General features: G+C 71.7%; 196 protein-coding genes, 16 pseudogenes and 1 riboswitch (2 of these 213 cut by a window edge). Of the genes and pseudogenes, 94 read left to right on the top strand and 118 right to left on the bottom strand.

From position 1 onward, the window contains the following. On the top strand, nt 1–90 hold the 3' end of the coding sequence (locus QQK26_RS09535; RefSeq protein WP_284232080.1) for a Gfo/Idh/MocA family protein. The gene continues 999 nt to the left of window position 1, outside the view; only the last 90 of its 1089 coding nucleotides appear in the window; the start codon falls outside the window, past its left edge; it ends in the stop codon at nt 88–90. Nucleotides 91–136: 46 nt separating this feature from the next. On the opposite strand, the gene QQK26_RS09540 is transcribed toward QQK26_RS09535, so the two are convergent. Next, a complete protein-coding gene (locus QQK26_RS09540; RefSeq protein WP_284232082.1) occupies nt 137–955 on the bottom strand; it encodes a helix-turn-helix transcriptional regulator in 819 nt (272 codons plus the stop codon). 98 nt (nt 956–1053) lie between these two features. On the opposite strand from QQK26_RS09540, the pseudogene hxlB reads away from it, so the two are divergent. Both hxlB and hxlA read left to right on the top strand, forming a co-directional pair. Next, nucleotides 1054–1607, top strand: a pseudogene (gene hxlB, locus QQK26_RS09545) (6-phospho-3-hexuloisomerase). A gap of 29 nt (nt 1608–1636) precedes the next feature. Further along, on the top strand, nt 1637–2260 hold the full coding sequence (gene hxlA / locus QQK26_RS09550; RefSeq protein ID WP_284232085.1) for a 3-hexulose-6-phosphate synthase: 624 nt from the start codon (nt 1637–1639) through the stop codon (nt 2258–2260). 55 nt (nt 2261–2315) lie between these two features. Here the strand turns inward: hxlA and QQK26_RS09555 are convergent, their stop codons facing one another. Both QQK26_RS09555 and QQK26_RS09560 read right to left on the bottom strand, forming a co-directional pair. Next, on the bottom strand, nt 2316–2456 hold the full coding sequence (locus QQK26_RS09555) for a hypothetical protein (RefSeq protein WP_284232087.1): 141 nt from the start codon (nt 2454–2456) through the stop codon (nt 2316–2318). A gap of 137 nt (nt 2457–2593) precedes the next feature. Then, nucleotides 2594–3628 (bottom strand): annotated as a pseudogene (locus QQK26_RS09560) (diacylglycerol/lipid kinase family protein); the annotation flags it as partial. Nucleotides 3629–3632: 4 nt separating this feature from the next. Between QQK26_RS09560 and QQK26_RS09565 the strand changes: the two are divergent. Next, entirely contained in the window at nt 3633–4475 is an 843-nt protein-coding gene (locus QQK26_RS09565; protein ID WP_284232089.1) for a zinc-binding dehydrogenase, read from the top strand. Between the two features lie 18 nt (nt 4476–4493). Here QQK26_RS09565 and QQK26_RS09570 read toward each other — a convergent pair whose 3' ends face one another. Next, nucleotides 4494–5366, bottom strand: a complete 873-nt coding sequence (locus tag QQK26_RS09570; RefSeq protein WP_284232091.1) for a serine hydrolase domain-containing protein — start codon at nt 5364–5366, stop codon at nt 4494–4496. Nucleotides 5367–5416: 50 nt separating this feature from the next. Between QQK26_RS09570 and QQK26_RS09575 the strand changes: the two genes are divergently transcribed. The 5 genes from QQK26_RS09575 (at nt 5417) to QQK26_RS09595 (ending at nt 11690) form a co-directional block, all read left to right on the top strand. Further along, nucleotides 5417–6238: a helix-turn-helix transcriptional regulator gene (locus QQK26_RS09575; protein WP_284232093.1), complete on the top strand. Its 822-nt coding sequence runs from the start codon at nt 5417–5419 to the stop codon at nt 6236–6238. Between the two features lie 134 nt (nt 6239–6372). Beyond that, nucleotides 6373–7230 (top strand): ABC transporter ATP-binding protein, encoded by an 858-nt coding sequence (locus QQK26_RS09580; RefSeq protein ID WP_284232095.1) that lies wholly within the window; start codon nt 6373–6375, stop codon nt 7228–7230. Continuing rightward, the gene (locus tag QQK26_RS09585) at nt 7227–8279 is read left to right on the top strand and encodes an iron-siderophore ABC transporter substrate-binding protein (protein ID WP_284232101.1); all 1053 of its coding nucleotides are present in this window, start codon (nt 7227–7229) and stop codon (nt 8277–8279) included. The genes QQK26_RS09580 and QQK26_RS09585 overlap by 4 nt, the downstream gene beginning before the upstream one ends. Then, a complete protein-coding gene (locus tag QQK26_RS09590; protein ID WP_284232103.1) occupies nt 8276–10363 on the top strand; it encodes an iron ABC transporter permease in 2088 nt (695 codons plus the stop codon). Before QQK26_RS09585 ends, QQK26_RS09590 begins: the two co-directional genes overlap by 4 nt. A gap of 112 nt (nt 10364–10475) precedes the next feature. After that, nucleotides 10476–11690, top strand: a complete 1215-nt coding sequence (locus QQK26_RS09595) for a CE1 family esterase (protein WP_284232105.1) — start codon at nt 10476–10478, stop codon at nt 11688–11690. A 65-nt stretch (nt 11691–11755) separates the two neighbouring features. On the opposite strand, the gene QQK26_RS09600 is transcribed toward QQK26_RS09595, so the two are convergent. The 6 genes from QQK26_RS09600 to QQK26_RS09625 form a co-directional block, all read right to left on the bottom strand. Beyond that, nucleotides 11756–12760 (bottom strand): LacI family DNA-binding transcriptional regulator, encoded by a 1005-nt coding sequence (locus QQK26_RS09600; RefSeq protein ID WP_284232107.1) that lies wholly within the window; start codon nt 12758–12760, stop codon nt 11756–11758. Nucleotides 12761–12765: 5 nt separating this feature from the next. Next, complete coding sequence (locus QQK26_RS09605) at nt 12766–14010, bottom strand: Gfo/Idh/MocA family protein (RefSeq protein WP_284232109.1); 1245 nt, start codon at nt 14008–14010, stop codon at nt 12766–12768. 72 nt (nt 14011–14082) lie between these two features. Continuing rightward, nucleotides 14083–14550, bottom strand: coding sequence for a CarD family transcriptional regulator (locus QQK26_RS09610; protein WP_348520006.1), 468 nt, complete (start codon nt 14548–14550; stop codon nt 14083–14085). Between the two features lie 178 nt (nt 14551–14728). Then, nucleotides 14729–14935, bottom strand: coding sequence for a hypothetical protein (locus QQK26_RS09615; protein WP_284232112.1), 207 nt, complete (start codon nt 14933–14935; stop codon nt 14729–14731). Between the two features lie 99 nt (nt 14936–15034). Next, entirely contained in the window at nt 15035–16009 is a 975-nt protein-coding gene (locus QQK26_RS09620) for a helix-turn-helix transcriptional regulator (RefSeq protein ID WP_284232114.1), read from the bottom strand. A 64-nt stretch (nt 16010–16073) separates the two neighbouring features. Then, on the bottom strand, nt 16074–16481 hold the full coding sequence (locus tag QQK26_RS09625) for a hypothetical protein (RefSeq protein ID WP_284232116.1): 408 nt from the start codon (nt 16479–16481) through the stop codon (nt 16074–16076). Between the two features lie 237 nt (nt 16482–16718). Here QQK26_RS09625 and QQK26_RS09630 point away from each other — a divergent pair, with 237 nt between their 5' ends. From QQK26_RS09630 to QQK26_RS09645, 4 genes are all read left to right on the top strand, one after another. Beyond that, entirely contained in the window at nt 16719–17045 is a 327-nt protein-coding gene (locus QQK26_RS09630) for a hypothetical protein (RefSeq protein ID WP_284232118.1), read from the top strand. Between the two features lie 17 nt (nt 17046–17062). Continuing rightward, on the top strand, nt 17063–17410 hold the full coding sequence (locus QQK26_RS09635) for a hypothetical protein (RefSeq protein WP_284232120.1): 348 nt from the start codon (nt 17063–17065) through the stop codon (nt 17408–17410). Nucleotides 17411–17412: 2 nt separating this feature from the next. Beyond that, the gene (locus tag QQK26_RS09640) at nt 17413–17649 is read left to right on the top strand and encodes a hypothetical protein (protein WP_284232122.1); all 237 of its coding nucleotides are present in this window, start codon (nt 17413–17415) and stop codon (nt 17647–17649) included. A 473-nt stretch (nt 17650–18122) separates the two neighbouring features. Beyond that, complete coding sequence (locus QQK26_RS09645) at nt 18123–19214, top strand: PAS domain-containing sensor histidine kinase (protein WP_284232124.1); 1092 nt, start codon at nt 18123–18125, stop codon at nt 19212–19214. 87 nt (nt 19215–19301) lie between these two features. Here the strand turns inward: QQK26_RS09645 and QQK26_RS09650 are convergent, their stop codons facing one another. The 7 genes from QQK26_RS09650 to QQK26_RS09680 all read right to left on the bottom strand — a co-directional run bounded on the left by QQK26_RS09650 (nt 19302) and on the right by QQK26_RS09680 (nt 24212). Then, entirely contained in the window at nt 19302–19937 is a 636-nt protein-coding gene (locus tag QQK26_RS09650; protein ID WP_284232127.1) for a GNAT family N-acetyltransferase, read from the bottom strand. 62 nt (nt 19938–19999) lie between these two features. After that, nucleotides 20000–20344, bottom strand: a complete 345-nt coding sequence (locus tag QQK26_RS09655) for a MerR family transcriptional regulator (RefSeq protein ID WP_284232141.1) — start codon at nt 20342–20344, stop codon at nt 20000–20002. Between the two features lie 272 nt (nt 20345–20616). Further along, on the bottom strand, nt 20617–21579 hold the full coding sequence (locus QQK26_RS09660) for an IS481 family transposase (protein WP_284229504.1): 963 nt from the start codon (nt 21577–21579) through the stop codon (nt 20617–20619). A gap of 283 nt (nt 21580–21862) precedes the next feature. Next, complete coding sequence (locus tag QQK26_RS09665; RefSeq protein WP_284232143.1) at nt 21863–22405, bottom strand: HdeD family acid-resistance protein; 543 nt, start codon at nt 22403–22405, stop codon at nt 21863–21865. 31 nt (nt 22406–22436) lie between these two features. Continuing rightward, complete coding sequence (locus tag QQK26_RS09670) at nt 22437–23453, bottom strand: helix-turn-helix transcriptional regulator (protein ID WP_284232146.1); 1017 nt, start codon at nt 23451–23453, stop codon at nt 22437–22439. Between the two features lie 175 nt (nt 23454–23628). Continuing rightward, nucleotides 23629–23865: a hypothetical protein gene (locus tag QQK26_RS09675; protein ID WP_284232148.1), complete on the bottom strand. Its 237-nt coding sequence runs from the start codon at nt 23863–23865 to the stop codon at nt 23629–23631. Then, the gene (locus tag QQK26_RS09680) at nt 23862–24212 is read right to left on the bottom strand and encodes a hypothetical protein (protein WP_284232150.1); all 351 of its coding nucleotides are present in this window, start codon (nt 24210–24212) and stop codon (nt 23862–23864) included. The genes QQK26_RS09675 and QQK26_RS09680 overlap by 4 nt, the downstream gene beginning before the upstream one ends. A 409-nt stretch (nt 24213–24621) precedes the next feature. Here QQK26_RS09680 and QQK26_RS09685 point away from each other — a divergent pair, with 409 nt between their 5' ends. After that, on the top strand, nt 24622–25005 hold the full coding sequence (locus QQK26_RS09685) for a MarR family winged helix-turn-helix transcriptional regulator (protein WP_284232152.1): 384 nt from the start codon (nt 24622–24624) through the stop codon (nt 25003–25005). Between the two features lie 14 nt (nt 25006–25019). Here the strand turns inward: QQK26_RS09685 and QQK26_RS09690 are convergent, their stop codons facing one another. Then, a complete protein-coding gene (locus tag QQK26_RS09690; RefSeq protein WP_284232154.1) occupies nt 25020–25223 on the bottom strand; it encodes a hypothetical protein in 204 nt (67 codons plus the stop codon). A 283-nt stretch (nt 25224–25506) separates the two neighbouring features. Between QQK26_RS09690 and QQK26_RS09695 the strand changes: the two genes are divergently transcribed. Next, nucleotides 25507–26169, top strand: a complete 663-nt coding sequence (locus tag QQK26_RS09695) for a peroxiredoxin-like family protein (RefSeq protein ID WP_284232156.1) — start codon at nt 25507–25509, stop codon at nt 26167–26169. A gap of 307 nt (nt 26170–26476) precedes the next feature. Here the strand turns inward: QQK26_RS09695 and QQK26_RS09700 are convergent, their stop codons facing one another. The 5 genes from QQK26_RS09700 to recQ all read right to left on the bottom strand — a co-directional run bounded on the left by QQK26_RS09700 (nt 26477) and on the right by recQ (nt 32843). Then, the gene (locus tag QQK26_RS09700; RefSeq protein WP_284232158.1) at nt 26477–28555 is read right to left on the bottom strand and encodes an acyl-CoA dehydrogenase family protein; all 2079 of its coding nucleotides are present in this window, start codon (nt 28553–28555) and stop codon (nt 26477–26479) included. A 132-nt stretch (nt 28556–28687) separates the two neighbouring features. Continuing rightward, nucleotides 28688–29521, bottom strand: a complete 834-nt coding sequence (locus QQK26_RS09705; RefSeq protein ID WP_284232160.1) for an NAD(P)H-hydrate dehydratase — start codon at nt 29519–29521, stop codon at nt 28688–28690. A 52-nt stretch (nt 29522–29573) separates the two neighbouring features. Further along, nucleotides 29574–30293: a histidine phosphatase family protein gene (locus QQK26_RS09710; RefSeq protein ID WP_284232162.1), complete on the bottom strand. Its 720-nt coding sequence runs from the start codon at nt 30291–30293 to the stop codon at nt 29574–29576. Between the two features lie 20 nt (nt 30294–30313). After that, nucleotides 30314–30763, bottom strand: coding sequence for a GNAT family N-acetyltransferase (locus tag QQK26_RS09715; RefSeq protein ID WP_284232164.1), 450 nt, complete (start codon nt 30761–30763; stop codon nt 30314–30316). Nucleotides 30764–30815: 52 nt separating this feature from the next. After that, entirely contained in the window at nt 30816–32843 is a 2028-nt protein-coding gene (recQ, locus tag QQK26_RS09720) for a DNA helicase RecQ (RefSeq protein WP_284232165.1), read from the bottom strand. Between the two features lie 208 nt (nt 32844–33051). Here recQ and QQK26_RS09725 point away from each other — a divergent pair, with 208 nt between their 5' ends. Both QQK26_RS09725 and QQK26_RS09730 read left to right on the top strand, forming a co-directional pair. Beyond that, nucleotides 33052–34866 (top strand): ATP-binding protein, encoded by a 1815-nt coding sequence (locus QQK26_RS09725; protein WP_284232167.1) that lies wholly within the window; start codon nt 33052–33054, stop codon nt 34864–34866. 40 nt (nt 34867–34906) lie between these two features. After that, the gene (locus QQK26_RS09730; protein WP_284232169.1) at nt 34907–35731 is read left to right on the top strand and encodes a siderophore-interacting protein; all 825 of its coding nucleotides are present in this window, start codon (nt 34907–34909) and stop codon (nt 35729–35731) included. A 6-nt stretch (nt 35732–35737) separates the two neighbouring features. Here QQK26_RS09730 and QQK26_RS09735 read toward each other — a convergent pair whose 3' ends face one another. Beyond that, complete coding sequence (locus QQK26_RS09735; RefSeq protein WP_284232171.1) at nt 35738–36157, bottom strand: GNAT family acetyltransferase; 420 nt, start codon at nt 36155–36157, stop codon at nt 35738–35740. Between the two features lie 117 nt (nt 36158–36274). On the opposite strand from QQK26_RS09735, the gene QQK26_RS09740 reads away from it, so the two are divergent. Further along, complete coding sequence (locus QQK26_RS09740; protein ID WP_284232173.1) at nt 36275–37027, top strand: SDR family oxidoreductase; 753 nt, start codon at nt 36275–36277, stop codon at nt 37025–37027. A 112-nt stretch (nt 37028–37139) separates the two neighbouring features. Here QQK26_RS09740 and QQK26_RS09745 read toward each other — a convergent pair. From QQK26_RS09745 to yczR, 3 genes and pseudogenes are all read right to left on the bottom strand, one after another. Then, a pseudogene (locus QQK26_RS09745) lies at nt 37140–39151 on the bottom strand (DEAD/DEAH box helicase). A 386-nt stretch (nt 39152–39537) separates the two neighbouring features. Continuing rightward, the gene (locus QQK26_RS09750) at nt 39538–42579 is read right to left on the bottom strand and encodes an efflux RND transporter permease subunit (protein ID WP_284232175.1); all 3042 of its coding nucleotides are present in this window, start codon (nt 42577–42579) and stop codon (nt 39538–39540) included. An 88-nt stretch (nt 42580–42667) separates the two neighbouring features. Beyond that, complete coding sequence (gene yczR, locus QQK26_RS09755; protein ID WP_284232177.1) at nt 42668–44107, bottom strand: MocR-like transcription factor YczR; 1440 nt, start codon at nt 44105–44107, stop codon at nt 42668–42670. A 61-nt stretch (nt 44108–44168) separates the two neighbouring features. Between yczR and yczE the strand changes: the two genes are divergently transcribed. Next, complete coding sequence (gene yczE, locus QQK26_RS09760) at nt 44169–44885, top strand: membrane protein YczE (RefSeq protein WP_284232179.1); 717 nt, start codon at nt 44169–44171, stop codon at nt 44883–44885. On the opposite strand, the gene QQK26_RS09765 is transcribed toward yczE, so the two are convergent. Next, nucleotides 44804–45229, bottom strand: coding sequence for a PPOX class F420-dependent oxidoreductase (locus tag QQK26_RS09765; protein ID WP_284232180.1), 426 nt, complete (start codon nt 45227–45229; stop codon nt 44804–44806). The genes yczE and QQK26_RS09765 overlap by 82 nt on opposite strands. A 94-nt stretch (nt 45230–45323) precedes the next feature. Here QQK26_RS09765 and QQK26_RS09770 point away from each other — a divergent pair, with 94 nt between their 5' ends. After that, nucleotides 45324–46922: a sensor histidine kinase gene (locus QQK26_RS09770; protein ID WP_284232183.1), complete on the top strand. Its 1599-nt coding sequence runs from the start codon at nt 45324–45326 to the stop codon at nt 46920–46922. Nucleotides 46923–46925: 3 nt separating this feature from the next. Here the strand turns inward: QQK26_RS09770 and QQK26_RS09775 are convergent, their stop codons facing one another. From QQK26_RS09775 to QQK26_RS09790, 4 genes are all read right to left on the bottom strand, one after another. Then, complete coding sequence (locus QQK26_RS09775; protein WP_284232186.1) at nt 46926–47399, bottom strand: MarR family winged helix-turn-helix transcriptional regulator; 474 nt, start codon at nt 47397–47399, stop codon at nt 46926–46928. A gap of 55 nt (nt 47400–47454) precedes the next feature. Further along, nucleotides 47455–47808, bottom strand: coding sequence for a DMT family transporter (locus QQK26_RS09780; protein ID WP_284234546.1), 354 nt, complete (start codon nt 47806–47808; stop codon nt 47455–47457). Between the two features lie 2 nt (nt 47809–47810). Further along, nucleotides 47811–48125 (bottom strand): DMT family transporter, encoded by a 315-nt coding sequence (locus tag QQK26_RS09785; RefSeq protein ID WP_284232188.1) that lies wholly within the window; start codon nt 48123–48125, stop codon nt 47811–47813. A 15-nt stretch (nt 48126–48140) separates the two neighbouring features. Next, a riboswitch (guanidine-III (ykkC-III) riboswitch) is annotated at nt 48141–48204 on the bottom strand. Nucleotides 48205–48272: 68 nt separating this feature from the next. Beyond that, nucleotides 48273–48914: a neocarzinostatin apoprotein domain-containing protein gene (locus tag QQK26_RS09790; RefSeq protein WP_284232190.1), complete on the bottom strand. Its 642-nt coding sequence runs from the start codon at nt 48912–48914 to the stop codon at nt 48273–48275. Nucleotides 48915–48988: 74 nt separating this feature from the next. On the opposite strand from QQK26_RS09790, the gene QQK26_RS09795 reads away from it, so the two are divergent. The 5 genes from QQK26_RS09795 to dhaM all read left to right on the top strand — a co-directional run bounded on the left by QQK26_RS09795 (nt 48989) and on the right by dhaM (nt 52261). Next, a complete protein-coding gene (locus QQK26_RS09795) occupies nt 48989–49399 on the top strand; it encodes a fluoride efflux transporter FluC (RefSeq protein ID WP_284232192.1) in 411 nt (136 codons plus the stop codon). Continuing rightward, the gene (locus QQK26_RS09800) at nt 49396–49776 is read left to right on the top strand and encodes a fluoride efflux transporter FluC (protein ID WP_284232193.1); all 381 of its coding nucleotides are present in this window, start codon (nt 49396–49398) and stop codon (nt 49774–49776) included. Before QQK26_RS09795 ends, QQK26_RS09800 begins: the two co-directional genes overlap by 4 nt. Nucleotides 49777–49866: 90 nt before the next feature. Then, the gene (gene dhaK, locus QQK26_RS09805) at nt 49867–50868 is read left to right on the top strand and encodes a dihydroxyacetone kinase subunit DhaK (protein ID WP_284232195.1); all 1002 of its coding nucleotides are present in this window, start codon (nt 49867–49869) and stop codon (nt 50866–50868) included. Further along, the gene (dhaL, locus tag QQK26_RS09810) at nt 50868–51503 is read left to right on the top strand and encodes a dihydroxyacetone kinase subunit DhaL (protein ID WP_284232197.1); all 636 of its coding nucleotides are present in this window, start codon (nt 50868–50870) and stop codon (nt 51501–51503) included. Before dhaK ends, dhaL begins: the two co-directional genes overlap by 1 nt. Continuing rightward, a complete protein-coding gene (gene dhaM / locus QQK26_RS09815) occupies nt 51500–52261 on the top strand; it encodes a dihydroxyacetone kinase phosphoryl donor subunit DhaM (protein ID WP_284232199.1) in 762 nt (253 codons plus the stop codon). The genes dhaL and dhaM overlap by 4 nt, the downstream gene beginning before the upstream one ends. A gap of 30 nt (nt 52262–52291) precedes the next feature. Here the strand turns inward: dhaM and QQK26_RS09820 are convergent, their stop codons facing one another. After that, nucleotides 52292–52771 carry a DUF1990 family protein gene (locus QQK26_RS09820; RefSeq protein ID WP_284232201.1) on the bottom strand — a complete coding sequence of 160 codons (480 nt, stop codon included), beginning with the start codon at nt 52769–52771 and terminating at the stop codon, nt 52292–52294. Further along, entirely contained in the window at nt 52768–53862 is a 1095-nt protein-coding gene (locus QQK26_RS09825) for an NAD(P)-binding domain-containing protein (RefSeq protein WP_284232203.1), read from the bottom strand. Before QQK26_RS09825 ends, QQK26_RS09820 begins: the two co-directional genes overlap by 4 nt. A 179-nt stretch (nt 53863–54041) precedes the next feature. On the opposite strand from QQK26_RS09825, the gene QQK26_RS09830 reads away from it, so the two are divergent. After that, a complete protein-coding gene (locus QQK26_RS09830) occupies nt 54042–54248 on the top strand; it encodes a DUF3073 domain-containing protein (RefSeq protein ID WP_284232205.1) in 207 nt (68 codons plus the stop codon). 129 nt (nt 54249–54377) lie between these two features. On the opposite strand, the gene QQK26_RS09835 is transcribed toward QQK26_RS09830, so the two are convergent. After that, nucleotides 54378–55013, bottom strand: a complete 636-nt coding sequence (locus QQK26_RS09835; protein WP_284232207.1) for a TetR/AcrR family transcriptional regulator — start codon at nt 55011–55013, stop codon at nt 54378–54380. Between the two features lie 114 nt (nt 55014–55127). Between QQK26_RS09835 and QQK26_RS09840 the strand changes: the two genes are divergently transcribed. Then, a complete protein-coding gene (locus QQK26_RS09840; protein WP_284232209.1) occupies nt 55128–57878 on the top strand; it encodes an MMPL family transporter in 2751 nt (916 codons plus the stop codon). Beyond that, nucleotides 57875–59944: a YhgE/Pip family protein gene (locus QQK26_RS09845; RefSeq protein WP_284232212.1), complete on the top strand. Its 2070-nt coding sequence runs from the start codon at nt 57875–57877 to the stop codon at nt 59942–59944. The genes QQK26_RS09840 and QQK26_RS09845 overlap by 4 nt, the downstream gene beginning before the upstream one ends. Before the next feature lie 237 nt (nt 59945–60181). On the opposite strand, the gene QQK26_RS09850 is transcribed toward QQK26_RS09845, so the two are convergent. The 3 genes from QQK26_RS09850 to purM form a co-directional block, all read right to left on the bottom strand. Continuing rightward, nucleotides 60182–61000, bottom strand: a complete 819-nt coding sequence (locus tag QQK26_RS09850; protein WP_284232218.1) for an aromatic acid exporter family protein — start codon at nt 60998–61000, stop codon at nt 60182–60184. Between the two features lie 9 nt (nt 61001–61009). Then, on the bottom strand, nt 61010–61285 hold the full coding sequence (locus tag QQK26_RS09855; RefSeq protein WP_284232221.1) for a hypothetical protein: 276 nt from the start codon (nt 61283–61285) through the stop codon (nt 61010–61012). Between the two features lie 114 nt (nt 61286–61399). After that, entirely contained in the window at nt 61400–62506 is a 1107-nt protein-coding gene (gene purM, locus QQK26_RS09860) for a phosphoribosylformylglycinamidine cyclo-ligase (RefSeq protein WP_284232224.1), read from the bottom strand. A gap of 692 nt (nt 62507–63198) precedes the next feature. Between purM and purF the strand changes: the two genes are divergently transcribed. Beyond that, nucleotides 63199–64659 carry an amidophosphoribosyltransferase gene (purF, locus tag QQK26_RS09865; RefSeq protein ID WP_284232226.1) on the top strand — a complete coding sequence of 487 codons (1461 nt, stop codon included), beginning with the start codon at nt 63199–63201 and terminating at the stop codon, nt 64657–64659. Nucleotides 64660–64716: 57 nt separating this feature from the next. Here the strand turns inward: purF and QQK26_RS09870 are convergent, their stop codons facing one another. Both QQK26_RS09870 and QQK26_RS09875 read right to left on the bottom strand, forming a co-directional pair. Next, nucleotides 64717–66429, bottom strand: a complete 1713-nt coding sequence (locus QQK26_RS09870; protein ID WP_284232229.1) for an acid phosphatase — start codon at nt 66427–66429, stop codon at nt 64717–64719. 275 nt (nt 66430–66704) lie between these two features. Further along, complete coding sequence (locus QQK26_RS09875; protein ID WP_284232231.1) at nt 66705–66914, bottom strand: hypothetical protein; 210 nt, start codon at nt 66912–66914, stop codon at nt 66705–66707. On the opposite strand from QQK26_RS09875, the pseudogene QQK26_RS16480 reads away from it, so the two are divergent. Continuing rightward, a pseudogene (locus QQK26_RS16480) lies at nt 66883–67023 on the top strand (dihydrofolate reductase family protein); the annotation flags it as partial. The gene QQK26_RS09875 and the pseudogene QQK26_RS16480 overlap by 32 nt on opposite strands. Before the next feature lie 113 nt (nt 67024–67136). Here the strand turns inward: QQK26_RS16480 and QQK26_RS09880 are convergent. Next, the gene (locus QQK26_RS09880; protein ID WP_284232233.1) at nt 67137–67472 is read right to left on the bottom strand and encodes a potassium transporter Trk; all 336 of its coding nucleotides are present in this window, start codon (nt 67470–67472) and stop codon (nt 67137–67139) included. Nucleotides 67473–67517: 45 nt separating this feature from the next. After that, nucleotides 67518–67901, bottom strand: coding sequence for a sterol carrier family protein (locus QQK26_RS09885; RefSeq protein WP_284232235.1), 384 nt, complete (start codon nt 67899–67901; stop codon nt 67518–67520). Nucleotides 67902–68007: 106 nt separating this feature from the next. On the opposite strand from QQK26_RS09885, the gene purD reads away from it, so the two are divergent. The 3 genes from purD to QQK26_RS09900 all read left to right on the top strand — a co-directional run bounded on the left by purD (nt 68008) and on the right by QQK26_RS09900 (nt 69999). Then, on the top strand, nt 68008–69264 hold the full coding sequence (gene purD, locus QQK26_RS09890; RefSeq protein ID WP_284232237.1) for a phosphoribosylamine--glycine ligase: 1257 nt from the start codon (nt 68008–68010) through the stop codon (nt 69262–69264). 102 nt (nt 69265–69366) lie between these two features. Then, complete coding sequence (locus QQK26_RS09895) at nt 69367–69792, top strand: MerR family transcriptional regulator (RefSeq protein ID WP_284232239.1); 426 nt, start codon at nt 69367–69369, stop codon at nt 69790–69792. 66 nt (nt 69793–69858) lie between these two features. Continuing rightward, on the top strand, nt 69859–69999 hold the full coding sequence (locus QQK26_RS09900; RefSeq protein ID WP_284232242.1) for a hypothetical protein: 141 nt from the start codon (nt 69859–69861) through the stop codon (nt 69997–69999). Nucleotides 70000–70056: 57 nt separating this feature from the next. Here QQK26_RS09900 and QQK26_RS09905 read toward each other — a convergent pair whose 3' ends face one another. The 6 genes from QQK26_RS09905 to QQK26_RS09930 all read right to left on the bottom strand — a co-directional run bounded on the left by QQK26_RS09905 (nt 70057) and on the right by QQK26_RS09930 (nt 76680). Then, nucleotides 70057–71037 carry a D-ribose ABC transporter substrate-binding protein gene (locus tag QQK26_RS09905; RefSeq protein ID WP_284232244.1) on the bottom strand — a complete coding sequence of 327 codons (981 nt, stop codon included), beginning with the start codon at nt 71035–71037 and terminating at the stop codon, nt 70057–70059. Between the two features lie 59 nt (nt 71038–71096). Continuing rightward, the gene (locus tag QQK26_RS09910; protein ID WP_284232261.1) at nt 71097–72206 is read right to left on the bottom strand and encodes an ABC transporter permease; all 1110 of its coding nucleotides are present in this window, start codon (nt 72204–72206) and stop codon (nt 71097–71099) included. Between the two features lie 41 nt (nt 72207–72247). Further along, nucleotides 72248–73765, bottom strand: coding sequence for a sugar ABC transporter ATP-binding protein (locus QQK26_RS09915; RefSeq protein WP_284232262.1), 1518 nt, complete (start codon nt 73763–73765; stop codon nt 72248–72250). After that, complete coding sequence (locus QQK26_RS09920) at nt 73765–74418, bottom strand: DUF2291 family protein (protein ID WP_284232265.1); 654 nt, start codon at nt 74416–74418, stop codon at nt 73765–73767. The genes QQK26_RS09915 and QQK26_RS09920 overlap by 1 nt, the downstream gene beginning before the upstream one ends. After that, a complete protein-coding gene (locus QQK26_RS09925; protein WP_284232267.1) occupies nt 74415–75449 on the bottom strand; it encodes a zinc-dependent alcohol dehydrogenase family protein in 1035 nt (344 codons plus the stop codon). Before QQK26_RS09925 ends, QQK26_RS09920 begins: the two co-directional genes overlap by 4 nt. Before the next feature lie 130 nt (nt 75450–75579). Beyond that, a complete protein-coding gene (locus QQK26_RS09930) occupies nt 75580–76680 on the bottom strand; it encodes a zinc-binding dehydrogenase (protein ID WP_348520007.1) in 1101 nt (366 codons plus the stop codon). A gap of 164 nt (nt 76681–76844) precedes the next feature. On the opposite strand from QQK26_RS09930, the pseudogene QQK26_RS16485 reads away from it, so the two are divergent. From QQK26_RS16485 to QQK26_RS16500, 4 genes and pseudogenes are all read left to right on the top strand, one after another. Continuing rightward, nucleotides 76845–77624, top strand: a pseudogene (locus QQK26_RS16485) (sugar-binding transcriptional regulator); the annotation flags it as partial. 65 nt (nt 77625–77689) lie between these two features. After that, nucleotides 77690–77827 carry a hypothetical protein gene (locus QQK26_RS16490; RefSeq protein ID WP_431308031.1) on the top strand — a complete coding sequence of 46 codons (138 nt, stop codon included), beginning with the start codon at nt 77690–77692 and terminating at the stop codon, nt 77825–77827. Between the two features lie 40 nt (nt 77828–77867). Further along, nucleotides 77868–78554: pseudogene (locus tag QQK26_RS16495) on the top strand (FGGY family carbohydrate kinase); the annotation flags it as partial. A gap of 60 nt (nt 78555–78614) precedes the next feature. Continuing rightward, a complete protein-coding gene (locus QQK26_RS16500) occupies nt 78615–79322 on the top strand; it encodes a xylulokinase (protein ID WP_431308032.1) in 708 nt (235 codons plus the stop codon). Here the strand turns inward: QQK26_RS16500 and QQK26_RS09940 are convergent. Beyond that, entirely contained in the window at nt 79253–80275 is a 1023-nt protein-coding gene (locus QQK26_RS09940) for a metallophosphoesterase family protein (RefSeq protein ID WP_284232273.1), read from the bottom strand. The two genes, QQK26_RS16500 and QQK26_RS09940, sit on opposite strands and share 70 nt — an antisense overlap. A 240-nt stretch (nt 80276–80515) precedes the next feature. Between QQK26_RS09940 and QQK26_RS09945 the strand changes: the two genes are divergently transcribed. The 3 genes from QQK26_RS09945 to QQK26_RS09955 all read left to right on the top strand — a co-directional run bounded on the left by QQK26_RS09945 (nt 80516) and on the right by QQK26_RS09955 (nt 85111). Further along, the gene (locus QQK26_RS09945; protein ID WP_284232275.1) at nt 80516–81391 is read left to right on the top strand and encodes a phosphoribosylaminoimidazolesuccinocarboxamide synthase; all 876 of its coding nucleotides are present in this window, start codon (nt 80516–80518) and stop codon (nt 81389–81391) included. Nucleotides 81392–81572: 181 nt separating this feature from the next. Continuing rightward, a complete protein-coding gene (locus QQK26_RS09950; protein ID WP_284234548.1) occupies nt 81573–83387 on the top strand; it encodes an APC family permease in 1815 nt (604 codons plus the stop codon). Between the two features lie 62 nt (nt 83388–83449). After that, complete coding sequence (locus QQK26_RS09955) at nt 83450–85111, top strand: DUF1593 domain-containing protein (RefSeq protein WP_284232277.1); 1662 nt, start codon at nt 83450–83452, stop codon at nt 85109–85111. Nucleotides 85112–85657: 546 nt separating this feature from the next. On the opposite strand, the pseudogene QQK26_RS09960 reads toward QQK26_RS09955, so the two are convergent. Continuing rightward, nucleotides 85658–86598, bottom strand: a pseudogene (locus QQK26_RS09960) (aldo/keto reductase). Between the two features lie 87 nt (nt 86599–86685). Then, on the bottom strand, nt 86686–87144 hold the full coding sequence (locus tag QQK26_RS09965) for a MarR family winged helix-turn-helix transcriptional regulator (RefSeq protein ID WP_284232278.1): 459 nt from the start codon (nt 87142–87144) through the stop codon (nt 86686–86688). 416 nt (nt 87145–87560) lie between these two features. Here QQK26_RS09965 and QQK26_RS09970 point away from each other — a divergent pair. Beyond that, nucleotides 87561–88471, top strand: a pseudogene (locus QQK26_RS09970) (VOC family protein). Nucleotides 88472–88547: 76 nt separating this feature from the next. On the opposite strand, the gene QQK26_RS09975 reads toward QQK26_RS09970, so the two are convergent. Continuing rightward, complete coding sequence (locus QQK26_RS09975) at nt 88548–88841, bottom strand: hypothetical protein (protein WP_284232280.1); 294 nt, start codon at nt 88839–88841, stop codon at nt 88548–88550. 292 nt (nt 88842–89133) lie between these two features. Between QQK26_RS09975 and QQK26_RS09980 the strand changes: the two genes are divergently transcribed. The 5 genes from QQK26_RS09980 (at nt 89134) to QQK26_RS10000 (ending at nt 93730) form a co-directional block, all read left to right on the top strand. Next, nucleotides 89134–90522 carry a glucose-6-phosphate dehydrogenase gene (locus QQK26_RS09980; RefSeq protein WP_284232282.1) on the top strand — a complete coding sequence of 463 codons (1389 nt, stop codon included), beginning with the start codon at nt 89134–89136 and terminating at the stop codon, nt 90520–90522. 310 nt (nt 90523–90832) lie between these two features. Further along, nucleotides 90833–91081 (top strand): phosphoribosylformylglycinamidine synthase subunit PurS, encoded by a 249-nt coding sequence (gene purS, locus QQK26_RS09985; protein WP_284232284.1) that lies wholly within the window; start codon nt 90833–90835, stop codon nt 91079–91081. Beyond that, entirely contained in the window at nt 91081–91788 is a 708-nt protein-coding gene (purQ, locus tag QQK26_RS09990) for a phosphoribosylformylglycinamidine synthase subunit PurQ (protein WP_284234549.1), read from the top strand. Before purS ends, purQ begins: the two co-directional genes overlap by 1 nt. After that, the gene (locus tag QQK26_RS09995; RefSeq protein ID WP_284232286.1) at nt 91788–92252 is read left to right on the top strand and encodes a DUF3817 domain-containing protein; all 465 of its coding nucleotides are present in this window, start codon (nt 91788–91790) and stop codon (nt 92250–92252) included. The genes purQ and QQK26_RS09995 overlap by 1 nt, the downstream gene beginning before the upstream one ends. Before the next feature lie 74 nt (nt 92253–92326). Further along, nucleotides 92327–93730, top strand: a complete 1404-nt coding sequence (locus QQK26_RS10000; protein WP_284232288.1) for an APC family permease — start codon at nt 92327–92329, stop codon at nt 93728–93730. Between the two features lie 12 nt (nt 93731–93742). Here the strand turns inward: QQK26_RS10000 and QQK26_RS10005 are convergent, their stop codons facing one another. Further along, nucleotides 93743–94522 (bottom strand): GntR family transcriptional regulator, encoded by a 780-nt coding sequence (locus QQK26_RS10005; RefSeq protein ID WP_348520050.1) that lies wholly within the window; start codon nt 94520–94522, stop codon nt 93743–93745. Between QQK26_RS10005 and QQK26_RS10010 the strand changes: the two are divergent. Together QQK26_RS10010 and QQK26_RS10015 are read left to right on the top strand one after the other, a co-directional pair. After that, nucleotides 94499–95380: pseudogene (locus QQK26_RS10010) on the top strand (MFS transporter); the annotation flags it as partial. The gene QQK26_RS10005 and the pseudogene QQK26_RS10010 overlap by 24 nt on opposite strands. 415 nt (nt 95381–95795) lie before the next feature. Further along, the gene (locus QQK26_RS10015; protein WP_284232290.1) at nt 95796–97235 is read left to right on the top strand and encodes a carboxylesterase family protein; all 1440 of its coding nucleotides are present in this window, start codon (nt 95796–95798) and stop codon (nt 97233–97235) included. Nucleotides 97236–97296: 61 nt separating this feature from the next. On the opposite strand, the gene arfA is transcribed toward QQK26_RS10015, so the two are convergent. The 6 genes from arfA to QQK26_RS10045 form a co-directional block, all read right to left on the bottom strand. Beyond that, nucleotides 97297–98823 carry an arabinosylfuranosidase ArfA gene (arfA, locus tag QQK26_RS10020; protein ID WP_284232292.1) on the bottom strand — a complete coding sequence of 509 codons (1527 nt, stop codon included), beginning with the start codon at nt 98821–98823 and terminating at the stop codon, nt 97297–97299. A gap of 46 nt (nt 98824–98869) precedes the next feature. After that, nucleotides 98870–99754, bottom strand: a complete 885-nt coding sequence (locus QQK26_RS10025) for a carbohydrate ABC transporter permease (RefSeq protein WP_284232294.1) — start codon at nt 99752–99754, stop codon at nt 98870–98872. Between the two features lies 1 nt (nt 99755). Next, entirely contained in the window at nt 99756–100691 is a 936-nt protein-coding gene (locus QQK26_RS10030; protein ID WP_284232296.1) for a carbohydrate ABC transporter permease, read from the bottom strand. 17 nt (nt 100692–100708) lie between these two features. Further along, nucleotides 100709–102094, bottom strand: coding sequence for an extracellular solute-binding protein (locus QQK26_RS10035; protein ID WP_348520008.1), 1386 nt, complete (start codon nt 102092–102094; stop codon nt 100709–100711). Nucleotides 102095–102464: 370 nt separating this feature from the next. Next, nucleotides 102465–103469 (bottom strand): LacI family DNA-binding transcriptional regulator, encoded by a 1005-nt coding sequence (locus QQK26_RS10040; RefSeq protein ID WP_284232297.1) that lies wholly within the window; start codon nt 103467–103469, stop codon nt 102465–102467. Nucleotides 103470–103500: 31 nt separating this feature from the next. After that, on the bottom strand, nt 103501–104823 hold the full coding sequence (locus QQK26_RS10045) for a mechanosensitive ion channel family protein (protein ID WP_284232298.1): 1323 nt from the start codon (nt 104821–104823) through the stop codon (nt 103501–103503). 613 nt (nt 104824–105436) lie between these two features. Here QQK26_RS10045 and QQK26_RS10050 point away from each other — a divergent pair. Together QQK26_RS10050 and purL are read left to right on the top strand one after the other, a co-directional pair. Next, complete coding sequence (locus QQK26_RS10050; RefSeq protein WP_284232300.1) at nt 105437–106219, top strand: endonuclease domain-containing protein; 783 nt, start codon at nt 105437–105439, stop codon at nt 106217–106219. A gap of 219 nt (nt 106220–106438) precedes the next feature. Next, a complete protein-coding gene (gene purL, locus QQK26_RS10055; protein ID WP_284232302.1) occupies nt 106439–108742 on the top strand; it encodes a phosphoribosylformylglycinamidine synthase subunit PurL in 2304 nt (767 codons plus the stop codon). Nucleotides 108743–108841: 99 nt separating this feature from the next. Here the strand turns inward: purL and QQK26_RS10060 are convergent, their stop codons facing one another. From QQK26_RS10060 to QQK26_RS10105, 10 genes are all read right to left on the bottom strand, one after another. After that, a complete protein-coding gene (locus tag QQK26_RS10060; protein WP_284232303.1) occupies nt 108842–109762 on the bottom strand; it encodes a DMT family transporter in 921 nt (306 codons plus the stop codon). A 74-nt stretch (nt 109763–109836) separates the two neighbouring features. Beyond that, nucleotides 109837–110136: a chorismate mutase gene (locus tag QQK26_RS10065; RefSeq protein ID WP_284232306.1), complete on the bottom strand. Its 300-nt coding sequence runs from the start codon at nt 110134–110136 to the stop codon at nt 109837–109839. Nucleotides 110137–110221: 85 nt separating this feature from the next. Further along, entirely contained in the window at nt 110222–111772 is a 1551-nt protein-coding gene (locus tag QQK26_RS10070; protein ID WP_284232308.1) for a sigma-70 family RNA polymerase sigma factor, read from the bottom strand. A 159-nt stretch (nt 111773–111931) separates the two neighbouring features. Then, on the bottom strand, nt 111932–112576 hold the full coding sequence (locus tag QQK26_RS10075; RefSeq protein ID WP_284232309.1) for a GNAT family N-acetyltransferase: 645 nt from the start codon (nt 112574–112576) through the stop codon (nt 111932–111934). A 168-nt stretch (nt 112577–112744) separates the two neighbouring features. Next, a complete protein-coding gene (locus tag QQK26_RS10080; protein ID WP_284232311.1) occupies nt 112745–114031 on the bottom strand; it encodes an adenylosuccinate synthase in 1287 nt (428 codons plus the stop codon). Between the two features lie 100 nt (nt 114032–114131). Then, nucleotides 114132–114578, bottom strand: a complete 447-nt coding sequence (locus QQK26_RS10085; RefSeq protein ID WP_284232313.1) for a hypothetical protein — start codon at nt 114576–114578, stop codon at nt 114132–114134. Between the two features lie 8 nt (nt 114579–114586). Then, the gene (locus tag QQK26_RS10090) at nt 114587–129130 is read right to left on the bottom strand and encodes a DUF7507 domain-containing protein (RefSeq protein ID WP_431308033.1); all 14544 of its coding nucleotides are present in this window, start codon (nt 129128–129130) and stop codon (nt 114587–114589) included. Then, nucleotides 129055–142359 (bottom strand): beta strand repeat-containing protein, encoded by a 13305-nt coding sequence (locus QQK26_RS10095; RefSeq protein ID WP_284232317.1) that lies wholly within the window; start codon nt 142357–142359, stop codon nt 129055–129057. Before QQK26_RS10095 ends, QQK26_RS10090 begins: the two co-directional genes overlap by 76 nt. Before the next feature lie 271 nt (nt 142360–142630). Next, entirely contained in the window at nt 142631–143287 is a 657-nt protein-coding gene (locus tag QQK26_RS10100) for a TrmH family RNA methyltransferase (RefSeq protein ID WP_284232319.1), read from the bottom strand. A gap of 409 nt (nt 143288–143696) precedes the next feature. Next, nucleotides 143697–145226 (bottom strand): MFS transporter, encoded by a 1530-nt coding sequence (locus QQK26_RS10105; RefSeq protein WP_284232321.1) that lies wholly within the window; start codon nt 145224–145226, stop codon nt 143697–143699. Between the two features lie 215 nt (nt 145227–145441). On the opposite strand from QQK26_RS10105, the gene QQK26_RS10110 reads away from it, so the two are divergent. Further along, nucleotides 145442–146263 (top strand): HAD-IIA family hydrolase, encoded by an 822-nt coding sequence (locus QQK26_RS10110; protein WP_284232323.1) that lies wholly within the window; start codon nt 145442–145444, stop codon nt 146261–146263. Nucleotides 146264–146278: 15 nt separating this feature from the next. On the opposite strand, the gene QQK26_RS10115 is transcribed toward QQK26_RS10110, so the two are convergent. The 4 genes from QQK26_RS10115 to QQK26_RS10130 form a co-directional block, all read right to left on the bottom strand. After that, nucleotides 146279–147685 (bottom strand): septum formation family protein, encoded by a 1407-nt coding sequence (locus QQK26_RS10115; RefSeq protein ID WP_284232325.1) that lies wholly within the window; start codon nt 147683–147685, stop codon nt 146279–146281. Beyond that, nucleotides 147682–148236 (bottom strand): orotate phosphoribosyltransferase, encoded by a 555-nt coding sequence (pyrE, locus tag QQK26_RS10120; RefSeq protein WP_284232327.1) that lies wholly within the window; start codon nt 148234–148236, stop codon nt 147682–147684. The genes QQK26_RS10115 and pyrE overlap by 4 nt, the downstream gene beginning before the upstream one ends. Nucleotides 148237–148694: 458 nt before the next feature. Then, nucleotides 148695–149390, bottom strand: a complete 696-nt coding sequence (locus tag QQK26_RS10125) for a metal-dependent transcriptional regulator (RefSeq protein WP_284232328.1) — start codon at nt 149388–149390, stop codon at nt 148695–148697. 55 nt (nt 149391–149445) lie between these two features. After that, nucleotides 149446–150615 (bottom strand): RtcB family protein, encoded by a 1170-nt coding sequence (locus tag QQK26_RS10130; protein WP_284232330.1) that lies wholly within the window; start codon nt 150613–150615, stop codon nt 149446–149448. Between the two features lie 317 nt (nt 150616–150932). Here QQK26_RS10130 and QQK26_RS10135 point away from each other — a divergent pair. Further along, nucleotides 150933–151774, top strand: a pseudogene (locus tag QQK26_RS10135) (exodeoxyribonuclease III). A 10-nt stretch (nt 151775–151784) separates the two neighbouring features. On the opposite strand, the gene QQK26_RS10140 reads toward QQK26_RS10135, so the two are convergent. The 4 genes from QQK26_RS10140 to QQK26_RS10155 are packed head-to-tail and all read right to left on the bottom strand — an operon-like array spanning nt 151785 to nt 158345. Then, on the bottom strand, nt 151785–152933 hold the full coding sequence (locus QQK26_RS10140; protein WP_284232332.1) for a Wadjet anti-phage system protein JetD domain-containing protein: 1149 nt from the start codon (nt 152931–152933) through the stop codon (nt 151785–151787). Then, entirely contained in the window at nt 152930–156307 is a 3378-nt protein-coding gene (locus QQK26_RS10145) for an ATP-binding protein (RefSeq protein WP_284232334.1), read from the bottom strand. Before QQK26_RS10145 ends, QQK26_RS10140 begins: the two co-directional genes overlap by 4 nt. Continuing rightward, on the bottom strand, nt 156304–156891 hold the full coding sequence (locus QQK26_RS10150) for a DUF4194 domain-containing protein (protein WP_284232339.1): 588 nt from the start codon (nt 156889–156891) through the stop codon (nt 156304–156306). Before QQK26_RS10150 ends, QQK26_RS10145 begins: the two co-directional genes overlap by 4 nt. A gap of 14 nt (nt 156892–156905) precedes the next feature. Next, nucleotides 156906–158345, bottom strand: a complete 1440-nt coding sequence (locus QQK26_RS10155) for a DUF3375 domain-containing protein (protein ID WP_284232341.1) — start codon at nt 158343–158345, stop codon at nt 156906–156908. A 140-nt stretch (nt 158346–158485) separates the two neighbouring features. On the opposite strand from QQK26_RS10155, the pseudogene QQK26_RS10160 reads away from it, so the two are divergent. From QQK26_RS10160 to wecB, 3 genes and pseudogenes are all read left to right on the top strand, one after another. Beyond that, nucleotides 158486–158995 (top strand): annotated as a pseudogene (locus QQK26_RS10160) (RNA polymerase sigma factor); the annotation flags it as partial. Nucleotides 158996–159210: 215 nt separating this feature from the next. Then, nucleotides 159211–159546 (top strand): hypothetical protein, encoded by a 336-nt coding sequence (locus QQK26_RS10165; protein WP_284232345.1) that lies wholly within the window; start codon nt 159211–159213, stop codon nt 159544–159546. Between the two features lie 136 nt (nt 159547–159682). Beyond that, on the top strand, nt 159683–160918 hold the full coding sequence (wecB, locus tag QQK26_RS10170) for a non-hydrolyzing UDP-N-acetylglucosamine 2-epimerase (protein WP_284232346.1): 1236 nt from the start codon (nt 159683–159685) through the stop codon (nt 160916–160918). An 11-nt stretch (nt 160919–160929) separates the two neighbouring features. Here the strand turns inward: wecB and wsfD are convergent. The 7 genes and pseudogenes from wsfD to QQK26_RS10200 form a co-directional block, all read right to left on the bottom strand. After that, a pseudogene (wsfD, locus tag QQK26_RS16580) lies at nt 160930–162426 on the bottom strand (glycan biosynthesis hexose transferase WsfD); the annotation flags it as partial. Next, nucleotides 162413–163120, bottom strand: coding sequence for a septum formation family protein (locus tag QQK26_RS10175; RefSeq protein WP_284232348.1), 708 nt, complete (start codon nt 163118–163120; stop codon nt 162413–162415). The pseudogene wsfD and the gene QQK26_RS10175, both read right to left, overlap by 14 nt. A gap of 80 nt (nt 163121–163200) precedes the next feature. Beyond that, entirely contained in the window at nt 163201–163848 is a 648-nt protein-coding gene (locus tag QQK26_RS10180) for an archaeosortase/exosortase family protein (protein ID WP_284232350.1), read from the bottom strand. Beyond that, nucleotides 163845–165206: an XrtP-associated glycosyltransferase gene (locus QQK26_RS10185; protein ID WP_284232353.1), complete on the bottom strand. Its 1362-nt coding sequence runs from the start codon at nt 165204–165206 to the stop codon at nt 163845–163847. Before QQK26_RS10185 ends, QQK26_RS10180 begins: the two co-directional genes overlap by 4 nt. 138 nt (nt 165207–165344) lie before the next feature. Then, complete coding sequence (locus QQK26_RS10190) at nt 165345–165515, bottom strand: hypothetical protein (protein ID WP_284232355.1); 171 nt, start codon at nt 165513–165515, stop codon at nt 165345–165347. Nucleotides 165516–165526: 11 nt separating this feature from the next. After that, nucleotides 165527–166918, bottom strand: a complete 1392-nt coding sequence (locus QQK26_RS10195; protein WP_284232358.1) for a choice-of-anchor G family protein — start codon at nt 166916–166918, stop codon at nt 165527–165529. A 152-nt stretch (nt 166919–167070) separates the two neighbouring features. Further along, on the bottom strand, nt 167071–167634 hold the full coding sequence (locus QQK26_RS10200; RefSeq protein WP_284232359.1) for a prepilin peptidase: 564 nt from the start codon (nt 167632–167634) through the stop codon (nt 167071–167073). A 178-nt stretch (nt 167635–167812) separates the two neighbouring features. Between QQK26_RS10200 and QQK26_RS10205 the strand changes: the two genes are divergently transcribed. The 8 genes and pseudogenes from QQK26_RS10205 to QQK26_RS10240 all read left to right on the top strand — a co-directional run bounded on the left by QQK26_RS10205 (nt 167813) and on the right by QQK26_RS10240 (nt 175094). Then, a complete protein-coding gene (locus tag QQK26_RS10205) occupies nt 167813–168037 on the top strand; it encodes a Flp family type IVb pilin (RefSeq protein WP_284232364.1) in 225 nt (74 codons plus the stop codon). A gap of 79 nt (nt 168038–168116) precedes the next feature. Next, on the top strand, nt 168117–168545 hold the full coding sequence (locus tag QQK26_RS10210) for a TadE/TadG family type IV pilus assembly protein (protein WP_284232365.1): 429 nt from the start codon (nt 168117–168119) through the stop codon (nt 168543–168545). After that, a complete protein-coding gene (locus QQK26_RS10215; protein ID WP_284232368.1) occupies nt 168533–169825 on the top strand; it encodes a pilus assembly protein TadG-related protein in 1293 nt (430 codons plus the stop codon). Before QQK26_RS10210 ends, QQK26_RS10215 begins: the two co-directional genes overlap by 13 nt. Before the next feature lie 69 nt (nt 169826–169894). Continuing rightward, nucleotides 169895–170608: a Flp pilus assembly protein CpaB gene (cpaB, locus tag QQK26_RS10220; protein WP_284232369.1), complete on the top strand. Its 714-nt coding sequence runs from the start codon at nt 169895–169897 to the stop codon at nt 170606–170608. Between the two features lie 365 nt (nt 170609–170973). Next, nucleotides 170974–171435: pseudogene (locus QQK26_RS16505) on the top strand (CpaE/TadZ family protein); the annotation flags it as partial. A gap of 325 nt (nt 171436–171760) precedes the next feature. Continuing rightward, nucleotides 171761–173347: a TadA family conjugal transfer-associated ATPase gene (locus tag QQK26_RS10230; protein ID WP_284232372.1), complete on the top strand. Its 1587-nt coding sequence runs from the start codon at nt 171761–171763 to the stop codon at nt 173345–173347. Next, nucleotides 173344–174258 (top strand): type II secretion system F family protein, encoded by a 915-nt coding sequence (locus QQK26_RS10235; RefSeq protein WP_284232374.1) that lies wholly within the window; start codon nt 173344–173346, stop codon nt 174256–174258. Before QQK26_RS10230 ends, QQK26_RS10235 begins: the two co-directional genes overlap by 4 nt. After that, a complete protein-coding gene (locus tag QQK26_RS10240) occupies nt 174258–175094 on the top strand; it encodes a type II secretion system F family protein (protein WP_284232376.1) in 837 nt (278 codons plus the stop codon). Before QQK26_RS10235 ends, QQK26_RS10240 begins: the two co-directional genes overlap by 1 nt. A gap of 3 nt (nt 175095–175097) precedes the next feature. On the opposite strand, the gene QQK26_RS10245 is transcribed toward QQK26_RS10240, so the two are convergent. The 3 genes from QQK26_RS10245 to QQK26_RS10255 all read right to left on the bottom strand — a co-directional run bounded on the left by QQK26_RS10245 (nt 175098) and on the right by QQK26_RS10255 (nt 177791). Next, entirely contained in the window at nt 175098–175811 is a 714-nt protein-coding gene (locus QQK26_RS10245; RefSeq protein ID WP_284232378.1) for a class E sortase, read from the bottom strand. A 342-nt stretch (nt 175812–176153) separates the two neighbouring features. Continuing rightward, entirely contained in the window at nt 176154–176618 is a 465-nt protein-coding gene (locus QQK26_RS10250; RefSeq protein ID WP_284232380.1) for a DNA alkylation repair protein, read from the bottom strand. 231 nt (nt 176619–176849) lie between these two features. Next, nucleotides 176850–177791, bottom strand: coding sequence for an AEC family transporter (locus QQK26_RS10255; protein WP_284232382.1), 942 nt, complete (start codon nt 177789–177791; stop codon nt 176850–176852). Nucleotides 177792–177955: 164 nt separating this feature from the next. On the opposite strand from QQK26_RS10255, the gene QQK26_RS10260 reads away from it, so the two are divergent. The 5 genes and pseudogenes from QQK26_RS10260 to QQK26_RS10280 all read left to right on the top strand — a co-directional run bounded on the left by QQK26_RS10260 (nt 177956) and on the right by QQK26_RS10280 (nt 183473). Then, nucleotides 177956–178750 (top strand): ABC transporter ATP-binding protein, encoded by a 795-nt coding sequence (locus QQK26_RS10260; RefSeq protein ID WP_284232384.1) that lies wholly within the window; start codon nt 177956–177958, stop codon nt 178748–178750. 35 nt (nt 178751–178785) lie between these two features. Then, a complete protein-coding gene (locus QQK26_RS10265; protein ID WP_284232386.1) occupies nt 178786–179814 on the top strand; it encodes an aliphatic sulfonate ABC transporter substrate-binding protein in 1029 nt (342 codons plus the stop codon). A 55-nt stretch (nt 179815–179869) separates the two neighbouring features. Further along, nucleotides 179870–180742, top strand: a complete 873-nt coding sequence (locus QQK26_RS10270) for an ABC transporter permease (RefSeq protein ID WP_284232388.1) — start codon at nt 179870–179872, stop codon at nt 180740–180742. A gap of 370 nt (nt 180743–181112) precedes the next feature. Continuing rightward, a pseudogene (acs, locus tag QQK26_RS10275) lies at nt 181113–183091 on the top strand (acetate--CoA ligase). 103 nt (nt 183092–183194) lie between these two features. Continuing rightward, nucleotides 183195–183473, top strand: a complete 279-nt coding sequence (locus QQK26_RS10280) for a hypothetical protein (protein ID WP_284232390.1) — start codon at nt 183195–183197, stop codon at nt 183471–183473. 134 nt (nt 183474–183607) lie between these two features. On the opposite strand, the gene QQK26_RS10285 is transcribed toward QQK26_RS10280, so the two are convergent. Then, nucleotides 183608–185575 (bottom strand): serine hydrolase domain-containing protein, encoded by a 1968-nt coding sequence (locus tag QQK26_RS10285; protein ID WP_284232392.1) that lies wholly within the window; start codon nt 185573–185575, stop codon nt 183608–183610. A gap of 451 nt (nt 185576–186026) precedes the next feature. Here QQK26_RS10285 and QQK26_RS10290 point away from each other — a divergent pair, with 451 nt between their 5' ends. The 5 genes from QQK26_RS10290 to QQK26_RS10310 all read left to right on the top strand — a co-directional run bounded on the left by QQK26_RS10290 (nt 186027) and on the right by QQK26_RS10310 (nt 192946). After that, the gene (locus tag QQK26_RS10290) at nt 186027–188288 is read left to right on the top strand and encodes a transglutaminase domain-containing protein (protein WP_284232395.1); all 2262 of its coding nucleotides are present in this window, start codon (nt 186027–186029) and stop codon (nt 188286–188288) included. A gap of 314 nt (nt 188289–188602) precedes the next feature. After that, entirely contained in the window at nt 188603–189196 is a 594-nt protein-coding gene (locus tag QQK26_RS10295; RefSeq protein ID WP_284232396.1) for a nitroreductase family protein, read from the top strand. A 60-nt stretch (nt 189197–189256) separates the two neighbouring features. Then, nucleotides 189257–190204, top strand: a complete 948-nt coding sequence (locus QQK26_RS10300) for a hypothetical protein (protein ID WP_284232398.1) — start codon at nt 189257–189259, stop codon at nt 190202–190204. Nucleotides 190205–190344: 140 nt separating this feature from the next. Beyond that, the gene (locus QQK26_RS10305; RefSeq protein WP_284232400.1) at nt 190345–191976 is read left to right on the top strand and encodes a sensor histidine kinase; all 1632 of its coding nucleotides are present in this window, start codon (nt 190345–190347) and stop codon (nt 191974–191976) included. 40 nt (nt 191977–192016) lie between these two features. Continuing rightward, complete coding sequence (locus QQK26_RS10310) at nt 192017–192946, top strand: NAD(P)/FAD-dependent oxidoreductase (RefSeq protein ID WP_284232402.1); 930 nt, start codon at nt 192017–192019, stop codon at nt 192944–192946. Nucleotides 192947–193005: 59 nt separating this feature from the next. Here the strand turns inward: QQK26_RS10310 and ddaH are convergent, their stop codons facing one another. Continuing rightward, on the bottom strand, nt 193006–193851 hold the full coding sequence (gene ddaH / locus QQK26_RS10315) for a dimethylargininase (protein ID WP_284232406.1): 846 nt from the start codon (nt 193849–193851) through the stop codon (nt 193006–193008). A 91-nt stretch (nt 193852–193942) separates the two neighbouring features. Here ddaH and QQK26_RS10320 point away from each other — a divergent pair, with 91 nt between their 5' ends. The 4 genes and pseudogenes from QQK26_RS10320 to QQK26_RS10335 all read left to right on the top strand — a co-directional run. Further along, the gene (locus QQK26_RS10320) at nt 193943–194374 is read left to right on the top strand and encodes an Lrp/AsnC family transcriptional regulator (RefSeq protein ID WP_284232408.1); all 432 of its coding nucleotides are present in this window, start codon (nt 193943–193945) and stop codon (nt 194372–194374) included. 739 nt (nt 194375–195113) lie between these two features. After that, nucleotides 195114–195278: a hypothetical protein gene (locus QQK26_RS10325; protein ID WP_284232410.1), complete on the top strand. Its 165-nt coding sequence runs from the start codon at nt 195114–195116 to the stop codon at nt 195276–195278. Between the two features lie 8 nt (nt 195279–195286). Then, nucleotides 195287–196093 (top strand): annotated as a pseudogene (locus QQK26_RS10330) (IS3 family transposase); the annotation flags it as partial. A gap of 71 nt (nt 196094–196164) precedes the next feature. Further along, a pseudogene (locus QQK26_RS10335) lies at nt 196165–196365 on the top strand (integrase core domain-containing protein); the annotation flags it as partial. A gap of 86 nt (nt 196366–196451) precedes the next feature. On the opposite strand, the gene QQK26_RS10340 reads toward QQK26_RS10335, so the two are convergent. Genes QQK26_RS10340 through QQK26_RS10360 form a run of 5 tightly spaced genes read right to left on the bottom strand, consistent with a single transcriptional unit; the run spans nt 196452 to nt 200307 of the window. Further along, nucleotides 196452–197246 carry an alpha/beta fold hydrolase gene (locus QQK26_RS10340; RefSeq protein ID WP_284232412.1) on the bottom strand — a complete coding sequence of 265 codons (795 nt, stop codon included), beginning with the start codon at nt 197244–197246 and terminating at the stop codon, nt 196452–196454. Between the two features lie 11 nt (nt 197247–197257). Beyond that, a complete protein-coding gene (locus QQK26_RS10345; protein WP_284232414.1) occupies nt 197258–198403 on the bottom strand; it encodes a pyridoxal phosphate-dependent aminotransferase in 1146 nt (381 codons plus the stop codon). Further along, nucleotides 198396–199013, bottom strand: a complete 618-nt coding sequence (locus tag QQK26_RS10350; RefSeq protein WP_284232416.1) for an RraA family protein — start codon at nt 199011–199013, stop codon at nt 198396–198398. Before QQK26_RS10350 ends, QQK26_RS10345 begins: the two co-directional genes overlap by 8 nt. Continuing rightward, nucleotides 199013–199651 (bottom strand): RraA family protein, encoded by a 639-nt coding sequence (locus tag QQK26_RS10355; protein ID WP_284232418.1) that lies wholly within the window; start codon nt 199649–199651, stop codon nt 199013–199015. Before QQK26_RS10355 ends, QQK26_RS10350 begins: the two co-directional genes overlap by 1 nt. Beyond that, the gene (locus QQK26_RS10360; RefSeq protein WP_284232420.1) at nt 199648–200307 is read right to left on the bottom strand and encodes an RraA family protein; all 660 of its coding nucleotides are present in this window, start codon (nt 200305–200307) and stop codon (nt 199648–199650) included. The genes QQK26_RS10355 and QQK26_RS10360 overlap by 4 nt, the downstream gene beginning before the upstream one ends. Before the next feature lie 75 nt (nt 200308–200382). Between QQK26_RS10360 and QQK26_RS10365 the strand changes: the two genes are divergently transcribed. The 3 genes from QQK26_RS10365 (at nt 200383) to QQK26_RS10375 (ending at nt 202837) form a co-directional block, all read left to right on the top strand. After that, on the top strand, nt 200383–201270 hold the full coding sequence (locus tag QQK26_RS10365; protein WP_284232422.1) for a LysR substrate-binding domain-containing protein: 888 nt from the start codon (nt 200383–200385) through the stop codon (nt 201268–201270). Nucleotides 201271–201456: 186 nt separating this feature from the next. Beyond that, nucleotides 201457–202089 (top strand): GNAT family N-acetyltransferase, encoded by a 633-nt coding sequence (locus tag QQK26_RS10370; protein ID WP_284232424.1) that lies wholly within the window; start codon nt 201457–201459, stop codon nt 202087–202089. A 112-nt stretch (nt 202090–202201) separates the two neighbouring features. Beyond that, the gene (locus QQK26_RS10375; RefSeq protein ID WP_284232426.1) at nt 202202–202837 is read left to right on the top strand and encodes a GNAT family N-acetyltransferase; all 636 of its coding nucleotides are present in this window, start codon (nt 202202–202204) and stop codon (nt 202835–202837) included. A 241-nt stretch (nt 202838–203078) separates the two neighbouring features. On the opposite strand, the gene QQK26_RS10380 is transcribed toward QQK26_RS10375, so the two are convergent. The 3 genes from QQK26_RS10380 to QQK26_RS10390 form a co-directional block, all read right to left on the bottom strand. Beyond that, nucleotides 203079–203357 (bottom strand): hypothetical protein, encoded by a 279-nt coding sequence (locus QQK26_RS10380; RefSeq protein ID WP_284232428.1) that lies wholly within the window; start codon nt 203355–203357, stop codon nt 203079–203081. Between the two features lie 366 nt (nt 203358–203723). Continuing rightward, nucleotides 203724–204323 carry a hypothetical protein gene (locus QQK26_RS10385; protein WP_284232430.1) on the bottom strand — a complete coding sequence of 200 codons (600 nt, stop codon included), beginning with the start codon at nt 204321–204323 and terminating at the stop codon, nt 203724–203726. A gap of 15 nt (nt 204324–204338) precedes the next feature. Then, entirely contained in the window at nt 204339–205403 is a 1065-nt protein-coding gene (locus QQK26_RS10390; protein WP_284234555.1) for a medium chain dehydrogenase/reductase family protein, read from the bottom strand. Nucleotides 205404–205475: 72 nt separating this feature from the next. Between QQK26_RS10390 and QQK26_RS10395 the strand changes: the two genes are divergently transcribed. Continuing rightward, nucleotides 205476–206105: a TetR/AcrR family transcriptional regulator gene (locus tag QQK26_RS10395; protein WP_284232432.1), complete on the top strand. Its 630-nt coding sequence runs from the start codon at nt 205476–205478 to the stop codon at nt 206103–206105. Nucleotides 206106–206195: 90 nt separating this feature from the next. Here the strand turns inward: QQK26_RS10395 and QQK26_RS10400 are convergent, their stop codons facing one another. From QQK26_RS10400 to QQK26_RS10420, 5 genes are all read right to left on the bottom strand, one after another. Then, nucleotides 206196–206723 (bottom strand): SgcJ/EcaC family oxidoreductase, encoded by a 528-nt coding sequence (locus tag QQK26_RS10400; RefSeq protein ID WP_284232434.1) that lies wholly within the window; start codon nt 206721–206723, stop codon nt 206196–206198. A 104-nt stretch (nt 206724–206827) separates the two neighbouring features. Continuing rightward, entirely contained in the window at nt 206828–207316 is a 489-nt protein-coding gene (locus QQK26_RS10405) for an SRPBCC family protein (RefSeq protein WP_284232436.1), read from the bottom strand. Between the two features lie 130 nt (nt 207317–207446). After that, on the bottom strand, nt 207447–208004 hold the full coding sequence (locus QQK26_RS10410) for a small multidrug efflux protein (RefSeq protein WP_284232437.1): 558 nt from the start codon (nt 208002–208004) through the stop codon (nt 207447–207449). 64 nt (nt 208005–208068) lie between these two features. Next, nucleotides 208069–208290 (bottom strand): hypothetical protein, encoded by a 222-nt coding sequence (locus QQK26_RS10415; RefSeq protein WP_284232440.1) that lies wholly within the window; start codon nt 208288–208290, stop codon nt 208069–208071. Next, nucleotides 208287–208685 (bottom strand): hypothetical protein, encoded by a 399-nt coding sequence (locus QQK26_RS10420; RefSeq protein WP_284232443.1) that lies wholly within the window; start codon nt 208683–208685, stop codon nt 208287–208289. Before QQK26_RS10420 ends, QQK26_RS10415 begins: the two co-directional genes overlap by 4 nt. A gap of 127 nt (nt 208686–208812) precedes the next feature. On the opposite strand from QQK26_RS10420, the gene QQK26_RS10425 reads away from it, so the two are divergent. Both QQK26_RS10425 and QQK26_RS10430 read left to right on the top strand, forming a co-directional pair. Then, the gene (locus QQK26_RS10425) at nt 208813–210393 is read left to right on the top strand and encodes an alpha/beta hydrolase (RefSeq protein WP_284232445.1); all 1581 of its coding nucleotides are present in this window, start codon (nt 208813–208815) and stop codon (nt 210391–210393) included. Between the two features lie 85 nt (nt 210394–210478). Continuing rightward, on the top strand, nt 210479–211072 hold the full coding sequence (locus QQK26_RS10430; protein ID WP_284232450.1) for a TetR/AcrR family transcriptional regulator: 594 nt from the start codon (nt 210479–210481) through the stop codon (nt 211070–211072). Between the two features lie 129 nt (nt 211073–211201). Here QQK26_RS10430 and QQK26_RS10435 read toward each other — a convergent pair whose 3' ends face one another. After that, nucleotides 211202–211696: a MarR family winged helix-turn-helix transcriptional regulator gene (locus QQK26_RS10435; protein WP_284232453.1), complete on the bottom strand. Its 495-nt coding sequence runs from the start codon at nt 211694–211696 to the stop codon at nt 211202–211204. Between the two features lie 80 nt (nt 211697–211776). On the opposite strand from QQK26_RS10435, the gene QQK26_RS10440 reads away from it, so the two are divergent. Beyond that, nucleotides 211777–212568, top strand: coding sequence for an SDR family NAD(P)-dependent oxidoreductase (locus QQK26_RS10440; protein ID WP_284232456.1), 792 nt, complete (start codon nt 211777–211779; stop codon nt 212566–212568). 89 nt (nt 212569–212657) lie between these two features. Here the strand turns inward: QQK26_RS10440 and QQK26_RS10445 are convergent, their stop codons facing one another. Beyond that, nucleotides 212658–213170, bottom strand: a complete 513-nt coding sequence (locus tag QQK26_RS10445) for a MarR family winged helix-turn-helix transcriptional regulator (RefSeq protein WP_284232458.1) — start codon at nt 213168–213170, stop codon at nt 212658–212660. Between the two features lie 88 nt (nt 213171–213258). Between QQK26_RS10445 and QQK26_RS10450 the strand changes: the two genes are divergently transcribed. Both QQK26_RS10450 and QQK26_RS10455 read left to right on the top strand, forming a co-directional pair. Continuing rightward, nucleotides 213259–214191, top strand: coding sequence for an NADP-dependent oxidoreductase (locus QQK26_RS10450; RefSeq protein WP_284234557.1), 933 nt, complete (start codon nt 213259–213261; stop codon nt 214189–214191). A 165-nt stretch (nt 214192–214356) separates the two neighbouring features. Continuing rightward, complete coding sequence (locus QQK26_RS10455; RefSeq protein WP_284232460.1) at nt 214357–214536, top strand: hypothetical protein; 180 nt, start codon at nt 214357–214359, stop codon at nt 214534–214536. A gap of 7 nt (nt 214537–214543) precedes the next feature. On the opposite strand, the gene QQK26_RS10460 is transcribed toward QQK26_RS10455, so the two are convergent. Further along, nucleotides 214544–215506, bottom strand: a complete 963-nt coding sequence (locus QQK26_RS10460; protein ID WP_284232462.1) for an IS481 family transposase — start codon at nt 215504–215506, stop codon at nt 214544–214546. A gap of 509 nt (nt 215507–216015) precedes the next feature. Here QQK26_RS10460 and QQK26_RS10465 point away from each other — a divergent pair. The 4 genes from QQK26_RS10465 to QQK26_RS10480 all read left to right on the top strand — a co-directional run bounded on the left by QQK26_RS10465 (nt 216016) and on the right by QQK26_RS10480 (nt 219529). After that, on the top strand, nt 216016–217152 hold the full coding sequence (locus QQK26_RS10465; RefSeq protein WP_284232464.1) for a hypothetical protein: 1137 nt from the start codon (nt 216016–216018) through the stop codon (nt 217150–217152). Between the two features lie 7 nt (nt 217153–217159). Continuing rightward, complete coding sequence (locus QQK26_RS10470; protein WP_284232466.1) at nt 217160–217651, top strand: hypothetical protein; 492 nt, start codon at nt 217160–217162, stop codon at nt 217649–217651. A gap of 276 nt (nt 217652–217927) precedes the next feature. Beyond that, nucleotides 217928–218827, top strand: coding sequence for an arginase family protein (locus QQK26_RS10475; protein WP_284232468.1), 900 nt, complete (start codon nt 217928–217930; stop codon nt 218825–218827). A gap of 255 nt (nt 218828–219082) precedes the next feature. Continuing rightward, on the top strand, nt 219083–219529 hold the full coding sequence (locus QQK26_RS10480; protein ID WP_284232470.1) for a PPOX class F420-dependent oxidoreductase: 447 nt from the start codon (nt 219083–219085) through the stop codon (nt 219527–219529). Between the two features lie 219 nt (nt 219530–219748). Here the strand turns inward: QQK26_RS10480 and QQK26_RS10485 are convergent, their stop codons facing one another. After that, nucleotides 219749–220210: a DoxX family protein gene (locus QQK26_RS10485; RefSeq protein ID WP_284232472.1), complete on the bottom strand. Its 462-nt coding sequence runs from the start codon at nt 220208–220210 to the stop codon at nt 219749–219751. A gap of 293 nt (nt 220211–220503) precedes the next feature. Further along, nucleotides 220504–220674 (bottom strand): hypothetical protein, encoded by a 171-nt coding sequence (locus QQK26_RS10490; protein WP_284232473.1) that lies wholly within the window; start codon nt 220672–220674, stop codon nt 220504–220506. Between the two features lie 221 nt (nt 220675–220895). Between QQK26_RS10490 and QQK26_RS10495 the strand changes: the two genes are divergently transcribed. Beyond that, nucleotides 220896–221513: a recombinase family protein gene (locus QQK26_RS10495; protein ID WP_284232475.1), complete on the top strand. Its 618-nt coding sequence runs from the start codon at nt 220896–220898 to the stop codon at nt 221511–221513. A gap of 38 nt (nt 221514–221551) precedes the next feature. Here the strand turns inward: QQK26_RS10495 and QQK26_RS10500 are convergent, their stop codons facing one another. From QQK26_RS10500 to QQK26_RS10520, 6 genes are all read right to left on the bottom strand, one after another. Beyond that, the gene (locus QQK26_RS10500; protein ID WP_284232482.1) at nt 221552–221950 is read right to left on the bottom strand and encodes a hypothetical protein; all 399 of its coding nucleotides are present in this window, start codon (nt 221948–221950) and stop codon (nt 221552–221554) included. Nucleotides 221951–221952: 2 nt separating this feature from the next. Next, entirely contained in the window at nt 221953–223014 is a 1062-nt protein-coding gene (locus QQK26_RS10505; RefSeq protein ID WP_284232484.1) for an FAD-dependent monooxygenase, read from the bottom strand. After that, nucleotides 222972–223154: an FAD-dependent oxidoreductase gene (locus tag QQK26_RS16510; RefSeq protein ID WP_431308001.1), complete on the bottom strand. Its 183-nt coding sequence runs from the start codon at nt 223152–223154 to the stop codon at nt 222972–222974. Before QQK26_RS16510 ends, QQK26_RS10505 begins: the two co-directional genes overlap by 43 nt. Beyond that, nucleotides 223151–223486, bottom strand: coding sequence for a MarR family transcriptional regulator (locus QQK26_RS10510; RefSeq protein WP_284232486.1), 336 nt, complete (start codon nt 223484–223486; stop codon nt 223151–223153). Before QQK26_RS10510 ends, QQK26_RS16510 begins: the two co-directional genes overlap by 4 nt. Next, complete coding sequence (locus tag QQK26_RS10515) at nt 223461–223613, bottom strand: hypothetical protein (RefSeq protein ID WP_284232488.1); 153 nt, start codon at nt 223611–223613, stop codon at nt 223461–223463. Before QQK26_RS10515 ends, QQK26_RS10510 begins: the two co-directional genes overlap by 26 nt. A 257-nt stretch (nt 223614–223870) precedes the next feature. Beyond that, entirely contained in the window at nt 223871–224974 is a 1104-nt protein-coding gene (locus tag QQK26_RS10520) for a HigA family addiction module antitoxin (RefSeq protein WP_284232490.1), read from the bottom strand. 489 nt (nt 224975–225463) lie between these two features. Between QQK26_RS10520 and QQK26_RS10525 the strand changes: the two genes are divergently transcribed. From QQK26_RS10525 to QQK26_RS10535, 3 genes are read left to right on the top strand one after another with little or no spacing between them, the layout of a single operon-like run. After that, nucleotides 225464–225898, top strand: a complete 435-nt coding sequence (locus QQK26_RS10525) for a hypothetical protein (protein WP_284232493.1) — start codon at nt 225464–225466, stop codon at nt 225896–225898. Beyond that, entirely contained in the window at nt 225895–226275 is a 381-nt protein-coding gene (locus QQK26_RS10530; protein ID WP_284232495.1) for a hypothetical protein, read from the top strand. Before QQK26_RS10525 ends, QQK26_RS10530 begins: the two co-directional genes overlap by 4 nt. A gap of 1 nt (nt 226276) precedes the next feature. Continuing rightward, nucleotides 226277–227761, top strand: a complete 1485-nt coding sequence (locus QQK26_RS10535; protein WP_284232497.1) for a ThiF family adenylyltransferase — start codon at nt 226277–226279, stop codon at nt 227759–227761. Nucleotides 227762–227772: 11 nt separating this feature from the next. On the opposite strand, the gene QQK26_RS10540 is transcribed toward QQK26_RS10535, so the two are convergent. The 5 genes from QQK26_RS10540 to QQK26_RS10560 all read right to left on the bottom strand — a co-directional run. Beyond that, nucleotides 227773–227985 carry a hypothetical protein gene (locus QQK26_RS10540; RefSeq protein WP_284232498.1) on the bottom strand — a complete coding sequence of 71 codons (213 nt, stop codon included), beginning with the start codon at nt 227983–227985 and terminating at the stop codon, nt 227773–227775. 66 nt (nt 227986–228051) lie between these two features. Next, on the bottom strand, nt 228052–228216 hold the full coding sequence (locus QQK26_RS10545; protein WP_284232500.1) for a hypothetical protein: 165 nt from the start codon (nt 228214–228216) through the stop codon (nt 228052–228054). Nucleotides 228217–228276: 60 nt separating this feature from the next. Beyond that, nucleotides 228277–228540: a hypothetical protein gene (locus tag QQK26_RS10550; RefSeq protein WP_284232502.1), complete on the bottom strand. Its 264-nt coding sequence runs from the start codon at nt 228538–228540 to the stop codon at nt 228277–228279. Between the two features lie 231 nt (nt 228541–228771). Further along, a complete protein-coding gene (locus tag QQK26_RS10555) occupies nt 228772–229008 on the bottom strand; it encodes a hypothetical protein (protein WP_284232122.1) in 237 nt (78 codons plus the stop codon). A 2-nt stretch (nt 229009–229010) separates the two neighbouring features. Then, nucleotides 229011–229049 carry the 3' end of a hypothetical protein gene (locus tag QQK26_RS10560; RefSeq protein ID WP_284232503.1) on the bottom strand. It continues 309 nt past the right edge of the window, so only the last 39 of its 348 coding nucleotides appear in the window; its start codon lies off the right edge, out of view — the gene reads right to left on this strand; its stop codon occupies nt 229011–229013.

Raw genomic sequence — 229049 nt, forward strand, 5'->3', positions numbered from 1 at the left:
GCGGAGTCCGGCACCCGCGTCGAGATCGCCTCGACCTTCCCGACGCCGGACCTCGTGCCCCTCACCGCCGCGGAGGCCTGGCGGGACTGAGCCGCGGGCACAGGACGTGGCCCATCGGGCGCGGGGGCCGAGCCGCTCAGCCCCCGTGCCCGATGGCGACGAGCTCGGCGCGCGAGCGGGCGCCGAGCTTGCGCAGCAGATTCGACACGTGGTACTTCGCCGTGTTCAGGCTGATGCCGAGCTCGTCGGCGATGTCCTGGTTGCGGCGGCCGGCACCGACCAGGCGCAGCACGTCGCGCTCTCGCGCGGTGAGCTCGGCGTCGCCCGCCGAGAGCTCGTGCGGCGCCGGCGGATCGAGGGGGATGCGGATGGCGAGGGCCGTGCCCCAGCCCGGCGTCGCGTCGACGCGCAGCTCGCCGTCGAGTGCGCTGACGCGCTCGGCGATGGGGCGCATCGCGTCGTCGTTCGCGCTGGCGCCGCCGGCGCCGTCGTCGCGGAGATTGACCAGCAGGTTGAGCCCGTCGCAGTCCCACTGGATGCGCACCCGGCGCGCGTCGCCGGCGTCGACGAGCGCGAGCACGGCGATGCGCACGATGGCGCGCGCCGCGAGGGCGACCTCCCCGGGCAGGGCGCGGCCGCTGCTCGGCGGCTCGACGAACTGCATCTCGAGCTCGCCGAAGCGCACCAGCGGGCGCAGGTCGCTGCGGAGGCGGTCGAAGGCGCCCGTCACGGGTTCGAGCATGCTGGCGCGCTGCCCGTCCGTCGCGGTGCGCAGCTCGACCAGGGCGGTTGCGGCGACGTCGATCGCCGCGGTGCGCGCGGCCCGGTCGTCGAGCCGGCCAGCGCGCAGGATGGCGAGCACCGATTCGAGCGTCACCGCGTGACGGTCGGCCTGCTCGGCGACCGTGCGGGCGTGCTCGAGCAGCAGGGCGCGGGTGGCGGGCGCGGCATCCATCCGCCCAACCTACCCGTTCGACGGGACCACCCGATCGGGTAGGCGCACCACGCCGACGACCAGCTGCGCATCCGCTCGGGCTCGACCAGCATCGAGCCATGCCCGACACTCCGCTCGCCCTCCTGCGCGCCGAGCTCGACCGCGTACTGCTGCGGCCGGCGCTCGACGAGCAGCTGCAGGCCCTCGCCGACGCCGTGGACGACGCACCCGCGGTCTTCGTGCTGGGCGCAGGACGCTCCGGCCTGGCCCTGCGGATGACCGCCATGCGCCTGATGCACCTCGGCCGCACGGTGCACGTGGTCGGCGAGACCACGACGCCGGCCATCTGCGAGGGCGAGCTGCTGCTCGCCGCCAGCGGCTCCGGCACCACCGCCGGCATCGTGCGCGCGGCGGAGACGGCGCGGGACGCGGGCGCCCGCATCGCCGCGATCACCACCGACGCCGCCGCGCCCTGGCCGGCCTCGCGACGTCGATCGTCGAGCTGCCGGCCGCCGGCAAGCTCGACCGCTCGGGCACCGCCTCGGCCCAGTACGCCGGCTCGCTCTTCGAGCAGGCCGTCATGCTGCTCGGCGATGCGCTCTTCCACGAGCTCTGGCAGCGCTCCGGGCGCACCGCCGACGAGCTGTGGCCCCGGCACGCGAACCTCGAATGACCCACCATCACGACACCCAAGGAGCACCCATGCAGCTGCAGTTCGCCATCGATACCCTCAGCACCGACGCCGCCCTCGAGCTCGCCGCGGCCGCCGCGCCGCACGTCGACATCCTCGAGCTCGGCACCCCGCTCATCAAGAGCGAGGGCGTCGCCGCGATCCGCGCCCTGCGCGCCGCGCACCCCGACAAGACCCTGCTCGCCGACCTGAAGACCGCCGACGCCGGCGAGCTCGAGGCCGACCTCGCCTTCGGCGCGGGCGCCGACCTCGTCACGGTGCTCGGCACCGCCGACGACAGCACCATCGCGGGTGCCGTGAAGGCCGCCGGGAAGCACGGCAAGGGCGTCGTCGTCGACCTGATCGGCGTCGCCGACAAGGCCGAGCGCGCCCGCCAGGCCGCCGAGCTGGGCGCCGTGTTCTCCGAGTTCCACGCGGGGCTCGACGAGCAGGCGCAGGACGGCTACTCGCTCGACACCCTGCTCAGCGCGGGCAGCGCCTCCGGCACCGACTTCTCGGTGGCCGGCGGCGTCTCGGTCGCCACCATCGCCGCCGTCCAGGCCGCGGGAGCGCGCGTCGCCGTCGCCGGCGGCGCCATCTACGGCGCGCCCGACGTGGCCGCCGCGGCCGCCGAGCTCAAGGCCGCGATCGCCTGATCGCCCCGCCAGCTCGCCGGTCGGGCAGGCGCTCCCGGCCGTCGACGGCGTGCCGTCAGGACTCCTTCGGCACCCGCACGCGCAGCGCGCCCTCGTCGACCGTGGTGCGGAACGCCACCGCGCGGCCGAAGCCGTCGCCGTCGAGCTCGATCTCCTGCGGGTGGTCGAAGCGCGCCGAGAAGCGGCGGGACTGCACGTAGTTGAGGGCCTCGATCGGCCGCTCGCCGAACAGCTTGCGCAGGGGGTCCGACGGATCAGGCCGTTCTCGATGACCACCTTCGTGAGCACCTGCAGCCAGCTGCCGATGCCCTCCGGGCTGAGCAGCAGCACGTCGAAGACGCCGTCGTCGATCGACGCCTCGGGCAGCAGCAGGATGTTGCCCGTGAGCGTGCCGCAGTTGCCGACGATCACGGTGTTGGCGCGCAGGCGCTTGCGGGGCCCGTCGTCGAGCCGGTAGCGCAGGTGCAGCGTGTTCTCGTCGCGCAGCGCGACGACGATCGCCTTGACGTAGGCGAGCCAGCCGATGCGCGCCTTGAGGTCCTCGTCGGTGGCGGCGAGCATCTTCGCGTCGATGCCGGCGCCGGCCATCACGAGGAAGGCGTGCCGGGCGACGGAGCCGTCCTCCTTGCGGATCTCGATGCGGCCCAGGTCGATCGCGCGCTCGTCGCCGGTGAAGGCGGTGCGGATCGAGTGCTCGACGTCGTCGAGCGTCAGGTCCATGTTGCGGGCGAGCAGGTTGCCGGTGCCGGAGGGCAGCAGGGCGAAGGCCACGTCGTGGTCGGCCACGGTCTCGGCGACGATGCGCACCGTGCCGTCGCCCCCGGCCGCGATCACCAGGTCGACGCCGGCGTCGAGCGCCTCCTGCGTGGCGCCGCGGCCCGGGTCCTCCTTCGAGGTCTCGAACCAGAGGGTCTCGTCCCATCCGGCGTCCGCCTGCTCGCGTTCGGCGACCGCCTTGACGGTCTCCAGGTCGATCTTCACGGGGTTGTAGACGACGGCTGCGCGCACGGGGCACCTCTCGACGAGCGGATGGGAGCGTTGCCCGATTCCACCGCATCCGGCCGAGCGGACGGCGGCATGCACCCCGCGCTCGCAGCTTTCGCGGTCCCTTCCTGGGCTGCAGCCCCGAGCCCGGCCCGAAGTGCGTTCCGCGGATGGAGGCTGACGCCACCCAGGAGAGGCGGAGCGAGATGTCCCAGCGCAGCGGCAAGGCGGTCCGGTACGACCGGTTCGGCACCTTCGACGTGGTGCAGATCGTGCCGATCGAGCGGCCGACCGCGGCACCCGGCGAGATCGTCGTCGAGGTGTCGGCGGCGGGCCTGAACCACATCGAGCGCTTCCTGCGCGAGGGCGCCTGCGCGACCGCATCGACGTGCCGCTGCCGGCCGGCCAGGGCGTCGACTTCGCCGGCGTCGTCGTGGGCGTCGGCGCCGGTGCGAAGCGCTTCAGGATCGGCGACGAGGTGCTCGGCCACGCCCCGGAGGCCGGCTCGCACGCCACCTGGCTGCGGATCCCCGAGACGGCGGCCATCCGCAAGCCCGCCCGACTGCCGCTCGAGGTCGCCGGCGGCCTCTACCTCGCCGGCTGCACCGCCGTGGAGGTGGTCGACGCCCTGCGCCTCGGCCGGGACGACACCGTCGTCATCACCGCGGCCGCCGGAGGCGTCGGACACATCGAGGCGCAGCTGGCCCGCAGGACGGGCGCTCGCGTCGTCGCGCTCGGCAGCGTCGGGAACCACGACTTCCTCCGTCAGATCGGCGCGCATCCGGTGGTGTACGGCGACGGCGAGGAGCAGCGCATCCGCGATGCCGCGGAGGGTCGCACGATCACCGCCTTCATCGACAACCACGGGGAGTCGGGGGCGGATGCGCTCGCGCGCCGCCTGGGCGTGCCCGCCGAGCGCTTCGTCTCGAGTCCCGACCGGCTCGAGATCGAGCTGCGCCTGCTGCGCGCGCCCGCCGACGACTCGGCGATCGAGGAGCGCCTGACCAGGATCGCGAACCTCGTCGCCGATCGGCAGATCGACGTGCTCGTCTCCGGCTTCTACCCCTTCGACCTCATCACGGAGGCCTACCGGGACCTCGCCGAGCTGCACTCGCGGGGCAAGGTCGTGGTCGGCATGCGGGTGGTGGAGGACGGCGAGCGCCAGTCCTGGTACCTCAGCGAGAAGGCGCGGTCACGGCACGAGCGGCAGGAGGCGGCGGAGCACGCCTGATCCCGCACCATCGCGGGGTCAGTCGAGCGCGGCGGCGACCCACCGCGCGATGGGGTCCGCGCCCGCATGGTCGTCCGCCGTGATGGTGACCACGGTGCCGCCTCGGTGGATCTGCAGCTGCCCGTAGGCGCCGTGCAGCCGCCAGGTGCCGCCGAAGCCGTCCCAGCCGGCCAGCGCGTAGCGCCGGTAGCCCGGCGACTCGCCGGCCGCGACCCACTCGCCGTGCATCGCCGCGGGCCATCGCGCCGACACGAGCCGCTCGCCGTTCCACGAGCCGCCGTCGCGGATCAGCCGTCCGATGCGCGCCAGCTCCCCGGTGCTCAACGCGAGCCCGCCACCGCCGGCGATGTACCCGTTCGGGCAGCGCTCCCAGCGCGCCCCGCGGATGCCCAGCGGGGCGAGCAGGACGCGATCCACGTACTCGCCCACGTCGCCCACGGCGAGGCCGAGCAGGCGCATCGCCGTGTACGTGCTGGCGTTGGAGTACTGGAACACGGCCCCGCGCGACGGACGGCCCAGGAACTCCCGCGCGAGGTCCGGCCAGTCGCTCAGCAGGGTGGGCGTCCACGGCAGGTCGATGCCGCTGGTCATGTTCAGCAGTCGGCGGAGACCCAGCTCGGCGACCCCCTCGCCGAGGCGGTCGTCGAGACCGGCGGCGGCGAGGCTGCGGCCGATCGGCTCGTCGAGATCGACGAGCCCCGCGTCGGCCGCGATCCCCGCGGCCAGCACGCAGACGCCCTTTGCGACCGAGTGGATGTCACGCCGCTCCGGCGTGCGCCAGTGGTGCTCGGCGCTCTGCTCGCCGACGAGCACGTGCACGCCGTGCGCCCCGAAGCCCTGCGACTCGATCTGCTGCACCAGGCGGTCCCGGAGGTCGGCGGCGCGGTGCATGCGCCCAGTCTGGCACCGGCGCCCCGCCGGCCGGTCCGTATGATCGTCGGGTGCACGCCGAAGCCGCCCACGGGTCCTGGCGCAGGGAGGCGCGCACGGTGCTCGTGTCGCGACCGCGCACCCCCGTGACGGTCCCGGCGCCGTTCGCGATCTCCTCCGGGAGCATCCGCTCGGATCGGCCGCTCGAGTTCGCGCCGCACGCCCATCGCCTGCACGAGCTGGTCTGGGTGCGCGGCGGCACCATGACGGTGCGCTCGGGCCGGAGCATCGTCACCGTGCCCGAGGGGTCGGGCCTCTGGCTGCCCGCCGGAACCGAGCACAGCGGCCGGATCACCGCCGCCGCGGTGCTCTGCGACGCGCAGTTCGATCCCGCTCGCAGCCCCGTGGCGTTGGCGGATGTCACGGTCGTCGAGATCCGGCCGGTGCTGGGGGCGCTGCTGACGCATCTGCAGCGCGACGACCTGCAGCCGCCGGAGCGCCTGCGCGCCGAGGCGGTCGTCTTCGATCTGATCCGGCCCGCCCGCCGCACCTTCGTCCTGGCCGTGCCGGACGGCGGCCGCATCTCCGCGATGGTCGAGCACCTGCTCGACGATCCCGCCGACCCGCGCTCCGGTGCGGACTGGGCACGCGAGCTCGGGCTCAGCGAGCGCTCGCTCACGCGGGCCTTCCGCGCCCAGACCGGGCTGTCGTATCTGCAGTGGCGCCAGACCCTGCGCGTGCAGAGCGCCCTCACCCTGCTCGGCGAGGGGGCGCAGGTGCAGGAGGTCGCGGAGCAGCTCGGCTACGCGCAGCCGAGCACCTTCATCGCAGCCTTCCGTCGCATCACCGGCACCACCCCGGGGGCCTTCACCGCGCGCCCGCGCCATGTCTGAAACACCGCACCGGTTGTCCGCTGTGCCCGATTGCCGTCGCTGAGGCCCGGGCCTACAGTGCTCAGGTAAGCCTCACCTCATCCCCCGCGCCGAGCCCTCGCGCTGCCGCGCCGACACCCGTGCATCGAGATCCCATGTCCGCAGCCGACGCGCCCACGCTCACCGGAGCGGACCTCGTGCTCGGCTTCGGCCGCCGCCTCGTCGTGCAGAGCGTGAGCGCCAGGCTCCGCAGCGGCGTCGTGACCGCGCTCATCGGCCCCAACGGTTCCGGCAAGTCGACGCTGCTGCGGGCGCTGGCTCGACTGCACAGCCCGGCGGGCGGCCGCGTCGAGCTCACGGGCGGCGTGCCCGCCGCCTCCCTGAGCGCGCGGGAGTTCGCCAGGGCGGTCACCCTCTTCACGCAGACGCGCTCCGCTCCGCAGGGCCTGAGCGTCCGCGAGGTGGTGACCTTCGGGCGCCACCCCCACCGCAGGGCCCTCGCCGGACCGAGCGCAGCCGATCGCGCCGCGGTCGACGAGGCCATGCGACGCACCGGGGTCGCGAGCATGGCCGACCGCGCGGCGGGCGAGCTCAGCGGCGGCGAGCTGCAGCGCGTCTGGCTCGCCGCCTGCCTCGCCCAGCAGACCGGCACGATCCTGCTCGACGAGCCCACCAACCACCTCGATCTGCGCTACCAGATGGAGGTCCTCGACCTCATCCGCGACCTCGCCGACGTCGAGGGTGCGGCCATCGGGGTCGTGCTGCACGACCTCGACCACGCCGCGCACGTCGCCGACCATCTGCTGCTGCTGCACGAGGGGCGCATCCTCGCCGAGGGTCCGCCGGCCGAGGTGCTCACGGCCGAGCACCTCGGCGCGGCCTACGGGCTGCGCGTCGACGTGAGCCGCGACGTCGGCAGCGGCCGGCTGCGGATCGACCCCGTCAGCCGCCGCAGCGAGCGGATGCACGACGCGCACCGACCCCGTCCCGATCGAGAGGAACCACCCGCATGACCCGCCCCCATCCGATGGCGTCCGTCGTCGCTGCCGCCATCGCCGTCCTGGCGCTCGCCGGCTGCGGCACCACCGAGGTCGACACGGCAGCCCCGGCCGGCACGGTCGGCTCCGCCGAGTGCGAGGCCGACACCACCGAGACCGCATCCGGCCCGGTGACGCTCACCGACAGCCTCGGGCGCACCGTCGAGCTCGACGAGCCCGCCGAGCGCGTCGTCGTGCTCGAATGGCAGCAGACCGAGGACCTGCTCACGCTGTGCATCGCTCCCGTCGGCGCCGCGTCGACCGCCGACTACGCGACCTACGTCAGCGCCGAGACGCTGCCCGAGAGCACCGCCGACGTCGGCGAGCGCGGCGAGCCCGACCTCGACACGCTCTACGGCCTCGACCCGGACCTCATCGTGATCGAGGCCTACGACGAGGACGACGAGCTGCTGCAGCAGCTCGAGCAGCGCGACGTGCCGGTGCTGGCGACGATCGGCGCGGACGCCTCCGGCCAGATCGACAACATGAAGCACGTGTTCGAGCTCATCGCCGAGGCCACGGGTCGCACCGAGCGGGCCGAGGCCGTGCTCGCGGAGTTCGACGAGCACCTCGCGCAGGCCAAGGCGTCCGTCGCCGACGCCGAGCTCGCCACCGACCGCTTCGTCTTCTTCGACGGGTGGATCGAGAGCGGCAACGTGGTCATCCGCCCCTACGGCGAGGGCGCCCTCTTCACCGAGCTCGGCGAGCAGCTCGGACTCCAGGGGGCCTGGACGGATGCGGTCGACGCGTCCTACGGCAGCGGCGGGGTGGACCCCGCCTACGGGCTCGGGCAGACCGACATCGAAGGGCTCACCGCCGTCGGCGACGCGAACCTCGTCTTCTCGAACGACGGCACCGCCGAGAGCTACGTGACCGAGCTGGAGAAGAGCCCGATCTGGACGGCCCTGCCGGCGGTGCAGGAGGGTCGCGCCTACGAGTTCCCGCCCGGTGTCTGGGGCGCCGGCGGACCCCGCTCGGGCCAGCAGGCCATCGACGCTTTCGTGGACGTGATCGCCGGTTCGTGACCCCGCGTCCGTCCGCCGCCGAGCGCCGTCCCGACCGCGGGACGGCGCTCGGCGGCGTCGGCGTGCTGCTGCTCATCGGCGTCGCGATCGTCGCCGTCGGCCTCTGGCACGTGGCGCAGGGCACCTCGGGCCTCGGCGCCGTCGACCTGCTGCGCGCGCTCGGGGGCGAGGACGTCGCCGTCGGCGGCGTCTCCGCCGAGGACATCGTCTCGGGGTCCCGTCTGCCCCGCCTGCTCGCGGGGGTGGCGGTCGGCCTCGCGCTGGGCGCCGCGGGCGCCCTGCTGCAGTCGATCACCCGCAATCAGCTCGCCTCGCCCGACACCCTCGCGGTCACCGCGGGCGCCTACTGCGCGCTCACCGCCGTCGCGGCGTTCGGCATCGCCGTACCGCTCTGGGCCTCGAGCGCCGTCGCCTTCCTCGGAGGCCTGCTGGCCGCGCTGCTCGTGCTCGCGCTCACCGGCAGCGCCGCGGGCACCTCCAGCACCCGGCTGCTCCTGGCGGGCTCGGCCATCGCCATGGGGCTCGACTCCGTCACCGCCATGCTGCTCATCCTGTTCCGCGAGAGCACCACCGGCCTCTTCGCCTGGGGCAGCGGCTCCCTCGGGCAGCTCAACCTCGACGCCGCCGTCCGCGCCGCGCCGGTCATCGCAGCAGCCCTCGGCGCCGCGCTGCTGCTGCACCGGAGGCTCGACGTGCTCGGCCTCGGCGAGGACAACGCCGCCTCCCTCGGCGTGCCCGTGCGCTCGACCAGGACGATCGCCGTCCTCTGCGCCGTGCTGCTGACGGGCATCTCGGTGACGCTCGCCGGTCCGATCGCCTTCGTCGGCCTCGGGGCGCCGGTGCTGACCAGACTGCTCGCCGTCCGGGTCCGCGCGCTCCGACGGCATGTCTGGCTGATCCCGGCATCGGCGATGATCGGCGCGCTGCTCATCCTGCTCGCCGACGCGGTGCTGCGCGCGGTGCTCGGCGCCGAGGGCGCCACCGCGATCCCGACCGGCATCCCCACCGCCCTGCTCGGCGGTCTCGTGATCGTCGCCCTCGCCATGCGGGTGCGCGACGCCGGTGCCGCGCGGGTGGCGCGGGCGGTGCGCTCGACCCTGCGCACCCGGAGGCGCTTCGCCATCGCGACGGCGGTCATCGGATGCGCGGTGGTCGCGACCGTCGTCGTCGCTCTGCTGCTCGGCAGCCTGCAGCTGCGCCTCGGCGACGTGGCCCTCTGGCTGCAGCAGGCCGCCCCCGAGCTGGTGGCGCGCGCGCTCGACGAGCGGCTCGCGCGCATCCTCGCGGCCCTGCTCGCGGGCGCGGCGCTGGCGTTGGCGGGCACGGCGGTGCAGAGCTCCGTCCGCAATCCGCTCGCCGAACCCGGTCTGCTCGGCATCACGGCCGGCGCCGGGCTCGGCGCCGTGGTCGTCGTCACCTCCGGAGCGGGCGGACGGCCCGTCCTCATCGCCGCGGCCATCGCCGCCGGGCTCGGCACCTTCGCCCTGATCACCGTCCTCGCCCGCCGCGGGGGCTTCCTGCCCGACCGCTTCGTGCTCGTCGGCATCGGCGCCGGCTACGCGCTCAGCGCGGTGACGACCTTCCTGCTGCTCAGCTCCGACCCGTGGCAGACGCCGCGGATCCTGACCTGGCTCTCCGGCACCACCTACGGGCGGTCGCTGCAGGATGTCGCGCCCGTCGCCGTCGTGCTCCTCGCAGCGCTGCCCGCGCTGTTCGCGCTGCGACGCCAGCTCGATCTGCTGGCGATCGACGAGGACACCCCGCGTGTGCTCGGCATGCGCCCCGGGCGTGCGCGCCTCGGCCTGCTCTCGCTCGCCGCGGTGCTCGCCGCCGTCTCGGTCGTGGCCATCGGCACGGTCGGGTTCATCGGGCTCGTCGCGCCCCATCTCGCGCGCAGCCTCGTCGGGGCCAGGCACGGGCGCGTCATCCCGGTGGCGGTGCTGCTCGGGGGCTTGCTGGTGCTCGTGGCCGACACGGTGGGCCGCACCGTCATCGCGCCCGCGCAGCTGCCGGCCGGGCTCATGGTCGCCCTCATCGGCGCGCCGTACTTCATCTGGCTGCTGCGAGGCGCGCAGGACCGCTGAGGGCGCGGAGCCGACGGGCCTCGTGCCACCCCTGGTCGCGAATACCGAGCGTCCGCTAGGTTTCCAGCAGCGCCGTCCGGCGCATCCGCTCAACGACGAGACAGGACCACCCGTGACCCCACGCACCGCGCACCGCATCGCCGGCATCGCCGGCATCGCCGTCGCCGCCCTCATCGCCGCCGCCGGCCTCGGCGCGGCCGCGGCCCCCGCATCCGCCGCCACCGCCGACGCCTGCACCCGAACGCTGCCGGCCGGCGCCTCGAGCATCCCGGTGCCGTTCGGCGGCGCCACCTACGCCGTGCCCGTGCACGTGCCCGCCGGCGCGACCGGCGAGCTGCCGCTCGTGCTCGACCTGCACGGCTCCAACGCCAACGGCACCGTGCAGGCGCAGATCTCCGGGCTCGCCGCCGTCGCCGACGCGGAGGGCTTCATCGTGGCCAACCCGTCCGGTGCGATCGGGGCGCCCGCCTTCGCGCAGACGCTGCCGGACGGCAACTGGGGCTGGAACGTCCCCGGCGTGCCGCTCACCTCCGGCACCTTCCCGCCGGACGGCTCGCGCGACGACGTCGCCTTCCTCACGGCGGTCGTCGAGGCGATCGACGCGCAGGGATGCGTCGCCGAGGGCTCGGTCTTCGCGACCGGCTTCTCCGGCGGCGGGCGCATGGCCTCGGCCCTCGCCTGCAGCCGAGCGGATGTCTTCGCCGCCGTCGCGCCGGTCGCCGGGCTGCGCGCCGGACGCGCCGACCCGGCCGCCCTCGCGACGATCGAGGCCGGCTCCTGCGCGCCCACGCGGCCCGTGGCGGTGCTGAGCTTCCACGGCACCGCCGACGTCGTCAACCCGTACCCCGGCAACGCCGATCCGCGCTGGGGCTACAGCGTGGCCGCCGCCGCGGCAGGCTGGGCGGCGCTGGACGGCTGCGACGCGACGCCGACGTCGACCACCGCGACCGCCACCGCCACCCGCATCGCCTTCGCCGGCTGCGCGGAGGGCGGCGCCGTCGAGTACTACGAGCTCGCCGGCGGCGGCCACACCTGGCCCGGCACCACGGTCGACCTCTCCGCGCTGGGAGCGACCGACGCGAGCGTCTCCGCCTCCGCGCTGATGTGGGACTTCTTCGAGGCGAACGCGCGCACCGCGGCCGCCGAGGAGCCGCCGGTCGCGTCGCCGGCGCCGAGCGCCCCCGCCGCCCCGCCGAGCGCCGAGCAGGCGCCGCGCGAGCTCGCCGCCACCGGTCCCGCGTCGGTCCTCGCCGCGATCAGCCTCGCCATCGGCCTCGCCCTGATCGGTGCGAGCGCGGTCGGAGCCGCGCGCCGCCGTCGCGCCTGACCGGATGGGGGAGGCGGCGCGCCGTCTCCCCGCCCGGCACCGTGCGGCCGGGCCGGAGCGGGGCCTCAGCCGGCGCCGCTCGACGCACGCACGACGAGCTCGCCCGGCAGCAGCGCCGGACCGGCCGCGCCGCCGGCGAGGCGGTCGAGGGCGGCCTCGGCCATCGCCTCCAGCGGCTGGCGCAACGACGTGAGCGGTGGTGCGCTGTACTCGCCCTCCCAGGTGCCGTCGAAGCCGACGACGGCGACGTCCTCGGGCACCCGCAGGCCGGCGTCGCGCAGGGCGCGCAGCAGTCCGATGGCGATGAGGTCCGAGGCGGCGACGACCGCATCCGGCCGTTCCGCCAGCCCCGTCAGCAGGCGACCGGATGCGCGCCCGCCCTCCCGCGAGTACGCCGCCTCGATCGCGGGGCCGGGCTCCAGGCCCGCGGCGCGGCACGCGTCCTCCCAGCCCCGACGGCGCGGCTCCTGGCGGCCCTGCGCATCCGCGCCCGTGTCGCCGAGGAAGGCGATGCGGCGGCGGCCCAGCGCGGCGAGGTGCGCGGTGGCGGTCGCGGCGCCGGCGGCGAGGTCCACGCCGATGCCGTCCGCTCCATCCGCTCGGTCCATGCTGTTGAGCAGCAGCCAGGGCACACCGAGCGCGTCGATCGGCGCGCGGTCGACGGGTGCGCCGGCGAGCAGCAGCACGCCGTCGACCTGCCGGGCCGCGAGGTCGCGCATCCTCGCGTGGAGCGCCGCCTCGTCCGGGGTCGAGGTGGTGAGCAGCAGATCGAGGCCTCGGGCTCGAGCCGCGTCCTCCACCGCGCTCGCCAGCTCGGCGAAGAACGGATTCGCGAAGATGCGCCGGCCGCCCACCGGGGCCAGCAGCGCGATCGTGCGCGACGACCCCGAGCGCAGGGCGCGGGCGGCCGCGTTGGGCTGGTAGCCGAGCTCGGCGATCGCCGCGCGCACCCGCTCCGCCGTCGCGGCGGCCACCGGCGCCCCGCCGTTGAGCGTGTACGACACCACGGCGTCGCTGACCCCGGCGAGGCGCGCGACGTCGCGACGGGTGACGCGGCGGGGCTCGGGCATGCCGCTCAGACCCCGGCGGCCCGAGGCGCCAGGCGCTCCCCCACCGCGACCGGGGCGTCGCCGTGGTCGGGCACGGGCAGCCGCTCACCGCCGCGGCGGGCCGACTCCATCGCCACGAGGCCGGGCAGCGTGTAGCGGGCCGCGACCCAGGCGTTGACCGTGGGCAGCGTGCCCGTGCCGACCGCGCGCACGAAGTCGTCGACGAGCAGGTGGTGCGAGCCCTCGTGACCGTTGGCGGCGCCCTCGAGCTCCGCGGGCAGGCGCGCGGCCTCCTGCTCGTGCACGGGCGCGTGGCCGCTGACGAACGCGGCGCGCAGCGCGGGCGAGACGTGCTCCAGGCGCGGGTCGTCGTGCGCCATCGTCGCGGTCGTGGCGAGCTGCTCGGTGACGTCCTCGACCCCCTCGCCGGTCTGCCAGACGCTGGTCTGCACGAGCTGCTCGAACACGCCCTCCGTGCCGAAGAAGCGGAAACGGCTCTCGCGGATCGACGAGGGGTAGCCCACCCGCCGGAACTCGTTGATGCGCATCGAGCCACCGCCGTCGAGCTCGAACAGCGCGGTCATGTTCGAGAAGTCGTTGCCGAACATGCTCACCTCGGCGTCGAACACCCCGTCGTCGGTGTGGTCGCGCATGCCGGTGCAGCTCACGCTGACGGCGTGGGTCGGGATCGCGCCGAGCACGCCGCCGATCGAGTGCGTCGGGTACCACATGGGCGGGTAGCTGGCCGTGGCCCTCCACCCCTCGCCGCCGCTGTAGCGGTAGGCGTCGTAGAAGCCGTGGTCCATGTCGTGCAGGTAGTCGCCCTCAAGGTAGAAGACGCGGCCGAAGGCGCCCTCGGCGTGCTTGCGCCGGGCGAAGACGGTGGCGGGGTTGTACTGGCTCGTCTCGCCCATCATGTACGTGAGCCCGGTCTCGCGGACGAGGCGGATGATCTCCGCGATCTCGTCGGCGTCGCTCGCCATCGGCACGGCCGAGTACACGTGCTTGCCGGCGCGCAGCGCCCGCGCGACGAGCGGACCGTGCGTCCAGCGCTGCGTGAACAGGGCGACGGCGTCGACGGCCGGATCCGCCAGCATCGCCTCGAAGCTCTCGTGGGTGCCGGCGAGGCCCGCCTCGGCGACCAGCGCATCCGCTCGCCCCTCGATCACGTCGGTCACCGTGATCGCGCCGACGCCGGGATGCCGGTGGAACAGCTCCGCGAAGTGGCCGCTGAACTGGCCGGCGCCGACGATGCCGAGGGTGAAGGTCATGGGAGCTCCCGAGGTCGCGAGCGCGGCCCAGCGCCGTCGCCGCCACCAGTATCGGCGGAGACTTTACTCGTGTCAATATGCGCGTGCGCGACAGCCGGGCGACCCGGGGTCGCTCGGCGTCGAGACGGCCTCGCCGCGGATCGCCGCGTCGAGGTACGCCTCGGCGGCCTCCTCGCCGGCGATGCCGTCCACGAGGGCGAGCTCGTCGATCAGCTGCTTGCGCACCTTCTCGAGCAGGCGCTTCTCGCCCGGCGAGACCCCCTTGTCCCAGTTGCGGCGGCTCAGGTCGCGCACGACCTCGGCGAAGAGCATGATGTCGCCGGTCGCGACCTTCTGCTCGTAGCTCTTGAAGCGCCGCGACCAGTTCGACGGCTCCTCGACGAAGTCCTCGCCGAGCACCGCGCGCAGCTTGGCGAGCTGATCGCCGGCGACGACCTCGCGCAGGCCCACCTCCTCGAGCTGCGCGACGGGCACCTGCAGCGAGAGCTGGTGCAGCTCGGAGTGCAGGGCGACCATCGGGGTGTCGACGCCGCCGACCACGCGGTTGCGATGCGCGGTGACGGTGAGGGCTCCGTGGCGGGGGTGGACGAGGGTGCTGCCGATTGCAGTGCGGATGAGGCGTCTCCGGTCGATCTCCCGCCGATGTCGACGTGCGCTCCATCGGTGCGGCGCACGCCCGCGCGGGGCTGCTGCATGCTACGGAGTTCTGCGGCCCGGGTCAAGTCGACCGGACGTTCCGTTCGACGAGCTGCCGTACCGTCACGATCAGCAGGACCGCACCGATGAGCGCCTGCAAGCCGATGCCGACCCACTGGCCGGCACGGGCGTCATCGCCGATCGAGGAGAAGAGCTGGACCGCGGACAGGACCAGCAGCAGCACGGCGCAGATGGCGGTGATGATCGGAGCACTGGAGCGTTTCGGCATCCCTCGAGCATGCCCGAGCAGCCTGGCCGGCACCCGAACGCGACGGCCTCGAGCAGCCGTGGACGTCGACGCACCCGCAGGGCGCGGCCCACGCCTCGCTCAGCCGTGGAGGGTGTCGCGGGGCAGCTCGCCGAAGCGCTCCGCGTAGTGGGCGGCGAAGCGGCCCAGGTGCGCGAAGCCCCAGTTGCGGGCGACGTCGGCGATGGCGGTGCCGGGCTCCGCCGCGCGCAGGTCGTCGCGAACCCGGTCGAGGCGGATCCGGCGCAGATAGTCGACCGGGGTGATCTCGAGGTGCTTGTGGAACGCCGACTGGAGCACGCGCGGTGAGACACCGGCGGCCTCGGCGATCTGGGTGACGTTGACGGGCAGGTGCGCGTTGGCGTGCATGAACTCGATCGCCCGGCGCAGCCGCGCGTTGCCGGGGACCGTGAGTTCCGGTGGGGCGGCGATGGACTCGTGCGGGAACGTCTCGAGCAGCGCGATCGCCGCGGCCCGGTTGGCCTCGCTGCGCAGGATGGCGGAGGCGTTGTCGCTGTAGAGCACCTTCGCCACCGTCGAGACGGTCGCACCCCAACGGCGCAGCGCGTCGCCCTCGGGCACCGCCGTGGTGTCGAACAGCAGCGGCCCCTCGGGGGTGCCCTCGTGCTCGGCGGCGACGCGCTCGAGGAAGGCGCCGTCGAAGTGCATCAGGTTCTGCTTGTGGTCGTGGAACGCGAAGGCGTTGTCGCGGTTGTTGACGAACATCGCCGGACGTCCGTGCTGCAGCGCGACCGGGTCGCCATCGAGGTCGAGCACGCCCTCGCCGGCGGTGATCCAGGTGACGACGTACTCGCCCTCGGTCTCGATCGCACCGCGCATGGAACCGCCGAAGAGGTTGCCGCGCAGGCTCAGCTCGCCGTCGCCGACGCTGGTGTACCGGAAGCCGAAGGCGTCTCCGGTGGGTTCGATCACGAAACCGCGACCGTTGTAGGTGCCCTGGTACATCGCGCGCGCCTGCTCGATGTGGTGCCCGACGATCTCAGCTCGGGCCGCGCCGGCAGCTGCAGGGCGCTCGGCGCCGACCTCGTTATCCATTTCGCGAATCATGTCACGGAACCGGCGTCTCGGTAGGCGAAGCAGGTCGTACGACCGGCACTGATCACAGCGCCGTTCCGGCTGGGCCGAGGGCGGCGTGCAGTGCGCTCAGCGTCGGCGCCCGGAAATCGTTCGGCAGGCACGCGCGATAGGTGCGCTCCGCACTGCGCACGTCGACGCAGAACGTCTCGTCCCCGGAATCGATCGACCATCCGAGGATCCGGTTCAGCGGTACCCGGTCGTGCCGATCGCCATCGATGACGAGGATCGCCTCGGCGAAGACGAGCACCCCGCCATCGGCCTGATCCGTGGTCACGGCGACACCGAACTCAACCGTCGGAGCCGGTCCGGCGAGGTCGAGGAAGTCGGGCAGGAGCGCATCGGTGACGAGGGCGTCCTCGAGCGTCGTCGCCGCCTCGCTCCCGGGCGTCGCACCTCGTTCGTTCCGCGTCGTCTTCACCACCGCCAACATCACATCGTCCTCGTCGAGCCGACGAGACCGTCACGTCCGTGGCTCGGCCCCATTGCAGGCCATCGGCTGGCGATGCGCAACTCGAATGGCCGAAACGCGTCCTGCAGCGTGGCATCGCCCGGGAGCGTTCGGAATGTGGCTATTCGAACAGTTAGGTGATCGAAGGATCGTTAGCGTCACTGACATCGCCGACTCCCTTCGGATGGGAGACGGCAACGACGACGTGAGGACAACGCCATGAGCATCGCACTGCGCACCGCCCCACTGGCCGGACTGCGCTGGCAGCGTCCGGCCCCCGCGCTCGTGGTCGCGCAGCGCGACGGCGAGCACGCCGGCCTCGTCGAGCAGCGCGCCGGCCGCTTCATCGCCACCGACGCGATCGGCACAGTGATCGGGACCTTCGACACCGAACGCGACGCCCGCGCGGCCCTCGAGCCCGGAGCGCTCGAGCGCCACGAGACCCGGCGCCGCCTGCGAGCGCACGTCGTCATGATCGCCACCGGCATCGCCGCCCTCGCCAGTACCGGCATCGCCGTGACCGGCATGCTCACCCTGCTCGCCTGAACGAGGAGAACACCATCGTGAACACCACCATCCCCACCGTGCACGAGATGCCCCGCGAGCTCGCCATCGCCGTCGACCACGTCTCCACCTACCAGATGAGCGACGGCCCCCAAGCGGGCATGACCGTCGTCGAAGCGCTCGACGAGCACCGCGTCGTGCTCGCCCGCAGCATCGTCGCCGCGCCCGGCGCCCGTGAGGACATCGCCGACATGACCCTCGCGCGCAGCCCCCTCGAGCGCTGCGCGGCCTGGGCCATCGAACCCATCGGTCGCGGCAAGCGCAGCGCCGCCATGGTCATCCCCCGCCCGAGCGACTCCCGCGGCACCCTGGAGTCCATCCGCGACCGCCACGACATCTCCGCCTGACCGTGAGCACCCTCGCCGACACCCCCGATCTCGCCGCCGAGCTCGACGCCACCCGCGATGCGCTCGACCTCCTCGAGCGCCGCAGCCCGCGACGCTCAGCCCGCCTGCGCCTCGACTTCCTCGACGTGCGCACCGAGCACACCGCCCTGCGCCTGAACGACACCGAGCTGCTCACCGCGATCCGCCGCATCCGCGACGACACCGCCGCCAGCACGCCCCAGCGCGCGATGACCCCCTGAACTCGTGCGCGGGCCTCGGGTGGCCCCCACGACACGTGCGCCGCAGGGGTGCGGCGCACCACGATCCTCTCTCCCGGTAGGGGTGCCGGGAGAGAGGACCTCCTCTCTGTGCACATCCTCGGCACCAGCCCGATCGGCGTGGACGTGGCCGTTCCACGGCGGGGACGACCGTCACGGGGCGACCCGGCGCCGTCCTCTCCGGCGGCTCGCCGCACTCCCCGCGCGTTCGCCATCTGCCGGCCGGCTGATCATCCGCTGACACCGGCATCACACTCACCGTCATGGCGACCCGCGGTGACGCCGACGATCACCCGCGTCCTCCTAGGATCGACGCACAGATGCAGCGGCTCCACCGCTCGACCTCCCGGTCCCGACGGCCGCCGCAGGAGCGCCGGCATCCTCCGTGGACCCCCCCCGCTGGCCAGCGCCTCGCTTCGACCGGGCCCGCCACCGCTCTTGAGAAGGACTCACTCGTGACACGCGACACCCCGGCCCCCGGTGCGCCTGACGGCGCGTCCGTCAGCGATCCGTCCTCGCAGAGCTGGACAGCCCAGGTGACGTCGCTGGCGATCGTCCGCCTGGACCGCGACGGCATCGTGTGCGAGTTCAATGCGGGCGCTGAACGCATCAAGGGCTACCGCGCCGAGGAGATCATCGGCAGCAGCTTCGAACGCTTCTACCGACCGGAGGACCGCGCGAAGAACCTCCCGTACCGCCTCCTGGCGATCGCCGAGGCCGAGGGGTTCGTCGAGGACACCGGATGGCGGGTGCGCGCCGACGGATCCGTGTTCTGGGCGAATCTCGTCATCACCGCGCTGCGCGACGACAGCGGCGGCACGACGGGGTTCATGAAGATCACCCGCGACCTGACTCCCACGAAGCGTCACGACGAGGCGCGGCAGGTGTTCCTCGAGACGTTCGTGCACGACTTCCTCTCCCCCATCACCGCCCTGCAAGGGCGTGTCGATCTCCTCGCTGAGACCACCGCGGATCCGTACGGACACATCGAGCGCCTGCAGCAGGTCAGCGATCACCTGGTCGCCATGGCACGTCAGCTGCGCACCTTCGCCACCAGGGAGGAACCGAGCGACCTCGCGACGAGGCTCGAACCGCTCGATGTGCGCGAGCAGATCGACGCAGCCGTGATGATGGTGCTGCCCACCGACCCCTACGCCCGCATCACCATCACCGGCGACGCGGTCCTCGTGACCGCCGAAGCGACCGGTCTGCGCCGCAGCCTCGCGAACCTCATCGAGAACGCGCTGAAGTACAGCGACGAGACCGTCGCGATCGCCGCGAGGCGGTACGGCGACGACGTCAGCATCACGATCACCGACACGGGTCGCGGCATCGAAGCCGACGATCTGAACACGATCTTCGACGCCCACGAGCGCGGCGCACTCGCCGACAGCGATGACGGCGGTAGCGGACTCGGACTCGCCAGCGTCAAACGCCTCCTCGACCGCCAGAACGCCACCGTCCGTCTCCGCAGCACCGTCGGCGTCGGAACCACCGCGACCGTCACGCTGCGCGCAACGACGCTGCAGACCGCTCCTGCAGACTGACCGGCACCGCTGCAGCTCCGCTGACGCACCGCCCATCGCGATGCGACCGAGCTCATCGGCCCCCGCGTCGGTGCCACTGCGCGGGGGTCAGTCGTACCGGCGCGGCGCACGGTAGGGCTCGCGCGTCATCGATTGCATCGGGTAGTCCGGCTCGATGCCGGGCGTCTCGTGCGGGAGGAACCGGAACCGGAGGAGCAGCTCGCGGATCTCGACGTCGGTCGCCTCGGCGTACGCCGCCTCACCGGCTGCGTCGATGCGTGCGAGGCGGTGCTGCAGGAGCGTTTTCGCGAGACCGCCGCCACGGGAGACCGGACTGACGGCGATTGCCGACAGCCACCAGTGCGTCCCGTGCGGGCGTCGGTACTCGAGCCCCCGCCGCAGCGCGACGGCGCGGATGAGTCGCCGGGGGCCGATGCTGCGCAGGTACCGCACCGACAGCCCGGTCTGCCTCGATACGAGGCTGCTGCGACCTCTCGGCCGGTACGTCCACGCTGCGACGCCGAGCACGCGCTCGTCATCGTCGACGACGACGTCGAGCGCACGATCCCGGCCCAGGTGCGTCATCGCGTAGGCGGAGAAGAACTGCAGAGCCCCGAAACCGCCGTCCTGCGTCGGGTCGGGGAGCAGCTGCGCGAAGAAGGCGTCCCGCGTCAGGGATGCAGCGAGCAGTTCGGCGACCGCTGGCACGTCGCCGCGTGCCGCGGCACGCACTGCGGGGCTCATGAACCCTCCCGTCTCGCCGGCGGCATCGCCGCGCGATGCACTGCAACCTACCGCTCGACGGGTTACAGGAAGCCCCGCAGCGCGTCGAGGGCCGCCGTGATCGATGCCAGGCGGACTTCCAGCGCGCCGACCTGCTCGGCCAGCGCAGCTCGCCCCGCCTGCTCCGTTCCTGCATCGCGACCTCCGGGAGCCAGGAAGGCGGCGATCGCGAGGAGCGGCATCCCAGCCAGCGAGAGTGCGCGGATGACCTCGATCCGCGCGAGATCGGCGACACCGTAGAGACGGTCACCCTGCCGGTCCCGCTGCGTGCGCAGCAGACCCTCGACCTCGTAGTTGCGGAGCATTCCGACGCTCAGCCCGGTCATCCGGGCCACCTCGCCGATATGCAGCTGCTCCGGTGGGCTCATCGTGCCTCCTGCCGACAGCCGGCTCACGATGAGTCGAGTGCACGAAGTCTGCGCCCGACGGGCGCCGAGCACCATCCCCCATTGCGGCGACACGACCGCACAGGCGCCGCCTCGCCCTCCGGGAGCCGTCGCCGCCCGCGTGCTTCGTCGACCACGCAGTCGACCATCGCTGCCTCGACGGACGGGCCCGGCCGAAGCGAGCGTGCCGGTTTCGAGCTCGTCGCGCGCCGACCCCGCCCCTGGCCGGCCGGGCGATGCACGGGTGGGGCGGTCTAGCTGTAGTTCCCAGTGAGGTTGTGAACGCGGTCGGCGGGCGTGAGCCCGCCGATCCCGGTGTGGGGCCGGTGGTGGTTGTAGTGGTGGATCCAGTCGACGTAGGTCGCTGAGCGGGCTTCGTCGGTGGAGTAGAGCCGTTCGTAGGCCCACTCGGTCGCGAGGGTGCGGTTGAAGCGCTCGACCTTCCCGTTCGTCTGTGGCCGATAGGGGCGGGTGCGTCGATGCTTGACGTCGCCGAGCGCCGTCGCGAAGACGCGGGAGCGGTAGCAAGAGCCGTTATCGGTCATCACCGCGCTGACGGTGAAGCCCGCGGTCTCGAAGAACGCCCGCGCCCGCAACCAGAACCCGGCCGCGGTCTCCTTGCGCTCGTCCGTGTGCTGCTCGGAGTAGACCAACCTCGAGTAGCTGTCGATCGCGTGATGCAGGAACGCGTAACCCCGGCCCCGCTTCTTGTTGTGCCGGTTCCCGACCGTGCGGCCGAGCATCCGGTGCCCGCCGCCGTCAGGGATGCGCCCGAGCTTCTTGATATCGATGTGGACCAGCTCGCCCGGCCGGGTCGCCTCCATCCGGACCGGGGCAGCCTTGCGAACGGGGAGCCCGGTGGCCTGATCGAGATGCACCAGGCGTGGCATCCGGTAGCGGGCCAGGACCCGCTCGACCGTGGAGCGCGGGATGCGCAAGTGGTAGCCGATGCGGTGCGGACCCCAACGGCGGGTGAACCTCAGCGCGACGATCCGCCGCTCCCGCCGCCGCGTCGTCCGCGATGGCGAACGATGCGGCGTTGAGGACCGGTCCGTCATCGCCTGCCCGGCCCGGAACCGGGCAGCCCAACGCGACGCGGTCGCGGGCGAGCACTGAAACCGCTCCGCAGCACGGCGCACCGACCAGCCCTCCTCGACGATCAACCGGGCAAGACGAGTCCTGCCCTCCGGGGTGAATGGCGCGTTAGCGTGGGTCACGAAGGCCTCCGTGGATGGTGATGTGTGTCGTAACTCACATCGTCCCGGAGGCCTTCGCTAACGCCCCCAACGTTCACAACCTCCCAAGGAAGTACATCTAGCGCACACCGGTCCGAGCCTCCGGACGCCCGACGGCTTGCCATCAGCGCAACTCGATCGGCGCCATCACCGCCGCGTTCGTCACCCCTCGGGCCCTGCCCGGGGCGAGCGGGCGAGCGGACGAGCACCCGCCGAGCCTTCCGGCCCGGACGGTTCGATGCCGGATGGGCGCGTCGGCTCGGCCTCAGCTGCGCTTCGGCAGGAGGAACAGGGTCGCCACGCCGACGAGGATCAGCAGGATCGCCGCGACGAGCACGAAGGTCGTCAGCCCGGTCGCGGGGAAGATCATGACGATGACTCCGGCGACGATCGACACGATGCCGGCGATCACGGGGAGCCAGCGGGCTCGAGCCGAGAAGCCCTGCGTGGCGACGGCGATGCTGGCGACGCCATCGGCGATCCAGCCCAGTCCGATCACGATGCCCAGCACGATGAGCGATTGCCACGGGTTGCTGAGCACGAGCACGCCGGCGACGGTGACTAGTGCGCCGAGCAGTCCGAGGAACCAGCGCTCTCGCCGCTCCAGATCGGTGATCGAGAACGCGAGCACCAGGCGCGCCGTGCCGATGACGATCAAGGAGATGCCGAACACCAGGGCGATGCCGAGCAGGGCTGCCGGCGGGACGAGGAGACCGATGATGCCGAGCAGGATCCCGGCCACGGCGGTCCCGATGACCCAGCCGCGCTGCATCGTCGCGGGACGTTCGATCGGCGCTTCTGCGGTCATGCTGTGCTCCTCGGGGTCGATGAGCTCCAGGCTAGGGGCCGGCCGGGCAGCGCATGCTGCGCGGCCAGGCCGCATTCAGGGGTGCCGCACGAGCCCGCCGGATCGTGTCGCTGGGTTGTTCTCCGAATCGGTCGGCGTAGTAGCCGGAGAACCGGCCGAGGTGCATCATCTGCCATCGCCGGGCGACCTCGTGCACCGTCCGGTCGGCTCCGATCGGGGCCTGGAAGTCGTCACGTGCCCGGTCGAGCCGGATGCGCCGCAGGTGCTGCAGCGGCGTGATGCCGAACAGACGCCGGTAGGCGTCCTGCAGGCCGCGCGGCGTGAGCGCGCACGCCACGGCGATCTGCTCGATCGTGAGCGGCCGGTGGGCGTTGGCGTGCATGAACGCGACCGCTCGCCTCGCGCGCGACGTGCGCACGACCGGTGCGTCCTCGTCGTCCGCGGCGATGGTGTGCGGGAAGAGGGAGAGGAGCGCATCGGCGGTGCTGCGCTTCACGTCGGTCATGGCCGCACCGGTCGCCTCCGGGTCGAAGAGCACGCGCGCTGCCGCGAGGACCGCACGCGCCCACGCCGCCCTCGCAGCCTCGCCGGGTGGCTGGAGGCCGAAATGCAGCGCTCCCGGTGCAGCGTTCGCGAGCGCTCCTGCTCGATCCTCGAGGTACGAGGCATCGATGAGGATGCTGCTCTCCCGCAGGTGGCGTGCATCGAAGTGGATGGAACGGTGGGGCGGGAGGACCAGCGGCTGCCCGATCTGGGCTTCGAGGCCTTCGGCACCGATGGCGACGGTTCCGGAGCCGGCGGTCAGCCAGACGACCGCGTACATGCCGGGGAGCACGAAGGAACCGCGAAGCGTCCCGCGTACGGCGTTGCTGCGCAGTTGCAGGACGTCATCGCCGACGCCCGCGCTGCGGGCGAGGAACGGCTCGCCGTCTTCGGCGTCGAAGTGGCAGTCGCGGCCGTTGTAGTCGCGCTCGAAGAACGCGCGAGCCGTATCCGGGTCGCTGCTCGCAACGTCGTAGCGCTGCGGCCGGTCATGGAACCCACCCATGAGCGCTCCTCGTCCCCGATCCCTCTCGCGGGGCCGCACGCCCCCTCGGCTGGTCTCGCGTCGGTCGGCGGCGGCCCCTCTCCTCGGCACCCCTACCGAGGAACGGGCGGTTCCGCACGGCAGCATCGCTGCCGCGCAGCTCGCGTGACGGTCGCCCGGACCGCCATCGCAGGCGTCAGTCCGCATCGCGTGCCGCGCTGCGGCGACGCTGCAGGCTCTCGACGGCCGCGGCCTCGACGGCCTGCGGGACCGCGACCGGCGTGCCGCCGGTGATGGCGTCGTGCTCGGCGAGCACGATGTCGAGGATCCGCTGGCGGGACAGTTCGGGGAAGCCACGCTCGAGCCGGTGGAGCAGTGCCGCGACACGCACGATCGGTGGATCGGCGATCACGTTCAGCCGTGGCGGCTTCACGCGCTGTGCTCCAACCCGCTCCGAGTGCGCAGTGCGCCGAGGGTGGTGCCGGTCGAGCTCGCACGCAATGCCACCAGGGCGGCGATGCGCTTGTGGCGCTTGGCCGGAACGATCGAGAAGCTCGCGCACCGCTCGAGCGCACTGTGCTCCAAGACGGCATCCGCGAGCGCCTCCCGAGTGCCGTCGCGGTCGGTCACCGTACGGGCGATCACGTGCTGGTGCGCGTTGATGATCTCGATCACGGTGCAGCCGGCCTGAGGACCCGCGGCGAGCGCGAAGACCGAGACGCTGTGAGCCTCGAGCGCGGCATCGCGGCCCATGTTCTGGATGGTCGGGAGGTGCGTCACGGGGTGGTCCGTTCGAGATGAAGGCGTGTCAACGCGCGGGTGATGCGGTGGGCTGCAGGACGCAGCCGGTGGGCGGAACCGGTGAGATGATGCGTGGCGCGGCGGCGTCGTACACGATCCCGACTCTCTCCGCGTCGAACGCGGCGCTCCGATCAGTCGCCGGAATGCTCGGGTGGCCGAACCGGGCGGTCGGTTGTCGCGGAGCAGCGCACGCTCGCTGATGATCAGATGCTAGCGGTATCTCACAAAATTACCTAATTTTCTTCCGCGCTTATTTTGTTAACTCAGTGCTCGTTGTACCGTGGACCACGACCGCAGTGACCTGCAGCACCGACACGAGACGCCTCGAGCAGCGATGACCACGACTCAGAGCACCACCACGCCCCTCGCTGACGCCCTCCATGCGTTCGTGGAGGCACGCAACGCGGCGCTGCTCCGCGCACGCAAGGCGCTCGGTCTCGGCGACCTCGATGCACGCGCGCTGCTCTACATCGCCACGCACCCGGACACGCGGCCCGGCGACCTGCGCGGCTACCTCGGGATCACCTCAGCGGGGGTGACGACCCTGACGAACCGGCTCATCGACAAAGGCGCCGTGGCGCGCGAGATCGACGCGAACGACCGTCGATCCACCACCATCACCGTCACCGCCGACCTCGACAGCGAGCCCTGGATCGCACTCAGGCACTTCGACCACGACCTCGCCGCGAGCCTCGCCGACAGCGACCCTGACGCCGCAGCCGCATTCGCAGAGCTGCTGACCTCGGCAGTCGCCAGCCTCCCCCAGCGCTGAGGACGCACAGTCGCTCAGGTGTCGGCCTGGTCACGCTCCTCGATGAGCTCCTCGACGTTGCTGACGACCTCTTCCGGCACCACCAACGGCGCGCCGCCGAGGTGCGCCTCGTTCTCGCTCTGCACCATCGCCTCGACCTCGACGACGCTGAGCTCCGGATGCTCGGCCGACAGCTTCGCGACGACCGCCTCGTAGGCGACCGCCGGCGTATCAGCCACGGTCGTACGGTCCTCGGGATCGAAACCCAGATCGCTGGTCGACGCACTCATGTCCCCATGTCTACCAGCCGCGCGGCGCGATAAGTCCTCGCGCATGGCCCAGCACCTGCCGCCTGCGTGCGCGGATGACCGCGGTCCATCACGCAGCCACTCGTGCGGCTGCGCAGGACGGCGCGCGTCGAGATGACGCCCCGAGTCGCCAGCATGGCTCGGCGTTCGTCGGCGCGCCTATGCTCCCCCGCAGCGACGCACCCGACGTCCATCCGAGCCAGGAGGAGCCCTCATGCCCGAGCAGACCATCGCCCAGCAGGTCGACACGTTCAACGAGGGCTTCGCCGCCCAGATCGGACCGGAGCTCTCGTCCGTCTTCGACGACGAGCAGGCCGCACTGCGCAGCGCCGGGCGGCCCGCGGGCGCCGCAGGCGTCGGCGACACCGTGCCGCAGGCGGACCTGCTGACACCCTCCGGAACGGGAGCGCCGCTCGGCACGGTGCTGGACGGCCGGGTCTCGGTGGTCGTCTTCTACCGCGGAGCCTGGTGCCCGTACTGCAATCTCACGCTGCGCACCTACCAGCAGGAGCTGCTGCCCGAGCTCGAGTCCCGCGGCGCCCAGCTCATCGCCGTCTCGCCGCAGACCCCCGAGGGTTCCGAACGGGCGGTCGCGAACGGCGAACTCGCCTTCCCGGTGCTCTCCGATCCGGGCAACGGTCTCGCCGCCGCGCTCGGCATCGTCACCGCCCCCAGTCCGGAGGCGCGGGAGGCGCACGCGCAGCTCGGCTTCGACGTCGCCGACAGCAACACCGATGCGACGGCGGCGGTACCCTTCCCGTCCGTGTTCGTCATCGACGAGGCCGGCGTGATCCGCTTCGTCGACATCCAGGTCGACTACACCGCCCGCACCGAGGTCGCGACGATCCTCGACGCGGTCGAGGCGATCCGGGGCTGACGGTCGGGGCCGGCCCTGCGCCGTCCGCTCGCAGGCGCGCACGAGCCCGGCACCCCAGGCTGGCCCCGTGCCCTCCGTCTACCAGCGCGCCCTCGGCGAGGTCTTCGACTACCACGGCGACCTCACCTGCGAGGCGGGTCCGGCCTGAGCGGTCGCGGAGGCGCTGCCGCCGACCACCGCTTCGCCGCGGCCTGGGCCGAGGAGGACTGAGCGCGCTCCTGGTCGCCGCACGCACCGGCGTCCTCGGCACCGCCGTCGCCGCGATCGACCCCCTCTCCCGGTAGGGGTGCCGGAAGAAGGGGTCCTCTCAGACCGAGAGCGGCTGGTCCGCGGCGACCGGTGCCGCGTCGTCGAGCGACGCACTCCGGCGGCGACCCGTCGAGGCCTTCTCGGGCACGGGCGCCGCACCGCGCTCGCGTTGTGCGCGCAGGTGGGCGCGCGCCTCCTCCTGCCGCTCCCGCTCCGCGCCGCTCAGCACGGCCGCGCGGATGTGCTCGTTGGTGTACCCGAAGGCGTCCACGAGGTCCTGAGCGTGCGGACGGATGCGCTCCACCAGCCGGTCGATGTAGGCGGTCACCGCCTCGGCCCGCTGCTCGGAGAGGCGCCCGTGAATGAGGTACCAGGCCAGGTGGCGCTCCATCAGCCGGAAGCCGAACAGGTCGCGCAGCCAGGTGAGCACGCGGCGCGTGCCGTCGTCCTCCACCGCCTCGAGCCCGCGGGTGAAGGCCTCCCACTGCTCGAGCTCGGCGTGCGCCCGCGCCGCCTCGATGAGCTCGCGCTGGTTGCGGTTGAAGATCGCCGCCGCCTCCGCGCGACCCGCCTTCGACGCCGGTCGCAGCTTCGCAGCGACCTCGGCGACCATCGTCTCGGCGCGGTCGGCGAGCAGCTCGTGCTGGCTCTCGAGGTCCCTTACCTGCACGACCGAGCGGGCGGTCGAGCCGAGATCGGCGATCCGCTGGCCGGCGCGGCGCAGCCCGCTGCGCGAGAGCAGCCGCTCGCTCGCCTGGTCGACGACGAAGGAGGCCATCGCCCCGAAGTCGGCCTTTGCGAAGCGTCGGCTGTAGTCGGTGAGCAGGCGCTTGCCGACGAGCTGCAGCAGCACGGTGTTGTCGCCCTCGAAGGTGGCGTAGACGTCGAGGTCGGCCCGCAGGCCCACCATGCGGTTCTCGGCGAGGAAGCCGGCACCGCCGCACGCCTCGCGGCACTCCTGCAGCGTCTCGAGCGCGTGCCAGGTGGAGAGCGACTTGAGGCCGGCGGCCAGCGTCTCGAGGTCCTGCCGGTCGTCGTCGCCGTCCTCGGCGCCGGAGAACACCGCGTCGAACTTCTCGAGCAGCCCGTCGTGCGCGAAGGACGCCGCGTAGGTCGTGGCCAGGAGCGGCAGCAGGCGGCGCTGGTGCTGCTGGTAGTCGAGCAGCACGACCTCGTCGTGCTCGTCGGCGGCGGTGAACTGCCGGCGCTGGTTGCCGTAGCCGATCGCGATGGCGAGCGCCGCCTTCGAGGCCGCGACGGATGCGCCGTCGAGCGAGACGCGACCCTGCACGAGGGTGCCGAGCATGGTGAAGAAGCGGCGGCCGGGGCTCGCGATGGGCGACGAGTAGGAGCCGTCCTCGGCCACCGCCCCGTAGCGGTCGAGCAGGTTCTCGCGCGGCACGCGCACGTGGGTGAAGTGCAGGCGCCCGTTGTCGATGCCGTTGAGCCCGCCCTTGAGCCCGTCGTCCTCACCGCCGACGCCGTCGACGAAGGCGCCGGACTCGTCGCGGATCGGCACGTAGAAGGCGTGCACGCCGTGCGCGGTGCCGCCCGTGACGAGCTGCGCGAACACGACGGCCGCGCGCCCGTGCAGGGCCGCGTTGCCGAGGTAGTCCTTCCAGGCGCCGCGGAACGGCGTGTGCAGGTCGAACGCGCCGGTCTCGGGGTCGTACGTGGCGGTCGTGCCGATGCTGGCCACATCCGATCCGTGCCCCGTCTCGGTCATGGCGAAGGCGCCGGGCATGCGCAGGTCGACGATCTCGGGCAGGAAGCGCTCGTGGTGCGACTCTGTGCCGAGGTGCAGCACGGCGGCGCCGAAGAGCCCCCACTGCACACCCGACTTGATCTGCAGGCTCGGATCGGCGAGCACGAGCTCCTCGAAGCTGGCGATGTTGCCGCCGTGGTTCGACTCGCCGCCGAACGCCGGCGGGAACGCGCGCTGCACGGCGCCCTCGCGCACGAGCCCGTGCAGCTGCTCCAGCGTGCGCGCCCGGTGCTCCGCGAGCGACTGGCCCTCGACGCGCTGGAACTCGGGGCGGGTGACGAGCTCGCGGGTGGCCAGGCGCTCATCGGCCCAGCGCCCCAGCAATTGGCGGCCGAGACCGGCGACGTCGATGCGGGTTGCGTGGTCGGACATGTGCGCTCCTCGGTGAACTCACGACGGGTGGGTGCGAGGAGACAGTAGGACAGCCACAGCGTGACGGTGCGAACGCCGTCGGAGACCTACAAGGCGCCGGCGAGCGGATGCGGGCGCGGCTGTGGGCCGCCGCTAGCCGACCTCGACGATCGCCTTCGGCAGCTCGGGCAGCAGCTCGCTGGCCAGGTAGCCGAGCGGCGACACGGTCGCGGCGAGTCGGGTGCCGGCCACGCCGTGCACGTGCGTGCCCCAGACCACGGCCTGCTCGAGGGGCGCCCCGCGCGCCGCCAGCCCCGCGATGGCCCCGGCGAGCACGTCGCCGCTGCCCGAGGTCGCGAGGCCCGGGCCGCCGGAGTCGGAGCGCCAGCGGCGTCCGTCCGGCGAGGCGACGACCTCGTAGCAGGAGACCACGGCACCGAGGCGCGAGGCGAGCTCCGCGACGTCCTCCTCCAGCTGCTCGGGCTCCCGGCCGAGCAGCCGCGCGACCTCGGCGTGGTTCGGGGTGAGCACCAGCCGGCCCGCGAAGGGTTCGGCCAGCTCGGGGCGCTCGGCGAGCACCCCGAGCGCGAAGGCGTCGAGGAGCACCACGGCGTCCTCGGCGGCCATGCTCGGCAGCTCCGCCAGCAGGGACTCGGTGCACTGCGGGTCATCGAGGCCCGGACCGAGCACGATGGCATCGGCGCCCGCCAGCTCGTCGGCGGCCGGACCGAGCCCGGCGGGCCCGAGCGCGACCACACCGGTCTCGAGCACCGCCACGGCGACGTGCGGGGCGACCCGCTCGTCGACGGCGAGGGTGAGCCGGCCTGCGCCCACGCGCAGCGCCGCGAGAGCGGCGAGCATGGCCGCGCCGGGCGCGGAGGCCGAGCCGCCGACGACCACCACGCAGCCGCGGTCGTACTTCGAGGCGCCGGGCTCGGGCAGCCCCCACTCGCGCAGCAGGGACGGGGTGACGATCTCGGTGCTCATACGGCCACGGTAGGAGCGGTCGACGGGCGCCGACGACGCCGGCAGGCCCGGTTCAGGGACGGTCCGGCTCGGGTGCACCCTCCTCGTCGGTGCCGTCGTGCACGGTGCCCAGACCGGGGCCGACGTGCGCGTCGTCACCGAAGCGCTCGAGCGCCCATCCGCCGTCCGCGAGGCGCAGCTCGGTGATCGAGGCGTTCGGCACGGGGTGCTCGCTCGCGAAGCGCATCAGATCCGGTTCGTCGAGGCCGAGCAGCAGGCCGGTGGCGATCGTGACGACGGCGTCGTGCGCGACCAGCGCCGTGCATCCGCTCTGCAGCCGTTCGAGCACCGGGCGCAGCCGCAGCGCGACGTCGGCCCAGCTCTCACCGCCCGGGGGCCGGTGGTAGTACTTGCCGAGCCGCACGCGGCGCGCGGCCTCCTCGGGGTGCAGCTGCTCGACGCCCGCCCAGGTGAGCAGGTCGAGCACGCCCAGTTCGCGGTCGCGCAGGCGGTCGTCGATGCGGGGCTCGCGGTGCAGCCTGGCGCCCTGCAGCCCGATGCGCGCCGTCTCCTGCGCGCGGCGGTAGGGCGACACCAGCACGCGGTCGACGCCCGCCGCGGCGAGCGGCTCGGCGAGGGTGCGGGCCTGCCGGACGCCGAGCTCGGAGAGCGGCACGTCGGCGTCGCGCTGCTCGACGTCGAGGCGCAGGGCACCGGATCGCTCGGCGGCGGCGGCCGCGAGGTTCGCGATGCTCTCGCCGTGGCGGATGAGGAGCAGCGTGGCGGTCGACATCGCGCCAGGCTAGGGCCCGTTCAGGCCGGGAGGCGCCGCATGGGACGGTGCGGGATGCCGTCTTCCAGGTAACGCTCACCATCGACGGCGAAGCCGAAGCGCGCGTACCAGTCGACGAGGTGCTCCTGGGCGCCGAGCAGGATCGGCAGCGCTGCGTCGAGCTCGAGGCAGCGCTCGACCGCGGCGCGCATGATCGCGCTCGCGACGCCGCGACTGCGCGCCTCCGCGGCGGTGGCGACCCGGCCGATGCGCAGCGCGCCGGGCTCGCGCAGGATGCGGGCGGTCGACAGCACCGCGCCCGCCTCCTCCGCCCAGAGCAGCTCCGCGCCGGGCTCGATGTCGCGGCCGTCGAGGTCGTCGTAGGCGGCCTCCTGCTCGACGACGAACACCGCGACCCGCAGGTGCAGGATGCGGTACAGGGTCTCCGGGGCGATGTCGGCGACGGCGGCGCGATGGTGCTGGATGCTCACCGGACGAGCCTACGGGGGCGGCGACGCGCATCCGCTCGCTCGGTCGCGGGACTCAACCCGCGACGACCTCCAGCACCGCCGCACCGTAGGTGTCGAGCTTCTTGGCGCCGACGCCGCTGACCGTGCCGAGCTCGTCGAGGCTGCCCGGGCGGGCGCTCGCGATGCCGCGGAGCGTGGCGTCGCCGAAGATGATGTACGCCGGCACGCCCTGCTCGCGGGCGACGCCGGAGCGCCACTCGCGCAGGCGCTCGAACAGCGGCAGGTCCTCCTCCGGCAGGTCGACGGCAGCCTTGCGCTTGGCGGCTTTGGCGGGCCGAGCGGCCTCGCGGCGCAGGTGCACCTCGCGCTCGCCCACGAGCACCCCGCGGCTGGCCTCGGTGAGGCCCAGCGTGCCGTACCCGTCGCTCGAGACCGCGAGCAAGCCCTGCGCGAGCAGCTGGCGCACGACGCCGCGCCACTCCGCCTCGGCCAGCTCGGTGCCGATGCCGTAGGTGCTGAGCTGGTCGTGCCGGTTCGAGCGGATGCGCTCCGTCTCCTTGCCGAGCAGGATGTCGACGAGCTGGCCGGCGCCGAAGCGCTGGCCGCGCTCGCTCTGCAGGCGGTAGACGGTGGAGAGCAGCTTCTGCGCGGGCACCGTGCCGTCGAGGCGCTCGGGCGGGTTGAGGCAGGTGTCGCAGTTGCCGCAGCGCGCTGGGGCGTCCTCGCCGAAGTAGCGCAGCAGCTGGCCGCGGCGGCACTGCACGGTCTCGCAGAGCGCGAGCATCGCATCCAGGTGCGCGCTGAGGCTGCGCTTGTACTGCGGCGTGCCCTCCGACTGGTCGATCATGCGGCGCTGCTGCACGACGTCCTGCAGGCCGTAGGCGAGCCAGGCCGTCGACGGCAGGCCGTCGCGGCCCGCGCGGCCGGTCTCCTGGTAGTAGCCCTCGACGCTCTTGGGCAGGTCGAGGTGCGCGACGAAGCGCACATCCGGCTTGTCGATGCCCATGCCGAAGGCGATGGTGGCGACCATCACCAGGCCGTCCTCGCGCAGGAAGCGCGCCTGGTTGCGGGCGCGCACGCCCGCGTCGAGGCCCGCGTGGTACGGCAGGGCGGCGACGCCCTGCTTCACGAGGTACTCGGCGGTCTGCTCGACCGACTTGCGGGAGAGGCAGTAGACGATGCCGGCCTCGCCCGGGTGCTCCTGACGGATGAGCCGCAGCAGCTGTGCCCGCGGCTCGGCCTTGCCCTCGATGCGGTACTGGATGTTCGGCCGGTCGAAGCTCGAGACGAAGCGCCGCGCGTCCTCGAGATGCAGCCGCTCGACGATCTCGTCGCGGGTCGCCGCCGTGGCGGTGGCGGTGAGCGCGATGCGCGGGATGCCCGGCCAGCGCTGCGCGATCGCGCCGAGCTGCAGGTAGTCGGGGCGGAAGTCGTGGCCCCACTGGCTCACGCAGTGCGCCTCGTCGATCGCGAAGAGCGCGATCGCTGCGCGGTCGAGCAGCTGCTGGGTGGCGGGCACGCCCATCCGCTCCGGGGCCAGGTAGAGCAGGTCGATCTCGCCATCGAGCAGCGCCTGCTCGACCCGGCGTCGCTCGTCGGGCGCCTGCGTCGAGTTGAGGAACGCCGCCCGCACGCCGAGCGCCTCGAGCGCGTCGACCTGATCCTGCATGAGGGCGATGAGCGGCGAGACGACCACGCCGGTGCCCTCGCGCAGCAGCGCCGGCACCTGGTAGCAGAGCGACTTGCCGCCGCCGGTGGGCATGAGCACGAGCGCGTCGCCACCGGCGGCGACCTGCTCGATGATGGCCTGCTGCTCGCCGCGGAACGCCTCGTAGCCCCACACCCGCTGCAGCACCGCGACGGCGCTCTCGCCGGCGGCGACGGCCGCGCGGGGCGGGCGGCCGGTCGGCGCGCTGCGCTCGGTCGACCAGGCGGCGCCGCGCGGGCGCTGGGCGGGCGGCGCCTCCTCGAAGGGCGCACCGGGAAAGTCGTCGTCCGGCGGCGGCAGCTGGTCGTAGTACGGGTCGAAGGGTGGCTCGTCGTCGTAGCCGCCCCATCCGCTCGCGGGCTCCTGGGCGGGGTTCTCGCGGGGATCGGGCATGGGGTCCAGGCTACCGGCGACCCCCGACCGGGCGAGCGGATGCAAGGCGGCCAGAGGCCGCGTCCGCTCGCCCGGTCCTGTGGAGGCGTTCTCGAGAAGGGTGCACGCGCGGGTCCCTGCACTGAACATCAGTGACATTTCAGTGACATATGAGTGATACATCAGTGATAATCAGTGAACTTCCCTGACCCGAAGAACAGGTGGATCGATGGTCGACACCTCACGCGGCCCGCTGCCGGCCATCGTCGAGCGACTGCGGAGCGCAGGAACCGACCTGCTCGAGATCGAAGTGAAGGCAGCGGTCGGCGGCCTGCCGAGCAGCATCTGGCCGACCGTCAGCGCCTTCAGCAATCAAGCCGGCGGAGTCATCATTCTCGGCCTCGATGAGAACAACGGGTTCCTCCCTGCCGACGGTTTCGATCCGGTCGCCATCCGGGACGCCGTTGCCGATGCCTTCCGTCCTCGCGCCGCCACAGAGGGGCAGGGGAAGATCGCACCTCGGCCGCTCGGATCGATCGACATCGCAGAGGTCGATGGAGATCCGGTTGTGGTCATCGACGTCAGTGAACTCCCGTCATCGATGAAGCCTGCCTTCGTGACCGCTCAGGGCAAGGAACGCGGCACCTACGAACGCGTCGGGGACGGGGACCGACGCATGAGCACATACGGCGTCTTCCTCCTCTCGACCGATGGGCAGCAGCCGACCGACGACGGGGAACCAGTCACGGGAGCAGATCGCAGCGCGCTCGATGCAGGTCTCGTCGAGCGATTCGTCACAAGAATCCGCGAGCGACGTCCGCGCTCGGTCGTCGGACTCAGCACCCAGGAGGAGATCCTCCAACGGCACAACGTGCTCGCGGCGGATGGGCAGACGCCGACTCTGGCAGGGCTCCTCGCATTCGGGGTCTACCCGCAGGAGTTCTTCCCCCAAGCCATGGTCACCTTGGCGGTGTACCCGGGCGCCTCGAAGGACTCGATCGTCGGCGATGTCCGCATGCTGGATCGCCGCACGATCGAAGGCTCCATCCCCGTGATGGTGGATGAGGCGGTCCGCGCCGTGCTCGGGAATTTGCGCACTCGGCGGGTGTCACGTGGGGCCGGCGCCGCCGATGAGGCGGAGATCCCGGTGGATGCGCTTCGAGAGTCCATCACGAACGCGTTGACGCATCGGGACTACAGCAGCTGGGCGCTCGGCGACCAGGTTCGCATCGAGATGTTCCCCGACCGCGTCGAGGTGCGCAGTCCCGGCGGCATCTGGGGAGGCCGGCGAGTGACCGATCTCTACGACGGGAGCTCGCGATCGAGGAACGCTCTCCTCGCCACCATGCTGACCGAAACGCCGCTCCCCGACCGCGACGAGAGCGTCTCGGAGAACGCGGGATCGGGGATCCCGCGGATGATCGGAGCGCTGGGCCGCGCAGGCCTGCCTGCTCCTCGGTTCGACGCGACCGTGACGAGCTTCACCGTGGTGCTCGATCGACACGGGCTTCTCAGCCCCGAGATCAACGCATGGCTCGAGCAGATCGGCGCCGGCGACTTGCCGCTCGATCACCGGCTGACCCTGGCCCTCTTCCATCGCGGGCTGGCCGTCGATGGACGCCTCCTCCGAGCGCAGCTCGCCATCGACACCGAAGATGCTCGAGAGATCCTGCGAACGCTCGTCAAGGAGAGCTGGCTCGCCTTTCCCGCAGCATTGGATGGGCCATACCGCGAGGGTCCGCTGCTCATGCGCGCGCGCACGCGCGAGCAGTCCTTCTTCCCCGATATCGAGGTCGAGGAGTCGATCGAGCGCACACGCCATGACCCCGCGCCACGCACCGCCCTCGATGAAGAGATCCTCGCGTCCGTCGGCTCGCGAGGGGAGGCGAGCATCCATGACATCGCCGCCGATCTCGATCGCCAACCTCCATCACTCCGCCAACGCCTTCGCGTGCTCGTGCAGCAGGAAGCACTCCACGCGACTGCGCCGCCTCAGAGCCGTTGGCGTCGCTACCGCCTGCCGGAAGGGCCCCGAAGCGTTTAGGTTGCCCTAAGTTGGGAGCACCCCGACCCGAGGAGCCACCTTGGCCAAGCACCACCGCCCCACCAAGCCGACCGACCCCCGTGTGCTGACCGCGCGGCTGCTGCGACGCACCGGCGTGAGCCCGAACCTGGTGCGGGTAACCCTCGGCGGCGAGGGGCTGGAGCACTTCACGCCGCTCGGCTACGACCAGTGGTTCCGCATGTTCCTGCCGCGGCAGGGGCAGGACCAGCTGCGACTGCCCAGCCGCACGAGCAACCTCTGGTACGCCCAGTACCTGACCACGCCGAAGGCGGCGCGGCCCATCGTGCGCAACTACACCGTGCGCGCCTTCCGCCGCGCGGGGGCCGAGGGCGGCCCCGAGCTCGACATCGACTTCGTGCTGCACGACGAACACGCCGGCCCCGCGGCGACCTGGGCGGCGGAGGCGCCGATCGGCAGCGAGGCGGGCATCCTCGACCAGGGGCTGGGCTTCGACCCCGCCCACGGCGCCGAGCACCTCGTGCTGGTCGCCGACGAGTCGGGCCTGCCCGCCGTGCTCGGCGTGCTGGCCTCGCTGCCGCGCGACGCGCGCGTGGAGGCCTTCATCGAGATCCCCGGCGATGAGGACGACCAGCCGGTCGAGCTGGGCGCGCACATGCGCGTGCACTGGCTGCCGCGAGCGGATGCGCACGCCAAGCCGGGCGAGCTCGCCCTGACCGCGCTGCGCGCAGCGACCCTGCCGGAGGGGCGCAGCTACGCCTTCGTCGTGGGCGAGCAATCGCTGCCGACCGGTGCGCGGCGGCACCTCGTGAACGATCGCGGCTGGGACAAGGCCGACGTCACCTTCGTGGGCTACTGGCGCCACGGCGCGGCGTACATGGGGTGAGCCGCCTCAGCCGTCGGCGATGAGGCGCTTGCCGAGGCCGGCGGCACCGTCCGCGGCGTAGCCCCAGCGCTCGTAGCGGTCGAGCAGCGGCTGGTCGCCGTCACGCACCTGCACGTTGAGCTTGGGGCAGCCCATCGCGACGAGCAGCCGCTCGACCTCGGCGAGCAGCGCCGAGCCGCGCCCGCCGCCCTGCAGCGCCGGATCGACCGCGAAGTAGTACAGCCACCCGCGATGGCCGTCGTAACCGGCCATGGCGGTGCCGACCACACGACCCTCCTCCTCCCCCACGAGGAACAGCTCGGGCTGCACCCGCAGCTTGCGCGCGATGTCCTCGTGCGGATCGTTCCAGGGGCGGGTCAGGCCGGCGGCGTGCCACAGGGCGACCACCTGATCGGTGTCGGAGGAATCGAACGAGCGGATGCGCATCCGTCCATCCTGCCGTCGGCCCCAGCCCCGGATCGGCGGTCCGAGGATGCGGAGGGCCTTCATCCCCTCGCCGGATCGGCGGATCGTGGAGGCAGCCGCGAACGAAGGAGCACTCTCATGGACATCACCGCCAGCACCGTCTTCATCCCCGGCGCCACCAGCGGCATCGGCCTCGGCCTGGCCCTGCGCCTGCAGGCGGCCGGCAGCACCGTCGTCGTCGGCGGACGCCGCACGGAGCGCCTCGCGGCCATCGCCGCCGAGCACCCCGGCATCGGCACCGTCGAGATCGACACCGCCGACCCCGCCTCGATCGAGCGGGCCCGCGACGAGGTCGTCTCGCGCCACCCCGGCCTCGACGCCGTCGTGCTCATGGCCGGCATCATGGAGGCCGAGGAGTTCAAGGACCCGGCCTCGCTCGAGATCGCCGAGCGCACCGTCGTGACGAACCTGCTCGGCCCGATCCGCCTCGTCCACGCGTTCCTGCCGCAGCTGCGCGCGCAGGGATCGGCGACGATCATGACCGTCAGCTCGGGCCTCGCCTCCGTGCCGCTGGCCGCGACGCCCACCTACAACGCCACCAAGGCGGGCATCCACTCGCTCAGCGAGACCCTGCGCGTGCAGCTCGAGACCACCGGCGTGCGGGTGGTCGAGCTGGCCCCGCCGGCGACCCGGACCGACCTGATGGGCCTGAAGGACAACCCGACGGCGCTGCCGCTGGAGGACTTCCTCGACGAGGTCATGACCATCCTCGGCGCACAGCCCGACGTCGCCGAGGTGCTCGTCGAGCGCGTCAAGTGGCAGCGCTTCGCCGAGCGCGAGGGCCGCTACGACGAGGTCTTCGAGGCGCTGTCGTCGCGCTACCGCGGCTGACGCGCCGGCCGCGATCATCACGGTGAGCTGCGCTCGGCGCGAGCGGTGACGATCGTGCGAGCGGATGCACGGAAGGGCCCGCACCCGTCGGGGTGCGGGCCCTTCCCGCGTCTCACTCCGCGGCGGGCGCGACCTGCGCGGCGAGCGACTCGATCAGCTCATCGCCGGGGGTGACGGGCACGAACTCGGCCTCGATCTCCGCGCGCTCGAGCAGCTCCTTGGTGCGGCGCTGGCGGTTGTGCGGCACGAGGGTGACGACGGTGCCCTCGCGGCCCGCGCGGCCGGTGCGGCCGGAGCGGTGCAGGTACGTCTTGTACTCGTCCGGCGCATCCGCCTGGATCACCAGCGTGATGTCGTCGACGTGGATGCCGCGGGCGGCGACGTCGGTGGCGACGAGCACGTTGACGCGACCGCTCGTGAGCAGCCCCAGGTTGCGCGTGCGGCGCGCCTGGTTGAGGTCGCCGTGCAGGCTGACCGAGCGGATGCCCATGTCCTCCAGCTCGTCGGCCAGCTGCTCCGCGTAGGCGCGGGTGCGGGTGAAGACGAGCGACTTGGCTCCGCCCGAGACGAGGTCTCGGATGATCTGCGGCTTCGTGCCCCGGGCGACGACGAGCACGCGGTGGTCGATGGTGGCGCTGGCCTGGTCCTCGCCGGCGACCTCGTGCACGGCCGGGTCCTCGAGGAACTCGTCGACGAGCTCGGCCACGCCCTTGTCGAGGGTCGCCGAGAAGAGCAGCTTCTGGCTGCCGCGCTGGGTCTCGCGCAGGATCTCCTGCACGGGCTCGAGGAAGCCGAGGTCGCACATGAGGTCGGCCTCGTCGAGCACGGCGACCTTGACCCGCGAGAGGTCGAGCTGGCCGCGGCGGGCGAGGTCCTGCACGCGACCGGGGGTGCCGATCACGATGTCGACGCCGCGCTCGAGGGCGCCGAGCTGGCGACCGAAGGGCACACCGCCGTAGATCTGCGTCGTGAAGAGGCCGACGGCGCGCGCGATGGGCTGCACGGTGCGGTCGATCTGCAGCGCCAACTCGCGGGTCGGGGCCAGGATGAGGGCGCGCGGGCTGCGGCCGTACTCGCGGTCGCGTCCGCCGCCGTTCTCCATGAGGCGCTCGACGAGCGGGGCGCCGAAGGCGATGGTCTTGCCGGAGCCGGTGCGGCCGCGGCCGAGCACGTCGCGGCCGGCGAGCACCTGCGGGATCGTGGCGGCCTGGATCGGGAACGGAGCGGATGCACCCATCTCGCCGAGCTCGCGCACGATGTTGCCGCCGAGACCGAGGTCGGCGAAGGTCACGCCCTCGACGTCGGAGGCCTCCACGGCCTGCGCCTCGAGGCGCTCGAGCACCACGTCCTCCTGGAACGCCGGCTTGTGGGCGCCGAAGCCGCCCTCGCTGCCGTAGGTGCGCTCGGCGCGGGGGCGGTCGCCGTGCGTGCGGCGGGCGCCGCCGTCGCGCGGGGCCCAGTCGGGGCGGCTGCCGCCGCGGGCGTCACGGGGTCCGCGGTCGTCGCCGTCGAAGCGGCGGGCGCGGTCCTCGCGGGCGGGGCGGTCGTCGCGCTCGAAGCGGCGGCGTCCGCGGTCGTCGCGATCTCCGAAGCCGCCGCGGGCGGGGCGGTCGAAGCCGCGGGGGCGCGGTCGCGGTCACCGCCGAACCCGCTGCGGGCGGGGCGCTCGCCATGGCCGCCGAAGCCGCCACGGCGGTCGTCGCCGCGGTTCGGGCGGTCGCCGCGATCGAAGCTGCGCGGAGCGCGCTCGTCGCGGCCGCCACGCGGGGCCCGCTCGTCACGGCCGCCGCGGTTCGGGCGCTCGTCGCGCGCAGGGCGCTCGAAGCCGCGCTCCTCCGCGAAGCGGCCCTCGCGGCGCTGCGAGCGGTCGTAGCGCGACTCGGCGGGTTTGGGCGCCCAGTCGGGGCGGGCGTGGTCGCGCACGGGACCCCGGCCGGTGGCACCGCGGGCGGCACGTGCGTCGCGCGCGGCGCGGTAGTCGCGGTCGTCATTCGACCAGCGGTTCTTGCCCGGGTTCTCGTCCGGGCGGTGGCCGCGGTGCTTCGGGCTGCGGCTGCCGGCGGGGGTGCCGGTGCGCGGATTGGGCTTGCGGGCGCTCGAAGCGCCCCTCTTGTCGTAGGGCATGGCTCTCTATCGGGGTGTGAATGCGCGTTGTCCAGGCGGGTGCGCGCTGCAACGACGCGGCACCCGGTCACCAGGGGAGTGACTCGCCAGCGACATGCTGACCGAAGGCCACTCGAACACACAGGATCCGCGGCGCATTCCGCGGCGTCGAGAGCCGACCCGCCCACGATACGCGACGCGGGACGGATGCGCGAGGGGCCCGCCCGCATCCGCTCGCCCTGCCGACCGCCGCCCGCCCTGCCGGCTGCCGCTCGCTCTCCGCGCTGGGGTGCCGCGGCGACAGCGGGGCATGCGGCCGCACGCCCCGGTGTCGCGAACACGCCCCGAAGCCGCGTGAGCCTGCGTCACGAGTGCCGCGTCGGCATGCGCCGAACGCGCCGTGCCGCTCAGCCCGCCGCGACCCCGTCCCGCTCCGCGCGCCGAGCCGCACGGCGTTCGCGCGAGCCCACCACGAGCGAGTACAGCACCGGCAGCACCACGAGGGTCAGTGCCGTCGACGACACGAGACCGCCGATCACCACGACCGCGAGCGGCTGCGAGATGAACCCGCCGTGCCCGGTGATGCCGAGGGCCATCGGGGTGAGCGCGAAGATCGTGGCGAGCGCGGTCATGAGGATCGGCCGCAGTCGGCGGATCGACCCCTCGATGAGCGCCTCAGCCACCGGCAGCCCGCGCGAGCGGTACTGGTTGACGAGGTCGATGAGCACGATCGCGTTCGTCACCACGATGCCGACGAGCATGAGCACGCCGACGAGCGAGGCCACGCCGAGCGGGATGCCCGTGACCACCTGCAGCAGCACGGCGCCGGTGGCCGCGAACGGCACGGAGACGAGCAGCAGCAGGGGCTGGAGCAGGCTGCGGAAGGTCGCGACCATGACGATGTAGACGATGAGGATGGCGACGAGCACCGCCAGCCCCAGCTGCGAGAACGCGTCGGCCTGGTCGGCCGCGACACCGCCGAGCGAAGCGGATGCGCCAGCCGGCAGGTCGAGCCCGTCCAGCGCCTCCTGCACCTCGCTGGTCGCGGCACCCAGGTCGGCGCCGTCGGGCGTCGCCGAGACGGTCGCCGTGCGCACTCCGCCGGCGGTCGTGACCGCGGTCGGGCCGGTGGTCTCCTCGACGGTCGCGACATCGGTGAGCGGCACCCCGGGCAGCAGCTCGAGCCCGCGCAGCTCGTCGAGCGTGGCCGGCGGGGCGTCGTCCACGAGGGTGATGTCGATGCGCTGCTCGTCGATCTCGACCGTGCCGACCTCGCGCGGCAGCAGCGACTGGCCGATCAGCCCGCCGACGGCCACCTCGCTGAGGCCCAGCTCGGCGGCGGCCGTCCGGTCGACCTCGACGGCCAGGTACGGCTGCGCGGCGCCGAGGTTGCTGCTGGCCTGCAGCACGGCGTCGAGTCCGCTCACCGCGTCGAGCACCTGGTCCGAGGCCTCGCGCAGCTCCGCGTCCGTGGGCGCGCTGATCTCCACCTCGAGGTCGCTGGAGCCGCCGAATCCGCTCGACGAGCCGATCGTGATGTCGCCGGGCAGGCCGTCGACGGCCTCGCGCACGTCCGCCTGAAGGGCGGTCTGGTCCGCATCCTCATCCGTCGTCACCGAGTACTGCACCGTGTCGCCGCCGCCGCCCGCGCCGAAGGCCGCGGCGATCGAGCTGCCGCCGCCGATGGTCACCTGCACTGTCGAGACCCCGTCGACGCCGGCGAGCGCCTGCTCCACCTCGGCCGCCGCGTCGGAGGCGGCGTCGAGCGAGGTCGCCGGGGCGAGCTGCTGGCGCAGGGTGAGCGTGTTCTGCCCGCTGTCGCCGAGGAAGTTCGTGTTCATGAATGGCACCGCCGCGACGGTGCCGCCGAGCACGACGACGGCCGCGAGCAGCGTGACGACCGGACGGCGCAGGGTGCCGCGCAGGATCGGCAGGTAGCCGCGCTGCAGGCGTCCGGGGGCCTCCTCGGCACTGGCCGCGTGCGCATGCCCCTTCGGCGCGCGCAGGAACCAGTACGCGAGCACGGGCACGATCGTGAGCGCCACGATCAGCGAGGCGAGGAGCGCGAGCGACGTCGTCAGCGCGAAGGGGCGGAACAGCTCGCCGGTGATGTCGCTGACGAAGGCGAGCGGCAGGAACACGACCACGGTGGTGACGGTCGACGCGGTGATGGCGCCGGCCACCTCCCTCACCGCGGTGAGGATCGAGGCGGCGCGGTCGGCACCCGCGACGAGGTGCCGCTTGATGTTCTCGATCACGACGATCGAGTCGTCGACCACGCGGCCGATCGCGATCGTCAACGCGCCGAGGGTGAGGATGTTGAGGCTGTAGCCGAGCCCCTGCATGCCGATGAAGGTGATCAGCACGCTGGTGGGGATCGAGATGGCCGTGACGATCGTGGAGCGCACCGAGAGCAGGAACACCAGGATCACGATGATCGCGAAGACGAGACCGAGGAGCCCCTCCACGGCGAGCGTCTCGATGGACTGCTCGATGTAGGGCGCCTGGTCGAACACGGTGGTGATCGTCGCGCCGTCGAGCGCGTCGGTGATGCCGGGCAGCGCGTCCGCGACCAGGTTCGAGACCTCGACGGTGTTCGCATCCGGTGTCTTCGTCACCGCGATCGTGAGCGCGTCCTCGCCGTCCACGCGGCTGAGCGCCGTCGCCGGGGCGTCCTGCAGCGAGACGGATGCGACGTCGCCGATGGTGAGGTCGCTGCCGGTCAGCGGCAGTGCCGCGATGTCGTCGACGGATGCGAGGCGCGCGCCCGTCTGCACGGCCAGGCTGCGCCCCTCCTCGGTGATCGTGCCGCCGGGCAGCAGCACGCCGTTCGCGTCGAGGGCGTCGGTGACGGCCTGCTCGGTGAGTCCCGCCCCGGCGAGCGCCGCGGCGTCGGGCGCCACCGCGACGCGCTGCTCCGGCGCACCGGCGATGGACACCTGGCGCACGCCGTCGAGGTCCTCGAGGGTCGGCACCGCCGTGACCTGCAGGCGCTCCAGCAGGTCGCCCGAGCCTCCCGACACGGCGAGCTGCACGATGGGCAGGTCGTCGAGGCTGCCGGTGAGCACCTGCGGTTCCACGTCGTCGGGCAGCTGCGTGGCGATGCGGTTCACGGCCTGCTGCACGCGCTGCTCGGCCTGGGCGAGGTTGACCGAGTAGGCGAAGTCGGCGGTCACGATCGAGCTGCCGGTGCTGGAGGTCGAGCCGGTGCCCTCGAGGTCGGCGATGCCGGCGACGGCCTGCTCGATGGGCACGCTGACGTCCTGGCTCACGACCTCGGGCGTCGCGCCGGGGTAGGCCGTGATGATCGCGACCTGGGGGAACTGGATGGACGGCGCCAGCTCCTGCTTCAGGCTGGTCAGCGAGATGCCGCCGAAGACGGCCACGGTGATGGTGATCAGCGCGATCAGCGCGCGGTTGGCCAGGCTGAGCTTGGCGAGCAGATGCACGGATGCCCCTCGAGCGGTCGGCGGGCGCCGCCCTGCTGCGCCTCCCGCCCAGTATCGCGCCCGTTCGCTGCGTGATCGCCGGGCCCGCTCACACCACGTCGGCGAGATACCCCGACTCGGGCAGCGGGTGACGGCCGAGGCCGCGCCAGGTGCGCTCGAGCGCCGAGACCCCCTGCTCGAGCTGCTCGATCCCGTACCCGAACGGCAGCCTCAGGAAGCGCTCGAAGGCGCCGTCGAGCCCGAACCGCGGGCCCGCTGTGATGACGAGGCCGGATGCGCGAGCGGCGATGGTCAGCTGCGAGCTGACCGCCTCGCCCAGGTTCACCCACATCGTGAGGCCGCCGTGCACGTGCGGCGCGGTCCACTCCGGCAGACGGTCGGCGAGCATGCCCTCCAGCGCATCCCGTCCCGAACGCAGCTGCTCGCGGCGCAGCTCGAGCACCGGGTCCCAGTCCCGCAGCAGGCGGGTGACGAGCAGCTGCTCGAGCAACGGGGTGCCGAGGTCCGTCGCGACGCGGGCGCGCACGATCCGCTGCAGCACACCGCGGTCGGCGCGGATCCATCCGATGCGCACGCCGCCCCACACGGTCTTGCCGACGGAGCCGATCGAGATCACGGGGCTGGCCAGCCCGGGCGGCGGCGCGACGCCGGCGAGCGGTGCGAGCGGATGCGTGCGGTCGATGTCGAGCTCGCCGATCGTCTCGTCCACCACCAGCAGGGTGCCCTGCCGCGCGGCCATGGCGACGAGGCGCTCGCGCTGCGCCTCGGGCATGCTCGCGCCGGTCGGGTTGTGCAAGTCGGGCATGAGGTAGCCGAGGGTCGGGCTCGCTCCGCGGATCGCCTGCTCGAGTCCCTGCTCGTCCCATCCCTCGGTCGGGGTGACGCCGACCGGCACGAGCCGCGCCCCGGCAGCCCGCAGCGCCTCGTAGGCGTGCGGGTAGCTGGGCGACTCGACGAGCGCGCGGTCGCCTCGGCCGAGGAGCGTGCGGGCGACCAGCGAGATGGCGTGCTGCGCGCCGAGCGTGACGATGACCTGCTCGGGCGCGGTCGGCACGCCGCGGCGCCGGTAGCGCTCGGCGATCGCCTCGCGCAGCTCGGGGTCGCCGACGCCGTCGAAGCCCGGGTCGCCGAGGTGACGCGGCAGCTGCTCCGCCGCCCATCGGGCCGCATCGGGCAGCCAGGGCAGGGCCGGCAGCGCAGCCTTGCTGAAATCGATGAGCCCGGTCGGCGCCGTCTCGACCGGCGCCGCGTCGCCGCGGGGCAGGCGAGCCACGCTGCCGGACCCCCGCACGCTGACGAGGTAGCCATGCTCCCGCAGCGCCGCGTAGGCGCTCGCGACGGTGGTGCGGCTCAGCCCGAGCTGCGCCGCGAGCTCGCGCTCGGCGGGCAACCGCGTGCCGGGCAGGATGCGCCCGTCGAGCACGAGCAGGCGGATGCGCTCGGCGAGCGCCTGATAGGCCGGCCTGGTACCGCCGCCGCGCCAATCGGTGAGCAGCGCGGCAGCGGATCGAGCGGAGAGGGACGGCATCGAGCCAGAGTACGAGGATTGGACTCTTGCAGGAAGGCCAATACGGACATTGGATTGCCGCATGTCCCGCATCCTCGTCCGCCGCATCGCCCAGCTGCTGATCGGGCTGCTGCTCTACGGCGTCGCCATCGCCCTCATGCTGCGCGGCGCGATCGGCGTGGAGCCGTGGACCGTCTTCTCGCAGGGCGTCGCGCACCACGTGCCCCTGAGCATCGGCGCGCTCACGGTCGTGATCGGCGCGCTCGTGCTGCTGGCCTGGATCCCGCTGCGGCAGCGCCCGGGCGTCGGCACGATCGCGAACGTGCTGCTGCTCGGGCCCGCCATCGACCTCGGGCTGCTGCTCGTGCCGCCCGTCGAGCCGCTGCTCGCACGGGTGCCGATCTTCGCCGCCGGGTTGGCGCTGCTCGCGATCGCGAGCGGCCTCTACATCGGCGCGCGGTTCGGGCCGGGCCCGCGCGACGGCCTCATGACCGGGCTCGTCGCCCGCACGGGCAGGCCCATCTGGATGATCCGCACCGGCCTCGAGGTGACGGTGCTCGCGATCGGCTGGATCCTCGGCGGCACCGTCGGCCTCGGCACCGTCGCCTTCGCGGTGCTCATCGGGCCGCTCTGCAACCTCACCATCCCGCTGCTGCGGGTGCCCGAACCGGGCGAATCCCGGCAGCGGCGCGGGAGCGACGGAGGCACACGCCCGCCTCAGGCGCGCATGCCGGCCGAGCCGAGCACCTTCTCCACCGCGATCTCGAGCACGACGCGCTCGGGGTTCGGCCGCGGCTGACGGTAGCGGGCGGCGTAGAGCTCGACCGCCAGCGCGACGGACTCGGGGTCCTCGCGCACCTGCGCCACGCCCTCGAAGCTGATCCACCGACCGCCGTCGACGCTGGCCACGGTGGCCCGTCCGGACCGTGCCGCGTTGAGGAACTTCTGCGATCCGCGGGCGCCGATGACCCGGGCGACGCCGTCGCGGTAGGTGACGCCCACCGGCACCGCGTGGATGCGGCCGTCGCGGCCGACGGTCGAGAGGATGGCCAGGTGGTACTCGGCGAGGAACTCGCGCGCGGCGTCGGTGATCACGGCACCAGGGTCCCACGACGCAGTGCGTTGGAACTCGGGCCCGTTCATGAGCGATACTCCTTGCACCAGGGCGCCGCGGGCGCGACCTCGGAACGGGATTCCGTCATGACGGGGCCGTGACGCACTCGAGCGAAGGAGCCTGATGCTGCAGTGGCTCCGCCGCGTCGCCGACGGGCGCGCTTCGACGGCGGTCGCCCGGGCGCGCGGGCACTTCACCATCAGCGTCGCGGTGCTGAGCATCGTCTTCGCGCTCGTGGAGCAGGCCACGGTCGCGCGCCCCGAGTTCGTGCTCGGCATCGTGCTGGCCGCCGTGTCGCTGCTCCTCGGCATCCCGGTCTGGGCGCTGCGCTGGCCCGACCGCACGTTCGCGCCGCTGGGGGCGATCGACCTCGCAGCAGCGGCCTTCATCAACATCGCCGTCTACGAGGGCACCGGCACCCCGATCGGCCTGCTCGTCGCCGCGCTGCCGGCGCTCTGGCTCGCCTACTGGTTCGGGTACCCGGGCGCGACCTTCGGCGGCCTGGGCGGCTTCCTGGTCACGTACGCCCCGGCCATCTACCGCGACGACTGGCCGACCAGCGGCATCGGATGGGTCACGCTCTCCGGCTTCCCGCTGGCGCTCACCATCGTCGCCTTCGTCACCGCCTACGCGACCCGCCGCTACCGCGAATCGCAGCGCTCGCAGCTCGCCGCGGTGGCCGAGGCGAGCCGCATCGACTCGATCTTCCGCGCCGTCGTGCAGCAGATCGACGCCTGGCTGGTCGTCTTCGACATGCGGGGCGGCGTGCTGGTCGACAACCGGGCGCTCAGCCACCTCGGCGGGCTCTCCGGCTTCGACCGCTCCACCATGACCGCCGGACGCGTCTACGAGCAGGACCGGGTGACGCCCATCCCTCCGGAGCGGCAGGCGCTCGCCCGCCTCCTCGCCGGCGAGGAGGTCGTCAACGAGATCGTCTGGGCCGGCCCGCGCGGCCGCCAGCGTGCCGTGCTCATCAACGGCAGGCAGATCGAGACGGATGCGGGAGCCCTCGGCGTGGTGGTCGTCATCCAGGACATCACCGAGGTGCAGACGGAGGTGCTCGAGCGCGAGGAGTCCCTCGCCTCGCTGAGCCACGAGCTGCGCAGCCCGCTCACGTCGATCGTCGGCTACAGCGACCTGCTCGAGGAGGATCTCGGAGATGCGCCCCAGGCGCGCACGGCCGCGATCATCCGCCGCAGCGCCGAGCACATGCTCGCGCTCACCGAGTCGCTGCTCTCCGCGTTCCGCGACGGCGAGACCCCGAAGCGGAGCGTCGTGCCGGTGCGGGAGACGGTCGAGCGCGCGATCGACATGCAGCGCTCGGCGCAGGCCTGGGGCTCGCGCGCGCTCCAGCTCGAGATCGACGAGGCGCTGCTGGCGGATGCGGATCCGCGACAGCTCCTGCAGATCCTGAACAACCTCATCGGCAACGCGGTCAAGTACTCGCCCGAGGACGCGACGATCACCGTGCGCGCCGACCGCGACGGCGCGACCACCTCCGTCTGCGTGCACAACACGGGCGAACCGATCCCCGAGGAGCAGCTCGAGCGCATCTTCGACCGGTTCTACCGCCGTCCGGGCTCCGAGACCGGCACGAGCCGGGGTCTCGGCATCGGGCTCGCGCTGAGCCGCAGGATGGCGGCGGCGCACGGGGGCTCGCTCACCGCATCCGCCACCGCCGACGGCACCGAGTTCCTGCTCCTGCTGCCCGACGGGCGCTGAGCCTCAGCGCTCGGAGCGGAACTGGCTCAGGCCGTGCACGCGCATGCCGTCGAGGATCCGCACGAAGGCGTCGAGCTCGGCGGGCGTCACGGAGTCGGCGAGCTCGAAGAAGCGGTCGTCGGCGATGCGCACGGTCTCCTCGACCTTGCTGCCCTGCAGCGTCGGCACGACGCTGAGCGCACGGCGGTCGCCGGCGAAGGGCTCGCGGCGCACCAGCTCGCGCTCCTCGAGGACGTCGATGATCGTGGAGGCCCCCGCCGCGCTGAGGCGCAGGGCGTTGCAGATATCGACCTGGCGCACGACCTCGCCGAGCGAATGCTGCCGCAGCACGTAGGCGAGCACCATCATGCCGTTGGTGGTGAGATCGAGCTCGGTGCCCGCACGGCGCCAGATGTCCATGTCGGCCACTCGGAACTCGATGAACGCGTCGAGGGCGGCGCGCAGCCGGGGATCACTGCGTTTTTCGGATGACATCATGGTGAGCGCAACGGTACCTGCATGACCGCCGTTCATCGCATCCATCCAGGGCGCGTCAGGATTTCCTGTCGACCGGCGTTCGAGTCCCGGGTTCGGTCCGGACGAACTTCAGGCCGACGACGCTGCCGACGAGCCCGGCGAGCAGCAGGATCTTGATCGGCGACACGGGCTCGACGCCGGTCAGCATCGCCCAGATGACGGTCAGCGCGGCCCCGAGGCCGATCCACACGGTGTAGGCCACGGTGATCGGCAGCGAGCGCATGGCGTACGACAGGCCGATCATGCTGAGCACGACGGCCACGCCGAAGATCGCGGTGGGCACGGGTCGCGTGAAGCCCTCGGACTGCCCGAGGGCGGTCGCCCAGACGGCTTCGAGGACAGCGGAGGCGATGAGCACGATCCAGTGCACGGTCACTCCACCGCCTTGAGACCGGCGACGCAGCCGATGAGCACGACGAGCAGTGCGATCTTCGCCGCGGTGGGGCGCTCCCTGCCGCTGACGAACGCCCACACCACGGTGAGCGCGGCGCCGATGCCGGTCCACACCGCGTAGGCGGTACCGGTCGGGATCGAGCCCATCGCGAACGACAGCCCGATCATGCTCGCCACGAATCCGACGACGAAGACGCTCGTCGGCACGCGGCGCGTGAAGCTCTTCGAGGCATCGAGCGCGGTCGCCCAGACCGCCTCCAGCACACCCGAGAGGACCAGGATCACCCAGGCCATGACAGCTCACCCTCCGATGGCAGTCTTGTCGTGGTGCGGGTACTGCTCCCTCGTCCGCGGACCCGTTCGCGGGGCCTCCGGTCCGGACGGTAGCACGCAGCGTACGGGCCCGCGCTCGGGCGCTGCACAGGGTGCGCGGCGGTGGCCTCAGCCGGCGAAGCGGATGCGCAGCACGACGTCCTGCACGCGGTCGTTCGCGGCGGTGTGGTCGTTGCGGGTGACGATCGCGCACTCGACGGCGGCGCAGTCCAGGCCGCTCTCCGCATCCGCCGCCGCGGGCACGGCGAGGTACGCGGTGAACGAGCCGTCCTGCTCGAAGCCGCGCGCACCGAAGAGCCGCCAGGCCCAGTCGTCGTTGATCCAGTTCGAGGGCGCCCACTGCACGGCGCCCTCCTCGGCCGGCCCCGTCGCATCCGTCTCCGGCACGCCGCCCAGGCAGGGTCCGGGCTTGGTGGAGGGGTCGGCGGGCACGGCGCAGATCGCCACGTAGATGCCGCGCTCGGGATCGAAGCCCTCACCCGTGACGACGATCCGCTGGCCCTCGGCGAGCGCCGCGGCGTCGACCGGCGCGCCGGACTCGTCGGCGACGGCGATGGTGCGGGTACGCCCGTCCTCTCCCTCGGCGGTGGCGCTGCTCGGCCAGTCGACCCCGGCCTGCACCTGCTCGGCGACACCCCGATCGCGATGGGTCAGGATCGGCACCGCCACGATCGCGACGATGCCGAGCAGCACGACCACGACGGCGGCCGGTGCGAGCAGCCAGAGTCGGCGCGGGCGCGGGCGGGTCATGGGAGTCCTTCGGGGGATGGGTTCGGCTCGAGTCTAGGCGCGGGCCGTGCCGCCGCCGGGTGCAGGATGGGCGGGTGACCCGCTCGCTGCTCGCCGTGCTCCTCGGGGGCGCGCTCGGCACGGCGGCGCGCCTCGGCATCGACCTGGCGCTGCCGCACGATCCGGTCGGCTTCGCGGGGTCCACGCTGGTCGTCAATGCGCTCGGCTGCCTCGTGCTCGGCGCGCTGAGCGCCTCGTTGCTCGCGCGACCCGCCCTGCCGGAGTGGCTGCGCGCCGGTCTCGGCCCGGGTCTGCTCGGCGGCTTCACCACGATGTCGGCGGTCGCGCTGCTGCTCGGGCAGCAGCTGCAGCAGGGCCTGCTGCTGCCGGCGGCGCTGCAGGGCGGTCTGCAGATCGGCCTCTCGCTGCTCGCCGTCGTCATCGGCCTGCGACTGGGCCGCCGCATCGGACCGGGACGAGCGGATGCACGGGGCACGGCCCCGTGACCCCGCTCCTGTTCCTCGCGGTCGCGGGCGCGGGCGGCCTCGCCGCCGTGCTGCGCTGGCTGCTCAGCCGCAGGCCGCGGACCCGCCCGGGCCTCGACCCGCGCATCCTCGCCGTCAATGCGGCGGGTTCCCTGCTCGCGGGGTACTGCGCCGCCGCGCCCTGGATGCACGACGAGCTGCGGCTCGTGCTGATCACCGGGGTGTGCGGCGGCCTCACGACGTGGGGCACGGTTCTGCTGGCCGAGGCGAGCAGCGGCCGCGCGGTGCCGCCGCTGCGACGCTCCAGCCTGGTGCCGAACCTGGCGGCATGCGTCCTGGCCGCCCTGCTCGGGCTGCTGCTCGGCGCCGTGCTGCCACCGTTCGCGACGGCGGTCTGAGCATCCCTCCGCACCCCTGGCGTGGCCGGCCGCGGCGCGCGTAGATTCGTCAGGAGCAGGCAGTGTCGCCCGACTCCCACGGAGGTTGCCATGAAGAAGCTCGTCAACGATCCGAAGCGCGTGGTGGAGGAGTCGGTCGCCGGCTTCGCGTCCGCGCACGCCGACCTCGTGACGGCCTCGTCCGATCCGCTCTTCATCGCCCGCGCGGGCGGGGCCACGCGGGGCAAGGTCGGCCTGGTCAGCGGCGGCGGCAGCGGACACGAGCCGCTGCACGCCGGCTTCGTCGGCTACGGGATGCTCGATGCCGCGGTGCCGGGGCCAGTGTTCACCTCGCCGACACCCGACCCGATCGTGGCGGCGACGAAGGCGGCCGACGGCGGCGCCGGCGTGCTGCACATCGTCAAGAACTACACGGGCGACGTGCTCAACTTCGAGACCGCCGCCGACCTGGCCCTCGCCGAGGGCATCGAGGTGCGCGCGGTCGTGACCGACGACGACGTGGCCGTGCGGGACTCGCTCTACACGGCGGGGCGCCGCGGCGTGGCGGGCACCGTGCTGGTCGAGCGGATCGCGGGAGCAGCCGCCGAGCGCGGCGACGACCTGGATGCGGTGGCCGGCATCGCGGAGCGCGTGAACGCGAACGTGCGGTCGATGGGCGTGGCGCTCACCCCCTGCGTCGTGCCGCACGCCGGCGAGCCGAGCTTCGAGCTGGCCGACGACGAGATCGAGCTGGGCATCGGCATCCACGGCGAGCCGGGGCGCACCCGCACGAAGCTGGTCTCCGCCGACGAGGTGGTCGACCTGCTGCTCGATCCGATCCTCGCGGACCTGCCCTTCGGCGAGGGCGACCGCACGCTGCTGTTCGTCAACGGCATGGGCGGCACGCCGCTCGTGGAGCTGTACATCTTCTTCCGCCGCGCCGCCGAGGTGCTCGGCGAGCGCGGCATCGCCGTGGAGCGCAGCCTGGTCGGCAACTTCGTGACCTCGCTCGAGATGCAGGGCGCGTCAATCACGGTGCTCAAGCTCGACGACGAGCTCGTCGAGCTCTGGGACTCGCCGCTGCACACCGCGGCGCTGCGGTGGGGCCGCTGATGGCCGGCCTCGGCGCCGACTGGGCGCGGGACTGGCTGCTGCGCACGGCGGCGGTCATCGCGGAGCACCGCACCGAGCTGCTCGCCCTCGACCGCGCCATCGGCGACGGCGACCACGGCGAGAACCTCGACCGGGGCTTCCAGGCGGTCGCATCGAAGCTCGACGGGGCCGAGGGCACGCCGGCGGACCTGTTCAAGCTCGCCGCGACGACGCTCATCTCCACCGTCGGCGGTGCCTCCGGCCCGCTCCTCGGCACCGCGCTGCTCAAGGGGTCCGTGGCCGTGCAGGGCCGGGAGGAGCTGGACTCGGATGCGCTGGTCGCGCTCCTCACCGCGGCCCGCGACGGACTGGTGAGCCGCGGCAAGGCGGAGCCCGGCGACAAGACGATGGTCGACGCGTGGAGCCCCGCAGCGATCGCCGCCGGTGAGGCCGCGACCGCCGGCGCCTCCCCGGCCGAGGTGCTCGCCGCCGCCGCGGAGGCCGCGGAGGGTGGTGCCGCCGCGACGGAGCCGCTCGTCGCCCGCAAGGGCCGCGCCAGCTACCTCGGCGAGCGCAGCGCGGGCCACCGCGACCCGGGCGCGCAGTCGAGCGCGCTCATCCTGCGGGCTGCGGCCCGGGCGGCGGGGCACCCGTGAGCGTCGGGCTGGTGATCGTCTCGCACTCGCCCCGCATCGCGGCCGGCGTGGTCGAGCTCGCCGCGCAGATGGCACCCGGGGTGGTGATCGCCGAGGCCGGCGGGACCGACGAGGGCGGCATCGGCACGAGCTTCGCGCTGGTGCAGGCCGGCATCGAGCGCGCGGACTCCGGCGACGGCGCCGTGCTGCTCTGCGACCTCGGCTCGGCGGTGCTGACCGCCGAGACGGCGCTGGACTTCCTGGACGACGAGCAGCGGATGCGCGTGCGCATCGCCGAGGCCCCGATCGTCGAGGGGTCGGTCGCCGCCGCCGTCGCTGCCGCCACCGGCTCGGATGCGGAGGCGGTGGTCGCCGCGGCGGAGTCCGCGAACGGCGTCGCGTCGGCTGCCGGGGCTGCGCCGGCGGGCGGGGCCGCGGCGACGGTCCCCTCCGGCGGCGACGGCGCACCGTCCGGCGGCGAGGCGAGCGCGACGCCGGCGTCGGGGCCCGCATCCGCTCAGGACCGCATCGCCCGCACCGTCACGCTCGTGAACCGCGACGGCCTGCACGCGCGCCCGGCCGCGGAGTTCGTCAAGCTCGCGGCGAGCTTCGGCGCCGAGACCACCGTCCAGGGCGCCGACGCGCGCAGCCTGCTCGCCGTCATGGCGCTCGGCCTCACCCGCGGCAGCGAGGTGCGCATCGAGTCGCGCGGACCGGGCGCCCGCGCCGCGGTCGACGCGCTCGCGGCGCTCGTCGAGTCGGGCTTCGGGGAGGCCTGACCCGAGGTCGGCACCGCCCAGAGCCACGGCTCAGCGCAGCGCCCGCAGGTAACGGCGCCGAGCGACCCGCTGCGCGACGAGCAGCAGCGGGAACAGCGCGCGCCAGGGCCCCCGCGGCGCCGGCGCGGTGAGCGAGCGCACGGTCAGCAGCACGGCGTCGCCGTCGCGGTGCACCACGAAGCACTCCTCGCCGTCGACCGGATGCCCCGGTCGGGTCGCGTAGGCGAAGCCGACCCGCTCCGCCCCCTCCACCACCGCCACGACCTCCACCGGCTCGCGGATCGCGACGCCGAGCACGCGGGCGGTCACGGTGACCCGCTCGCCCGGCGCGACCGGGGCGGATGCGGGCACCGCGAATCCGCTGCGCGTCTTCACCGCCCAGCGCAGCACGTCGTGCGCGGCGCGGCGCCACGCCTCCTCGCCGCGCCCGATGACCGCCGTGCCCTCCCAGGCGCGGTGCACGCCCTCGGCGGCGTGCCAGACCGGGTCGCCGGGCGCCGTGCGGGTCACGCGCCGAGGCTTCCGAGCCGGCTCAGCGCGGCGATCGCCTGCCGTGCCACGACGCGGCCGGCCCGGTTGGCGCCGATGGTGCTGGCCTGCGGGCCGTAGCCGGCGAAGAAGATGCGCGGGTCGCGCCACGAGGCGCCCGCGGCGACGGCCACGCCGCCCTCCTTCTCGCGCAGCTTCAGCGGGGCGAGGTGGCGCAGCTCGGGACGGAACCCGGTGGCCCAGATGATCGCATCCGCTCGCAGGAGGGAGCCGTCAGGCCAGCGCACGCCGTCCGGCTCGATGCGGGTGAACATCCGCTCGGCCACGAGGAGGCCGCGCTGGATGCCCGCGTGGTTGCGGCGGGTGCGCGGGATGCCCGTGCCGCTGACGATGCTCGGCAGGGCGAGGCCGGCCCGCGCCGCGTCGTCCTGCATGCTCACCGCGAGCGCACCGGCCTCGGGGGTGAGCTCGGTCTGGTCGATCCAGTCGATCGGGCGACGGCTCGTCCAGGTGAGCTGGGCGGCGACGCCCTCGAGCTCGTGCAGGAAGCCGACCGCGCTCGTGCCACCGCCGACGATGACGACGGACTGGCCCCGGAACTGCTCGGCCGACGTGTAGCCGCTGGTGTGGAGCTGGCGGCCCCGGAAGCGCTCGGCGCCGGCGACGTACGGCACGAAGGGCGCTCCCCAGGTGCCGGTCGCGTTGATCACGAGGTCGGTGGCGAACTCCCCCGCGCCGCTGCGCACGACCAGCTCGGAGTCCTCGTAGCCGACGGATGAGACGGCTGCCGGCCGCAGCACCGGCAGCTCGAAGTGCCGCTCGTAGGCCTCGTAGTACTCCATGACGACCTCGCGGGCCGGCCGCTTGTGGTCGGCGGTGGCGAAGCTCAGCCCGAGCTCGTCGAGGCCCGGCAGGTCGTGCACGCGATGGGCGCTGCCGAGCCGCAGCGACTCCCAGCGGAACTGCCACGCGCCGCCGGTGCCCGGCCCGCGGTCGAGCACGACGTAGTCGTCGCGCGGCACCAGCCCGAGGCGGCGCAGGAAGTAGGCGACGGAGAGGCCCGCCTGGCCGGCGCCGATCACCACGACGCGGGTGCGCTGCCTCGTGGTCATGCATCCGCTCCTCGCGGTCGGTGGTGCCGGACTTCCTCGCCCCCGCTCCATCCTGGCGCAGCGCGCCCTGAGCGCAAGCCGGGCGGAAGCGCCTGCATGTTAGGCTGTGCGGCAGATTTCCACCACACTTCCGCCCCGCGCTTCCCCGCGCCGGGCCACTGAGACCGAGGGGGTCACGCATGGGGCGCGGCCGTCAGAAGGCGAAGCACACGAAGGTCGCGCGCGACCTCAAGTACTTCAGCCCGGACACGAACCTGGACGCGCTGGAGCGCGAGCTGCAGACCAGTCACGGTGACGAGGAGTACGTCGACAAGTGGGCGGATCAGTACGCCGACGATGACGACGACGCGGGCGACGGCGAGCAGCCGCAGCACCGCAGCGCCTGACCCCCGCCGACGCAGCGCTCATCCGACGCCGCGACACCTCCGGGTGACGCGGCGTCGCAGCGTGTGCGCAGCGTTCAGGCGCGTGCACGGCATCCGCGCGTCAGCGCGGCGTCCGGGCGCGCGCGGCGTTCAGGCCGGAGCGGTCGCGCCCAGCAGCAGCACCGCGATGGGCGTCGTGACGCTCGCGTCGATCTGCTCGAGCGTGCGGCCGGCGATGAGTCCTGACGTGAGCGCGCCCTCGTAGATCCAGGCGCACGTGTCGACGATGAGCTCGGCGTCCGCCGTGAAGCGCAACCCGAGCGATCCGACGGCCGCCTCGACGAGGGCGGTGACCTCGCGGATCATGCCGGCGCGGTTGGCCGCGTAGGCGGCGCCGATGGCCGCATCCCGCAGCGCCAACGCGGCGAACTCGTGCTGCACGAGGCACCAGCGCCGCCCGCCGTGGTTTTTCTGCAGCACCTCGAGCACGCTCTGCGTCACGGCGTCGACGTCGAGCGGATCGGCGGCGAGGCGCGGCACCGCCTCCTGCATCCGCTGCCCCATCGCGCCGAGCTGTCGCTCGTGCTCGCGAGCGAGCAGCGCGAAGAACAGCTCCTCCTTGGAGGAGAAGTTCGAGTAGAACGCACCCCGGCTGAAGCCGGCGGCCTCGCAGAGCTGCTCGACGCTGGCGGCCTGCACGCCGACGTCGGCGAAGACCTCGAAGGCGGCGTCCATGAGGCGCTCGCGGGTGCGCCCGCGGCGACCGCCCTCATCCGTCTCGCTCATGCGACCCCTTCTCCGCGAATGCTCTGGACGGCTTGAACCGTACCGCCCGGAAGAATACATTCATGTATCGGATACACGGATGTATCCAAATTCCCCTCACGATCCGGAGCATCCGTGTCCTCAGTCCTCTACGCCCTCGGCCGCTGGTCGTACCGCTCACGGGGGCTCGTGCTGGCGATCTGGCTCGCCGCGCTCGTGCTCGTCGGCGGCGGCGCCGTCGCCTTCAACCAGGGCACCGAGAACTCGTTCTCGATCCCCGGCACCGAGAGCCAGGAGGCGCTCGACTCGCTGAGCCACACGTTCCCGCAGGTGAGCGGCACGAGCGCGCAGATCGTCGTCGTCGCCCCCGAGGGCGAGGTCGTGGAGCAGCCCGCGATCGAGACGGCCGTAGCGGATGGGGTCGAGGCGATGGGCGCGATCGACGGCGTCAGCGCCGCGAGCGACCCCTTCGGCGGCCTCGTCGACGGGGCGGTCGCCAAGGATGGCGCGGCCGCGGTCATCAGCGTGCAGATCGACGGCAGCGTCTCGACCCTGTCGGAGCGGCTGCTCGACGAGCTCTCCGCGGAGGCGGACGCGCTCGAGGCAGCCCTGCCGGACGGCTCGCGCGTCGCGGTCGGCGGCGAGGCCTACTCGGTCAGCCTGCCCACGCTCACGATCACCGAGGCGGTCGGCGTGGTCATCGCGCTCATCGTGCTCATCGTCACCTTCGGCTCGTTCCTGGCCGCAGGGCTGCCGCTGCTCACCGCGCTGCTCGGCGTCGCCATCTCGATGGCCGCGATCTTCGTCGCCACGATCTTCACCGACATCTCCTCGACCACGCCGATGCTCGCGCTCATGCTCGGTCTCGCCGTCGGCATCGACTACGCGCTGTTCATCATCTCCAGGCACCGGGAGCAGGTGCTCGGCGGCATGGATCCGGAGGAGTCGACCGCGCGCGCCGTCGCGACCGCGGGCAGCGCGGTCATCTTCGCAGGCCTCACCGTCATCATCGCGCTGGTCGGGCTCTTCGTCGCCGGCATCCCCTTCCTCACCGTCATGGGCCTCGCCGCGGCCGTGGCGGTCGGCATCGCGGTGCTCATCGCGGTGACGCTCACGCCGGCGATGCTCGGCTTCGCGGGCGCTCGGATGGGACGTTCGATCGGCGACGGGCGCCGGGCGCGGAAGGCTGCGGCCGCCGCCGAGGCCGCATCCGCTCGTGGCGAGGAGGGTGCGGGCACCGCATCCGCTCGTCGCGCCCCGGAGCAGGGCAACCGCTTCTTCGCCGGCTGGGTGCGCGCCGCGACGAAGTGGCCCGCGCTCACGATCGTGCTGGTGGTCGCCGGCCTCGGTGTGGTCAGCGTGCCCGCGCTCGACCTGCGCCTCGCGCTGCCCGACGCCGGCAGCCAGGCCGAGTCGAGCCCGGCCCGCCAGACCTACGACCTGCTCGCCGAGGAGTTCGGCGAGGGCTACAACGGCCCGCTCATCGTGACGGGCACCATCATCGGCTCGACCGATCCGCTCGGCCTGATGGACGACCTCAAGGCCGAGATCGAGGCGCTGCCGGGCGTCGCCTCGGTGCCGCTCGCGACCCCGAACCCGACCGCCGACACCGGCATCATCCAGGTCGTGCCGGAGGGCGCGCCCGACTCGCAGCAGACCAAGGACCTCGTCGCCGAGATCCGCAGCCTGCAGGGCGAGTGGGAGGACGAGTACGGGGTCGAGCTCAGGGTCACCGGCTTCACCGCGGTGGGCATCGACGTCTCCGACCGGCTCGGCGCGGCGCTGCTGCCCTTCGGCATCCTCGTCGTCGGCCTCTCGCTGATCCTGCTCACCATGGTGTTCCGCTCCGTCTGGGTGCCGATCAAGGCGACCGTGGGCTACCTGCTCTCGGTGGGCGCGAGCTTCGGCGTGGTCGCCGCCGTCTTCGAATGGGGATGGATGGCGGATGCGCTGCACGTCGCCCGCGTCGGCCCCGTCATCAGCTTCATGCCGATCATCCTCATGGGCGTGCTGTTCGGCCTCGCGATGGACTACGAGGTGTTCCTCGTCTCGCGCATCCGCGAGGAGTACGTGCACGGCGGCGACGCGCGCGCGGCGATCCGCAAGGGCTTCCTCGGCTCGGGCAAGGTCGTCACGGCGGCCGCGATCATCATGCTCGCCGTCTTCGCCGCGTTCGTGCCCGAGGGCGACAGCAACATCAAACCCATCGCGCTGGGGCTCGCGGTCGGCGTCTTCGTCGACGCCTTCATCGTGCGCATGACCCTGGTGCCGGCGGTGCTGCAGCTGCTCGGCGACAGGGCGTGGTGGATGCCGAGGTGGCTCGACCGGCTGCTGCCCGCCTTCGACGTGGAGGGCGAGGGCATCGCCAAGGAGCTCGCGCTCGCGGACTGGGCTCCCGGCACGGCGGTGGCCGCCGACGGCCTCGCCCTCGAGGGCGTGTACTCGGGCGTCAGCGCGACCGTCCCATCGGGCGGAGCCCTGGTGATCCAGGGCGAGCACCGCACCGGCAAGAGCGCGCTGCTGCTCACCATCGCCGGGCGGGTGCAGCCCACCGGCGGCCGGCTGAAGGTCGACGGGCTCGCGCTGCCGGAGCGCGCGCCGAGCGTGCGCGGCCGCGTCGCCCTCGTGCGCATGGCCGGCGAAGCCGACCCCGTCGGCGCGGTGCGGCGGGCGCTCGCCGAGCGCCCGCGCATCCTCGCCGTCGACGACCTCGACCACGTCTCCGACCCGACGACCCAGGCGGAGCTGCGGGCGCTGCTCTCGCCCGCCGAGGACCTCTCGATCGTCGTCAGCTGCGTCGAGACCCGGCCGGTCGACGCGGTGCTGCCGCCCGGCGTCCGCTCGACCCTGCTCACGACCGCACCCGCCCTGGAGACCGCACGATGAACGCCATCGAACCCGCCACCCCGAGCCGGCGCATCACCTGGTTCACCCTGCTCGGCCTCGTGCTCGTGCCCGCCGCGATCGGCGGCCTGCTGCTCTGGGGCCTCTGGGACCCGACCACGCGGCTCGGCCAGGTCACCGCGGCCGTCGTGAACCTCGACGACGGCACCGAGATCGACGGGCAGCAGGTGCCGCTCGGGCGCCAGCTCGCCGCCGGGCTCGTCACGGCGGAGGAGAGCAACTTCACCTGGGTCATCACGGACGAGGAGGATGCGGCCGACGGCCTCGACTCCGGCGCCTACGCCACCGTCGTGACGATCCCCGAGGACTTCTCGATGCGCGCGCTCTCCTTCACGGGCGACGCGGCGGAGGCGGTGCAGGCGTCGCTGGACGTCGAGACGACGGACCGCAGCCGCCTCGTCGACGGCGCGATCAGCGCCACGATCACCTCGACCGCGACGACGCTCTTCAACCGCGAGTCGGCCACGACCTACGTGGAGGGGCTGCTCGGCGGCTTCACCACCCTGAACGACGAGCTGGGCACCGCCGCGGACGGCGCGGGCGAGCTGGCCGACGGGCAGCAGCAGCTCGCCGACGGCGCCTCGGGCCTCGCCGACGGGCTCGGCGGCCTCTCGACGGGCACGGACGGGCTGGCCGACGGCCTCGGCACCCTCGCCACGGGCACGGCCGGCCTCGCGGACGGCGTCGACGCACTCGCGGACGGCGCCGGGCAGTCGGCGGCCGGCGCCAGGGAGCTGGCGGACGGCGGACGCCAGGTCGCCGACGGCACCGCGGCCTTCGCCGGGCAGCTGGGCCAGCTCGCGGACGGAGCGTCGACGGCGGGCGACTCGGCCCGTGGGGCCGCGCAGAGCACCGCGCGGATCGTCGGCGCGCTGCAGGCGTTCCAGGGGCTGGAGGCCTGCGACTTCGCGAGCGACCCGACCTGCGTGCAGCGCCTGCTCGCCGCGGTCGAGGGGCTGCCGGATCCGGCCATCCTGGAGTCGCTCGCGACCGACATCGCCACCACCGACGTGGCGCTCAACGGCTCCTCGCCGCTGGCGCCCGGGCAGAACGTGACGGGGCTCGTCGAGGGGGCCGGCGCGGCGGCGGCGGGCGCGCAGCAGCTCGCGACCGGGGCGTCCGGGGTCGCGGACGGCGCCGCAGCCCTGGCCGACGGGCTCGACGGCCTCGCCACGGGTGCGTCCGGGGCGGCGGCGGGGGCGCAGCAGCTCGCGGACGGCAGCGCCGCATCCGCTTCGGGAGCTCGCGAGCTGGCCGACGGCACGTCCGCGCTCGCCGACGGCGGCGCGGGCCTCGCGGACGGCGCGCGCACCGCGGCCGACGGCGGCGCGACGCTCGCCGACGGCCTCGAGACGGCGGTGTCGCAGATCCCGACCTACACCGACGAGCAGGCCGCCCGTCTGGCCACGGCGGGTGTCGAGCCGATCGAGGCCGAGGCGCCCGGAACCGACCTGTTCGGCGCGTCCGGCGTGCCGCTCTTCGCGACGATCGCCATCTGGCTCGGCGCGCTCGCCGCCTACCTGCTGCTGCGCCCGGTGACGAGCCACGCGCTCGCCTCGACCCGCAGCTCGCTGCGCCTGGCCCTCGGCGGATACCTGCCGGGCCTCGCGATCGGCGTGGTCCAGGGCCTCGCGCTCGGGGCGGTCATGCTGCCCGTGCTCGAGGTGTCGGCGGCCGCCTCGGTCGGCTTCCTGGCCTTCGCGGCCCTCACGGGAGCCGCCTTCGCGGCGGTCAACCAGGGCCTCGCGGGACTGCTGGGCGGATTCGGGCGCTTCCTCTCGATGCTCGTCGCGGTCGTCGCGCTGGCCGCTGGCATCGTGTCGACGGCGCCGCCGGTCTTCGACGCGCTGCTCGACGTGCTGCCGCTGAACTCGGCGATCGACGGGATGCGCGCCATCGCCGACGGATCGGCCGGTGCCGGCGCGGCCGTGGCGGCGATGATCGCGTGGCTGCTGCTCGGGATCGTGCTCACGGTGCTCGCGGTGGCGCGCCGCCGCAGCGCGCCGCTGGGGTCGCTGCGCACCCGGCCGGTCGCGGTCGCGGGGTAGGGCCGCCCCGGGGCCTGCCTCGCGGGGCCCGGGGCCGCCCGCCGGGCTGGGCCCGCGCTGCGGCCGCCCGTCGAGGGGGCGGCAGATGCTGCTCAGCACGCCGCGAGGAGCACCTCCCGTCCCCTCGCCGCCAGGGCACACCCCCACGCCGACGCGAGGGGGCGGTAGGTGCTCACGAACAGGGCGGGACGAGCAACTACCGCCCCGTCGGCCGAACAGGTCGGGCGGGAGTCGGCGTCAGGCGTCCCGCATCCGCTCGTCCACGTCTTCGGCGATGCTGCGCACGATGTAGCGCACCGCGACGAGCGGCTCGAACGGATCGCCGCCCTCGCCGGGGCGCAGCGCGTCGAGCGCCTCGCGGATGGGGTCGAGCAGCTCGTCGCGGCCGCGCCCGGGGTCGCCCGCACGGCCTCCGCCGGTGTGGGAGCGGCACCATGCGTCGAACAGGTCGGCCGTCGCGCGCAGCACCTCGGCGACGCGAGCCCGAGCCCCGGGGCTCGCATCGGTGAGCAGCGAGGGCTCGTCCCCGCCGCCGCGCAGCACGTCGCCGAGCCCGCCGATGTGGCGCGAGAGGCGGCCGAGCACACGCAGGTCGTCCACGTCCTGGTCGACGTCGTAGCGGCTGAACCGCGCACGCGGGTTGGCGCGTCGGGTGTCGCGGGCGTCGCGCACGGCCTCGGCGACCTCGTCGGTGCGGCGCTGCGCGTCGGCGAGCGGCGCCTCCCAGTCGGCCTCGTCGCCGTCGAGCGCCTCGGCCATGCTGCGCAGCACCCCGGCGAGGCGCCGCTGCTGGGCCGACACCGCCTCGGCCGCGGCGTTCTCGCGCAGCGGCGGCACGATCAGCAGGTTGACGGCGATGCCGAGCGCGACGCCCACGCCCATCTGCGCGAGATAGCCGATCGAGAAGCCGTCGGCGTTGCGCCCGCCGACGATGAGCACGAACATGGCGGCGATCGGCACGTAGTCGCGACCCGCCCCGAGCCCGCCGTGACCGGCGAGAATCGTGCCGAACCCGACGGCGAGCGCGACCGCGACCCACGGCGGCGCCGGGCTCATGATGAGCGCCTACGCGACGCCGATGCCGAGCGCGAGGGCGATGAGGGTCTCGATGCTGGAACGCAGCGACGCTGCGAGCGACGGCGCGACCCCGATGAGCGCGCCGAGCGGGGCGTAGTAGGCGAACTCGCCGACCTCGCCCGGGATCAGCCGTCCGAGCAGCCAGGCCAGCGTGGCCGCGAGCGCGCACTTGGCGGCGATGAGCAGGCGCGCCGGGCGCAGCGTCTGGCGCACCGCACCGGTGACGGATGCGCGGGCGCGCTGCAGGAGCGGGGCTTCGGCCATTCCACGTATGCTCCGCGCATCCGCTCGACGACCGCTCCGGGACGGATGGGAACGGCCCGGATGCTGTCCGTCGAGCGCGGGCGCATCCCCGCACCGGGGCGCGACCGCGAGCCGTCAGACCGCGTACGCCCCGGTCAGCCGCACGGCGCCGCCGTCGACGCCCTTGGCGCCCTGCTCGAAGCCGGCGAGATCGCGCGCGCTCGTCGAGACCCGGCCGACCGGCCAGGTCGGCAGGCCGGCGGCCTGCAGCGTGGCGGTGACCGCATCCGCTTCAGCAGCGCTCACGACCGCGAGCATGCCGATGCCGAGGTTCCAGGTGCCCTCGAGGCTGTCGAGGGCGTGGCCGCCCCAGCCGGCGAGCACGCGGAACACCTCGGGCGGGGTCCAGGTCGAGCGCTCGAGTTCCGCCCAGCTGCCGACGGGCAGCACGCGAGCCAGGTTCGCGGCGATGCCGCCGCCGGTCACGTGGCTCATGGCGTGGATCGCGCCAGGGTGGGCGTCGATGACGGCGAGCAGCGGGCTCGTGTAGAGACGGGTCGGTTCGAGGAGCACCTCGCCGACGACGCCGCCGAGCTCGTCGTCGCGGTCGGTGTACGAGAGGCCGCGGCCGGCGAGGATGTGCCGCACCAGCGAGAAGCCGTTGGAGTGCAGCCCGCTCGACTCGATGGCCAGCACGACGTCGCCGTCGACGACCTTCTCGGGGCCGAGCAGCAGCGACGCCTCGACCGCGCCGACGGCCGCGCCGGCCACGTCGTAGTCGTGCTCGCCCATCAGGCCGGGGTGCTCGGCGGTCTCGCCGCCGACCAGCGCGGTGCCCGTGGCGGTGCAGGCGTCGGCGATGCCGCCGACGATCTCGGCGATGCGGTTCGGGAACACCTTGCCGCAGGCGATGTAATCGGTCATGAAGAGCGGCTTCGCGCCGATCACGACGATGTCGTCGACGACCATGCCCACGAGGTCCTGGCCGATGGTGTCGTGCTTGTCGATGGCCTGCGCGATCGCGATCTTCGTGCCGACGCCGTCCGTGGAGGTCGCGAGCAGCGGGCGCTCGAAGTCCTTGAGCGCGCTCACGTCGAAGAGGCCGGCGAAGCCGCCGACGCCGCCGAGCACCTGCGGACCCTGACTGGCCGCGACGGACTGCTTCATCAGCTCGACGGCGAGGTCGCCGGCCGCGGTGTCGACACCGGCGGCGGCGTAGGAGTTCTCGGGGTGCTCGGTCACGGCGACGAGCCTACCGGCGCGGGCGCGGGTGCGTCCGAGCGAGCGGATGGGGGCGGTGGGGCGCTCGCGGGCTCCGCACCGCTCCCTGGCCGTGGGGCGCCATCTCGTCCGTGCCGTCCGTCGCGTCCGGGCGTCCGCGCGTCCGGCGCGTCCGCGCGTCCGGGCGTCCGGGCGTCCGCGCGTCCGGGATCGTTGCCACCTCGTGCGCCCGGACGAGTCTTCGGGCGCACCGACTGGCAACGATCCGCGGATGGCGCGGATCCGCAACCGCAACCGCATCCGCATCCGCATCCGCATCCGCATCCGCATCCGCAATGGAGTATCGGAACGACGAAGGCGTCGTCGTACGACAGCACCTTCGTCGTTCTGGTACTCCGCAACGCGGTCGGCCGGGCAAGCGCGGCACGCACGACGGCACGCGTCGGCCGAGCCGGGACAGGCCGGCGCGACCGTCCGCGCCGGGGCGCGCCGGCCCGCGGACGGAGGCGCACACGCCGATCCCGCAGACGGAGGCGCGCATCCGCCCGCCCGTTCACCGCGCATCCGCCCGCCCGCTCAGCGCGCGACGCCCGCCCGCTCACCGCGCGGCGCCCGCCCGCTCACCGCGCGGCGGCCGCCCGCCCGCGGTATGCGAAACTGGTCCTCGCCCCGCTCGGGGCGCATCCCCTCACCCCACTGGGAGCCTCCTCGGCATGTGCGGCATCGTCGGCCTCGTCTCGTCCGAACCCGTCAACCAGCAGGTCTACGACGCCCTGCTGCTGCTGCAGCACCGCGGCCAGGACTCCACCGGCATCGCCACCGCCGACGGAGCGATGTTCCACATGCACAAGGTGAAGGGCCAGGTGCGCGAGGCCTACCGCACCCGAGACATGCGCTCGCTGCTGGGCACCATGGGCCTCGGCCACGTGCGCTACGCCACCCGTGGCGACGCCGCGAACGAGACCGAGGCGCAGCCGTTCTACGTGAACGCGCCCTACGGCATCATCCTCGTGCACAACGGCAACCTCACGAACACGCGCGAGCTCGCCGACCAGCTGTACCGAGACGACCGCCGCCACGTGAACTCGTCGAGCGACACCGAGATGCTGCTCAACGTGCTCGCGAACGAGCTGCAGAAGCAGATCCCGGGTTCGGCGCTCGACACCGATCAGGTGTTCACCGCCGTATCGCGCGTGCACGACCGCGTCGAGGGCTCCTACGCCGTCATCTCGATGATCGCCGGGCACGGCCTGCTCGCGTTCCGCGACCCGTACGGCATCCGTCCGCTCGTGCTCGGCAAGCGCCGCAACGCCTCCGACACGATGGACGAGTGGATCGTGGCGAGCGAGTCGCTGGTGCTCGAGAGCGCCGGCTACGAGCTGGTGCGCGACGTCGCCCCGGGTGAGGCCATCTTCATCGCCCTCGACGGCGCCATGACCAGCAAGCAGTGCCACGCGGCGCCGCGGCTCGCCCCGTGCTCGTTCGAGTACGTCTACCTGGCGCGCCCCGACAGCGTCATGAACGGCATCTCGGTCTACGAGGCCCGCCTGCGCATGGGCGACCGCCTGGCCGACACCGTCTCGGCGCACATGCCGCTCGGCGACGTCGACGTGGTCATGCCGATCCCCGACTCCTCGCGGCCCGCCGCGATGCAGGTGGCCCAGAAGCTCGGCATCGAGTACCGCGAGGGCTTCTACAAGAACCGCTACGTCGGTCGCACCTTCATCATGCCCGGGCAGGCGGAGCGCAAGAAGAGCGTCAAGCAGAAGCTCAACGCGATGGGCTCGGAGTTCAAGGGCAAGAACATCCTGATCGTCGACGACTCGATCGTGCGCGGCACGACCTCGAAGGAGATCGTCGAGATGGCCCGCGAGGCCGGCGCCAACAAGGTGACCTTCACCTCGGCCGCGCCGCCCGTGCGCTACCCGCACGTCTACGGCATCAACATGCCGAGCCGGCTCGAGCTGATCGCGCACGATCGCCGCATCCCCGAGATCGGCGAGGTGCTCGGCGCCGACCACATGATCTACCAGGAGGTGGCCGACCTGCAGTCCGCCATCACCGAGGGCACGGACATCGCCGAGCTCGACCTCTCGTGCTTCACCGGCGAGTACGTGACCGGCACGGTCAGCCCCGAGTACCTGGCGTGGGTGGAGCGCACGCAGCTCAGCTGAGCGCACGCCGAAGCGCCCCGGCTCCTCGCGGAACCGGGGCGCTTCGCCGTTCGGCACTTACGGACGAGCGGATGCGCGCACGCGCCGCATCGCGATGAGCGCGGCCCCCAGCAGCAGGGCGAGCACGCCCGCGGCCGCGGGCGCGGCGATCGAGGCACCGGTCGCGGAGAGCTCGTCGCGGTCGGTGGCCGCCGCGGGCACGGTCACCGATGCCCAGGCGAGCACCGCACCGGAGCCGTCGACCGCGGCGAGGCGGTGCGCCCCCGCGGGCACGCTCGCCGGCAGCGCGACCGTGGCCGACCCGGTCGCGTCGAAGGTGACGACCCCCAGGTCGACGGGCTCGGAGAAGAGCACGAGACGCAGCTGCTGACCCGCCAGGCGGGCGTCGCGGATGGTGACCTCGCGGCCCTGCGCGTCGAACGTCGCCACGGCGGTGCCGAGCTCGGCCGTAAGCGCGTCCTCGGAGGGGATCGCCGGCTGGGCCGGGGTGCCCGGCTGCTCGGTGCCGGGGTTCTCAGCACCCGGGTTCTCGCCACCCGGCTGCTCCGTGCCCGGGTTCTCGCCACCGGGCTGCTCGGTGCCGGGCTCCTCGCCGTCGCCGGCCAGCGAGACCGTGCCGTCCTCGGCCACGACGACCTCGGCGCTCATGGCGGCGGGCAGGTTCAGGCGCTGCCAGCTGCCCTCGGCGCCCTCGTCGAGCGGGTAGCCCGAATCGATCGCGGTCAGGGCGAGCACCTGTCGGCGCTGCTCGGCGTCGAGCTCGGGGTGGCTGGTCAGCAGCAGGGCCTCGGCGGGCTCGGGCACGGTGACGGGCTGACCGGCGTCGCCGACGCGCTCGAAGCCGTAGGTCATCCGCTCCTCGTAGATCTCGAGGGAGGCAGCGCCGTCGAGGTACGGCTGGTCGGCCGCGATGCACTCGCCGAGCGGCGCGCCGCAGGCGGTCTCGAGGTAGTCGCGCAGCTCGGTGGTCGCCTCGGCGATGAGGGCGCGGACGGGCTCGTCCGCCATGCGGCGGGCGACGATGGTGTTGCCCATCATGCGGCCGCTGATCACGTCGAGCGGATAGTGCACGCCCATGACCATCCGGTTGTGCCCGGCCTCGGAGGCCCGGGCGAGGATCTGCGGGGCGAGCTCGGGCAGCATCATCGCGAGCGAGGTCGCCTGCCAGAGTGCCTGCGAAGTGTGGCCGCTGGGGAACGCGCCGCTCCTGGAACCCCAAGCGTCGCCTCCGACCTCCCGGTCCCGGTACTCCAGCCCCTGCAGCTCCTCGACCCCTTCGGCCATGCGGAGGTAGGGCCGGGTGTAGTTGAAGTACTTCTTCGCCGGGTTGGAGGACGACGACCTTCCGATGATGCCGCCCTCCTTGCGCAGCAGTTCGTCGACCTTCGGCAGGTCCCCGGCGAGACGACCGGCTTCGTAATAGGACCCGAGGTTCTGGCCGAGCCCATCGTGCATCGAGATCGACATGTCGTCGTATTGATCCGTGATCGCTCGCTGCACTTGCTCAGGCGTTGCGTCCCGATTGGTCTCGAGCGTGAGGCGGTCGTTATGAGCGACGATGCTCGGGTCTTCTCGCAGCTGCGTGAACTGATCCATGATCAGCTCGTAGCGGTACTCGGCGTCCGAGGGGTACTGGGTTTCGATCTGCTCCTCGGTGAACGGCTCGGCCGCGAAGGCCCCGCTCGCCCCGAACGTGGAGAGCAGCACCCCCGCTCCGGCACCGATGGCGAGCAGGCGGATGGGGCGCGCGGAGGCGCGTGCGGAAGTCACGGTGACCCTTTCATGGGGGGTGAGCAGGGGTGCCCGCCGCACGGTACGGACCGGAGGTGCCATCGCGTTACCCGACGGTTGACGGATGGTGAACAGCCCATTGCGCGTGCACGAGCGCGGGCCCAGCCTCCGTGCCATGCGCAAGCTCATCGTCTCGGTGCTCACCTCGCTCGACGGCTGCTTCCAAGGCCCGGCGGCGACCTCTCCGGCATGCCGTTCGAGGATGCGTTCGACGACCACAACCTGGCCCTCGGTCGCGGCGCCGGCGTGCTCGTCTACGGCAGCACGTGGTTCGCGCAGAACCAAGCGCACTGGCGCGCGGTGGCGGCCGACCCGTCCTCGTCGGAGCGCGATCTCGAGATCGCACGGGGCGTCGTCGCCACGGACTCGCTCGTGATCAGCGACTCCCTCATCGTGCCCGCCGACGCGCCGTGGGCGTCGAGCACCCGCGTGGTGCGCCGAGCGGATGCGGTCGCCGAGATCACCCGCCTCAAGGAGCAGGAGGGCGGCCACCTGCTGATGTACGGCAGCGCCACGACCTGGAATCCGCTGCTCGAGGCGGGCCTGGTCGACGAGCTGATCGTGCTGGTCGGCGCCGGGCTGCTCGGCGAGGGCGAACCGCTGTACCGGGGCGCAAGGGCGCCACTGCGGCTGCTCGAGGCGCAGGTGCTGCCGGGCTCGCAGCTCGTGCTGCTGCGGTGCGCCGCTCAGCGCTCCGCGCCGTGGCGCTCGATGCGCTCGGCGTCGACCGCGCGGGCGCGACGGCTCGACGCGGCGTCGATGACGATCGCGGCCGCGCCGCCGAGGGCGACGCCCACGACCAGGCAGACGAGCAGCAGGAAGCCGAAGATCTGGCCGACCGTGAACTCATCGTTCTCGGGGAAGGCGAAGGTGAGCACGAAGGCGGCGACGAAGCCGAGGAAGGCGCCGAGGCCGATGAAGACGCCGTACCTCGGGGCGCGGCGCACGCGGACCTGCTCCTGTCCGACGACCTCCTCGGCGGTGTCGCCGGTGGTCTCGGGCGTGGGCTCGGTGCTGCTCATGCCCCCATTCTCCTCCTCAGCGGCTGAGCGCACGAACAACCGAGCTCACTCGACGAGCTGGTCCTGCTCCCACCTGAGCGGCAGCAGCTCGCGCAGGTCGGCGCGCTGCCCGCTGGCGCTCACGCGGGACTTCTGGAGGGCCTCAGGCCATCCGAGGCCGCCGGTGGCGAGCTCGAGCCAGGTGCCCGCATCCATCTCGACCACATTGGGCGGCGTGCCGCGCGTGTGCTGCGGACCCTCGACGCACTGCACCGCCCCGAACGGCGGCACCCGCACCTCGACCGTGTGCCCGGGCGCCTCGTCGGCGAGCTGCTGCAGCAGGTAGCGCACGGCGAGCGCCGAGGTCTCGCGATCCGCCTCCGCACCCTCCTCGAGTCGCTTGCGCACGGCGGCGCGTCCGACGATGGGCACGATGCGGGTCTTCGCCATGCCTCTACGCTAGCGAGCGGATGCGGGCCCCGGCCCCCTCTCCCACCGGACCCGGATGCGGGGCCGGCCCCGCGCATCCGCTCGGCCCGTCAGTAGGCTGGGCGCCGTGAAGATCCTGGTCCTCGGTTCCGGTGCCCGCGAGCACGCCATCATCACCGCCCTCGCCCGCGAGGAGCAGGAGCACGTGCTGCTCGCCGCCCCCGGCAACGCCGGCATCGCCGCGCAGGCGACCCTCGTGGAGCTCGACGCGAACGACCCCGTCGCCGTCACCGAGTACGCCCTCGCCGAGGACGTGGAGCTGGTCGTGATCGGCCCCGAGGCCCCGCTGATCGCGGGCGTCGCCGACGAGCTGCGGGAGCGCGGCATCGCCGTGTTCGGCCCCGGTCGCGCCGCCGCGCAGCTCGAGGGCTCGAAGGCCTTCGCGAAGCACATCATGGACGTCGCGGGCGTGCCCACCGGCGCCGCCACCCAGGCCGCCACCCTCGACGCCGCGATCGCCGCGATCGACGAGATCGGCGCCCCCTACGTGATCAAAGCCGATGGCCTCGCCGCGGGCAAGGGCGTCATCGTCACCGAGGACCGCGACGCGGCGATCGAGCACGCCCGCTACTGGCTCACCCACGGCAGCGGCGGCGTGCTGATCGAGGAGTTCCTGGCCGGCCAGGAGGTCTCGCTCTTCCTGCTCAGCGACGGCACCCACGTGCTGCCGCTACAGCCGGCCCAGGACTTCAAGCGCGCCCTCGACGGCGACCAGGGTCCGAACACCGGCGGCATGGGCTCGTACTCGCCGCTGAACTGGCTGCCGGAGGGCTTCGTCGACGAGGTCATCGAGACGGTCGGCCTGCCCACCATCCGCGCGCTGGCCGCGCAGGGCACCCCCTTCATCGGCCTGCTCTACTGCGGGCTCATCGTCACCGAGCAGGGCATCCGGGTGATCGAGTTCAACGCCCGCTTCGGCGACCCCGAGACCCAGATCGTGCTGCCGCGCCTGGTCACCCCGCTCAGCGGCCTGCTCTTCGCCGCGGCGACGGGCGGCTGCGCCGGGATGGGCCGCCCCGAGTTCAGCGAGCAGGCCGGTGTCACGGTCGTGCTCGCCAGCGAGGACTACCCCGACGCGCCGATCACCGGCCGCGTGCTCACCGGCCTGGCCGAGGCCGAGCAGGTGGAGGGCGTGCACCTGGCGCACGCCGCGACGCAGCTCGACGACGAGGGCCGCTTCATCGCCACCGGCGGCCGCGTGCTCAGCGTCGTGGCGCTCGGCGACGACTTCGCACAGGCGCGCGAGCGGGCCTACGAGGCGATCGGGCGCATCCACCTCGAGGGCGGGCAGTTCCGCAGCGACATCGCCGCGAAGGCGGTCTGAGGGCGCGGCCGCGGTCGAGCGGATGCGCACCCCTGCACGACGAGCGGAACGCGGCGTCACACCCCGGTCGCGTCGAAGCGGCGGATGATCGAGGATGCTCCCATGCGGATCGGCGAGCTGGCGACGCTGAGCGGCGTGAGCGTGCGCGCGCTGCGGTACTACGAGGAGCAGGGTCTGCTGGCGCCGGCACGCTCCGCCTCGGGCCAGCGGATCTTCGGCGAGGGCGACCGGGCCGAGGTGCTGCGCATCCGCGCGCTGCTGGCGGCCGGTTTCTGCAGCTCGGTGATCCGGGGGCTGCTGCCGGCGTACCGGGACGGCGGCACGGAGCGTATCCGCTCGGCGATCGCGGCGGCGCGGGCGCGCCTCGAAACGGAGCGGCGTGCGATCGACGCCGAGCTCGATGCCCTAGCGGGGTTGGAGCGGGAGCTTGCCCCTGACGTGGGCGTCAGGGTGCACGCTGGGCGGCATGCAGCCATCGAATGCTCCGAAGCAGTTGCGCCTGATCATCGAGACCGACGACTTCGATGAGGCGGTGCGGTTCTACCGCGACGTGCTCGGCATGACCGAGCGGGCGCCGAGCCGATCGCGCCTCCGGTGCGCACGCCGTTCCGCTCGCTGAACGCGCGCGTGCTCGGCCCGGACGGCTGGCAGCTCACGTTCTTCCAAGAGCTCGAGCCGCTGGAGTCGCGGACGCAGCGCGAGGGCTTCACGACCGACGACCGTCGTCCGCGCTGAGCACGGGGCGTCCCGGCTCGGAGGCGCCTCGCACCTCCGAGCCGGAACCCTGTCGGATCAGCCCTCGTAGACGAAGTCGCCGGTCATGCCGTCGACGTTGTCCTGGGTGATGAGCACGCAGTCGAAGGACTGCTTCTCGGTGGCGGGCGCCTCACCCGTGGTGAGGAACTCGTGGGCGAGCTTCACCGCCTCCTCCGAGAAGACCGCGACGGGCTGCAGCACCGTGTAGGCGAGCTCGCCCGAGCGCACCGCGTCGACCGCGTCCGGCGAGCCGTCGAAGCCGCCGACCACGACGCCGTCGAGACGACCGGCCTCCTTGAGCGCCGCGATCGCGCCGAGCGCCATCTCGTCGTTGCCGGAGATCACGCCGCCGAGGTTCGGGTGCGACTGCAGCAGCGACTGGGTCTTGCTGTGGCCCTCCGTGCGGTCCCAGTTGGCGACCTCCGAGCCCGAGAGCACCAGGTCGGGGTACTGGCTGATGACCGTCGCGAAGCCGTTGGAGCGGGTCTGGGCGTTGTTGTCGCTGGGTGCGCCGAAGAGCTCGACGTAGTCGCCGGCCTCGCCCATCCGCTCGACCCATGCCTGCGCGCCCAGAGCCGCGCCCTGCGCGTTGTTCGACACCAGCTGCGCCTTCGCCAGGCCCGCCTCGTTGATCTCGGCGTTCACGAGGAACACCGGGATGCCCGCCGCGTCGGCCTTCTTCACCGCGGCGATGGAGCCGTCGGCGTTGGCCGGGTCGAGGATGATCGCCACCGAGTTGTTGGCGATCGCGGTGTCGATGAGCGTGTTCTCGGTGTTCGTGTCGCCGGTGTGGGCACCGACGACGGTCTCGTAGCCGAGCTCCTCGGCGGCGGCCGAAGCCACGTCGCCCTCGGTCTTCCAGTACGGGTTGGCGGGGTCGTTCACGATGATCGTGATGAGGCCGCCCTCGGTGTCGCCGCCGCCGTCGCCGCCGGTGTCACCGCTCGCGCAGGCGCTGAGCCCGAGCACGAGCGCTCCCGCGGCCGCCAGGGCCATGATCGCCTTCTTGCGGAACATCTGTGTTTCCCTTCATCGGATGTGATCGGCGGCGCCTTCGCCGCCTGTGGTGCAACGGGTCAGGAGCGCGGTCGCGCCGGCTCCTGCGCCGTCGGTCGAGGGCCCGCGGCGGGTGCCTGCGGGGCCGTGGGGACGGGCTTCGGACGGCGCCCGTACTGCAGCGTGTTCAGCAGCACGGCAACGACGATGACGGCCCCCATGAAGACCATCTGCCAGTAGGCGCTGACGCCCACGATGACGAGGCCGTCGGAGAGGAAGACGATCACGAAGGCACCGAGCATGGTGCCGCGCACCGTTCCGCGACCGCCGGTGAGCGCCGCCCCGCCGATGACCACCGCGGCGATGGCGGTGAGCTCGTAGGTGTTGCCCGCGGTGGGGCTGGCGCTGGTGAGCGTGGAGGCGAGGATGAGGCCGGCGACCGCCGCGCAGATGCCGGAGACCACGTAGACCCAGACCTTGACCCGCTTGACCGGTACGCCGGAGAGCTCGGCGGCGCGCTCGTTGCCGCCGGAGGCGTAGAGCCAGCGCCCGAAGCGGCTGCGGCTGAGCAGCAGTCCGAGCACGATGGCGACGGCGGCCATGATGACGACGCCGATCGGCACGCCGAGCACCCGGTTGAAGCCGAGCCAGTCGAAGCCGGTGTTGCCGAGCGCCTCGTCGCCGGCCAGGTCGTTGAAGGTGAGGCCGTTGGTCATGAGCAGCGCGCAGCCTCGCACGACGTAGAGCATGCCGAGGGTCGCGACGAAGGGGGCGACCTTGAAGCGCGAGACGAGCACGCCGTTGACGAGGCCGACCAGCGCGCCGACGGCGCAGGAGAGGAGCACCACGACGGGCACGCTGGGTACGAAGGTGACGCCGAGCACGTCGATCGGCACCCCCTGCATCAGGTAGCCGGCGATCACGCCCGTGAAGCCGAGCGTGGAGCCGACCGAGAGGTCGATGCCGCCATTGAGGATCACGAGCAGCATGCCCAGCGCGAGCAGCGCGTAGACCGCCACGTGCGAGGCCATGATGAGCACGTTCTCGACCGTCAGGTAGTTCGGCGAGAGCACCGAGAACACGATGACGATGAGGATCAGCGCGAGGAACGCGCGCCCCTCGAGGAGGAGCTTGGCGAGCGAGAAGGGCTTGCCGCGCCGCTGCGGTGCGGCGGAGGTGCTGGAGGTCATGTCGGGGTTTCCGTTCCTAGAGCCGTCGGGTCGTGCGCCGCTCACGCGGCGACGGCCTCTCCCGAGGCGGCCATGATCATTTCCTTGGTCGCGTCCGCGCCGAACTCGGCGACGATGCGCCCGCGGCTCAGCACGACGATGCGGTGGGCGATGCTCAGGCACTCGCCGACCTCCGAGGTGGAGTAGACGACGGCCAGCCCCCGCTCGGCCCGTGAGGCCAGCAGGCGGAAGACCTCGCCCTTGGCGCCCACGTCGATGCCGCGGCTGGGCTCGTCGAGCAGCATGACGCGCGGCCCGGTGGCGAGCACCTTGCCGATGACGACCTTCTGCTGGTTGCCGCCGGAGAGGGAGCCGATCGGCACATCCGGGCCCGGTGTCTTCACCGTGACGTCGCGGATGAGGCCGAGCGCGATCGCCTTCTCGCGGCCCCGGGAGAGGAAGCCGTTCACGACCGCGTCGCGCAGGCTGGTCAGCGTGAGGTTCGGACCGACGTCCATGGTCTGCACGAGACCGTCGCGCTGGCGGTCCTCGGGCACGAGGCCGATGCCGCGCTCGATGCGCTCGGCGATCGGCACGCCCCGCAACGAGCGGCCGGCGAGCTCGATCTCGCCGCCGTCGACGGCGCCTCGACCGGCGACCGCCTCGAGCAGCTCGGTGCGGCCGGAGCCCATCAGGCCGTAGAGGCAGACGATCTCGCCCTCGCGCACGGCCAGATCGAGCCGGTCGACCACGGCACGGCCGGGCACGTCCGGGTCGAGCACGGTGAGCCCGCGCACGTCGAGCAAGACCTCGCCGAGCGGGGAGCTCGGCGGCGAACCGAGGTCGAAGTGGTCGCCGACCATGTTGCGCACGATCCACTCCAGATCGATGCCGCCGCGCTCCCCGCGCGCCGTCATCGTGCCGTCGCGCAGCACCACCGCGTGGTCGGTGATCTCGAGCGCCTCCTCGAGGTGATGCGAGATGTAGACGATGGCCACGCCGCGGGCGAGCAGCTCGCGGATGATGCCGAACAGCACCTCCACCTCGGCCGCCGCGAGCGCGGAGGTCGGCTCGTCCATGATGAGGATGCGGGAGTCGGCCGAGAGCGCCCGTGCGATCTCGATGATCTGCTGCTGGCCGACGCGCAGGTCGGCGAGCATCGCGTCCGGCTGCACCTGCAGCTGCAGTTCCTCCAGCAGGGCGCGGGTCTGGCGCTCCTCCTCCGCGTAGTCGACGCCGAGCGGGCCGACGATCTCGCGTCCCATGAAGATGTTGTCGCGCACCGAGAGGTTCGGCGCAAGGCTCAGCTCCTGGTGGATGATCGAGATCCCCCGGTCGCGTGCCTCGTTCGTCGAGGCGAAGGCCACGGGCTCGCCGTCGAGCACGATCTCGCCGGAGGTCGGCTGCTCGACGCCGGAGAGGATCTTCATGAGCGTCGACTTGCCGGCGCCGTTCTCGCCGAAGAGCGTCGTGACGGTGCCTCGACGGATCTCGAAGTTGACGCCCTTGAGCGCGCGGGTGCCGCCGTAGGTCTTGACGACCTCGCGTGCCTCGAGCACGACGTCGTCGCCGGCGCCCATCAGGCCACCTCGAACTCGACCGGCGTGATGAGCCAGGCCTGGGGGTTGATTAGGGTGAAGGCGCCGGTGAGCGTGACGGTGCTGCCCGCCAGGGCCGCGGCATCGACGCCGCCGAGCACCTCCGCCTTCATCGTGTCGTTGATGGCGGCGGCGGCGTCCTGGAACTCGATCTGGTTCGTGAACTGCCCGAACTGGATCTCGCCGCTCGCGTCGCGCAGCTCGGTGCCGTTGATGGCCGGGCCGAGCTGCACGCGCACGAGCAGATCGTCGGGCAGTCCCTCGACGTCGAGTTCGACGATGCCGGAGGCACCCTCGCCGACGACGCCCGTCAGGGTCGTCGAGTAGACGGGACCGCCCGAGCTCTGCACCGCGTACTCCTCGGCGGCGGCGGCCGGATCGGCGGCGATCGCGGCGGCCAGCTCGGCGGCGGGCACGGCGCGCCCCTCGATCGCCTCGGCCACGGCAGGGAAGGTCTCGGGCCCGTAGACGGCGGCGTCGAAGGCCTGCACGCCCTGCAGCGACTCGTCGTCGTTCGGGACCACGCGGGTGCCGAACGCCACGAAGGCGAGCACGATGACGACGACGCCGGCGAGCACGGCCTTCTTCGCCCTGGGGGTCAGCTGTGCGCGACGCGCGGATGCGGCGGCGGTCACGGCAGCAGCACCCGCGACTCGGTGTCGTTCGGTCGGATCTGCAGCTTGCGGCCCTCGCCCTTGCGGAACATCGCCAGCGCCTGCTCGTAGTCGTCGAGCACGAAGGAGTGGCTCACCATCGCCTTGGCGTTGATCGCGCCGGCCTCGAAGAGCTCGACGGCGCGGCCGAAGCTGTTGAGCACGGCCATGGTGCCGACGATGGAGATCTCGTCGCGGTAGACGCGGAAGGGCGAGAACTGCGCGGTCTTGTCCGCGGGCGCGACGCCGAAGTCCTGGAAGAAGCCGGCGGGCTTGACGCGGGTGAGCGCATCCTCGATCGCGCGGATGGCGCCGGTGCAGTCGATCACCACATCCCACTGCTCGCGGTCGGCGTGGTCGGCGCTCGTGTAGCGCAGCTCGATGCCGCACTCGGCGGCGGTCTGCAGACGCGCCTCGTTGAGGTCGACGATGGTGACGGTGGCGGCTCCGGCCTTGCGGGCGAGCTGGGCCATGAGCAGGCCCATGGTGCCGGCGCCGTAGACGAGCACGTGGTCGCCGAGACGGCGGGGCAGCACGTCCCAGCCGCGGATCGCGCAGGCGAGCGGCTCGATGAGCGCGGCGAGCTCGAGGTCGGTGTCGGGCTTGAGCTTGTAGACGTTGCCGGCGGGCGCGGTGAAGCGCTCCTGCGCGGCGCCGTCGGAGGCGACGACACCGAGGCCGTTCCAGAACCGGCAGAGGTTCTGGTGCCCGTTCTGGCAGAACTCGCACTCGCCGCAGGTGGTGCTGGGGTTGACGGCCACGCGGTCGCCGACCTGGAAGTCGAAGACGCCGTCGTTGACGCCCTCGCCGAGCGCGACGATCGTGCCGGTGGCCTCATGCCCCGGCACGAGCGGGAAGACGGTGCCCTCGAACTCGCCGTCGAACACGTGCGTGTCGGTGCCGCAGATGCCGACGGCGGCGGTCTCGATCAGGATCTCCTTGTATCCGGGCGTGGGGTCGGGGCGCTCCTCGAGCGAGAGCTGCCCTTCCGCGGTGAAGACGACGGCGCGCATCGTGTGCTCCTTGCTGTTGCTGTAGTGGGTGGGATGGTGCGGGTCGGCGGCACCGGCCCGGCTGCACGTCGGCCGTGGGGTCGCCGAGGGGAGCCGGGGCGGCGTCGCCGTCCCGTGTCGATGGGCTCGCTCAGCCGAGCGAGGGGAGGATGGAGACCTTCACCGAGCCGCCGGACGAGTCGCCGACGAGGTCGAGTGCCTCCTGGAAGCGCTCCAGCGGGAACTGGTGCGTGCAGATCTCGTCGAGGGGCAGCGCCCCCGACTCGATGAGCTTGATGGCCGGCCGCCAGCAGTGCGGCCCGAGGTGGGCGCCGAGCACGTCGAGCTCCTTGTCGTCGGAGATGATCGACCAGTCGACGGTCACGTCGTCCTTGAACACGGAGTACTCGACGAAGGTGCCGAGCTTGCGCAGCAGGTCGAGGCCCTGCGCGACGGCGCTGGGGTGCCCGGTCGCCTCGATGTAGACGTCCGCACCGTAGCCGTCGGTGAGCTCGCGGACGCGGGCGACCGCATCCTCCCGCGTGATGTTGATGAGGATGTCGGCACCGGCCTTGCGGGCCAGCTCGAGCTTGTCGTCGCTCATGTCGAGGGCTATCAGGCGGAACGGGTTCTTCTGCCGCGCGCCGGCGATGGCGCCGAGGCCGATGGGGCCGGCTCCGGCGACGACGACCGTGTCGTCGAGCTGGATGCGGCCGCGCTCGACGGCGTGCATCGAGCAGGAGAGCGGCTCGCTGAAGGCGGCGTGCTGGGGGGCGATGTCGCCGCTGACGTGGTGGGTGAGAGCCCGCTCGGGCACGAGCACGTAGTCGGCCATGGCGCCGTCGAAGCCCTTGAAGCCGAACATGTCGTGCGGCCCGCACATCCAGTAGTTGCCGCGCAGGCAGTAGCGGCACTCCCAGCAGGGCACGATCTGCTCGCAGGCCAGGCGGTCGCCGAGGGCGGCGCCGCGGCGCTCGAGCGCTGCGGTATCGCCGGCGACGACGGTGCCCGCGAACTCGTGACCGGGGGTGATGCCGGCCTGCGCCCACGCGGGCCGGTGCTCGTCGCCCCAGAACTTGGCGGCGCCGTGGTAGCACTTCAGGTCGCTGGCGCAGACGCCGACCGCGTCGACGCGCAGCAGGAGCTCGCCCGGTCCGGGCTGCGGCACGGGCCGTTCCTCGAGGCGGTAGTCGCCGGGGCCGTGGACGACGACGGCGCGCATGGTCGCGGGGATCTCGGGGGTGGGTGACACGGTGCTGATGACCTCCATTGGCTCAGACGACGTCGATGCGGCGTTGCAACGGCACCACCCTGCCACGTGACTGAACATTTGTCCAGCACACTTGTGCTCGCGAGCCCGCCTGCGCCCCGTGCAGAATGGTCTCAGCCCGGCTGACGGGCGATGAAGGGATGCGCATGGAAGCGAGCCAGCAGGTCGCGGGGCGCGCGCGCTTCGCACCCGAGCTCGCCTACGAGGCCGCCCGCCTGTACTACCTCGACGACGAGACGCAGGCTTCCATCGCCGAACGGCTGCAGGTCTCCCGCCCAACGGTCAGCCGCCTGGTGGCCGAGGCCCGGCGGCTCGGACTCGTCCGCATCGAGGTCGTCGATCCTCGCGCGGACGAGCGCGACGAGCTGGCCGGACGTCTCGCCGATGCGCTGCACCTCCAGCGGGTGCGCATCGTGCCGAGCGTGCATCCGAGCCGCGTGGGCCGCGACCTCGCGCCAGCGGTCACCGCCGAGCTCGAGTCGATGCGGTTGAAGCCGGGCGACGCCCTGCTGTGCTCCTCGGGACGCACCGTCTACGAGATCGTCGGCCAGCCGCTCGCGCCGCTCGCCGGGGTGCAGATCGCCCCGAGCGTCGGGGGTCTCAGCGAGCCGGTGGCCTGGTACCAGACCAACGAGATCACGCGGCAGATGGCCGAGCGCACCGGCGCCTTCCCCGCATTCCTGTACGCCGAGGCCATGCCGGCGCCCGCACTCCGGCGATCCCTCGACGAGGATCCGACCTTCCGCCACGTCACCGGTCTCTGGGGGGCGGCGAAGGGCGCCATCGTCGGCATCGGCGCGCCGCCGACGGTGCGCGACTCGATCTCGCGCGCCATCCGCATCGAGCAGTCCGACCTCCTGGACGCGGTCGGAGACGTCTGCCTGAACTTCTTCGACGCCGAGGGCCGTGCCATCGAGTTCGACGGCAGCGAGCGGATGGTGCGGACCCCCGTGAGCTGGTGCAGCGCCTCGAGCACGTGGTCGGCGTCGCCGTGGGCCTCGAGAAGACCGCCAGCATCCTCGGTGCCGCTCGCGCCGGGCTGCTGCGCACCCTCGTCACCGATCTGCCGACGGCCCGCGCCGTGCTCGCCGCGGCGCTCGCGGCCGAGAACCCCGGCGGCATCGCCTAGACCCCAGGAGACCAGGGTGGAGCAGTTCGTCATCGGCGTCGATGTCGGCACGTCGAGCACGAAGGGCGTGCTCGTGTCGGCGGACGGCAGCATCGTGCGCAGCGCCGCACGGCGTCACGATCCCGACCGTCCGCGCGCAGGCCACGTCGAGATGGACGCGGAGCTGTGGTGGGCGGAGTTCGCGGGCATCGCCGCTGAGCTCGCCGCCGCGGCTCCCGGGCCGATCGCGGCCGTCGGGGTCAGCGGCATGGGGCCCTGCACGCTGCTCACCGACGGCGCCGGGCGGCCGCTGCGGCCCGCCATCCTCTACGGCATCGACACCCGCGCCAGCGAGCAGATCGTGCGGCTGCAGACCGAGTTGGGCGACGAAGCCATCGTCGAGGCCGCCGGATCGCGGCTCTCGGGGCAGTCCGTCGGCCCTAAGCTCGCCTGGGTCGCAGAGCAGGAGCCGCAGCTCTGGGCGCGCGCCGAGCGCCTCTTCATGCCCTCCTCCTGGTTGCTCTGGAAGCTCACCGGCGAGTACGCGATCGACCGGCAGTCCGCGAGCCAGGCCGCGCCGCTCTACGACCTGCGCACCGACGACTGGCACGATCGGTGGGCGGATGCGCTGCGCGGCGGTATCACGCTGCCCCGGCTGCTCTGGACCGGCGAGGTGGCCGGGCTGGTCACCCCCGCGGCGTCCGCGCAGACCGGCCTGCCCGCGGGCATCCCGGTGGCGATCGGTGCCATCGACGCGTGGACCGAGGCCGTCAGCGTCGGCGCGGACCGCCCCGGCGGGCTGATGCTCATGTACGGCACGACGCTGTTCCTCAGCGCCACCGACACCGCACGGCGCGCGCACCCGGCGCTGTGGTGCTCGGCCGGCACGTCGCCGGGCCTGCACCACCTCGCGGCGGGGATGGCGACGAGCGGTGCCGTCACCGATTGGCTGCGCACCATGCTCGGCGAGCCCGATTTCGGCCCGCTCGTGGCGGAAGCCGAGGCCGTACCGGTCGGCAGCGACGGGCTGCTGATGCTGCCCTACTTCGCCGGCGAGCGCACACCGCTGCACGACCCGGACGCCCGCGGCGTCATCGCCGGGCTGTCGCTGCGGCATCGCCGAGGGCACCTGTACCGGGCGGCGCTGGAGGGCACCGCCTTCGGCGTGCGGCACAACCTCGAGTTCCTCCGCGAGGCGGGTGCGTCCATCACCGCCGCCCACGCCGTCGGCGGAGGCACCTCGAGCCGGCTCTGGCCGCAGATCGTGTCGGATGTCACCGGCCTGCCGCAGCTCATCGCCAGACACACCATCGGCGCCTGCTTCGGCGCGGCCGTGCTGGCCGCCCGCACCGTGACGGACGTGCGCATGGACCGGTGGAACCCGGTCGTCGATCGCATCGAGCCCGACCCCGCGAACCGCGAGCGCTACGACGGGCTCTACGCCGACTACCGGGCGCTGCATCCGGCGACCGTCGAGATCAACCACCACCTCGCGGCGCTGCAGCGCGAGGTCTGATGCACGACGGCGGTCGGTTCGCCGAGCTGGTGATGCGTGCGCGGGAGCGCGCTCGCGGCGGTGGCCTCAGGACCGACGAGCGTCGCCCGCGCCGACCTGCGGCGGTCCGGCCGCCTCGATGATCGCAGCGACCTGCGTCCCGTCGAGCGCGAACACCGGCTCGCCCTCGCGCGGCACGGGCACGTGGAAGGGCAGCACGCGCAGCCCTCGCGGTCGTCGAGCTCGACGAGGGTGCCGCCGCTCGAGAACGTCGCCCGCTCCACCGCCGGATCGCCGAGCACGTCGGCCAGGTTCGTCACGGCGGCGCTCACGACCACGGGCACGCCGGCCAGGGTCGCGACGAGCGGATGGTGGTAGTGGCCGGCGAGCACGAGGCGCACGTCGCTGCCGCGCAGCACCTCGGCGAGCGCCTCGGGCTGCTGCAGCGCCAGGCCCTGCAGCAGCTCGGTGGCCGCCGGCACCGGCGGGTGGTGCAGTGCGACGACGGTGCCGTCGGGCGCCGGCACCGCGAGCTCGTCGCGCAGCCGCGCGAGCTGCCCGGGATCGAGCCGGCCGTAGCCCGCCCCGGCGACCGTCGAGTCGAGCACCACGAGGCGCAGACCTCCGAGCCGCACGACCGCATCGACGGGGCCGACCGGCGCCGCACCGCCGGCCCCGTCGCCGAGCTCGGCGGTGAACCCCTCGGGCAGGTCGTGGTTGCCCATCACGAACACGGCCCGCGCCCCGCGCTGCTCGGCCCAGGGCTCGACCATGCCGCGCAGCGCCGCGTAGGAGTCGCGGCTGCCGTCGTCGGAGCAGTCACCGGTGACGATCACCAGGTCGAGCGCCCCGACCCCGGCCGCTCGGTCGAGCACGCGGCGCAGGTTGGCCGCCGTGTCGACGAGCCCGTAGTGCGCGCCGCCGTCGGCGAGCAGGTGGGTGTCGCTGAGGTGCAGGATGCGGTAGCCGGCCATGCGGGCAAGGTACCGCGCACCGGTGACGCGCTCGCCGCATCCGCCCCCCGGTCGCCCGACCCGCTCGCGCGGCCATCCGCTCGCGCGGCCCGCTCGCCCGGCTGACCCACACCTCAGGTTCGGGGCGCCTTCGCGGCAATGGGGCGCGCGGCCGCATGCCCCATCGTCGCCGAAGCGCCCCAAATCGAGGCTTGGACCCGCGGGCGCACCCGGCGGGGCCCCGCACGGCAGAATGGCCGGGTGAGCACCCCCGAGAACCTGCCCGGCTGGACCCACGCCTACTCCGGCAAGGTGCGCGACCTCTTCGTGCCCGCGACCGCCGCAGGGCTGGGCGACGCCGAGACCGTGCTGATGGTTGCGAGCGACCGCGTGAGCGCCTTCGACCACGTGCTGGAGCCGGGCATCCCGGGCAAGGGCGAACTGCTGACGAGCCTGAGCCTGTGGTGGTTCGGGCAGCTGGAGGTGCCGAACCACCTGGTCGCGGGCGAGATCCCGGCCGCGGTCGCCGGCCGCTCCATGCTCACCAGGCGCCTGGACATGCACCCGATCGAGTGCGTCGTGCGCGGCTACCTGACGGGCAGCGGATGGAAGGAGTACGTCGCGGAGGGCACCGTCTGCGGCATCCCCCTGCCCGCCGGCCTGCAGGACGGCGACCGTCTGCCCGAGCCGCTCTTCACCCCCGCGTGGAAGGCGCCGCTCGGCGAGCACGACGAGAACATCTCCTTCGAGCGCGCGGTCGAGCTGGTCGGCCGGGAGACGGCGGAGGCGCTGCGCGACGCGAGCCTCGCGATCTTCGCCCGCGCGAGCGAGCTCGCCGAGGCGCGCGGCGTGATCCTCGCAGACACCAAGTTCGAGTTCGGCGCCGACCCCGTCACGGGCGAGCTGACGCTCGCCGACGAGGTGCTCACCAGCGACTCGTCGCGGTACTGGGATGCCGCCGCCTACGCGAGCGGCGCCACCCCGCAGGAGCGCATGGCGAGCTTCGACAAGCAGATCGTGCGCGACTGGCTGGCCGCGAACTGGGACCAGCAGGGCACGCCGCCCGAGCTGCCGGCGGAGATCGTCGAGCGCACGGCGGACCGCTACCGCGTGCTGATCCGCCGACTGCTCGACTGAACGCCCGACTCCTGTCGCTCGACGCGAGCACCGCGCGGGTCTACTGTTCCCCTTCGTGAACACGACCGCGGTTCGACGCCGCACCAGCCGATGGCTGCTCGAGGGCTACACCGACCCGCGCGGCCGCCACCCCGGCCCGCACGCCCAGGAGCCCCACAGGACGCACTCCTGGTGGAAGGTCATGTGCCTCACCGGCGTCGACTACTTCTCGACGCTCGGCTACCAGCCGGCGATCGCGGCGGTGGCCGCCGGCGTCATCTCGCCGCTGGCCACGCTCGTGCTCGTGGCGCTCACCCTGCTCGGCGCGCTGCCCGTCTACCGGCGCGTCGCGCGCGAGAGCCACGAGGGCAGCGGATCGATCCAGATGCTCGAGAAGCTGCTGCCCTGGTGGGGCGGCAAGCTCTTCGTGCTCGTGCTGCTGGGCTTCGCGGCCACGGACTTCATGATCACGATCACCCTCTCCAGCGCGGATGCGACGGCGCACGCCATCCACAACCCGCTCGTCGAGGGCGCCTTCGACGGCTGGCAGGTGCCCATCACGCTCGGGCTCATCGCACTGCTCGGCCTGGTCTTCCTCAAGGGCTTCCGCGAGGCGATCGGCATCGCCGTCGTGCTCGTCTTCGCCTTCCTCGGCCTCAACGCGATCGTCATCGTCACGGCCTTCACGCATCTCGGGGACAACCCGCACGTCGTCGACGACTGGTGGGGCGCCGTCACGACCGGTTACGGCAACCCGCTCTTCGCGGTCGCCGTCGCGCTGATCGTGTTCCCGAAGCTCGCGCTCGGTCTGTCGGGCTTCGAGACCGGCGTGGCCCTCATGCCGCAGATCGAGGGCTCCGAGCAGGACCCGCCGAAGGTGCCGAGGGCGCGCATCGCGGGCGCGCGCAAGCTGCTCACGACCAGCGCGCTCATCATGAGCGTGTTCCTGGTGGCCTCGAGCGTGGTCACGACCCTGCTCATCCCCCAGGCCGAGTTCCAGGAAGGCGGCGAGGCCAATGGCCGCGCGCTCGCCTACCTCGCGCACGAGTACCTCGGCGAGGGCTTCGGCAGCGTCTACGACATCGTGACGATCGCGATCCTGTGGTTCGCGGGCGCATCCGCTCTGGCCGGCCTGCTCAACCTGGTGCCGCGCTACCTGCCCCGCTACGGCATGGCCCCGCAGTGGGCCCGCGCCGTGCGCCCGCTCGTGCTCGTCTTCATCGCGATCGCCTTCGTCATCACGATCGGCTTCGACGCGGATGTGGATGCGCAGGGCGGCGCCTACGCGACGGGCGTGCTGGTGCTCATCACCACCGCATCCGTGGCCGTCACGCTGTCGGCGCGCGCGAAGCGGCAGCGCAAGCGGACCATCGGATTCGGCCTCGTCACGGTCGTCTTCCTCTACACGACGGTCGCCAACGTCATCGAGCGGCCGGACGGCGTGCGCATCGCCGCGTTCTTCGTGCTGGGCATCCTCACCGTCTCGCTCCTGTCGCGCATCCTGCGCTCGTTCCAGATCAGGGCCACGTCGATGACGCTCGACGAGACGGCGCTGGCCTTCGTGCGCGAGGACGCCGAGACCTACGACTCGGTGCGCTTCGTCGCGCACGAGCCCGGCCTCGACACCGAGGCCGACTACTCGCGCAAGCTGCGCGACGAGCGGCGGTTCAACCACATCCCGGGCAAGAGCCCCGTGATCTTCCTCGAGGTGCTGCCGCGCGACTCCTCGGAGTTCGAGGAGGACCTGGCGGCGTGCGGCAAGGTCGTGCACGGCTACCGGGTGATCCGGGTGCCGAGCGGCAACGTGCCCGCGGCCATCGCGGCGTTCCTGCTCGAGGTGCGCGACCAGACCGGCGTCGCGCCGCACGCCTACTTCCAGTGGACCGAGGGCAATCCGGCGGTGCAGATGCTGCGCTTCCTCATCACCGGCACCGGCGAGGTCGCCACGAACACCCGCGAGATCCTGCGCGAGGCGGAGCCGGCGCCGAAGCGGCGCCCGGTGGTGCACGTGAGCTGAGGGCGCTGCTAGATTCGCCGCGGTGCTCACCGCGGAGCGCCGGGAACGCGAGGGAGCCCCACATGCCCGACCGCCAGCGCACCGTGATCACGACCGATCCGGAGCTCGACGACCTCAACTCGATGCTGCGCCTGCTGCTGCACAGCAACGAGATCGATCTCGAGGCGCTCGTCGTCACCTCGAGCAGGTTCCACTGGGCGGGCGACGCCGACCTCGAGGGCCACCGCTGGCCTCCCGCCGGCGCGAAGCTGCACATCGAGCAGGCGCTCGACGCCTACGACGCCGCCTACCCGAACCTCGTCGCCCACGACGCGGCGTACCCCGCCCCGGCCGCGCTGCGCGCGATCCACGCGATCGGCAACATCCGCTCGCTGGGCGACACGAGCGAGCCGACCGAGGGCTCCCGGCTCGTCGAGCGCGCGATCCTCAGCGACGACCCGCGCATCCTGTTCCTGCAGCACTGGGGCGGTTTCAACACCACCGCGCGCGCGCTCATGAGCATCGAGGAGCGCTTCGCGGGCGACGTCGACTGGCCCGAGCGCAAGGCCGCGATCACCGCGAAGCTGGTGCTGTCGAGCTTCGCCGAGCAGGACGAGACCTACGCCGACTACATCCGCCCGAACTGGCCCGGCCTCGAGTTCCGAGAGGTCATGACGGCCGGCTGGGGCTACTTCGCGCGCAACGTCGTGGACGAGGAGGGCGCAGGCTTCCTGACCGCCGAGTGGATGCGCGAGCACGTCTCGAGCGTCGGCCCGGTCGGTGCCGCGTACCGGGTCTGGGGCGACGGCCTGCAGATGGCGCCGGGCGACACCGAGGACTACTTCGGCGAGCGTGACGTCACGAAGGAGGAGTTGGAGGCCCGCGGCTTCTGGGTCTGGGCGCCGCTGCAGGAGGCGGGCGCCTGGATCAGCGAGGGCGACACCTCGAACCTCACCCCGCTGATCCCGAACGGCCTGCGGTCGCACGAGCACGCGACCTTCGGAGGCTGGGGCGGGCGTCTGCGCCCGAGCGCGACGGAGCCGGGCCGCTACGAGCAGGCGGATGCGCCGGAGCGGCGCGCGGACGGCACCGCCCACGACGGTTGGAGCGTCGGCCGCTGGCTGCCCGACTTCCAGCGCGAGCTGGCCGGCCGGCTGCGGTGGACGGTCGCGCCGTCGTTCTCCGAGGCGAACCACCCGCCCGTGGTCGAGCCGGTCGGCGCGACCGACCTCGTCGTGGAGGCCGGAGCCTCGGTCGACCTCGCCGTCTCGGCGAGCGACCCGGACGGCGACGTCCTGGCCGCGGAGTGGTGGCAGTACCGCGAGGCCGGCACCCTCGACGGGTCCGTGGCGATCGCCGCGGATGGGATCCCCGCCGGGAGCGGTGGCGGTGCCGATGTCGCGGTCGGTGCTGATGCCGCGGCCGGTGCTGATGTCGCGGCCGGTGGCGGTGCCGCGGCCCGACCCGGTGCCGCGGCTGGTGCCGATGTCGCGGCCCGACCCGGTGCCGCGGCCGGACCCGGTGCCGGTGCCGGTGCCGGTGCCGGTGCCGGCACCGGTGCCGCGACTGAGGGTGCCGCCGCAGCCGACACGGGCGCCGCCGACGAGCCGAGGGTGCTCCGCGCCTCGGTGACCGTGCCCGCGGACGCGCCCTCGGGTGCCACCGCTCACGTCGTCGTCACCGTGCGCGACGGCGGCGAGCCATCCTTCGCGCGCTACGCCCGCTTCGTGCTCACCGTCGCCTGAGGCGGCCGGATGCGGGGCCGCGCGGCGGCATCCGCTCGGCACGCCGCCCGCTCGCCCGCTCTCCCGCTCTCCCGCTCTCCCGCTCTCCCGCTCGCCAAACGACGGAGTTCTGGCCGCCTCAACCGGCGCACGCGTCCGACACGCCGTAGAACGGGCCCAACAGATGCACTATCTCCGTCGTTTGGCCGAAGACCTCAGCCGTGCCCGCGGAGCACGATCACTCACCTGGGCCGTGCCCGCGGATGCGAGACGGGACGTCCGCGCCTCCGCTCGTAGCACCGCCCGCGCACCGCCTGCACCGTACGCCCGCGCACCGTCCGCACCGTACGCCCGCGCACCGTCCGCACCGTACGCCCTCGCACCGGTCGCCAAATGACGGAGTTCTGGCCGACTCAACCGGCGCACCCGTCCGACACGCCGTAGAACGGGCCCAACAGATGCACTATCTCCGTCGTTTGGTCGAAGACCTCAGCCGTGCCCGCGGAGCACGATCACTCACCTCCGCATCCGCTCGGCGAAGAAGTCCTCGGCGCAGGAACCCTCGGCTCAGAAGCCGGCGGAGGCGGCGTCGAGCGCGGCGACCTCGTCGGCCGTGAGCTCCAACCGCGCTCCGGCCAGCAGATCGGGCAGCTGCTCCACGGTGCGGGCACTCGCGATCGGCGCCGCGACCTCGGGCTTGCTGCGCAGCCACGCGAGCGCGACGCTCGCGATGGCGGTGCCGTGCGCCTCGGCGACCTCGGCGAGCGCCTCGACGACACCGAGCCCAGCCTCGTTCAGGTAGCCCTCGACCGCCCCGCCGCGGGCGGCACCCTCGAGATCGGCCTTCGTGCGGTACTTGCCGGCCAGGAACCCGCTCGCCAGCGCGAAGTACGGCAGCACGGAGAGTCCGAGCTCGCGTGCGACCGGGCCCAGCTCGGCCTCGTAGGCGGAACGGTGCACGAGGTTGTAGTGCGGCTGCAGCGCGACCGGCTTCGCCCATCCGTTCGCCTCGGCGACGTCGTTCCACTCGCGGATGCGCGCGGCGCTGTAGTTCGACACCGCGGTCCAGCGCACGAGGCCGTCCTCGACGAGCTGGTTGAAGGCGCCGACCGTCTCCTCGAGCGGCACCGACTCGTCGTCGAAGTGGGCCCAGTACAGGTCGATGCGATCGGTGCCGAGGCGCTGCAAAGAGGCCTCCGCGGCGGCGCGCACGTTGGTCGCGGCGAGGCCCTTGAAATCGGGGTGGGTGCTCACCTTGGTGGCGATCACGACGTCATCGCGCTTGCCGGAGGCGCGCAGCCACGAGCCGATGATGGTCTCGGACTCGCCGCCCGAGTTGCCGTCGATCCACGCCGAGTAGCCGTCGGCCGTGTCGATCAGGTTGCCGCCGTCGGCCGTGAAGGCGTCGAGCACGCGGTGGCTGCCCGCCTCGTCGGCGGTCCATCCGAAGACGTTGCCGCCGAGGGCGAGGGGAGGACGTCGAGGTCCGAGTTGCCGAGCTGCGTCATGCGCGGTCCTTTCGTTCGGGGTCGTCTCAACTCCAGCGCATCGGCGGCCGGGGTGCTCCGAACGTGACGCCGGATGTCAGCGGATGCTCAGCGCCAGTCCTCCTCGAGCCCCGCGAGCAGCACGCCGGTGATGTCCGCGAGCTGGTCCACCTGCTCCGGCGAGAGCCGGCCCAGCAGCCTGCGGCGCACCTCGGAGGCCTGCTTCGGCGCGGCGCGGCGGATCAGCTGCACGCCGTCGTGGGTGAGCGCGACGGTGACGACGCGCCGATCGCCCTCGCCGGGCATCCGCTCGACGAGGCCCTGGTCCTCGAGACGGCGCACCGCGTGGGTCAGCCGGCTCTGCGAGAAGCGCAGCTGCGCGGCGAGGTCGCTCATCCGGGCGCGCTGGTCGGGGCGCTCGAACAGCTTGACGAGGATGCCGTAGTACGCGTGCGGGATGCCGACCAGCTGCTGCAGCTGGCGGTCGAGCGTGGCCTCGAGCAGTTGCGCGGTGAGCACCAGGCCGCGCCAGGCGTCCGGCTCGCGAGACGTCGGGTTCTCGGGCATGCCGCCACGGTACCGCCGCGCCGCCGGGTTGCCGCCGTGGCCGCGCCGCCCCCATCCGCTCGACGCCAGCGGCTCGTGCGCCGGCGCCGCGCGCTCGTGGCGCCAGCGGCTCGTGCGCCGCAGCCGTCCGCTCGACGCCGGGTGGCCGGTGCACCGGTGCCGGTGTCGGACTCTGCGGTCGCCGCAGCCCGGCACCCTCGGAAGCGACACCGGAAGGCGGCCGCCGTGGGCGTTCGATCTCGATGCACGCGCAGCGGTGTCGAGTTCCGCGGCCGGAATCGCGCGGCGCCGCCGAAAGTGACACCGCAGCGCGCGGACCGCGACTGCGCCCGTGCGCCCGGGTTCGGAATAGTTGAGCGCTCAAGCATGTTGCGGAGACCATGAGCACCCAGGACCTCCTCGATCCGCGCACCAGCATGGGCCGCGTGACCCTGCTCGTCGAGAACCTCGACCGCATGACCGCCTACTACGAGCGCGGCGTCAACCTGGAGGTGCTCGAGCAGGGCGTCGCGCACACCGTGCTGGGCCGCGGCGGCGTCGCGAGCCTGCGTCTCGAGCACGCGCCCGCCCTCAAGCACGCGCCCCGCAGCGCGGCCGGGCTCTTCCACACCGCCGTGCTCTTCGCCACCGAGGCCGAGCTCGCGGCGGCCGTCTACTCCGTCGCCACGAAGTTCGGCCAGTCCTTCACCGGGTCGAGCGACCACCTGGTCAGCAAGGCCTTCTACTTCGACGATCCCGAGGGCAACGGGGTCGAGCTCTACTGGGACCGCCCGCGGGACGAGTGGCAGTGGGACGGCAGCCGGATCGCGATGGCGACCCTGCCGCTCGACCCCAACGGCTTCCTTCGCGAGCACCTCAGCGAGGTCGGCGCGAACGCCGCCGAGGGCGACGCGAGGGCGCTCGACGCGATCCGCGGCGGCCAGGCGCAGGTCGGCCACGTGCACCTCAAGGTCGGCGACATCGCCACCGCCGAGGCCTTCTACGTCGACGCCCTGGGCTTCGAGCGGATGACCCGCTTCGGCGACCAGGCCAGCTTCATCGCCGCCGGCCGGTACCACCACCACATCGGCATGAACACCTGGCAGAGCCGCGGCGCGGGCGACCGCACCCCGCCCTGGGCCTCGGCCAGGTGTCGATCCTGGTGCCGACCACCGAGGACGTGCTGGCGGTGGACGAGCGGATGCGCGCCCACGGCGTGCAGACCCGGCACGACGGCGAGACCCTCCGCTTCGACGATCCGTGGCGGAACCTCGTCACGGTCGCCGTCGCCGGCGTCGATCCCGCGGACAGCCCGCAGCCGCAGCCGCTGCCGCTGCCGACACCCTGACCCCCGCGCACGACGAGAGGCCCCCGCGCACGGCGGAGGGCCCGGGCATCGCCCGGGCCCTCCGCCGCACCTGCGCTCAGCTGAGCTCGCGCAGCAGCTCCACCGCCTCGTCGAAGTCGAGCTTCTGCCCCACCTCGACCGCGGTCGCGTAGACGGCGCCGTGCAGCACCACGTAGACCTTGCCGGCCTGCTCGACGAAGCCGCGCACACCATCGTCGGAGCCGAGGCGGTACACACCGGTCTCGAGCTTCTCCAGCAGCAGCTCGCCCTCGGGCGTGGTCCAGGCTGCGCTGCTCTGCGCCTCCTCGCGGACGTCCTTGCGACGGGGGCGGGGCGCCCTCGTGCGGACGGGTTCCAGAATGCTCGTCATCGTCGTACTCCCTTGCCCATCTCACCCCTGGGCGTCGTCGGGGACGCCATGAGACCGAACGATCGGGTGGCCTCGAGGGTGGCAATATGATGTGCCCGCGAACTGGGGGTTCCACTTCCTGGCAGGGGCCTCCCAGTGTCGGCAGCCGCCTTGCGCGGACCGTAGAGTCCCGCGGCACGTCTCGGGGCGGGTCGTGACGCTCGGACCGGGCGGCCTGATACCCCGCGCCCCGCTTGCGCAAAATGAGCCGTGCGTCCGATCCGGCCCGCATCCGCTCGCCTAGCGTGAGGGCATGACTTCGAAGCAGCAGACCCTCATCGTCGCGGGCGCGAGCGGCGACCTCGCCGAGCGCCTCCTCCTGCCCGGCCTGGCCTCGCTGCTGGAGCGCGACCGCGATCGCGACGGCGGGCGGCGCGTGCGCCTGATCGGCACCTCACGGCACGCGTGGGAGGAGGGGGCCTGGGCGTCGCTGCTCGAGCGCGCCAGCGAGAACGCGGGTCTGCCCAAGGGCCGCCTGCACGAGCTGCTCGAGCACGATGAGGCGCGCACCGCCGACCCGGCGAAGCCCGAGCAGCTGCGCGAACTGCTCGACGCCGTCGAGGGCGAGCCGGTGCTCTACCTGGCGCTGCCGCCGGGGGCGACCGCGAGCATCCTCGACGCCCTGCTCGAGGTCGGCCCGCCCGAGGACCTGCGCATCGTCGCCGAGAAGCCCTTCGGCGACTCGCTCGAGTCGGCACGCAGCCTGAACGAGCAGATCCTCAAGGTGGCGCCCGAGGAGCGGGTCTTCCGCGTCGACCACTTCCTCGGCATGGGTCCGGCGCTCGACGTGCTGCCGCTGCGCTTCGGCGGTCGCGCGCTCGAGGCGATCTGGAACGCCGAGCACATCGAGCGCGTCGAGATCGTCGACGACGAGTCGATCGCCCTCGAGGGCCGCGCCGACTTCTACGACAAGACCGGCGCCCTCGCCGACATGCACCAGAGCCACCTGCTGCAGCTGCTCGGCCTGGTCGCGATGGAGCGCCCGGAGCGGCTCGACGCCGACGGCCTGCGCGACGCGGTCATCGCCGCGCTCGACGCCGTCGGCTACCCGGGCGACGACCCGGCCGCGGCCAGCCGCCGTGGCCGCTACACGGCGGGCACGAGCAACGGCCGCGACATCCCCTCCTACGCCGACGAGGACGGGGTGGACGCCTCGCGCGGCACCGAGACCCTCGCCGAGCTCGAGGTCGAGGTGCGCACCGAGCGCTGGAAGGGCGTGCCGTTCGTGCTGCGCTCGGGCAAGGGCATCGGCAGCCCGAGCCGGCACATCGACCTGCTGCTGCGGGCGCCCGAACCGCTCGAGGGACTCGCGGAGGTGCGCCCCGGCCGCATCCGCATCAACCTGGGCGACGAGGGCGGCGTGCGCATCGGCGTCGCGCTGCACGGCGCGCCCGACCCGTTCGCACCCGTGGCCGCCGTCGCCGCGGCGGACCCCGCGGTGAGCCCGCTGCTGCCGTACGGCCAGGTGCTGGTGGCGGCGCTCGACGGCGACCTGCGCCTCAGCGTGCGTGCGGATGCGGCCGAGCGCTGCTGGGCGATCATCGAGCCGGTGCTCGAGGCCTTCCACTCCGGCGGGGTGCCGCTGCAGGAGTACCCGGCCGGCAGCGACGGCTTCGACGACAGCCTCGTCGTCACGGCCTAGCACCTCGTGCGGCCCGGTCGCCGCGGACCGGGGTGGCGCAAGCCGAGTCGGCGCAAGTCGAGTTGCCGCGAACCGAAGTTGGCGCGAGCCGAGTTGGCGCGAACCGCAGTTGCCGCAAACCGAGTTGCCGCGAACGGCTGCCACGAGCGACTCGATCCAGCCATTCGCGGCAACTCGATGCCTCCGGCGACGCGGGCGGGCGACGCGGGGCGGGGCGTCCGGCGCGGCGCGGGCGGGGCGGGCGGGCGCGCCGGCCGCCGGATAGACTGACCCCGTCCCGCCGCCCCTACCCCTTCTACGGAGCTCACCGGTGCCCACCATCGTCGTCGACGTCATGCCCAAGGCCGAACTGCTGGACCCCCAGGGCAAGGCCGTCGCAGGCGCCCTGGGCCGCCAGGGCTCGACCCGCTTCACGGATGTGCGCATCGGCAAGCGCTTCGAGCTGGCCGTCGACGGTCCGGCCGACGAGGCCGTGCTCGCCGAGGTGCGCGAGATCGCCGCGACCCTGCTCAGCAACGATGTGATCGAGGACGTCGTCGCGATCACGGTCGTGGACTGATCGCGATGCGCATCGGCGTCGTCACCTTCCCCGGCTCGCTCGACGACCGCGACGCGCAGCGCGCCGCGCGCATCGCCGGCGCCGAGGCCGTGCCGCTCTGGCACGGCGACCACGACCTGCAGGGCGTCGACGCGGTCGTGCTCCCCGGCGGCTTCAGCTACGGCGACTACCTGCGCGCGGGCGCCATCGCGGCCCGCGCCGCGATCATGACCGAGGTCGTCGCGGCCGCCGGCAAGGGCCTGCCCGTGCTCGGCATCTGCAACGGCTTCCAGATGCTCGTCGAGGCGCATCTGCTGCCCGGCGGCCTCATCCGCAACGCCCACCAGCAGTTCATCCGCCGCGACCAGGTGCTGCGCGTCGAGAACAACGGCACCGCGTGGACCTCCGGCTACGAGGCCGGCCAGGAGATCGTGATCCCGATGAAGAACGCCGACGGCAACTTCATCGCCGACGACGAGACGCTGAAGCGGATCGAGGGCGAGGGCCTGGTGGCCTTCCGCTACGCCGGCGGAGTCAACCCGAACGGTTCGCTCGCCGACATCGCCGGGCTCACCAACGAGCGCGGCAACGTCGTGGGCCTCATGCCGCACCCCGAGCATGCCGTCGAGGCGGGCTTCGGACCGGACACGGATGCGGCCATGAAGTCGGGCGTCGACGGCCTGGTGATGTTCCGCTCGGTGATCGAGCGCGCGCTGCAGCCCGCCTGATGCACCTCCTCAGCCCCAAGCAGGTCTTCCGCATCGTCTCGATCCTCGAGGCGATCACGTGGAGCGGCCTGCTCCTCGCCATGGGCCTGCGCTACCTCGCGCAGCAGGAGGTGCCGTTCTTCTTCGCGGTCGGCCTCGCCCACGGCTTCGTGTTCCTGGCCTTCGTCGTGGTCACCGTCATCGTCGGCCTCAACCAGCGCTGGGGTCTCGGCCGCATCGCGCTCGTCGCGCTCAGCGCGCTGCCGCCGTACGTGACGATCGTCGCCGACGTGCTGCTCGAGCGCCGCGGCATGCTCGCCGGGGGCTGGCGCACGGAGGCGACGGACGATCCGCGCGACGCGCATCCGCTCGACCGGTTCCTGCGCTGGTGGCTGGCGCGCCCGTGGCTGCTCGCGACCGTGGTCGTCGGCGGTGTCGTCGGCGTGACCGCCGCTCTGCTCGTGATCGGCCCGCCCGGAGGCTGAGCCGCTGCTCGGAGCCCGATGCGAGCGGATGCGGGCGGGCGCAGGATGAGGACCACCGCCACGAGGAGGTCCTCATGTCGTCGTCGACCGTCAAGGACAGGGACGCGCAGCCGCAGCTGAAGCGCGCGATCGGCCCGAAGCTGCTGCTGCTCTTCATCGTCGGGGACATCCTCGGCACGGGCGTCTACGCGCTGACCGGGCAGGTGGCCGCGGAGGTCGGCGGTGCCGCGTGGCTGCCCTTCCTCGTCGCCTTCGCCGTCGCGCTCATGACGGCCTTCTCGTACCTCGAGCTCGTGACGAAGTACCCGCAGACGGCGGGCGCGGCGCTCTACGTGCACAAGGCGTTCGGCGTCCACTTCGTCACCTTCCTCACCTGCTTCATCGTGATGTGCTCGGGCATCACGAGCGCCTCGACCGCTTCGCAGGCCTTCGCCGCCAACCTCGGCGTCGGCTTCGGGCTCGAGCTGCCGAACACCGCCGTGATGCTCATCGCGATGGGCTTCATGCTGCTGGTCATGGCGGTCAACTTCCGCGGCGTGAGCGAGAGCGTCGGGGCGAACGTCGTGCTCACCCTCGTGGAGCTCAGCGGTCTGGTGATGGTGATCCTCATCGGCTTCTGGGCGATCGCCGGCGGCGACGCGGATCTGTCGAGGGTCGTGCTCTTCGAGACACCCGGCGACAAGCACCTGCTGCTCGCGGTGAGCACCGCGACGAGCCTCGCGTTCTTCGCGATGGTCGGCTTCGAGGACAGCGTCAACATGGCCGAGGAGACGAAAGACCCGGTGAGGATCTTCCCGAAGGTCATGCTCACCGGCCTCGGTATCACCGCGGTGATCTACGTGCTCGTCTCGATCTGCGCGGTCGCGATCGTGCCGATCGGCGAGCTTGCGGACAACGAGACGCCGCTCGTCACGGTCGTCCAGACCGCCGCGCCCGGCTTCCCCATCGGGCAGATCCTGCCCTTCATCTCGATGTTCGCGGTCGCCAACTCGGCGCTCATCAACATGATGATGGCCTCGCGGCTGCTCTACGGCATGAGCCGCCAGGGCGTGCTGCCGGCGTTCCTCGGCAAGGTGCACCCGAAGCGGCAGAGCCCGTACACCGCCATCGTCTTCACCACGGCGCTGTCGCTCGCGCTCATCGCCTGGGTCTCGCTCTCGCCCGAGTCGCCCATCGTCGCGGTGCTCGGCGGCACCACCTCGCTGCTGCTGCTCAGCGTCTTCGCGGTGGTCAACATCGCGGTGCTCGTGCTGCGGCGCGACCGGGTCGACCACGCGCACTTCCGAGCCGGCCGCATCCTGCCGATCATCGGCGCCGTGGCGTGCCTCTGGCTCGTGCTGCCGGTCAGCTCGGGCCGCGGCGCCGAGCAGTACGCCCTCGCCGGCGGGCTGCTCGTGCTGGGCGTGCTGCTGTGGCTGGTCACCTTCATCGACAACCGGCGCCGCGGGGTCGTGGCATCGGAGTCGCCGGTGCGCTGACCGGGGCACCGGTCAGGCGGGCGGCTCATCGATCGACTTGAGGCGTTCCACCGCGATCTCGAGGTGGCGCACGAGGCACGCGGCGAGGGCATCGCCGTCGCCGGCGCGCAGCGCCGCGACCATGTCGCCGTGGTCGATGTCGGCCTGCTCCCGGCCGCCGAGCTGGTGGATGTTCCTGCGCGAATACGGCTGCGTGGCGGCCAGGAGCTCGGTGAGCACGGATGCAGTACGCGGCCGCTCCGCCAGTTCGTAGAGCGCCACATGGAAGTCGAAGTTGCGACGCATCCACTCGACGTCGTCGTCGAGCCGGCGCATCGCCTCGGCCTGCTGCTCGAGGCGATCGATCGACCGCTTGGTGCTGCCGTCGACCACCGCGGCGGCGATCGTCGGCTCGATCGCGATGCGCAGGGCGTAGATCTCGTCGAGATCGTCCTGGGACAGCGCACGCACGGTGGCGCCTTCACCGCCCCGGATGGTGACCACGCCGCGCGCTTCCAGCAGACGCAGCGCCTCCCGCACGGGATTGCGGCTCACGCCGAAGCGCTTGGCCAGGTCCTCCTGCACGAGACCGGCTCCGCTGGGGTACTCGCCGTCGCGGATGGCCTGTGCGATGCGGTCGGCGATGACGTCGGGTGTCACGGGCCCATCCTTCCACAGGGCTCCTCCCGACCCTCCTGTTGTCCGCATTGTCCGCAGTGCGTACACTGGCTCCGGCCGCTGCTCCCCGAATCGCGGGAACGAGCGCATCATCAAAGGAGATACCGCGTCATGACTGCATCCCGACGACCCCATTTCGCCTGGTTGGTCTTCGCGGCCGCCTGCGTCATCTCCTTCGTCGGCTTCGGCCTGACGGTCAACACGGCGAGCATCTACTGGGGCCCGCTCAGCGAGGAGCTGGGCGTCGACCTCGCCTCGATCTCGCTCATGAGCACCGTCTCGGGCGTCGCGGGCGCCATCGCCCTCGGCGTCGCCTCGCCGCTGTTCGAGCGCATCAACCTCAAGCTGTTCCTGTCGATCATGGTGGTGCTCACCGCGATCGCGTACTTCGTCTCGGCCGGCGCGGAGAGCGTCTACCTGCTCTACGGCGCGAACCTCGTGCTCGGCGTCACCAAGGCCGTCGCGATCATGCTCTCCGTGCCGATCCTGCTCGGCAACTGGTTCGAGAAGCACCTCGGCCTCGTCACCGGCATCGCCGGCGCGATGACCGCGGTCGGCGGCTCGGTGTTCAGCCCCATCGTCGGCGCGATCATCGCCGACCAGGGCTGGCGCCAGGCCTACATCATCACCGGCGTCATCGTGCTGGTCGCGCTCCTGCCCTTCACCTTCTTCGTCACCAAGCTCCGCCCCACCGGCGCGCAGCGCCCCTTCGGCTACGACCCCTCGCTCGAGACGACCTCCCAGTCGATCGCCTTCAGCGGGGTGTCCTTCCGCCGCGCAGTGCGCAGCGTGCCGTTCTTCGCCTTCCTCATCGCCGGCGTGCTGTTCCAGTTCGCCGGATCGCTCGTGCAGCATGTGCCGACCTACCTGACCAGCACCGGCATCGCGCTCACCGTCGCGGCGAGCATCTTCTCGCTGCTGCTGCTGGGCGCCTCGGTGGGCAAGTTCGTCATCGGCGCGGCGCTCGACCACCTGAGCCCGTTCGTCGCGATCGCGATCTTCACCGGCATAGCGATCTTCGGCTGGGGCGGCCTCTTCCTCTTCGCCGACCAGTTGCCGCTCTCGGTCGCCAGCTTCGCCAGCGGCATGGGCCAGGCGATCAACCTCACCGCCGTCGTCGTGCTCGTGCGCAACGCCTTCGGCGCCGCTGAGTACAGCAAGATCCTCGGCCCGCTGCTCATGGCCGGCTCGCTCGCCAACGCCGCCGGCGTGTACGTTCACGGGGTGATCGTCACCGGCACCGCGAGCTACGCGCCGTCGTTCGTCATCAACGTCGCCATCTTCATCGTCTGCTTCGGTCTGCTCGTCGTCGCGCTGCGCTCGGCCCGCCGCCTGCCCCGCGAGGTCGTCAAGGGCGATGCGAGCACCTCGGCTGCCGGCGAGGGGAGCTCGCCGAGGCGCAGCCGCGATGACCGCCGAGCGGCGCATCCCGCCTCGGGGCCTCCGCGTGGAGGGCGTCGATTCGTGGCTCGGCATCGAGTTCGCGACCTCGGAGCGCTTCGCAGGCCCGCGCCTGCTCGACCTCGATCTCGAGCCGCGGTACGACGTCTACGGCGCCGCGCCCTACCAGGTCGAGGACCCGAACCAGCCGCTCGGCGCAGCCCCGGCCGAGCGCAGCGGCTACCTCAACGTGTGGGCGCCGGCCGACCGCGACGAGGCTGCGCTGCCCGTCATCGTCAACGTGTACGGCGGCGGTTTCGAGCACGGCTCGGGCTCGAGCTGGGTCGCCGACGGCTCGTTGATCGCCGCGACCGGCCGTGCCGTCGTGGTCTCCTTCAACTACCGGGTCGGCGCGCTCGGCTTCCTCACCCTCGACCACCTCGGGCACCCCGCCGCGAGCAACCTCGGCCTGCGCGATGTCATCGCCGCGCTCGAGTGGGTGCGGCGCGAGATCGACCGCTTCGGGGGCGATGCGGATGCGGTGACCGTCGTCGGCGAGAGCGCCGGCGGCTTCCTCGCCACGGCTCTCGCGGCCGCGCCGGCGGCGCGCGGGCTCTTCGCCCGCCTCGCGATCTTCTCGGCGGGCGCCTCGCGCATCCTGCCGCTGGCGACCGCGCGCGCGATGGGCGACGGCATCCGGGCGGCGCTGGCGCCGGACGACCCAGCGCGACTGCTCGAGGTCGACGCCGCCGAGCTGGTCGCCGCGCAGGGCTCGGTGCTCGCCACCGACATCGGCGTGCGCAACGGCCCCGTGCCGCGCGCCTTCGGCGTCGTCGACGATCACGAGGCAAGCGACCCGGTGCTCTCGGGGCACCCCGCCCGAGCGGTGCGTGACGGCGCCCTCGCCCGCATCCCGCTGCTGGTGTCGTCGTTACAGGACGAGATCGCGCTCTTCCGCGAGATGGCCGCGGCCACCTTCGATCCAAGCGACGTCGAGGCGATCGTGCAGGAGGTCGTCTCCTGGGGCGTCGAGCCGGACCGCGCCCGCGGCATCGTCGACGAGGTCGCGCGCGAGCACCCCGGCACCGCCCCCGGCCCATTGCGCGCAGCGGTGCTCAGCGACTACATCTACCGGCTGCCGGCGGCGCGCCTGGCGTCGGCGCAGAGCGCTGCCGGCGGCACCGCCTACCTGCAGATGATCGGCACGGTCGACGGAGTGCCCGCCGGTCACGCGCTGGACGTTCCGGCCCTGATCGGCAAGCACTGGCCCGAGGCGACCCCGGCCGCGATCGCGCGCGACGAGCGCATCGCCGCCGCGCTGCTCGACTTCGCCACGCAGGGCGATCCGGGCTGGGCAGCCTGCCCGCCCGAGGCGAGCATCGCGAACGGCGTCGGCGAGCTGCGTCAGCCCGCCGGTGATGCCTACGCGGCCATCTTGCGTCGCTGGGACGGCGTGGAACGACCGTGAATCGAGACGAGCGCCCCGCCCCTCCGAGAGGGTCGGGGCGCTCATCCGCTCCGGCGCGCGGTCAGACCTTCGCGACCTCGATCTCGATGACGGCCCACGACAGGGCCGGCAGCTGCGCCGAGAGCTTCGACCCGTCGATCGCCACGTCGCGCAGCGGCACTAGGCCCACCGCATCCTGCGCGTCGAGGTCGTTGGCGGTGAAGCGGTCGCCGCCCTCGGGGATCGTGAGCACCTCGGCGCGGGTCACGCGCGAGCCCTCGAGGCCGCGCAGCTGCAGCTCGACCGCCTCGCTCGCCTCCTGCGAGCGGTTCGCGATGAACAGCGCCAGGCGTCCGTGCTCCTCGTCCCAGGTCGCCGCGGCGTCGATGAGCGGGGCGTCGCCGTGCTGCGCCGTGTCGTGCACCGGGGTGTCGACGGCGAGGCGCAGGATCTCGCCGCGGGCGAGCTCGGCGGTGCGGGCGAACGGCCAGAAGATCGTCTGACGCCAGGCCGGCCCGTTCTCCTCGCTGCGGATGGGCGCGATCACGTTGACGAGCTGGGCCTGATTGGCGATCTTGACGCGGTCGCCGTGGCGCAGCAGCGAGTTCAGGAAGGTGCCGACGACGACCGCATCCGTCACGTTGTAGCGGTCCTCGATGACCCGCGGATGCACCTGCCAGCCCTTCGAGACCTGGTGCGGCTGATCGTCGCTGTCGAGACCGCGCTGGTACCAGACGTTCCACTCGTCGAAGGAGATGTCGACGCGCTTGCGGTGCTTGCCCGCCGCCTTCACGGCGTCGACGGTCGAGACGACCTCCTCGATGAAGCGGTCCATGTCGACGGCGCTGGCGAGGAAGCTCGTCGCGTCGCCGTCGTGCTCCTGGTAGTAGGCGTGCATCGAGATGTAGTCGACCTCGCTGTACGCGTGGGTGAGCACCTCGTGCTCCCAGGCGCCGAAGGTGGGCATCGCGCGGTTCGAGCTGCCGACGGCGACGAGCTCGAGGCTGTCGTCGACGTAGCGCATGGCCTTCGCGGTCTCGAGGGCCAGGCGTCCGTACTCCGCGGCCGTCTTGTGTCCGATCTGCCACGGGCCGTCGAGCTCGTTGCCGAGGCACCAGAGCTTGATGTCGAAGGGGTCCTTCGCACCGTTGGCGATGCGGCGGTCGCTCAGCTCGGTGCCGCCGGGGTGGTTCGCGTACTCGACGAGCTCGCGGGCCGCGTCGACGCCGCGGGTGCCCAGGTTCACGGCCTCCATGACCTCGACGTCGGCGACGCGCGCCCAGTCGACGAACTCGTGCAGGCCGAAGGCGTTGGTCTCGATCGAGTGCCAGGCGCCGTCGAGGCGGCGGGGCCGGTTCGGGCCGACGCCGTCCTCCCAGTTGTAGCCGGAGACGAAGTTGCCGCCGGGATAGCGCACGACCGTCGCGCCGAGCTCCTTGGTGAGCGCGAGCACGTCCTTGCGGAAGCCGCGCTCGTCCGCCTCGGGGTGGCCTGGCTCGTAGATGCCGGTGTAGACGCAGCGGCCCATGTGCTCCACGAAGGAGCCGAAGAGGCGGCGCGGCACCTCCCCCAGCGTGAAGTCGCGGTCGGCGGTGATGCGGGTGGTCATGTCTCTCCTGATGCGTTGACGAGCGGATGGGGGTGGATGGCCGGGATCACGTGCCGCCGAAGCCGGTGGTCGCGATGCCCTTGATGATCTGGCGCTGGAAGAAGAGGAACAGCACGATGAGCGGCAGCGCGGCCAGGATCGACATCGCCATGTTCTCGGCGTACTGCACGCCGAAGGCGCTCTTGACGGTCTGCAGCCCGACCGGCAGCGTCATGAGGGTCGTGTCGTTGATGACGAGGAACGGCCAGAGGAAGTTGTTCCAGGCGCCGATGAACACGAAGATCGACACCGCCGCGAGGATCGGCCGCGACAGCGGCAGCACGATCGACCAGAACACCCGAAGCCGGCTGGCTCCGTCGACGCGGGCGGCCTCCTCGAGCTCCACCGGCAGCTGGTCGAAGAACTTCTTGAGGATGAACACCATCGCCGGCGCGATGACCTGCGGCAGGATCAGGCCCCAGTAGGTGTCGACCATGTTGAAGGCGAGCATCTGGTAGTAGAGCGGGATGATCAGCACCTGCGGCGGCACCATGATCGAGGCGATCGAGACGGCGTAGAGCCACGTGCGGCCGCGGAAGTCGAGCCGCGAGAAGGCGTAGGCGGCCATCGCGCTGGTGCCGACCGTGATGAGGGTGATCGCCACCGAGCTCAGCACGCTGTTGACCGCCCAGAGCGGCACGTTGCCCTCGGCGAGGAGCTTGGCGTACGCGGCGAAGGTGACCCCGCTCTCGCCGATCCAGCTCACGGGGGCGCTGCCCGCATCCGCCTCCGTCTGCAGCGAGGTGGCGACGGCCCAGGCGATCGGCAGCAGCCAGCTGACGGCCAGCACGACGAGCACGGCGAAGGCGGCGATGCGCCCGGCGCCGTAGCGCTTCTCCCCCGGCTTGCCGGGGCGGCGGATGGAGTCCCTCCGCGGGATCGCTACGGTCATCTCAGCTCCCCTTCCGGGCCGTGATGCGGAACTGCACGAGCGAGACGAGGAGCACGACGGCGAAGAAGATGTACGACACGGCGGAGGCGTAGCCGAACCTATAGCCGGTGAAGCCGGAGTCGAAGATGTACACGATCGCCGACTGCGTCGACGGCGTGACCACCTGGTTCATCATCTGGTAGATCTGGTCGAACACCTTGAGCGAGGCCAGCACCTGCAGGATCACGACCACGACGGTGGTCGGCGCGAGCTGCGGCAGCGTGATCGAGAAGAGCTGGCGCCACTTGCCCGCGCCGTCGAGCGAGGCCGCCTCGTAGTGCTGGTCGGGGATGCCCTGGATCGCGGCGATGTAGAGCAGGAAGTTGAAGCCGACGGTCCACCAGATCGTGGCGATCACGATCGACACCATCGACAGCGACGGGTCCTGCAGCCAGGGCTGCGCGGGCAGGCCGATGCCCGTGAGCACCGAGTTGATGGCGCCGAGCTGCGGGTTGAACAGCCAGATCCAGATGAGCGACACGACCGTGGAGGCCAGCAGGTACGGCATGAAGAACGCCAGCCGCCACAGCCACTTGCCGGGCAGCCCCTGCTCGACGAGCAGCGCCATCACGAGCGCGATGAGCACGAGCGGCACGGTCGAGAGCAGCGTGAACCAGAGCGTGTTGCCGATCGACTGCCACATCTCGGCCTCGGCGAAGGCCTCGAGGTAGTTGGCGAAGCCGACGAGGTCGCCGCCGGAGCCGGTGAGCGACTGGTCGGTGAAGCTCAGGTACAGGCCGTGGCCGATCGGCCAGAGCATGAAGACGGCGAAGAGCACGCCGAAGGGGGCGAAGAAGCCCCAGCCGGCGAGGCCGTCGCGGCGCCTGGGCCGTCTCGGCGCGGGCTTGCCGGGTGCCGGCGCCGTGGCCGGCGGGCGCTGCGTTGCGGTGGTGGTCATCCGAGGCTCCCTTGCGCTCAGACCGGGTTGGGCTTGCCGAGGAGCTCGTCCAGCGCCGCGCGGAAGCGGTCGATGCCCGCCTGCGGATCGGCGCCGGCGAGCAGCACGGGCTGCAGGTTCTCGGCGAAGAGGCTCTGGAAGTCGGAGCCGCTGCCGGTGAACCAGGCGGGCGGGTCGTAGTTGATGATCTCGGCGACGGCGGCGTAGTTCGCCTGCGGCAGGAGGTCGGCGTACGCCGGATCCTCGGTGACCGGCAGGTAGGCCGGCACGTGCCCGGCGCCGGCCCAGTCGAAGGAGTCCTTGAGGATCTCGGCGACGAAGCGGTAGACCTCGCGGCGCGCATCCTCGTCGACGTCGTTCTGGTGCGGCAGCACGAAGGCGTGCGAGTCGGCGTAGGCGGCCGGGGTGCCGTAGAGGTTCGGGATCGGCATGGCGTCGATCGGCAGGCCCGCGGCCTGCAGGCTCGGCAGCTCCCAGACACCCGAGAGCAGCATGCCGCTGTCGCCGCTGATGAACTCCGCCAGCGCGGTCTGGATGTCGGCGTTCGGCACGCCGCGGCTCGGGTCGACGAGCTGCTGGATGAAGCGGAACGCCTCGACCGCCGGCTCGTCGTCGATGCGCGCCTCACCGCCGATCGGCAGCTCCATCACGCCGCCCTGCTGCAGGTAGAGCGTGTACCAGAGCCGCCACATCTGGGCGCCGTCGTTGACGTAGCCGTAGGAGAGGCCGCTGCCGCCGCTGGCCTCCTTCATGGCCGTGACCATGTCGAGGAAGTCGTCGGGGCTCGTCGGCTGGCGCATCCGATCGCCCTCCATGAGGCCCGCGGCCGCGGCGTGATCGGTGTTGTAGAACAGGATGAACGGATGCGAGTCGAGCGCGATCGAGTACACGTCGCCGTCGAAGGTGCCCGACTCCCACACCCGGTCGCCGAAGTCCTCGCGGCGCACGCCGAACTCGGCGAGCAGGTCGAGATCCCAGGGGTCGAGCAGGCCGCCCGGGGCGTAGCCGGGCAGGCGCGCCGCGTGGATGATCGCCAGGTCGGGCGCGCGACCCCCGCCGAGGCCATGGCGAGCTTCGTGTAGTACGGCGGACCCCAGGTGAGCACGGTCTGGGTGACGTCGAACGTGGGGTTGGCCGCGTTGGCGCGGGCGACGAGGTCGGCCATGGTGCGGCCGTCGCCGCCGGAGAGCAGGTGCCAGAACTTGAGCGGGATCGCGCCGCTCGCGGCGCCGGGGCTCGCGCAGCTCGCGAGGCCGAGGGCTGCGAGCCCGGCGGCGGCGCCGAGCAGCAGGGTGCGGCGGCCGAGCAGGGGCCCGTCGTGCGGGATCGGTGGTGCCATCGCTGCACTCCTTCGTGAAGCCGGGCACCTCGTCGAGCCCGGTCCGGCCAGCAACCGCCTCCACGATTACATCGTTGTAATCGCACGTCAAGCCCCGGAGTCGCTCGTGTTGCTGATGCTGCTCGCACTGCTCACACTGCTCACACTGCTCACACTGCTCACACTGCTCACGCTGCTCGCCCTGCTGCCACTGCTAGCGCATCGCCCCGCCCACGTCGCCGCGCGAAATGACGGAGATCTGACCACGTCAAGCGCTGCACCCGCACGACACGCCGCAGTCCAGGGTCCGAGCGAGCCGGATCTCCGTCCTTTCGTCACAGAGGGGGCGAGGGCCGGGAGGCTGAGGCCGGAGGGACGAGGGCCGGGAGGCGAGGGAGGGGGACGGGGACGGGCGGAGCAGGGTGGGGCAGCGCCGGACAGACTGGAGGCGGCGGTCAGTCGCCCGTGCTGGCGCGGAACTCCAGGTGATGGGGCACGAAGCGGGCGGCGCGCGGTGCGTCGCGGTCGAGGATGCGGCGCTCGAGCAGCTCGAGCGCCGCCGCCGCGAAGGCGCGCTTGTCGAACGCGACCGTGCTGAGCGGGGGCACACCGAATCGGCCCTCGACGACGTCGTCGAAGCCCGCCACCACGACGACGTCGGGCACGCGGACCCCCATCCGCCACAGCTCGTGCAGCACACCGAGGGCCATCGAGTCGGTGAAGGCGAAGACCGCGTCGGGCAGGCCGTGCCGCTGCACGTGCTCGCGCAGCACCTGCGCCGCGTTCGCCGGCGTCCAGTGCACGACCTCGGCCTCGAGGGCCGGATCGTTCGGCAAGCCGGCCTCGGCGAGCGCCTGGCGGTAGCCCTCGGTGCGCAGGCGGGCCGAGGCGATGTCGAAGTCGCGACCAGCGCTGCCGAGGGCCAGGATGCGTCGGTGCCCGCGGGCGATGAGGGCCTCCGTCATCTCGCGGGCGGCGCCGGCGCTGTCGACCGACACCGAGTCGACGAGATCCTGCTGCACCTCGCCGATCAGCACCACGGGCGGCAGCTGCACGCCCGTGACGATCGCGCTCTCCGCGAGACGTACCGGGTTGAGCACGAGGCCGTCGACCAGCTGCGCCCGCGCCCGGGAGACGAGCTCCGCCTCGCGCTGCGGCTCGGCACCCGTCTGCTCGATCTGCACGCCCCATCCGCGCTCGTGCGCCAGCTCGACGAAGGCCGCGGCGGTCTCGGCGCTGTACGCGGTGGTGAGATCGGGCAGCGCCAGGGCGATCACGCCGGACCGGCCGTTGCGCAGTCCTCGTGCGCTGAGGTTGGGCACATAGTCGAGCTCGCTGAGCGCGGCGAGCACCCGCTCGCGGGTCTCCTCGCGCACGAAGACCGTTCCGTTGATCACGTTCGAGACGGTCTTCGGCGATACGCCCGCGCGCTGCGCGACGTCCTTGACCGTGGCCCTCATCCGGCCAGGCTAGCGGCGGCGGGTCGCGGGCTCAGCCGTCGCCGCGCCCTCGATGGTCGACGGTGATCTCCTCGGACGCGATGCGCGAGTCGTCGTCATCATCCGCATGCGGGAGGGGGATCGAGCTCGTGAACAGCTCGGCGCGGCGCTCCGCTTCCTCACTGCCGGTGAAGAGGCCCTGGTGCTTGATCTGCCCGGACGGCGTCCGCTCCTCGACGACCGGCACGGGCGCGGTGACGGCGCGCTGCTCGTCCGCGGCGGGTCCGGTGGTCTGCTCCTCCACGTCGACCGTGACGGGCGCCACCCGGGGGTCCTCGGCCTGCTCCAGCCGCGTGCGGGGCATCGCGGCGGGGTTGCGGCTGTGGATCCAGGCGACCAGCTGCTCGCGCACCAGGCAGCGCAGGTCGAAGAGCGTTCCCGCATCCTTCGCCGTCACCAGCACGCGCACGCGCACGTAGCCGTTCGTGGCATCCGTCAGCTGCAGCACCTTGGTGCGGCCATCCCAGAGGTCGGTGCCCTCGAGCACCTCGTCGAGGCGCTCACGCATGCCGTCGGGGTCGATGCGCCAGTCGAGGTCGATCTCCACGGCGCCGAGCAGCTCGCTGCTGCGGCGGGTCCAGTTCTCGAACGGGGTCGTCGTGAAGTAGGTGGAGGGGAGGACGAGGCGGCGGTCGTCCCACAGATGCACCACGACGTAGGTGAGCGTGATCTCCTCGATCTTGCCCCACTGCCCCTCGGCGATCACGACGTCGTCGACGCGGATGGCGTCGGAGAACGCCAGCTGGAACCCCGCGAACACGTTCGCGAGCGTCGACTGCGCCGCGAGGCCGGCCACGACGGAGACGAGGCCCGCGGAGGCCAGCAGGCTGGTGCCGACCGCCGAGACGCCGGGGAAGGTGAGCAGCACGCTGCCGAGGGCCAGCACCCAGATGACGACCACGGCGATGCGGTTGAGCAGATTGAGCTGCGTGTGCACGCGGCGGGCGACGCGGTTGTCGACGACGTCGAGCGGATAGCGCCCCAGCACCTGGCGGAACCCCGACGCCACCACCGCGCTGAGCAGCCAGGCCGCCGTGACGATCGTGACGATGAGCGCGACGTGGTCGATGCCGAAGGGGCGCCCCTCGTCGTCGCGGATGGGGAGGGTCGCGCTGAGCGCGATCCATAGCAGCACGACCAGCACGAGGATGCGGAAGGGGCGCCGCAACGAGGCGGCGGGGTCGTGCGTCCATCCGCGTCGCTTCGCGAGGAGGTGGATCGGTGCCGCCGACAGCGCCCCGATCGCGAAGGCGAGCACGACGGCGGCCACGACGGCGATGGCGAACGACGGCCAGGACTGCAGGGCGAACGGCAAGGACGGACCTCCGGGGGCGCTCCGCTCCCGCGGGCCGGCGGTGCCGCTCGGGGCGGTGCCGCTCGATGGTGCCGTGGCGGATGCGGATCAGGTGGCGGGGCACATCCGCGGGCCCCTCGGGAACGCACCACGGTATTTGGGCGGCGGCATCTCGTCGGCCGGCGCTGCGCATCCGCTCACGGGTCTCTGCGCGGGTGTTCAGGGTGCGGGTGTTCAGGGCGAGGGCGGTCTGGCGCTGCGCGGACGAGGTTGCGCTCGTCGCGCTCGCCGACCCGCCGAGGGGGCAGTAGTCGCGCCTGCCGACCCTCGGAAGGGCACTTACCGACCCCTCGCCAGGGGCCGACCCGCGCGCGCTCCGAGCCGCGGGGCCGCCCCGTGCCGCGGGATGCGGGCGCTCCACATGGCGAGGACGGCTCCTCCACAGCCGTACCGAGCACACAGGTCGAAGCTGCCATCGGCCGGGAGGGCCGCGGCCGAGCAGGCTGACGGCATGCCCCGCATCCCGCTCCCTCCTCCGCTTCGCGACGGCGCGTTCTCCACGGCGCGTGCAACCGGCCTCGGATTGAGCCCCGGTCGGCTCCGCGGCCGCGATCTCCTCGCGCCGCATCGTGGGGTGCGCATCCCCACCGCCCTGGATGCGTCGGCGGAGGATCGTGCGGCGCCGCTCAGCAGCGAGCGGCGCTGGTTCAGCCATCTCAGCGCGGCGCGCATCTGGGGGTGCCCGCTGCCTCCGCACGTCGATCTCCGCGCGCACCTCAGCGCGCATCGCAGGGCCCCTCGGGTCGCCGGCGTGGTGGGGCACAAAGCGCCGCCGCACGCCGCGCCGGTGCGTCGCCGGGGGCTGCCGGTTTCCGATCCGATCACGACCTGGCTGCAGCTCGCGGTGGTGCTGCCCTTCGACGAGCTGGTTGCCTGCGGCGACCATCTCGTCCACCGTCCGCGCTACCCGAACCGCGCCGATCCGCGTCCGTACGTGGATCGGGAGGCGCTCGTCGCCGCGGCGGCCGAGTACCGCGGGCGCGGCGCGATCATGGCCCGCGCTGCGGCAGCAGCGGTGCGCAGCCACGCCGCGTCGCGGCCGGAGACCCTCATCCGCCTGCTGCTGGAGCGGTCCGGGCTGCCCATCCCCGAGCTGAACGCGGATGTGTACGACGCGGACGGGAACTGGATCGCGTACTGCGACCTCGTGTTCCGCGACGCGAAGGTCGCGGTCGAATACGACGGCGACCAGCACCGCACCGACCGGCGCCAGTACGAGCGCGACCGGCAGCGGCTCGATGCCCTGGCGGACGCCGGATGGAACGTCATCCACGTGCGAGCGGATGCGCTGTTCAACCATCCCGCCTCAGTGGTGGCCCGTGTCCGAAGGGCGCTCGAGGCGTCAAGGGGGCAGTAGATGCTCGTGCGGCGCCTTCGGAGGACATTGTCCGTCCCCTCGCTCGCTCGGAATGCCTCGCTCGCGCGGAGTCCCTCGCTCGCGCGGAGTGCCTTGCGCGGGCGGGCGGGCTGCGCAGCCTCCCGAGCGGCGGGACCCGGGGCGCCGGACCCGCGCATCCGCCCCGGCTCCGCGCGGATAGACTCGACCCGTCCGGCCGCCCCGCCCTCAGGAGCCTGCGTGAGCACCCACATCCACACCGCCGATACCGTCGAGAACGCCATCGCGACGCCCGACAAGCACCAGCCGTACGACGCGCTCGGGTTGAAGGACGACGAGTACGCGAAGATCCGGGAGATCCTGGGCCGGCGTCCCACGAGCGGCGAGCTCGCCATGTACTCGGTGATGTGGAGCGAGCACTGCTCGTACAAGTCGAGCAAGAAGTACCTGCGCCAGTTCGGCCAGAAGGTCTCGCCGGAGATGTCGAAGAACCTCATGGTCGGCATGGGCGAGAACGCGGGCGTCATCGACGTCGGCGAGGGCTGGGCCGTGACCTTCAAGATCGAGAGCCACAACCACCCCTCCTACGTGGAGCCGTTCCAGGGCGCCGCGACCGGCGTCGGCGGCATCGTGCGGGACATCATCTCGATGGGCGCACGCCCCGTCGCCGTCATGGACGCGCTGCGCTTCGGCGCCATCGACCACCCCGACACCGCGCGCGTGGTGCCCGGCGTCGTGAGCGGCATCAGCTTCTACGGCAACTGCCTCGGCCTGCCGAACCTCGGCGGCGAGACCTACTTCGACCCCGTGTACCAGGCCAACCCGCTCGTCAACGCGCTCGCGGTGGGCGTGCTGCGGCACGAGGACCTGCACCTGGCCAACGCCCGCGGCGTGGGCAACAAGGTCGTGCTCTTCGGGGCGCGCACCGGCGGCGACGGCATCGGCGGCGCATCCATCCTCGCCTCCGACACCTTCGAGGAGGGCGGCCCCACCAAGCGCCCGGCCGTGCAGGTGGGCGACCCCTTCGCCGAGAAGGTGCTCATCGAGTGCTGCCTCGAGCTGTTCCAGCAGGACCTCGTCGAGGGCATCCAGGACCTCGGCGCGGCCGGCATCAGCTGCGCCACGAGCGAGCTCGCCTCGAACGGCGACGGCGGCATGTACATCCAGCTCGAGAAGGTGCTGCTGCGCGACCCCACGCTCACCGCCGAGGAGATCCTCATGTCGGAGAGCCAGGAGCGGATGATGGCGGTCGTCCGCCCCGAGAAGCTCGAGGCCTTCCTTGAGGTCGTCGGCAAGTGGGAGGTCGAGACGAGCGTGCTCGGCGAGGTCACCGACACCGGCCGCCTCATCATCGACCACCACGGCGAGCGCATCGTCGACGTCGACCCGCGCACCGTCGCCGTCGACGGCCCCGTCTACGACCGGCCCGTGGTCTACCCGGCGTGGCTCGACGCGCTGCAGGCGGACTCCGCATCCGCTCTGCCGCGTGCGACCGACGGCGCCGAGCTCAAGGAGCAGGCACTGCGCCTCATCGGCAGCGCCAACCTGGGCGACAAGAGCTGGATCACGAACCAGTACGACCACTACGTGCTGGGCAACACGGCCCTGAGCTTCCCGGACGACGCGGGCATGATCCGCGTCGACGACTCGACGGGTCTGGGCGTCGCCATCGCGACCGACGCCAACGGCCGCTACTGCCAGCTCGACCCCTACGCGGGCGCGCAGCTGGCCCTGGCCGAGGCCTACCGCAACGTGGCGAGCACCGGCGCCGTGCCGGCGGCGGTCAGCGACTGCCTGAACTTCGGCAGCCCCGAGAACCCCGAGGTCATGTGGCAGTTCTCGCAGGCCGTCGAGGGCCTGTCGGACGCCTGCCTCGAGCTGGGCGTGCCCGTCACCGGCGGCAACGTGAGCTTCTACAACCAGACCGCCGACGTGCCGATCCACCCGACCCCCGTGGTCGCTGTGCTCGGCACCATCGACGACGTGGCGCGCCGACTGCCCTCGGGCTGGCAGGACGCGGGAGAGAACCTCTACCTGCTCGGCACCACCGCGCTCGAGCTCGACGGCTCGGCGTGGGCCGGTGTGATCCACGGTCACCTCGGCGGTCTGCCGCCGAAGGTCGACCTCGCCGGTGAGAAGGCGCTCGCGGGTCTGCTCGCGGCGGCCGCGCACGAGGGCCTCGCCACGAGCGCCCACGACCTCGCCGACGGCGGTCTCGCGCAGGCCGTGTCCGAGGCCGTGCTGCGCTTCGGCGTCGGTGCCCGCATCTGGCTCGGCGAGGTGCAGGAGCGCGACGGCGTCGATGCCGCGACCGCGCTGTTCAGCGAGTCGACCGGCCGCGTGCTGGTGAGCGTCGCACGCGAGGACGACGTCAAGTTCCTCGGCCTCGCCGAGGGTCGCGGCGTGCCCGTGCTGCGCATCGGCGTCACCGACGACAGCGGCGAGCTCGAGGTGCAGGACCTCTACACCGCGTCGATCGATGAGCTGCGGACCGCGCATCGCGCCCCGCTGAGCCAGCACTTCGGCGCGGTCGTGGGGCAGTGACGCCAGCGTTCGACAGCACCGCGAGCGGATGCACGAGGGCCGGGCGGAGGGGACTCCGCCCGGCCCTCCGCGCATCCGGTCGTCGGATGCGGCGCCGCGTCAGCTCGCGGCCGGCGGCACCGCCTCCTGCGGCCGCCGGCGCAGCGTGAGCCGCCCCTGCGCGAGGAGGATGCCGAGGAACACGACGAGCGCGCCGACCGGCTCGTTCCAGTGCAGGCTCTCACCGAGCACGAGGATGCCGAGCAGCACACCGACGACGGGCGTGATGTAGGTGACCATCGACGCCCGGGTCGGGCCCCAGGCGCGCACGGTGTTCTGGTTCCAGATGTACGCGACGCCCGTGCCGATGCAGCCGAGCGCGAGCATGCTGAGCACCACCGGCCAGCTCAGCTCGATCGGCGCGACGGCGATCACCGGGGTGAGCAGCAGGGCGAGCACGGCGCCCAGGCCGATGTTCATGAACGAGAACGCGAGCGCGCTCACCCCGGTGTCGGCGAGGAAGCGGCGCATGTAGCCGAAGCTGAAGCCGTAGCTGGCGGTGGCGCCGAGCAGGGCGAGCTGCGCGAGCAGGGCCTGCGAGAAGTCCAGCCCCTGCCACGGGGCGATGATGACCATGACGCCGAGGATGCCGGTGAGCACCCCGGCCAGCTGCGCGCGCGTGAGCTGCTCGACCCGGAACGCGAGGCCGGCCATGACCACCGTCATGATCGGGGTCGTGGCGTTGTAGACCGCGCCGAGGCCGGACGCGACGTGCTGCTGCGCCCAGGCGAAGAGCAGGTACGGCACCACGCAGTAGCTCACCGCGAGCACGGCCATGTGCGCCCAGACCCTGCCGAAGCGGGGCAGACGGTCGCGGCGGATGAGCACGATGACGCCGAGGGTGAGGGCGCCCAGCACGAGGCGGCCCCACGCGACCTGACCGGGGGCGAGGCCCTCGAGGGCGACCTTCATGAACAGGAAGCTGGAGCCCCAGACGAGCCCCAGCACCGCGAACTGGAGGCCGACGAGACGATGCTGCACCGGGCGAGCGTATCGCTGGCCGGGGACGCTGCGGCGGTCGAGCGGATGCGATGGCCGGGAAGCGCCGGTCGTTGTCAGTCGGCGGCGGATCCGCTCGCGATGCGCTCGTGGTGGTGGATGACCTCGGCGACGATGAAGCCCAGGAACTTCTCCGCGAAGGCGGGATCGAGGTGCGACTCGACGGCGAGCGCGCGGAGCCGCTCGATCTGGACGCGCTCGCGGTCGGGGTCGGAGGCGGGCAGGCCGGTGGTGGCCTTGAGCTCGCCCACCTGCTGGGTGATCTTGAAGCGCTCGGCGAGCATGTGCACGAGGGCGGCGTCGATGTTGTCGATGCTGCGGCGCAGGGCGAGGAGCTGCTCCTGGCTGTCGCTCATGGGCGGGCCTTCCGGTCGCTGTCGTGGGGTGGCTCCGATCCTAGCGATCGGGCCTCGCGGCGGGCGGGCAGCGGATGCGGGCGGATCAGCGGCGCGCAGCGGAAGCCGGGTCCGCCGCATCCGCCTCGTCGACGGCCGCGAGGACGCCCGCCTCGTGCACGACCACGCGGACTGGGAGAGATGCCGGCGCATCCGACGCCACCGTCACGGGCACCGACAGCGCGCCGGCGCTCGATGCGTCGATGCGCTGGGCGGCGCACTCCACGGCGTCGCCGTCCTCGGCGCACGTCCAGTCCTCGGCGCCGAGCGGGCGGCCGGCGTCGAGCCGGACGCCGCGCGGCAGCGTCGTCCGCGCGGTCACCTCGCCCGCCGCGCCGCCGGCGTTCCCGAACTCGATCAGCAGCTGGCCGGCGACCCCGGGCCGCAGCGCTGCCGTCGTGCGCACGGCCGCGGTGAGCCGCGGCGGCCCCGACGCACCGGGTCCCCCGTCCTGCGGAGTCTCCGCACTCCCCTCGCCGGCCGTGGTCGTCCCGTCCGCTGCGGTGCCGGCGCTCGAGGTCGCCTCGCCGGTGGCGGACGGGCCCTCGATCCGCTGCACCGCGGCCCACGTGCCGACACCGATCCCGCCGAGCCCGAGCGCCAACGCGAGCACGAACGCCGGCACGCCGAGGCCGTGGAGCGCGGGCGCGGCGCCATTCGCGATGCCGGGGACGTCGCCCACCGCGACCGTGTCCGGACCGCCCGATGCGCCGCCCGGCGACCCGGCCGTGGCGCTGCTGGGGCCACCCACCGCATCCGCTGTCCCGACGCGCCCTCCCCCGCCGGATGCGACCGTCGCGGCGGCCGCATCGCCGCCGACGAGCGACGGCAGCGCGCCCGTGGCGGCGCCGCCGAGCACGAGCGGCGCCACGACGGCGCGCAGGCCGTGGCCGACGTCGCGCAGCTCGGCGAGCACGCGCGAGCAGGGCGCGCATCCGCTCACGTGGGCCTCGACCCGCCTGCGGTCGCGACGCGCCCCGCGCCCGCGGGCATGCGCGCCGAGCAGTTCGGAGATCTCCCGGCATGCGGGATCCCCCGCCTGCCGGGCGACGTGCTGCTGCAGGTACTGCTGGCGCAGGCCCTCACGAGCGCGGTACGCCAGCGCGGAGACGCCGGCCGCGTTCAGACCGAGGATGGGCCCGACCGCGGCCGGGCTCATCCGCTCGACCTCGACGTGCCAGAGCACGGCCCGCCAGCGCTCCGGCAGCGCGAGGTACGCCTTGCCGACGACCTCGCGCTCGAAGGCGTCGAGGGCCTCGTCGCTGTGCGGCGCGGGGCGGTCGAGCTCGTCGAGCAGGCCCGCGGAGCGCGTCCTGGCCTTGGATCGCGCGCGCTCCGCGGCGAGGCGGCGCACCGCGGTGTACAGGTACGCGCGCAGGGCGACGTCCGGCCCGCCGCCGGAGCGCAGCACCCGGTAGGTGCGGGCGAAGGCCTCCGCGGCGAGGTCGTCGGCGGCGATCGGATCGCGGGAGTACGCCCTCGCGACGGCGGTGACGGCGGTTCCATGCCGGCTGAAGATCGCGCCGAGAGCGCTGGTGTCGCCGGTGCGGGCCAGGATGATCAGCTCCGCATCGCTCGACTCGACTGCTGCGCGCATGAACTGATGCCTCGTTCCCCGGCGAGCCAACCATCCCCGCCATCCGTTGGGGAAGCCCCCGAAGAAGGGCACTGTCCATCCCCGGCGCCGATGCGGGCGACAGGGCCCTCACCCTGCCCCGGGCCGGACCGCGGGACCGATGCCCGCTCGTGCGGGCCGTCAGTCGCGCGGGACGACCGGGCCGTCGACGGCAGCGAGCCTGCGCTCGAGACCGGCCCGCACATCCGGCCAGTCCTCGTCGATGATCGAGTGCACGGCCGCGTCGCGCCAGCTGCCATCGGCACGGCGGGCGTCGCGCCGCACGATGCCCTCGAATGTCGCACCGAGCTTGAGGATCGCGGCACGGGAACGGTCGTTGCGCGCATCCGCCTGGATGCGCACCCGCCCGAAACCGCGGTCGAAGGCGAGGCCGAGCAGCAGCAGCTTCGCCTCGGGGTTGACCGCGCTGCCCCAGACGGCCGGGTCGTAGCCGGTCCAGCCGAGGTGCACGGCCTCGCGCTTCGGCTCGACGTCGGCCAGCGAGCTCGCCCCCACGAGGCGTCCGTCCGCCGGACCTCCGATCAGGCGGATCGCGAAGGTCAGCGCGCTGCCCTGCTGCGTGAACCCGGGGAAGTAGCCGAGGGCGAAGGCGGCGAACGCCCGCTCATCCGCTGGCAACCCGGCCGCGCCCCCTCCGTAGCCGCCCGCGAACACCTCCGGCCTGCCGAGCGCGCGCCAGAGCTCCGGCAGATCCGCCTCGACGAGGGGTTCGAGCCGCACGGAGCGACCCACCAGGCTGACGGATGCGGGCAGGCTGACGCTCATCCCCTCATCCTGCCGTGCGGCGCCGGCACTCTGCTTCGGGGCGCCTCAGCGACAACGGGGCGTGCGCGCGCATGCCCCGTTGTCGTCGAAGCGCCCAACCCTGAGGCCGGAGGAGCGGGAGCGACGAAGGCGCCGCACCCGGAGGGGCGGCGCCTCCGAGGAGCGGGCTCAGCTCAGCAGGTCGTGGCGCTCCACGATCGCGTCGCGGGCGGCGCCGACGCCGATCGCGGAGATGCGCGATCCGCTCATCCGCTCGAGGGCCAGCACGTAGTCCTGCGCGTTCTGCGGCAGGTCCTCGAAGCGGCGCACGCCGGTGATGTCCTCGTCCCAGCCCGGGAACTCCTCGTAGATGGGCGTCGCGTGGTGGAAGTCCGACTGCGACACCGGCACCTCCTCGACGCGCTCGCCGTCGACGTCGTAGGCGACGCAGACCGGGATGGACTTCAGGCCGGTGAGCACGTCGAGCTTGGTGAGCACGAAGTCGGTGACGCCGTTGATGCGCGCCGTGTAGCGGGCGATCGGGGCGTCGTACCAGCCGCAGCGGCGCGGGCGGCCCGTGGTGGTGCCGAACTCGTGGCCGTTCGAGCTGAGGAACTCGCCGAACTCGTCGAACAGCTCCGTGGGGAACGGGCCGGCGCCGACGCGGGTCGTGTACGCCTTGACGACGCCGATGACGCGGTCGATGCGGTTGGGGGCGATGCCCGACCCGGTGACGGCGCCGCCGGAGGTCGCGTTCGACGAGGTGACGAAGGGGTAGGTGCCGTGGTCGACGTCGAGCATGGTCGCCTGGCCGCCCTCGAAGAGCACCGTCTTGCCGTCCTCGAGTGCGCGGTGCAGCTCGAGTGCGGTGTCGGTGACCATGGGGCGAAGGCGCTCGGCGTACTGCAGCAGATCGTTCACGACCTCGTCGACCGCGATCGCGCGGCGGTTGTAGACCTTCAGCAGCAGGTGGTTCTTGACGTCGAGGGCACCCTCCACCTTCTGGCGCAGGATCGATTCGTCGAAGAGGTCCTGGATGCGGATGCCCACCCGGTTGATCTTGTCGGCGTACGCCGGCCCGATGCCGCGTCCGGTCGTGCCGATCTGTCGCTTGCCGAGGAAGCGCTCGGTGACCTTGTCGATGGTGCGGTGGTAGTGCGTGATGACGTGGGCGTTGGCGCTGACGCGCAGCTTCGACACGTCGACGCCGCGGGCGCTCAGCGCCTCGAGCTCGTGGAACAGCACCTCGATGTCGACGACGACGCCGTTCGAGATCACCGGGGTCACGCCCTCGGTGAGGATGCCGGAGGGCAGCAGGTGCAGCGCGTACTTCTCGTCGCCGATCACGACCGTGTGGCCGGCGTTGTTGCCGCCGTTGAACTTGACGACGTAGTCGAGCCGGCTGCCGAGCAGGTCGGTCGCCTTGCCCTTGCCTTCATCGCCCCACTGGGCGCCGATCAGGACGACTGCGGGCATGGGTTCTCCCCTTCGTAGCGGACGGGATTGCACCCCATCCTATCGAGACCTGCGGGAGGCCGGCCTCCCGGGTGGGATGCCGGCCTCCGAGCGGATGCGGTCAGGCCGCGCGACGCTCCACGCGCGGGATGCACTGCAGGTTCTCCTGCTCCACCGGGATCGTGCCGGACCACTCGGCCTCGGCGCCGCCCTCGACGCCGTCGACGTTGATCTGCTGCAGGGCGACCGTCGCGCCGTCCTCGTCGAGCAGGCTCATGAAGATGCGGTAGCTCACCGTCTCCTCGGTCGGGTTGGTCACGGTGCCGCCGACGCTCCAGGCGCCGTCCTCGAGCACGCAGGTCGGCATGTCGAGGTCGGACCGCGCACCCGTCATGCCGTCCTCGTCGCCCGGGGTGTCGACGATGTCCGTGTACGTCTCGGGGGCCTCGGCCTCGCCCGAGGCGCTGGGGCTCGGGGTGGGCTCGGGGTCCGGGCCGGTGCAGCCCGTGAGGGCCAGGGCGAGCACTCCGGCGGCCGCGAGGCCGGTGACGAGGTGGTGTCGCTTCATGCTGATGATCATTCCTTTCGACGCCGGACGACTCCGACGATGACGAGCACTGCTCCGAGCGCGAGGATGAGGAGCGCGATGACGATGAACAGCGTCACGTCGGCCCCCGTCCACGGTAGCCCGGGGATGACCGGACCGGGGGTTGCCGGGCCCTGGGTCGCACTGGGGGACGGCTGCGGGCTGGCGCCCGGCTCGGACGGCTGCGGGCTCGGCTCCGACGGCTGCGGGCTCGGCTCCGGCTCCGACGGCTGCGGGCTCGGCTCCGGCTCGACCGGCAGCGAGGGCAGCTGGATGCCGGTCGTGGCCTCCGCGGTCGCATCCGCCCCGGTGGCGGTGCCGGTTCCGGCGACGGCGGCAGAACCGCCGACCATCCGACCGGCCTGCTCCCCCGTGATGACGGTCTCCCGGACGATCACGACGCTCTCGCCCGGCAGCAGCACGCCCGGCCGGCTGGCGTCCGGCCAGGTGACCGTGAAGCCGTCCGTCAGCTCCTGCCCGTCGGCGAGCACGTCGCGCAGGTCGACGTCGCGCAGCGCCTGGGTGCCGTTGTTCGTGGCCGTGTAGGTCCACTGCAACACGTCGCCCGGGTAGCCGGGGCGTCCGTCCTGCACGGCGACGCCGATGGTCAGGCCGATGCTGGCGATGGTGGTCGGGATCGCCGTGGTCGCCTGCGCCTCGGCGGTCACGCGCTCGCCGCGGTGCTGGCCGACTGCCGTGGCGGTGTTGACGACCGCGCCGGCCGTTGCATCCGCTGCGCTCACCGGGTAGACCGCACTGGCCAGCAGCACCTCGTCGGGGGCGAGCACGCCTTCGGCGCCCGGCCACGCGACCTCCACCTCGACGCCCGCGAGCAGCGGGTCGTCGATGGAGACGTCGGTCAGCGTGAGGTTGCCGCTGTTGCGCAGCGCGAAGTCGTAGCGGACGGCCGGGCCGTCGGGTGCGCCGAGCTGCAGCGCGCCGCGCTTGTCGAGGCTCAGCGCCGGCTGCTCGACGACCACCGTGGTGCCCTCGGCGGCGTCGAACTCGGGGGCGCCGAACGGGTCGATGCCGCTGCCGACGACGGTCGACGCGATGGCACCGCGGTCCACATCGGCCTGGGTGACCTCGTAGAAGGCCTGCGCAGTGGCCGTCTGTCCCGGCTCGAGCACGCCCGGCTCGCCCGGCCAGGTGATGACGATGCGGGTCAGGCCAGGCTGCCCGTCGGTGAGGCTGATCTCGCGCAGCGTCGTGACGCCCGCGTTGGTGATCACGTAGTCGTAGGTGATCAGCTCGCCGGCGCGCAGCACCGTCGGCGACTGCGTCTTGTCGACGCGCAGGCCGTCGGTCGAGGCGCTGAGCGGCACCACGGAGGTCGGCGAGTCGGCCGAGACGGGCCCCGCGGGACCGTCGCCGGAGGCGCTGGCGACGTTGAGCACGCTGCCCGCATCGACGTCGGCCTGCGTCACCGTGTAGCTCGCGGTGGCGACGACCTGCTGCCCGGGGGCGAGCACGCCCTCCGGGCCGGGCCATGCTCCGACGACGAGCGCATCGGCGGGCAGGCGGTCGTCGGTCACCTCGACGTCGCGCACCGTGACGGCGCCGTCGTTCACGACGGTGATCGTGTAGTCGATCGTCGAGCCGGCCGCGACCGGTCCGCGCAGCACGCCGTCCTTGATCACCAGCAGGCTCGGCTCGGAGCGCACGGTGGGCACGTCGAGCACGCTGCTCGTGTCGGTCACCCGGGTACCCGTGCCGGAGACGCCCGACGCGTCGACGATGCTGCGCACCAGGCCCGCATCCACATCCGCCTGGCTGATCGGATGCACGCCGCGCACGACCACGCTCTGCCCGGGCAGCAGCACGCCGGGGTTCGCCGGGTCGGGCCAGACGATCTCGACGGCCAGGTCGGCGAGGCGCGGCGAGACCTGCACGTCGCGCAGGGTGACGTTGCCGGTGTTGGTCGCCGTGAACACGTAGTCGACGAGGTCGCCGACCTGGCCGACGCCGCCCGCGCGGATGCCTCCGGTCTGCTCCACGGCGATGCTCGGCCGCTCGGCGGCCGTGCGCGTCGTGACACTCGAGTTCGAGGTGACGGGGTCCAGCCCGCCGGGCGGGGTCGCCGAGACGGTCGCGTCGTTCACGATCGATCCGCGATCGACGTCGGCCTGCGTGACCGTGTAGTCGGCGAACGCGACCGCGCTGGCGCCGGGCGCGAGCTCGCCGGGCGTGCCCGGCCACTCGACCGCGATCGGGCCGAGGCCCTCGAGCCCGTCGGCGATCGCGACTCCCCGGAGCGTGAAGTCGCCCGGGTTCGACACGTGAAAGCGGTAGCGCAGCGTGTCGCCCGCCTCGCCGGTGCCGGTGCCGGTGCCGGCGAACTGCGCTGTCTTGACCAGCACGATCTCGGCGGTGCCGCCGAGCTCGACGGACGCCGGTGCGATGGCCGTGCGCTCGACGCCGCCCGCGGTCGTGCCGCGACCCGTGACGAGGCTGGACGCCGCGCCGGCGTCGACGTCCTGCTGGCTCACGGTGGAGGTCGCGGTGACGATCACGGACTGGCCGGGCAGCAGCACGCCCTCGGCGCCGGGCCACGCGTAGCTCGGGGCGCCGATGCCGGCGACCGCGTCGGTGAGCGTCACGCCGCGGAGGGTGACGTTGCCGGTGTTCGTGAGCACGGAGGTCCAGGTGATCGTGTCGCCGGTCACGCCCTCGGCGGTGGCCGGCAGGGTGCCGCGGTTGGTCACGGTCAGGGCGGGCTCGCCGTCGGCGACGTCGAGCACGAGCACGTTCGACTCGGCGTCGACCGGCAGCGCGCCGGGGGCGATGCCGGTGACGAGCGCCTGGTTGGTGACGCTGCCCGTGTCGAGGTCGTCCTGCGTGATCGCGTAGTCGGCCGAGGCGCGGACGGTCTCGCCCGGCAGGAGCACGCCCTCGGCACCCGGCCAGGCGCCGTAGGCGATCTCGGAGAGCCCGGCCAGCGGGTCGGCGATGTCGAGCAGCTGGACGGTGACCGTGCCGGTGTTCTCGATCTCGAAGCCGTACTCGATCGCGTCGCCGAGCCCGCCCGGCGCCGCGACGGTCCCGGTCTTGACGAGGCTCAGCGAGCGCTCGACGAGCAGCTCGACCGTGGCCTGGGCCTCGCCGGTGAGGACGATGCCGGCCGGGGTGGTCGCGCGCCCGCTCAGCGCGTTCGTGATGGAGCCGGCGTCGACCTGCTCCTGGGTGATCGTGCTCGTGGCGGTCGCGGTGAGCGACTGGCCGGGCAGCAGCACGCCCTCGTCGCCCGGCCAGGTGATGGTCGGGGCTCCCACGCCGGCGAGCGCATCCGCGATCTCCGCCGCGGTGAGCGTCGTGCCGCCCGCGTTCGCGAGGGTGTAGGTCCAGACGACCGTGTCGCCCGCGACGCCGCGGTCGCCCTCCTGCACGGCCCCGGTGGTCGCCACGGTGATGCGCGGCGAGCCGGGCTCGGTGGAGACCAGCACCTCGTTGGAGTCGGCGCCGACGACGACGTCGTCCGGCTGCGCACCGTCGACGCGCGCGGTGTTGGCGACCACGTTCGCATCGAGGTCGGCCTGTGTGATGCGGTGCACGGCGGATGCGGTGACCTCCTGGCCCGGCGCCAGCACGCCCTGCGCCGACGGCCACGCTCCGTAGGCGATGCCGGTGGCGTTCGGGTCGGTGAGCACCACGCCGTCGAGCGTGACGTTGCCGGTGTTGCGGATGGTGAACGCGTAGTCGATGACGCCGCCCACGGCCGCGGAGGCCGAGCGGAGGTCGCCGGACTTCGTCACCGCGAGGCCGCCGGCGCGTGCGATGTCCACGGTCGCGTCGTCGGTGGCCTGCACGCGGTCGCCGCGGCTCGGGGCGCCGGAGGCCGTGACCACGCTGCGCACGGAGCCGGCGTCGACCTGCTCCTGCGTGAGCGGGGCCGTGGCCCGCACCGTCGCCGACTGGCCCGGGGCGAGGACGCCCACGGGGCCCGGCCAGGTGATCACGGTCTCGGTGCCGAGCTCGTCGCTCACGGTCACGTCGGAGAGCGTGGCCGCACCGGTGTTGGTGACGACGTAGGTCCACACGACGTTCTCGCCGGCGCGGCCCTGCGCGCCGTCCGGCAGGGAGCCGGAGTCGGTGACCGCGATCGACGCGGTCGGCGCGGCCAGCGGGGTGACCGCGTCGACGACCTCGCTGGTGACGGTCGCGCCCGACGGGGTGGCGCCCTGCGCGGTGGCGAGGTTGCGCACCTGGCCCGCATCCACATCCGCCTGCGTGATCGTGTACGTGGCGGTGGCGACCACCGAGGCGCCCGGTGCGAGCGAGGTGAAGCCGTCGGGGAGGACGGCGCCGCTGACGCCCGGGAGCGCGTCGGTGACGCCGAGGCCGGTGAGCGTGGCGTTGCCGTTGTTGGTGATCGTGTACGAGACCGTGATCGAGTCGCCCACCGTCGTGCCGTCCGGCGTGGCCGTGGCGATGGCGAGGCCGATCGCGCCGCGCTCGATGAGCGGCACCGTGGCCGTCGCGGTCGACTGCGCCTCCGCGCCGTCGCGCGCGGAGGCACCGGTGGCGGTGACGAAGCTCACGATCGAGCCGGCGTCGATGTCCGACTGCGCGAGGTCGCTGTAAGCCGAGACGATCACCGAGGCGCCCGGCGCGAGCACGCCGTCGAAGCCGTCCGGGTAGCGCACGTCGCGCACGCCGGCGAACTGCTCCGCAGCCGTCACGTCGCGCAGCGTGACGTTGCCGGTGTTGGTGACCGTCCAGGTCCACAGCACGTCGCCGTCGGCGACCGGCACGGCGCCGACCGGGTCGAGGCGACCGGCGTCGGTCACCGCGATGCGCGGCTGCGCGGCCTGCAGGACGACGCTGCCGGTGTCCTCGTTCGAGGGAACGCCCGCGCCCTGCGGCGTCCGAGCGGATGCGGTCGCCGGGCTTCCGATCACGCCCGCGTCGACGTCGGCCTGCGTCACGAGGCGGGTCGTCGTCGCGGTGACGCTCTGCCCGGGCGCGAGCACGCCCTGCGCCGCCGGCCAGGCGCCGAGGACGATCGGGCCGAACCCGGGAGCGGCGTCGGCGATCGAGAACGCGTCGAGCGACACGTTGCCGCGGTTGACCAGCTCGTAGGTGAAGGTGACCGTGTCGCCCACCCCTGCCGCGCCGGAGACCGTCGCGCTCTTGCCGAGCTCGAGCACCGCGTTCGGTGCGAGAGACACGGACGGGGAGACCACGGCGGAACCCACGGGGTCGCCCGACGGTGCGGTGCCGTCGGCCCGGGCCCGGCTGACCGCGGAGCCCGCGTCGATCTGCGCCTGGGTCAGCGCCGAGACGCCGCCGACCAGCACCGACTGCCCGGGGGCGAGCATGCCGGGGGTGCCGGGCCAGACGACCTCGAACGGGCGCATGCCGTCGAGCGCGAGCTCGCTGAGGCGCACGTCGCGCAGCGTGACGCTCGACGTGTTGACGACCGTGTAGCTCCAGGTGACGAGGTCCCCGGCGACACCGGTCCCGCCGGCGGCGAGCTCGCCGCGCTCGTCGACGATGGTCAGCGAGCCCGCGTCGGGCGCGGTCACGACGACGACCTCGTTCGAGGTGGCGCCCACGACGGCTCCCCCGGCGCCCACGACGCTCACGGTGGCGGTGTTGCGGACCGCACCGGCGTCGAGGTCGGCCTGGGCGACGGTGTACTGCGCGGTCGCCGTCGTCGACGCTCGAGGTGCCAGCGAGCCGGAGAAGGCCGGGTCGAGGGCGATCGGGCCGAGGCCGGCGAGCTGGTCGGCGATCACGAGGTCGCCGACCGTGACGTTGCCGGAGTTCGCGATCGTGAAGGTGTACGTGATCACGTCGCCGAGGCCCACACCCTCGGTGACGTCGGCGGACTTCGCGAGCGTGACGGCGGGCACGGCGGTGAGCGGCACCGCGGCGGTGTCGTTCTCGCGCAGCTCGACGCCGAGCGGGTTCGCCGTGGACGCCGGCGTGGTGGCGAAGCCGGTGATCGCGCTGCGGATGCCACCCGAGTCGATCTGCTCCTGCGTCAGCGTCGAGACGGCCGTGACGACGACACGCTGCCCGGGCTCGAGCACGCCGGGCCGCTGCGGGTCCGGCCAGACGATGCCGGTGACGGATGCGCCCTGCAGCGCCTCGTCGACGCGCACGCCCGTGAGGGTGACGTTGCCGAGGTTGGCGAGCGTGTAGGTCCAGGTGACGGTGTCGCCGACCTGGGGCAGCCCGCCGGCGTCGAGCACGCCCTGCGTGTCGACGGCGATGGCGGGGTTGCCCTCCTGCACCGCGACGCGGTTGGCACCCGAGGTCGCACCGGCGGTGCCGCCGGTGGGCGTCGCCCCCGACACCGTCGCGGTGTTGTCGACGTAGCCGCGGTCGACGTCCGCCTGGGTGAGGTCGTAGACGGCGGTGGCGACGACGACGGCGTCGGGGGCGAGCACGCCGGCCGCTGCGGGCCAGTCGTACTCGATCGCTCCGCTGATCCGCGGGTCGTCGATCGCCACACTCGAGAGCGTCACGGCGCCGGTGTTGCGCACCTCGAAGCGGTACTCGATCGTGTCGTCCGCGGTGGCCGCGCCGGTGGCGCGTCCGCTCTTGAGGATCGAGAGCGACGCCGCGGGGGCGAGCTGCACCGAGGCGGCGTCCTCGCCGGTGAGCACGCCGGCGCGCTGGGCCGTGCCGGTGCCGGTGATGCGCGCCTCGATGACGCCCGCATCCGCCTGCGCCTGGGTGACGCTGCTGTACGCGGTGACGGTGACGGTCTGGCCCGGCAGCAGCACGCCGGGCTCGCCCGGCCAGTCGTAGGTGAGCGGACCGACCGCGGCGGCGCGCTCGGCGAGCGACACGTCGCGCAGGGTGACGGTGCCCGTGTTCTGCAGCGTCGAGGTCCAGATGACGGTGTCGCCGGCGGCGCCGGTCGCGCCGGCGGCCAGTGCGCCGCGCTGGTCCACGGCCAGTGTCGCGACCTCGGCGATCGTGGTGATGCTGGTCGCGGCAGTGTCGCTCACGGGGCTCACGCCGACGGCGGAGGCGGTGGCGGTGGCGGTGCTGGCGATCGAGCCCGCGTCGACATCCGCCTGCGTCACGACGTGCTCGGCGGTCGCGAAGACCGTGGCGCCCGGCGCCAGGACGCCGACCGGGGCGGACCCCCAGTCGATCGCGATCGCGCCGAGGCCGGCGAGGTCGTCCCGCAGCGCGACACCGGAGAGGGTGAGGTCGCCGGTGTTGGTGATCGCGTAGCGGTAGCCGAGGCGGTCGCCGACGCGGCCCGTGCCGCCGTCGAGGTAGGCCGCGTTCTTCACGAGGTCGATGCCGGCGGTGCCGCCGAGGACGACGGCCGCGGGCGCGCTGCCCGAGACCTCGACGTCGGCGGCCGTGCGGCCGACGCCGTCGACCAGGCTCTGGGCGGTGCCCGCGTCGACGTCGCTCTGCCGCACCGTCGAGGTCGCCGTGGCGACGACCTGCTGGCCGGGCAGCAGCACGCCCTCGGCGCCGGGCCAGGCGTAGGTCGGCGCGCCGACGCCCGCGACCCGGTCGGCCAGGGTCACGCCGGAGAGGGTGACGTTGCCGGCGTTGCGGAGCGTGTAGGTCCAGGTGACGGTGTCGCCGGCCACGCCGCGCTCGCCAGCGGCGAGGGCGCCGCGGTTCGTCACGGCGATCGACGGCGTCGCGGCGGACACCGCCAGCTGCAGCGAGTTCGACTCGGCCGCGACGGGGATGGCGCCCGGCGCGAAGCCGGTGACGAGCGCGCGGTTGGTGACCGAGCCGCGGTCCACGTCGTCCTGCGTGATCTCGTAGCCGGCGATCGCCCCGACCGTCTGACCGGGCTCGAGCAGGCCGACCTCGCCGGGCCACTCCAGGTAGTCGATCTCGGAGATGCCGGGCAGCGGGTCGGTGATCTCGAGCAGCTGCACCGTCACGGTGCCGGTGTTCTCGATCGTGAACCGGTACTCGATGTCGTCGCCGGCGCGTCCGCTGCCGATGACGGAGCCCTCCTTGACGAGACCGAGGCTGCGCTGGACGAGCAGCTCGACCGGGGCGGTCGCCGCTCCGGTGAGCACGACGCCGCGCGGGGTCGTGGCCTCACCGCTGAGCTCGTTGCTCACGGTGCCGGCGTTCACCTGGGCCTGCGTGACGACGCTCGTGGCGGTCGCCGTGAGCGACTGGCCGGGCAGCAGCACGCCGGGGCGGGCGGGGTCCGGCCAGCTGAGGGTCGGCGCGGTGACGTCGGCCAGCGCGTCGGCGATCGCGACGCCGGTCAGCGTCGTGCCGCCCTCGTTGGTGAGCGTGTACGTCCAGACGACGGTGTCGCCGGCCACGCCGCGGTCGCCGGTCTCGAGCGCGCCGCTCGTGGTGACGGAGATGCGCGGCGAGCCGGGCTCGACCGAGACCACGGACTCGTTCGAGTCCCGGGTGACGGCGCCGCCCAGCGGCTCGGTGGCCGTCGCCGTGGCGACGTTGCGCACCCGGGCGTCGTCGAGGTCCTGCTGCACGATCGTGTGGACGGCGGATGCGGTGACCTGCTGGCCCGGCCGCAACTCGCCTTCGACGCCCGGCCACGCCCCGAAGACGATGCCGGCGGCGTTCGGATCGGTCAGGTCGACGCCGGACAGGGTCACGTTGCCGCTGTTGCGGATGACGAAGTCGTACTCGACGGTGCCGCCGAGAGACGGGGTACCGCGGAGTTCGCCCGTCTTCTCGACCTCGAGCGCGCCGTTCGCGGCGATGGTCACGTCGGCGGTGGCGTCGTCGTCGACCTGGCCGCCACGGCTGGAGGTGCCGCTCGCGGTGACGACGCTGCTCACGGTGCCGGCGTCGACCTGCTGCTGGGTGAGCGGAGCGGTGGCGCGCACGGTCGCGGACTGCCCGGGGGCGAGCACGCCCACAGCGCCCGGCCAGCTGTAGACCGGCGTCGTGCCGAGCACGTCGTCGACGGACACGCCGGTGAGCGTCGTCGCGCCCGTGTTGGTGACGACGTAGGTCCAGACGACGTTCTCGCCCTCGCGGCCCTCGGAGCCCGGGGGCAGCGCGCCCGCATCCGTCACCTTGATGGAGGCGTCCGGGGCGTCCAGCGGCGTGGTCGACTCGGCGGGTGCGCTCGTGGCGAGGGCGCCCGACGGGGTGCGGCCGTTCGCGGTGGCGGTGTGGCGCACCTGGCCGGCGTCCACATCCGCCTGCGTGATCGTGTACGGCGCCGTCGCGGTGACGGTGCGTCCGGGGGCGAGGCTGGTGAACCCGGTCGGGAACGCGATCGGGCCGAGTCCGGTCAGCTCGTCGGCGACGCCGAGCTCGCGCAGGGTGACGTTGCCGCCGTTGCGGATCGTGTACGTGATCGTGATGACGTCGCCGACCCCGGCGCCGGCCGCAGCGGTGCCGACGAGCGAGAGCTCGAGGCCGGGCCGGGCCGCGAGGTCCACCGTCGCGGTCGCGTCGGCGGAGACCGTGGTGGCGCCGTCCGTGGTCGTGCCGGTCGCGGTGACCAGGCTGACCACGGCCCCCGCATCAAGGTCCTGCTGCCGCAGGTCGTAGAGGGCGGTGACCACGACCGACTCCCCCGGCGCGAGCGTGGCGTCGAATCCGGTCGGGAAGGTCACGTCGCGCACGCCGAGGGCGTCGGCGAGCGCGATGCCGGTGAGGGTGACGTTGCCGGTGTTGGTGATGGTGGAGGCCCAGCGGACGTCGCCGTCGGCCTCGGGGGTGGAACCGGCCGGGTCGAGCCGACCGGTCTCGGTGACGGCGATGCGCGGCACGGCGGTCTGCAGTGCGACCCCAGCGTCGGCGGTGTTGGAGGTGATGGGGGTCGCGCCCTGGAGGGTGCGCGCGGTCGCGCTGGCGTCGCTGGCGACCGAGCCCCGGTCGACGTCGGCCTGCGTCACCGTGTAGGTGCTCGTCGCGGTGACGCGCTCGCCGGGCGCGAGCTGGCCCTGCGCGCCGGGCCAGGTGCCGAACGTCGGCGCACCGGCCCCCGCGAGGGCGTCCTCGATGAGGACGGTGGTCAGGGTGACGTTGCCGCGGTTGACCAACTCGTAGGTGAACGTGACGGTGTCGCCGACCGCCCCCGCGCCCGAGACGGCCGCGGTCTTGGCGATCTCGAGCGCGCCGGCGCTCGCGACCGGCACGGTGGCGCTCGCCAGCGCGGAGGTGAGCGGTGCGCCGTCCGGCGCGAGGCCGTCCGCTCGCACGGTGCTCGACACCGAGCCCGCGTCGACCTGCGCCTGGGTCAGCAGCGACGTGCCCTTGACGACCACGGAGTCGCCGGGGCGCAGCACGCCGTTCGCGACGGGCCACTCGTACGCGAAGTCGCGCATGCCCTTGAGCTGCGTCTCGGCGAGCGTCACGTCCCGGAGGGTGACGGAGGTGTCGTTCGTGACGGTCCACGTCCAGGTGACGAGATCGCCCGCGACGCCCCGCGCGCCGGCCGCCAGCGTGCCGGTCGGGTCGGAGATCTCGATGGCGCCGGTGCGCGAGGCGGTGGTGACGACGCTCTCGGGCGAGGCGGCCCGCGCGACCGCGCCGTTCGGGGCGACGGCGCTGGCAGTGGCGGTGTTGCGCACCTCGCCGGCGTCGACGTCCGCCTGGGTGACGGTGTAGGACGCCGTCGCCACGATCTCCGCGCCCGGCGCGATGGAGCCGTCGAAGCCGTCCGGGTAGCGCAGCTCGCCGAGGCCGGCCAGCTGGTCCACGATCCGCGCGGCGGCCAGCGTCACGTTGCCGTCGTTGCGCAGCGTGAAGGTGTAGGTGATGACGTCGCCGAGCGCCGCGTTCGTCGCCGGAGCCGCCGCCTTCGTCAGGTCGAGGATCGGCTGCGCCGTCAGCGGCAGGGTGGCGCTCGCCCGCTCGGTGAGCAGCACGCCCTGCGGGAAGGCCGTGGTCGCCGGCGTGCGCGAGGTGCCGGTGATGGCGCTCGTGATGGAGCCGGAATCGATCTGCGCCTGCGTGAGCGATGACTGCGCGACGATCGTGACGCGCTGACCCGGTGCGAGCTCGCCCTCCGCGCCCGGCCAGTCGGCAGCGACGATCGTGACGCCCTGCAGCTGCTCGGCGACCTCGGCCGCCGTCAGCGTGACGTTGCCGAGGTTCTCCAGCGTGTAGGTCCAGGTCACCGTGTCGTTCGGCCTCGGGAAGCCGCCCGCGTCCAGCACGCCCTGCGTGGCGACGGCGATGGCGGGGGCGCCCTCCTGCACCGCGACGGTGGTCTCGTCCGCGACCGGGTCGGTCACGACGCCGGCCGGCGTGGTGCCCTGCACGGATGCGGTGTTGACGACCGCGCCGCGGTCCACGTCCGCCTGGGTGAGGTCGTACACGGCCGTGCCGACGACGACCGCGTCCGGGGCGAGCACGCCCTCGGCGCCGGGCCACTCGTACGAGATCGGCCCGAGTCCCTCGAGCGCGTCGGCGACCGCGACGTCCGAGAGCGTCACGTTGCCGGTGTTGCGGACCTCGAAGCGGTACTCGATCGTGTCGTCGGCGCTGGCCGTGCCGGTCGCGCGACCGGACTTGAGCAGCGACAGCGACGGCTGCGGGGCGAGGAGGACGGTGGTCCGGTCGCTGCCCGTGAGCGCGCCGCCCGGGGCGGTGCCGACGCCCTGGACGTTCGAGCCGATCCGACCCGCGTCGACCTGCGCCTGGGTGAGGCGGCTGAAGGCGGTGACGGTGACCGTCTCGCCGGGCAGCAGCACGCCCTCGACGCCCGGCCAGTCGTAGACCAGGTTGCCGACCCGCGCGATGGTCTCGTCGAGCGCGACGTCGCGCAGCGTGACGTTGCCGCTGTTGCGCAGCGAGTAGTTCCAGACGACGGTGTCGCCGACGCGACCCGTCGCCCCGGGCGCCAGGTCGCCGGCACCGGTCACCTCGACGGCCGGGGCGGCGGACGCGAGGCGCACGACGGCCTGCTGCGACTCGGCGGATGCGGCCGTGCCACGCGGGCCCGATCCGGTGACGCCCGCCGTGTTCGCCACGGTGCCGCGGTCGAGGTCGTCCTGGGTCACACGGTACGGCGCCGTGATCTCGACGCTCTGCCCGGGCTCGAGCACGCCGGGGCGGCTCGGATCGGGCCAGGCGACGGTCGGGTCGCCGAGTCCGCCGAGGGTGTTCGTGGTGGCGAGCCCGGAGACGGTCACGTTGCCGGTGTTGGTGACGACCGTGCGGAAGGTGACGTCGGTGCCGACCGCGGCGCCCTGCGGGCCCCCGGTCTCGGTGATCGTCAGGGAGGGCCGCTCGGCGATCTCGACGGCGGCGGTGTCGACGGCGTCGAGGGCCGTGCCGGCGCCGCCGGTCGCACCGGTGCCGGTGGCGGTGACGCGGCTGTCGATGCGCCCGCGGTCGACGTCGGCCTGCGCCAGCGTGGACGTCGCCCGGGCGGTGACCGACTGGCCGGGCGCGAGCTGGCCGGGGGTGCCGGGCCAGGTGCCGAAGACCGGGGCGAGGCCGAGCGACTCGGTCAGCTGCAGCCCGCTGGCGGTCACGTTGCCGGTGTTCGTGAGCACGTAGGTCCACTGCACCGCGTCGCCGGCGCGCCCGGTGGCGCCGGGGGCGAGGACGCCGTCGTCGGTCACAGCGATCGCGGCGCGGCGGGTCTGCAGGGGCACCTCGGAGGCGTTCGAGGCGAAGGTGACCGGCTGGTTCGCCGGGGTGCTACCGGTCGCCGTCGCCGTGTTCGTGACGGAGCCGGCGTCGACGTCCGCCTGGCCGATCGGGTACGAGGCGGTCGCGGTGGCGCGCTGTCCGGGCGCGAGCACGCCGTCCTCCCCGGGCCAGCTGACGACCGGCGTGCTGACGCCGGGCTTCGCGTCGGTGAGGCGGATGCCCCGGATCGTCACGTTGCCGTCGTTGAGCAGGCTGAAGGAGTACTCGACGCGGTCGCCGAGGCCCGCGGAGCCGGTGGCGGCGCCCGTCTTGACGAGGGCGAGGGAGGCACCGGGAGCGAGCGCGACGGAGGCCGTCGCCTCGTCGGAGACGCCCTGACCGGTCGGCGAGAGCGCGGTGACGCCGACGGAGCTGACGACGGCGCCCGCGTCGACGTCCGCCTGGCTGAGCACGTACCGTCCCGTGGCCGTGACGGACTCGCCAGGCGCGAGCGTGCGGGCGGCCGTCGGCCACTGGATGCGCGCGGCCTCGACGCCGCCGAGGCGGTCGAGCACGTCGAGGGTGCCGAGGGTGACGTTGCCGTCGTTGCTGACGACGTAGGTCCACAGCACGGTCTGCCCGGCGCGGGCGGCGCCCTGCAGGGCGCCGCTGTCGGTGATGGCGACGGAGGGGCGGGCCGGCTGGGTCGCGATGACCACCGGCTCGGAGTCCGCGTCGACCGTCACGCGGTTGCCGCTGGTGCCGAAGGCGGTCGCGACGTTGCGGATGGAGCCGGCGTCCACATCCGCCTGCGTCACCGTGTACTCGGCGGAGGCCTGCACGGTCTGGTCCGGGGCGAGCACGCCCGGCGCCCCCGGCCAGCGGTAGTCGATCGCCTCGAGGCCCTGCAGCGAGTCCTCGATGCGCACGGCGTTCAGCTGCACGGTGCCGGTGTTGCGTACCGCGAAGTCGAAGCGGATGCGGTCGCCGGCCGCCGGTGCGCCCGTGGCGGTGGTCGTCTTGACGATGCTCAGGGTGGGCTGCTGGGCGATCGGCACGGTCGCGGTGGACCGCGCGGTGGTCTCGCCGCCGCGCTCGCTGGTGCCGAAGGCGTCGACCACGCTGACGACCGAGCCGGACTCGACGTCGCCCTGCGTCAGCGGGTAGCTGCTCGTGATGGTCGTGGAGGCGCCGGGGGCGAGGACGCCCGTCCATCCGGCCGGGTAGGCGAGCTCGGCGGTGCCGAGCGCCTCCTCCACGCGCACGTCGCGCAGCTCGACGTTGCCGGCGTTGCGCACCACGTAGGTCCAGGTCACGACGTCGCCGGCCTCGCCGCGCGCGCCGGTCGCGAGCGAGCCCGCGTCGGTGATCGTGAGGCGCGGTGCGGCCGCCTGCAGAGTCGCGGGCGCGTCGTCCGGCGCGCTCGTCACGACGACACCGCGGGAATCGGTGCCCGAGGCGGTCGCCGGCGTGTTGACGACCGACAGCGTGTCGACATCGCGCTGCGTGACGGTGTACTCGGCCGTCGCGGGGATCGAGGCGCCCGGTGCGAGGCTGCCGTCGAAGCCGGCGGGGAAGACGATCGGGCCCAGGCCGGCCAGCGCATCCTCCACCGCGACGCCGCGCAGCGTCAGCTGTCCGGCGTTCGTGATCACGTAGCGGTACTCGAGCACCTGACCCGCCGCGACGTTCTGCGACGGCGTCACGGTCTTCACGATGGTGATGCCGCTCGTGGAGCTGAGCTGCACGGTCGCGACGGCGGGCGCGTCGATGAGCGCGCCGGCCGGGGGCTGCGCGATGCCGACCAGGGTGCTGACGACCGTTCCGGCGTCGACGTCCTGCTGGGTGACCGTGTACCGCGCGGTCGCCGTGACCGACTCGCCGGCCAGCACCACGCCCTCGGCGCCCTCCCACACGAAGTCGGCGGCGGGCGAGACGTTCACGAGCGCGTCGCGGAACTCGATGAGCCGCAGCGAGGTGTTGCCCGTGTTGGTGAGCGAGTACGTCCAGACGATCTCGTCGCCCGCGACGCCGGTGCCCCCTGCGCGAGCGCGCCGCTGTCGGTGACGCGGATGGACGGCGCCGCCGCCTCGGTGTCGATGACGACCTGGCCGGAGCTGGCGCTCACCGAGCCGCCGGCGGGCGTCGTCGCTGAGGCGCCGGCCGCGTTGGTCACGCGACCCGCGTCGACGTCGTCCTGCGTGATCGCGTACGCGGCCGTCGCCCGGATGACGCCACCCGGGGCGATGCCGTCCTGCGCTCCCGCGGGCAGCACGCCCTGCGGGTCGGCGCCGCTGCGGTCGACCCGCAGGGCACCGAGGCCGGGCAGCGCGTCGACGATCGCGGCGTTCGTGAGGTTCTGGTTGCCGGTGTTGCGCAGCACGAAGCCGTAGACGAGCTCGTCGCCGAGGCCGATCGCGCCGTCGGTCGCCGGCTCGACGGTCTTGACGAGCTCGAGGCCGGGCGCCGCGGCGGCGGTGAGCAGCGAGGTGCGGCCCTCGCTGATGATGCGCGAGGCGCCGTTCTGCGGCAGCCCCGTGATCGTGGCGGTGTTGTCGATGACGCCGGCGTCGACGTCCGCCTGGGTGACCGTGTACGGGGCGCGCACGGTGAAGGATGCGCCCGGATCGAGAGCGGTCGTCGTCAGCGCGATGGGCTGGCTGCCGAGCCGCGGGTCGCGCAGCTCGAGCTCGGCGACGCGCACGTTGCCGGAGTTGATGACGCGGAAGGCGTAGTCGATCGTGTCGCCGACCGCGGCGCCGGAGGGCGTGCCGGTCTTCTGCAGCGTGAGCTGCGGGGCGGCCGCGACGACCGGCAGCTGCGACTGCGCGCTGCTCGCCTGCACGGGGGCGGCGCCCGCCACCCGCGGCTGGCCGACGGCCGTGACGGTGTTGCGGATCGGCTGGGCCGCGGCGACGTCGTCGTTCGTGACGGTGTACCGGGCGGTCGCGGTGGCCACCGCGCCGGGCGCCAGCACGCCCTGCTCGGCCGGCCAGGAGACGACCACGTCGGTGAGGCCGCCGAGCGAGCTGGCGAGCGTCGTGGCGTCGAGCGACACGTTGCCGCTGTTGCGCACGGCGTAGGTGTACTCGATGACGTCGCCGGCGCGGCCGTAGCCGCCGTCGGCGTAGCCGGCCATCTGCGTGACCTGCAGCGCCGGGGCCGGCGCGGCGGTCTGGAGCCGGAAGGTGTTCGAGTCGGCGGAGACGCGGGCGCCGGCGGGCGAGGTGCCCACCGCGGTGGCGATGTTGTCGACGAATCCACGATCGACGTCGGCCTGCGTGAGCGCGTAGGTCGCGGTGCCGAGCGCGGTCTCACCGGGCGCGAGGTAGCCGGAGGTCGCCGGGAACTCGAGCGCCGGACGGCTGATGCCCGGCAGGTCGTCGCTGAGGTCGATGAGCCGCAGGGTGACGTTGCCGGCGTTGGTGACCCGGAAGTCGTAGCGGACGGTGCTGCCGGCCGAGCCGTCGCCGGCGACGACCGCACCGCTCTTCTGCGCGGCGATGGCCGGGGCCTGCGCTGCGGTCGGCACCTCGGAGAGGGCGGACTCGACCTGCACGGTCGCACCCGTCGGGTCGGTGCCGCGGGCGGTGGCGACGTTCCGCACGGCGCCCGCGTCGACGTCCGCTTGACGGATCACGTAGCTCGCGGTGGCGCGCACCTCGACGCCCGGGGCGATGGTGCCCGGGGTACCCGGCCACTCGATGCGCGGGCTGCTGACGCCCTGCAGCGGATCGGTGAGCGTCACGCCCGTGAGGGTCGTGGTGCCCGTGTTGCTCAGGGTGAAGACGTAGTCGACGGTGTCGCCGACGGCGACCGCGCCGGCTGCGGCCGGGGTGCCGACCTTCGTCACCTCGAGGCCGGCGACGCGGTTCAGCGGCACCGTGTCGACGGCGCGCGCACGCACCGCCGCACCGGTCGGCGGCGTGGCGACGCCGTTGACGATGCTCGTGACGGCGCCGCTGTCGACGTCGCGCTGCGAGATCGGGTACAGCGAGGTCGCGGTGACCCGCTCGCCCGGGGCCAGCACGCCCTCGGCGCCCGGCCAGACGTACTGCACCTCGCCGGCTGTGGCGAGCGATTCGATGAGCGTGACCCCGCGCAGCGTCACGTTGCCGGTGTTCGTCAGCGAGTAGCGCCAGAGGATCTCGTCGCCGGCGACGCCCGAGCCGCTCGCGAGCGCCCCCTCGTCGGTGACGGCGATGCTCGGGCGGGCCGTGACGAGCCTCGCGGTGTTCGGTGCCGAGGCGCCCTGCACCGCGGCGCCGTTCGCGGCGGTGCCGCTGGCGGTGGCCGTGTTCCGCACCGAGCCTGCGTCGACGTCGGCCTGCTGCACCGTGTACACGGCGCGGAACTCGACGCTCTGCCGCGGGGCGAGCACGCCCGTCGCCGCGGGCCACGCGGAGGCCACGGGGGCGCTGAGACCCGGCAACGGGTCGCTCGCGGTGACGTCGCGGACGGTGACGTTGCCGCCGTTCGTGATGGTGATCGTGTACGCGACCTGATCGCCGACCCCGCCGGTCACGCCGTCGCCGTTCGTGTCGGCGACGGTGCTGCCCTTGACCACGCGCAGCGACGGCGTCGCCTGCGCGGTCGCGACCACGGACTCCGGCGAGCGTCCGATGACCGGGTCGCCGGAGGGCAGCGTGCCCGTCGCGGTGGCGGTGTTGCGCACGGAGCCGGCGTCCACATCCGCCTGGGCGATCGGATACGAGGCGGTGGCCGTGACGCGCTGCCCCGGCGCGAGGCGGCCCTCCGCGGCGGCGGCGCTCCAGTCGATGACCGGTGCGGTGACGCCCGGCTTCGAGTCCAGCAGCTGCACGCCGGAGACGGTCACGTTGCCGGTGTTCTCGATGGTGAAGGCGTAGTCGATGCTGTCGCCGACGCCGGCGTTGCCCTGCGCGATGCCGCGCTTCGTCACCACGAGGCCGGGCGCTTGGTCGAGGCGCACCGTCGAGACGGCGCTGTCGCCGACCGCCGAGCCGTCGCGGGCCGAGGCACCGGCGGCCGTGGCGGTGTTGACGTAGGAGCCGGAGTCGACGCTCGCCTGGCTGAGCACGATCGAGGCGGTGACCGAGCGGCGCTCCTGCGGAGCGAGGCTCGGGATCGTCAGCAGCGTGCCGCCGAGGTTCGGGTCGGTGACGACCACGTCGGTGAGCGTGGTGTCGCCGGTGTTGACCGCCGTGAGCGTGAACTCGACGCGGTCGCCGGCCCGCCCGGTGGCGCCGGGGGCGAGCACGCCGGTCTTGACGAGATCGACGGAGGGCGTGCTCGCCGCGAGCGGCGTCGTGATCGCGGAGTCATCGGTCGCCACGGTGCTGCGGTCGGGCGCCGTGCCGCGGACGACGGCGGTGTTCTCGATCGCGCCCGCGTCGAACTGCGCCTGCGTGACGCGCACCCCGGCGGTGGCGACGGCCTGCTGTCCGGGGGCGAGCGTGCCGGTGGCTCCCGGCCACGAGATCACCGGGGTGCCGAGGCCGGCGAGGCGGTCCTCGAGCTCGACGCCGGTGAGCGTGACGTTGCCGGTGTTGCGGATCGCGAAGCGGTAGTCGAGCACCTGGCCGACGCGCTGACCGCTCACCGGCGCCGTCTTGACGACCTCGATCGCGGGAGCAGCCGGCGAGGTGGTGGTGATCTGGCGGTCGGATTCCACGGAGAGGCGGGCGCCGGTCGGGGGCTGGCCCACCGCGATGACGGTGTTGCCGATGGTGCCGGCGTCCACATCCGCCTGCTCGATCGTGTAGTCGGCGGTCGCGTCGGCGGTCTCGCCGGGCAGGAGGACGCCGGGGCGGTCGGCGTCCGGCCACGTGATCTCCGGGTCGGAGACGCCGGGCAGGCGCTCGATCAGATCGACGAGCGTGAGCGTGACGTTGCCCGTGTTGCTGACGGTGAAGGAGTAGTCGACGACGTCGCCGGCGTTGCCGCGACCGGCCTCGGCCAGCTCGCTGTCCTTGGTGACCGCGAGCGCGGGCCGGGACGCGACCGCGACGTCCGTGCGCGAGGTGGTGGTGACCGCGGCGCCGCGGGGCGGGAGGCCGGTGCCGTCGAGCTCCTCGGCGACGCGACCGGCGTCGACCTGAGCCTGCGTGAGCGTCGAGGTGCCGGTTGCGGTCACGCTGGCACCGGGGGCCAGCACGCCGACCGCGCCGGGCCAGGCGATGCTGGCCGGGTCGATGGCGCCCTCATCCGCTCGCAGCGTGACGTCGGTGAGCGTGACGTTGCCGGTGTTCGTGAGGCGGTACCGCCAGTCGACCGTGTCACCGGCGGCGCCGGTGGCACCGGCCGCGAGCGCGCCCGACACCGTGGAGGCGATCGACGGCTCCTGCGTCTCCGTGGGCGTGACGACCTCGGGGCTGCGGGCCTCGAGGGACTGGCCGCGGGCCGGGGTGGCCGTGGCCAGGGCCGTGTTCGTGATGGAGCCGGCGTCCACCTGGGCCTGCGTGATGACCACGAAGGCGGTGGCGCGCAGGCTGGCACCCGGCGCCAGCACGCCGTCCTCGGTCGTGGGCCAGGTGAGCACGAGCGGGCTGAGGCCCGGCAGCGCGTCGCGCAGCGCCACGTCGCGCAGGGTGACGTTGCCGGTGTTCTCGACCTCGAAGGCGTAGCGGATGAGGTCGCCGGCTCCCGAGTTGCGTCCCGGATCGCCCGTCTTGACGACCCGCATGGACGGCTCGGCCGCGGCGAGCGGCACCGTGACGGCACCGGAGGACGCGCTGACCGCCGGACCGGACTGCGGCACGCCGCGGACGGTGGCCGTGTTGGTCACGCTGCCCGCGTCGAGGTCGGCCTGCGTGACGGGGCTGCTCGCCGAGGCGGTCGCCGCACCGCCGACCGGCAGCTCGCCGACGGCGCCGGGCCAGCGGATCTCGAGACCGGTGATGCCCGGCAGGCTGTCGGCGAGCGTGAGCTCGCGCAGGGTGACGTTGCCGGTGTTGCGGATCGTGAACGACCAGGTCACGGCGTCCCCGACGGCGCCGCGCGTGCTGCCGGACTTGGTGACCGCGATCGCCGCGTTCGTCGGCAGCACCACGGTCTCGGGGTCCGTCACCGGAGCGGGGTCAGCACCGCGGACGGCGGTCGCCGTCGCCCGGGCCGCGCCGGTGACGCTGCCCGCGTCGATGTCGCTCTGCACCACGGGGTAGCTGCCGGTGTAGACGATCCGCTGCCCCGGGGCGAGCTCGCCGACGACCCCGCTCGGCCAGGTGCCGGCCGTGTAGGAGGCGTTCGGGTCGGTCATCGCGACGTCGCGGAGCGTGCCCTGGCCGGTGTTGGTGACCGTGACCGTGTAGTCGACGACATCGCCGGGTGCTCCGGTGGCGCCGGCGCGGAGCGCGCCGACCTTGTCGACGGCGAGGCCGTTGCTCGGAGCGACGAGCGCGACGGGTGCGTCGTCGCTCGCGGTGACGCTCTGCGGCGGCGCGGTGCGCGCCGAGGCGCCGGTGACGGTCGCGGTCGTGTCGATCGTGCCGGCGTCGACGTCCGCCTGGGTCACGACGTGGCTCGCGCGGGCGACCGCGCGCTCGCCGGGTTGCAGGGTGCCGGCCGCGCCGGGCCACGCGAAGGCGAACGACGAGAGGGCGGCCTGCGGGTCGGTCAGCGTGACGTCCTGCAGCGTGACGGGTCCGTCGTTGGTGATGACGTACTCGTAGCTGACGACGTCGCCGAGGCGACCCGCGGCGTCGCCCAGGGTCGCGGTCTTGACCAGTCCGATCGCCGCCGGGGTGCCGGGCAGCAGCTCGACGCGCGCGGTGTTCGAGGTCTGCGAGGTCGTCTCGCCGTTCGGCTGCGTGCCCGTGGCGGTCGCCAGGTTGTCGACGAAGCCGCGGTTCACGTCGGCCTGCGTCACCGTGTAGGTCGCCGTGCCCGTGGCGACCTGGCCGGGGGCGAGCTCGCGCGGCGTGCCGGGCCAGGTGAACACCGGGGTGCCGATGCCCTCGAGCGACTCGGCGAGGATCAGCGCGTTCAGCGTGACGTTGCCGGTGTTGCGGATCTCGAAGGTCCAGGTGATCGTGCTGCCGGCCGCGCCGATGCCGCTCGTGACCGAGCCGCCCTTGACGACCGCGAGGGTCGAGCTCGGCGCGATGGTCTGGGTGGCGGTGCCGCTGCCGCTCACCGGCGCGCTGCCGTCGCTCGGGCTTCCGCTCGCGGTGGCCGTGTTGCTGAGGGTGCCCGCATCGACCTGCGCCTGGTTCAGCGCATAGGTCGCGGTCGCGGTGACGAACTGGCCGCGGAGCAGGACGCCGCTCGTACCGCTCGGCCATGCGCCGTAGGTGATCGCGTCCGCGGGGAGCAGCGGGTCGACGAGCGCGACGCCGTCGAGGCGGATGTCGCCGGTGTTCCTGATCGTGAAGTCGTAGGTGAGGACGCTCGGGTCCTGGCCGGCCCGGAGGAGGCCGGGAGGTGCCGTGACCGTCTTCTCGACGGTCAGGGCGGGGGATGCGGTGAGGAGGGTGCGTGCGCTGGCGGTCGCCTCGACGCGGGCTCCGCCGCCGGCCGGAGCGCCGGACGTCGTGCCCGGGCCCTCGATGAAGCCCTGGTCGATCTCGTCCTGCGTCGGCGTGACGTCCACGGGCGAGCTCGTGATGCTCTGCCCGGGTGCGAGCGTCGGAGGAGCGTTGCCCCACACCGCGTAGCGGAGGTCTCCGCCGGCCCGCACGTCGTCGAGCCGCACGTCGGTCAGCGTCACGTTGCCGGTGTTCGTGATCGTGTAGACGAACGGCACCGGCCCGCCGGCGGGTGCGGTGGCCGGGGCGGACTTGGTGATCGCGATCTGCGGGACGCCCTCGCCGGTGAGCAGGGTGATCGAGGCGTCGTCCGACACGGGCCCGCCGACGCCGTCCGCCGTGACCGTCGCGTCGTTCACGATCTCGCCGTCGTCGAACTCCTCCTGCGTCACCTGCGCGGAGGCGGCCGCCGTCGCGATCTCGCCGGGCAGCAGACGGTTGGGAGCGCTGGCGTCGGGCCAGACGACGGTGATGGGGCCGTCGATGCGCGGATCGTCGAGCTGCACGCCGTTCAGCGTGACGTTGCCGATGTTCGTGATGGTGAACTCGTACTCGACGGTCGAACCGGCCGCGCCGGCGTTCGGCTGGTCGGCCGCGTAGGCCGCGCGCTTCTGCAGGTCGATGGCCGCCTGCGGGTCCAAGCGGATCGTCTGCGCGTCGGTCCGGATGATGCGGCTTCCGTCGGCGCCCGTCGCGGCACCGCTCGCGACGTTGACGGCGGCGCCGGCCTCGACGTCGTCGAGCAGGATGCGGTACCGCGCGGTGCCGGAGAGCGTCGCGCCGGGTGCGAGCGACGCCGCGTTGATGGAGAGGCCCGGGAACTCCGGGTCGGTGACGACGAGGTCGGTGAGCGTGACGTTGCCGGTGTTGCGCAGCGTGAACGTGTAGTCGATGTCGTCGCCGGCGTTGCCGCGCGCGCCGGGCGCGAGCGCGCCGTCCTTGGCCAGGGTGAACTCCGCGGTGCGGGCGACGAGCTGGGTGGTCGCGGCCGGCGAGGCGTTGCTCACGCGCTCGCCCGTCGGGGGCTGGCCGGAGGCGGTCGCGACATTGCGGACCGAGCCGGCGTCGACATCCGCCTGGGTGATCGCGTAGGTGCCGCGGGCGTTGACGGTCTCGCCGGGCGCCAGCGTGCCGGGCGTCCCGGGCCACGTGTACGCCAGTGACGAGATGCCGGGCAGCGAGTCGGCGATCGTGACGCCGGTGAGGGTGACGTTGCCGCCGTTGCGCGCGGTGATCGTGTAGGTGATCGTGTCGCCGACGACACCGCTGCCCGAGAGCTCGGCGGTCTTCGTCGTGGCGATCGCGGCGCTGCGCGCGACCGTGTCGGTCTGCGCGCGGTTCGAGTCCGCCCCGACCGCCCCGCCCTGCGGGTTCAGCCCGGAGACGGAGGCGGTGTTGCGCACGAAGCCGGCGTCGACGTCCGATTGGCGCACGACGTAGGTCGCGGTGGCCCTGGCCTCGCGGCCCGGAGCGAGCACCCGGTCGGCATCCGGCCAGCTGATCACGGGAGCGCTGATGCCGGGCAGCGAGTCGGCGAGCGTGATGCCCGAGATGGTGACGGTGCCGGGGTTGGCGATGACGAAGTCGTAGGTGATGGTCTGACCGACCGCCGCGCCGCTCGTGGTGCTCGGCGTCTTCGTGACGCTGAGCGCCGCGTTGGGCGCGAGCGGCACGGTGCTGCTGGCGGTGGCCGTGCTCACCGCGGCGTTCGGCGCGGTGCCGCGGCCGGTGGCGGTGTTGGCGATGCCGCCCGCGTCGACGTCGGCCTGGCGGATCGTGTACGTCGCCGAGGCGCTCACCTGCTGGCCCGGCAGGAGGGTGCCGGCGGTGCCGCTCGTCCAGGTGCCGTAAGCGATCGCGGAGAGGCCGGCCAGCGGGTCGCTGATGCCGGCGCTCGTCAGCGTGACGTTGCCGGTGTTGCGCAGCACGAACGCGTAGGTCACGGTGTCGCCGGCACGCGGCGACGCGCTGCCCGAGACGGCGCCGGTCTTGGTCAACGCGACGGCGGGAGCGGATGCCGCGGTGCGCGTCGTGACCTCGCCGCTGCTCGCGGAGACCGGCACGGCGCCGGGAGCGGTGCCCGAGAACGTGGCGGTGTTGCGCACCTGGCCGGCGTCCACATCCGTCTGCGTGATGGCGTACCGGGCGGTGCCGGTGACCGACGCGCCCGGAGCGAGCGTGCCGTTCCAGGTGCCGAAGTCGATGGAGCTCGTGCCGAGGCGCGGGTCGGCGACCGCGCCGCCCGAGACCGTCACGTTGCCGGTGTTGCGCACGACGAACGTGTAGGCGATGACGTCGCCGACCGCGCCGCTGCCCGCGACGGCCGCGCTCTTCGTGAGGCTGACGGCGGGAGCGGATGCGGCGGTGAGGAACGTGTTCTGCGCTTCGGCGCTGCGCACCGCGTCCCCGGAGGGCGGGTTGCCGCTGGCGCTGGCGGTGTTGACGACCCGGCCGCGATCGACGTCGCCCTGGGTGAGGGTGTACGTGGCGGTGGCGGACACCGTCTGGCCGGGGCGGAGGGTGCCTGCCGTGCCGCTCGGCCACGTGCCGTAGGTGATGGCACCGAGCCCCGCGAGCTTGTCCTCGAGCGTGACGCCCCGCAGGGTCACGTTGCCCGAGTTGCGCACGGTGAACGCGTAGTCGACGCGGCTGCCGGCGTTGCCGGATCCGCTGCCGAGCGCGCTCGTCTTCGTGACCACGAGGGCACCGGAGGATGCGACCGGCAGGGTCGCGCTACCCGAGCGGGTGAAGGCGGTGCCGCTCGGCGGCGTGACCGTACCGGTCGCCGTGTTCGCGACGGAACCCGCGTCGACGTCGCTCTGGGTCAGCGTGTACGTCGCGGTGGCGACGACCTGCTGGCCGGGCTGCAGGGTGCCGCTCGTCCCGCTCGGCCAGGTGCCGAAGGCGATGGCGCTGAGCCCGGGCAGCGGATCGGAGAGGGCGACGCCCGTGAGGGTGACGTTGCCGCTGTTGCGCACGGTGAACGCGTAGTTCACGGTGTCGCCGGCGCGGCCCGTGGAGCCGGGGGCGAGGCTGGCGGACTTCGCGACCGTGAAGGCGGGGTTGGCGGCGGCCGTGCTCGTGGTGACCTGCTCGGACGTGCCGGTGGTCGGCGTCGCAGCGCCGGGGGCGAGGCCGCTCACGGAGGCGGTGTTGCGCACGCTGCCCGCGTTCACATCCGATTGCTTGATCGTGTACGTGGCCGTGGCGGTGACCTGCTGGCCCGGTGCGAGGGTGCCGGACGTGCCGCTCGGCCAGCTGCCGTAGGTGAGCGCCGACAGGCCGCTCAGCGGGTCGGAGACGGCGACCCCGGTGAGCGTGACGTTGCCGGCGTTGCGCGCGACGAAGGTGTAGGTGATCACGTCGCCGGCGATGCCGCTGCCGGAGACGGCGGCGGTCTTCTGCACGGTGACGGCGGGCGCCGCCGCGGCCGTGGTGACGCGGGTCTGCGGCGAACTGCCGGAGACGGTACCGCCCTGCGGGGTGCGGCCGGATGCGCTGGCCGTGTTCTGCACGAAGCCGCGGTCGACGTCGGCCTGGGTGACCGTGTAGGTCGCGGTGCCCGTGACCTGCGTGCCCGGTGCCAGCGCTCCCGTGGTGCCGCTCGGCCACGCGCCGTAGCCGATCGCGCCGAGGCCGCTGAGCGGGTCGCTGATGGCGAGCTGGGTGAGGGTGACGTTGCCCGTGTTGGCGAGCGTGAAGGTGTAGCGCACGGTGCTGCCGACACCCCCGTTGCCCGAGGTGATCTGCCCGCTCTTGCCGAGCGTGAGCGCGCCGGCGGGGGTGATCGGCAGGGTCGAGCTGCTCGAGCGGGAGAACGCCGTGCCGCTCGGCGGCGTCGCCGTGCCGGTGGCCGTGTTGACGACGCTGCCGGCGTCGACGTCGCTCTGCTTGAGCGCGTACGTGGCCGTCGCGGTGACCTGCTGGCCCGGCTGCAGGGTGCCGGCGGTGCCGCTCGGCCAGGTGCCGAAGGTGATCGCGGAGAGCCCGCTGAGCGGGTCCCTGACCCCGACCCCGGTCAGCGTGACGTTGCCCGTGTTGCGCAGGGTGAACGTGTACGCGACGCCGTCGCCCGCCCGGCCGGTCGCGCCCGAGGCGAGCGCGCCCGACTTCGTGACGACGAGGCCGGGAGCCGCGGCCGCGGTCGCGGCGCGCGCCGAGGCGGCGTTCGTGACCACGGTGCCCGAAGGCGCCGTGCCCGACGCGGTGGCGGTGTTGTCGACCGCGCCGGCGTTCACATCCGCTTGCTTGATCGTGTAGGTGGCCGTGGCCGTCACGGTCTGGCCGGGCTGCAACGTGCCGGTAGTGCCGCTCGGCCAGGTGCCGTAGCTCAGCGCCGAGAGACCCGCGAGCTGGTCGGTGATCGCGACGCCGGTGAGGGTGACATTGCCCGAGTTCCGGGCCGAGAAGGTGTACGAGACGGTGTCGCCGACCGCGCCGGTGCCGCTCACCGTCGCGCTCTTCGTCGCCACGATGGCCGGCGCGGCGGCGACCGTGTTCACGGTGGCGGCCGGCGAGGTGCCGGTGACGGCGACGTTCGCGGGGGTGCGTCCGCTCGCCGAGGCGGTGTTGGACACCGAGCCGCGATTGACATCCGCTTGGGCGATCGTCGACGAGGCCGTCGCGGTGACGGTCTGGCCAGGCGCCAGCGTGCCGGCGGTGCCGCTGGGCCAGGTGCCGAACACCGGCGTCGAGAGCCCGGCCAGGGTGTCGGTGAGCGTGATGCCCGAGACGGTGACGTTGCCGGAGTTGGTGATGCCGATGGTCCAGTTGACCGTGTTGCCCACGACGCCGGTCTGCCCGCTCGGGTAGGCGCCCGACTTGGTGACGGTGAGGGCCGGGTTGGCCGCCACGGTCTGGGTGCGATTGGCGGTGGCGGTCGGCTGGGTGCCGCCGTCGGGATCCGTGCCGCGCGTGGACGCCGTGTTGGGCACGGAGCCGGCGTCGACGTCGCTCTGCCGGAGCGTGTACGTCGCCGTCGCGGTGACGGACTGACCGGGGTTGAGGGTGCCGGAGGTGCCGCTCGGCCAGGTGCCGTAGGTGAGCGCCGAGAGACCCGCCAGCGGATCGGTGATGGTGACGCCGGTCAGCACGCTGCCGGTGCCGCCGTTGTTCGTCGCGGTGAAGGAGTAGTTGACGACGTCGCCCGCGCGCCCGGTGGCTCCGGCCGCGAGGCTGCTCGTCTTGGTGAGGCGGATGGCCGTGGGCACCACCTGCGTGCTGTCGCTCGCCGAGATGGAGTAGTTCGAGCCCGTGGTCGCCGTGACGTTCGCCGTGGACGTGTATCCGCTGGCGCTGCCGCTGGCAGCCGTGCAGGTGTACTCCCACACCCCGCCCGGCGCGAGGCTCGCCCGCGTCGCATTGCAGTTGCTCTGGTCGTCGGTGACCGTGAAGTTCGTCAGGTTGCCGTCGCCGGTGTTGCGCACGCGGATGGTGAACTGCGCCGGTTCGTTCGCGGTGCGGTACTGCACGTCGCTCGTGCTGTTGAGCAGCGTCTTCTGGACGACGAGTCCACCGGTCGGCACCGACAGGACCGCGTTGCGCAGCAGGAACGAGTCGCCGGTCGTGCCGACCCGGAGCGAGACGGAGGTGTCGCCGGCCTGCACGGCGGCGAGCGTGTTGGTGTTGACGTCGACGTTCTGGTTCGTGAAGTTCGCGTCGGTGCCGGTCTGCGTGTAGCGCACCGAGCCCGCGGCCCGTCCGACACCGATGTTGGTCGTGCTGGTCGAGCCCGACGGGTTCGCCGGGTTCGTCAGTCTCGTGTAGGTGGAGGCGTTGCCCCGGGCGTACTCCATGTAGTCGTTCGCGATCGAGCGGTCGCCCTCGAACAGCGAGTAGCCGAGTCGCGCCGTACCGGTCTCCACCGCCGTGAAGCCCTGGAAGGGCACCTGCAGCGGTGCTTCGCCGTTCGACTGGCGCACGTGGCCCTCGTAGTAGATGACCCGCTTCGGGGCGCTGGCGGTGTTGCCCTGCACGTACCCGCCGAAGTCGTAGACCAGCGTGAGGTTCCAGCCGGCGTAGCAGTTGGGGCCGGTGGGGGCCCAGATGCGGCCCGCCTGCACGGTGATCGGCGAACCGGTCGTCACGTTCGCGAAGGCGCTGGTGATGTCGGCGCCGGCGGAGTAGTAGTGCGGGGTGTTGGCGGCGACCTCGCCGGAGTCCGTGTCCTCGAGCACCGAGCCGACGGGCACGCTGGTCGGCGTGCCCGAGGTGCCCACCCGGAACTGCACGGGCTGCGTGCGGTACCCGGTCGCGGAGCCCGAGGGCATCGTCGCGGTGGCCCCGGTGAAGGTGTTGGGCGTGCAGCGGAACGTGTTCGGCTGCGAGTCCATGACGCCCGTGTTGGCGCTCCAGTTGAGGAAGGCCTTGACCACGGTCGCGCCGGAGGGGATCGTCAGCGTCGCGCTGGAGGAGTTGGTCGTGAAGCCGCTCGCCGCGTTGGCGTTGACCATCGTGAAGTAGTCGTTGACGTTGTTGCCGGTGGCGGTGGTCGTCAGGTGCAGGTCGTTGCACGTACCCGAGCCGGATTGCCCGCCCAGGGCGGTGCCGGAGCAGCCGAGCACACCGTTGCCGACGGTGATGAAGTCGCCGTTGACCGTCTCCTGATAGGTCGGGGTCGCGCCGTCGTTGCCGGCGCCCCAGCTGATGACCGCCGCCTCGGCGGGTTCGTGCAGGGCAGCGAGGCTGAGACCGGTGACCGCCACGGCGACGGCGAGCACCCCGGCCAGCGCCCGGAACATGCCGGTACGCCGGATGGAGGTGCGTGCCCGATGCCGCGGCCGTGCCATGTGAAGCCCCCGAGAGAGAAGCGCGGCGCGGTGCCCCCGACGCGGATCCGACTGCAAGTCGTGCGGGTCGCCGCTCGATGTCCCGAAAGCCCGGCGCCCCACTTGGAGGGTATGGCAACGCCTGCGGAAAACCAACGCCTGCGGCGAAATTCGCTTCGATTGAGGAACGGTCATGATCGGGCGACGATCGATCAGACGCCGCGAGCCCGCTCCCGGCAGCCCCTCAGCGGCGCGGCAGGCCGTGCCGCAGCACCCAGGAATGCATCGCTATCGCCGCCGCGGCACCGGCGTTCATGCTGCGGGTCGACCCGTACTGCGCGATGTCGACGACCGCATCCGCCGCGGCGAGCGCCGCATCCGTCAGCCCCGGCCCCTCCTGCCCGAAGACGAGCACGCAGCGCTCGGGCCAGTCGAAGTCCTCGATCGGCACGGAACCGCGCACGTTGTCGACGGCGACGATCGCGGCACCGCTGCCGCGCGCCCAGTCGATGAGCCCGTCGACGCCGTCGTGGTGCAGCACGTGCTGGTAGCGGTCGGTGACCATGGCGCCGCGCTTGTTCCAGCGCTTGCGGCCGACGATGTGCACGGTCTCCGCGGCGAAGGCGTTGGCCGTGCGCACGATCGAGCCGATGTTGAAGTCGTGCTGCCAATTCTCGACCGCGACCGAGAAGGGGTGCCGGCGCTGGTCGAGGTCGGCGACGATGGCCTCGACCGTCCAGTAGCGGTAGCGGTCGATCACGTTGCGGCGGTCGCCGTTCGCGAGCAGCTCGGGGTCGAAGCGCGGATTGCTCGGCAGCTCGCCCCGCCAGGGGCCGACGCCGTGCTCGAGGAGGGGTTCGTCGTCGTGGGCGTCGGATTCTTCGGCGGGGAGGTCGGGCACGGGACGACCCTATTCGGAGGCCGTTCCGATCGAGCGCACCGCTCCATCTCCCATGTTGCTCCAAGTCTCAGTGGGAGTTGGAGCAAGAGGCATCCTCGCCCACAAGTCCGGCATCGCGCAGCGGGGTCTGGCATGTCACGACGCGGTTCACGACGAGTACGAGCGGGCATTCGAGGTGACCGGGCGGACCCGCCCGTCAACGGCATGAGACGCACTTCTCGTCGCGGATCGCCAGTTCTCCAGCACCTCGCGCATGTTCGTTCCGAGCGACATTCAGGCGCACCTTCTCCGCCCCGAACACCTGCTCTACCGATCCGGCTGCAGCTACAGGTTCGCGTGAAGCCGGGGCGCAGCGGGGCCCGGCCGCGCCTGCGACCGGGCCCCGTCCATCCGCTCGCCGAGGAGGGGTTCAGACCTTCTCGGGCTCGTCCCGCTTGCCGAGGATGGCCGTGTCGTCGAGGAACGGCAGCTCGCCGAGGTCGAGGTGCGGGTTGGTGTCCTGCGACTCGACCAGCTCGCGCGCTTCTTGGTCGGTCTCGACGTTGGGCATCGAGCCCGGCATCGGCCGCTGCGACGACTCCTTCATGCAGAGCACGGCGACCGCACCGCCGATCGAGGCGACCATGAGGAAGAACGCGGGCGCCAGGTCGTTGCCCGTCAGGGTGATGAGGCCCTGGATGATGAGCGGCGTCGTGCCGCCGAAGATCGCGATCGCGATGTTGTGCGAGAAGCCCATCGCCCCGTAACGGGTGTTCGTCGGGAAGAGCGCGGGCAGCGTCGCGGCCTGGTTCGAGATCCAGAGCGCTGCGCAGAGCGCGATGAGGGCGAGGCCGATCAGCGTCGTCCAGATCGGACCGATGCCGATGAGCAGGAACGCCGGGATCGTGAGCACGAGCACCGAGGCGGCACCCGTGAGCAGCACCGGCTTGCGGCCGAAGCGGTCGGAGAGCCGACCCGTGATCGGCAGCAGCGCCGACATGAACAGCAGCACCGGGATCGTGAGCAGGGTGCCGTGCAGCGGGTCGTAGCCCATCGTGTCGGTCAGGTAGGTCGGCATGTAGCTCGTGAGGGCGTACCCGACCGTGTTGCCGGCGGCGACGATGCCCACGAGGATCAGCATCGGCTTCCACTGCTGGCGGATCATGGCCGGCAGGCTGGGGCGGCCCATCGAGTCCGCGATCTCGGCGTTCGTCGACTCGTGCGCATCCTGCACCGCCTGGAACGCCGGCGACTCCTCGATCTTGAGGCGGAAGTAGATCGCCACGGCGCCCACGGGCCCCGCGATGAGGAACGGGATGCGCCAGGCCCACTCGACCAGCGCCTCCTGGCCCAGCGTGATCTGCAGGATCGAGACGACCGCAGCGCCCAGCGCGAAGCCGACGTAGCTCCCCGTGTCGAGGAAGCTCGAGAACCAGCCTCGACGGCGGTCGGGCGCGTACTCGCTGATGAAGGTCGAGGCGCCGGAGTACTCGCCGCCGGTCGAGAAGCCCTGGGTCATCTTGAGGACGACCAGCAGCACCGGGGCGAGCGGGCCCGCCATCGCGAAGTCGGGCAGCACGCCGATGAGGAAGGTCGACGCGGCCATGAGGATGAGGGTCGCCGCCAGCACCCGCTGCCGGCCGATGCGGTCCCCGAACCGCCCGAAGACGATGCCGCCGAGCGGACGGGCGATGTAGGTGGAGGCGAAGACGCCGAGGCTGAAGAGGATCTGCACGGTCGGCTCGGCGGTGGGCAGGAAGACCTGCCCCATGGTGACGGCGAGGTAGCCGTAGATGCCGACGTCGTACCACTCCATGGTGTTGCCGACGACGGTGCCGCCGATGGCGCGGCGCATCATCGGCTTGTCGACGACGGTGACGTCGTCGACCTCGAGTCGACGCTGGCGCGAGAGCCCCCGCTTCGGGCGGGCGGACTTCGGATGCGAGGGATCGGATCCCATGAGGTTCTCGTCTCCGGCGGCGCAGTCGGCGCCGCCTTGGTGAGGGATGAACGGCCGTCCCCGGTTGCCGGACGACCGTTCGAGCTAACCGGGGGTTCGTCCCGAGCTCCAATCGGCGCTCGTTCTCAGCCCTCGCTTCCAGGGTTCTGTGCGGGCATTCGGAGGTGCCGCATCCGCTCATGTGATCCAATGCGGCCCCTCGCTAGGCTGTGCCCATGAACGCCCGACGCGCCGAGATCGAATGCTGGCTGACCGACATGGACGGGGTGCTCGTCCACGAGAACCACGCCATCCCGGGCGCGGCGGAGCTGCTGCAGCAGTGGCGCGACCAGGGCAAGCCCTACCTGGTGCTGACGAACAACTCGATCTTCACGCCGCGCGACCTCAGCGCGCGCCTGCGCGCCTCCGGTCTGCACGTGCCCGAGGAGTCCATCTGGACGAGCGCGCTCGCGACGGCCGACTTCCTGAAGCACCAGACGCCCGGCGGCACCGCCTTCGTCATCGGCGAGGCGGGCATCCTCACCGCCATGCACGAGGCCGGCTTCATCATGACCGAGACGGACCCCGACTACGTGGTCGTCGGCGAGACCCGCAACTACTCCTTCGAGGCGATCACCAAGGCGATCCGGCTCATCGTCGGCGGTGCGCGGTTCATCGTGACGAACCCCGACTCGACCGGCCCGAGCGCTGAGGGCCCGCTGCCCGCGACCGGCGCGATCGCGGCGCTGATCACCAAGGCGACGGGCAAGGAGCCCTACGTGGTCGGCAAGCCGAACCCGATGATGTTCCGCTCCGCGCTGAACAAGATCGGCGCGCACAGCGAGAACACGGGCATGATCGGCGATCGGATGGACACCGACGTCGTCGCCGGCATCGAGGCCGGCCTGCACACGATCCTGGTGCGCACCGGCATCAGCGACGACGGCGAGATCGCGAAGTACCCGTTCCGCCCGAACGAGATCCTCGATTCGGTCGCGGACCTGCTCACCCACGAGCCGGAGCTCGTCGAGATCGACTCGCTGCCGCCGGAGCTCTGAGCGGCGGGACGCGCGTCAGGGCGTCAGCGAGCCCTCGATCGGCTCGCCGCCGGAGCGCCGCGCGAAGCACGAGTAGTCGTTCTCGCCGTCCTGCCACGCCTGCTCGGTCGGTGCGTAGCTGCCCTCGAGCACGATGTCGTCGTACGCGCCGGCCGCCTCCAGCGAGACGGAGGCGCCGCAGCGCACGTTGACCTCGCCCGCGAGCGCGTCGGAACCGGGGTACGGGTCGCTCTCCTGGCCGAGCTCGGTCAGCGAGACCAGCTGCGCGGCGTGCGGCTGCGCGCAGTCGACGACCGTGTACTCCTCCTCCCACGGGCCGGGGAAGGGATCGAGGCACTCGCCACCGCCGAGCTCGTCCCAGGCGTACGTGCCCGGGGCGACCGGCCCGACGATGGGCTCCTCGGTGGGCTCGGGCGTCGGGGTCGGGGTCGGCGTCGCGCTCGTCGCCGAGGGGCTCGGCGCCGGGGCCGCGGCCGACCAGGGCGACTGCACCCCGAGCCAGAAGAGCCCGAGGAGCGCGAGCAGCGCGACGAGCCCGCCCGCGATCCAGGCGAGCATCTTGACGTTGCGCGGCATCGGCTCGCGATCGGCGGGCCGGCGCTCACGGCTGCGCTGCGGCGCCTCACCGACGACGCTGTCGTCGACCTCGCGGAAGCGGTTGGCTCCGAAGAGGTCGTCGAGGCCGGTCTCCTCGGCGCTGGGGCCCACCGCCGTGGGCGGCACCGGCATGGCCTGGGTGGCTTCTCCCCGAGCGTCATCGTCGTCGCGCTGCGGCAGCGTCATCGCCTGGGTCGGCTCGCCCCAGCCGTCGTCGAGGCCGGCGTCGCGGTCGGGCAGGCTCATCGCCTGAGTCGGCTCGCCCCAGCCGTCGTCGAGTTCGGGACGAGCGGATGCGGGGGTCGGCTGCTGTGGTTCGGCTGCGGGCTCGGTCGGCTCGGCCGCAGGCTCCGGCTGTGCGGGAGTGGCGGTCGGCGTCGATGGGGGCACGGCCGGCGTCGCTCCGGGTACCGAGCTCGCGCCGAACGCCTGCGGCGGCAGCGCGGTCGGCGGCAGGCCGAAGCCGGTCGTCGGCTCGGGGCGCGGTGCTGACTCGGCCGCGGGCTCTGCGGCCCGGCGGCGGGCAGGCGGCGGGGTCGTGCGGGACGGCGCACCGGGCCCGCCCGGAACGGACCGGTCCGCCGTCGGGGGGACGGCCTCGGTCGCCGGGACCGGTGGGTTCGGGGCGGGGGCGACGGGCGGCTGGGAGGGGACGGTCGGCTGCTGCGCGATCGGTGCACCCGCTTCGACCGGCGAGGCCGCGGACTGCGCGCTGCGGGCGCGCTGCTCCTCGGCGACGTCCTCCTGCAGGGCCTCGAACTGCAGCCGGACCCACTCCTCCGGCGTCAGCGGGGCGCCGCCGGAGTCGTCCCGCCGATCGTTCACTGCGGATCCAGGCCCAGGTCGGCCAGGCCGATGGCCGAGTAGTAGGCGTAGCCGGCGTCCTCGATGATCTGCTGCGCGCCGGTCGCGCGGTCGACGACCACGGCGACGCCGGCGACGATCGCGCCGACCTTCTCGAGGGCCTGCGCGGCCTTCAGGGGCGAGCCGCCCGTGGTCGACGTGTCCTCGACCACGATGACGCGCTTGCCCTCGAGGTCCGGGCCCTCCACCTGGCGGCCGCGGCCGTGGTCCTTCGGCTCCTTGCGCACGACGAAGGCGTCGTAGTCGGCACCGCGCAGCACGCCTCGGTGCAGGATCGCGCTCGCGATCGGGTCCGCTCCCATGGTCAGCCCGCCGACCGCGAAGACGTCGGGGATGGGCGCGATGAGGTCGAGCATGACGTCGCCGATGAGCGGCGCGACGCGGTGGTCGAGGCTCACCTTCCGCAGGTCGATGTAGTAGGTGGCCTTGCGCCCGCTCGTGAGCGTGAAGTCGCCGTGGAACACGGCCTCTCGCGAGATGAAGTCGATCAGCTGGGTGCGGGCGTCAGTCACGGCTCCGAGTGTAGAGGAGGGGTGCGGATGGGGGACACGCGGGGCCCGCACCCGCCGCGCCGCGCCTGCGCCCGCGCATCCGGCGCTCGACCTCGTCGCATCTCGCACCCGATGCCGCGCGCCTCGCACCCGCGCCCGCCCGCACTCGCACTCGCACTCGCACTCGCACTCGCACTCGCACTCGCACTCGAGGCTGCACACCGAGCTCTCGACGCCGCAACATTTGCCAAACGACGGAGATCCATGCGCTCACCGGAGGACGAGCGGATGCGCACCCCGTGATCACAGGGAGCAATCTCGGCCGGGCCGTCCGATCTCCGTCGTTTGGCGAAAGGGGCGGGGTGGGGTGCGGGCCCGAGGCGGGCGCGGAGCAGGTCGGGGACGGAGCAGGTCGGGGACGGGGCAGGTCGTGGACGGGGGCGAGCGCCGGTCAGGCGCGGGCGGGGGCCGAGCGCCGGTCAGGCGGGGAGCTGCGCCGCGTGCTCGTCGGGGGCGAGCCAGATCGCGTCGGCGGCCGCGTCCGGCAGGTCTACGGGCTGCTCGTGCGAGCCGGCCGTCTCGGCGCGCTCGACGCGCAGGATGCCGGCTCCGTGCATCCGCTGCAGCACTCGCACGTGACCGCCGAGCGCGATGCCGCGCTCGGCGAGGTACTGCAGCAGCTCGGGCCGGTCGTCGTAGACGCGTGCGACCGTGCCGCAGCTGCCCTCGGGCAGCGCGGCGATGAGGGCGCCGGGGGTCGTCGGCACGACGCCGTCGGCGGAGGGGATGGGGTCGCCGTGCGGGTCGACGGACGGATGCCCGAGCAGCGCATCGATGCGCTCGAGGAAGGTGTCGCTCACGGCGTGCTCGAGCACCTCGGCCTCGTCGTGCACCTCGTGCCAGCCGTAGCCGAGCTGGTCGACGAGGAAGGTCTCGATGAGGCGGTGCCGGCGCACCATGCCGACCGCCACGCGGCGCCCGCGGTCGGTGAGGGCGATGCGGTAGTACGGCTCGTGCACGATCAGCTCGTCGCGGTCGAGCTTGCGCAGGTTGCCGCTGACGCTGCTGGCGGCGACGCCCAGGATGCTCGCGATGTCGCGCGTGGTGACGGGTCCGGTGCCGCGCTCCTCCGCCTTCCAGAGGATCTTGAGGTAGTCCTCCGCCATCGTGCTCATGGGGTCGAGGGTAGCCGCGCCCGGCCGTCGCGGGGACGGCCGGGCGTGACCGGGCTCAGTCGCCCTTCACGTTGACGAGCTGGCGCAGCGTGCGCCGCACGGTCACCAGGTCGGACGCATCCGCCATCACCTGATCGATGGGCTTGTACGCCTGCGGGATCTCGTCGATGAAGGCGTCCGTGTCGCGGAACTCGATGCCCCGCATCGCCTCGCGCAGCTGCTCGTGCGTGAAGGTGCGCCGGGCCGCGCTGCGCGAGTGCTCGCGTCCCGCGCCGTGCGGCGAGGAGTTGAGCGACAGCGGGTTGCCGAGGCCCTCGACCACGTACGAGGCCGTGCCCATGGAGCCCGGGATGAGGCCGGGACGCCCAGCATCCGCCTGGATCGCGCCCTTGCGCGACACCCACACTCGCTTGCCGAAGTGCATCTCGCTCTCGGTGAAGTTGTGGTGGCAGTTGATGCGCTCGAGCTCCTCCACAGCGGTGCCGAGGAAGCGGCCGAGCTGGTCGGCGACGCGGTCCATCATCTCCTCGCGGTTGAGCAGCGCGAAGCGCTGGGCCCAGCGCAGCTCGCGGATGTACCGGGTGAACTCCGGCGTGCCCTCGACGAGGTAGGCGAGGTCGCGGTGCGGCAGCTCGATCCAGTACTGCTTCGCGATGCGCTGCGCGACGTCGATGTGGTGCTTCGCGATGCGGTTGCCCACGCCCCGGGAGCCGGAGTGCAGGAACAGCCAGACCGCATCCGTCTCGTCGACGGACACCTCGATGAAGTGGTTGCCGCTGCCGAGCGAGCCCAGCTGGTTGCGCCACTGCTTCGCGTACGAGGCCGGGTCGAAGCCGGCCTCCTCCGCGAGCCGCTCGAGCTCGGCGATGCGCGGCTCGGCGGTCGCGACGATCTTCTTGTTGTCGCGCCCGGCCGACAGCGGGATCGACCGCTCGATCTGCTGGCGCAGCTCGGCGAGGTCGGTGCCGACGAGGTCGTCCTTCGCGAACTGGGTGCGGACGGCGATCATGCCGCAGCCGATGTCCACGCCGACGGCCGCCGGCATGATGGCCCCGAGCGTGGGGATGACGGATCCGACCGTCGCCCCCAGCCCGAGGTGCGCATCCGGCATGAGCGCCAGGTGCGGGTAGATGAACGGCATGCGCGACGAGGTGCGGGCCTGCTCGACGGTCTGCTCGTCGATCAGGCTCGCCCACGAGAGCAGGCGGTTCGTGAGCCTCTCCATGGTTCCTTTCCTTCTGGTGATGGCGGGATGGTGGCGGATCCGGTGGTCCGGTTCGCCGATCCCCGCATCGCAGCGGAAACAGGAAACGCCCCGGACCTGTTCGGTGCGGGGCGTGGAGTGAGCGTGAGCTACTGCACGGCCGGCGCCGGAGGGGTCGACTGATTGCGGTACTGGAGTTCCAGCACCGCGCGAAGCTCCTGGTGGAGGTTCATCGAAGTCGTCCCGTTCGGTCCGCCGTGGCGCTGCGCCGGGTGGCGCAGCCTTGCCACCGTAGTGGCGCATCCCGTCCGCGGCAAGGCCTCGGTAGCGTTGGGGCCATGCGCATCGCCACGTGGAACGTCAACTCCATCCGCACCCGGGTCGGCCGCACGGTCGAGTTCCTGCAGCGCGAGAGCGTGGACGTGCTGCTCATGCAGGAGATCAAGTGCAAGCCGGAGCAGTTCCCGACGCAGCCGTTCGAGGACGCCGGCTACGAGCTGGCGGTGCACGGCCTCAACCAGTGGAACGGCGTGGCGATCGCCAGCCTGAGCCCGATCGAGGATGTGGAGACGGCGTTCCCCGGCATGCCCGGCTTCCTCAAGGGCGCGGAGGGGCCGGACCAGCCCCAGGAGGCGCGCGCGCTCGGCGCCACGATCGACGGCGTGCGGCTGTGGAGCCTGTACGTGCCCAACGGCCGCTCGCTCACCGATCCGCACTACGCCTACAAGCTCGACTGGTACGCGGCCCTGGAGCGCTACGTGCGCGACTGGCAGGCGGCGCATCCGGGCGAGCCCATCGCCCTGGGCGGTGACTTCAACGTCTGCCCGACGGATGCGGACAACGGCGACCCCTCGATGGTCGAGGGCGTCAGCACCCACCTCTCACCCCCGAGCGCGCCGCGTTCCAGGCGCTCGTCGATGCCGGCATGGCCGACGTCGTGCGCCCGCTCGTGCCCGAGGGCTACACCTACTGGGACTACAAGCAGCTGCGCTTCCCGCGCGACGAGGGGCTGCGCATCGACTTCGTGCTCGGCTCCCCCGCCTTCCAGGAGCTGGTGGCGGGCGCATCCATCCACCGCGACGAGCGCAAGGGCGAGCAGCCGAGCGACCACGTGCCCGTCGTCGTCGACCTCGACCTGCCGGTCGACGAGGACGACGACGACCGGCCGATGTTCCTGTAGCGGACGGCCCTTAGCCGGGTTCGAGCCGCTGGATCGCCCACGCCCAGTCAATGCGCTCTTGCTCGAGTCGCACGCGCTTGCCGTAGCGGTCGGTGACCAAGGCCTCATAGACCGAGGCCTCCTCGTGGTCGAGGAGAGGGAGTGCGATGTCCGTCGGGGTGGACTCCGTGCCCCAACGGTCGCGATGGGCAATCAAGGTTCGCGCACCCATCAGTACGGAACGAGTCTGCGGTAGTAGTGAACGCACCCGGTGCAGGATGGCGAAGCCATGGGTGTCGAGATCACCCCAGTAGGTGACGGGCACCCCGCGGAGCCAGGAGAGTGAGGCGGGACGCTCGGCGTCGTAGCCCTTGCCCCAGAGGACGACGCCGTCCCTCGGAACGGGGACTGAGAGGTAGCTCACCTCGTTCTCGACGATCAAGGCGCTTCGAACCGTCGTCGCCAGTGCGTCGAGTTCCTCCGCACGCAGCACGGCTTCCGTCACGCCCCTCGGCATGCCCAGGGTGTGCGCGGCGAATCGGAGGCGTACCGTCGCGGGTCTCACCGCGAGACCCAGCGCCGCCTCGAAGCTCTTGGCACCGACCGGCACATCGAGCAACGCAGCGATGACCGTGCGCCGACGTTCGATGAGCTTCGTATCGACCCCCGGCGCCGTGACCTCTCGGAGGTACCGCCCCTGCCCCCGGTTGGCGCGGAGCCACGCAGCCGCGGCGAGGACCGCGGGCCAATCGTCGTCGATGCCCACGGCACGCAGCGGATGTGCCAAGGCCCACTCGCGGGCGGCGGGGTCGGACGCGAGCGCTACCAGCCGCCCGAACCTCTCGACCTCGTCGTGCACTGACAGCAGGCACCATGCCTGTTCCCACGAATCGATCCTCGCCCGCACCGGCACCCGGGTGCGGCCCACGTGACGGCCCCCGATCTCGCGGTCGATCAGCTGATAGGCCTGCCCGTCGAGCGCAGCCACACGGAGGGCTTCCGCCCACCGGCGCGCCTCGTCGACACGGTCGGCGAGCTCCTGCGACCTAGGGCCGCGGAGGGGCATTTCCATCACTGGGAAGGCTTCGCCGAGCGCATGAGCTCGGAGCAACGAGCCATCATCCCAGCGGCGACCGACGAAGCGTCTGATGTCCTGCGGCGCCGTCCATGTGGCACTCATCGGGCGTCGTGCCGACCACGCTGGCGATGGAACTCCTCGATCGTGAGCGTATGCACCCGGGAGCCTGCGCCGGTGGGGTTGTCGACGAAGCCGATGGCGCTAATGAAAGGCTCGATCACGTGGACCTTCTGCAGCGGGGTGACGATCAAGAGCTGCAAGCCGAGCCGACCGAAGAGCTCGAGGGCATACCGTGTCGATTCGTCGGAACCTCGCCCGAAGGCCTCGTCGATGACTGCGAAGCGGAAGTCACGAGCCTTCTCGACGCCCCACTCGAGCCCGAATTGATAGGCGAGCGAGGCGGCCAGGATCGTGTAGGCGAGCTTCTCCTTCTGCCCTCCCGACTTGCCGTCCGAGTCGGTGTAATGCTCGAACTCCTCACCCGTCAGGCGATCCTGTTCGGAGGCCGCGAACAAGAACCAGTTGCGCACATCGGTGACGAATCGTGTCCACGCGCGGTCGCGATCGGTGTGCGACTGACGCCCACGGAATCGCTCGATGATGACGCGCACCTGCTCGAAGCGTCGTTCGGCCTCGCCCGCTACCGGGTCGATCAGATCGGCCGTCGCGGCACGCAAGTCGCTCCGGAAGTCTTTGATCTCCTGGCTCACGGTCGGCTCGGCGATGATCCTGATGACCCGTCCTGGCCGGTAGTCGATCGCGCCGAGTGCCTCGTTGATGCGGTCGACACGCGCGTGGATCTCGTCAGCCTGCCGACGCAGCCAGCCGTGGAACTGTGCGAGCTCGCGCACGGCGTTCTCATCGAGCTGACGGCGGAACTCTTCCTCGAAGCGCGGTAGGTCGTCGGCGCGCACTCGCCGGTGCAGTTCCCGGTAGGCGGCGAGCGCGGCGACATCCGCGTCGTGCTCGGCGCGGAGCTCGGGCCAGGCCTTCAACATCTCGTGCATCTTGTTCTGCACGCTCGTGATGTGGCCGTTGGTCTCGCGCTGCAGCACATCGGCCTGGGCGGCAATCTCATCGCTCAGAAACTTGCGGAGCGTGTCGAGACCTTCGAGGCTGCGACGTTGACGCCGTCCGACGAGCAACGCCTCCAAAGCAACGTATCGAGAGCGGACGGTGTCCAACGCAGCACTGTCGAGACCGTCGAGCACCCGCTGCTCTCGCTCCGTCCGCTCCCGAAGCCGTTTGGACTCGCCCTCGAGGTCACCGATCCGCTTCTGCGCCACGAGGATCTCGTCGTCCAGGACGGCTGCCTCCTCGTCGAGCCGTGCAATCTCCGACTCGATCTCTGCGAGCCGATGCGAGCCGGCGACAAGTCGCTCACGTTCGGCGACGAGCCCGGACAGCGCCCTGTCGACGCCGGCGATATCGACATCGTCCCACCGGGTCAGCGCTGTCAACGCTCCGAGCGCCGTCGCTCGTCGGTGCGATTCGTTCTCCAGCCGCTGCAACCGTGCTAGCTCAGCGAGAACGGCCTCCAGCTCGCTGTCGATGGCAGCGAGTTCGGCGCGGAGCGCCATGACCTTGCGTTCGTTACTGCGTCCGAGCACCCAGGAACGCGGGTCATCGATCACACGGCGGTCGTCTTTCTCGTGACGGTCTCCATTTCGGACGAGACCGGCCCTGGTGACCGCACGATCCGTGTCGGCGAGCTCCGCCGCCGTGTCGACGAGGAGATGCTCGGCCCGACGTTGCAGCTCTGCGCCGAGAAAGGCGGCGAAGCGCCCCTCCTCGATCTGGAGGATGTCGCGCAAGCGCAGTTCGCCGTCCGTGCGCGTCGGGAGTGCCCGCACCTGACGCTCGGGCACCCTCAGATAACGGAGTCGAGCAGCCAGATGTGTGTCGTTCACCCAGCGCGAGACGACCCGGTGATCGGTGTCGGCGACGAGCAGCATCGTCGCGAATCCACCGAGCACCCGCTCCGCCGCGCCCCGCCAGCAATCATGCGCCGACGCCACGTCGATCAGCTCGCCCGCGAAGGGCAGCTGCCATTCTTCGAGAGCCAATGCAGTGCAGAGGCGTTCACGCACCTGCAACAGCCGACGATCGAGATTGCTGCGCCGACCGTCCACCGCGGCGAGTTCCTCGCGCAGTCGCGCTCGCTCGGCCTCGGCCTCGAACCGGCGCCGGCTGAGCGGCGCCTGCTGCTCACGGAGCGCCTCGCGTTCTAGGCCGATGCCGTCATTGGCCTGGGCAGCTTCGAGCAGCCGTTCCCTGAAGGATGCCTCGTCCGCGACGGGCTCGAGGCCCGCCTCATCGAGACGGATCGCGTGCCGAGCATGGTTCTCGGCACGCCGCTCACGCTCGCGGGCGAGGCGATCGAGGTCGAGATCGATCATGGTTAACCGGTCTCCGCCAGCACCAGCGCGTTCGGCGATCAAACCGTCACGTCGGGGCACCATCTCCCGTCGCCGTGCCGTGCGCCCCTCCTGGTCGCTCCACACGGCAACGCACTCGGCGTCGATACGCGTCGTCTCATCGGCAAGCGCGACGAGCATCGCGTCGGCGACAAAGGGGTCCACAGCTCGCCTGGCGGCGACGAGGTCCGCATGCCGCGCGACCGCGGCGTCATAGCGATCGCCCGACTCCATGAGCGGGTCGAGGATTGCGAGCTGCGCGGTGGCCCGCTGTACGGCTTCGTGGGCTTTGGTCAGGTGCTCGAAGTGCTCGACGATGGCCCGCACTCGGGCGTCGGCGTCTTCCTCCTCGAGCATGTGGCTTCGCACGAAATCGGTGAGATTCCCGACAGATTTCATCGAGACCGTCTGGTGGAACAGCTCCATCGCCTGTTCGGATCGGATGCCGAGCAGCCGGCGCATACGACGCGCGTAGTCGGGGTATCCGTTGTCGATCTGGGCGCCTTGCGACCTGAGGCGTCGCCGCAGCGCAGTCATTTCGGATCCGAAGTCGGCGAAATCCGGGTCGATGGCGAGCGCGGTCTCGGCGGTCACGAAGAAGCGATCTGGCTGCCCCACCCGGTCCTTCTGGTGGAAGACCTGGGCCAGCGTCACCGTCTCGGCGTAGGCACGATTGCGGAACACCCCAACGATCACCGAATAGGTGCGATGATCGCGCAGCCCCACCGGCCTCGAAGCACCGGTCTGCTCGTTGCGCTCGGATTTGTAGTGGCCCTCGACATAGCTGCGGAGGCTGCGTTCGCGAGCGTCCGCGCCCGCGGCCTTGTTGTACGCGATCCGGTGAGCCGGAAGGAGCAGTGTGCTGACGGCATCGACGAGCGTCGACTTGCCCGATCCGATGTCACCGGTCAGCAACGAGGTACGGCCGTCCAGGCCGAGCTGCCAGACCTGTTTGTCGAAGGTTCCCCAGTTGACCACCTCGACGCGGTCGAGGCGATATCCCGCGAGTCCCCCGGTCTCGGCCTCCAGATCGAGCGCCGAGAACAGTGCATCGGTCATTCCTGATCTCCTGGCGTCGACGCGGCATACTCGGACAGCGCGGCATCGAAATCGCCCATTGTCTGAGCGTCGACATAGGCCTTGATCACGCGTCTGACCTCCCAGACGTCGCTCTGCCCGCGAAGCTCGTGCACGAAGCCCAGCTCCTTCAGCTGCTTGAGCGTGACGACGACGCGGTCGGCGATCTTCGCCGCATTCGTCGATTCGCGTACGAACACGCTGAACAGGTCGGCGATCTGCTCCACGGTAAGTACGAGGCGTCCGTCTCCGCCGTTGGCCTCGAACTCGGCAAGTCGTTTGCGCAGCAGTACCGCGAGGACGCTGGCATGGTAGGTGAGGGTGCGACGGCGCACCAGCCGCGGCAAGGGCTCCTCGCCCTCTTCCTCGGCCCGGCTCGCCAGGAAGGCGTAGCCCTCAATCTCGTCGATCACGACATCGACGGCGATGTCGTCGAAGTGCTCGCGGACTGCGCCGCCGTGCCGGGCCAGCGCAGCCCACGCCAGTTCGTCCTTCTCCCGATAGACGACTCCGCGCATCAAGGCGATGATCGCGGTCGCGGTGGCCTGCTCTTCCGGAGTCCTCATGCTTCGTCTCGCTCTCAGTGCCGATGCACGCTGACCGCGGGCAGCGTCATCCTTCGGATGATGGAGGAGTCGCCGCCGACATCGGGGTAGTCGATGGCCATACTCGCCGAGTCGTCGATCACGATATCGATGTCGTCCTCGCCGTCAAGGGCGAGGTAGGCCAGGATCTCGGCCGCGCCGTCACGAGGCGGATACAGTGCGATGACATCGGCCATCGAGACGATGCTGTGCCGCGGCACGACGGTGCGGATGTTCTCCGCCAGCCGCGCGGTGTCGATATATCGCTGCCGGAAGAGCACTTCAGCGTCGGCGACGTCGCGGGACTCAGGACGGATGAGTGCGTCGACCGCGGTCTCGGCGCGGACGGCGTACAGGGGCCGCTCGAACGGCATCGCGATCGGCACCCCGGGCTCGTCGAGCACGAGCCCGACCGTCTCCGGTGCCATGTCGCGCACACGGAGTGCCGAGACCTCGATCGAGCGGGCTATGTCGAGCACCCGGCGGTTCTCCAACCAGACCCGGTCGTCCAGGAAACGCCGCAACTGCTCGGAGAGCGTGCGCACCGTCGCCTGCGTCCGTTCTGCCGCTTCGGCCCAATCGTGATGCAGCACTCGAACTCGATGATCGGCGTCGACCGTCGGCATGTTGTGAACGGCCGCGAGCAGAGCGCTCAACTCGTCCTGCCGCCTCTCGGAGAGCAGGTAGTCGTAAAAGGACTGGAAACTCCTCCCCTGTTCGGACGAGGAAATGTCGGCGCGCTCGTCGACCAGGAGCGTCAACAGCTCGCCCTTGCCGCCGGCCCAGCCCGCGATCTGCTCGCGCGCCGAGCGGTCGAGACGTCGGAAGTTGTCTTCGACCTCACGAAAATCACCGATCAGTTCGCGCGACATGGTCGAGAACTGCTGGAAACGGTCCCGTACGCCGAAATCGTCTAGGGCGTCCGACTCACCGCGTTCGATGCGGCCGATCTCGACGTCGATCTCGTCCCGGCGTCTCACCAGCTCGGCGATGCGCACCTGCGGATCCCGATCCGAGCCGTGCACGATCTCGCGCAACAGAGCGACCAGCGTGTGGAGGCGTGACTCCGTGCCGACGAAGCCGCGCTCTCGCAACTCACCGATCCAGCGCCAGGCTTTCTCCAGCGTCGAGGTCGCCTCGTAGTGCACGTCGTCCGAGCCGGCAGGATAGAACCGTCGGAGCCACCCGTCGTCGGCGGACGACCACGCCTCGAGGTAGTCGACGGGTTGCCGCGGATAGCGCTCCGGCATCGACCTGCGGATCGCGTAGAGGTGGTCGTCGAGCAGATCGACGAGCTCGCTCTGGGCGACGGCCCCGCGGTTCGTCTCGAGCAGGTGCAGGCCCAGGAACGACAGGATCAATGGCGCGTTCGCCGCTCGGAGCAAGCGCCACGCGCCGTGACGTTCTGCGAGCTCAACGATCTCATCGTGGTCCACCCCTGGAGGGTATCCGCACCCTCCGACGGCCAACATCGTGTCGAACGGGGACACCGGGCCGTCCACGACGACCCCCACCCGGGGGTGTCCCGCGCCTCCACACCACCGCTAGTCTCGAACCACGGGACAGGGGGTGAGGAATGCTCGAACTCTTCGAGACGCAGGCCGCCTCGGACGGCGAGCTCGCCGAGCGCGTGCGCTCCGGCGACACGACGGCCTTCGCCGAGCTGTGGCAGCGCCATTACCGGCCCGCGTACCGGGCCGCGCAGCAGTTCTCGCGCATGATCGACCCCGACGACCTGCTGAGCGAGGCGTACCTGCGGGTCTACCAGCTGCTGCTGCGGGGGCTCGGGCCGCGCGGCGCCTTCCGCCCCTACCTCTACGCGACGATCCGCAACCTCGCGACCAACTGGGCGACGTCGAAGGCGGCGACCACCTCCGATCCGCTCGAGGACGATCCCGAGGACGTGCGCACCGTCGACGACCCCGCGGTCGCCGCGCTCGACCGGTCGCTGACCTCGCGCGCGTTCCGGGCGCTGCCCGAGCGCTGGCAGACGGTGCTCTGGTACACCGAGATCGAGGGGATGGACCCGCACGAGGTCGCGCCGATCCTCGGGCTCTCGCCGAACGGCGTCGCCGCGCTGTCGATGCGCGCCCGCGAGGGCTGCGCGCCGCCTGGCTGCAAGCCCACGTCAGGGATGAGGGGCGGTCGGAGGAGTGCCGCTGGGCGCTCTCGAAGCTGGGCGGCAACGCCCGCCAGTCGCTCGGCAAGCGCGACAAGGCGAAGCTCGACGCGCACATCGCCGACTGCCCGCGCTGCATCCTCGTCTCGGAGGAGGTCGAGGAAGTCGGCTCGCGCCTCGGCATGGTCATGATCCCGATCGCGCTCGGCGGCGTCGCCGGCGGCGGCCTCCTCGAGGCGATGAACGAGCCGGGCAGCCTCGACCTCGTGCACGACCTGGCCATGCCGGTGCTGCCGGAGGGGGTCGACGCCGCCTCGCCCGCGACCGCGCTGACGCTGCCGCTCGTGAGCACCGTGCTGCTCGCCCGCGGCAGGCGCGCGAGGCTCGTCGCCGTCGTCGGCGCGGTGCTGCTCGTCATCGGGGCGGCCATCGCGGTGGAGCGCTCCATCGACTCGGCACGACCCGCCCTGCCCGCGATCGAGCAGCCCGCGAATTTCTTCGGGGAACCCGCGTCATAGGTCGCCCAGGTGCCGGTCCTACCTGGTGAAGCACAGTCCTGCTTCACCCGTGATCCATCCGGAAGGACCGGTGCCGCGGCTTCCCCAGCCCCGTGGCCCCGGTCCTGACGGCACGAGAACGAGTGGAGACAGCGCTATGCCCAAGGTGATGATCGTGTACGGCACCCGTCCGGAGGCCATCAAGGTGGCTCCGGTGATCGCCGCGCTCGCATCCGACGACGCCATCGAGCTCGACGTGGTGGTGACCGGTCAGCACCGCGCGATGCTCGACCAGGTCAACGACCTGTTCGGCATCTCGCCGCGCGTCGACCTGGACGTGATGACCGACCGGCAGAGCCTCGCGGGGCTCGCCGCGACCGTGATGGCGCGACTCGGCGAGGTGGTGGCCGAGTCGCGGCCCGACGCGCTGCTCGTGCAGGGCGACACCACCACGGCAGCGGTGGCCGGGCTGGTCGCCTACTACGCGGGCGTGCCCGTGCTGCACCTCGAGGCGGGCCTGCGTTCCGGCCGTCTCGACTCGCCGTTCCCCGAGGAGGGCAACCGCAAGCTCGTCGGCCAGCTCGCCGCGCTGCACTTCGCACCGACGCCCGAGGCGCGCGCGAACCTGCTGCGCGAGGGCGTGGCCGCAGCGGATGTGGTCACCACCGGCAACACGATCATCGACGCACTGCTGCACGCGACCGCCGTCGCGCCCGCCTTCGATCCGGCGCTGCAGGCCGTGATCGACTCCGGCCGGCGCCTGCTGCTCGTCACCAGCCACCGCCGCGAGTCCTGGGAGGGCGGCATCGCCGCCACCGCCCGCGCCATCGGCCGCATCGTCGAGGCGCGCCCGGACGTGCACGCGGTGATCCCACTGCACCGCAACCCGATCGTGCGCGAGGCCTTCGCGGCGGCGCTCGGGCCGCACGAGCGGGTGAGCGTGATCGACCCGCTCGACTACCACCGCTTCTCGGCGCTCATGGCGGCCAGCCACCTCATCCTCACCGACTCCGGCGGGGTGCAGGAGGAGGCGCCGAGCCTCGGCAAGCCCGTGCTCGTGACGCGCGACACGACCGAGCGGCCGGAGGGCGTCGCGGCCGGCGCGGCCAAGCTCGTCGGCACCGACGAGCAGCGCATCGTCGACGAGGTGCTGGCGCTGCTCGACGAGCCGGCGGCCTACGCCGCGATGGCGCGGGCGGTGAACCCCTACGGCGACGGCCTCGCATCCGGCCGCGTGATCGCCGCGATCAGGGCGTTCTTCGCCTCGGGAGCCCGGATGGAGGACTTCTCGCCCGGCCCCGCCAGCCGCACCGCCGCGCAGGCGAACAGCAGCGGCAGCCCCATCCAGAACAGCAGCGTCGACGGCAGCATCGCCTCGCTCAGCACGCGCTGATCCCCGGGCGCCACCGCCCAGAAGTGCAGCCACCCGGCGAGCATGGCGAAGACGGTGGCGAAGCCGAGGCTGCGGCTGCGGAGCGGATGCGTCCGGGCGAACGCGAGCGAGAGCGCCACGAGCATCCCCGCGAACTGCAGGCCGGGCACGAGCAGCGGCACGGCGAGGAGCAGCGGGCTGGAGCCCGCGACGGGCGTCCAGCGAGGGTCCTGCACCGGCTCGCCGTCGCCGACCGGCAGCATCGTGCTGCCCCTGGACTGCTGCGCCGGCTGGGCGATCGCGGCCAGTCCCCGGTCGCTGACCGCGACGATGCGCTCGGGATGCGTGATGCGGAAGCGGATGAGGTCGTCGATCCCGATCGCGGCGAAGGCCGGGTCGGCGAGCACGGCGCCGGCCTGCGGGTCGGTGATCGAGCGTCCGCTCGCCTGCAGCGCGCCCTCCGGCAGCCCGAACCATCCGAGATCGGCCTCGGGATCGGGGCTCGTCGGCAGCAGGGTGCCGAAGACGACCGAGTAGACGGCGTCGCTGCGCACGCGGTCGAGCGCGTCACCGGCCTGCGCGGCGCCGACGGCGAGCAGGGCGACCGCCGCGGTGAGCGAGGGCACCCGGTGCGCGAGGGTGCGCGCGAGCTCCCGACCGCGATCGCCCCGCAGCGCCCGGCCCGTCTCGCGCCCGCGCCGCTGCTCGGCGTCGCGCAGCCAGGGCAGCACGACGAGCGCCGCGACGAAACCGGGCAGGAACGCCAGCAGCGCCGGCGAGGTGGCGAGCGCCGCGGCCGCGAGCAGCACGCCGAGCGCGCTGGCCGCGACGCCGCGCGGCGGCACGTCGAGGGTCGTCACCCGGTCGGCCCAACCGCCCCAGAGGATGAGCAGCGCGATGAAGCCGGCGAGCACCGCCAGCAGCACGGCGCCGTCGAGGTCGGCCGAGATCAGGAAGTCGGCGAAGACGCCGTCGAGCAGCACGGCGCCGAGGAGGGCCGCCACGACCAGCCGGAACGGCACGGCGCCGGGCAGGTAGCGGATGAGGGCCACCGTGAGCAGGCCGAGCGCGACGGCCAGCAGCGCCCCGAGGATGCGCAGGTCGAGCACGCCGCCGCCGAGCAGGCGCGCGAGGGCCGCGACGCCGTAGTACGGCGACAGCGACCAGACGTCCGAGCCCGGGCACGCGGCCGCGTGCCAGTCGGCCGGCGACCAGAGCGGGTAGACGGCGCTCATCGCGTCCGCCGTGAAGGGGCGCTCGTTCGCGAGACCGACCGAGCAGAGCAGGCGGAAGCCGTCGCCCGCATCCGCCATCCCGACCGGCACCGGCACGAACAGGCGCAGCAGGGCGAGGCCGGTCATCACGGCGCCGCCGAGCACCGCGGCGACCCAGATGCGCGGACGCCGCTCCGCCCGCCCCGGTCCGAGCAGGGCGAAGGCGGCGGTGATGCGATCGACGACGAGGATGCGGCGCCGCACGCCCCGGCGCTGCTCGTGCTTCGCGCGGCGGCGCGGCTCAGTCGCCGTCATCAGCGCCCACCGAGACGCAGCGCAGCGTGAGGTTGCCGTTGGCCTCCTCGCGCAGCACGCCGGCGACCCCCGCCGAGGCGCGCAGGCCGAGGCCGATCCACTCCTGCACGCTCTCCGCGCAATCGCGGACCGCCGTGCCTCCGCTCGGCGCGGTCTCCTGCCGCAGCCAGTGATTGACGTCGCGGTAGTCGTGCGACTCGTCGCAGCGCACGTCGACGGTCTCGTCCGGCGCGCCGAGCACGGGGTCCGCGACCTCGCCGACCGCCGCGTAGCAGCGGGTGAGCGCATCCGCGCGGGCCGCGTCGGCGGCGGCGCCGCGCAGCGAGGCGGTGTGGACGAGCGGATCGAAGGCCGTCGCCTCATCGCGCACCGTCACGAGGTCGCAGCGCACCCATCGCTCGCCCGCGGCCCACTGCTGCTCGCTGGGCAGCCACGGCACCGTCCAGACCCCGTAGAGCGCCTGGCGCTCGTGCGCCTCGAGGTAGCCGCGCACGACGCGCGGAGGGCAGGCCTCGGCGGCGATCGCCTCGCGCTCGCCGAGCACCGGGTAGCTCTCGCGGTCGAGCTCACCCACGAGGTAGGTCTCGGCGGTGTGCTCTCGGTCGCAGGCGACGGTCGCCGTGCCGTCGCTGAGCGACCGGAACTGCTCCGGCCGGTCGATCAGGCGGCACTCGCCGACCGTCGGCTCGGCCACGGCCGTCTCGAGCGCGGGTGCGCAGCCGGCGAGCAGCGCGACGAGCGCCGCAGCGGCCAGCAGCGCGGCGCCGACCCGGCTCAGCGCGACCCCTCGGGGCTCGCGACCCGACCGCGCTGCTCCCGCTCGCCGCTCTGCGCCCGCCCGCCGCGGATCGCGGCGAGCCAGCGGCGCGGCGGCTGCAGGCGACCGGTCGACGAGACGACGAGCAGCAGCACGATGGCGAGCGCCGACGCGAGGATCACCATGACGGAGCCCACGTAGTAGTGCACGATGTCGAACCCGACCTCGCCCCACAGCTGCCAGGCGATCGCGATGAGCACGAAGCGCACCGTGTTGGCGCCGACCGCCACGGCGAGCGCGAGCAGGGCGCCGAGCAGGGTCCAGTCGGCGCGCTTGCGGCCGAGCAGCACGAGCACGCCCGTGAACACCAGGATCGGGCCGATCAGCACGAGCGAGGTGCAGACCGGGGTGATCAGGAAGCCGTGCAGCGCATCCGTGCCGATCCCGGTCCAGACCAGATGGCCGACCGCGCTCGTCGAGCCGCCCGTGAAGACGGTGAGCACCGCGGCCACCAGCTGGGCCTCGACGGCGATCGCCGCATCCGAGAACAGCGCCAGCGCGGCGGCGGCCGCGACCAGCAGTCCTGCGCCGAGCAGGCGGCCGGGGCGGTTGACGCCCCTCGACGCGATCCTCCGACCGCGCAGGTTCCCCGTCGTCGCGCTCATGTCTCCCTCGCCACCAGTCCGGCGTCGCCGACCTCGGCGTTGCGCCGGGTCTTCGACCAGTTGTCGTTGCCGCGCACGAGGCGCACGAGCGCCCGCACCACGCAGACGTAGTTCTGGTACATGTAGAACCAGTAGCCCAGGCCCCACCGGGCGATGCGCAGCCAACCCGTGCCGGGCGCCGCATCCCGCCGGTAGATGAGCACCCAGAAGGCGAACGGCATGATGCCGGTGAGCAGGATGAGCGGCAGCAGCCACCAGGCCGAGACGAAGAACTCGACCAGTCCGCCCTGGTTGATCGCACCGGCCGCCGTCATCGCGATGAAGGCAGCGGGCCAGAGCACGAGCCCCGCCAGCTGTACGAAGGGGATGAGCAGGAAGTAGGTGGCCTCGAGCGCGCCCGCGTTGCTGAAGTGCTGCGAGCGGAAGATCTGCGGCAGGTAGCGCGCGCACTGCATGCCGCCCTGGCACCAGCGCACCCGCTGGGTGAGCAGCCGCCGCGTCGAGGGCAGCGCCTCCTGCTCGACGCAGGTGTCGTGCATGTAAGTGTTGCGGTAACCGGCGAGGGCCACGTGCAGGCCGAGCTCGTAGTCCTCGAGCAGCGAGCCGTGCCACGGCTGGCCCGACATCTCGGCGACGCGATCCAGGGCGGAGAGGCGGCTGAACTGGCCGTTGCCGCCGAGCCCCACCGAGATGGTGCGCAGTCGCAGGCACTGCATGGCGGCGATCGTGGTGCGGAACTCGATGTCCTGCATCCGCACCAGGTAGCGCCCCCAGGCCTGGCGGGCCTTCGAGACGCCGCCGTGGATCGGCTCGCGCTCGTCGCGGTTGTTCATCCAGACCGCGGCCTGGGCGGCCCCAACCTCGGGGTCGGCGAAGGCGTTGGCCCCGGCGGCCTGGCGCAGCGCGTTCGGGGCGAGCCGTCCATCCGCGTCGACGACGGCGACGACGACCCTCCGCCGATCCGTCGTGCGCGGCAGCCAGAGGCTCAGCGCACGGTAGGCGGCGTTGAGCGCGGCCCCTTTGCCCTGACGGGCCTCGGGCCTGCGGCGCTGCACGAGGTGGACGAGCGGATCGGAGGCGGCAGCCGCCTGCACGATGGCGGCCGTCGAGTCCTCGCTGTCGTCGTCGATCACCCAGAGGTGCAGCGTCGGGAAGTCGTGGCGCAGCCGGCGGATCGTGCCGCCGATGACGGCCTCCTCGTCGCGGCACGGCACCAGCACGTGCCACTCGAACGCGGCGGGGTCGCCCTCCGGGTCGCGTTTGCGGAGCAGGAACGGCACCACGATGAGCAGCACGTACGCCAGGAAGACGACGAGCAGCACGAAGGCGAGCGCCTGCGCGGATTCACTGGCGGGCATGGGCGCGCTCCGTCCCGCCGTAGGGAGCACCGATGCGCGCTGGCGCGTCCCGGCGCGGGCTCCCGACCCCGAGCAGGAACGCGGCGGGGACCGCGACGCCCGTGGGCGCCGCGGTCCCCGCCGCTGCAGTGGTGCCGTTCACGCTCGTCCGATGCTCCGGCGACGATCCCGCGCCCGCACGGCGTGCCGCACGAGGAGGTAGCCGACCACGATCAGTGCGATCGCGGCGACGAAGTACCAGCCGAAGGGGAGCGCGAGGCCCGTCACGGCGAGGCCACCTGCGACAGGTCCCGACTGTCCGGTGTACATCGGAGCTCCTCTCAGGCCGCGGCCGGTGCGAGGGTCGCGCCCGCGGTGCGACGGCGGTTGACGAGGTACCAGGCGCCGCCACCGAGGGCGATGGCGCCGACGATGAGCATGCCCGCGATGCTGGCGAGCGGGATGCCGCTGATGCCGGCGTTCGGCCCGACGGTGGCGTTGGCGAGAGCGACCTCGGCGATCGAGCCGTCGGCGCCGAGGCCGAGCGTGAGGGCGTTCTGCGTGAAGCTGCCGTCGGCGTTCAGCGTCTGGTTGTTGACGGTCAACTGGGCCAGCGACGAGACGACCGGTGCGAGCGTCGCGAGCAGTCCGTCGAGCAGCGGGGCGATGGTGCCGGTGACGATGTCGGCCAGGGCATCGGTCAGGCTCGTGATGACCGTCGTCACAGGCGTGAGCGCTCCGAGGATGCCGCCCAGGAGCCCGCCCAGGCCGAGCAGGTCGAGCGAGGTGAGGTCGAGGCCGGCGACCTGGCCCTGGGTGAGCCCGCCGATCTCGGCGTTCAGCGTGCTGATGAGCTCGTCCACCGTCGAGGTGACCTCGGTGACGACGGCCTGCGGCAGGTACTGCAGCAGGTCGGTGCCCGGGGCGAGATCGTTCAGGCTCGCGACGCCGGCCGCGGCCAGGAGATCGTCGAGCGTGACGACGACCGCGCCGTTCGGGTCGATCGGACTGGTCACGCCGACGAGGGTCAGCACGGGCGCGAGGGCCGTGTTGACCGCACTGAGCAGCTGCTGCAGCTCGGCGCCGGTGACCGCGACCTCGAGGCCCGCGATGTCGTACTGGCCGGTGGCGGCGCCCGCGGGGTCGCCCGGGTCCTCGCCGTTGCCGCCCTGCACCGCACTGGCCGCGAGGGCGCTGACGCCGATGTCGAGGGCGAGCGCGTCGCCCAGGCCGAGAGTCGAGGTGCCGACGACGATAGTGGCCGCGTCGCCCGCCGAGGGGCTGCCGACGTTGCCCGACTCGACCGTGTCGACCCCGATGAGGCTCGGAGCGCTGCTGACGGTGCCGGCGAACGCCGTGGAGCCGCCGTTGCTCTGCGCCTGCGCGTACTGGCCGACGGCGCCGAGGCGGATGATGCCGTTGTCACCGAGCAGCGGGATGTTGCCCGAGCTCAGCGTGATGGCGGAGAGCGCGGTCGCGTCGAGCGGCGTGTTCTCGGTCACGGTGCTCTGGCCGTCGGGGTTGACGGCGACGGCGCCGGCGAGCTCGAGGACGTCGTCGATGGGCTGGCCGCCGAGCGAGACGTCGACCAGTTGGCCCTGGGCCTGCGAGACGACGGGCACGGTGGCGGCCGCCGAGGCGGCGGAGGGCGCGAGCAGCACGGCGGTGGTGCCGAGTGCGAGCGCGGTGGCGGTGCCGGTGCCGAGGCGCCGGGTGCGAGATGACTGCGACATGGCTGGGATCCTTTGTTCAGGGCAGACGGAACTCCCCCGAGCTCGCCTGCTCCCCAGCCGTGGCGTCTCGAGTTGACCGTGAGCATTCCACGCGTCTCAAGATCTGCGCAAGTGTGTTTTCCTCATCTGCCGATCCGGAGCTTGCTTCAACCTCAGGCGAGCAGCACCAGGAGCGCTCCGACGAGCATTGCCGGCGCGTACGGCATGCGGGAGCGCAGGGTGGCGCGGCGCGCGAGCAGCAGCGCGAGGCCGAAAGCGGCACCGGCGATGAAGCCGGCGAGCACGCCCAGCAGCCAGGTCTGCCATCCGCTCGCCCCGAGGACGGCGCCGATCGCGAGGGCGAGCTTGACGTCGCCCATGCCCATCGCGCGGCGCGTCAGCACGGCCGGTGCGAGGTAGACGGCGGACATCGCCGCGGCGCCGAGCAGCGCGCCGACGATGCGCAGCGGCTGCGCTTCGAGGACGGCGGATGCGGCCACGGCCACCAGGAGCGCGCCGATCAGCGGCAGCACGAGGCGGTTCGGCACGATGCGCCAGCGCAGGTCGATCGCGGCGATGAGCGGTGCGGACGCCGCGAGGAGGAGCATCGCGGGATCGGGGCCGACCCGCGCGACGACCATCGCCATGAGCGCCGCCGCAGACGCGCCGAGGAGCGCGAGCTGAAGCGGCGTCCAGCCCCGGAGCCACGGGGCCGAGGGCGTCTGGAGGGGCTGCACACGCGCCAGCCTAGAAGGCGAGCAATGTTTGCTTTCCGCGATCAATACCCCACAATGGGGGTCTGGCGTCCCGACCTGAGCGGGGCTCAACTATCAGCGCCGGAGGTCCCTTGCCTCCGGCCGCTCCTCCGTTCGGGCGAGGGGCATGCACGCAGCACATTCGGGATGGGGAAAGACCATGCTTGCTCTCTACACGCGCATCAGCACCGAGATCCGCACGCGGCTCAGCCGCGAGGAGGAGGGGGCTACGGCTGTCGAGTACGGCTTGATCGTCGGGTTGATCGCTGTGGCGCTCATCGCTGTTGTGGGCGTCCTCACCGGCGCACTCAGCGGCGTCTTCAACGACATCAGCGGAACGCTGGACAACGTGACCGTCGGCACCCCGGCCACGAGCAACGGCTAAGTACGCTCCTTCGCCTCTACGGACGCCGGTGCTTGCTTCGGCGTCCGACCGCCATCTCTTGCGAGGGGGTGAGTCGCTGATGCGACTCCGACGCACTCGACTCCGATCGGCTTCGGAGGAGGGCGCAGCCGCCGTCGAGTTCGCGCTCGTCGTGCCGCTGCTGCTGACCCTGCTCTTCGGCATCATCGAGTTCGGCGCCGCCTACAACGCGCAGATCCTGGTGACGAACGCGGCGCGTGAGGCGGCACGTGAGCTCTCGGTGGAGGACGGCGCCTCCACCGGGAGCGCTACCGCCACCGCCGATGCGGTCTTAGCACCGATCGGGCTGACGGTGAAGACGAACCCGTCGCCGTTCAGCGTCAGCGGCACCGCGGTCAATCCGGGTGGTCGCCTCTGCGGCACCGGGCAGGAGCTCACCGTGACGCTCAAGGTCGACCGCAGCACCCTGACCGGGCTGTTCGGTCCGTTCGAGCTCACCGGCAAGGCGGTGCGCCTGTGCGCCGGTTGATCCGCCGCGTCCGTGATGAGCAGCACGGCGCCAGCACGGTCATCGTCGCGCTGTGCATGACCGTGCTGCTCGTCGTCGTGGCGCTCGTCGTCGACATCGGCGCGACCGCGTCTCGCAAGGCGCAGCTGCAGGACGCCGCGGATGCCGCCGCCCTCGCGATCGCCCAGCTCTGCTACGAGGACGAGGCGACGACGACCATCCTTGGATGCGCCATGTCGCCCGAGGAGGCGGCCGCCGTCGCGAACCCCATCGCGAACGAGACCGTCTTCGGCGGGATCGAGCAGACGAGCACAGCCATCAGCTTCCCCACCGACACCACCGCACCGAACGCGCGCGAGACGGTCGTGGTCACGCTCACCAGCGCACAGGCGGCGCTCTTCTCCTTCGACCGCGACGCCACGGACGTGCTCGCGTCGGCGACTGCCGAGTGGCGGCAGACCGTTCCGCTTCCCCTGGCGGTCAGCGAGTGCGTGCTCCCTCCGGACGACGCCATCGGCCCCCAGTTCATCGGCACAGGCCTCTACACGGGAGTACGCGACCTGCTCTCGGGCGTCGTCGGCAATCTGGGTGCGGCCGACCTTCCCGACTACCTCGAGAAAGCGCTCAACTGTTCGATCTCCCTCCTCGCAGGAGGATGGATGGGCACGCCCAGCGGGGAATGCCGGTACGACCCTCAGTTCCTCACCTCGACACTCGGCAGCACCCTGATGCGAGTGCTCCCGGTGTTCCCCGACATGTGCCTCACGGCCATGCAGGACCTCGTCGGCAAGCGGATCATCGTGCCGACGTTCGATCAGGCACTCGTCACCACCGTCGACCAGCTGATTGGGCAGCCGGGATCGATCACCTTCACGGAGATCGTCGTCACCGGCCACGAGTTCGACGGCCTTCTCGCATCCGGCCCGCAAGCGCAGTTCCCGACCGGCGGACCTCGGTGCGCTCAGAACTTGTTCGACCTGCTGGGCGTCAGCGAGTCCGGGCTCGATGGGCTCCTCCGAGAGATCGGCCGTCAGGGCCTGTTGGACATCTTGAATCTCCCGGGTGTCAGCATCCTCGCCGACCTCCTGCGCCTTCCGGCGCTCGTGAACATCGTTGCGGACCTGCTCGGCGGCCTCCTGGGATTCCTGACTCCGCTGACCGACATCGTCGCCGATGTGACGAGCGTCTTGTCCTCCATCCTCGGCCTCTGCCAGGGCGTCCAAGGCCACGTCGTCGCCACCGGGCTGACCGCCGACGAGGCGGCCGAACGCATCGCGACCCCCGTCCGCCTCGTCGCCTGACCGCATCCGCATCCGCTTCCGCTCGTCCCGATCCACGAACCTCCCCGAGAAACCGAGAGAACGCGCCCCGTGAGAACCCGCATCATCGCCCTCGTCATCGCCGCCGTGCTCGCCATCGTGGGCGGGGTCGCGCTGGTCGACTACGTGCGCGGCGCCGATCAGCGAGCCGCCGGCGGCGCCGAGCTGGTCGACGTGCTCGTCGTGCAGCAGGAGGTGCCGGCCGGCACGACCGCGGCGCAGCTGGCGCTGGTGACGGCGGTGGACCAGGTGCCCGCATCCTTCCTCGCCGACGGCGCTGTGCAGAGCATCGAGGGGCTCGACGAGTTCGTCGGGCAGGTCACGAGCGCCGTGCTGGTGCCGGGCGAGCAGGTGATCGCGGCGCGGCTCGCCAGCCCGGGCGACTTCGTGGGCGACGGCGGGTCGATCCCCGTGCCGGAGGGCTTGCAGGAGGTGTCGCTCAGCCTCGATGCGCAGCGGGTGCTCGGCGGGCGCCTCGCGGCCGGCGACCGGGTGGGCGTGCTCGTGACCACGCAGGCCGAGGCCGACAGCCCGGCGCAGACGTTCCTGCGCTTCGACCAGGTGCTGGTGACGGCCGTGGGCGGCGCCTTCGCCGAGGACGGCTCGGCCAGCGGCGCGGTCACCGTGACCCTCGCGGTCGAGCGGCAGGATGCGCAGGCGGTCGTGTTCGCGCAGGAGACCGCATCCGTCTGGCTCAGCAAGCAGGCCGAGGGCCTCGAGAGCACCGGCGGTGCGCCCGCCACGCGCGCGGACCTGGTGCCATGAGCCGCGTCGTCCTCGTCGGCCCCGATGTGACGCTCGAGCACCAGGCGCGCCTGCTGCTCGGCGAGCAGGTGCTGTCGATCCCACCGGGAGCACCCGAAGCGGTGCTGGCGCGGCTGCTCAAGCTGACGGTCTGGCCCCAGCTGATCGTCTTCGGCAGCTACGTCACCGAGGCGCAGAGCCGCGCGCTCGCGCAGACGCTCCGCCGCAGCGTGCCGACGCTCGCGGTCACGTCGGTCGACGCGACCCTGCCCGCCGAGCTGATCGCGGCGGGCGTCTCGCACGCGTTGCCGGTCGGCGCCGAACTCGAGGACATCGACGCCCTCATCGTCACCGCCGGCGAGCGCGCCGCGCGCGAGGCGTCGCTCATGGGCGCGCCGCGCGAGCTCAGGGACCGCGGCCAGGTGGTCGTCGTCACCGCCCCCAAGGGCGGCGTCGGCAAGACGACCATCGCGGCGAACGTGGCGACGGTGCTGGCGGCCGTGCATCCGCATCGCGTCGTGCTCGTCGACCTCGACCTGCAGTTCGGCGACGTCGCCGAGGCGCTCGGCATCGCACCGCTGCGCGCGATCGACGCCGCCGTCGGGCCCGCCGCCGCGCGCGATCTGCTGCTGGTCCAGCACGCGCTGACGACGCATCCGAGCGGACTGCTGGTGCTCGCCGCCCCCGCCTCGCCGGCCGGTGCCGACGGGATCACCGCGCACGAGGCGACCCTGCTGCTGCGCCAGCTCGCGCACGAGTACGCCGCCGTCGTGGTCGACACGGCCCCCGGCCTCAGCGCGCACACCCTCGGCGCGATCGAGGAGGCGGATGCGGTGATCTCGGTCACGAGCCCCGACGTCACGAGCGTGCGCGGGCTGATGAAAGAGCTCGACGTGCTCGCCGAGCTCGATCTGCTGCCCGCCCAGCACCACGTGGTGCTCAACCTCGGCGAGCGCCGCGCGGCACGCAAGCGCGACGTGGAGGGCCTGCTCGGCAGGCCCGTCACGCTCGAGGTCCCCGCACGAGCGCCGTCGGACGCTCGACGAACCGCGGCGTGCCCGTCGTCACCGACGCTCCGCGCGATCGCGCCGCCGGCAGGCTGCGCGAGCTGGGCCGGCGGATCGCCGACCACGACGACCCGAACCGCCGCTCCAAGCCCAGGAAGGTGCGCTGATGTCCAGTCTCTCCGAGCGCCTGCAGGCCGCCCGCAACCGCCGAGCGCAGGCCGAGCGCCCCATCGACCCCTCGGTGCTCGCCGAGGCGGCGCCCGCCGACTGGACGCCCGAGTGGGATGCCGTCGACGGACCGGGATGGGGCTCGGCCGCGGAGCCCGAGCCCGGCTGGCTCGCCGAGGGGCCGCAGGATCGGGACGGCGCGGACGAGCCCGCCTCCGCTCCGTCGATGCCGCCGGTCGAGGACCTCTACGACGGCGCCGCCCTAGCCGTGATCCCGCGCCGCGACGGCGGCGCCGACGACGAGGTGCAGCGCGTCCGCGAGGAGGCGAGCGACCTCTTCGCCGAGCGGATCGGTACGCGGCTGAACGACCCGGCCCTCAGCGAGTCCGACCTCGACGCCATGGCGCGCCGCGAGCTCGCCTCGATCATCGACGAGCGCGGCCAGACCCTCAGCGAGCGGCAGCGCTTCGCGCTGATCCAGGAACTCGCCGACGAGGTGCTCGGACTCGGGCCGATCGAGCCGCTGCTCGACGACGAGACCGTCAGCGAGGTCATGGTCAACGGTCACGACCACGTCTACGTCGAGCGCCGCGGCCGCATCCAGCGTGTGCCCACCACGTTCCGCTCCGAGGAGCGGCTGCGCCGGGTGATCGAGCGGATCGTGACCCGCGTCGGCCGCCGCATCGACGAGTCCTCCCCGTTCGTCGACGCGCGGCTGGCCGACGGCTCGCGGGTCAACGCGGTCATCCCTCCGCTCGCCATCGGCGGTTCGTCGCTGACGATCCGCAAGTTCGCCACTGAACCGCTGCGCGCCCGCGACCTCGTGAGCCTCGGCACCGTCGGCGACGACATGATCGAGCTGCTCGTCGCCTGCGTGCGGGCCCGCCTCAACGTGATCGTCGCGGGCGGCACGGGCACCGGCAAGACGACGCTGCTCAACGTGCTGTCGTCGTTCATCCCGCATGACGAGCGCATCATCACGATCGAGGACGCAGCGGAGCTGCAGCTGCAGCAGGAGCACGTCGTTCGCCTCGAGAGCCGGCCGCCGAACGTGGAGGGGCGCGGCGAGGTGACGATCCGCGACCTCGTGCGCAACGCGCTGCGGATGCGGCCCGACCGCATCGTCGTCGGCGAGAGCCGCGGCGGCGAGAGCCTCGACATGCTGCAGGCGATGAGCACCGGCCACGACGGATCGCTCACCACCCTGCACGCGAACTCGCCGCGCGACGCCCTCGCCCGCCTCGAGACCCTCGTGATGATGGCGGGGATGGAGCTGCCGCACCGCGCCATCCGCGAGCAGATTGCGTCGTCCATCGACGTGATCATCCAGGTGACGCGCCTGCGCGACGGCACCCGCCGGGTCACGCACGTGACCGAGGTGCTCGGCATGGAGCACGACACCGTCACGCTGCAGGACATCTACCGCTTCGACTTCGGCGCCGGTGTGGACGCCTCCGGCCGCTTCCTCGGCAGGGCGCTGCCGACCGGCATCCGTCCCCGCTTCCTCACCCGCTTCGACGAGCTCGGCGTGCCCTTCGACGCCTCGCTCTTCGCCACAGCGGCCGACCGGTCGGACCGGGCATGACGCCGCTCGTGCTCGGCGTGTTCGCGGTCTTCGCGGGCGTCGCCGTCGCGCTGCTGCTCGGCCCCGCGTCGTGCTCGGCGAGGGAGGCGGCGTCGCTCGCCGAGTGGCGGCGCCAGGCGACCGAGCGGGCGGACGCGGTGGTGCGCAGCCGCAACGCCGGCTTCGTGGAGAAGCTCGACCTGGCCGGCTGGAAGCAGAGCGCCGGCAGCGTCGTGCTCGGCGCCGTGCTCGCCGCCGCGGCCGCGGCGGTGCTCGGCCTCATCATGGCGCTGGCCTCGCCCTCGGTGCTCTCCTGGACCCTCGTCCTGCTGCTGCCGGCCGCCGCGCTGCTCGTCGGCCGAGTGCTGCTCGACCGCCGCATCGAGCAGCGCCGCACCGCCTTCGCCGAGCAGCTCGAGGGCACCCTGCAGCTCGTCGCCAGCGGCCTGCGCGCCGGGCACAGCCTGCAGCGCGCGCTCGTCGCGGTGTCGCAGGACTCCTCCTCCCCCACCGCCGAGGAGTTCGCGCGCGTCGTCAACGAGCACCGGCTCGGCCGCGACATCGGCGACGCGATGCTGGCGACGGCCGAGCGGATGCGCAGCGAGGACCTGACCTGGACCGCCCAGGCCTTCGCGATCCACCGCGAGGTCGGCGGCAACCTCAGCGAGGTGCTCGACCACATCGCCGACACGATCCGCGAGCGGCAGCAGATCCGCCGTCAGGTCACGACCCTCAGCAGCGAGGGCCGGATGTCGGCGGTCGTGCTCATGGTGCTGCCGGTCGCGGTCGCGGTGATCCTCACCGTGATCAGTCCCGGGTACCTGTCGACGTTCTTCACCTCCCCGATCGGCCTGCTCATGCTGCTCGTCTCGCTCGTGCTCTTCCTGGTCGGCGGCCTGTGGCTGCGCTCGATCGTCAGGATCCGGTTCTGATGGGCGCCGTGCTGCCGTTCATCGGCCCGGCGCTACTGGCGCTCGCCCTGCCGTTCCTCGTGCTCGCGGTCATGCCCGCCGGCAGACCCGCGTGGAGCGCCCTGGCGCGGAGGCGGACGGACCGGCCGCCGCCCCCGTTCGCCACGCGCTCGATGGTGAAGCGGCTCGAGCGCAACCTCCAGCTGGCCGGCCTCACCCGCGTCTGGTCGCTGCGCACCCTCGTGCTGCTCAAGCTGGTCGGAGCCGGTGGAGGCCTGCTGCTCGGCGTCGCGCTGTTCGCCGCCCGCCCGGGCGCCGCCATGGTGCTCGTCGCCGTCGCGCTCCTGGCGGTCGGCTACTGCGCCCCCGACCTCGTCGTGCAGGGGCGCGCGAAGGAGCGGCAGGACCGCATCCGGCTCGAGCTCGCGGACACGCTCGATCAGGTGCTCATCTCGGTCGAGGCCGGGCTCGGGCTCGAGACGGCGATCGACCGCGCGGGCCGGCACGGGAGGGGTCCGCTCGCCGCGGAGCTCTCCCGCACCGTGCAGGACATGCGGCTCGGCGCCAGCCGCCGCGAGGCCTACGCCGCCCTCGCCGCGCGCTCGGAGGTGGTCGACCTGCAGCGCTTCGCGAAGGCGATCATGCAGGCGGACGCCTACGGCGTCTCCATCGGCCAGGTCGTGCGCACGCAGGCCCGCGACCTGCGCTTGAAGCGGCGGCAGCGCGCGGAGGAGCGGGCCGCGAAGGTGCCGGTGCGCGTGCTGTTCCCGCTGATGTTCTGCATCCTGCCGGTGCTCTTCGTCGTCGTGCTGGGCCCGGCGGTGTCGAACCTGATGGCGGTGTTCGCGGCGCAGTAGGGCTCAGCCCAGCAGCGCTGCGATCTCCTGCGGCATGCCCTGGCCCGTGTTGGGCGCCCAGGTGTCGAGCACGCCGTAGGCGATGATGCGCTCGGCGGTCGACATGCGCGGGTTGCAGCTGGTGAGCGTGATGATGCGGTCGCCCGGGCTCTCGCTGCCGAACTGCGGCGTCGCATCGAGCACGCCCACGCCGCTCGGCAGCACGTACTCGGTGTTGCGGTAGAGGTAGACGAAGAACGCCTCGGGGGTCTCGATCACGATCGGGTCGCCGATCTGCAGCGCACTGATCTCGCTGAACGGGCCGCTGTGCGTCTCCCGATGCGCGGCGACGGCGAAGTTGCCGACCTGGCCGGGCATCTGGGTGGAGTCGTAGTGCCCCACGTTGATGTCCTCGCGGTTCAGCACCCGCGACTCGCTCACGCCCTCGCCGATGCTGCGCATCCAGCCCTGGCCGAAGCGCGGCACGTGCATCGTCGCGAAGACCTGGTGCGCGGCGGGCTGCGCGACGATCGGCGGCTCGCCCTGCGGCGGAGCAGCGGATGCGGTCGCGGTGGTGACTGCGGCGAGCGCCGCGGTCGGTGCGGCCGCGGCGCTCACGACCGGCGAGTCCGGCGCATCCGCTCGCAGGTCCGCGGGAGGAGCGACGGCGCAGCCGGCGATCATCGCTGCGCCGAGCAGCACGGCTCCGACGCCGATGCCCCGCCCCCTGAAGTCCACGGGTCGAGGCTACCCGCGCGACTCGCGCTTGTCAGGAGCGGATGCGCGTTCGGCGCAGTCGCGCTGTGGCCGATGGCGCGGCTGGTCGGCGCGCAGCGCATCCGCTCACCGTCGCCCCGCTCGCAGCGCTCGCTCGTGGAACTCAGGCTGCCGAAAGCGACACGCCGACCTCGGGCCGGTCGAGCCCGGCGTGTCCGCTGGTCAGTCCTGAGTTCCATCAGGCCAGGGGCCCGCCGGAGGATCGCGTGCCTGCGGCGCGAGGAGTCCGGGGCGACTCACCCACGGGTACGAGCGCTCCGGGTCGACTCACCCGCGACCGCCCAGCGCCCGTGTCCCGCCCCGTCACACCTCCGGCCGCAGGTGCGGCGGCAGGTTCTCCGCCGCCGCCTCGCGCACCGGCGCCGGCCAGCGGGCGCCGGCACGAGCGAGCAGCGCCGCGGTCGGCTCCGGCGCGCGGCGGGCGGTCTCGTGCAGCAGCCGCACGAGCGCCTCCCGGATGATCGGGCTGCGCTCGCGCGCGAGCCGCTCCACCAGGGCGAGCGGGGTGACCGCGTCGCCGTGCTTCACGAGCGCGAGGCCGGCCAGCAGCGCCGTGCGCCGGGCCCAGACGACGTCGCTCTTGGCGAGGGCGAAGAGGGGGCCGGGCGGGCGGCCGACGTGCTGCTCGCCGACGACGTGCTCGGCGCATCCGTCCACGAGGTCCGGGCCGTCGAGCAGCTCCGCCTGCAGCCAGGCCAGGAAGCGCTCGTGCTCCTCGGCCCGCTGCGCGGCATCCCCGCGGCGGTAGCGGCCCTCGAGCACGAGCACGGCGATGCGGCGGCGCCAGCGGTCACCGGTCCACGCCCAGCTCTCGAGCTCGCCCTCGTCGACGTCGGCGAACTCGCGGGCGATGCGCCGCGCGGCGCCCAGGTCGTCGCCCGCGGCGCCGACCGCGTCGTCGATGCCGCGCGGGGTCAGGGCGCGGCCCCATCCGCTCGTCCGCGCCGCGGGCGGGGCCGCCGACGCGCAGGTCGCGCGTGGTGCGCCGCAGCAGCACGATCAGTGCCCGCCGAGCAGGAACGCCACGAGCAGCAGCACCGGCAGCGACACCACCGTCGTCACGAGCACCGTGTCGCGCGCCACCACGAGCCCCGCGTTGTAGCGGGCCGCGTAGTTGTAGACGTTCTGCGCGCTCGGCAGCGCCGACATGGTCACCGCGGCGAAGAGCTGCTGGTCGCGCAGGCCGAAGACGAAGTAGGCGAGCACCCACGTGAAGGCCGGCATGACGAACGCCTTGAGGAAGCTCGCGATCGCGACGTCCTTGCGTCCGCTGCCCGCGCGCAACGGCTTGTTGCCGCGCAGCGACATGCCGAAGGCCATCAGCACGAGCGGGATGGCCGAGCCGCCGATCAGCGCGAAGGGCTGCAGGATCGGGGTGATCACGTCCGTCGGGATCCGGTCGTAGAAGAACGCCAGGCCGACGCCGAGCACCGACGCGATGATGATCGGGTTGCCGAAGGGCCGGGCGAGGTTGCGCAGCCCGCGGCCGCCCTTCGGGTTCGTCGCGAGGTCGAGGATCGTGAGCACGATCGGGGTGCCGATGACGAGCTGGAACAGCAGGATGGGCGCCACGTACTGCGCGTCGCCGATCACGTAGATCGCCACCGGCAGGCCGATGTTGTTCGAGTTCACGTAGCCGGCGGCCATCGCGCCCACCGTGGTCTCGACGATGCGCCGCTTGAGCAGGAACACGGCGATGGCCGCGTAGACGAGGCAGATGCCGAGCGCGGAGATCACGGCGATGAGCAGGAACGAGGAGAAGACGACCCTGAGGTCGGCCTGCGCCATCGTGACGAACAGCAGCGCCGGGGTCGAGACGAAGAAGGCCACGCGGTTCATGACGAACTGCGCGTGATCGCCCGCGACGCCCGTGCGGGCGATGATGTAGCCGACCAGGATGATCGTGCCGATGATCGCGAAGCCCGTCAGCACGCCGATCATGCATCGCTCCTCGGACTCGGCTGGGACATCTGACGTCGAGCCTACTCCCGCCCGCGCTTGTTACGCCGGGTTGCGGCCCGCCTCGCCCGGCGCCGGCGCCGTCCCTACGATCGGTCGGACGCGTGTCCGTCCGGCTTCGCATCCCCGACCGCCGAGGAGGCGCCATGACCGATGTGTCCGCCGCGCTCGGCGCGCTCGCCAGCACCGCGCATCCGGTGCGCTTCTCCGGGCTCGGCCGCTCCTTCGGCCGGCCCGTGCTGCGCGACGTCGACCTCGAGGTCGCCGCCGGCGAGGTGCTCGCCATCGTCGGGGCGAGCGGATGCGGCAAGTCCACGCTGCTGCGCATCGCCGCGGGACTGGATGCGCCCACCACCGGCACCGCCACGATCGACGGCACGGCCGTGGACGGCGTCGACCCCCGCTGCGCCTTCGGCTTCCAGCAGCCGCGCTTGCTGCCGTGGCGCAGCATCGCCGCGAACGTCTCGCTCGGCCTGCCCCGCGGCACCGCTGCGGCGGCCGGCAGGAAGCGCGTCGCGCGCCTGCTGGAGCTGGTCGGCCTCGCCGACGCGGCGCAGCTGCGGCCCCGGGAGGTCTCCGGCGGCATGGCGCAGCGCGCCTCGCTGGCCCGGGCGCTCGCCCGCAACCCGGGGGTCCTGCTGCTCGACGAGCCCTTCGGCGCGCTCGACGCGCTGACCCGCCTGAAGATGCAGGATCTGCTGCTCGACGTGCACGCCGCCGCGCCCACCACCGTGCTGCTCGTGACCCACGACGTCGACGAGGCGCTGCAGCTCGCCGACCGCGTCGTGCTGCTCGGCCGCGAGCCCGGCGCCGAGGGCTCCACCGTCGTGCGCGAGATCGTCGTGCCCGGCGAGCGCCCGCGCGATCGCGGCGACGCCCGCCTCGCCGAGCTGCGCGGCGAACTGCTCGAGGGCCTCGGCGTCGAACGCCACGCCCACTGACCCCGCACCATCGCGCCCGACCACTGGAGACCACCATGCGCATCCGCACCGCATCCGCTCTCGCCGGCATCGCCGTCGCCGCACTCGCCCTGACCGGCTGCGTGCAGGGCGAGACCAGCACCGGCGAGGCCCCCGCGCCCGAGGGCGAGCAGGCCGAGCGCACGCTCACCCTCGACTGGGCCACCTACAACCCGCTGAGCCTCGTCATCCGCGACCAGGGTTGGCTCGAGGACGAGCTCGAGAGCGAGGGCGTGACCGTCGAGTGGGTGCAGTCGGCGGGCTCGAACAAGGCCAACGAGTTCCTGCGCTCGGGCGCCATCGACGTCGGCTCGACGGCCGGCAGCGCGGCCCTGCTGGCGCGCTCGAACGGGTCGCCCATCAAGACCATCGGCGTGTACTCGCAGCCAGAGTGGGCGGCGCTGGTCGTGCCCGCGGGCAGCGACATCACCTCCGTGGCCGACCTGGCCGGACGCAACGTGGCCGCCACCAGCGGCACCGACCCGTACTTCTTCCTGACGCAGGCGCTCGCCACCGAGGGCCTGACCGTCGACGACGTGACCGTGCAGAACCTGCAGCACGCGGACGGATGGGCGGCGCTGCAGAGCGGCGCGGTCGACGCCTGGGCGGGCCTCGACCCGATCATGGGCGGCGCGATCGAGGCGGGTGCCCAGTTCCTCTTCCGCGACGTGGACTTCAACTCCTACGGCGTGCTCAACGCCACGGAGGCGTTCCTCGAGGAGGACCCCGACCTCGCACAGGCCGTCATCGACGCCTACGAGCACGCTCGCGCCTGGGCCCTCGAGAACCCGGACGAGACCATCGCGATCCTCGCGGAGGCCGCCGGCATCGACGAGGCCGTCGCCACGCAGGTGATCGAGGAGCGCAGCAACCTCGACGTCAGCGGCATCCCCGGCGACGACCAGCTGTCGGTCTTCACGACCATCGCGCCGATCCTCGTCGAGATCGACGCCGTCTCCGAGCAGTCGCTCGTCGACACCGCGCTCGAGGAGCTGCTCGACCCGACCTACGCCGAGGCTGCGGACCCCGCCCGCTTCGACGACTGACCCGAGGCCGGGGCCGCCGCGCGGGCGGCTCCGGCGCAGGCCCGAGGAGGGCGAGATGACCGACCAGACGACCGCCACGATGGAGCGTGAGGGCCGGGCGAATGCGCTCGGCAATCCCATGCTGACGCCTGTCGGTGTGCGGGCCCAGCCGGGCGCCGCGCGCACGCGGGGCTCGCTGGGGCCGGTGCAGCGCATCCTGCTCGGCGCCCTGCTGCCCGCGATCGTGCTCGGCGCCTGGTGGCTCAGCACCTCGACCGGCTTCTTCGCCCCGCACCAGCTGCCCTCGCCGGTGGCCGTCGTGCAGGCGGGCGTCGACTACGCCGAGCGCGGCCTGCTCGGCACCTACATCGCCATCTCCACGCAGCGCGTGCTCATAGGCTTCATCGCCGGCGCGGTGCTCGGTCTGGCGGTGGGCGCGCTGGTCGGCCTCTCGAAGCTCGGCGACGCGTTCCTCTCCCCCATGCTCGGCGGCGTGCGCGCCGTGCCGTCGCTCGCGTGGGTGCCGCTGCTGCTGCTCTGGATGGGCATCGGCGAGGAGCCCAAGGTCGTGCTCATCGCGATCGGGGCCTTCTTCCCGGTCTACACGACCGTCGCCACGGCCCTGCGGCACGTCGACCGCGACCTCGTCGAGGCGGGGCGCGCCTTCGGCTACCGCGGCGTCGCGCTGTTCTTCACGGTGCAGCTGCCCGCCGTCGTCCCCTCGGTCGCCGCCGGGCTGCGGCTCGCGCTGGCGCAGGCCTGGCTGTTCCTCGTCGCCGCGGAGCTGCTGGCCAGCTCGATGGGCCTCGGCTACGTGCTCAGCGACTCGCAGACCACGGGTCGCGTCGACCGCATCATCCTGGCGATCGTGCTGCTCGCGCTGCTCGGCAAGCTCAGCGACACCGTCTTCGGCCTCGCCGAGCGCTGGGCCGTCAGGCGCTGGGCGTAGGCGCCCGGCGCACCACGAGCCACGCGGCGAGCGCCGCGAACCCGGGCCGGACGTCCCCGCCGCTCTCCCCGTGCCCACCCTCGCGGTGCTCCCCGCGGCGGCCCTGGTGCGATTCGGAGGAGATCGGGCGACCGTCGGCGACGGCGGGCGCGATGCGCCCCGGAACAGCGGGGGTGCGATGCGCATGACGTGGCGGTTCTCCTCCGAATCGCACGAGGGTGCGGGGCGTGACGCATCCGCTCACCTCAGCGCGACTGTTACCCGCCGTTGCCGCCGACTCGCCCGCCGGGGCCGGACTCTCTAGCGTGGGCGGGTGAGCACGATCGCGAACCTGCTGACCGAGAGCCGCCGCTACCCCGCGCCGGAGGCGCTGCGCGCGTCCGCGAACGTCGGCCCGGAGGCGTGGGACGAAGCGGATGCGGACCGCGTCGCCTTCTGGGAGGCCGCCGCCCGCCGCCTCGACTGGGTGGAGCCGTGGACGACGGCGCACACCTGGCAGCCCGCCCGCCCGCTCGCCGAGGGCGAGACCGGCCGCTTCGGCGAGACCGACCTCAGCGTGCCGGTGGCCGAGTGGTTCGTCGGCGGCAGGCTCAACGTCGCCGCGAACTGCGTCGACCGCCATGTGGAGGCGGGCCGCGGCGACAAGGTCGCACTGCACTTCGAGGGCGAGCCCGGCGACCGCGAGTCGATCACGTACGCGCAGCTGCAGGAGCGGGTGGCGCAGGCCGCGCACGCCCTCACCGAACTCGGCGTCGTCGCGGGCGACCGCGTGGTGGTCTACCTGCCGGTGATCCCCGAGACCGTCGTGATCACCCTCGCGATCGCGCGCATCGGCGCCGTGCACTCCCTGGTCTTCGGCGGTTTCAGCGGCGAGGCGGTCAAGTTCCGCGTGGAGGACACGGGCGCCAAGCTGCTCGTCACCACCGACGGGCAGTTCCGCCGCGGCCAGGCGGTGCCGGTGAAGCATCAGGCCGACCACGCGGTGAGCGGCGACAACGCGATCGAGCACGTGCTCGTGGTGCGCCGCACCGGCAGCGAGGTGGCCTGGACCGAGGGCCGCGACGTCTGGTGGCACGACGTCGTCGACCGGCAGCCCACCGAGCACGCCTACGAGGCGTTCGACGCCGAGCATCCGCTCTTCATCATCTACACGTCCGGCACCACCGGGAAGCCGAAGGGCCTCGTGCACACGAGCGGCGGCTACCTGACGCAGGCGAGCTGGACGCACTGGGCCGTCTTCGACGCGAAGGACGACGACGTGCACTGGTGCACCGCCGACCTCGCCTGGGTGACCGCGCACACCTACGAGATCTACGGCCCGCTCTCCAACAACCTCACGCAGGTGATCTACGAGGGCACACCGAACAGCCCGCACCCGGGCCGGCACTTCGAGATCATCGAGCGCTACGGCGTGACCGTCTACTACACGGCGCCCACGCTCATCCGCACCTTCATGACGTGGTTCCCGGAGGGGCTGCCGGAGACCTGGGACCTCTCGAGCGTGCGCCTGCTGGGCAGCGTCGGCGAGGCCATCAATCCCGAGGCGTGGGTGTGGTTCCGCCGCGAGATCGGCGCGGATGCGGCGCCCATCGTCGACACCTGGTGGCAGTCCGAGACGGGGGCGGCGGTCATGGCCCCGCTGCCCGGCTCGAGCACGCTCAAGCCCGGCTCCTCGCTGCGCGCGCTGCCCGGCCTCGGCACGCTCGTCGTCAGCGAGGACGGCACCCCGTCGAGCGCGGCCAGGGCGGCTACCTGGTGGTCGACCGGCCCGGCCCGGCGCTCGCCCGCACCGTCTGGGGCAACCCCGAGCGCTACCGCGACTCGTACTGGGCCGCCTACGCCGAGCAGGGCTGGTTCTTCTCCGGCGACGGCGCCAAGCTCGACGAGGACGGTGACATCTGGGTGCTCGGCCGGGTCGACGACGTCATCAACGTCTCGGGCCACCGCCTCTCGACGATCGAGATCGAGTCGGCGCTCGTCTCGCATCCGCTCGTCGGCGAGGCCGGCGTGGTGGGGGTGGCGGATGCGGTCACCGGCCAGGCCATCGCCGCGTTCGTGATCCCGTCGCAGCACGCGGCGTCGGATGCGGACGGATGGCGCGCCCTCGCCGCCGAGCTGCGCGAGACCCTGCGCGGCCACGTCGCGGCCGAGATCGGCCCGGTCGCGAAGCCGCGCGACCTCGTCGTGGTGCCCGACCTGCCGAAGACCCGCTCGGGCAAGATCATGCGCCGACTGCTCGGCGACATCGTCGACGGCCGCGAGCTCGGCGACACGACCTCGCTGCAGGACTCGGACGTTCCCGCGGCGATCGCGGAGATTGTGCGGGGCCCCGGGTCGCCTGTGCGCTGAAGCGGTCGGGGCCCTGTCGCTCCCCTCCACCTCCCGCACGCTGCGGGGAGTTCCCACGCCCTCTCGCGCCGCTGCGCGCTCAAGCTCGTCGGCCGGATCGGAGATGTCGACCGAAGGTCGGACGCACCCGCTGGCGGCGGCCGGCATCATTGAGGACATGACGCCAGAGCAGCATGAGCAGCCAGGACGCCTCCGCCGCTTTCTGCCGATCGTGATCAGCGCGGTCCTCGCCATCGCGCTGAACACGTTCCTCGCTCAGTTCACCGACCTCGGGGTGTTCGGGCGGATCGGCGTCTCGGCAGCCGTGTTCGTGACCGTCTCGCTGATCGCCGAGGCCGTCTGGCGTCGCACCGCGAAACGGCGCAGCCGCACGGGAAGGTGACATCCGGTCCGAGGCGCCAGGGGTGCCGCGCGCTGGCTTCGACACCCCGACGGGACCGTCGAGCGCACCGCGGGCGTACTCGCCGGGCACCCACCGGCCGCCGCTCGGACTCCGACCCTCACCGACGACGACGGTCAGTACGTGATGCTCGGTGCGAGCAGTCCGCCGACGACGGCGACGTAGGCGAGGCCCGAGAACGCCAGCGCGACGAGCGCCGCCGAGACGACGGTGACGACTTGCCGGGCTCTGCCGTCCTGACGGGGGCGCCGCGCCCGGTGCACGAGCAGCAGAAGCGCCGGGACGACGCCGAGCGCCGCGATGGCGGTGAGGATCTGCGCCGAGCGGAAGACGAGGTCGCTCGGAGGCGGGGAGTCCGAGAGCAGCGCAGCGGCGGCCACCGACCAGAGCGCGCCCGCCGCGATGAGGGCCAGCAGGCTCGCAGCGCGCAGCAGGATCAGGCGGCGTTCCGTCACCGCCGAGACCCGAGGGCGCCCGTACCACCGTCGAAGAGCCGCCCCGATCGGCAGCGAGACCGCCGTGATCAGGAGCACGCCCAGCGAGAGCGCTGCGATGACCGGCAGCGCCTGGCGTGTGGCGGGCATCGGCTGCAGCGTGAAGGCCGGGTTGAGCCCGATGGCCTGCACTGCACCATCCTGCTGGTCGATCGCGACGCGGCGCGGACCATCGACCTCCTGCCACACCCAGGGCTCGACCTCGACGAGATCGACGGGTGCGCCGGACGTGTCGGTGAGCGCTGAGATCGTGATCGCGTCCCCCGTGCTCCGCGAGACGTCGACCGCCGAGAGGGCGAAGAAGAGCCGCAGGAACGTGGACTCGCCGCGCCGGGACACCTGGTAGCTGCCGACGACCGCGTCGGCGTGGGCTGCCGCGCTCGCGGTCGGCTGCACAGCGTCGTCATCCGTCGGCGGGAAGTAGCGGTCGGCGAATCCGTGCGAGAGCGCGTCGCGGATGGCCGTGGTGGCATCGCCCCGCAGGCCGGTGCTGTTCAGCGAGATGAAGATGCCGGCGTCGTCGTCCGGGTACAGGTCGAGCTGCGCATGGAACGCGGTCAGGTCGCCGCCGTGCGAGAGGATGCGATGTCCGTTGCGGTCCGCCTCGAAGTAGCCGAGCGCCATCCGGGGTCCGTCGGCGAGACCGCCGAGCTCCCGCGCGCCCAGAGCAGGGCTGCGCATGAGCTGCAGCGATGCGGGCTCGAGCAGCTCCCCATCCTCCGAGAGCTGCGCCAGCATGAAGGCGCTCATGTCCGACGCCGTGGCGGCGATCGCGCCGGCCGGCGCGGGCGAGTTGATCTCGAACGGCACCTCTGCGGAGCCGCTGTGCACGTACCCCTTCGACATGCTCGTTCGGCGGTCCTCCGGCAGCGGTTGCGCCGACGTCGCCGTGCTCATGCCGGCGGCGTCGAACACCTCCTCCTGGACGTAGTCGGCGTAGGGGCGGCCGCTCACGCGCTCGACGATGTAGGCCGCCAGCCCGTTGGAGTAGTTGGAGTACGCCGGCACGGTGCCCGGCTCGAAGATCTGCTCGGGCGGATCGAGCGTCACCGCGTCGCGCAACGACGGCGGATCGGCCTGCGGATCCCCGATCACGCCGGCGACCTTGTCCTCGAAACCGGCGGTGTGGCTCAGCAGATGACGCAGGGTGATCGGCCATTCGAAGCGCGTCCTCAAGGCGAAGTCGAGGTACTGCTGCACCGGCGCGTTCAGATCCAGCGCACCGTCCTCGACCAGCTGCAGCACCGTGGTCGCCGTGACGAGCTTCGAGATCGACCCGATCCGGAAGAGCGTGCGCTGCGGGTCGACCTCGGTCGGCTCGGCGCCCTGGTCGGCGAACCCGTAACCGCGCTCGGTGACCACCGCGCCGTCGGCGACGACGGAGACCGTGGCCCCGACGATCCCCTCGCGCTCGAGCGCGGCCGGCAGGAGGCCGTCCAGCCAGCCGTCGACGTCGGCGGTCGACAGCTCCGGGGCACCTCGCTCGGCGATCGGGGCAGCGGCGGCGCTGGACATCGCCGCGCCGGAGAGCAGGATCGCGGCCAGGACGGTGGCGAGCGCACGCAGCGGGCGTACTCGGATCAGGAGCATCTCGGACTCTCGATGAACGGCTGCGAACACATCGCACAGAACGCGGATCGCACCCCGTCGCTACCCTACGGCCGCGGACCATCCGATGCGACGGGCTCGCATCACTCCAGGGGACCGAGGCCGGCCCGGACGGAATGAGGCTCATCGGTTCATGCTGGTGCCTCCGCCGAGGCGCGAACCACAGCCGCGAGACCCGCACGAAGGTCGCGGACAGACCATCGTCATCCGGTCACGCCCTGGTACCGGGCGTGCAGGTCGGCGCGCGGATCGCGCAGCGGTTCGGGCACGTTCCTCCATGCCCGCCGCGTCCTCCCGCTCGTCGGCGCCGATCATCGGGATGATGCGGTGGTGCCGAGCATCGGGCGGCACGCGCGCCGGCGGCTACAGGGCTGTTGGCCTCCTAGCGATGACGCCGACTGTGCTCGAGTCGGAATGAGGGGGACGTACGACGATGGTCGAGACACTGCTGAGCTGGATCGGCCTCGCCGGCGCCGCTCTCCTCGCGTTGACGGGCGTGATCCTCCTGGCCATCTTCACCCCCAAGTGGTTGCAGCGCCGTCGAGCAGGGTCGGCCAGCACCCACGCCTCCGCTTCGACCATGCCGCCGCCTCCCGGATACGCGGCGCCTCCGGCCCCTGGGCGGCCCGGCCCTGGCGTGCCGCTTCGTCCGGCCAAGAGCCCTCGCGGCGCCCTCGCCGGCTCCATCGTCGGCGCCGTGCTCCTCGCTGCTGCGATCCCGCTGGGCGTGGTGAGCGCCGGCCCGGTCTTCACCGCGACGGCGGCGGCCGGCGGGTTGCCCACCCGGATCGTCTCCGAGAGCGACACCTACCGCTTCACCGAGTCGACGACCCTCGGCGAGTACGAGTCGGCGCGCTACAACTTCCGTTTCGATCCGCGCGAGTCCGTCCTCGAGGCCTACGAAGCGCAGCGGCCCAATGACCAGCTCGTCGCCGCCTACTACGACTCCGAGCTGACCCGCATCGCCAACTACTCCGCCGAGACCGAGGTGTTCGGCAACGGGTTCGCGCTGCAGCCCGAGGAGATCACGGTCATCGACGCGGACTACAACGAGCTCGGTGGCGAGCGCGACCCGGGCTCGTACGGCGAGGCCGGGTCCTGGTCGGTCACGGAGATCTACCTGGTGCAGTACGTCGATCGCGACGGGACCGAGTACGACAAGCCGATCGTGACCCGCGCCGTCATCGAACCCGATGAGAAGACGCTCGCGGCCCCCTCCGTGGACTACGAGGTCAGCACCGATGGGGTCCTGCAGCTCTCGTGGCAGCCGGTGGACGGCGCCGAGCGCTACATACCGGTCTACGCCAACGTGTCCGATCTCGGCAACAACACGTTCTTCATGCTCGGCGACGTCGGCAGCGATGCCACCAGCTGGTCGTCGACGTCCGGGCAGACGAGGGATTGCTACCTCATCGCGGCCGAGGTCGTGTCGCAGAACTGCTCGCTCGAGCCCGCCTTCGTCCGCGCTGAGGACAGCGATCTGGGCGCCTACGGCGTCCTCGCCATCGCCGCGGACGGTACGCGTTCCTTCGTGGACCGCATCGACGCGGCGCCCATCAATCCGCTCATCCCCGTAGGCGTCGGCGGCTCCGACATCGGCTCGGGCGAGTACAACGGTTCCCTCGACCGGGTGCCCTCGTTCGCTTCGGTCACCACGTTGACGGACGCCTCGGTGTCGCTCCCGCTCACCCTCGTCGGGTCCAGGACCGATGGGGAGACCGGTGTGCTCGAGGTCAAGGTGGCGGGCACCGACGTCGTCCGCGAACTGCGCTACTCCGGCATCGACGGCACCTGGGGAACGTTCGTCGAAGCGGTGGGTCGGAAGCTCTCCGAGGCGGCCGTCACCAAAGCGGGAGCCATCCAGGCCTCGTTGCGGCAAGCGGATGCGGACGTGCAGCGCGACGCGCCGATCTCATCCTCCCAGCCCGAGGTCGATATCCCCCTCACCGACGAGTTCGGAGCCGCGGGCGAGTACCTCTCCGCCAATCTCCTCGCCGGCAACCGCCGGATCGACCTGACCGGCGCCGCGGAGTCGCCGTACGATCCCATCGAGCTCGCCTCCGCCGTGATCTCCCAGACACCGGCCGCCCTCGTGCGCAGCTTCGACGTCACCCTCGATTTCAGCGAGAGCACGGAGCGGAGGATCCTCGAAGTCACCTACGTCTACCCGCAGGATCAGCTCGCGGAGCGCCGCGAGCAGACCTGGTCCGCCGCGCAGGACGTCGTCGCCGAGATCGTCGCCGACGGGATGGACGAGCGCGATACGGCGCTCGCGCTGAACGACTGGATCGCCGCGAACGCCGACTACGACCAAGGTGCGTACCAGGCCTACCGCGCCGGCGGAGACGTGCGCAGCGACCCGACCTACGCCGCGGCCTGGGACGCGAGCGGCATCCTGCTCGACGGAACCGGCGTCTGCGCATCGTACGCAGCGGCGTTTAAGCTGCTCTCCGACGTGGCGGGCATCGAGACCGTCTACCTCAGCGGCGCCGCGTACTCCGTGGGCCACGCCTGGAACAAGACGTTCATGGACGGCCGCTGGCAGGTCGTCGACCCCACCTGGAACGACAGCGAAGCCGCACCGAACGCACTCTTCGGCATCAGCGACGAGATCGCCGCGAGCGAGTTCGGCCACACCTTCGGCCCCGGCGGATGGATGATCCCGACGCTCGCCGGCCAGTACGCCGCCGAATGACCAGAGCTGCCGGGGCCATCGCTGGTCGGCGGAGCCGGTTCCCCGCCGCTGCAGCGCAGCTGCGGGTGGTGCCGGCGCGGCGGCGCGGAGGGTGCCCCCGAGTGCCAGCGGCTCCGAGGGATGCGGGCGGGTGCTCCGCCAGCCACCCCAGCGCGGCCGCAGCGATCACGAGGCGTCTTCCCATGTCGAGACGGTCGCATCCGGGCCCCGCCGACGTCGCCATCCGGCAGAGTGGGATGAGCGGATGCGCGCATCCGCCGACCGCGTCGCCATCGCTGCCGCCGCATCACCGAACCCCACCCCCGGAGGAAGCCATGACCGCCGTCAGCGACCGCCGCGCCAAGACCGACGCGCCCATCCACGACCTGCTCGCCGAGCGCTGGAGCCCCCGCTCCTTCGACCCGCGCGGCGAGGTCGACGAGACCCAGCTCGCCTCGCTGCTCGAGGCCGCCCGCTGGGCGCCGTCGTGGATGAACACGCAGCCCCGCCGCTTCATCGTCGCCCGGCGCGGCACCGCCGAGTTCGACGCGATCGTCGAGCGTCTGGCGCCCTTCAACGCGACCTGGGCCGCTCAGGCTCCGGTGCTCGTCGTCACCGTCGCGGAGCTGCGCGACGCGGACGGCGAGGACGTGGCCGCGCCCGACTACGACCTCGGCCAGGCTGTCGCGCACCTGACCGTGCAGGCGCACGCGCTCGGTCTGCACGTGCGCCAGATGGGCGGCATCGACGGCCCCGCGCTCGCGGAGCGCTTCGGGGTGCCGGACCGGTTCCGCGTCACCACGGTCGTGGCGATCGGCCGCTACGCCTCGGCGGAGGTCGACGTCGACCCGAGCCTGCGCGACCGCGACGCCGCAGCGCGTTCGCGCAAGCCGCTCGCCGAGCTGGTGAACCCGAGCGACTGGAGCTGACGGGAACCGGGCTACGCTGCCCGGGGGAGCCGCCGGAGCACGAGCGGGGAAGGCACGATCATGAGCACCACCATCGCCATCGCGGATGCGCTGCGTCCGGCACTCGTCGCGACGGAGCGCGCGCATCTGCTCGCGCTCGCCGAGCAGGAGCTCGTCGATCGCGACGCCGCGCGAGAGGCGCTGCGCGACCCTGCTACCACGGCGGGGCTGCTCGAGGGCGATCTCGTCGAGGCCGGCATCGCCGAGGCTGCGCTGCGGATCAGTGTGCGCAACCACCTGGCGGGTCTCAAGGAGGCGTTCCTGGCAGCCCGCACGGCGCTGATCGAGCGCGCGGCGCCCGAACGGGCTCGGCAGGTCGAGCTCGGCGGCGAGGCGGTGAACCTGGCCGACCTCCTGCTCGCCCACGAGCGCGTGCTCGCCCGGCACACCCAGCGCATCGGCGACCTCATGGGTCGCCTCAACCTCTCCCCCGCCGGCGACGGCCTGCCGAAGGCGGCGCGCGACCGCATCGGCGGCCTGCTCGGCTTCGCCAGAGCGGATGCGAGCGGTCGCGACGCGCTGACCGCCCGCGACCACCTCGCCGAGCTCGCGCATCTGCACGCCGGCACCGCGTCGTCGCTCGCACGCATCCACGGCGAGCTGAGTAGCCTCGGCGGCCGGATCTCCGTCGCCGAGGCACCGGTCGATCTCGCCGCCGCCGCGGCCGATGCCCTCGGGGCCGCGCTCGCGCTCGAGGCTGCCGGCGGCGAGCCGCTGCCGCAGGCCGAGCAGTCCTGGGCGATCGGGGCCCGCGTGATCGTCGCCCTCCGCGCGCTCGGCGACGCCCTCCACGGGGCGAGCCTCCCCTCCTCCGCAGGTGCATCGGACGCGGTCTCGCAGGACGCCGCCGAATCGGTCGCCATCGACGAAGTGCGCCAGCACCGCGAGCTGCTCAACGCGCTCGGGCTGCAGCTGGCGGATGCGTCGCTGGAGCTCGAGGAGGGTGTGGAGACGCTGCTCGCGCGCTGATCCACGCCCCAATCCGGGGCTGCGCGCCGGGTTCCCGCAAGCCGGGGCCCGCGGACTGGATACAGTGCGTTGCAGTGCAGTGCGAGAGGCGCTCGAACGACGAGCCACGCTGCGCGCTGGCGGCGGAGGGGGCACGGAGCATGTCGGAGCCCTCCTTGTGGACCCCGCTCCGCGCCAGCCAGCTGTTCCTGCGTCTGCAGCTCCCCTTCCTGCTCGGCGTGCTCTTCTTCAGCGCGGCGGTGGCCCTGACGGCCGAGGTCGAGCACACGGCGCTGCTGATCGCCGGCGCTGCCGTCACCGTCGTCGCCTCGGCTCTGTTCCTGGTGCGCGGTGCCGGATGGGCCGCATCCGCGTGGATCGTGGTCATCCCCATCCTCGACATCGTGGCCGTCGCGTTCGCCCGCGCCGCGATGCTGCCGTACCTGCCCACCATCGGGTTGCTCTGCCTGTTCCCCTTCGCGTGGATCGCGTACCGGTTCCGCTGGCCGGGTCTGCTCCTCGTGCTCGCCGGCAGCGCGTTCATCTCGGCGCTGCCCTTCGTGGTCGGCGCGGCCCCGGTGTCCTCGGGCCTGGCCGTGCTCAATCTCGTGGCGCTGCCGCTGCTCGCCACGGGGATCTCGCTCGGCATCCATCTCGGCTCCGTCAGCTATCAGCGCAGCCAGGAGGCGGTGAACCGCAGCCGACTCGAGGCGTCGGCGGCGCTGGCCCGCTCGCGAGACGGCGAGCTGCTGCTGCGCTCGCTGCTGGACACGGTGAGCGGAGCCGTGGCGTTCTTCGACGCGGATGGACGCCCGTCGATCGCGAATGCAGCCGCCGAGCAGTGGGGACGTCGGGCCGGGCTGCACGAGCCCGATCGCGGCTCGAGCGCACGCGTGCTCGCCGCCGACAAGGCGACCCCCGTGCCGTTCGAGCAGCGCGTGGTGCCGAAGGCCCTGCGTGGCGAGACGGTCGCCAATCAGCTCGAGTGGATCGGCGAGCCCGGCGACATGATCGCCCTCATGGCGACGTCCCGCCGCATCCTCCGCGAGGACGGAGCCCTGCTGGGCACGGTCGTCGCGGCCTACGACGTCACCGAGCTGGCCGAGGCCGTGGAGGTGCGGGAGCAGTTCCTCGCGACGGTGTCGCACGAGCTGCGCACGCCGTTGACCTCGATCATGGGCTACACCGAGTACGTCACCGACGAGCTCGGCGATCGGGCCGGCGAGCTGGGCGTCGAGCGGGCGCTCGCGACGATCAGCCGGAACACCGAGAAGCTGCTCGACCGGGTCTCGCAGCTGCTCTCGGCGGCGGACAAGAACTTCGATGTGCGCCTCCTGCCGATCGACCTGGTGCCGGTGCTGCAGGCCTCGTTCGACTCGCTGCGCGTCATCGCCGCGAACTCGGGCGTGGAGCTCATCGCGGACCTGCCGGAGGAGCTGCCGGTGGACGCGGACGGACCGCGGCTCGCGCAGGCCGTCGAGAACCTGCTGACCAACGCGATCAAGTTCACCCCCGCCCTGGGCACCGTCCGCCTCGGGGCTGCCGTCGACGGCACCGAGACCGTCATCACCGTCTCCGACACCGGCGTCGGCATGAGCGGCGAGGAGCAGCGGCGCGCCTTCGACCGCTTCTACCGCTCCCGGGGTGCGCGCGACACCTCCGTGCAGGGCATCGGCGTGGGGCTCGCCATCGTCAAGCAGATCGTCGATGCGCACTGCGGGCACGTCGAGGTGCGCAGCGTGCCCGGCGAGGGCACCGAGTTCACCCTGCGCCTGCCGTCGCGCCAGCTGTGAGGCCGCACCCGGGGCACCGCGCTCGGCGCAGGATCGGGGCATGAGCGAACAGCACGTCACCGTCGTCGGCGCCGGACTCGCGGGGCTCGCCTGCGCGAGGTCCCTGCACGACGCCGGCATCCCCGTGCGGGTGCTCGACCGGGGCCGGGTGCCCGGCGGGCGCCTCGCGAGCCGCAGGCTGGACGATCGCCCGGTCGACCTGGGCGCCTCCTACCTCACCGCCGAGCCTGGCACGCGCTTCGCGGCGGTCGTCGACGACTGGGTGGCCCGCGGGCTCACCCGCCCGTGGACCGACACGTTCCGGGTGGCGGACGACGAGCGGATGCACGACGCCGCATCCGGTCCCATCCGCTACGCCGCCCCCGCGGGACTGCGATCGCTCGCGGTCGACCTGGCCGAGGGCCTGGACGTGCGCCAGCAGGTGGTGCTGGACGCGCTGCCCGAGGACAGCACGACGGTGCTGGCGATGCCGGACCCGCAGGCGCGCCGGCTGCTGCCGGGCACGCATCCGCTGCTCGACCTGCTGCACGATGCGGACGCCTGGGCGCCCGTGATCGCGGTCGCGCTGCGCTGGGACGGACGCCGCTGGCCCGCCGATCTGCACGGCGTCTTCGTGAACGACTCCCCCGACCTCGGCTTCATCGCCGACGACGGCGACCGCCGCGGCGACGGCGCCCCCGTGCTCGTCGCCCACACGACGCCCGAGCTCGCGAAGCGGCACCTCGACGACCCCGACGGCGCGGTGCCGACCGTGGTCGCCGCCGTGCGCCGCATCCTCGACATCGACGCGCAGCCAACTTCGACGTACGCGCACCGGTGGACCTTCGCGCGACCGACTGCGCCGCACGACGAGCCCTTCGCGCTCGCCGGCACGGTCGGCATCGCCGGCGACGCCTGGGGCGGCAAGGCCTCGTCGAGCGCGGCCTGGACCTCGGGCGACGCCCTGGGCCGCACGCTCGCGGAGCGCTGAACGGGACGAGCGGATGCGCGTTCGGGTCGCATCCGCCCGTCCCTTCCCTGCTCCCCGCCTCAGCCGCGCAGCACGAGGGTGCAGCACTTCACGCTGCCGCCGCCCTTGAGCAGCTCGTCGAGCTCGATCGGCACGGGCTCGAAGCCGCGCTCGGCGAGCTGCTCCGCCCATCCCCTCGCCGCCGCCGGGTGGAAGACCCGCAGCCCGTCGCTCACAGAGTTGAGGGCGAACAGCGCCGCCTCGTCGGGGGCGACGAGGATCGCATCCGGGTAGAGCCGCTCCAGGACGGCCCGCGAGGCGTCGTCGAAGGCCTCGGGCAGGTAGGCGATCTCGCCGCGCTCCTCGTCGAGCACGGTGAGCGCGATGTCGAGGTGGTAGTAGCAGGGGTCGACGAGGCGCAGCGAGACGAGCTCGACGCCCGTCGCCTCGGCGAGCTCGGCGTGCGCCGCCGGGTCGGTGCGGAAGCCGTGCCCGGCCAGCACCCGTCCGCCCACCGCGAGCAGGTCGCCCTCGCCCTCGTTCACCTCGCGCGCGACCACCACCCGCGCCCCGGCCTCGCGCTGCCAGCGCTCGTGCAGCGCCGACTCCCCCACGCGCTCGGCGTGCGCGAAGCGAGCCGTGTAGAAGAGGCCGCCGACGCTCGTGCCGCCGTTCGCGGCGTAGACCATGTCGGGCAGCCCCTCCCCCGGTTCGAGCAGGTGCACCTCGTGGCCGGCGGCCCTGTAGGCGGCGACCAGCGCCTCCCACTGCGCCACGGCACGGGCGGTGTCGACCGGCACGGTGGCGTCCATCCACACGTTGATCTCGTAGGCGACCTCGAAGCGCTCCGGGCGCACCATGAGGAATCGACGGGGCCGCGCGCGGCGGGTCGCAGGGGGCGTGGATGCGGGGGCGAGGGAGGTCATGCCTCAAGCCTGGACGCATGCTTACGGCGCATGGTCTCGCGCTGCGCACGATTCCTGCGCCTCAGCCGCCATCGCGGCGTACCGTTGCGTCATGGACGATCTGGACCGCAGCATCCTCGACCACCTGCGCGAGGACGCCAGGACGAGCTTCGACCGCATCGGCGAGGCGATCGGCCTCTCGGCGAGCGCCGTCAAGCGGCGGGTGGACCGGATGAAGACGAGCGGCGTCATCCGCCGCTTCACCATCGACGTCGACCCGGCGCTCGACGAGCGCGGCACGGAGGCCTACGTCGAGCTGTTCTGCCGCGGCACCGTGGCGCCGGGGGAGCTGCGGCGGGCGCTCGCCGGCATCCCGGAGGTCGTCGACGCCGGCACGATCACGGGGGAGGCGGACGCGATCGTCCGCATCCGCTCCCGCGACGTGCCCAGCCTGGAGCAGGCGCTGGAGCGCATCCGCCTGACCCCGAACGTCGAGCGCACCCGCAGCGCGGTGCTGCTGACGCGGCTCGTCGAGCGGGGGTGAGTCGGAGGGTCCTCGCGTCTGCGAGAGATCGACGGCACGAGCCCGGGCGAGCGAACGGCTGTGGGGCCGCCCCTGGGAGTCGGATGCCTTCGCGTCGGTGGCCCGAGCCGAGCGAACGTCAGGAGAGCCGGGGCCTCGCCACGAGCTGTCGCATCACCGGCGTCTGTGATGCAACGTCGGCGAGGTGGTTGCGACACAGCGTCACGGGAATCGCATCCTCAGCGATCTCAGAGCCTCGCAAAGGGTTCGACGGCATGGCGTCGGAACGTTCCGCAAGCCAGCGGTTCCGGGGCACGAGGTCTCGGCATCTACGAGATCGGCTATCGTCGATCGGACGCCCAGATTGCGTTGCATCAATCCCAGTCTCTCGGGCCTGAGGGGTGACACACGAATACGCACCCTTCCCATCGGTGAATGGCTGATCAAGCGGGATGGTCCGCCGGAGAAGCCAGATCGGTCAGCAGGAGTTGGAAGGCAGGCCGGGGAGCGAACGACCGCCTACGTCGGACACCCCCACGGCCAGACTGACCGGCTGATCGAGGTCATCGTCGCGGGAGCCTGACCCGGTTTCCCGGACACCTTAGTTGAGGCGATGATCGTCTCGGAAGGAGTCCGTGAGATGCCTGCTGCCCACCCGCCGGAGTTCCGGCGTCGAGCCCTGGATCTGGTGGCCCAGGGCAATCCTGTCGGCCAGACGGCGCGTGATCTCGGGATCAGCGAGTCGTGTCTGCGGAACTGAATGAACCGCGACGCGGTCGATTCTGGCCGCAAGGCCGGCGTGATGTCGGATGAGCATAAGGAGCTCGTCGAGCTGCGCCGCCGGAACCGGGTGCTCGAGATGGAGATCGAGATCCTCAAGCGCGCGTCGGCGTACTTCGCGAGAGAGAACGTGCTCCCAAAATAGGGTTCCGGCTGGTCCAGGAGCTCGCCGCGGACGGTGTCCCCGTCGCGGTGGCCTGCCGGTTCTTGAACGTCTCGAGGTCTGGCTACTACGAGTGGATCGCTCGACCACCATCGCCGCGCGCGGTCGCGGACGCGGCGCTGACCGCGACGATCCGTCGGATCCACGCCGACTCGCGGGAGACCTATGGGGCTCCGCGGGTGCTCGCTGAGCTCCGGCTCGGGCTCGGTGTTCACGTCGGCCGGAAGCGCGTCGCGCGGCTGGTGCGGCTGGGCGGGCTGGCCGGCGTCTCGCATCGCCGGAAGCGGCGAGGTTGGAAGCCGGACACCGCGACGCACGAGGATCTCGTGAAGCGGCATTTCCGAGCTGACGCGCCGAACCGGCTGTGGTTCTGCGACATCACACAGCACCGCGCGAGAGACGGGTGGGTCTACTGCGCCGCCGTGATCGACGCATACTCACGGCGGATCGTGGGCTGGTCGATCAGCGACCGGATCACCGCGGAGATCGTCGTCGACGCGCTCGAGATGGCCCGCTGGCGGCGCCGCCCCGAGCCCGGAACCGTCGTTCACGCGGACCGAGGAGCGCAATACACCAGCTGGCTCTTCGGGCACCGGCTCCGGCAAGCCGGGCTCCTCGGATCAATGGGCAGAGTCGCCTCCAGCGTCGACAACGCCCTCATCGAGAGCTTCTGGTCAACGATGCAGCGCGAGCTTCTCGACCGCTCCAGCTGGACCTCGAAGACGCAGCTCGCGTCGGCGATGTTCGAGTGGATCGAAGGGTTCTACAACCCCACCCGCCGGCACACCGCACTCGGCAACCTCAGCCCGTGGAGTTCGAACGACTTCATATCCCCGCCGCAACCGCGGCATGATCAACAGGAAGAAACCGTCCGGGTAACCGGGGCAGGCTCCTCCACCGCACCCTCGCTGACGGCTGGGCCTACGCGAAGCTCTATCCCTCAGAAACAGCACGGCGAGAAGCACTCCCCAGCTGGCTGCACTTCTACAATCACCACAGGCACCACTCCGCAATCGGAGGCCCACCCATCAGCAGAATCGCCAACAACCTCCCTGGACATCACACCTAGGGGTCACTGCTCTGTGCAGCAAACCCTTCCTCCACTGACGTCTCGTGTGGAAGATTGAGGCCCGGAGCCCTACACGTCATCGGCGTTCACTCGGCGGCCGTGATGAACGCTGACAGTCGCGCCCACATCTCCAGCGGGTTCGAGTACATCGGGAAGTGGCCGCTCATCGATATCTCGGTGACGTCGACGCCGGCATCCCGAAGAGCGGGCAGGTAGCTGAGGGTGGCGTTCTGGTCGCCGTGCATCAGCATGCGTGGTGCGGCGATCGCGAGGAAGTCGTCGAGCAGGGGTGCGTGGTCACTGAGCTCGACCATGGACTCGAAGATCGGCCGGACCACTTCGGCGCGCACCTTCGCGGGGAGACCAGCGGTGTAGAGGGCGCTGGCGGCATAGCGGGAGCGGGCAACGCGGTCGCGGAACTCGGTGAGGAAGTGGGTCGCGTCAGCGTGATCGTGGTCGATGATCTGGCGTGACAGGAAGCAATCCTCGGGCGCTAGATTCCCTTCGATACTGACGATGCTGGCGACGAGGTCGGGTCGCGCGGTCGCCAGGCGTAGCGCGGTGAGACCACCCATCGAATGCCCGACGAGATGCACGCGCTTCATGTCGAGGTCGTCCATCAACGCCTGGGCGATATCGACGAGGAAGGGGATGTCGACGCGGTCGGGGTGGTCGATGGTCGAGCGTCCGCAGCCGGGTGCGTCGTAGGCGAGCACGGGATGTGCCGCGAGCGCGGGGTGCAGAACGATGTCGGCGTAGTCCTCTTTCGTGGAGCCGAAGCCATGGAGGAAGACAATGGGGGTGGCGGCGCCGGCGCGCTCGAGCGTGGCGATCGTCGTCGCAGTTCCGGCGATCCGGAGCTGCCGCTGCGAGATGTTCACGGGTGCGGGAATCATGCGGGCTTCATCAGATCGGTGAGAACCGCGGTGCGCAGGCGTGCAATGGCGGTATCGAGAGTGTCGTCGTCGACGCCGAAGCACAGCCGGATATGGCTGGGTGCGTTGAAGGCCTCACCGGGGACGACGGCGACGCCGTGGTCGAGGAAACGAGCCGCAAGCGGCGCCGACTCATTCCAGCCGTGGTGGTCGAGGATTCCGCGGATGTGCGGGAAAGCGAACATGCCTCCGTCAGGGGAGGGGCAGGTGACGCCTGGCAGGTCGTCGAGGGCCGCGACAAGTCGGTCGCGGCGTGCGCGGTAGGTGTCTCGCGCCTGGCGGGGGCCTGCGGTGTCGGCGAGCGCGATGATGGCGGCGTGCTGCAGTGCAGCGGGCACGTTGGTAACCGTCGCGGCGAGGCGGTCGCGTGCGTAGGTCGCTATCTGAGTGGGCGCTGCGAGCCAGCCCACGCGCCAGCCGGTCATCGCGTGTTCCTTCGAGACGCTGTCGACGACGATAGTGCGGCTACGCAGCGTGGGTTCGTCCAGCACGTGCGGGACGGTGCCGGCGAAGGCGAGCGCGCCGTAGACGTCGTCGCTGATGATCCAGGCGTCGTGGTCGATGGCCCACTCGCGCTGTGCCTCGATGGTGCCCGCGCCGAGGACGGCGCCGGTGGGGTTGGCGGGGCTGGCAATGATGATCGCGCGGGTGCGTGCGGTGGTGACTGCTTCGACGGCGCTGATTGGGAGGCGCAGCTTATCGTCGGCCGCGGCGATCACGGGCGCGGCTCCGGCAGCTCGAACCGCGGCGGCGTGGCCTGGCCACCCTGGTGCGATGACGATCACCTCGTCGTCGTTACCGGCGATCGCCGCGACGGCGAGTGCAAGCGCGTGCTTTGCACCGAAGGTGACGAGCACTTCGTCGACGCTCCATGGGGTGGCGCCCGGCAGCTGCCGAGCGATCGCTTCGCGGAGCTCGGTGGTACCGGCGGCGGGCGCGTAGCGATGGGTGGCGGGGTCGGCGATCGCCTGTTGCGCCGCTGCGACGATCGCATGACGAGTCGGGAATTGCGGCTCGCCAGCGGTGAGAGCGACGATGTCGGCACCGTTCGCGCGCAGACGACGGACCTGTGCGTCGATAGCGAAGATGGGGTTCTCAGCCACGGTCCCCCCGGTACGGGGCGCCGAAGCCGTAGAGGTCGAGGGTTCGCTCTCCGGCACGCAGACGAGCGAAGTACTCCTGCTCCTGCGCGACGCGCGCGTCGGCAGCGTCGAGGACAGCAGGCACGGTGGCGGTAGGCAGGGCGACGGCGCCGTCGTCGTCGCCGACGATCAGGTCGCCCTCGCTGACCACGACGCCGCCGACGGTGACGGCTCGGCCGAGCACACCGGGGAAGTCCTTGCGGGTGCCTCGGATCGCCGCGGAGCGCGCGAACACGGGGAAGCCGAGCTGCTGGATTTCCGAGGTGTCGCGGATGCCGCCGTCGATGAGCAGTCCGGCGATGCCTCGCTGCTGCGCGGCGACCGTGAGCACCTCGCCCCAGTGTCCGTACGCAGCGCCGCCAGCATCGACCACGAGCACGGAACCCCGTGGCGCCGCGGCGACGGCGAGGTGCAGCGCGAGGTTGTCGCCGCCGGCGCCCTGGACGGGGAACGCCGGACCGATCAGGCGCGCACCTTGCCAGGTCGCGCGTATGGCGGGGTCGATGTCGATGGCAGCCTTCGCCGCTTCGACAAGCGTGGCGGACGAGTACCCGCGGGCCGGATCCGGCATCAGCATTCCTTCGTCTGCAAGCTGTGGTAGCCGTGTCGGGCTCGCGCCTCCCGCAGCGTACCGCCGTTCGCGACGTCCGCGACGATGCGGTCCTCGACGTGCTCGATCCGCTCCGCGAGCTCGCGCACTTCGCTCCATCGGCTGGCGGGTACGACGACGACGCCGTCGTCATCGCCGACGAGCACGTCACCGGGGTGGATGGTGACGCCGTCGATGCGCAGTGGCGTCTGCGTCGCGGCCAGCCGCACCCGGTCCTTGCCGGTGCGCATGAACCGTCCGGCGGACCAGACCGGGTAGGCGAGCTCAGCGGCGACCGCGGTGTCGCGGCAGACGCCGTGGATGACCGTCGCCGCGATCTGCCGCGTCGACGCCAGCCGCGTCATGATCCCGCCCCACACGGTGCAGTCGGTGCGGCCGTCGTTGTCGATGAGCACGACGCTGCCGGCGACGATGTCGTCGAGGAAATCGCCGACCGTGCCGCCGTGCTCGTCGACCGGCTCGTAGCGCGCGGTGAACACCGGCCCATGGGCGCGCTGACCCGGAGCCAATGCGCCGATGCCGCGCAGCGATCCGGGCAGGCCCAGCCGGTCGAGCGCATCCGACAGCGATGCCGTCGGCGGCACGATGACGGCGCTCATCGCTCGACTCCAGCAAGGCGTGCGTCGTGCATCGCCTCATGCAGGGGCGCCCCGCGACGGATTTCGTCGGCGATCGCCCGCTCGCGAGCCACGACGGCCTCCGCGGCGGCGAGGACTTCGTCAACGCGCGCGGCCGGCACCACGACGAAGCCGGTGTCGTCGTGGAAGACCACGTCGCCCTCGTGAACGGTCCGTCCCAGCAGGCGCGCCGGCTCGCCGCTGGAGCGCTGCCGCAGCCGTCCGCGAGCGGTCGCCGGTACCGCGCCGCGTGCATAGACCGGAAGGCCGAGCTGCCGACTCTCCTCGACGTCGCGGCAGGCACCGTCGATGAGCACTCCCCGCACACCGCGGCTCACCGCACCCAGTGCGAGGATCCCTCCCCAGGTTGACACGTCCAGCCGGCCGCCATTGTCGATCACCAGCACGTCCTGATCGTTGGCGCGATCGACCACGTCGGTGAGGATGTGGGCCCCCGCAGCACCACCCGTGTACGGCTCCATCACCGCAGTCACGGCGTAGCCGATCACGGGCGCCGCGGCCGTCGCCAACGGTAGCCCCGCGACGCCAGAGGGCAGGCCGAACTGGTCGAGCGCATCGCTCACCGCGGCGGTGTCGAGCTTCGCGAACCGTTCGCGCAGTACGGAGTCAGTGCCCATGACATCCAGTCAACGGATGTTCCTTCATATCCGGAAGGTTGAATATCGTCTTCTATCAAGACGTGAGGAGTATCGATGTTCGATCTGCGGTTGCTGCGGTACTTCGTCGCGGTCGCCGAGGAGCTGCATTTCGGACGGGCAGCGGCACGTCTCCAGATGTCGCAGCCGCCCCTGTCGCAGGCGATTCGTGCACTCGAGCTCGACATCGGAGCCATACTGATCAATCGATCCTCGCGACGTGTGGAGCTCACACCCGTCGGTCGCGTGTTCCTCAACGAGTGCCGGGATCTGCTCGAGCACGCCGACCGCGTCGCCGCATCCGCTCGGCACGCAGACGCTGGTGCGAGCACGCTCATGCGTATCGGCACTGTCGCCTCGGCCCTGACCTGGCCGCTGCCGGGAGTGCTTGCTCTACTGCGTGAGCGTGCACCCGATGTCAGAGCGGTGCTGCGCGAGATCGACACGCACGAGGCGATCCGTCTGCTCGAAGCAGGGCGCATCGACGTCGCGTTCGCCCGACTCGCTGCACCCGTACGCGGGATCCGCCAGGAACCCTTGGTGAGCGAACCCTTTCAGGTGCTGCTGCCGCAGACGCATCCGGCAGCGTCTGAGAACGGCCCGATTGCGCTGGCCAATCTCGCAAACGACGATTGGGTCTGGCTCGATCGGGAGGTCTCGCCGGACTACCACGACGAGATGTCGGCGGTGTGCCGCGCAAACGGACTCAGCCCGCGCGCCACGCATCGAGCGCGATCAATTGCCTCACAGATCGCGATGGTCCAGTGCGGGGTCGGCGTGACCGTGCTGCCGAAGTCCTGGGCAGCCGAGGCGAGCGAGGGCGTCACCGCACGTAGCCTCACGACTCATCACCTCGCTGTGTCACTCTCGGTCTCCACTCGCGTTCAGATGAACCGCGCCGAGCAGCTACTCGTCGACCTCGCCCGCGAGGTCACCGCGGACTAATCGCGAGCACCACCCGCTCGCGTACTAGCAAGAGCTGCAGGCCGATGAGTGCCGGTCTCGATTGCCTATCGTCGCGAGGGAGCACGACACATGCGCGGGGCACTCATCGACCTCTGGACTGCATGTCGAGATAGCCTGAGCCCACCCTGTTGTGGCGAGCCATCGGGGAACGAGGCAGGAGCAGCTATGCGCGTGGTGGTGCGTGCTGCGACTCCCGCCGACGTTCCGATGATCGCTGCTTTGCTCACGTCCTCGTTGTCGGATGATCCGTTCTTCCGCCCGCTCCTCCCGGAGGGGCCGCAGCGGTTGACCGGTGCGGTGCGGTTCTTCGCCGCCTATGCGCTGACACACCTGGGCCGCGATCGTGCTCTCGACGTCGCCTGCGCAGACGATGGCCGGGTCCTGGGTGTTGCTGCATGGACGTATCGGCCCGAGGGACGCAGCAGCCTCGCGTCGCGTCAGACCGGCCGCTCAGTTCACTACGTGCGCGCGATCGGAGTGCGGAAGATTTTGCGCGCGCTGCGACTGCGGCAAGAGATCGAGCACCGCCGGCCCTTCGGCACACACTGGTGGCTGTCGGCCATCGCCGTTGACGAAAGCGCCCGCCGTCTCGGCGTGGGCTCGGCTCTCCTGACGCACCGACTTGCTCTGATTGATGCGGCACACGAAGCGGCCTACGTCGAAGCGACCAGCGACACCGCGGTCGCTCTGTGCGAGTGCTTCCGGTTCCTCCCGCAGGCCACCCAAGGCGGCAACGCGGGCTACCCGATGCAAGCTATGAGCCGCGAACCGACCAGGCCCATGCATCGCTACGACTGAACAGCAGCGCCACCCTCCAGCCGCGCTCCTCGAGCCAGCTGCGCGCGGGCCGCACAAACAGTTCGGCCGAACCGCTACGGCCACACCCTTGACCTGACGAATCAGGAGCAACGTGAACACCGAGCACAGCGCCGACGCGGCGCCGAGTATCGGCGGCGCCCACAAGCGGGACGAAGCAGTTGTGGCCGGCCTACTGGCCCGAGCCGAACTTGCAGACCCATTCTTCGAGGGAACAGCCCGCTCGGAAAAACAGCTTGTGCGGTTCTTCATCGCGTATCTCAAAACGCATCCCCGCCAGGAGTTCCGAATCCACGTCGCCCGCGACAGCGGCGACACCCCGATCGGGGTCGCGCTGTGGCGACACCAGGAGGTCGGACGCGACTCCGCCGTGTTCGGCCAGCTGCCCTACCTCGCCCGAGCCGCCTCAAGCCTCGGTCTCGCGAATCTGGTCCGCGCCCTGCGCCTACAGAAGGAGTTCGAGCGCTTCCGCCCGCTGGAACCGCATTGGTACCTGGCCTACATCGCCATCGCAGAGCATGCGCGACACTCCTCCATCGGAACAGCTTTGCTCCAGCACCAGCTCGACCATCTCGACGCCACAACGCAGTTCGCCTACCTCGAGGCGCGCAACGCCGACCAGGTGCGATTCTTCCAACGCTTCGGCTTCTCCCCGGGCGGGAAGATACCCGGCCTGGCCGGACGGCACTACACCGGCATGTTCCGCACACCACGCCGCCGCATGCGCTGAGCACAACAGGAAACAAGCGATCCGCGTGCACCAGCGACCGTCCCGCAAATGACTCAGAGTGCAGGCGCCACCGGCGTGTACGGATGACCATGGGCTATCGCACAGCAGCTGACACCTGTCGCCACCGCCCTCGCTAGATCTCGATAACTCGTGTGTCAGAGCGGAACGGCTTTTGTGCGACAGCCATGCGCTGCGGCGAGGTCCTTGAGCTCGCCAGCAACTCGAACGAGGCCTGAACGGATCAAGCCGGGCGCCACTCTTCGAGGAATGCCGCTACGGTCTTGCGCTCGAGATCTAGTTCGACCTGCCCGAGCAGATGGTGCGGATTACCGACATCAGCAGGGGTTCGGATGACCTCGGCACCCGTATCGAGCCGACTCACTACGAGGTCGTAGACCGTCACAGAGAAGGACCCTCCGAGCGCAGCGTCGAGCGCGAAACGTGCGGCGGCGAAACGCTTCGGACGCAGCTCGGCGCGTAGGTGATCGCCAGCAACCTCGCCATGCTCCATGGTCGTCATCTCAAGAAGCAGCCTTTCTGTCGGGCTCGCGTAAGCCTGCGGATTGGTTCTTGACTCGTTAACAACCTCGATCGTCAGACAGTGGCCGTGAGCAGCTGGGAGACGACCATAACGAGGGAGTTGTTCACTACATGAACAACTACTCCTGGCCAGTCCCCTGGACTTCTGCGCTCATTCGCCAATTTCGACTCTTCAGCGGTCTCAGCACCCATCACAGCTCAGACGCCGCCTGCTTGTTGTGCAGCAGGCGCCGCTGTCGGACACAGGTGGTGGGGTGTACGTCCCGGTTGCAGCCAGGAATGCACACCCCACCAGGCTCGCGCGGCAGGTCGCCGCTACGCCTTTCGCTGCGTGATCGCGCGCTGGCTACAAGCGGATCTGTCGGGTCCGGTTGACCTGCAGCGCGGCGACGACGTACCCGGACCCTCCGAGGACGGCGAGCACGCCAATCGAGGCCGGGGCGGGGAGCAGCAGGGTCGCGCCGGCGAGTAGGACGAGGAACGTGCCGAGGACATAGTGGATCGTGTCTCTGCGGGCCGCCCCCTCGGCAATGGAGATGAGGCCGACGACGAGGGCGGATCCGGCCGGCCACAGGGCGCTCTGCAGCGAGGGGTCAATCGAGTTCGCCGAGAGCCCGGTGATCGCGAAGAACAGGCCCGTGAATCCCGTGATCCATGCGAGACCGAGCAGCTTGGCGGGGCGGGCCTCGAACGCGGTGAGGCCGTGTTGCGCCCGGGTCGCCGCGATGATGGCAAATGCCGTCCCGCCAAGGATGCCGGCGACCAGCGCAATGACCGGGATCCACGGGGGAATGCCGAGGACGGGCTTTGCGCCGATGGTGAGAGCGGTGCCGCCGTGTCCGAGCAAATAGGAGGCGGCGAAGGCCAGGTATGCCGGCCTGTTGTCGATGTTGGATGCGGCGACGGTTCGGTGCGTGGTCGCGGGTGCGGTGAGGGTGGTGAGCATGATGCTGCTTCCTGATCAGGTGCGGGGCGTGGACGGAGTGAGGATGACCTTGCCGGCGACGGTGCGGCTCTCGGCGAGGGTGAGCGCTGCGCTCGCCTGGTCGAGTGGCATGGTCGCCGCGATCAGCGGGCGGAGCTCGCCGCGGGCCAGTGCGGCGCAGACAGCGGTGAATGCGGACGCCTGGCGGGCTCGGAAGCCTCGCGGGTCGCGCTTCTTGCCGGCCCAGAAGTTGAAGAAGCTCGCGCGGCGCCCGTTGGGCAGCGCGTTCCAGATTGCAAGAGCGCCGAAGAGCTTGAGTACCGGCAGCTGCGAGCTGCCGGCCACGTTCTTTGTCGAAGCCGTACCGTAGGACACGAGTGCCCCGCCGCGGCGCAGCAGCGACCAGGACGTGCGCACGCCGCGGCCGCCGACGTGGTCGAAGACCGCGTCCAGCCCACCCGGGGCGTGTGCACGCACGGCGTCAGCGAGCGCTGCACCTTCGAGCGCCGCGAGAGGCGCGGCGCCGAGCTCGCGTAACAGACCATGGTGTCGCACAGCAGCCGTGCCGATCACCTCGATGCCGGATCGAACGGCGAGCTGGACGAGGGTGGAGCCGACTCCTCCGTTGGCGCCGAGCACGAGGATCCGCCCACCGGGCCGGACTCGCGCGACCTCGTGGAGCATCCGCCAGGCGGTGATGCCGTTCACGACGGCGGCCTCGACCGAAACCGGGTCGAGTCCGTCGGGCACCTCGAGCAGATCGGCGGCTGCGACCTCGACGCGATCAGCCCATGCTCCGGTCTTAGTCACAGCTGCGAAACGCCGACCGATCAGTTCGGTCGCGACGCCCGCGCCGACCTCGCTTACGACACCGACGAGGTCGTACCCAGGCACGAACGGGAAGGGAGGCTGGTCGTAATACTTGCCGCGACGCATCTGCTGCTCCGCGAAGGAGATTCCGGTTGCCTCCATCGTCAGCACCACGTGCCCCTCCCCCGCAGCCCGGAGTTGCTGCGCGCGTAGAAGCATCCCCTCCGGCTCAACTGCCGCGGGCAGGACCACCTCCACCGCCACGTCCGACCCGATTGATTCCATGTACATCTCCACCGCCTAACAGTTGTTTGCTTACGAATGTCACCATACACATTCGGCTAACGGCTGTAAAGTTGTGGAATGACGATCACCGAAGACCAGCCGAAGCGAGCACGGAACGCGCGCGGCGAAGGCACAAAATTGCGGCAGGAGATCCTCGAGGCGACCGAGTCCCTGCTGGAGACGCTGCCGGTCGAGAAAGTCACGCTGCGAGGCATTGCCCGCGAGGCCGGCGTGGCTGCCCCGTCGATCTACCGGCACTTCTCGGACCTCGATGCGATCTTGCGTGCGCTCGTGGTCGTTGCTTTCGACGATCTCACCGCCGAGCTCTCACGAGCACAGTCCGGCACCCGCCCGAGCTCTCGCTTACGCCAGTCCTGCGCGGCGTATCTGGCGTTCGCCGAGAGTCAGCCTCAGCGGTACCGACTCCTCTTCGGCGGGGTTTGGAATGCCGCCGAGGCGGCGCCGGCGTCACCTGAGGAGTACGCCGCACGACGGGAGATCGGCATGAATGCGCTCGGCGTCATCGCTACGACGCTCGCCGAGTGCGTCGAAGCCGGAGAATCGACGAGCCCAGACCCGAGCGCCGATGCAACGGCACTGTGGGTGGCGATGCACGGCCTCGCTGAGCTGCGCCGCACGACGCCGATGTTCCCATGGCCCGAGGCGCTGGACGATCGGCTGATCGACACCGTCGCACGTCTGCGATGACCACGCCGGCCGACGCGGAAAGGCCCAGCCCCGAGAACCGGGCCGGGCCTTCCTTCACGCGTTTGCTGCTCGCGAGTCAGCTTCTTCGTCTTACGTGCCGGGCGTGTACTCAGCCGGGAGCCCCGACTGGCGCAGCAGGTCGGCGAGGTTGTAGGTATCGGTGTTCCGCTCGATCAGCCCGCCATCGAGCTCCATGTGCGTCGTCGCCGGCACCGAGAACGCCGACGGCGCTCCGCGCATGTGCGCCGAGAAAGTCCAGCTAATCGCGATCCCCTCCGCGGACGCGATGACGTCGTGCACTTCCGCGTCAGCATCAGCGAAACCCTGGTGGGTGAGCTGCACCCACTGAGCGACCTGCTCCTGGCCCACCTGCTCAGCACTGAAGGCGTTGTCGACGTACACACCGTCCTCAGTGAACAGCTCTGCCATCCCCTCGGCGTCACCGCTCTCCCACGCTGCGACCCACTGGGAGACGAGCTCCTCAACGGCCACCTCGGGCTGAGCACTCGATGCCGGCGGAGGCGACGTGCTGACCTGCGACGAGCAGGCCGTCAACACCGCAGCGGAGGCAAGGACGGTTGCTGCGGCGATGAGACGGCGATAACGGCGGTTGTGCATGATGGGCTCCTTGGAAGGTGAGCGTGAGCGATCGCTAACGCGTGTATGGATACACGCGTTAGCATAGCTCACGGTCGCGGCCTGTCTGCAACCGGCGCGGTTCTCTACCGCAACGCTTCCTTCACCTGCTCGAAGATCACGCGGGACTGCGCGGCATAGACGGCCTTCGCGATACGCAGTGACAGCGCACCTGCGAACCCCCTAGAGCGGACAGCTTTCACCGCCCAGCTCACGGTGATGCGCAGTCGGGTTCCGCTTCCGGCCGGCTGAGCCGCGAATGTGATCGTCCGAGCGTTCGGATCTTCTGCGTCGGGGTAGGAGATACGCCAGCCTTGACGCCCTTTTTCGCTGTAGCGCTCGATGACCTGCCGACGCCGCTCTTCAGGCACGTCGACCGTTTGCCCTCCTGGCGCCTCGGTTCGAGTTGTGCTTTCGATGAGTCCGTCGCGTTCGGTGACCTCGCCCGTCCACGGCTCCCATTGGGCGATGGCGTCGGGCCGGGCGAGCAACGAGCGCACCGCGGCCGCCGGCATCGGGACGTGCACCTCCTTCGTCGACTCGACGATGCGGTGGGCAGGATCGGTTTTCGACACGGTTACTCCTTCTTGGTGCGGCGATGTACTCGACTTGATCGAGTCCAGCGGCCTCTCGGTGATCGGGTGCTCAGAGAGTTGAGGCGACCGGGGTGCGGGATCGAACCGCAGCGGGTATCTCGGGCGGGGGTCAGACGCTTGAGACGAGATGAATTGCGAGCCATGACCCCACGGCAGAGATCGACGTCCAGAGCACGATGGCGATGGCCTGCCAGAGCAGCACCCAGGAGCGGCGAGAGCCCGTCGCGGCGAGGAGTGCCGCGGTGAATTGGGTCGGCATCGCAAGCGGCCCAAGGATGCTCGCGCCGGGCACACCGAACCGCTCGAGATTCCGGCGCGCACGCGACTGACCCTTCGACACGCGTCGAGGCTGCGCGGAGTCCTCCTCCGCAGCAGCATCAACGCGTCCCGAGCGAGTCGCTCGCTTGGCCGCTTGACGTGCGCCGATCCAGAGGCGGAAGCGGTCCCCGAGTAACACGATCGCCAATACGCAGAGGAAGTTGCCGACCACGGCGGCGAATCCGGCCAGAACGGGATGCAGGCCACCAACCACCCCCAGCATCGCGCCGACTTCGCCCTCGAGGAACGGAACAATCGCCGTCAAGGCGATAACCAGCGGTTGAACCGGATCCGGCACGGACGCGACGAGTTCTCGGAACCCTTCGATCAGTGAAGCGATGGGGTTCACGAGACGCTTCGCGAACGCAGCAGGAAACTACTCCTTTTCCTCATCGTTTCTTCCCCCAATCCGTTCAGCTGATGACGAAGATGACGGAGACGGCTTCGTAGATGGCTCCGATGACGAGCAGCGCGATGATCGGCAGGTAGAGCTTCAGTGTCGACTTCACGCCCCCGACGTAGCCCGCTCGACGGCTCGTCAGCCCGTAACGCCGGGGCTGCAGGAACATCCGTCCTTGCACCCAAGCAGCGAACGCCACGAGCACGTAGGCGGCGCCTTCGATGAGCAGCGTCACCCAGTGCACGAGGAACGACGCGTCCTCCTGACCGATAGGCGTGAACAGCACCCCCAGCTGAGACCTCGGAGCATCGTGACCACGACGCCGAGGAATGGGATGACCAACGACGGGAGCGTGGTCTGCAGCAGCGAAGCCGTGACGAGGTTCACCCCCAAGGTCACGAGGGCTGCGATTGCGACATTGCCGCTGCGGTAAGCGTCGGCGATCACGGTACCGAGCCCGGACGCGGACGCATCGCCCTGCAGGGCGCCAAGGCTACCCAGCCGCAGCTCGGGGACGATCACCGTGGCGAGGATGCCGATGCCGAACATCGCCACGTACGCGAGGTTCAGCACGATGAAGGCTTTGCGGCGCTCCTGGATGATCGCGAACGCGCTGCGCAGAACTGACATGAAAGTGCTCCTTGGAACCGTCTCGAGATGCGCCGCAGCGTGCGACGATGTAGTACAACGTACCGGTACGTTGTACTAACCGCAACCGCATCGTCCCTGGGCGGTTGCTCGATCACTGAGGAGCGACGTGGACAAGACGACGAAGAGATGGGCCGGCGTGCTTGCCGCGGCGGCGGCGGCGATGCTGGCGGCGTGTTCGACGCCTGCACCGAAGCCGTCGAATACCCCCAATGATGATGCGTTGGCGTCGTACTACCAGCAAGATCTCGAGTTCGGTCCCTGCGACGACTTCGCGCTGACGGATGCGGAGCGCGCGACCTATGAGATGGCGGCGGCGATCATCGAGTGCGGCCGTCTCGACGTGCCCGTCGATTACGACCGGCCCGAGGCCGAGAGCGCGTCGATCGCGGTCTTGCGAGTGCCGGCGCAGGGCAGTGAGCGCATCGGCTCGTTGGTGCTCAACCCGGGCGGGCCCGGCCAGGGCGGAGCCAGCTACGCGACCCTGGTCGCGGGCATCCTCGCGCAATCGGAGAGCCCGGTTCTGCAGCACTTCGACATCGTGGGCTTCGACCCGCGCGGGGTGGGAGCGAGCACGCCGGCGATCGACTGCTTCACCGACGAGCAGCGCGACGCGGACGACGACCTCACCATGCCGACCCTCCTGCCCTCGGGCAACGATTGGACGGACGAGTCCGCGCAGGAGTTCGCCGACGCTTGCGCGGAGCGCTCCGGCGGCGATGCGATGCTCGCCAACCTCGGCACCCGTGACGTCGCTCGTGACATGGACGTGCTGCGCGCCGCGCTCGGCGACGAGCAGCTCACCTACGCGGGTTGGAGCTACGGCACCCGACTGGGAGCGGTGTACGCCGAGATGTTCCCCGAGAACGTGCGCGCGATGGCCCTGGACGGCGTGATGAACCCGATCCAGAACACCTTCGACCGCTCAGTCGACCAGGCCCGCGGATTCCAGAGCAGCTTCGACAAGATGGCCAAGTGGTGTGCAGAGGAGACCGACGCGTGCCCGCTCGGCACCGACCCCACGGTCGCATCTGCAGCCTTCCAGCAGATCCTCGTTCCCTTGAAGGACGCGCCGGTCCCTGCCGGTGACGGCCGCACGCTCGACTATGACGGTGCGCTGCTCGGCACGGTCGCGGCCCTGTACTCGTCCATCAATTTCCCGACCCTCGTCAACGGGCTCACTGAGATCCAGCAAGGTCGCGGCGATGTGTTGCTGACGTTGCGCAATACCTTCTCGCAGCGCAACCCCGACGGCTCCTACAACGGTTTCCTCGAGGCGCTCATGGCGATCAACTGCATCGACGAGGACCGACACGACGCCCAGCGCGAGACGCAGCTGCGCGAGGCGGTCGCGGAAGTCGCGCCCGCCTTTGACGACGGCGACGTGGTCTCCGCCACCAGCCCCTGCGCCGCGTGGCCCGGCAGCTCAGAGCTCGGCTTCCCCTACGCCGACGAGGTCGACACCGACTCGCTCGCAGACCTGCTCATCGTGTCGGTCACCGGCGACCCCGCTACGCCCCACGACGGCGCGATCCAGCTTGCTGAGCAGCTCGCCAGCCCGCTGCTGACCGTGAATGGCGAGCAGCACGGCGCCATGTTCGTCGGCGGCAGCGCATGTGTCGACGAGATCGTCAGCGACTATCTTGTGGACTTGACCCCGCCGCCCTCGGACGCCAACTGCTCACTTTAGGCCGGTCGCGCGCGAAATCGCGGACGAGCGCCGAGCGCTCGTCCGCGACTTTCCGCGTCGCACGGCGAGACCACTGGAGGATTTCATGAGCAACGAACGACGATCGCAGATCATCACCGCGGCGCGGGAGCTCCTGGCCATCAACCCCAGGGACACTCTTGCCGTGCGCTCCGTCGCCGAGCGGGCGGGTATCGGCAAGAGCACCCTGCGCCACTACTTCCCAACCCAGCAGGAACTGCGCGAAGCAGTGCTCGCCTCCTCGTTCGGCTCATCACTGAGCGACCTGCGAATCGCCGACCGCTCGGTGCCGGCCGGCGAGCGCCTTCGCGAGTGCCTTGAACAGCTCATCCCGCCCATGCACGCCGAGGCGGGCACCGTCGATGGCTGGCTCGACGTACTCACCGCAACCTTCGGCTCGACCGGATCGGGCGAGGCTCGACTGGCGTGGGCCTCACACGTGCTCCATGCACGCACCCGCGTCACCTCCTGGCTCACGACCCTGGCCGAAGAAGGCGCGGTCGCCGGAGAGCGCGCAGGATTTCAAGCGCAGTATCTCCTAACGTTCATGGACGGCCTCGCAATTTCCCGGATCCTCCCCGTGGCGCACCTCGAGCCCCACGTCGAGGACGCGCTCTTCCAAAGTGCCATCGACGCCGTGCTGCTCAAACATCGCGACTGAACCTTCGAAAACCCCTCCGGAGCAGCACGCAGGCAAGCGCTCGGAACGCCCACGACGCGACAACCGACGGGGTGTGCGGATAGCCACGGTCATCCGTACAGATGGGTGACCGCCACGAGCTCGCTCGGCTCAGTTGGTTGCCGACGGCTCCCATGCCGGGGTGTCGTCGATCACGGCGGTGATCCGGCGACTGGCGGCGGCGAGCTGTCGCACCTGCGCCTCGGTGAGCGAGTCGAAGACAAGCTCCTCGACGAGCGCGTGATGCGCGGGCGTCGCCCGAGCCACCTGCTGGCGCCCCTCCTCGGTGAGGACCGCGAGCGTGAACCTGCCGTCGCTCGGATCGACCTCCCGCCGCACCCATCCCTTCCGCTCGAGTCGTGAGATCGCGCGTGACAGGCGCGACAGCGTGCTGTTGGCGTAGCCGGCGAGCACGCTCATGCGCAGCGCGCGGTCGTCGGTCGCGTCCAGTGCGTAGAGCAGCCCGTGCTCGTAGTGGGTCACGCCGCTGTCGCGCTGCAGCTGGGCGTCGAGCGCCGCGGGCAGCCGCACGAGCAGGGTCGCGATGGCGCCCCACGCCGCGAGCTGCTCGCCGCGCAGACCGGGAGGGGGATCGGATGGGGTCACCCGGCCAGCCTAGATGACTTGCGCAGGCAAGTCATCCGTTCTACATTGACTTGCTCAGGCAAGCAGGGGAGAGGATCTTCGTGGAACTGCAGCTGGCCGGCAGGACGGCGTTCATCAGCGGATCGACGCAGGGCATCGGGCTCGCGATTGCGACGCAGCTGGCGGAGGAGGGCGCGCGGGTCATCGTCAACGGCCGCAGTCAGGAGGCGGTCGACCGCGCCGTCGCGGAGCTGCGTCGAGCGCATCCCGGCGCGCGGCACGAGGGCGTCCCGGCGGACTTCGCCGATGACGAGGCCGTGGCCCGGCTGGTCGGCGAACTCGGGGAGGTCGACATCCTGGTGAACAACGTGGGCGTGTTCGGTCTGGCGGACTTCGCCACCACGGGCGACGAGGACTGGGAGCGCTACTGGCAGGTCAACCTGCTCAGCGCTGTACGCCTCTCGCGAGCCGTGCTGCCTCGGATGCTCGAGCGGGGAACGGGCCGCGTCCTGCTCATCAGCAGCGAATCGGGCGTGAACGTGCCGGCCGACATGGTGCCCTACGGCGTGACCAAGGCGGCGCTGATCGCGCTGGGCAACGGCCTCGCGAAGCTCACCCGGGGCACGGCCGTCACGGTCAACACGATCCTCGGCGGGCCCACCTATTCGCACGGCGTCGCATCCGTCGTCGAGCGCATCGCCGCGGAGTCGGCCGCGCCGGTCGACGCCATCAAGGCGCACGTCATCGGCGGCAACCGCACGACGCTGCTCGAGCGGTTCATCGAGCCGCGGGAGATCGCCGCGCTGGCGGCGTATCTCAGTAGCCCGCTGGCGTCGGCGACGAACGGGGCAGCCCTGCGAGCGGACGGTGGAGTGCTCACCGGGATGCTCTGAACTGCCGCCGTCATGCATTCGCTTTGTTCCTCGACCCGTACGACAAGCCCTCGCGCGCAGCACGCTCTTCTGTGCAAGCACGGCGTAGGTCATGACGTCTGATGTCGACCATTTCGTGGCCTGGCCGAGCGTGGCGGGATGCGGCGCATGTGGTCGCGGATGACGGTGAGGGTGGCGCCGAGCCCGGCGATCGCGTCCGAGTCGATCGGGTCGAGGAAGAGCTCGCGCAGCACGGCGATGTGCCCGGGGAACACGGCTGCGAGCACGTCGCGGCCGGCGTCCGTGACGGTCACGTCGACGCCTCGCTCGTCGTCCACGGCGGGGCTGCGCGCCACGAGCCCGGCCTTCTCGAGCAGGCCCACCTGGTAGGTGAGGCCGCTGCGGCTGTAGACCACGCCGTCGGCGAGCTCGGTCATGCGCCGGGTTCCGGTTGGTGCGTCGCCGAGAGTGGCGAGCAGCTGGAACTGCACGTAGCTCAGCCCGCCGACTTCCTGCAGCTGCTGCTCGATCGTGTGTCGCAGCAGGCTGCTGACCTCGATGAGTGCGAAGTAGGCGCCGAGCTCGAGTTCGGTCGGCGGTCGCTGTTCGTCCTGAGAGCTCATGCGCTCATCCTACTTGCTTCGAGTTCGAAGCAGGGCTACCTTCGTCTCATCGCTTCGAATTCGAAGCACCTAGGCGAAGGAGTTCATGATGAAGGCAGTGCGTTTCCACCAGGTCGGCGGCCCCGAGGTGCTGCAGTACGGCGAGATCGAGCAGCCGCAGCCTGGTGCGGGCCAGGTTCGTATCCGCGTTGCCGCGTCGGCGTTCAACGCGGCCGATAACGGCATGCGGGCCGGCTTCCTCCCGATCCCGATCCAGCTCCCGCACGTGCCCGGCTACGACGTCTCCGGAGTCATCGACGCCGTAGGCGACGGCGTCGAGGGACTCGAGACCGGCCAGGCGGTCATCGGCTTCCTGCCCATGACGACGGACGGTGGTGCAGCCGAGTACGTCGTCGCACCGGCCGATGCTGTCGTCGGGGCGCCGTCGAGCATTCCACTCGCCGATGCAGCCGCGCTGCCATCGGTCGCGTTGACGGCGTGGCAGGCGCTGTTCGACGACGGCCAGCTCATCGCAGGCCAGCGGCTGCTGATCGTCGGCGCCGGAGGTGTGGTCGGCAAGTATGCGGTCGCCCTCGCCAAGCGCGCCGGCGCCCACGTCATCGCGACCGCGAGTCCGCGCAGTGCGGACGCCGTTCGTGCCGCTGGCGCCGACGAGATCATTGATAGGACCGTCGCGACACCGCTCGAAGCGCTGCACGGTCAGGTCGACGTGCTGCTCAACCTCGCTCCCATCGAGCCGGACGAGTTCACTGCGCTGGTGGATCTCGTTCGCGACGGTGGCCGGGTGGTGAGTACGACGGCGTGGATGGCGGCGCCGGTCGACGAGGCCCGTGGCGTCGACAGCAAGGTCGTCTTCGTGCTGCCGAATCGCGAGCGCCTGCAGGAGCTTGTGGAGCTCGTCGACGATGGATCGCTGACCGTCGAGGTCTCGCGGCGGATCCCGCTGACCGAACTGCCCGTCCTGCACGCCGAGGCCGCCGCGGGCCGCATTCCCGGCAAGGTCATCGTCATCCCCGAGTGATCGCGAATGCTATGCAGCTACGGCCCCGCGCTTCGGTGAAGTGCGGGGCCGGGCGCGGTTCGGTGTGCGCGATAGACCATGGTCTATCGCACACGTTAGAGCCCGTCATCAGAGCAGATCTCTGGTGCGACATCACACCGCGCGTGGTGCCGAACACTTTCGGGCATGAGGGAGAACGAGCTTTGGCGCCGCGTGGTCGACAGCGGTGATGAGCGCGCGATCGGCGAGCTCAATGACCACGTCGATCGGGTTATTCGCCACGCAGCTCGTACCGCGACTGACCGTCGCGACGCTGAGGACGCCGTGGCCGTCGCGTTCCCCAAGGCTCTAGCGTTGCGAGCGTGACGCACGACTAGTTGTAGTTCCCAGTGAGGTTGTGAACGCGGTCGGCGGGCGTGAGCCCGTCGATGCCGGTGTGGGGCCGGTGGTGGTTGTAGTGGTGGATCCAGTCGGCGTAGGTCGCTGAGCGGGCTTCGTCGGTGGAGTAGAGCCGTTCGTAGGCCCACTCGGTCGCGAGGGTGCGGTTGAAGCGCTCGACCTTCCCGTTCGTCTGTGGCCGATAGGGGCGTGTGCGGCGATGCTTGACGTCGCCGAGCGCCGTTGCGAAGGCGCGGGAGCGGTAGCAAGAGCCGTTATCGGTCATCACCGCGCTGACGGTGAAGCCCGCGGTCTCGAAGAACGCCCGCGCCCGCAACCAGAACCCGGCCGCGGTCTCCTTGCGCTCGTCCGTGTGCTGCTCGGAGTAGACCAACCTCGAGTAGCTGTCGATCGCGTGATGCAGGAACGCGTAACCCCGGCCCCGCTTCTTGTTGTGCCGGTTCCCGACCGTGCGGCCGAGCATCCGGTGCCCGCCGCCGTCAGGGATGCGCCCGAGCTTCTTGATATCGATGTGGACCAGCTCGCCCGGCCGGGTCGCCTCCATCCGGACCGGGGCAGCCTTGCGAACGGGGAGCCCGGTGGCCTGATCGAGATGCACCAGGCGTGGCATCCGGTAGCGGGCCAGGACCCGCTCGACCGTGGAGCGCGGGATGCGCAAGCGGTAGCCGATGCGGTGCGGACCCCAACGGCGGGTGAACCTCAGCGCGACGATCCGCCGCTCCCGCCGCCGCGTCGTCCGCGATGGCGAACGATGCGGCGTTGAGGACCGGTCCGTCATCGCCTGCCCGGCCCGGAACCGGGCAGCCCAACGCGACGCGGTCGCGGGCGAGCACTGAAACCGCTCCGCAGCACGGCGCACCGACCAGCCCTCCTCGACGATCAACCGGGCAAGACGAGTCCTGCCCTCCGGGGTGAATGGCGCGTTAGCGTGGGTCACGAAGGCCTCCGTGGATGGTGGTGTGTGTCGTAACTCACATCGTCCCGGAGGCCTTCGCTAACGACCCCAACGTTCACAACCTCCCGAGGAAGTACAACTAGTCGATGGCTGTCCCCCGCCGTGGCTACTGACAACGCGACGAAAGCGTTGCGGGATCTGCAGCGCTCGGCTGCTGGACATCCCCGATCGGCGCCAAGGACGGCCACTTTGGCATCCCCGTGCGCCATAGCTCCGACGGCCGGACTGTCGCCGAATGAGCCTCGGGCGCCCTGGAGAGGAGCATTGCGGTACGCCAGAATTTAGGCGACACTCGACCAATATGTAACTTCATCGGGGGCATGATGTCGTTTCTAAAACTAAAGTCCGTGCGTGTTTGCGTCATCGGAGTTGCAACGTTGGCGCTAGTCGGCGGAACGGTCGGCGCTGCGAACGCAAACTCAGGCCCTGAAGCGGTCTCGATCGCATTCGATGAGGGCGTCGCTCGTATTTTCTCTGAGGACGGTAGCGAGGTGGCCACTCAGATAACTGAGGAGACCGAGGCTGAGACAACTCTCGAGGCGACCTTGAGCGGTGGGGAAGCCATCGAGGCTGTCGTCTACGCCGGTCCGCCGCTGGCACCTCCGGTCGCACCAACACAGGCGGAGATCGATGCAGCAAGGGACGCGCGCCTGGAAGCACCTCCGGAGTACTTGACCACTGGCGAGAGCGACCGAGAAGAAGGTGTGCTCGAGGCCGCTGCGGTCGACGACGCCGACTTCGCCCCGTTCTTCGCTGAAGCAGTCACGTCCACTAGCGCCGCATTTGCGTGGGTGGACTCAGACGAGGCGACCGCCTACGAAGTAGTTCGTGATGGCGAGCCGATCTGGGAAGGCACGGCAACTGAGTTTTTGGATGAAGGACTGATCGCCGGGACGGACTTCCTTTACGAGGTCACTTCCTTCGACGCCCAGGGTAAGTCGATCATCACACGCACCATCCCCATTACGACGCTCGGAGAACGCGGCGAGAACCAGACGAGCATGTCGCCGATGACGTACCAGCCGTACGGAACCGCCTATCTCTACCGGACCTTCATTCCCGACAACCGCGTCTCCATGGACCTGGCGACCACTTGGGGATGCGGTCAGGCTTTCAAGCCCAACAGATCCTTCAGTGGCGATGATCGGTCATGGGCGACGCCGCCTGCGTCGACGCCCTTCGATCTCACGACATACCGGAGTTCGGTGTTCCTCTACGCGAACTGGGACAGCCCCGATGGCATGTCTTACGTCAAGGACGTTTCGCCGACCAAGCTCTACGAGGGCAACAGCCTGATCGAGACCCGCACCGCCTCGGTGAACGGAATTTCGGTCACCAACCTGCAGATGTCCGGTAGCTTCGCCGGAGCTCGCATCAACCACGAGGTCACGAACCCCTTCTGCGCTGCCGGCGCAATCAGCTACTCGGTCGACGTGCGCATGTACCGGAACGGTCTCATCGAAACCGTAGGCTGGCGCTACCCGGTCCCGCGCCACGAGATCTACGGACGCTGGAACAACACCGGCGCCGAGTTTTGGCGCACTATCGGTCAGCTCAGCAACCAGGGCTTCCACTGCTTGACCGGCGCCTGCGGGTCAGAGACCGTCAACCTGTCGAAGACCTACTAAGGAGCACGTGAGCACTTCTAGTTTGAGGACGACCGGTCAGCAGCGCCTCCTGTCGCTGCTGGCCGGCGTCTCCATCTGCGTCATGCTTGGCGCTGTCGGGTATACGGCGATTATCCCGGCGACAGGGCCGCAGTACCGGCTGTTCGCCGCTGCCTTCGCGATCGGCTGGCCGATCGCCATCCTCGCAGCGCTCGCTATCTTGTGGCCGGTGCAGATCTTGCTGGAGAAGCTCGATCTTCCACTGCCTGTACGGCTCATTGCCGCATTCGGCCTGGCGGCCCTGCTTTCAGCAATCATCAGTATTGGGTTGGCGATCACAATCGGTAACAACGGTTGGTTGCTGTTCATGCTTCTCTTCCCTGCAACAGTAGTTTCGGGGGTTGGGGGGCTTCTCGTAGGGTCTCTCTTTCAGCGACTGGCTCGTTGGCTTCAATGGGTTGTTATCGGGGCGGCCTCGGCATGTTGGGTAGCTTCGATCTACGTCCTTTTGGTCGTTTAGGCGTTCGGCGTCTCTGATGATTTACCGGTACTCCTGCGAGCCGGCGGCTCCAACGGGGACCAAGGCTCAGGGGTGGTCGCAAAGCGTCTCCAAGGGCTCCTAGAGCCGATCACTTAAGTATCGCGGCGTCCTCTGTCCGACTCCTCTCCTCTCGGGCTGAGGTTTGCTTGCGGGAGCCGGGCGTCACCACCAGCGTGTACGTGCACGGACAGCCACGGTCTATCGCACACCTCGTCGACGCCACTCTCAACCGAGGGAAGCTGCGAAGCTGGCACGATGATCGAGCTCATCACGGCGCCGACGAATCTAGGGCTGCGGCCTCCTGAGCTCGGAGCCGCCCCTGGCACGGCGAAAGCACCAGAGGCGCTACGTGAAGCCGGCCTCTATGAGCGGCTGGCTGCACAAGGAGCCGTCGACGCTGGCGCAGTACTGCCCGCTCGATACGTCGGCACCGACCCCGCCCCGGGCCACGTCCGCAATGAAGCCGCGATCATCGACTTCACCCGGCGCCTCAGTCACCGCATCGATTCCGCGCTGCGCCGGGGCGCTGCGCCGCTCGTCATCGGCGGTGATTGCAGCATTCTCCTCGCCGCCGGCCACGCCCTGTCCACTCGCGGTTCTCACGGCCTCGTGCACCTCGACGGGCATACCGACTTCCGACACCCCGGCAATAGCGACGAGTGCGCGAGCGTCGCCGGCGAGGACCTCGCCGCCGCGGTCGGCCTCCATTGGCCAGCGATCGGTGATATCGACGGACGCGCACCGTACTTCTCGGCATCGGCCACCGCCCACATCGGCCACCGCGACAACGACCTTGAGGCACCGGAGGCGTCGAGCGTGCTCGGGCTCACCCTGTCCGCCGCAGCCGCGCGCGGCCGCGGCATGAACGGCAGTGTCCTGGCGGCCAAGAGCGTCAGTGGACCGCACGGGTACTGGCTACAGCTCGACGTCGACATCCTCGATCCCCGATGGATGCCAGCCGTCGACAGCCCAGATGACGGCGGACTCAACCCCGACGAGTTGGCGGAGCTTCTGGCCATCCTCGCGCCCGGAGCAGTCGGAGCATCGGTCACCGTCTTCGACCCTGACCTCGATCCGACCGGAGAACACGCGATGCTACTGACAGTGATTCTCTCGGAGACGCTCACCTCGCTGGGCTCGGACCACTTCGGCTGAACGTGTGCGGATGACCATGGCCTATCGCACACCATGGGAGCGGCTATGCGTGCTTCCGCGCCCCCTGCGGCTCGTCTGCGATGCCCGGTATCTACCGGTGCGGATAGATCGGTCCGTCCTGCACCGATCGGGACTTCTCAGAGCGGCTGGGGACGAGCGCAGCCTCCGGCGATCAGGTGCCGCTCTTTGCGGCTCAGCGGAAAGGCGGCCGGTCGGTGGTGATGTGCAGACCGCGCATGGTCGATGCTTGGCGGCATGGATGCTGCAGCGGAACGAAACGACACGCCCCATCGCCGCCAGTGGCAGGAACTCGCGCAATCGCAATTCGTATCGGTGGGCACCTACCGCCGCAACGGTGCACTCGTCACTACGCCTGTGTGGATCGCGGCAGACGGGCGCAACCTTGTTCTCACGAGCGAAGTCCGCACAGGCAAGGTTCGTCGGTTGAGAAACGATGGACGGATCCTGATGCAGGTGTGCGATCGATTCGGGCGCATCCTGGCCGGCGCGAGCCAGGTGCCCGGCGTGGGTCGCCTTGTCGACGACGCGGAGCAAGAACGCCGTGCACTGCGGTGCTTGCGGCGCAAGTACGGAGTGCAGTTCTCGCTTGTGCTCAGGCTGGAGCGATTCATCCGGCTCGTGCAGCGCCGTAGCGCCGACCGGGTCATCATCTCCATCGAGCCCGTGGTGGCGGCCGACTAAAGGCGTGCGCGGCACTCAGCGACCACGACCACGACCGGTCATGTCGCGCCGCTCGGCCCATCACTTCAAAGTTCACCTCGCCGAGCTCACCAGCATCGCCAACAGCGCCCGGCTCGCTTAGGCAGGCGACGCACTGCCGAGCTCGAAAAAGGTGCGCCAGGTGATGGTCCGCCGCGCGGTCTGCAGCGATGAATAGCGCTTGACCGGGGCAGCTGAGCCCTAACGCTTCCTCGCCCGCATTCGCTGACGTAGCGTTTTCCACGCCCCTGTGGACCACAGCGCCCCAGCCACGAGAACGGGCTGGAAGAAGAGCCGCCCAAATCGCGCCGCGTCCGTGTCGAGCCCGAATCCGTCCCGCCCGTGAATCCATTGGGCGACGTTGCCCGGGAAGATGGCGATGAAGAACGCGGCAGTGACCAAGCCCACGAGCGGACGAACGCGCTTTGGAGCCGCGACCAAAGCAGCGCCAATCGCGATCTCAGCGACCCCCGATGCAACGACCGTGACATCGACCGGCAGCGGCACGAACTCGGGCACCTGCGCCTGGAACTCTTCTCGCGCGACAGTGAGATGGGACACCCCAGCTCCCGCCAAGGCGAGACCCATGAGCAATCGGACTCCCGTCCGGGCAACGCCAGCTGCTCTCCGCGCGGGAGAGGCTTTATGGGTGGTATGAGCCATGCGATTTCCTTTCGCCTGAGCGCGGTCGGGCGACACGACTGAGATAGCCGGCGCTGACACCTAATTAGGTTGTGCACAATATATGCGATGGCCTCCGTGCAATCTGTGGAGCGGGGCCCGCATTTTCCCGCCGGCTCCCGCACGCAGCCTGCCGGTCGGCCCCACAAGCACAGCGGACCTTCAGTCCTGGCCCCAACGAACACTTCGCGCTACGCGCCGGCGATAGTCGTCCAGGTGTGCGGATGACCATGGTTCACCGGACGCTCTCGGCGTTGCGGTGCTTCTCACCAGGGCTAGGGCGCAGGCGGCGCGTCGTCGCCAGGAGGCTCCTCCAGTTCGAGGCGCTCGAGCAAGCGGCGGTGATCGGCATCACGCAACGCGGAGCGCATCCCGTGGTGCACCCCGAAGCGGATAGCCACATAGGCGAGCGACGCAGTCAGAACGGGAACGACGACGTAGATCACGAGGGCGAACCAAGGAAATCCGAACGACATACGGTTCACGCTATCGGCCTGCATTCGACTTACTTCGAGTGTGCGATAGACCGTCGTCCTCCGTACACCTGTCGGAATGCAGTCGGGCTCCCGCCGGCGTTGGCCAGATGAGTGCACGATAGACCCGTACGCTAATCTGTCCGGTGAGGGAGCCTCTATCGATACACGATTCGGCGCCGAGGGAGCAGTACATGCTGATTGGTTACGCGAGGGTGTCGACGTCGAAGCAGGATGCGGCATCGCAGCGCGAGGCGCTGCTCGCCGCCGGCGTCGCCGAAGACCGCATCTACGTCGACGCGGGTCGCACTGGCCGCACGATGACCGGTCGAATCGCGCTCGAGCAGGCGCTTGCGGCTGCGCGTGAGGGTGACACATTCGTGGTCACGAAGCTCGATCGTCTCGCGCGCTCGATCCGAGATTTCCACGACCTCGCCGACGCGATCACCGCGAAGGGCGTCGCGCTGCAGATCGGTGGTCAGACCTATGACCCGACGAGTCCGATGGGCCGGATGTTCTTCTCGCTGCTGGCGACGTTCGCGGAGTTCGAGTCCGATCTCATTCGCGAGCGCACGAAGGAAGGCATGGCGATCGCGAAAGCGAAGGGCCGACTCCGAGGCCGTGCACCGAAGCTGAAGCCAGCGCAGGAAGCGCACGCGCTCGCGCTGCTGGATGCGGGGGAGCAGACCCCGGCCGAGGTGGCGGAGCTGTTCGGGGTGAGCCGGACGACGCTATATCGCGCGAAGGAGCGGCGCGCTGCGAAGGGTCTCGCGAGTGTGGAGGCCGTGCTCCCGGGTGTCGCTGTCGAATAGCCGAGGCAGGGCGGTGAGGTTCGAGCGTTGCGGTGTCGTCAGGCTACGGCTCTGCCTTGCTGGCGAAGGCGTTCGTAGGCGCTCAGCTTGACTGAGGGGCGGGCGCTGATGAGCGCTTGAACGCGGGTCTCTCGGTAGGCCGGGTGGGGGCGGTACTGGCTGCATCGCTCGAGCCGTGAGTGCGCGAGTACGTGTTCGCAGACCCGACGCGGGTCGATGTTGGTCGCGTAGGTCGAGCGGGCGAGTTGGTATCCGCGGTCGTCTTCCACGGTGACGATCACGAGAGGTTGATCTGCATGGCCTGCTCGGGCGTAGGCAGTGACGAACTTGGCCGAGCGGGCAACTTGGATGCTGGCCTGCTCGATGGTGGGGAGTGTGCTTGCCGCGTCGTCGACCGCTATGAGTTCGGTTGAGGTGCGTGTGGTGTCGTCGTCCATCGTCATGGTCGGGCCGTTCTGATGTCGGGTAGTGGGCGTTCGGCATCGGCGACGTCGCCCATGGCCTTCGCCGCGATTTTTCGGACGGGGCCGCTGCTGGCGGCGCGCATGCCGGCGCGCAATGCTTTCACGCCGGCGGTGGTCTTCGGGTAGGCCAACCGAACCCCTCCCGGCGGGAGCTTCTGGCAGTCGTCGATGAGCGGTCGCATCCAGGCCTCGTACGCCTGCAGGGCCTCCTCCGTTGAGGGCTCGGTGCTGAGGGACGCGGCGAGCACGTATCCGCCGGTGATGGCGAGTGAGCAGCCGCCGCCGCCGAGCGGGGTCACGCACCATGCTGCGTCGCCGGTGGCGACGACGTGGCCGCGCGACCAGGTGTTCATCTTCACCTGGGTGAGGTAGTCGACGTAGATATCATCGGATGCCGCGAAGCCGTCGAGCACGCGCTCGCTTTGCCAGCCGGCATCGGTAAAGACGTCTCTGAGGATGGCGATCTGTTCCTCCGGCGTGGCGTCGCTGAGTCGGTCTTCTGCGCTGACGTAGGCCATGGTCGCGCGTGTGGTGCCGCGGTTGTCGGGTCGGAGAGTGACTTGTCGTTGCTTATTGGTGGTGAACCAGTTCCACCACCGGTCGTCACCGTCGGTGCGTGTGATGGTGCCGTAGACCATGGCGAGCTCGAGCGGGTTGAGCTCGACACCGCTCGGGAAGAGGGCTTCGCGCGTGCGAGAGCGCACCCCCTCGGCGATGACGACGAGGTCGACGGTGTGCGAGCTGCCGTCGGTGAGGGTCGCGGTCGGCTGGTTGGTGGTCTGGTCGACGGTGTCGACCGAGACGCCGAACTGCATGGAGACCGTTGCGGGGAGCGCATCGCGGATGATGCGGGCAAGATCACCGCGCAGGATCTCGAGCTCGGCGGTCGGACCATCGACACCCTCCTCCGCTGGGAACTCACCGATCGCAGCGCCATCGTCGTTGACGAAGCGAGTGCCGGCTTCGGTGGTGGTCTGCTCGCGCACCTGGTCGGTCAACCCCATGAGGTCGACGACTTCACGGGCGCTGCCGCGCACGTCGACGTTCTGGCCCCCTCGCGGAAGCGCTCGGCGCGTTCGATGACCGTCACCGACCATCCGGTGCGCTCGAGCCAGTACGCCGTGGAGAGGCCAGCGATGCTCGCCCCTGAGATCAGTGCGGTCCGTTGCGTCATCATGCGCCTTCCTCGTTGCCGGGCCGGTCGGGTTGGGGGTCGAACGCCAGGTATGCGGCGGCGACACGTTCAAGCGTCTTGGCCATGCGCAGGCCGGTGCCTTCGTCGAGCTCACTAAGGACCACGCCCACATCGCGAAGCATCGGGGCCAGCCGGGAGCTGATCGTCTGGCGGGTCGTCTCGGTCATCGCGACCCGAACGACTCGCTGGTCGTCGTCCTGTCGGATGCGGCGAACATGCCCCCGCCGCTCGAGGCGGTCGATCATCTCGGTCGTCGCGGCCGCGCTGAGACCCAGACGTTCCCGAACGTCAGCCAGCCGGGGAGGGGGTCGCATAGGCGACCAGCGACAGAACCGACATCTCGCGGTCGCTGAGTTGCATCGACCGCGCGAGGGCAAGCTGCGACGCCGACGCGGCGATCACGAGATCACGGAAGTGTTCGACAGACAGCACGCCACCCATTCGAGCAGTTTATTTCGGAAAACGAAACGTATCTCGGGATATCGGCAGCTAGTGATTCGACGAAGCGGGCCTCACGTGCTGTCTCGCACCCTTCGGCGGCTCACGTTGTGGATGCAGGAGGTTGCGAGACGTGGTTGTGGGAATCCGACTCTGAGCTGTTTCACGGCGCGCCGCGAGCAGCGGCTGAGGCGCAGCGAGACGTCTCGAAAGCCAACGGTTGTGAGACCGCCAGCGAGCACGCGTCCGCGTGGAAGCTGCTACGAAGCCGCCAGTTCAGCGAGATCAACTTGTTCGCGAAGTTTCGCGATCGGCCCGCCCCAGGTGCCGGTTTGATATGCCCACTGACCGGCCACGATGCCTGGGGAGATCCCCAATGACTTGGCCAGCAATCGAATATCTTCCGGGGTCGTGGCCGCTCGTAGTTGCTTCAAATGAGTGGGAGGGACCAGGCGGGCTTCTGCAAATTTGTTGGCGGCTACTTCCTGGGCATCTGCGTCGTCATCAGCCTTAAGGCCATCGACGAACGTGCTCCTCTTGGGGTGTAGCAGTACGTGAGCAACTTCATGGAGGACGGTGAACCAGAAGCTGTCGAGCCCCTTATAACGACTCGTGACGGCGATCATGGGCGTTCCGTTGACCCATCGAGAGACGCCGCTAATGCGCGTGTTCGGCATCTCTGGCACGAAAACGAGAACGACTCCCGAGTCGAGCAATAGGTCCTGTGCTTCGCGGAAAGCCTGCCCCGTCTTCTTTGTCGTCAGCTTCGGTATGAGGTCTGCCGCCTTGCGTAACTTTTCGGGATCGAACGCTGGCGCCTGTTCGATAAGTGTCGAAGCGTGCAATTCGGAAAGTCGTAGCCAAAGAGCAGTTAGGTTCATGTCGATATCGAGAAGCTGGCTGCGTTTGTAAGATGCCTGAGGCTCGAGCCATGTCTTGGCAAAAGCGCCAGGAGCCGCAACTCCGAAGAATCGGAGGAGTTTCTGGACTACCTCGATGCTGGTGTCATCTTCATCAACGATTCCACGGTCGACCAGGATGCGGCGAGGAAACGAGGAAGCCCATTCGGTGAAGGCTGATAGGGCTCCCAGCCGTTCGGCTCTCGCCTGTTGTGTCTGGTTCGCGGCCTCCAGGCGCAGCCATGTCTCAGCAGAAGTGCCGAGCACTTGCTCCAGGGTCACCGCGACGTCCGGTGATAGAGGAGCTGTGCCCTTTATGACGAGGTTGATGTGCTTCGTGCTCAACCCTGTGCGCGCTGCAAGCTGCGCCTGGCTGATCGAGTGGGCGTCCAGTTCTCTCTGCAGCATGCGGCCCGGCCGCGGTGCGAAATCAAACTGGGGTTCTCTTGCTGCGTACTTTGCCATGATCCTTGGTCAGCTAGCCCGTCGAAGAATTGAACGGCCGCGAATCAGAAGGTCGTGAACGACCAGCGATTCGGCGTCGGCGTGTTCAGACACCGATGTCTTGCTGGTGATGGTGCGTGGAGAGCCCGCTGAGCTCAGTGCTTGTGCATGCATGTCAACCTCCTCGACTGCGAGAGTCAGCTTGCCCGCTGTAAAGCTCATGCGGACGCTGCGGAACCCGGCGAGATCGCCCAGGCGCGGTGCTTGCGCTACGACGCTGAGAAGGTCCTCGGCTGCGACAGCCTGATCGCCGGCGAAGACGCGCAGGCGAGCGCTAGAGGAGCAAGACCCCTCTAGCTGGGGGGACGACCATGCGAGCTGCAAGCTTTACCTCATTGGTAAACGAAAAGTGGTGTAGAATGGGATTTACCCGACAGGTACATGCTACCTGCTCCAGCTCGGATGCAGGGGCAACACGCAGTTCGCCACCGATATGGAAGGAGGGTCACTATGACCCCGACCACCCCCAAGCCCACCAAGATCCGCTTCGACATCGATGAGAAGCACTACGACACGATCGATGAAGACCAGACGGCGGCAGCGCTGCTGCGCCTTGCTGGCCGGGATCCGAAGATCTTTGATCTCTTCATCGTCAGGAAGAACGGTGTCGAGGAAAAGGTCAAGGACGGCCAGATCCTCAACCTCACTGACGGCATGCGGCTCCGCACTCGCCAGGAAGTGCGATTCACCATCGACGGCGAGCCGTTCCGTTCCTACGACGAAGACCAGACTGCAGCTGATCTGCTTCGCCTTGCTGGGGTTAGCCCCGCCGATTACGACCTTGCCCGCGTCGGCGCTCCCGCTGCGTTCTCCGACGCCGAGCTCATCACCATTGCAGACGGGGACGAGTTCGTGACCGCTAAGCACGTAGGTGGTGTCGCATGAACGAGGTCCCGTCTGTTTCTGCCGCCGCCCAGCAATTCGTTCTGGACATGACCGCTGCGGGCGCGCCGGCCCGAGTCGATGGCCCACGAATCGTGTACGAGGTCATGTCTGTCAACGGTTCCCACGTTGGCCAGGCTGTAGCCACCGGGGTCAGCATCTCTGAGGTCGAGAGCTGGCCCGCCGTGCCGCCGCACTGGATTCACCTCCCTGAGTCGATCCGCTTCGAGCAGACAAACATGGACACGACCGATTGCGCTCCTGGCTTTGTGCGGCACTCGCGCGACTTCAGCTACGTGGACACCTCGATTCCTCCTGCTCGAGCATGGTTGAGCCACGTGCGCGGATTCGTCTCCATCGCAATCGCCGCGGCGGCCTGAGGTGCGTTACTCGATCGCGATGTCAGGTGAGACGGAGGCGGCGCTGCGACGCCACCTCCTGCGTGAGGACGGGCAGGAAGACGTTCTCATCGCTACCTACGCCCTCTCCACTGGGAAGGAGCGAACCACCGCCCTGATCCGCTCAATCATCTTCCCTAAAGAAGGCGATCGGCTCGTGCACGGCAACGCCTCGTTCACGAGCGCCTACGTTCTTCGCGCAGCGAGCGAAGCGCGAGCCGCGGGAGAGGGCATCGTGCTGCTTCACTCGCATCCTCGAGGAACAGGGTGGCAGCGGCTCTCCGTCATGGACCACGAGACCGAGTCCGAGTATGAGCGGATCGCGCGTACTGCCACGAAACTGCCGCTCGTCGGCATGACTCTCGGCGGCCGCGACATCGCGTGGTCTGCACGGTTTTGGTTCGACCGCAGCGCGCCATCCTGGGCTGAATCAGTCCGCGTCGTCTCTCCGACGCTTGCCGTTACCTGGAACGACGAGGTTCGCCCAGCGCCGCGTGGAACGGTAGCTCAGGAGCGAACCATCTCGTCCTGGGGTGAGCGCGCCCAGGCATCCATCTCGCGGCTGCGTGTACTCGTCGTCGGCGGGGGCAGCGTCGGTTTGGATGTCGCCCAGCGCCTGGCCGCAACCGGTCTGATCACTGTTGGAGTTATGGACTACGACGAGGTTGAGACCCGGAATCTAGACCGCATGATCGGGGCCACTCGTCTTGATGCTGCTCTCGGCCGCGCAAAGGTGGAGGTAGCGGCACGGCTCATGATGTCAGCAGCAACCGCAGCCACGTTGGACATTCGTCGCCATGAGGTCAGCATTGCGGATCCCGACGGTGTCGAGATTGCGTTGGACTACGACGTGATCTTCTCTTGCGTCGACAGGCCATGGCCGAGAGCCGTCCTGAATGGAATTGCGTACGCCGATCTCATCCCCGTCATCGACGGAGGGATCGCTCTGGACACGTTCGGAGACGGCCGGCTTCGCAACGGAATCTGGCGCGCCCATACTCTCGTTCCGGGCAGGCCGTGCATGGCATGCAACGGCCAGTTGCTGGCGAACGAGGTCTCACTCGACAAGCTTGATCTGCTTGACGATCCGGTGTATATCGAGGGAGCGAGCCGCGAGGCTCCATCACGTCAGAACGTCGCAGCACTCTCCGCAAGCGTCAGTAGTGCTCTACTGGCTCAGTTCGTCAGCCTCGTCGCTCATCCAGGTGGTCGTGGTGTTCCCGCTCCGCTGCGATACATCCTCTCGACTCATCTGCTCGAACAGCTGGCGGCGACAACCGGGCAATACTGCGCCTATGAAAACGCCGTGGCTGCAGGAGACCGACGCACTCCGATCGCGGAGCGACGTGATGATTGGCGGAAGGTCGTCGCCGCGAGGGCAAGGCGAACGCATGCACCTCGACTTCGCCTGGCCACCAAGGTGGAACACATCGCGCAGGCGTTGATTTGTCGCCTCCTGCGCCGATAATGCCTGTTCTGTCAGCGGCGCCGGTGGTGTCGCACGATGAGTGCGGCTCCGAGCGCGGAGGTGACCATCAGGAACGTCGAGAGCACCCATAGGGGGAGGCCCAGAGCGCCGGTCCAACCCGCCTGCGCGTGACCTTCTCGCCAGCCTGGGATGAGTAGAAGCGCCGTGGCGCCGATGAAGAGGATGCCCATGAAGATGAGCCCGTTCCTATCCGAGCTCGGCACGTTGCATCCTCGCAATCAGCGCTGCCGCGCGTAGCTGCATCGGGACCCCCATGTTCGTGGCCGCGGTCAGAGACCGCGCTTCGCCATCCAGCGGTAGACGAAGAACATGATCACGCCCAGCGCGGCCAGCCCGAAGCCGACCGCGATGAAGAGCGGGTCGCCCGTGGCCTGATACTCGATCAGTCCGCGTAGGCCGAGCACAATGCCCACGACGATCGCGATCCAGGGCATCGCGAGTCGAAGGGGACCGTACTTCCACTTTGCTTTCGGCCTTCGCTTTTGCTCGCTCAATCAGCTCACCTCGTTTTCCGGTTCCGAGCGGGGTTCGTCAGCACCCTGCTGCGGGCGAGTGCGCAAGTGGCGCCAATAGAAGGTGATCAGGGCGGCGAGCAGGAGGATGCAGCTCGTCACGCCGATCACGATCGTGAGCGGGCGTGCCGCTAGCTCGTGCCAGCCGAACGCCGCAGTGCACGCGGCCAGTGCGACGACCACCACCAGTGTTGCCGCTGCGATCAGCGCGTCACGTCGCCCGCTGGATCGGCCGAGCTTCGTCACAGTCCCATGCGTGTCATCTGCGCCCCCGAAGCGGAGCATAGCGACGCGCGATGCGCAGCGGCCTGTCCGCCGAGTTTGTGCACCGATAACCGCCATTCTGTCGTTCAGCTGGTGGGCCCGCGGGGAGAGGAGGTCCTCTCTCCCGGCACCCCTACCGGGAGAGAGGATCGTGGTGCGCCGCACCCCTGCGGCGCACGTGTCGTGGGGGCCACCCGAGGCCCGCGCACGAGTTCAGGGGGTCATCGCGCGCTGGGGCGTGCTGGCGGCGGTGTCGTCGCGGATGCGGCGGATCGCGGTGAGCAGCTCGGTGTCGTTCAGGCGCAGGGCGGTGTGCTCGGTGCGCACGTCGAGGAAGTCGAGGCGCAGGCGGGCTGAGCGTCGCGGGCTGCGGCGCTCGAGGAGGTCGAGCGCATCGCGGGTGGCGTCGAGCTCGGCGGCGAGATCGGGGGTGTCGGCGAGGGTGCTCACGGTCAGGCGGAGATGTCGTGACGGTCGCGGATGGACTCCAG

It is taken from the genome of Arenivirga flava, from assembly GCF_030161575.1.
GTDB lineage: Bacteria > Actinomycetota > Actinomycetes > Actinomycetales > Microbacteriaceae > Arenivirga > Arenivirga flava.

Excerpts from the sequence above, each read along its gene's own strand:
- QQK26_RS10080 (WP_284232311.1), bottom strand. The coding sequence starts at position 114,031 with ATGCCCGCAGTCGTCCTGATCGGCGCCCAGTGGGGCGATGAAGGCAAG.
- QQK26_RS10350 (WP_284232416.1), bottom strand. The coding sequence starts at position 199,013 with ATGCCGGATCCGGCCCGCGGGTACTCGTCCGCCACGCTTGTCGAAGCG.
- QQK26_RS10015 (WP_284232290.1), top strand. The coding sequence starts at position 95,796 with ATGACCGCCGAGCGGCGCATCCCGCCTCGGGGCCTCCGCGTGGAGGGC.
- QQK26_RS09585 (WP_284232101.1), top strand. The coding sequence starts at position 7,227 with ATGACCCGCCCCCATCCGATGGCGTCCGTCGTCGCTGCCGCCATCGCC.
- QQK26_RS10205 (WP_284232364.1), top strand. The coding sequence starts at position 167,813 with ATGCTTGCTCTCTACACGCGCATCAGCACCGAGATCCGCACGCGGCTC.
- QQK26_RS10545 (WP_284232500.1), bottom strand. The coding sequence starts at position 228,216 with ATGCCCTGGATCGCGATCGTCGTGGGCATTGTGCTCGGCCTACGCGGA.
- QQK26_RS09995 (WP_284232286.1), top strand. The coding sequence starts at position 91,788 with ATGCACCTCCTCAGCCCCAAGCAGGTCTTCCGCATCGTCTCGATCCTC.
- QQK26_RS09885 (WP_284232235.1), bottom strand. The coding sequence starts at position 67,901 with ATGGCGAAGACCCGCATCGTGCCCATCGTCGGACGCGCCGCCGTGCGC.
- QQK26_RS10520 (WP_284232490.1), bottom strand. The coding sequence starts at position 224,974 with ATGGCAAAGTACGCAGCAAGAGAACCCCAGTTTGATTTCGCACCGCGG.
- QQK26_RS10210 (WP_284232365.1), top strand. The coding sequence starts at position 168,117 with ATGCGACTCCGACGCACTCGACTCCGATCGGCTTCGGAGGAGGGCGCA.
- QQK26_RS09980 (WP_284232282.1), top strand. The coding sequence starts at position 89,134 with ATGACTTCGAAGCAGCAGACCCTCATCGTCGCGGGCGCGAGCGGCGAC.
- QQK26_RS09600 (WP_284232107.1), bottom strand. The coding sequence starts at position 12,760 with ATGCCCGAGCCCCGCCGCGTCACCCGTCGCGACGTCGCGCGCCTCGCC.
- wecB (WP_284232346.1), top strand. The coding sequence starts at position 159,683 with ATGCCCAAGGTGATGATCGTGTACGGCACCCGTCCGGAGGCCATCAAG.
- QQK26_RS10445 (WP_284232458.1), bottom strand. The coding sequence starts at position 213,170 with ATGAGCTCTCAGGACGAACAGCGACCGCCGACCGAACTCGAGCTCGGC.
- QQK26_RS10125 (WP_284232328.1), bottom strand. The coding sequence starts at position 149,390 with ATGAGCACGATGGCGGAGGACTACCTCAAGATCCTCTGGAAGGCGGAG.
- QQK26_RS10485 (WP_284232472.1), bottom strand. The coding sequence starts at position 220,210 with ATGGCTCATACCACCCATAAAGCCTCTCCCGCGCGGAGAGCAGCTGGC.
- QQK26_RS10110 (WP_284232323.1), top strand. The coding sequence starts at position 145,442 with ATGAACGCCCGACGCGCCGAGATCGAATGCTGGCTGACCGACATGGAC.
- QQK26_RS09770 (WP_284232183.1), top strand. The coding sequence starts at position 45,324 with ATGCTGCAGTGGCTCCGCCGCGTCGCCGACGGGCGCGCTTCGACGGCG.
- QQK26_RS09540 (WP_284232082.1), bottom strand. The coding sequence starts at position 955 with ATGGATGCCGCGCCCGCCACCCGCGCCCTGCTGCTCGAGCACGCCCGC.
- QQK26_RS09765 (WP_284232180.1), bottom strand. The coding sequence starts at position 45,229 with ATGAACGGGCCCGAGTTCCAACGCACTGCGTCGTGGGACCCTGGTGCC.
- QQK26_RS09580 (WP_284232095.1), top strand. The coding sequence starts at position 6,373 with ATGTCCGCAGCCGACGCGCCCACGCTCACCGGAGCGGACCTCGTGCTC.
- QQK26_RS09950 (WP_284234548.1), top strand. The coding sequence starts at position 81,573 with ATGTGCCTCACCGGCGTCGACTACTTCTCGACGCTCGGCTACCAGCCG.
- QQK26_RS10145 (WP_284232334.1), bottom strand. The coding sequence starts at position 156,307 with ATGACCGATGCACTGTTCTCGGCGCTCGATCTGGAGGCCGAGACCGGG.
- QQK26_RS10130 (WP_284232330.1), bottom strand. The coding sequence starts at position 150,615 with ATGGAGAGGCTCACGAACCGCCTGCTCTCGTGGGCGAGCCTGATCGAC.
- QQK26_RS10475 (WP_284232468.1), top strand. The coding sequence starts at position 217,928 with ATGATCGAGCTCATCACGGCGCCGACGAATCTAGGGCTGCGGCCTCCT.
- QQK26_RS10000 (WP_284232288.1), top strand. The coding sequence starts at position 92,327 with ATGTCGTCGTCGACCGTCAAGGACAGGGACGCGCAGCCGCAGCTGAAG.
- QQK26_RS09825 (WP_284232203.1), bottom strand. The coding sequence starts at position 53,862 with ATGACCACGAGGCAGCGCACCCGCGTCGTGGTGATCGGCGCCGGCCAG.
- QQK26_RS10515 (WP_284232488.1), bottom strand. The coding sequence starts at position 223,613 with ATGGGTGGCGTGCTGTCTGTCGAACACTTCCGTGATCTCGTGATCGCC.
- QQK26_RS10180 (WP_284232350.1), bottom strand. The coding sequence starts at position 163,848 with ATGAGCGCGACGACGGGGAACCTGCGCGGTCGGAGGATCGCGTCGAGG.
- QQK26_RS10195 (WP_284232358.1), bottom strand. The coding sequence starts at position 166,918 with ATGTCGCAGTCATCTCGCACCCGGCGCCTCGGCACCGGCACCGCCACC.
- QQK26_RS10325 (WP_284232410.1), top strand. The coding sequence starts at position 195,114 with ATGAACCGCGACGCGGTCGATTCTGGCCGCAAGGCCGGCGTGATGTCG.
- QQK26_RS09785 (WP_284232188.1), bottom strand. The coding sequence starts at position 48,125 with ATGGCCTGGGTGATCCTGGTCCTCTCGGGTGTGCTGGAGGCGGTCTGG.
- QQK26_RS10385 (WP_284232430.1), bottom strand. The coding sequence starts at position 204,323 with ATGCTCACCACCCTCACCGCACCCGCGACCACGCACCGAACCGTCGCC.
- QQK26_RS09620 (WP_284232114.1), bottom strand. The coding sequence starts at position 16,009 with ATGGATAACGAGGTCGGCGCCGAGCGCCCTGCAGCTGCCGGCGCGGCC.
- QQK26_RS10400 (WP_284232434.1), bottom strand. The coding sequence starts at position 206,723 with ATGCACAACCGCCGTTATCGCCGTCTCATCGCCGCAGCAACCGTCCTT.
- QQK26_RS10305 (WP_284232400.1), top strand. The coding sequence starts at position 190,345 with ATGTCGGAGCCCTCCTTGTGGACCCCGCTCCGCGCCAGCCAGCTGTTC.
- QQK26_RS10165 (WP_284232345.1), top strand. The coding sequence starts at position 159,211 with ATGGTCATGATCCCGATCGCGCTCGGCGGCGTCGCCGGCGGCGGCCTC.
- QQK26_RS09940 (WP_284232273.1), bottom strand. The coding sequence starts at position 80,275 with ATGGCCGGCTACCGCATCCTGCACCTCAGCGACACCCACCTGCTCGCC.
- QQK26_RS09915 (WP_284232262.1), bottom strand. The coding sequence starts at position 73,765 with ATGGGCGCCGGCGACGACGTCGTGCTCGAGGCACGCGAGGTCGTCAAG.
- QQK26_RS09895 (WP_284232239.1), top strand. The coding sequence starts at position 69,367 with ATGCGGATCGGCGAGCTGGCGACGCTGAGCGGCGTGAGCGTGCGCGCG.
- QQK26_RS09655 (WP_284232141.1), bottom strand. The coding sequence starts at position 20,344 with ATGAGCCCACCGGAGCAGCTGCATATCGGCGAGGTGGCCCGGATGACC.
- QQK26_RS10530 (WP_284232495.1), top strand. The coding sequence starts at position 225,895 with ATGAACGAGGTCCCGTCTGTTTCTGCCGCCGCCCAGCAATTCGTTCTG.
- QQK26_RS10240 (WP_284232376.1), top strand. The coding sequence starts at position 174,258 with ATGGGCGCCGTGCTGCCGTTCATCGGCCCGGCGCTACTGGCGCTCGCC.
- QQK26_RS09740 (WP_284232173.1), top strand. The coding sequence starts at position 36,275 with ATGGACATCACCGCCAGCACCGTCTTCATCCCCGGCGCCACCAGCGGC.
- QQK26_RS10025 (WP_284232294.1), bottom strand. The coding sequence starts at position 99,754 with ATGACCGTAGCGATCCCGCGGAGGGACTCCATCCGCCGCCCCGGCAAG.
- QQK26_RS10355 (WP_284232418.1), bottom strand. The coding sequence starts at position 199,651 with ATGAGCGCCGTCATCGTGCCGCCGACGGCATCGCTGTCGGATGCGCTC.
- QQK26_RS10525 (WP_284232493.1), top strand. The coding sequence starts at position 225,464 with ATGACCCCGACCACCCCCAAGCCCACCAAGATCCGCTTCGACATCGAT.
- QQK26_RS09710 (WP_284232162.1), bottom strand. The coding sequence starts at position 30,293 with ATGTCGACCGCCACGCTGCTCCTCATCCGCCACGGCGAGAGCATCGCG.
- QQK26_RS10370 (WP_284232424.1), top strand. The coding sequence starts at position 201,457 with ATGCGCGTGGTGGTGCGTGCTGCGACTCCCGCCGACGTTCCGATGATC.
- purF (WP_284232226.1), top strand. The coding sequence starts at position 63,199 with ATGTGCGGCATCGTCGGCCTCGTCTCGTCCGAACCCGTCAACCAGCAG.
- QQK26_RS09830 (WP_284232205.1), top strand. The coding sequence starts at position 54,042 with ATGGGGCGCGGCCGTCAGAAGGCGAAGCACACGAAGGTCGCGCGCGAC.
- QQK26_RS09905 (WP_284232244.1), bottom strand. The coding sequence starts at position 71,037 with ATGTTCCGCAAGAAGGCGATCATGGCCCTGGCGGCCGCGGGAGCGCTC.
- QQK26_RS10185 (WP_284232353.1), bottom strand. The coding sequence starts at position 165,206 with ATGCCCGCCAGTGAATCCGCGCAGGCGCTCGCCTTCGTGCTGCTCGTC.
- QQK26_RS10420 (WP_284232443.1), bottom strand. The coding sequence starts at position 208,685 with ATGTCAGTTCTGCGCAGCGCGTTCGCGATCATCCAGGAGCGCCGCAAA.
- QQK26_RS10430 (WP_284232450.1), top strand. The coding sequence starts at position 210,479 with ATGAGCAACGAACGACGATCGCAGATCATCACCGCGGCGCGGGAGCTC.
- QQK26_RS09605 (WP_284232109.1), bottom strand. The coding sequence starts at position 14,010 with ATGACCTTCACCCTCGGCATCGTCGGCGCCGGCCAGTTCAGCGGCCAC.
- QQK26_RS10065 (WP_284232306.1), bottom strand. The coding sequence starts at position 110,136 with ATGAGCGACAGCCAGGAGCAGCTCCTCGCCCTGCGCCGCAGCATCGAC.
- arfA (WP_284232292.1), bottom strand. The coding sequence starts at position 98,823 with ATGACCACCCGCATCACCGCCGACCGCGACTTCACGCTGGGGGAGGTG.
- QQK26_RS09910 (WP_284232261.1), bottom strand. The coding sequence starts at position 72,206 with ATGACCTCCAGCACCTCCGCCGCACCGCAGCGGCGCGGCAAGCCCTTC.
- QQK26_RS10500 (WP_284232482.1), bottom strand. The coding sequence starts at position 221,950 with ATGGACGACGACACCACACGCACCTCAACCGAACTCATAGCGGTCGAC.
- QQK26_RS09570 (WP_284232091.1), bottom strand. The coding sequence starts at position 5,366 with ATGCACCGCGCCGCCGACCTCCGGGACCGCCTGGTGCAGCAGATCGAG.
- QQK26_RS16500 (WP_431308032.1), top strand. The coding sequence starts at position 78,615 with ATGTACGGCACGACGCTGTTCCTCAGCGCCACCGACACCGCACGGCGC.
- QQK26_RS09880 (WP_284232233.1), bottom strand. The coding sequence starts at position 67,472 with ATGAGCAGCACCGAGCCCACGCCCGAGACCACCGGCGACACCGCCGAG.
- QQK26_RS10300 (WP_284232398.1), top strand. The coding sequence starts at position 189,257 with ATGAGCACCACCATCGCCATCGCGGATGCGCTGCGTCCGGCACTCGTC.
- yczR (WP_284232177.1), bottom strand. The coding sequence starts at position 44,107 with ATGCCGTCCCTCTCCGCTCGATCCGCTGCCGCGCTGCTCACCGATTGG.
- QQK26_RS10320 (WP_284232408.1), top strand. The coding sequence starts at position 193,943 with ATGGACGATCTGGACCGCAGCATCCTCGACCACCTGCGCGAGGACGCC.
- QQK26_RS09665 (WP_284232143.1), bottom strand. The coding sequence starts at position 22,405 with ATGACCGCAGAAGCGCCGATCGAACGTCCCGCGACGATGCAGCGCGGC.
- QQK26_RS16510 (WP_431308001.1), bottom strand. The coding sequence starts at position 223,154 with ATGATGACGCAACGGACCGCACTGATCTCAGGGGCGAGCATCGCTGGC.
- QQK26_RS10150 (WP_284232339.1), bottom strand. The coding sequence starts at position 156,891 with ATGAGGACTCCGGAAGAGCAGGCCACCGCGACCGCGATCATCGCCTTG.
- recQ (WP_284232165.1), bottom strand. The coding sequence starts at position 32,843 with ATGCCCGATCCCCGCGAGAACCCCGCCCAGGAGCCCGCGAGCGGATGG.
- QQK26_RS09630 (WP_284232118.1), top strand. The coding sequence starts at position 16,719 with ATGAGCATCGCACTGCGCACCGCCCCACTGGCCGGACTGCGCTGGCAG.
- QQK26_RS10230 (WP_284232372.1), top strand. The coding sequence starts at position 171,761 with ATGTCCAGTCTCTCCGAGCGCCTGCAGGCCGCCCGCAACCGCCGAGCG.
- QQK26_RS10040 (WP_284232297.1), bottom strand. The coding sequence starts at position 103,469 with ATGAGGGCCACGGTCAAGGACGTCGCGCAGCGCGCGGGCGTATCGCCG.
- hxlA (WP_284232085.1), top strand. The coding sequence starts at position 1,637 with ATGCAGCTGCAGTTCGCCATCGATACCCTCAGCACCGACGCCGCCCTC.
- QQK26_RS10075 (WP_284232309.1), bottom strand. The coding sequence starts at position 112,576 with ATGAGCGTCAGCCTGCCCGCATCCGTCAGCCTGGTGGGTCGCTCCGTG.
- QQK26_RS10390 (WP_284234555.1), bottom strand. The coding sequence starts at position 205,403 with ATGTACATGGAATCAATCGGGTCGGACGTGGCGGTGGAGGTGGTCCTG.
- QQK26_RS09615 (WP_284232112.1), bottom strand. The coding sequence starts at position 14,935 with ATGCCGAAACGCTCCAGTGCTCCGATCATCACCGCCATCTGCGCCGTG.
- QQK26_RS10260 (WP_284232384.1), top strand. The coding sequence starts at position 177,956 with ATGACCGATGTGTCCGCCGCGCTCGGCGCGCTCGCCAGCACCGCGCAT.
- QQK26_RS10095 (WP_284232317.1), bottom strand. The coding sequence starts at position 142,359 with ATGTTCCGGGCGCTGGCCGGGGTGCTCGCCGTCGCCGTGGCGGTCACC.
- QQK26_RS09955 (WP_284232277.1), top strand. The coding sequence starts at position 83,450 with ATGCCCGACCGCCAGCGCACCGTGATCACGACCGATCCGGAGCTCGAC.
- QQK26_RS10495 (WP_284232475.1), top strand. The coding sequence starts at position 220,896 with ATGCTGATTGGTTACGCGAGGGTGTCGACGTCGAAGCAGGATGCGGCA.
- QQK26_RS09670 (WP_284232146.1), bottom strand. The coding sequence starts at position 23,453 with ATGGGTGGGTTCCATGACCGGCCGCAGCGCTACGACGTTGCGAGCAGC.
- QQK26_RS10450 (WP_284234557.1), top strand. The coding sequence starts at position 213,259 with ATGAAGGCAGTGCGTTTCCACCAGGTCGGCGGCCCCGAGGTGCTGCAG.
- QQK26_RS10255 (WP_284232382.1), bottom strand. The coding sequence starts at position 177,791 with ATGATCGGCGTGCTGACGGGCTTCGCGATCATCGGCACGATCATCCTG.
- QQK26_RS09965 (WP_284232278.1), bottom strand. The coding sequence starts at position 87,144 with ATGCCCGAGAACCCGACGTCTCGCGAGCCGGACGCCTGGCGCGGCCTG.
- QQK26_RS09855 (WP_284232221.1), bottom strand. The coding sequence starts at position 61,285 with ATGGCCGAAGCCCCGCTCCTGCAGCGCGCCCGCGCATCCGTCACCGGT.
- QQK26_RS10285 (WP_284232392.1), bottom strand. The coding sequence starts at position 185,575 with ATGCTCCTGATCCGAGTACGCCCGCTGCGTGCGCTCGCCACCGTCCTG.
- QQK26_RS09705 (WP_284232160.1), bottom strand. The coding sequence starts at position 29,521 with ATGAGCACCGAGATCGTCACCCCGTCCCTGCTGCGCGAGTGGGGGCTG.
- QQK26_RS09925 (WP_284232267.1), bottom strand. The coding sequence starts at position 75,449 with ATGCGCGCCGTCGTCTTCACCGCGGAAGGGCAGCTCTCGCTCGAGGAG.
- QQK26_RS09835 (WP_284232207.1), bottom strand. The coding sequence starts at position 55,013 with ATGAGCGAGACGGATGAGGGCGGTCGCCGCGGGCGCACCCGCGAGCGC.
- QQK26_RS10365 (WP_284232422.1), top strand. The coding sequence starts at position 200,383 with ATGTTCGATCTGCGGTTGCTGCGGTACTTCGTCGCGGTCGCCGAGGAG.
- dhaK (WP_284232195.1), top strand. The coding sequence starts at position 49,867 with ATGAAGAAGCTCGTCAACGATCCGAAGCGCGTGGTGGAGGAGTCGGTC.
- QQK26_RS10455 (WP_284232460.1), top strand. The coding sequence starts at position 214,357 with ATGAGGGAGAACGAGCTTTGGCGCCGCGTGGTCGACAGCGGTGATGAG.
- QQK26_RS10395 (WP_284232432.1), top strand. The coding sequence starts at position 205,476 with ATGACGATCACCGAAGACCAGCCGAAGCGAGCACGGAACGCGCGCGGC.
- QQK26_RS10235 (WP_284232374.1), top strand. The coding sequence starts at position 173,344 with ATGACGCCGCTCGTGCTCGGCGTGTTCGCGGTCTTCGCGGGCGTCGCC.
- QQK26_RS10295 (WP_284232396.1), top strand. The coding sequence starts at position 188,603 with ATGACCGCCGTCAGCGACCGCCGCGCCAAGACCGACGCGCCCATCCAC.
- QQK26_RS09775 (WP_284232186.1), bottom strand. The coding sequence starts at position 47,399 with ATGATGTCATCCGAAAAACGCAGTGATCCCCGGCTGCGCGCCGCCCTC.
- QQK26_RS10190 (WP_284232355.1), bottom strand. The coding sequence starts at position 165,515 with ATGTACACCGGACAGTCGGGACCTGTCGCAGGTGGCCTCGCCGTGACG.
- QQK26_RS10030 (WP_284232296.1), bottom strand. The coding sequence starts at position 100,691 with ATGACCACCACCGCAACGCAGCGCCCGCCGGCCACGGCGCCGGCACCC.
- yczE (WP_284232179.1), top strand. The coding sequence starts at position 44,169 with ATGTCCCGCATCCTCGTCCGCCGCATCGCCCAGCTGCTGATCGGGCTG.
- QQK26_RS10480 (WP_284232470.1), top strand. The coding sequence starts at position 219,083 with ATGGATGCTGCAGCGGAACGAAACGACACGCCCCATCGCCGCCAGTGG.
- QQK26_RS09735 (WP_284232171.1), bottom strand. The coding sequence starts at position 36,157 with ATGCGCATCCGCTCGTTCGATTCCTCCGACACCGATCAGGTGGTCGCC.
- QQK26_RS09650 (WP_284232127.1), bottom strand. The coding sequence starts at position 19,937 with ATGAGCCCCGCAGTGCGTGCCGCGGCACGCGGCGACGTGCCAGCGGTC.
- QQK26_RS09700 (WP_284232158.1), bottom strand. The coding sequence starts at position 28,555 with ATGTCCGACCACGCAACCCGCATCGACGTCGCCGGTCTCGGCCGCCAA.
- QQK26_RS09625 (WP_284232116.1), bottom strand. The coding sequence starts at position 16,481 with ATGTTGGCGGTGGTGAAGACGACGCGGAACGAACGAGGTGCGACGCCC.
- QQK26_RS10510 (WP_284232486.1), bottom strand. The coding sequence starts at position 223,486 with ATGCGACCCCCTCCCCGGCTGGCTGACGTTCGGGAACGTCTGGGTCTC.
- QQK26_RS10380 (WP_284232428.1), bottom strand. The coding sequence starts at position 203,357 with ATGACGACCATGGAGCATGGCGAGGTTGCTGGCGATCACCTACGCGCC.
- QQK26_RS10140 (WP_284232332.1), bottom strand. The coding sequence starts at position 152,933 with ATGAGTGCCACATGGACGGCGCCGCAGGACATCAGACGCTTCGTCGGT.
- ddaH (WP_284232406.1), bottom strand. The coding sequence starts at position 193,851 with ATGACCTCCCTCGCCCCCGCATCCACGCCCCCTGCGACCCGCCGCGCG.
- QQK26_RS10270 (WP_284232388.1), top strand. The coding sequence starts at position 179,870 with ATGACCGACCAGACGACCGCCACGATGGAGCGTGAGGGCCGGGCGAAT.
- QQK26_RS09695 (WP_284232156.1), top strand. The coding sequence starts at position 25,507 with ATGCCCGAGCAGACCATCGCCCAGCAGGTCGACACGTTCAACGAGGGC.
- QQK26_RS09845 (WP_284232212.1), top strand. The coding sequence starts at position 57,875 with ATGAACGCCATCGAACCCGCCACCCCGAGCCGGCGCATCACCTGGTTC.
- QQK26_RS09850 (WP_284232218.1), bottom strand. The coding sequence starts at position 61,000 with ATGAGCCCGGCGCCGCCGTGGGTCGCGGTCGCGCTCGCCGTCGGGTTC.
- QQK26_RS10290 (WP_284232395.1), top strand. The coding sequence starts at position 186,027 with ATGGTCGAGACACTGCTGAGCTGGATCGGCCTCGCCGGCGCCGCTCTC.
- QQK26_RS10310 (WP_284232402.1), top strand. The coding sequence starts at position 192,017 with ATGAGCGAACAGCACGTCACCGTCGTCGGCGCCGGACTCGCGGGGCTC.
- QQK26_RS09725 (WP_284232167.1), top strand. The coding sequence starts at position 33,052 with ATGGTCGACACCTCACGCGGCCCGCTGCCGGCCATCGTCGAGCGACTG.
- QQK26_RS10105 (WP_284232321.1), bottom strand. The coding sequence starts at position 145,226 with ATGGGATCCGATCCCTCGCATCCGAAGTCCGCCCGCCCGAAGCGGGGG.
- dhaL (WP_284232197.1), top strand. The coding sequence starts at position 50,868 with ATGGCCGGCCTCGGCGCCGACTGGGCGCGGGACTGGCTGCTGCGCACG.
- QQK26_RS10070 (WP_284232308.1), bottom strand. The coding sequence starts at position 111,772 with ATGCGCGCAGCAGTCGAGTCGAGCGATGCGGAGCTGATCATCCTGGCC.
- QQK26_RS10005 (WP_348520050.1), bottom strand. The coding sequence starts at position 94,522 with ATGGGGTCGTCGGGATGCAGTCATGACGCGGTATCTCCTTTGATGATG.
- QQK26_RS09790 (WP_284232190.1), bottom strand. The coding sequence starts at position 48,914 with ATGACCCGCCCGCGCCCGCGCCGACTCTGGCTGCTCGCACCGGCCGCC.
- QQK26_RS09975 (WP_284232280.1), bottom strand. The coding sequence starts at position 88,841 with ATGACGAGCATTCTGGAACCCGTCCGCACGAGGGCGCCCCGCCCCCGT.
- QQK26_RS10085 (WP_284232313.1), bottom strand. The coding sequence starts at position 114,578 with ATGAAGCGACACCACCTCGTCACCGGCCTCGCGGCCGCCGGAGTGCTC.
- QQK26_RS10280 (WP_284232390.1), top strand. The coding sequence starts at position 183,195 with ATGTCGACCGAAGGTCGGACGCACCCGCTGGCGGCGGCCGGCATCATT.
- QQK26_RS10360 (WP_284232420.1), bottom strand. The coding sequence starts at position 200,307 with ATGGGCACTGACTCCGTACTGCGCGAACGGTTCGCGAAGCTCGACACC.
- QQK26_RS10265 (WP_284232386.1), top strand. The coding sequence starts at position 178,786 with ATGCGCATCCGCACCGCATCCGCTCTCGCCGGCATCGCCGTCGCCGCA.